General features: G+C 42.1%; 220 protein-coding genes and 3 pseudogenes (1 of these 223 cut by a window edge). 127 read left to right on the top strand and 96 right to left on the bottom strand.

Annotated elements, in window-relative coordinates:
* A protein-coding gene (locus tag QWZ01_RS25100) for a hypothetical protein (protein ID WP_290328373.1) crosses the window boundary here: on the bottom strand, positions 1–237 show its 5' portion. Its footprint begins 201 nt before the window's first position; only the first 237 of its 438 coding nucleotides appear in the window; the start codon lies at positions 235–237; its stop codon lies off the left edge, out of view.
* 262 nt (positions 238–499) lie between these two features.
* Here QWZ01_RS25100 and pgi point away from each other — a divergent pair, with 262 nt between their 5' ends.
* Complete coding sequence (gene pgi, locus QWZ01_RS25095) at positions 500–2,146, top strand: glucose-6-phosphate isomerase (protein ID WP_290328371.1); 1,647 nt, start codon at positions 500–502, stop codon at positions 2,144–2,146.
* A 101-nt stretch (positions 2,147–2,247) separates the two neighbouring features.
* Here the strand turns inward: pgi and QWZ01_RS25090 are convergent, their stop codons facing one another.
* The 5 genes from QWZ01_RS25090 to QWZ01_RS25070 form a co-directional block, all read right to left on the bottom strand.
* Positions 2,248–2,607, bottom strand: coding sequence for a DUF805 domain-containing protein (locus tag QWZ01_RS25090; protein ID WP_290328369.1), 360 nt, complete (start codon positions 2,605–2,607; stop codon positions 2,248–2,250).
* 55 nt (positions 2,608–2,662) lie between these two features.
* Positions 2,663–3,730 (bottom strand): glutaminyl-peptide cyclotransferase, encoded by a 1,068-nt coding sequence (locus QWZ01_RS25085; RefSeq protein ID WP_290328367.1) that lies wholly within the window; start codon positions 3,728–3,730, stop codon positions 2,663–2,665.
* Position 3,731: 1 nt separating this feature from the next.
* On the bottom strand, positions 3,732–4,100 hold the full coding sequence (locus QWZ01_RS25080) for a YraN family protein (protein ID WP_290328365.1): 369 nt from the start codon (positions 4,098–4,100) through the stop codon (positions 3,732–3,734).
* On the bottom strand, positions 4,100–6,034 hold the full coding sequence (gene dnaG / locus QWZ01_RS25075; protein ID WP_290328363.1) for a DNA primase: 1,935 nt from the start codon (positions 6,032–6,034) through the stop codon (positions 4,100–4,102). Before dnaG ends, QWZ01_RS25080 begins: the two co-directional genes overlap by 1 nt.
* A 63-nt stretch (positions 6,035–6,097) precedes the next feature.
* On the bottom strand, positions 6,098–6,955 hold the full coding sequence (locus QWZ01_RS25070) for a DMT family transporter (RefSeq protein ID WP_290328360.1): 858 nt from the start codon (positions 6,953–6,955) through the stop codon (positions 6,098–6,100).
* 108 nt (positions 6,956–7,063) lie between these two features.
* Here QWZ01_RS25070 and QWZ01_RS25065 point away from each other — a divergent pair, with 108 nt between their 5' ends.
* The 5 genes from QWZ01_RS25065 to QWZ01_RS25045 all read left to right on the top strand — a co-directional run bounded on the left by QWZ01_RS25065 (position 7,064) and on the right by QWZ01_RS25045 (position 11,392).
* Positions 7,064–7,546 carry a hypothetical protein gene (locus QWZ01_RS25065; protein ID WP_290328357.1) on the top strand — a complete coding sequence of 161 codons (483 nt, stop codon included), beginning with the start codon at positions 7,064–7,066 and terminating at the stop codon, positions 7,544–7,546.
* A 72-nt stretch (positions 7,547–7,618) separates the two neighbouring features.
* Positions 7,619–9,067 carry an asparagine--tRNA ligase gene (gene asnS / locus QWZ01_RS25060; RefSeq protein WP_290328355.1) on the top strand — a complete coding sequence of 483 codons (1,449 nt, stop codon included), beginning with the start codon at positions 7,619–7,621 and terminating at the stop codon, positions 9,065–9,067.
* Between the two features lie 48 nt (positions 9,068–9,115).
* Entirely contained in the window at positions 9,116–9,559 is a 444-nt protein-coding gene (locus tag QWZ01_RS25055; RefSeq protein ID WP_290328353.1) for an SRPBCC family protein, read from the top strand.
* A gap of 19 nt (positions 9,560–9,578) precedes the next feature.
* Positions 9,579–10,115: an RBBP9/YdeN family alpha/beta hydrolase gene (locus tag QWZ01_RS25050; protein WP_290328351.1), complete on the top strand. Its 537-nt coding sequence runs from the start codon at positions 9,579–9,581 to the stop codon at positions 10,113–10,115.
* A gap of 194 nt (positions 10,116–10,309) precedes the next feature.
* Positions 10,310–11,392 carry an Ldh family oxidoreductase gene (locus QWZ01_RS25045; RefSeq protein ID WP_290328349.1) on the top strand — a complete coding sequence of 361 codons (1,083 nt, stop codon included), beginning with the start codon at positions 10,310–10,312 and terminating at the stop codon, positions 11,390–11,392.
* Between the two features lie 325 nt (positions 11,393–11,717).
* Here QWZ01_RS25045 and lepB (QWZ01_RS25040) read toward each other — a convergent pair whose 3' ends face one another.
* The 8 genes from lepB (QWZ01_RS25040) to QWZ01_RS25005 form a co-directional block, all read right to left on the bottom strand.
* A complete protein-coding gene (gene lepB, locus QWZ01_RS25040) occupies positions 11,718–13,187 on the bottom strand; it encodes a signal peptidase I (RefSeq protein ID WP_290328347.1) in 1,470 nt (489 codons plus the stop codon).
* Positions 13,188–13,205: 18 nt separating this feature from the next.
* A complete protein-coding gene (gene lepB / locus QWZ01_RS25035) occupies positions 13,206–14,351 on the bottom strand; it encodes a signal peptidase I (protein ID WP_290328345.1) in 1,146 nt (381 codons plus the stop codon).
* A gap of 142 nt (positions 14,352–14,493) precedes the next feature.
* The gene (gene lepB, locus QWZ01_RS25030) at positions 14,494–15,945 is read right to left on the bottom strand and encodes a signal peptidase I (RefSeq protein ID WP_290328343.1); all 1,452 of its coding nucleotides are present in this window, start codon (positions 15,943–15,945) and stop codon (positions 14,494–14,496) included.
* A 12-nt stretch (positions 15,946–15,957) separates the two neighbouring features.
* Entirely contained in the window at positions 15,958–16,707 is a 750-nt protein-coding gene (dapB, locus tag QWZ01_RS25025) for a 4-hydroxy-tetrahydrodipicolinate reductase (protein WP_290328341.1), read from the bottom strand.
* 147 nt (positions 16,708–16,854) lie between these two features.
* Positions 16,855–17,529, bottom strand: coding sequence for a DUF5683 domain-containing protein (locus QWZ01_RS25020; protein WP_290328339.1), 675 nt, complete (start codon positions 17,527–17,529; stop codon positions 16,855–16,857).
* A gap of 50 nt (positions 17,530–17,579) precedes the next feature.
* Positions 17,580–18,242: a DUF5683 domain-containing protein gene (locus tag QWZ01_RS25015; RefSeq protein ID WP_290328337.1), complete on the bottom strand. Its 663-nt coding sequence runs from the start codon at positions 18,240–18,242 to the stop codon at positions 17,580–17,582.
* Position 18,243: 1 nt separating this feature from the next.
* Complete coding sequence (locus tag QWZ01_RS25010; protein WP_290328335.1) at positions 18,244–19,173, bottom strand: ParB/RepB/Spo0J family partition protein; 930 nt, start codon at positions 19,171–19,173, stop codon at positions 18,244–18,246.
* Positions 19,174–19,176: 3 nt separating this feature from the next.
* A complete protein-coding gene (locus QWZ01_RS25005; RefSeq protein ID WP_290328333.1) occupies positions 19,177–19,980 on the bottom strand; it encodes a ParA family protein in 804 nt (267 codons plus the stop codon).
* Positions 19,981–20,283: 303 nt separating this feature from the next.
* On the opposite strand from QWZ01_RS25005, the gene QWZ01_RS25000 reads away from it, so the two are divergent.
* Both QWZ01_RS25000 and QWZ01_RS24995 read left to right on the top strand, forming a co-directional pair.
* On the top strand, positions 20,284–20,805 hold the full coding sequence (locus tag QWZ01_RS25000; RefSeq protein ID WP_290328331.1) for an NADPH-dependent FMN reductase: 522 nt from the start codon (positions 20,284–20,286) through the stop codon (positions 20,803–20,805).
* A gap of 101 nt (positions 20,806–20,906) precedes the next feature.
* A complete protein-coding gene (locus QWZ01_RS24995; RefSeq protein ID WP_290328330.1) occupies positions 20,907–22,226 on the top strand; it encodes a PQQ-dependent sugar dehydrogenase in 1,320 nt (439 codons plus the stop codon).
* Between the two features lie 3 nt (positions 22,227–22,229).
* Here QWZ01_RS24995 and QWZ01_RS24990 read toward each other — a convergent pair whose 3' ends face one another.
* Positions 22,230–22,841 (bottom strand): class I SAM-dependent methyltransferase, encoded by a 612-nt coding sequence (locus QWZ01_RS24990; RefSeq protein WP_290328328.1) that lies wholly within the window; start codon positions 22,839–22,841, stop codon positions 22,230–22,232.
* 241 nt (positions 22,842–23,082) lie between these two features.
* On the opposite strand from QWZ01_RS24990, the gene QWZ01_RS24985 reads away from it, so the two are divergent.
* The 3 genes from QWZ01_RS24985 to QWZ01_RS24975 all read left to right on the top strand — a co-directional run bounded on the left by QWZ01_RS24985 (position 23,083) and on the right by QWZ01_RS24975 (position 25,380).
* Positions 23,083–23,982 (top strand): LysR substrate-binding domain-containing protein, encoded by a 900-nt coding sequence (locus QWZ01_RS24985; RefSeq protein WP_290328326.1) that lies wholly within the window; start codon positions 23,083–23,085, stop codon positions 23,980–23,982.
* A gap of 76 nt (positions 23,983–24,058) precedes the next feature.
* Positions 24,059–25,069, top strand: a complete 1,011-nt coding sequence (locus QWZ01_RS24980; RefSeq protein ID WP_290328324.1) for an NAD(P)/FAD-dependent oxidoreductase — start codon at positions 24,059–24,061, stop codon at positions 25,067–25,069.
* A 2-nt stretch (positions 25,070–25,071) separates the two neighbouring features.
* A complete protein-coding gene (locus tag QWZ01_RS24975; protein ID WP_290328322.1) occupies positions 25,072–25,380 on the top strand; it encodes a 2Fe-2S iron-sulfur cluster-binding protein in 309 nt (102 codons plus the stop codon).
* A gap of 14 nt (positions 25,381–25,394) precedes the next feature.
* On the opposite strand, the gene QWZ01_RS24970 is transcribed toward QWZ01_RS24975, so the two are convergent.
* Positions 25,395–25,826 (bottom strand): DUF1801 domain-containing protein, encoded by a 432-nt coding sequence (locus tag QWZ01_RS24970; protein WP_290328320.1) that lies wholly within the window; start codon positions 25,824–25,826, stop codon positions 25,395–25,397.
* 803 nt (positions 25,827–26,629) lie between these two features.
* Between QWZ01_RS24970 and QWZ01_RS24965 the strand changes: the two genes are divergently transcribed.
* On the top strand, positions 26,630–27,322 hold the full coding sequence (locus tag QWZ01_RS24965; protein ID WP_290328318.1) for a flavin reductase family protein: 693 nt from the start codon (positions 26,630–26,632) through the stop codon (positions 27,320–27,322).
* Between the two features lie 280 nt (positions 27,323–27,602).
* Here the strand turns inward: QWZ01_RS24965 and QWZ01_RS24960 are convergent, their stop codons facing one another.
* From QWZ01_RS24960 to QWZ01_RS24950, 3 genes are all read right to left on the bottom strand, one after another.
* Complete coding sequence (locus QWZ01_RS24960; RefSeq protein ID WP_290328316.1) at positions 27,603–28,091, bottom strand: OsmC family protein; 489 nt, start codon at positions 28,089–28,091, stop codon at positions 27,603–27,605.
* 231 nt (positions 28,092–28,322) lie between these two features.
* Complete coding sequence (locus tag QWZ01_RS24955) at positions 28,323–28,742, bottom strand: tautomerase family protein (RefSeq protein WP_290328315.1); 420 nt, start codon at positions 28,740–28,742, stop codon at positions 28,323–28,325.
* Positions 28,743–28,971: 229 nt separating this feature from the next.
* Positions 28,972–29,418, bottom strand: coding sequence for a nuclear transport factor 2 family protein (locus QWZ01_RS24950; protein WP_290328313.1), 447 nt, complete (start codon positions 29,416–29,418; stop codon positions 28,972–28,974).
* A gap of 284 nt (positions 29,419–29,702) precedes the next feature.
* Between QWZ01_RS24950 and QWZ01_RS24945 the strand changes: the two genes are divergently transcribed.
* Positions 29,703–30,050: a TfoX/Sxy family protein gene (locus QWZ01_RS24945; protein WP_290328311.1), complete on the top strand. Its 348-nt coding sequence runs from the start codon at positions 29,703–29,705 to the stop codon at positions 30,048–30,050.
* Between the two features lie 171 nt (positions 30,051–30,221).
* A complete protein-coding gene (locus QWZ01_RS24940; protein ID WP_290328309.1) occupies positions 30,222–30,923 on the top strand; it encodes an NUDIX hydrolase in 702 nt (233 codons plus the stop codon).
* A gap of 115 nt (positions 30,924–31,038) precedes the next feature.
* On the opposite strand, the gene QWZ01_RS24935 is transcribed toward QWZ01_RS24940, so the two are convergent.
* From QWZ01_RS24935 to QWZ01_RS24925, 3 genes are all read right to left on the bottom strand, one after another.
* The gene (locus QWZ01_RS24935; RefSeq protein ID WP_290328307.1) at positions 31,039–31,731 is read right to left on the bottom strand and encodes a 3-keto-disaccharide hydrolase; all 693 of its coding nucleotides are present in this window, start codon (positions 31,729–31,731) and stop codon (positions 31,039–31,041) included.
* A gap of 42 nt (positions 31,732–31,773) precedes the next feature.
* Positions 31,774–32,226, bottom strand: coding sequence for a VOC family protein (locus QWZ01_RS24930; protein ID WP_290328305.1), 453 nt, complete (start codon positions 32,224–32,226; stop codon positions 31,774–31,776).
* A gap of 147 nt (positions 32,227–32,373) precedes the next feature.
* On the bottom strand, positions 32,374–33,681 hold the full coding sequence (locus QWZ01_RS24925; protein WP_290328303.1) for an alkaline phosphatase family protein: 1,308 nt from the start codon (positions 33,679–33,681) through the stop codon (positions 32,374–32,376).
* 298 nt (positions 33,682–33,979) lie between these two features.
* Between QWZ01_RS24925 and QWZ01_RS24920 the strand changes: the two genes are divergently transcribed.
* Entirely contained in the window at positions 33,980–35,578 is a 1,599-nt protein-coding gene (locus tag QWZ01_RS24920; RefSeq protein WP_290328300.1) for a glycoside hydrolase family 172 protein, read from the top strand.
* Between the two features lie 27 nt (positions 35,579–35,605).
* Entirely contained in the window at positions 35,606–37,135 is a 1,530-nt protein-coding gene (locus tag QWZ01_RS24915; protein ID WP_290328299.1) for a glycoside hydrolase family 32 protein, read from the top strand.
* Positions 37,136–37,455: 320 nt separating this feature from the next.
* On the opposite strand, the gene QWZ01_RS24910 is transcribed toward QWZ01_RS24915, so the two are convergent.
* A complete protein-coding gene (locus tag QWZ01_RS24910) occupies positions 37,456–37,866 on the bottom strand; it encodes a cupin domain-containing protein (protein ID WP_290328297.1) in 411 nt (136 codons plus the stop codon).
* A gap of 204 nt (positions 37,867–38,070) precedes the next feature.
* Between QWZ01_RS24910 and QWZ01_RS24905 the strand changes: the two genes are divergently transcribed.
* Positions 38,071–39,057 (top strand): amidohydrolase family protein, encoded by a 987-nt coding sequence (locus tag QWZ01_RS24905; protein WP_290328295.1) that lies wholly within the window; start codon positions 38,071–38,073, stop codon positions 39,055–39,057.
* A gap of 15 nt (positions 39,058–39,072) precedes the next feature.
* Here QWZ01_RS24905 and QWZ01_RS24900 read toward each other — a convergent pair whose 3' ends face one another.
* Both QWZ01_RS24900 and QWZ01_RS24895 read right to left on the bottom strand, forming a co-directional pair.
* Positions 39,073–39,654 carry a TetR/AcrR family transcriptional regulator gene (locus QWZ01_RS24900; RefSeq protein WP_290328294.1) on the bottom strand — a complete coding sequence of 194 codons (582 nt, stop codon included), beginning with the start codon at positions 39,652–39,654 and terminating at the stop codon, positions 39,073–39,075.
* Positions 39,655–39,726: 72 nt separating this feature from the next.
* Positions 39,727–40,476, bottom strand: coding sequence for a glucose 1-dehydrogenase (locus QWZ01_RS24895; protein ID WP_290328292.1), 750 nt, complete (start codon positions 40,474–40,476; stop codon positions 39,727–39,729).
* Positions 40,477–40,637: 161 nt separating this feature from the next.
* On the opposite strand from QWZ01_RS24895, the gene QWZ01_RS24890 reads away from it, so the two are divergent.
* Positions 40,638–41,255 carry a hypothetical protein gene (locus QWZ01_RS24890; protein ID WP_290328290.1) on the top strand — a complete coding sequence of 206 codons (618 nt, stop codon included), beginning with the start codon at positions 40,638–40,640 and terminating at the stop codon, positions 41,253–41,255.
* 303 nt (positions 41,256–41,558) lie between these two features.
* On the opposite strand, the gene QWZ01_RS24885 is transcribed toward QWZ01_RS24890, so the two are convergent.
* Complete coding sequence (locus tag QWZ01_RS24885; RefSeq protein ID WP_290328287.1) at positions 41,559–44,126, bottom strand: TonB-dependent receptor; 2,568 nt, start codon at positions 44,124–44,126, stop codon at positions 41,559–41,561.
* Between the two features lie 373 nt (positions 44,127–44,499).
* On the opposite strand from QWZ01_RS24885, the gene QWZ01_RS24880 reads away from it, so the two are divergent.
* The 5 genes from QWZ01_RS24880 (at position 44,500) to QWZ01_RS24860 (ending at position 49,835) form a co-directional block, all read left to right on the top strand.
* Positions 44,500–45,558: a sensor histidine kinase gene (locus QWZ01_RS24880; RefSeq protein ID WP_290328285.1), complete on the top strand. Its 1,059-nt coding sequence runs from the start codon at positions 44,500–44,502 to the stop codon at positions 45,556–45,558.
* Positions 45,555–46,307, top strand: a complete 753-nt coding sequence (locus tag QWZ01_RS24875; protein ID WP_290328283.1) for a LytR/AlgR family response regulator transcription factor — start codon at positions 45,555–45,557, stop codon at positions 46,305–46,307. The genes QWZ01_RS24880 and QWZ01_RS24875 overlap by 4 nt, the downstream gene beginning before the upstream one ends.
* A gap of 348 nt (positions 46,308–46,655) precedes the next feature.
* On the top strand, positions 46,656–47,891 hold the full coding sequence (locus QWZ01_RS24870; RefSeq protein WP_290328281.1) for a tyrosine-type recombinase/integrase: 1,236 nt from the start codon (positions 46,656–46,658) through the stop codon (positions 47,889–47,891).
* A gap of 325 nt (positions 47,892–48,216) precedes the next feature.
* Entirely contained in the window at positions 48,217–49,221 is a 1,005-nt protein-coding gene (locus QWZ01_RS24865) for a PDDEXK nuclease domain-containing protein (protein ID WP_290328279.1), read from the top strand.
* A gap of 140 nt (positions 49,222–49,361) precedes the next feature.
* Positions 49,362–49,835 (top strand): ankyrin repeat domain-containing protein, encoded by a 474-nt coding sequence (locus QWZ01_RS24860; protein WP_290328277.1) that lies wholly within the window; start codon positions 49,362–49,364, stop codon positions 49,833–49,835.
* A 59-nt stretch (positions 49,836–49,894) separates the two neighbouring features.
* Here QWZ01_RS24860 and katE read toward each other — a convergent pair whose 3' ends face one another.
* From katE to QWZ01_RS24845, 3 genes are all read right to left on the bottom strand, one after another.
* A complete protein-coding gene (gene katE / locus QWZ01_RS24855; protein ID WP_290328275.1) occupies positions 49,895–52,096 on the bottom strand; it encodes a catalase HPII in 2,202 nt (733 codons plus the stop codon).
* A gap of 4 nt (positions 52,097–52,100) precedes the next feature.
* On the bottom strand, positions 52,101–52,652 hold the full coding sequence (locus QWZ01_RS24850) for a YciE/YciF ferroxidase family protein (protein WP_290328273.1): 552 nt from the start codon (positions 52,650–52,652) through the stop codon (positions 52,101–52,103).
* A 216-nt stretch (positions 52,653–52,868) separates the two neighbouring features.
* Positions 52,869–54,647, bottom strand: coding sequence for an alpha-amylase family glycosyl hydrolase (locus tag QWZ01_RS24845; RefSeq protein ID WP_290328271.1), 1,779 nt, complete (start codon positions 54,645–54,647; stop codon positions 52,869–52,871).
* Positions 54,648–54,821: 174 nt separating this feature from the next.
* On the opposite strand from QWZ01_RS24845, the gene QWZ01_RS24840 reads away from it, so the two are divergent.
* Positions 54,822–55,169 carry a hypothetical protein gene (locus QWZ01_RS24840; RefSeq protein ID WP_290328269.1) on the top strand — a complete coding sequence of 116 codons (348 nt, stop codon included), beginning with the start codon at positions 54,822–54,824 and terminating at the stop codon, positions 55,167–55,169.
* A gap of 117 nt (positions 55,170–55,286) precedes the next feature.
* Positions 55,287–55,766, top strand: a complete 480-nt coding sequence (locus tag QWZ01_RS24835) for a low affinity iron permease family protein (RefSeq protein ID WP_290328268.1) — start codon at positions 55,287–55,289, stop codon at positions 55,764–55,766.
* A 237-nt stretch (positions 55,767–56,003) separates the two neighbouring features.
* On the opposite strand, the pseudogene QWZ01_RS26080 reads toward QWZ01_RS24835, so the two are convergent.
* A pseudogene (locus tag QWZ01_RS26080) lies at positions 56,004–56,278 on the bottom strand (DUF1810 family protein).
* A 266-nt stretch (positions 56,279–56,544) separates the two neighbouring features.
* Here QWZ01_RS26080 and QWZ01_RS24830 point away from each other — a divergent pair.
* The 3 genes from QWZ01_RS24830 to QWZ01_RS24820 are packed head-to-tail and all read left to right on the top strand — an operon-like array spanning position 56,545 to position 57,927.
* The gene (locus QWZ01_RS24830; protein WP_290328266.1) at positions 56,545–56,817 is read left to right on the top strand and encodes a hypothetical protein; all 273 of its coding nucleotides are present in this window, start codon (positions 56,545–56,547) and stop codon (positions 56,815–56,817) included.
* Entirely contained in the window at positions 56,814–57,584 is a 771-nt protein-coding gene (ku, locus tag QWZ01_RS24825; protein ID WP_290328265.1) for a non-homologous end joining protein Ku, read from the top strand. The genes QWZ01_RS24830 and ku overlap by 4 nt, the downstream gene beginning before the upstream one ends.
* Before the next feature lies 1 nt (position 57,585).
* Entirely contained in the window at positions 57,586–57,927 is a 342-nt protein-coding gene (locus QWZ01_RS24820) for a hypothetical protein (protein WP_290328263.1), read from the top strand.
* Positions 57,928–57,938: 11 nt separating this feature from the next.
* On the opposite strand, the gene QWZ01_RS24815 is transcribed toward QWZ01_RS24820, so the two are convergent.
* Positions 57,939–59,126 (bottom strand): exodeoxyribonuclease VII large subunit, encoded by a 1,188-nt coding sequence (locus QWZ01_RS24815; RefSeq protein ID WP_290328261.1) that lies wholly within the window; start codon positions 59,124–59,126, stop codon positions 57,939–57,941.
* Between the two features lie 46 nt (positions 59,127–59,172).
* On the opposite strand from QWZ01_RS24815, the gene QWZ01_RS24810 reads away from it, so the two are divergent.
* Genes QWZ01_RS24810 through QWZ01_RS26075 form a run of 4 tightly spaced genes read left to right on the top strand, consistent with a single transcriptional unit; the run spans position 59,173 to position 60,762 of the window.
* Complete coding sequence (locus tag QWZ01_RS24810) at positions 59,173–59,379, top strand: hypothetical protein (RefSeq protein WP_290328259.1); 207 nt, start codon at positions 59,173–59,175, stop codon at positions 59,377–59,379.
* Positions 59,376–60,152, top strand: coding sequence for an exodeoxyribonuclease III (xth, locus tag QWZ01_RS24805; protein WP_290328257.1), 777 nt, complete (start codon positions 59,376–59,378; stop codon positions 60,150–60,152). The genes QWZ01_RS24810 and xth overlap by 4 nt, the downstream gene beginning before the upstream one ends.
* 2 nt (positions 60,153–60,154) lie before the next feature.
* Positions 60,155–60,637 carry a DUF4385 domain-containing protein gene (locus QWZ01_RS24800; protein ID WP_290328254.1) on the top strand — a complete coding sequence of 161 codons (483 nt, stop codon included), beginning with the start codon at positions 60,155–60,157 and terminating at the stop codon, positions 60,635–60,637.
* 8 nt (positions 60,638–60,645) lie between these two features.
* Entirely contained in the window at positions 60,646–60,762 is a 117-nt protein-coding gene (locus tag QWZ01_RS26075) for a DUF2256 domain-containing protein (protein WP_353959444.1), read from the top strand.
* Between the two features lie 46 nt (positions 60,763–60,808).
* On the opposite strand, the gene QWZ01_RS24795 is transcribed toward QWZ01_RS26075, so the two are convergent.
* From QWZ01_RS24795 to QWZ01_RS24785, 3 genes are read right to left on the bottom strand one after another with little or no spacing between them, the layout of a single operon-like run.
* Entirely contained in the window at positions 60,809–61,249 is a 441-nt protein-coding gene (locus QWZ01_RS24795; protein WP_290328252.1) for a hypothetical protein, read from the bottom strand.
* Position 61,250: 1 nt separating this feature from the next.
* Entirely contained in the window at positions 61,251–63,980 is a 2,730-nt protein-coding gene (gene ligD, locus QWZ01_RS24790; RefSeq protein ID WP_290328251.1) for a DNA ligase D, read from the bottom strand.
* Between the two features lie 48 nt (positions 63,981–64,028).
* Complete coding sequence (locus QWZ01_RS24785; RefSeq protein ID WP_290328249.1) at positions 64,029–64,553, bottom strand: hypothetical protein; 525 nt, start codon at positions 64,551–64,553, stop codon at positions 64,029–64,031.
* Between the two features lie 200 nt (positions 64,554–64,753).
* Here QWZ01_RS24785 and QWZ01_RS24780 point away from each other — a divergent pair, with 200 nt between their 5' ends.
* From QWZ01_RS24780 to QWZ01_RS24745, 8 genes are all read left to right on the top strand, one after another.
* Complete coding sequence (locus QWZ01_RS24780; protein WP_290328246.1) at positions 64,754–64,894, top strand: hypothetical protein; 141 nt, start codon at positions 64,754–64,756, stop codon at positions 64,892–64,894.
* A gap of 655 nt (positions 64,895–65,549) precedes the next feature.
* Positions 65,550–65,816 (top strand): DUF3072 domain-containing protein, encoded by a 267-nt coding sequence (locus tag QWZ01_RS24775; protein ID WP_290328243.1) that lies wholly within the window; start codon positions 65,550–65,552, stop codon positions 65,814–65,816.
* Positions 65,817–66,407: 591 nt separating this feature from the next.
* Complete coding sequence (locus QWZ01_RS24770; protein WP_290328747.1) at positions 66,408–67,139, top strand: acyl-CoA desaturase; 732 nt, start codon at positions 66,408–66,410, stop codon at positions 67,137–67,139.
* Positions 67,140–67,169: 30 nt separating this feature from the next.
* Positions 67,170–67,301, top strand: coding sequence for a hypothetical protein (locus QWZ01_RS24765; RefSeq protein WP_290328241.1), 132 nt, complete (start codon positions 67,170–67,172; stop codon positions 67,299–67,301).
* A 2-nt stretch (positions 67,302–67,303) separates the two neighbouring features.
* A complete protein-coding gene (locus QWZ01_RS24760) occupies positions 67,304–67,627 on the top strand; it encodes a hypothetical protein (protein ID WP_290328239.1) in 324 nt (107 codons plus the stop codon).
* Between the two features lie 5 nt (positions 67,628–67,632).
* Positions 67,633–68,868 (top strand): BamA/TamA family outer membrane protein, encoded by a 1,236-nt coding sequence (locus QWZ01_RS24755; RefSeq protein WP_290328237.1) that lies wholly within the window; start codon positions 67,633–67,635, stop codon positions 68,866–68,868.
* A 110-nt stretch (positions 68,869–68,978) separates the two neighbouring features.
* Positions 68,979–69,167: a YtxH domain-containing protein gene (locus tag QWZ01_RS24750; protein WP_290328235.1), complete on the top strand. Its 189-nt coding sequence runs from the start codon at positions 68,979–68,981 to the stop codon at positions 69,165–69,167.
* Positions 69,168–69,171: 4 nt separating this feature from the next.
* Positions 69,172–70,290 carry an AI-2E family transporter gene (locus QWZ01_RS24745; RefSeq protein ID WP_290328233.1) on the top strand — a complete coding sequence of 373 codons (1,119 nt, stop codon included), beginning with the start codon at positions 69,172–69,174 and terminating at the stop codon, positions 70,288–70,290.
* A gap of 342 nt (positions 70,291–70,632) precedes the next feature.
* Here QWZ01_RS24745 and QWZ01_RS24740 read toward each other — a convergent pair whose 3' ends face one another.
* Positions 70,633–70,827 carry a cold-shock protein gene (locus QWZ01_RS24740; RefSeq protein WP_290328232.1) on the bottom strand — a complete coding sequence of 65 codons (195 nt, stop codon included), beginning with the start codon at positions 70,825–70,827 and terminating at the stop codon, positions 70,633–70,635.
* 989 nt (positions 70,828–71,816) lie between these two features.
* On the opposite strand from QWZ01_RS24740, the gene QWZ01_RS24735 reads away from it, so the two are divergent.
* Together QWZ01_RS24735 and QWZ01_RS24730 are read left to right on the top strand one after the other, a co-directional pair.
* Positions 71,817–72,965, top strand: a complete 1,149-nt coding sequence (locus QWZ01_RS24735) for an FAD-dependent monooxygenase (protein ID WP_290328230.1) — start codon at positions 71,817–71,819, stop codon at positions 72,963–72,965.
* Between the two features lie 797 nt (positions 72,966–73,762).
* A complete protein-coding gene (locus tag QWZ01_RS24730; RefSeq protein ID WP_290328228.1) occupies positions 73,763–74,251 on the top strand; it encodes a DUF1003 domain-containing protein in 489 nt (162 codons plus the stop codon).
* Positions 74,252–74,451: 200 nt separating this feature from the next.
* Here QWZ01_RS24730 and QWZ01_RS24725 read toward each other — a convergent pair whose 3' ends face one another.
* Positions 74,452–75,189, bottom strand: a complete 738-nt coding sequence (locus QWZ01_RS24725; RefSeq protein WP_290328226.1) for a DUF72 domain-containing protein — start codon at positions 75,187–75,189, stop codon at positions 74,452–74,454.
* Complete coding sequence (locus tag QWZ01_RS24720) at positions 75,189–75,572, bottom strand: TraR/DksA family transcriptional regulator (RefSeq protein WP_290328224.1); 384 nt, start codon at positions 75,570–75,572, stop codon at positions 75,189–75,191. The genes QWZ01_RS24725 and QWZ01_RS24720 overlap by 1 nt, the downstream gene beginning before the upstream one ends.
* A 1,173-nt stretch (positions 75,573–76,745) precedes the next feature.
* On the opposite strand from QWZ01_RS24720, the gene QWZ01_RS24715 reads away from it, so the two are divergent.
* Positions 76,746–76,994 carry a hypothetical protein gene (locus QWZ01_RS24715; RefSeq protein ID WP_290328222.1) on the top strand — a complete coding sequence of 83 codons (249 nt, stop codon included), beginning with the start codon at positions 76,746–76,748 and terminating at the stop codon, positions 76,992–76,994.
* Between the two features lie 483 nt (positions 76,995–77,477).
* Here QWZ01_RS24715 and QWZ01_RS24710 read toward each other — a convergent pair whose 3' ends face one another.
* Both QWZ01_RS24710 and QWZ01_RS24705 read right to left on the bottom strand, forming a co-directional pair.
* Positions 77,478–77,738, bottom strand: a complete 261-nt coding sequence (locus QWZ01_RS24710; RefSeq protein ID WP_290328220.1) for a hypothetical protein — start codon at positions 77,736–77,738, stop codon at positions 77,478–77,480.
* Between the two features lie 251 nt (positions 77,739–77,989).
* Positions 77,990–78,220, bottom strand: a complete 231-nt coding sequence (locus QWZ01_RS24705) for a hypothetical protein (RefSeq protein ID WP_290328218.1) — start codon at positions 78,218–78,220, stop codon at positions 77,990–77,992.
* 375 nt (positions 78,221–78,595) lie between these two features.
* Between QWZ01_RS24705 and QWZ01_RS24700 the strand changes: the two genes are divergently transcribed.
* The 4 genes from QWZ01_RS24700 (at position 78,596) to QWZ01_RS24685 (ending at position 81,705) form a co-directional block, all read left to right on the top strand.
* Entirely contained in the window at positions 78,596–78,736 is a 141-nt protein-coding gene (locus tag QWZ01_RS24700; RefSeq protein ID WP_290328216.1) for a hypothetical protein, read from the top strand.
* A gap of 1,230 nt (positions 78,737–79,966) precedes the next feature.
* Complete coding sequence (locus QWZ01_RS24695) at positions 79,967–80,239, top strand: hypothetical protein (protein WP_290328215.1); 273 nt, start codon at positions 79,967–79,969, stop codon at positions 80,237–80,239.
* Between the two features lie 832 nt (positions 80,240–81,071).
* Complete coding sequence (locus QWZ01_RS24690) at positions 81,072–81,248, top strand: hypothetical protein (RefSeq protein ID WP_290328213.1); 177 nt, start codon at positions 81,072–81,074, stop codon at positions 81,246–81,248.
* Between the two features lie 34 nt (positions 81,249–81,282).
* Positions 81,283–81,705 carry a hypothetical protein gene (locus QWZ01_RS24685; RefSeq protein WP_290328210.1) on the top strand — a complete coding sequence of 141 codons (423 nt, stop codon included), beginning with the start codon at positions 81,283–81,285 and terminating at the stop codon, positions 81,703–81,705.
* Between the two features lie 309 nt (positions 81,706–82,014).
* Here the strand turns inward: QWZ01_RS24685 and QWZ01_RS24680 are convergent, their stop codons facing one another.
* A complete protein-coding gene (locus QWZ01_RS24680; RefSeq protein ID WP_290328208.1) occupies positions 82,015–82,236 on the bottom strand; it encodes a hypothetical protein in 222 nt (73 codons plus the stop codon).
* Between the two features lie 96 nt (positions 82,237–82,332).
* On the opposite strand from QWZ01_RS24680, the gene QWZ01_RS24675 reads away from it, so the two are divergent.
* Positions 82,333–82,704 (top strand): hypothetical protein, encoded by a 372-nt coding sequence (locus QWZ01_RS24675; RefSeq protein ID WP_290328207.1) that lies wholly within the window; start codon positions 82,333–82,335, stop codon positions 82,702–82,704.
* A 1,230-nt stretch (positions 82,705–83,934) separates the two neighbouring features.
* Here the strand turns inward: QWZ01_RS24675 and QWZ01_RS24670 are convergent.
* Positions 83,935–84,147, bottom strand: a complete 213-nt coding sequence (locus tag QWZ01_RS24670; protein WP_290328206.1) for a hypothetical protein — start codon at positions 84,145–84,147, stop codon at positions 83,935–83,937.
* Positions 84,148–84,428: 281 nt separating this feature from the next.
* Between QWZ01_RS24670 and QWZ01_RS24665 the strand changes: the two genes are divergently transcribed.
* Together QWZ01_RS24665 and QWZ01_RS26105 are read left to right on the top strand one after the other, a co-directional pair.
* Positions 84,429–85,091, top strand: a complete 663-nt coding sequence (locus QWZ01_RS24665; protein ID WP_290328204.1) for a flavodoxin family protein — start codon at positions 84,429–84,431, stop codon at positions 85,089–85,091.
* A gap of 42 nt (positions 85,092–85,133) precedes the next feature.
* Positions 85,134–85,484, top strand: coding sequence for a DoxX-related protein (locus QWZ01_RS26105; protein WP_494337325.1), 351 nt, complete (start codon positions 85,134–85,136; stop codon positions 85,482–85,484).
* 506 nt (positions 85,485–85,990) lie between these two features.
* On the opposite strand, the gene QWZ01_RS24655 is transcribed toward QWZ01_RS26105, so the two are convergent.
* Positions 85,991–86,974 carry an SDR family oxidoreductase gene (locus QWZ01_RS24655; protein ID WP_290328200.1) on the bottom strand — a complete coding sequence of 328 codons (984 nt, stop codon included), beginning with the start codon at positions 86,972–86,974 and terminating at the stop codon, positions 85,991–85,993.
* 153 nt (positions 86,975–87,127) lie between these two features.
* Here QWZ01_RS24655 and QWZ01_RS24650 point away from each other — a divergent pair, with 153 nt between their 5' ends.
* From QWZ01_RS24650 to QWZ01_RS24620, 7 genes are all read left to right on the top strand, one after another.
* Complete coding sequence (locus QWZ01_RS24650; protein ID WP_290328198.1) at positions 87,128–88,291, top strand: zinc-dependent alcohol dehydrogenase; 1,164 nt, start codon at positions 87,128–87,130, stop codon at positions 88,289–88,291.
* 70 nt (positions 88,292–88,361) lie between these two features.
* Positions 88,362–89,216 carry an SDR family oxidoreductase gene (locus QWZ01_RS24645; RefSeq protein WP_290328196.1) on the top strand — a complete coding sequence of 285 codons (855 nt, stop codon included), beginning with the start codon at positions 88,362–88,364 and terminating at the stop codon, positions 89,214–89,216.
* Between the two features lie 31 nt (positions 89,217–89,247).
* Complete coding sequence (locus tag QWZ01_RS24640; protein WP_290328194.1) at positions 89,248–90,054, top strand: SDR family NAD(P)-dependent oxidoreductase; 807 nt, start codon at positions 89,248–89,250, stop codon at positions 90,052–90,054.
* A gap of 7 nt (positions 90,055–90,061) precedes the next feature.
* Positions 90,062–90,241 (top strand): DUF6496 domain-containing protein, encoded by a 180-nt coding sequence (locus QWZ01_RS24635; RefSeq protein ID WP_290328191.1) that lies wholly within the window; start codon positions 90,062–90,064, stop codon positions 90,239–90,241.
* A 19-nt stretch (positions 90,242–90,260) separates the two neighbouring features.
* A complete protein-coding gene (locus QWZ01_RS24630; RefSeq protein WP_290328189.1) occupies positions 90,261–91,247 on the top strand; it encodes an SDR family oxidoreductase in 987 nt (328 codons plus the stop codon).
* 11 nt (positions 91,248–91,258) lie between these two features.
* On the top strand, positions 91,259–91,759 hold the full coding sequence (locus QWZ01_RS24625) for a DUF4142 domain-containing protein (RefSeq protein ID WP_290328187.1): 501 nt from the start codon (positions 91,259–91,261) through the stop codon (positions 91,757–91,759).
* A 252-nt stretch (positions 91,760–92,011) separates the two neighbouring features.
* Positions 92,012–92,923 carry an NADP-dependent oxidoreductase gene (locus tag QWZ01_RS24620; protein WP_290328185.1) on the top strand — a complete coding sequence of 304 codons (912 nt, stop codon included), beginning with the start codon at positions 92,012–92,014 and terminating at the stop codon, positions 92,921–92,923.
* A 113-nt stretch (positions 92,924–93,036) separates the two neighbouring features.
* Here QWZ01_RS24620 and QWZ01_RS24615 read toward each other — a convergent pair whose 3' ends face one another.
* Positions 93,037–94,029 carry an amidohydrolase family protein gene (locus QWZ01_RS24615; protein ID WP_290328184.1) on the bottom strand — a complete coding sequence of 331 codons (993 nt, stop codon included), beginning with the start codon at positions 94,027–94,029 and terminating at the stop codon, positions 93,037–93,039.
* A gap of 545 nt (positions 94,030–94,574) precedes the next feature.
* On the opposite strand from QWZ01_RS24615, the gene QWZ01_RS24610 reads away from it, so the two are divergent.
* The 4 genes from QWZ01_RS24610 (at position 94,575) to QWZ01_RS24595 (ending at position 97,938) form a co-directional block, all read left to right on the top strand.
* Entirely contained in the window at positions 94,575–95,030 is a 456-nt protein-coding gene (locus QWZ01_RS24610) for a ferritin-like domain-containing protein (protein WP_290328182.1), read from the top strand.
* 102 nt (positions 95,031–95,132) lie between these two features.
* Positions 95,133–96,839: an FAD/NAD(P)-binding protein gene (locus QWZ01_RS24605; RefSeq protein ID WP_290328180.1), complete on the top strand. Its 1,707-nt coding sequence runs from the start codon at positions 95,133–95,135 to the stop codon at positions 96,837–96,839.
* Positions 96,836–97,393, top strand: a complete 558-nt coding sequence (locus tag QWZ01_RS24600) for a DUF1543 domain-containing protein (protein ID WP_290328178.1) — start codon at positions 96,836–96,838, stop codon at positions 97,391–97,393. The genes QWZ01_RS24605 and QWZ01_RS24600 overlap by 4 nt, the downstream gene beginning before the upstream one ends.
* The gene (locus QWZ01_RS24595; protein WP_290328177.1) at positions 97,390–97,938 is read left to right on the top strand and encodes a hypothetical protein; all 549 of its coding nucleotides are present in this window, start codon (positions 97,390–97,392) and stop codon (positions 97,936–97,938) included. Before QWZ01_RS24600 ends, QWZ01_RS24595 begins: the two co-directional genes overlap by 4 nt.
* 778 nt (positions 97,939–98,716) lie before the next feature.
* Here the strand turns inward: QWZ01_RS24595 and QWZ01_RS24590 are convergent.
* Positions 98,717–99,673, bottom strand: coding sequence for an NHL repeat-containing protein (locus QWZ01_RS24590; protein ID WP_290328175.1), 957 nt, complete (start codon positions 99,671–99,673; stop codon positions 98,717–98,719).
* 503 nt (positions 99,674–100,176) lie between these two features.
* Between QWZ01_RS24590 and QWZ01_RS24585 the strand changes: the two genes are divergently transcribed.
* Positions 100,177–100,401, top strand: a complete 225-nt coding sequence (locus tag QWZ01_RS24585) for a hypothetical protein (protein WP_290328172.1) — start codon at positions 100,177–100,179, stop codon at positions 100,399–100,401.
* A gap of 715 nt (positions 100,402–101,116) precedes the next feature.
* Here the strand turns inward: QWZ01_RS24585 and QWZ01_RS24580 are convergent.
* The 6 genes and pseudogenes from QWZ01_RS24580 to QWZ01_RS24555 all read right to left on the bottom strand — a co-directional run bounded on the left by QWZ01_RS24580 (position 101,117) and on the right by QWZ01_RS24555 (position 108,213).
* Entirely contained in the window at positions 101,117–101,620 is a 504-nt protein-coding gene (locus QWZ01_RS24580) for a DUF932 domain-containing protein (RefSeq protein ID WP_290328170.1), read from the bottom strand.
* 15 nt (positions 101,621–101,635) lie between these two features.
* Positions 101,636–103,447: a group II intron reverse transcriptase/maturase gene (ltrA, locus tag QWZ01_RS24575; protein WP_290328168.1), complete on the bottom strand. Its 1,812-nt coding sequence runs from the start codon at positions 103,445–103,447 to the stop codon at positions 101,636–101,638.
* Positions 103,448–103,973: 526 nt separating this feature from the next.
* Positions 103,974–104,525, bottom strand: a pseudogene (locus tag QWZ01_RS24570) (DUF932 domain-containing protein); the annotation flags it as partial.
* Between the two features lie 375 nt (positions 104,526–104,900).
* Positions 104,901–105,548, bottom strand: coding sequence for a hypothetical protein (locus tag QWZ01_RS24565; protein ID WP_290328166.1), 648 nt, complete (start codon positions 105,546–105,548; stop codon positions 104,901–104,903).
* 270 nt (positions 105,549–105,818) lie between these two features.
* Entirely contained in the window at positions 105,819–106,097 is a 279-nt protein-coding gene (locus tag QWZ01_RS24560) for a hypothetical protein (RefSeq protein ID WP_290328164.1), read from the bottom strand.
* 595 nt (positions 106,098–106,692) lie between these two features.
* The gene (locus tag QWZ01_RS24555; protein WP_290328162.1) at positions 106,693–108,213 is read right to left on the bottom strand and encodes a HEPN domain-containing protein; all 1,521 of its coding nucleotides are present in this window, start codon (positions 108,211–108,213) and stop codon (positions 106,693–106,695) included.
* A gap of 140 nt (positions 108,214–108,353) precedes the next feature.
* Between QWZ01_RS24555 and QWZ01_RS24550 the strand changes: the two genes are divergently transcribed.
* Entirely contained in the window at positions 108,354–108,737 is a 384-nt protein-coding gene (locus tag QWZ01_RS24550; protein ID WP_290328160.1) for a helix-turn-helix domain-containing protein, read from the top strand.
* Between the two features lie 233 nt (positions 108,738–108,970).
* Here the strand turns inward: QWZ01_RS24550 and QWZ01_RS24545 are convergent, their stop codons facing one another.
* The 5 genes from QWZ01_RS24545 to QWZ01_RS24525 all read right to left on the bottom strand — a co-directional run bounded on the left by QWZ01_RS24545 (position 108,971) and on the right by QWZ01_RS24525 (position 112,331).
* Positions 108,971–109,126: a hypothetical protein gene (locus tag QWZ01_RS24545; protein WP_290328158.1), complete on the bottom strand. Its 156-nt coding sequence runs from the start codon at positions 109,124–109,126 to the stop codon at positions 108,971–108,973.
* On the bottom strand, positions 109,123–110,148 hold the full coding sequence (traJ, locus tag QWZ01_RS24540) for a conjugative transposon protein TraJ (protein ID WP_290328156.1): 1,026 nt from the start codon (positions 110,146–110,148) through the stop codon (positions 109,123–109,125). Before traJ ends, QWZ01_RS24545 begins: the two co-directional genes overlap by 4 nt.
* A 249-nt stretch (positions 110,149–110,397) precedes the next feature.
* Positions 110,398–111,606 carry a relaxase/mobilization nuclease domain-containing protein gene (locus QWZ01_RS24535; protein ID WP_290328154.1) on the bottom strand — a complete coding sequence of 403 codons (1,209 nt, stop codon included), beginning with the start codon at positions 111,604–111,606 and terminating at the stop codon, positions 110,398–110,400.
* Entirely contained in the window at positions 111,581–111,934 is a 354-nt protein-coding gene (locus QWZ01_RS24530) for a plasmid mobilization protein (RefSeq protein WP_290328152.1), read from the bottom strand. The genes QWZ01_RS24535 and QWZ01_RS24530 overlap by 26 nt, the downstream gene beginning before the upstream one ends.
* Positions 111,935–112,037: 103 nt before the next feature.
* A complete protein-coding gene (locus QWZ01_RS24525) occupies positions 112,038–112,331 on the bottom strand; it encodes a helix-turn-helix domain-containing protein (RefSeq protein ID WP_290328149.1) in 294 nt (97 codons plus the stop codon).
* Positions 112,332–113,354: 1,023 nt separating this feature from the next.
* Between QWZ01_RS24525 and QWZ01_RS24520 the strand changes: the two genes are divergently transcribed.
* From QWZ01_RS24520 to QWZ01_RS24510, 3 genes are all read left to right on the top strand, one after another.
* Complete coding sequence (locus tag QWZ01_RS24520; RefSeq protein WP_290328147.1) at positions 113,355–113,699, top strand: response regulator; 345 nt, start codon at positions 113,355–113,357, stop codon at positions 113,697–113,699.
* A gap of 10 nt (positions 113,700–113,709) precedes the next feature.
* Positions 113,710–114,378: an MBL fold metallo-hydrolase gene (locus QWZ01_RS24515; protein ID WP_290328144.1), complete on the top strand. Its 669-nt coding sequence runs from the start codon at positions 113,710–113,712 to the stop codon at positions 114,376–114,378.
* A gap of 64 nt (positions 114,379–114,442) precedes the next feature.
* Positions 114,443–115,012, top strand: coding sequence for a DUF4142 domain-containing protein (locus tag QWZ01_RS24510; RefSeq protein WP_290328142.1), 570 nt, complete (start codon positions 114,443–114,445; stop codon positions 115,010–115,012).
* A 95-nt stretch (positions 115,013–115,107) separates the two neighbouring features.
* Here QWZ01_RS24510 and QWZ01_RS24505 read toward each other — a convergent pair whose 3' ends face one another.
* A complete protein-coding gene (locus QWZ01_RS24505) occupies positions 115,108–115,686 on the bottom strand; it encodes an RNA polymerase sigma factor (RefSeq protein WP_290328141.1) in 579 nt (192 codons plus the stop codon).
* Positions 115,687–115,809: 123 nt separating this feature from the next.
* Entirely contained in the window at positions 115,810–116,352 is a 543-nt protein-coding gene (locus QWZ01_RS24500) for a hypothetical protein (protein ID WP_290328139.1), read from the bottom strand.
* 164 nt (positions 116,353–116,516) lie between these two features.
* Between QWZ01_RS24500 and QWZ01_RS24495 the strand changes: the two genes are divergently transcribed.
* Positions 116,517–116,810 carry a putative quinol monooxygenase gene (locus QWZ01_RS24495; RefSeq protein ID WP_290328137.1) on the top strand — a complete coding sequence of 98 codons (294 nt, stop codon included), beginning with the start codon at positions 116,517–116,519 and terminating at the stop codon, positions 116,808–116,810.
* A gap of 281 nt (positions 116,811–117,091) precedes the next feature.
* Here the strand turns inward: QWZ01_RS24495 and QWZ01_RS24490 are convergent, their stop codons facing one another.
* The gene (locus QWZ01_RS24490; protein ID WP_290328745.1) at positions 117,092–117,607 is read right to left on the bottom strand and encodes an NADPH-dependent F420 reductase; all 516 of its coding nucleotides are present in this window, start codon (positions 117,605–117,607) and stop codon (positions 117,092–117,094) included.
* Between QWZ01_RS24490 and QWZ01_RS24485 the strand changes: the two genes are divergently transcribed.
* Positions 117,541–117,735, top strand: coding sequence for a LuxR C-terminal-related transcriptional regulator (locus tag QWZ01_RS24485; protein ID WP_290328135.1), 195 nt, complete (start codon positions 117,541–117,543; stop codon positions 117,733–117,735). The two genes, QWZ01_RS24490 and QWZ01_RS24485, sit on opposite strands and share 67 nt — an antisense overlap.
* Positions 117,736–118,339: 604 nt before the next feature.
* Here the strand turns inward: QWZ01_RS24485 and QWZ01_RS24480 are convergent.
* Positions 118,340–118,750 (bottom strand): hypothetical protein, encoded by a 411-nt coding sequence (locus QWZ01_RS24480; protein WP_290328133.1) that lies wholly within the window; start codon positions 118,748–118,750, stop codon positions 118,340–118,342.
* A 202-nt stretch (positions 118,751–118,952) separates the two neighbouring features.
* On the opposite strand from QWZ01_RS24480, the gene QWZ01_RS24475 reads away from it, so the two are divergent.
* From QWZ01_RS24475 to QWZ01_RS24465, 3 genes are all read left to right on the top strand, one after another.
* Positions 118,953–119,282 (top strand): YegP family protein, encoded by a 330-nt coding sequence (locus tag QWZ01_RS24475; protein ID WP_290328131.1) that lies wholly within the window; start codon positions 118,953–118,955, stop codon positions 119,280–119,282.
* A 220-nt stretch (positions 119,283–119,502) separates the two neighbouring features.
* The gene (gene mug, locus QWZ01_RS24470; protein WP_290328129.1) at positions 119,503–120,015 is read left to right on the top strand and encodes a G/U mismatch-specific DNA glycosylase; all 513 of its coding nucleotides are present in this window, start codon (positions 119,503–119,505) and stop codon (positions 120,013–120,015) included.
* 225 nt (positions 120,016–120,240) lie between these two features.
* Complete coding sequence (locus tag QWZ01_RS24465; RefSeq protein WP_290328127.1) at positions 120,241–121,983, top strand: MOSC and FAD-binding oxidoreductase domain-containing protein; 1,743 nt, start codon at positions 120,241–120,243, stop codon at positions 121,981–121,983.
* Between the two features lie 24 nt (positions 121,984–122,007).
* Here the strand turns inward: QWZ01_RS24465 and QWZ01_RS24460 are convergent, their stop codons facing one another.
* Positions 122,008–122,805: an AraC family transcriptional regulator gene (locus tag QWZ01_RS24460; protein ID WP_290328125.1), complete on the bottom strand. Its 798-nt coding sequence runs from the start codon at positions 122,803–122,805 to the stop codon at positions 122,008–122,010.
* 273 nt (positions 122,806–123,078) lie between these two features.
* On the opposite strand from QWZ01_RS24460, the gene ilvB reads away from it, so the two are divergent.
* From ilvB to QWZ01_RS24445, 3 genes are all read left to right on the top strand, one after another.
* A complete protein-coding gene (gene ilvB, locus QWZ01_RS24455) occupies positions 123,079–124,818 on the top strand; it encodes a biosynthetic-type acetolactate synthase large subunit (RefSeq protein WP_290328123.1) in 1,740 nt (579 codons plus the stop codon).
* Entirely contained in the window at positions 124,818–125,432 is a 615-nt protein-coding gene (gene ilvN / locus QWZ01_RS24450; RefSeq protein WP_290328121.1) for an acetolactate synthase small subunit, read from the top strand. The genes ilvB and ilvN overlap by 1 nt, the downstream gene beginning before the upstream one ends.
* 159 nt (positions 125,433–125,591) lie before the next feature.
* On the top strand, positions 125,592–126,158 hold the full coding sequence (locus QWZ01_RS24445) for a TetR/AcrR family transcriptional regulator (RefSeq protein WP_290328118.1): 567 nt from the start codon (positions 125,592–125,594) through the stop codon (positions 126,156–126,158).
* A gap of 23 nt (positions 126,159–126,181) precedes the next feature.
* On the opposite strand, the gene QWZ01_RS24440 is transcribed toward QWZ01_RS24445, so the two are convergent.
* The 4 genes from QWZ01_RS24440 to QWZ01_RS24425 form a co-directional block, all read right to left on the bottom strand.
* On the bottom strand, positions 126,182–127,783 hold the full coding sequence (locus tag QWZ01_RS24440) for an MFS transporter (RefSeq protein WP_290328116.1): 1,602 nt from the start codon (positions 127,781–127,783) through the stop codon (positions 126,182–126,184).
* A 2-nt stretch (positions 127,784–127,785) separates the two neighbouring features.
* Positions 127,786–128,829 (bottom strand): HlyD family secretion protein, encoded by a 1,044-nt coding sequence (locus tag QWZ01_RS24435; protein ID WP_290328114.1) that lies wholly within the window; start codon positions 128,827–128,829, stop codon positions 127,786–127,788.
* A gap of 21 nt (positions 128,830–128,850) precedes the next feature.
* Complete coding sequence (locus tag QWZ01_RS24430) at positions 128,851–130,209, bottom strand: TolC family protein (RefSeq protein WP_290328112.1); 1,359 nt, start codon at positions 130,207–130,209, stop codon at positions 128,851–128,853.
* A gap of 200 nt (positions 130,210–130,409) precedes the next feature.
* On the bottom strand, positions 130,410–131,276 hold the full coding sequence (locus tag QWZ01_RS24425) for a helix-turn-helix domain-containing protein (protein ID WP_290328110.1): 867 nt from the start codon (positions 131,274–131,276) through the stop codon (positions 130,410–130,412).
* A 262-nt stretch (positions 131,277–131,538) separates the two neighbouring features.
* Here QWZ01_RS24425 and QWZ01_RS24420 point away from each other — a divergent pair, with 262 nt between their 5' ends.
* Complete coding sequence (locus tag QWZ01_RS24420) at positions 131,539–132,426, top strand: cation diffusion facilitator family transporter (RefSeq protein ID WP_290328108.1); 888 nt, start codon at positions 131,539–131,541, stop codon at positions 132,424–132,426.
* A 22-nt stretch (positions 132,427–132,448) separates the two neighbouring features.
* Here the strand turns inward: QWZ01_RS24420 and QWZ01_RS24415 are convergent, their stop codons facing one another.
* Complete coding sequence (locus QWZ01_RS24415; protein WP_290328107.1) at positions 132,449–133,243, bottom strand: helix-turn-helix domain-containing protein; 795 nt, start codon at positions 133,241–133,243, stop codon at positions 132,449–132,451.
* Between the two features lie 120 nt (positions 133,244–133,363).
* On the opposite strand from QWZ01_RS24415, the gene QWZ01_RS24410 reads away from it, so the two are divergent.
* The 5 genes from QWZ01_RS24410 to QWZ01_RS24390 all read left to right on the top strand — a co-directional run bounded on the left by QWZ01_RS24410 (position 133,364) and on the right by QWZ01_RS24390 (position 138,872).
* On the top strand, positions 133,364–134,683 hold the full coding sequence (locus tag QWZ01_RS24410; protein ID WP_290328104.1) for a TolC family protein: 1,320 nt from the start codon (positions 133,364–133,366) through the stop codon (positions 134,681–134,683).
* A gap of 1 nt (position 134,684) precedes the next feature.
* Positions 134,685–135,752: an HlyD family secretion protein gene (locus QWZ01_RS24405; RefSeq protein ID WP_290328102.1), complete on the top strand. Its 1,068-nt coding sequence runs from the start codon at positions 134,685–134,687 to the stop codon at positions 135,750–135,752.
* Positions 135,745–137,334 (top strand): MFS transporter, encoded by a 1,590-nt coding sequence (locus tag QWZ01_RS24400; protein ID WP_290328101.1) that lies wholly within the window; start codon positions 135,745–135,747, stop codon positions 137,332–137,334. The genes QWZ01_RS24405 and QWZ01_RS24400 overlap by 8 nt, the downstream gene beginning before the upstream one ends.
* A 23-nt stretch (positions 137,335–137,357) precedes the next feature.
* Positions 137,358–137,765 (top strand): hypothetical protein, encoded by a 408-nt coding sequence (locus QWZ01_RS24395; protein WP_290328099.1) that lies wholly within the window; start codon positions 137,358–137,360, stop codon positions 137,763–137,765.
* A gap of 165 nt (positions 137,766–137,930) precedes the next feature.
* On the top strand, positions 137,931–138,872 hold the full coding sequence (locus tag QWZ01_RS24390; RefSeq protein WP_290328097.1) for a DUF5996 family protein: 942 nt from the start codon (positions 137,931–137,933) through the stop codon (positions 138,870–138,872).
* A 101-nt stretch (positions 138,873–138,973) separates the two neighbouring features.
* On the opposite strand, the gene QWZ01_RS24385 is transcribed toward QWZ01_RS24390, so the two are convergent.
* A complete protein-coding gene (locus QWZ01_RS24385; protein WP_290328095.1) occupies positions 138,974–141,286 on the bottom strand; it encodes a glycoside hydrolase family 3 N-terminal domain-containing protein in 2,313 nt (770 codons plus the stop codon).
* Positions 141,287–141,603: 317 nt separating this feature from the next.
* Here QWZ01_RS24385 and QWZ01_RS24380 point away from each other — a divergent pair, with 317 nt between their 5' ends.
* The 6 genes from QWZ01_RS24380 to QWZ01_RS24355 all read left to right on the top strand — a co-directional run bounded on the left by QWZ01_RS24380 (position 141,604) and on the right by QWZ01_RS24355 (position 148,317).
* Complete coding sequence (locus QWZ01_RS24380; RefSeq protein WP_290328093.1) at positions 141,604–142,611, top strand: bestrophin family protein; 1,008 nt, start codon at positions 141,604–141,606, stop codon at positions 142,609–142,611.
* 61 nt (positions 142,612–142,672) lie between these two features.
* Positions 142,673–143,668: a hypothetical protein gene (locus QWZ01_RS24375; protein ID WP_290328091.1), complete on the top strand. Its 996-nt coding sequence runs from the start codon at positions 142,673–142,675 to the stop codon at positions 143,666–143,668.
* 23 nt (positions 143,669–143,691) lie between these two features.
* Positions 143,692–144,144, top strand: a complete 453-nt coding sequence (locus QWZ01_RS24370) for a carboxymuconolactone decarboxylase family protein (RefSeq protein WP_290328089.1) — start codon at positions 143,692–143,694, stop codon at positions 144,142–144,144.
* A 147-nt stretch (positions 144,145–144,291) separates the two neighbouring features.
* On the top strand, positions 144,292–144,909 hold the full coding sequence (locus QWZ01_RS24365) for a DNA polymerase ligase N-terminal domain-containing protein (protein WP_290328087.1): 618 nt from the start codon (positions 144,292–144,294) through the stop codon (positions 144,907–144,909).
* Positions 144,887–146,968, top strand: a complete 2,082-nt coding sequence (gene ligD, locus QWZ01_RS24360) for a DNA ligase D (protein ID WP_290328085.1) — start codon at positions 144,887–144,889, stop codon at positions 146,966–146,968. The genes QWZ01_RS24365 and ligD (QWZ01_RS24360) overlap by 23 nt, the downstream gene beginning before the upstream one ends.
* A 50-nt stretch (positions 146,969–147,018) precedes the next feature.
* Entirely contained in the window at positions 147,019–148,317 is a 1,299-nt protein-coding gene (locus tag QWZ01_RS24355) for an NAD(P)/FAD-dependent oxidoreductase (protein ID WP_290328082.1), read from the top strand.
* Between the two features lie 93 nt (positions 148,318–148,410).
* On the opposite strand, the gene QWZ01_RS24350 is transcribed toward QWZ01_RS24355, so the two are convergent.
* From QWZ01_RS24350 to QWZ01_RS24340, 3 genes are all read right to left on the bottom strand, one after another.
* Positions 148,411–149,043 (bottom strand): DsbA family oxidoreductase, encoded by a 633-nt coding sequence (locus QWZ01_RS24350; RefSeq protein WP_290328081.1) that lies wholly within the window; start codon positions 149,041–149,043, stop codon positions 148,411–148,413.
* A gap of 126 nt (positions 149,044–149,169) precedes the next feature.
* Positions 149,170–149,523: a YciI family protein gene (locus QWZ01_RS24345; protein ID WP_290328078.1), complete on the bottom strand. Its 354-nt coding sequence runs from the start codon at positions 149,521–149,523 to the stop codon at positions 149,170–149,172.
* A gap of 26 nt (positions 149,524–149,549) precedes the next feature.
* A complete protein-coding gene (locus QWZ01_RS24340; RefSeq protein ID WP_290328076.1) occupies positions 149,550–150,002 on the bottom strand; it encodes a carboxymuconolactone decarboxylase family protein in 453 nt (150 codons plus the stop codon).
* A 398-nt stretch (positions 150,003–150,400) separates the two neighbouring features.
* On the opposite strand from QWZ01_RS24340, the gene QWZ01_RS24335 reads away from it, so the two are divergent.
* From QWZ01_RS24335 to QWZ01_RS24315, 5 genes are all read left to right on the top strand, one after another.
* On the top strand, positions 150,401–151,387 hold the full coding sequence (locus QWZ01_RS24335) for a hypothetical protein (RefSeq protein WP_290328074.1): 987 nt from the start codon (positions 150,401–150,403) through the stop codon (positions 151,385–151,387).
* A 40-nt stretch (positions 151,388–151,427) separates the two neighbouring features.
* Positions 151,428–151,766 (top strand): YciI family protein, encoded by a 339-nt coding sequence (locus QWZ01_RS24330; RefSeq protein ID WP_290328072.1) that lies wholly within the window; start codon positions 151,428–151,430, stop codon positions 151,764–151,766.
* 58 nt (positions 151,767–151,824) lie between these two features.
* Positions 151,825–153,069, top strand: coding sequence for an RNA polymerase sigma factor (locus QWZ01_RS24325; protein ID WP_290328070.1), 1,245 nt, complete (start codon positions 151,825–151,827; stop codon positions 153,067–153,069).
* A 288-nt stretch (positions 153,070–153,357) separates the two neighbouring features.
* Positions 153,358–156,036, top strand: a complete 2,679-nt coding sequence (locus tag QWZ01_RS24320) for a sigma-54-dependent Fis family transcriptional regulator (RefSeq protein ID WP_290328067.1) — start codon at positions 153,358–153,360, stop codon at positions 156,034–156,036.
* A gap of 30 nt (positions 156,037–156,066) precedes the next feature.
* Positions 156,067–158,745, top strand: a complete 2,679-nt coding sequence (locus QWZ01_RS24315) for a sigma 54-interacting transcriptional regulator (protein ID WP_290328065.1) — start codon at positions 156,067–156,069, stop codon at positions 158,743–158,745.
* A gap of 33 nt (positions 158,746–158,778) precedes the next feature.
* Here the strand turns inward: QWZ01_RS24315 and QWZ01_RS24310 are convergent, their stop codons facing one another.
* From QWZ01_RS24310 to QWZ01_RS24300, 3 genes are all read right to left on the bottom strand, one after another.
* On the bottom strand, positions 158,779–159,633 hold the full coding sequence (locus tag QWZ01_RS24310) for a helix-turn-helix domain-containing protein (protein ID WP_290328063.1): 855 nt from the start codon (positions 159,631–159,633) through the stop codon (positions 158,779–158,781).
* A gap of 377 nt (positions 159,634–160,010) precedes the next feature.
* Entirely contained in the window at positions 160,011–160,724 is a 714-nt protein-coding gene (locus QWZ01_RS24305; RefSeq protein WP_290328062.1) for an alpha/beta fold hydrolase, read from the bottom strand.
* Positions 160,725–160,861: 137 nt separating this feature from the next.
* Complete coding sequence (locus QWZ01_RS24300) at positions 160,862–163,555, bottom strand: sigma 54-interacting transcriptional regulator (protein ID WP_290328059.1); 2,694 nt, start codon at positions 163,553–163,555, stop codon at positions 160,862–160,864.
* A gap of 183 nt (positions 163,556–163,738) precedes the next feature.
* On the opposite strand from QWZ01_RS24300, the gene QWZ01_RS24295 reads away from it, so the two are divergent.
* The gene (locus QWZ01_RS24295) at positions 163,739–164,047 is read left to right on the top strand and encodes a hypothetical protein (RefSeq protein ID WP_290328057.1); all 309 of its coding nucleotides are present in this window, start codon (positions 163,739–163,741) and stop codon (positions 164,045–164,047) included.
* Between the two features lie 90 nt (positions 164,048–164,137).
* Here QWZ01_RS24295 and QWZ01_RS24290 read toward each other — a convergent pair whose 3' ends face one another.
* Positions 164,138–164,929 carry an alpha/beta hydrolase gene (locus tag QWZ01_RS24290; RefSeq protein ID WP_290328055.1) on the bottom strand — a complete coding sequence of 264 codons (792 nt, stop codon included), beginning with the start codon at positions 164,927–164,929 and terminating at the stop codon, positions 164,138–164,140.
* A gap of 171 nt (positions 164,930–165,100) precedes the next feature.
* Entirely contained in the window at positions 165,101–166,108 is a 1,008-nt protein-coding gene (locus tag QWZ01_RS24285) for a GlxA family transcriptional regulator (RefSeq protein ID WP_290328053.1), read from the bottom strand.
* 259 nt (positions 166,109–166,367) lie between these two features.
* Here QWZ01_RS24285 and QWZ01_RS24280 point away from each other — a divergent pair, with 259 nt between their 5' ends.
* The 11 genes from QWZ01_RS24280 to QWZ01_RS24230 all read left to right on the top strand — a co-directional run bounded on the left by QWZ01_RS24280 (position 166,368) and on the right by QWZ01_RS24230 (position 174,532).
* On the top strand, positions 166,368–166,790 hold the full coding sequence (locus tag QWZ01_RS24280) for a cupin domain-containing protein (protein ID WP_290328051.1): 423 nt from the start codon (positions 166,368–166,370) through the stop codon (positions 166,788–166,790).
* A 30-nt stretch (positions 166,791–166,820) separates the two neighbouring features.
* Entirely contained in the window at positions 166,821–167,225 is a 405-nt protein-coding gene (locus tag QWZ01_RS24275) for a Spx/MgsR family RNA polymerase-binding regulatory protein (protein ID WP_353959441.1), read from the top strand.
* A 273-nt stretch (positions 167,226–167,498) separates the two neighbouring features.
* Positions 167,499–168,254 (top strand): SDR family oxidoreductase, encoded by a 756-nt coding sequence (locus QWZ01_RS24270; RefSeq protein ID WP_290328049.1) that lies wholly within the window; start codon positions 167,499–167,501, stop codon positions 168,252–168,254.
* 521 nt (positions 168,255–168,775) lie between these two features.
* Positions 168,776–168,958, top strand: a complete 183-nt coding sequence (locus tag QWZ01_RS24265) for a hypothetical protein (protein ID WP_290328048.1) — start codon at positions 168,776–168,778, stop codon at positions 168,956–168,958.
* Between the two features lie 31 nt (positions 168,959–168,989).
* The gene (locus QWZ01_RS24260) at positions 168,990–169,322 is read left to right on the top strand and encodes a YciI family protein (protein ID WP_290328047.1); all 333 of its coding nucleotides are present in this window, start codon (positions 168,990–168,992) and stop codon (positions 169,320–169,322) included.
* 40 nt (positions 169,323–169,362) lie between these two features.
* The gene (locus QWZ01_RS24255) at positions 169,363–169,695 is read left to right on the top strand and encodes a YciI family protein (protein ID WP_290328045.1); all 333 of its coding nucleotides are present in this window, start codon (positions 169,363–169,365) and stop codon (positions 169,693–169,695) included.
* Between the two features lie 120 nt (positions 169,696–169,815).
* Positions 169,816–170,217, top strand: a complete 402-nt coding sequence (locus QWZ01_RS24250; RefSeq protein ID WP_290328042.1) for a DUF2652 domain-containing protein — start codon at positions 169,816–169,818, stop codon at positions 170,215–170,217.
* 234 nt (positions 170,218–170,451) lie between these two features.
* The gene (locus QWZ01_RS24245; RefSeq protein ID WP_290328041.1) at positions 170,452–171,453 is read left to right on the top strand and encodes a hypothetical protein; all 1,002 of its coding nucleotides are present in this window, start codon (positions 170,452–170,454) and stop codon (positions 171,451–171,453) included.
* Positions 171,454–171,700: 247 nt separating this feature from the next.
* Positions 171,701–173,179, top strand: a complete 1,479-nt coding sequence (pdxR, locus tag QWZ01_RS24240; protein WP_290328040.1) for a MocR-like pyridoxine biosynthesis transcription factor PdxR — start codon at positions 171,701–171,703, stop codon at positions 173,177–173,179.
* A gap of 41 nt (positions 173,180–173,220) precedes the next feature.
* A complete protein-coding gene (locus QWZ01_RS24235; protein WP_290328038.1) occupies positions 173,221–173,580 on the top strand; it encodes a winged helix-turn-helix transcriptional regulator in 360 nt (119 codons plus the stop codon).
* A 211-nt stretch (positions 173,581–173,791) separates the two neighbouring features.
* Positions 173,792–174,532 (top strand): SDR family NAD(P)-dependent oxidoreductase, encoded by a 741-nt coding sequence (locus QWZ01_RS24230; RefSeq protein WP_290328036.1) that lies wholly within the window; start codon positions 173,792–173,794, stop codon positions 174,530–174,532.
* An 81-nt stretch (positions 174,533–174,613) separates the two neighbouring features.
* Here QWZ01_RS24230 and QWZ01_RS24225 read toward each other — a convergent pair whose 3' ends face one another.
* Positions 174,614–175,918 (bottom strand): SGNH/GDSL hydrolase family protein, encoded by a 1,305-nt coding sequence (locus tag QWZ01_RS24225; RefSeq protein WP_290328034.1) that lies wholly within the window; start codon positions 175,916–175,918, stop codon positions 174,614–174,616.
* Between the two features lie 626 nt (positions 175,919–176,544).
* On the opposite strand from QWZ01_RS24225, the gene QWZ01_RS24220 reads away from it, so the two are divergent.
* The gene (locus QWZ01_RS24220; protein ID WP_290328032.1) at positions 176,545–178,599 is read left to right on the top strand and encodes a ferritin-like domain-containing protein; all 2,055 of its coding nucleotides are present in this window, start codon (positions 176,545–176,547) and stop codon (positions 178,597–178,599) included.
* A gap of 52 nt (positions 178,600–178,651) precedes the next feature.
* The gene (locus tag QWZ01_RS24215) at positions 178,652–179,128 is read left to right on the top strand and encodes a Dps family protein (protein WP_290328029.1); all 477 of its coding nucleotides are present in this window, start codon (positions 178,652–178,654) and stop codon (positions 179,126–179,128) included.
* A gap of 92 nt (positions 179,129–179,220) precedes the next feature.
* Here QWZ01_RS24215 and QWZ01_RS24210 read toward each other — a convergent pair whose 3' ends face one another.
* The 6 genes from QWZ01_RS24210 to msrA all read right to left on the bottom strand — a co-directional run bounded on the left by QWZ01_RS24210 (position 179,221) and on the right by msrA (position 187,914).
* Positions 179,221–180,060, bottom strand: coding sequence for an endonuclease/exonuclease/phosphatase family protein (locus QWZ01_RS24210; protein ID WP_290328026.1), 840 nt, complete (start codon positions 180,058–180,060; stop codon positions 179,221–179,223).
* Positions 180,061–180,079: 19 nt separating this feature from the next.
* Complete coding sequence (locus QWZ01_RS24205) at positions 180,080–181,879, bottom strand: RagB/SusD family nutrient uptake outer membrane protein (RefSeq protein WP_290328022.1); 1,800 nt, start codon at positions 181,877–181,879, stop codon at positions 180,080–180,082.
* Positions 181,880–181,917: 38 nt separating this feature from the next.
* Positions 181,918–185,481, bottom strand: a complete 3,564-nt coding sequence (locus tag QWZ01_RS24200; protein WP_290328020.1) for a SusC/RagA family TonB-linked outer membrane protein — start codon at positions 185,479–185,481, stop codon at positions 181,918–181,920.
* A gap of 124 nt (positions 185,482–185,605) precedes the next feature.
* Positions 185,606–186,562: a FecR family protein gene (locus QWZ01_RS24195; RefSeq protein ID WP_290328017.1), complete on the bottom strand. Its 957-nt coding sequence runs from the start codon at positions 186,560–186,562 to the stop codon at positions 185,606–185,608.
* A gap of 73 nt (positions 186,563–186,635) precedes the next feature.
* Positions 186,636–187,241, bottom strand: coding sequence for an RNA polymerase sigma factor (locus QWZ01_RS24190; protein ID WP_290328014.1), 606 nt, complete (start codon positions 187,239–187,241; stop codon positions 186,636–186,638).
* 181 nt (positions 187,242–187,422) lie between these two features.
* Entirely contained in the window at positions 187,423–187,914 is a 492-nt protein-coding gene (gene msrA, locus QWZ01_RS24185) for a peptide-methionine (S)-S-oxide reductase MsrA (protein WP_290328011.1), read from the bottom strand.
* A gap of 482 nt (positions 187,915–188,396) precedes the next feature.
* Here msrA and QWZ01_RS24180 point away from each other — a divergent pair, with 482 nt between their 5' ends.
* The 13 genes from QWZ01_RS24180 (at position 188,397) to lgt (ending at position 201,670) form a co-directional block, all read left to right on the top strand.
* Positions 188,397–188,957 carry a TetR/AcrR family transcriptional regulator gene (locus QWZ01_RS24180; RefSeq protein ID WP_290328009.1) on the top strand — a complete coding sequence of 187 codons (561 nt, stop codon included), beginning with the start codon at positions 188,397–188,399 and terminating at the stop codon, positions 188,955–188,957.
* Positions 188,958–189,102: 145 nt separating this feature from the next.
* Complete coding sequence (locus tag QWZ01_RS24175; RefSeq protein ID WP_290328007.1) at positions 189,103–189,975, top strand: alpha/beta fold hydrolase; 873 nt, start codon at positions 189,103–189,105, stop codon at positions 189,973–189,975.
* Between the two features lie 103 nt (positions 189,976–190,078).
* On the top strand, positions 190,079–190,489 hold the full coding sequence (locus tag QWZ01_RS24170; protein WP_290328005.1) for a nucleoside deaminase: 411 nt from the start codon (positions 190,079–190,081) through the stop codon (positions 190,487–190,489).
* A gap of 103 nt (positions 190,490–190,592) precedes the next feature.
* Positions 190,593–191,822 (top strand): CehA/McbA family metallohydrolase, encoded by a 1,230-nt coding sequence (locus QWZ01_RS24165; protein WP_290328003.1) that lies wholly within the window; start codon positions 190,593–190,595, stop codon positions 191,820–191,822.
* Positions 191,823–192,107: 285 nt separating this feature from the next.
* Positions 192,108–192,536, top strand: coding sequence for a hypothetical protein (locus QWZ01_RS24160; RefSeq protein WP_290328001.1), 429 nt, complete (start codon positions 192,108–192,110; stop codon positions 192,534–192,536).
* A 55-nt stretch (positions 192,537–192,591) separates the two neighbouring features.
* Positions 192,592–193,185 carry a penicillin-binding protein activator LpoB gene (locus QWZ01_RS24155; protein WP_290327999.1) on the top strand — a complete coding sequence of 198 codons (594 nt, stop codon included), beginning with the start codon at positions 192,592–192,594 and terminating at the stop codon, positions 193,183–193,185.
* Between the two features lie 62 nt (positions 193,186–193,247).
* A complete protein-coding gene (locus tag QWZ01_RS24150) occupies positions 193,248–194,675 on the top strand; it encodes a COG3014 family protein (RefSeq protein ID WP_290327997.1) in 1,428 nt (475 codons plus the stop codon).
* 337 nt (positions 194,676–195,012) lie between these two features.
* Positions 195,013–195,432 carry a DUF1801 domain-containing protein gene (locus tag QWZ01_RS24145; protein ID WP_290327995.1) on the top strand — a complete coding sequence of 140 codons (420 nt, stop codon included), beginning with the start codon at positions 195,013–195,015 and terminating at the stop codon, positions 195,430–195,432.
* Between the two features lie 67 nt (positions 195,433–195,499).
* On the top strand, positions 195,500–197,317 hold the full coding sequence (locus QWZ01_RS24140; RefSeq protein ID WP_290327993.1) for a glycoside hydrolase family 15 protein: 1,818 nt from the start codon (positions 195,500–195,502) through the stop codon (positions 197,315–197,317).
* A gap of 73 nt (positions 197,318–197,390) precedes the next feature.
* The gene (locus tag QWZ01_RS24135) at positions 197,391–197,798 is read left to right on the top strand and encodes an HYC_CC_PP family protein (protein ID WP_290327992.1); all 408 of its coding nucleotides are present in this window, start codon (positions 197,391–197,393) and stop codon (positions 197,796–197,798) included.
* Positions 197,799–197,943: 145 nt separating this feature from the next.
* Positions 197,944–198,459 (top strand): DUF3347 domain-containing protein, encoded by a 516-nt coding sequence (locus QWZ01_RS24130; protein WP_290327990.1) that lies wholly within the window; start codon positions 197,944–197,946, stop codon positions 198,457–198,459.
* A 10-nt stretch (positions 198,460–198,469) separates the two neighbouring features.
* Entirely contained in the window at positions 198,470–200,776 is a 2,307-nt protein-coding gene (locus QWZ01_RS24125) for a multicopper oxidase domain-containing protein (RefSeq protein ID WP_290327988.1), read from the top strand.
* A 54-nt stretch (positions 200,777–200,830) separates the two neighbouring features.
* The gene (lgt, locus tag QWZ01_RS24120; protein WP_290327986.1) at positions 200,831–201,670 is read left to right on the top strand and encodes a prolipoprotein diacylglyceryl transferase; all 840 of its coding nucleotides are present in this window, start codon (positions 200,831–200,833) and stop codon (positions 201,668–201,670) included.
* Here the strand turns inward: lgt and QWZ01_RS24115 are convergent.
* The 3 genes from QWZ01_RS24115 to QWZ01_RS24105 all read right to left on the bottom strand — a co-directional run bounded on the left by QWZ01_RS24115 (position 201,667) and on the right by QWZ01_RS24105 (position 207,334).
* Positions 201,667–202,563, bottom strand: coding sequence for an NAD(P)/FAD-dependent oxidoreductase (locus QWZ01_RS24115; RefSeq protein WP_290327984.1), 897 nt, complete (start codon positions 202,561–202,563; stop codon positions 201,667–201,669). The two genes, lgt and QWZ01_RS24115, sit on opposite strands and share 4 nt — an antisense overlap.
* Before the next feature lie 75 nt (positions 202,564–202,638).
* Complete coding sequence (locus QWZ01_RS24110; protein WP_290327982.1) at positions 202,639–205,233, bottom strand: TonB-dependent receptor; 2,595 nt, start codon at positions 205,231–205,233, stop codon at positions 202,639–202,641.
* Positions 205,234–205,513: 280 nt separating this feature from the next.
* Positions 205,514–207,334: a class I mannose-6-phosphate isomerase gene (locus QWZ01_RS24105; RefSeq protein ID WP_290327980.1), complete on the bottom strand. Its 1,821-nt coding sequence runs from the start codon at positions 207,332–207,334 to the stop codon at positions 205,514–205,516.
* Positions 207,335–207,604: 270 nt separating this feature from the next.
* Here QWZ01_RS24105 and QWZ01_RS24100 point away from each other — a divergent pair, with 270 nt between their 5' ends.
* On the top strand, positions 207,605–208,333 hold the full coding sequence (locus tag QWZ01_RS24100; RefSeq protein WP_290327978.1) for a GntR family transcriptional regulator: 729 nt from the start codon (positions 207,605–207,607) through the stop codon (positions 208,331–208,333).
* Between the two features lie 162 nt (positions 208,334–208,495).
* Here QWZ01_RS24100 and QWZ01_RS24095 read toward each other — a convergent pair whose 3' ends face one another.
* Complete coding sequence (locus QWZ01_RS24095; RefSeq protein ID WP_290327976.1) at positions 208,496–208,816, bottom strand: hypothetical protein; 321 nt, start codon at positions 208,814–208,816, stop codon at positions 208,496–208,498.
* A 427-nt stretch (positions 208,817–209,243) separates the two neighbouring features.
* On the opposite strand from QWZ01_RS24095, the gene QWZ01_RS24090 reads away from it, so the two are divergent.
* Together QWZ01_RS24090 and QWZ01_RS24085 are read left to right on the top strand one after the other, a co-directional pair.
* On the top strand, positions 209,244–210,728 hold the full coding sequence (locus QWZ01_RS24090) for an aldehyde dehydrogenase (NADP(+)) (protein ID WP_290327975.1): 1,485 nt from the start codon (positions 209,244–209,246) through the stop codon (positions 210,726–210,728).
* Between the two features lie 121 nt (positions 210,729–210,849).
* Complete coding sequence (locus tag QWZ01_RS24085) at positions 210,850–211,047, top strand: hypothetical protein (protein ID WP_290327973.1); 198 nt, start codon at positions 210,850–210,852, stop codon at positions 211,045–211,047.
* Here the strand turns inward: QWZ01_RS24085 and QWZ01_RS24080 are convergent.
* The gene (locus QWZ01_RS24080) at positions 211,044–211,358 is read right to left on the bottom strand and encodes a hypothetical protein (RefSeq protein ID WP_290327972.1); all 315 of its coding nucleotides are present in this window, start codon (positions 211,356–211,358) and stop codon (positions 211,044–211,046) included. The two genes, QWZ01_RS24085 and QWZ01_RS24080, sit on opposite strands and share 4 nt — an antisense overlap.
* A 43-nt stretch (positions 211,359–211,401) precedes the next feature.
* On the opposite strand from QWZ01_RS24080, the gene QWZ01_RS24075 reads away from it, so the two are divergent.
* From QWZ01_RS24075 to QWZ01_RS24055, 5 genes are all read left to right on the top strand, one after another.
* Complete coding sequence (locus tag QWZ01_RS24075; RefSeq protein ID WP_290327970.1) at positions 211,402–212,292, top strand: IS1595 family transposase; 891 nt, start codon at positions 211,402–211,404, stop codon at positions 212,290–212,292.
* Between the two features lie 185 nt (positions 212,293–212,477).
* Positions 212,478–212,831 carry a hypothetical protein gene (locus QWZ01_RS24070; RefSeq protein WP_290327967.1) on the top strand — a complete coding sequence of 118 codons (354 nt, stop codon included), beginning with the start codon at positions 212,478–212,480 and terminating at the stop codon, positions 212,829–212,831.
* Between the two features lie 321 nt (positions 212,832–213,152).
* Complete coding sequence (locus QWZ01_RS24065; RefSeq protein ID WP_290327965.1) at positions 213,153–213,788, top strand: NAD(P)H-dependent oxidoreductase; 636 nt, start codon at positions 213,153–213,155, stop codon at positions 213,786–213,788.
* Positions 213,760–214,053 carry a putative quinol monooxygenase gene (locus QWZ01_RS24060; RefSeq protein ID WP_290327964.1) on the top strand — a complete coding sequence of 98 codons (294 nt, stop codon included), beginning with the start codon at positions 213,760–213,762 and terminating at the stop codon, positions 214,051–214,053. The genes QWZ01_RS24065 and QWZ01_RS24060 overlap by 29 nt, the downstream gene beginning before the upstream one ends.
* A 15-nt stretch (positions 214,054–214,068) precedes the next feature.
* Positions 214,069–215,061: an aldo/keto reductase gene (locus QWZ01_RS24055; protein ID WP_290327962.1), complete on the top strand. Its 993-nt coding sequence runs from the start codon at positions 214,069–214,071 to the stop codon at positions 215,059–215,061.
* A gap of 53 nt (positions 215,062–215,114) precedes the next feature.
* Here the strand turns inward: QWZ01_RS24055 and QWZ01_RS24050 are convergent, their stop codons facing one another.
* From QWZ01_RS24050 to QWZ01_RS24020, 7 genes are all read right to left on the bottom strand, one after another.
* Entirely contained in the window at positions 215,115–216,140 is a 1,026-nt protein-coding gene (locus tag QWZ01_RS24050) for a ferredoxin--NADP reductase (RefSeq protein ID WP_290327960.1), read from the bottom strand.
* A gap of 5 nt (positions 216,141–216,145) precedes the next feature.
* Entirely contained in the window at positions 216,146–217,600 is a 1,455-nt protein-coding gene (locus QWZ01_RS24045; RefSeq protein ID WP_290327959.1) for an amino acid permease, read from the bottom strand.
* A 73-nt stretch (positions 217,601–217,673) separates the two neighbouring features.
* A complete protein-coding gene (locus QWZ01_RS24040) occupies positions 217,674–218,672 on the bottom strand; it encodes a zinc-binding dehydrogenase (protein ID WP_290327957.1) in 999 nt (332 codons plus the stop codon).
* A 567-nt stretch (positions 218,673–219,239) separates the two neighbouring features.
* A complete protein-coding gene (locus tag QWZ01_RS24035; protein ID WP_290327955.1) occupies positions 219,240–219,851 on the bottom strand; it encodes a superoxide dismutase in 612 nt (203 codons plus the stop codon).
* Positions 219,852–220,217: 366 nt separating this feature from the next.
* On the bottom strand, positions 220,218–220,691 hold the full coding sequence (locus tag QWZ01_RS24030) for a nucleoside deaminase (RefSeq protein WP_290327953.1): 474 nt from the start codon (positions 220,689–220,691) through the stop codon (positions 220,218–220,220).
* Positions 220,692–221,027 carry a tRNA-binding protein gene (locus tag QWZ01_RS24025; protein WP_290327950.1) on the bottom strand — a complete coding sequence of 112 codons (336 nt, stop codon included), beginning with the start codon at positions 221,025–221,027 and terminating at the stop codon, positions 220,692–220,694.
* A gap of 544 nt (positions 221,028–221,571) precedes the next feature.
* Positions 221,572–224,283: a ligase-associated DNA damage response DEXH box helicase gene (locus QWZ01_RS24020; RefSeq protein WP_290327948.1), complete on the bottom strand. Its 2,712-nt coding sequence runs from the start codon at positions 224,281–224,283 to the stop codon at positions 221,572–221,574.
* An 82-nt stretch (positions 224,284–224,365) separates the two neighbouring features.
* On the opposite strand from QWZ01_RS24020, the gene QWZ01_RS24015 reads away from it, so the two are divergent.
* Positions 224,366–225,016, top strand: coding sequence for a hypothetical protein (locus QWZ01_RS24015; protein WP_290327945.1), 651 nt, complete (start codon positions 224,366–224,368; stop codon positions 225,014–225,016).
* Positions 225,017–225,309: 293 nt separating this feature from the next.
* Here the strand turns inward: QWZ01_RS24015 and QWZ01_RS24010 are convergent, their stop codons facing one another.
* The 3 genes and pseudogenes from QWZ01_RS24010 to QWZ01_RS24000 form a co-directional block, all read right to left on the bottom strand.
* Positions 225,310–228,180 (bottom strand): M16 family metallopeptidase, encoded by a 2,871-nt coding sequence (locus QWZ01_RS24010; RefSeq protein WP_290327943.1) that lies wholly within the window; start codon positions 228,178–228,180, stop codon positions 225,310–225,312.
* Between the two features lie 361 nt (positions 228,181–228,541).
* Positions 228,542–229,648: an acyltransferase family protein gene (locus tag QWZ01_RS24005; protein ID WP_290327942.1), complete on the bottom strand. Its 1,107-nt coding sequence runs from the start codon at positions 229,646–229,648 to the stop codon at positions 228,542–228,544.
* Positions 229,649–229,947: 299 nt separating this feature from the next.
* A pseudogene (locus tag QWZ01_RS24000) lies at positions 229,948–230,686 on the bottom strand (glucosamine-6-phosphate deaminase); the annotation flags it as partial.

Below are 230,686 nucleotides of genomic sequence, written 5' to 3'. Positions count from 1 at the left end.
GTTAGCAAACCTGTTAACTATGCTTGATACTAATGAATGATTGTAAATACCCGATGACTGAAAATACTTTATAAGATCCTTCAATTTACCATTTTCCATCTGGCCCTTTAAAACCTCAATTATTGAACTCGAGGCCTCAATCATCACTGCGTTGTGGTGTTTTGCAGGAATTTCGGGGTTGTTAATAACAGCCGTCCCGGCGTTATTTTTTACAAGCAAAAAAAGTTTTTCAAACATAACCTTCTATATTTTTACTTAAATTTACAAATTGATGGCAAATCACTCATTTGATTACCATCCGAACAAATATATTAAATAAACATTTGAAATTTCAAAACAGTTGTCAAATATTTTTAAAATTATCGTAATTTTTCAGTGTAAAACAAACACTATGTATACGGTGTTAAAATAACACGAAGAATCATCCAAAAATCATTAGTTTAACTTTTAACATCTACCTAACAATTAACTTATTACTTTTGATAAAAACCATACAATTATGTTGCCAAATACAGATTTCACCACAACCCAGAGCTACAAATATTTGGCCGATCACTACATTGATATTGTAGCGAAAAGCCTCAAAGGATTATTTGACTCTGATGATCAGCGCTTTAAAAAATTTTCAATTCAGTTTGAAGATATTTTGCTTGATTATTCCAAAAACCGTATCGATGACCAAACCATTGCTTTGCTGATACAACTGGCAAAAGAATGTTCGGTAAACGAGGCAATTGAAGCCATGTTTTCTGGCGAAAAAATTAACGTTACTGAGGGCCGTCCCGTGCTTCATATAGCGCTGCGCAACCGCAGTAACAAACCTATTTATGTTGACGGTAAAGATGTGATGCCCGATGTAAATAGCGTGCTTGAACACATGAAAGATTTCAGCAACGCTATTATTTCCGGCGATTGGAAGGGTTATACAGGCAAACCTATTACCGATGTGGTGAACATTGGTATTGGCGGCTCTGATTTGGGCCCGGTGATGGTTACCGAAGCTTTAAAAGCTTACAAAAATCACCTGAACCTTCACTTTGTTAGTAATGTTGACGGTACTCATATTGCTGAAACATTAAAAGTTGTTGATCCTGAAACCACCCTGTTCCTGATAGCTTCAAAAACATTTACCACCCAGGAAACTATGGGTAATGCCCACAGTGCCCGCGACTGGTTCTTGGCTGCAGGCGCTACTGAAGCTGATGTGGCTAAACACTTTGCCGCTTTATCAACCAATGCTGCCGCGGTTGAAAAATTTGGCATTGATACCAAAAACATGTTTGAATTTTGGGATTGGGTAGGCGGCCGTTATTCGTTATGGAGCGCTATCGGTCTTTCTATATCCTTGAGCATTGGTTTCGATAACTTCGTTAAGTTATTAGAAGGTGCACATGCTACCGACGAGCATTTCCGTACTGCGGAGTTTGAGCAGAACATCCCAGTTATTATGGCATTAATAGGCATCTGGTACAATAACTTTTTTGAGGCCGAAACCAACGCCATTTTACCCTATGATCAATACATGCACCGCTTTGCCGCTTATTTTCAACAGGGCGACATGGAAAGCAATGGTAAGCATGTGGATAGAAACGGTAAGGAAGTTGACTACTCTACCGGCCCGATCATTTGGGGTGAGCCAGGCACCAACGGTCAGCATGCTTTTTACCAACTGATACACCAGGGTACCAAATTGATCCCTGCCGATTTTATAGCTCCTGCTCAGTCGCATAATCCGCTGGGTGAGCATCATAACATGTTGCTGTCAAACTTCTTTGCTCAAACAGAAGCTTTGATGAACGGTAAAACCGAAGAGGTTGTTATTGAAGAGTTAAAAGCAGCCGGCAAAACAGATGAAGAAATTGCAGCAATTGCACCTTTCAAAGTATTTGAGGGTAACAGACCTACCAATTCATTCCTGCTTAAAAAGATCACTCCGCATAGCTTAGGTTCATTAATTGCGATGTACGAACATAAGATATTTGTACAAGGCATTATCTGGAACATCTACAGCTTTGATCAGTGGGGAGTTGAGTTAGGCAAACAATTGGCAGGCAAAATATTACCTGAGCTTAAAGATAACAGCGAGATCAGCAGCCATGATTCATCAACCAACGGTTTGATCAATCAATACAAGGCCTGGAGGTAAGCCCCCCATACTAAAACAAAAAGAGCCCGCAAATGCGGGCTCTTTTTGTTTTTACATCAACTTACATAGGCTAAAGCCTAAAGAAGTAAATTTGATTTAGATTATTTTTCTTCCTGTAATGGAAAAGAATCTTGGTAATCGTTGGCATCAAAACTTCCTAAGCCCTTTGGGTTTTCTCCATACTCATTCCATTCAGGTATGCCTTCTTCAAATATCAGCCAAAGAAAGTACAGGGGAATTATTTGCCACCAGCCACTTTTGCCCAAATCATGACATCTTTTTGCACCCTGTGACCATAAGAACCATAGAAGTGGAATAGCGGCCAAAAGTAAAATTTTAGGCCCGTTATCACCGTCCACTACTAAGCGAATGGCAACATAACAAACCGAATAAATAATAAAGCTAATACCGTATTCAGTACGCCTGATGCGGCCATTAAAAGAAAAGAGATTTTTAAACATACATTAAATGATAAGGTTCATCTAATGTATGTATTTATATGCTATAATTTCAAAATTACTTCTTCACAAACTTCACCTGGTACAAATGAGGCCATTTTTTGCCCGCTACAAATAGGCGCTGACCTTTGGCATCCCAAGCTATACCGTTAAGCACATTGTTGCCCCAGTCACGGTCCTGTGGCCTTTCAGACATGGGGTATAGGTTCTTCATATCCACCCTTTGTAATACTGCACCGGTTTTAGGGTTAATAACCAAAATAGTATCTGTTTGATACACGTTGGCATATATTTTACCATCTATATATTCCAGCTCATTGATAGAATCTATTTGCCGCTGATCATCGCACACATCTATAAAACCTTTTTGCTGGTAAGTGTCCTTATCCAAAAACCATATGCGGTTGGTGCTATCATCCATGTATAGCTTTTTACCATCATAGCACATGCCCCAGCCTTCAACACCTACATTGTTGGCAAAGGTTTTCTCCAGTTTCAAAGTAACTTTATCATAAACAAACCCTACCTTTTCCCTGTAGGTAACCTGTACTACCTTATCTCCTATCACTGATAAACCTTCGCCAAAATATTGATCGCCGAGTTTAGTTTGTTGCAGGATCTTTCCGGTTGGCAGATCAACCTTTCTTATGGTAGAGTGACCCGGTTCTCCGGTACTCTCAAATAACACACCATCTTCATATTGTAAACCTTCTGTGTAGGCGCTGGTGTCATGCGGAAATACTTTTTCAACCTTGTAGGTAAGCTGTTCCGGAGCTTTGCCAGCCAGCAATAGTATATTGGTAGTTACATCCTGATCTTTCCCGGCCGCGTAAACTTTGGCGGTAATTACCTTAATACCCAGCGGAATGGTGTCTGTTTTTAAACTGATGCCTGAGGTATCTTTACCCACACCTAATTTTAAGGCATCAAGCATATATACTATCGAGTCTACTTTTGCATCTGCAGGGTAGCTTACTTTGATCTTTACTTCGTCGCCCGCTTTATAGGTAGCGCCCGCTTCGGGGCTGATACTATAACTACCTCCGGTATTTGTAGTACTGTTGTGGCAACCAAATGCCAGTAATGCAGCGGCAATAAAAAAGCCTTTTATTTTGTTATTCATCATGTTATGTAGCCGATGGCCAAAACGCATCTTCAATATGGTTTAGTATATAATTTTTATTTCTGTCGAACAAAATAGCGATAATATCAAAACGTACCTCGCCCTGGTGGTTCATCAGGTAAATATATTCATCTGCCGCGTTTGCCAGTAATTTTTGTTTACGTGCATCCACAAAATCCTCAGGCTCGCCAAAACTATTACCTGTGCGGGTTTTAACCTCGGTAAATATAATAACCTTGTCTTTATAAGCAATCAGGTCAATCTCGGCCTTGCCGTAGGTCCAGTTTTCGTCCAGTATTTCATAACCGGATTTTTCCAGATGTGTTTTAGCTAATGTTTCGCCGGTGCGGCCCAGGTCGAGGTGTTGGGCCATTATTTGATGATTACCGAGCCCAGGAAATCGGAGATACTTTTTTCAACCTTTTTCATGCGGATGTACTGATTCAGCAGAATTTCCTGATCAGCTTCGGTATCGGCCTTTTGCAGTTCGGTACGCAGGTTTTCGAGTATCTTGCCAACCTTGTATTTTTTAAGGTGAAATATAGCCCCTAAAATGGTAGCCTTCATATTGGCCGTTTCATCATGCACCATGATCTTGTGCATCTCGTACCAGTTCTCGCTCAGAATATATTTGGTAGATAACAGGTTTACCGTAATATCAACAATGCCTTTATCCTTATGATGGATAAAATAAGTATCATCAGGCAGAACGCCATTTTCAACTTCCTGCCGGTAAATTTCCATAAACTGCTTACAGTCGGGATGTTCAAAAGTAACGTCGCTTAGTTCAGCTATGATGAAAGGCCCAATATAGGTATTGGCGATTCCATCCCAATCTATCATTTTATTACCATATAAAAGCAGCAGCCTGATGATCTCCTTTTCCTGAATACTTTCATCCTTAGCTACGTTTACCTCTGGTTCATCAAAAAAGTTGGGTTCATCGGGCGGCGGTTCGTTAAATCTGGAGCTTTGTTGTTGCTGCTGCCCGTCCTTCTTGGCTTTGGCCTGGCGCATTTTATTTAGTTCAGACAGCAGCGAACGCTCATCTATCTGTAATAAATAACTGCATTCCTTTATAAAAACCGACGCCTTGATGGAATCGGGTATTTTAGCAATACTCTCAACAATCTCCCGGATAATTTCGGCCTTCTTGATAGGGTCATTACCGGCATCTTTTAAAAGCAGGTTAGCTTTATAGAGGATAAAATCCTTCTTGTTTTCTTCTATATGCTTTTTAAACGCGCTGGTACCCACCAGGCGCACATATGAGTCAGGATCATGCCCGTCGGGAAAAGAAACCACCTTTACGTTTAGCCCGGCTTCCAATATCATGTCCAGTCCGCGCAGGGATGCTTTGATACCGGCCGCATCGCCATCATATAAAATGGTGATATTTTGGGTAAAACGGCTTATCAGCCTGATCTGTTCAGACGTTAGTGATGTACCCGACGATGCCACCACATTTTCGATGCCTGCCTGATGAACTGAAAGCACATCGGCATAGCCTTCAACCAAGTAACAGTTATCCTCATCCCTGATGGCCTTTTTTGCGAAGTAAAGGCCATAAAGTACGTTCGACTTATGGTATATTTCAGACTCGGGCGAGTTCACGTATTTGGGTACGTTCTTATCTTTTTTAAGCGTACGACCGCCAAAGGCAATAACACGCCCTGTAAAGCTATGTATCGGGAACATCACGCGGCCACGGTAGCGGTCATATAACGCACCGTTATCTCGCTTAACGGATAATCCGCTTTCAACCAGGAATTGTTCTTTGTAGCCTTCCCTGATGGCAGTACCCGTAAAAGCTTCCCATTGATCGGGCGAGTAGCCAAGCTCAAACTTTTTAATGGTTTCGTTGGTAAAACCGCGTTCCTTAAAATAGCTCAGGCCAATGTTTTTACCTTCATCGGAATCCAGCAAACTTTCATGAAAAAATTTGGATGCAAAGCCCGTTACGATCATGAGGCTCTCGCGGCGCTGCTCTTCCTCCCGGTTTTCAGGGGCATCTACGGTTTCTTCTACCTCTATCCCATATTTTTTAGCCAGCCATTTCAGGGCCTCAGGATAGCTGAATTTTTCCAACTCCATTAAAAAGGTAACCGCGGAGCCTCCCTTACCTGTAGAGAAATCTTTAAAAATGCCTTTTGCCGGCGAAACCGTGAACGATGGGGTACGCTCATTGGCAAACGGCGACAGGCCAACATAGTTAGCACCGCGTTTTTTTAACTGCACAAATTCCCCTATCACCTCCACAATGTCGGTGGCTTCCATAATACGGTCGATAGTGGATTTTATGATCATGCGCTAAAATGCAAATGTAGGGCAAATCATCAAATGATAATTAACAAACGTTAAGGTACGGTTTTATTTAATTGATTGTGATGGCTTTAAAAATGTTATGGCAATTCCGGCAAGTATAATGACGCTGCCAATAATTTCTTTCAGCGCCAGGGTTTCATGCAATAAGAATACAGCCATAATGCCCGCTATAACCGTTTGCCCCAATAATGCTATGGATACTTTTGTTCCCTCTAAAAATTTAAGGGAGTAATTTATGGTTATCCACCCGGTTAACTGGCATAACAAGCCCATGCCTAAAAAGCATAACCACGCGTTTAAAGAAAAACTAACCATGTTATTCCCCTGCCAGATACCGATGACCAGTAAAAACACACTTGCTGCCAGCATATTATAAAACATGAACACCAACGTTCCGATGCGTTTTAAAATATTATTGGTGATCACTATATAAATGGCATAAAACAAACTGGCCAGCAGCGCCAGCACAATACCAATATTAAACTGCAAATGCATAATATTCTGATAACCTACCAGTATGATCATGCCCAATATGGCTACACAGGTACCGGCCCAAAACAACAAGCCTGATTTTTTACGTAGGATGAAAAAACTAATCAAACCTACCCAAACCGGAGCCAGGTTGGCCAACAGAGTTGATACGGTGGCGCTGATGTGCTGCAATGAAATATTCCACACAGCTATATCTGATGCGAAAATGAGGCCGCCGAACATAGCCGTCATCATATCTTTTTGAGCTATTTTAAGATCGATTTTGGCCAGGCAATATGGAGCCAAAACCACCCAGGCAGTAAAAACACGAAAAAAAGCCGTAGTTATAGGCGACACCCCTGCAAGCTTTACAAATATTGGCGAAAACGAGATACACAGAATGCCAATAGCCAGGCTTAGTTTAGGATTCATACCGAACAATAAAATGAGTGGCAAACTTACGCTATTTATCATTAACTTAATGATATTGTAGCGTTTAGAAAACACGGTGCGTATTACTATAATACCAATTCAATAAACATGAAAACCTTCCTATTTATCTTATCATCTTTACTAACCTTATTGATAGCAGGCTGCACTAAACAAACCAGTTGCTGTGTACTACCAAAACCGACTAACCAAATTTTTGCGAAAAAGAATGGTAACGACTGGCGTGGCCCCTCACAAATAGCCTATAAAACACCTGCCAGCACTGATACGGTTATTTTAACAGCACATGTTGGCGAAGAGAACATAAATTTAATACTAAAAAAGGTCTCTTCTAATAGTTATGTCTTTACAGATGCCAGTTTCTTTACCACGGTTGGGCAAGATGTTATAGTAAATAGCTATGTATTAGTTAAATCAGCAAACAATCAATTCTCAACTATTGTAAGTGATAGTGGGAAAGTTTTAGAAGGCACTTTTTCCCTGAATCTTAACCGGGTTTATGGCAATCCGGCCACTGCATACCCTGATACGCTTAGCTTTAAAAGTGGCTTTTATAAAGCAACATGGCAGTAAAATTGCTATGAGCTCCGATACTTGCTTTACATAATTAATTGTATTTTTGCGGCTCTAAAAAAAATATAATATATGAGCCAGCGAGTAAAGATCAAAGCATTGCTGCAAAGCCAGCAAACCGATGTTGATGTAACAGTTAAGGGATGGGTACGTGCATTCCGTTCTAATCGTTTTATTGCTTTGAATGATGGCTCAACCAATAATAACATCCAAATTGTTGTTGATTTTGAAAACACCGATCCTGCATTGCTAAAACGCATTACAGTAGGTGCAGCGATAAGCGTTGTTGGTAAACTTGTAGCATCACAGGGTAAAGGCCAAACCGTTGAGGTAATAGCCGCCGATATTGAAATATTAGGTGACAGCGATCCTGAAAAATATCCTATTCAGCCTAAAAAGCACAGCCTGGAGTTTTTGAGGGAAAATGCGCACCTGCGTTTTCGCACAAGCACTTTTGGCGCCATTTTCCGGGTACGCCACAGCCTGGCATTCGCGGTACATCAGTTTTTTCATGAGCGTGGTTTTGTCTACCTGCATACACCTGTTATTACCCAGTCGGATGCTGAGGGTGCGGGCGAAGCCTTCCACGTAACCAATTTCGATCTGGCAAACGTTCCGAAAACAGATACCGGCGAAGTTGATTATAAACAGGATTTCTTTGGTAAATCAACTAACCTTACCGTATCTGGTCAGTTAGAGGGTGAGTTGGGCGCTATGGCCCTGAGCGATATTTATACATTTGGCCCTACCTTCCGTGCCGAAAATTCCAATACTACCCGCCACCTGGCCGAGTTTTGGATGATAGAGCCCGAAGTAGCTTTTAATGATCTGGATGATAACATGGACCTTGCCGAGGACATGCTTAAATACGTGATCAAATACGCCCTTGATAAAAATGCCGACGATATTGAGTTTTTAACTCAACGCCTGCAGGAAGAGGAAAAACAAAAACCACAGAACGAACGCTCAGAAATGACACTGTTTGAAAAACTGCAGTTTTGTTTAGATCACGACTTTGAGCGATTAACTTATACTGAGGCTATCGAGATCCTGAAAGAATCCACCCCGAATAAAAGGAAAAAATTCCAGTACCCTGTTGAAGGTTGGGGAACCGACCTGCAAAGCGAGCATGAGCGTTACCTGGTTGAAAAACACTTTAAAAAACCAGTGATCCTGACAGATTATCCTAAGAATATCAAAGCGTTTTACATGCGCCAAAACGAGGTTGATGCCAACGGCCACGAAACCGTACGTGCCATGGATATTTTATTCCCGGGCATTGGCGAAATTGTAGGTGGTTCACAACGTGAAGAACGTTTGGATAAACTGGAGCAACGCATGGACGAAATGGGCATACCTAAAGATGAATTATGGTGGTACCTGGATACCCGCCGTTTTGGCTCATGCCCCCATGCCGGCTTTGGCCTTGGCTTTGAGCGTCTAGTGCTGTTTGTAACCGGAATGGGCAACATCCGCGATGTGATCCCTTTCCCAAGATTTCCGAAAAACGCCGAGTTTTAAATATGATAAACCCTCTCCATTTTGGAGGGGGTTTTGTATTTTTAGCCTATGCCTGTAATTGAATTAGCTACACATATCAACGCCCCTATAGGCAAATGTTTTAATCTGGCCCGCAATATTGATGTGCACATGGCATCAACCAAACGAACCGGCGAAAGGGCCATAGCAGGTCGTACCAGTGGCCTTATTGAACTTCACGAAACTGTAACCTGGCGGGCAAAACATCTGGGCTTTTGGCAAACGCTCACTTCAAAAATTACGGAGATGGAATACCCCAACTTTTTTACCGATGAATTGGTAGAGGGAGCCTTCAAAAATTTCAGGCATGAGCATTATTTTTATTCCATAAACGCGCAAACACTTATGAAAGATATTTTCAGATTTGAATCGCCGGGAGGCATGATCTTCGATTTTATTTTTTTGAAAAACTACATGACCCGCCTTTTAGAAAAACGTAACCAACTCATCAAAGAAATAGCGGAAATGAGCTAAGATAAATATCAAGTATACCATGACATTCAAATCTACCATACTCGTTCACCCCGGCCTTGGAAATTCAGGCCCCGAACACTGGCAATCACGCTGGGAAAAACAGTTTAACTTTACCCGTATTGAGCAGCACGACTGGGAAACACCCATTTGCAATGACTGGATAAGCCTGTTGAATGATTACTTGCATCAGCACAACCCTGCCAATGTTATATTAGTTGGCCACAGCCTGGCGTGTACTGCTATTGCCTACTGGGCACAAAAATATAATGTAGCTATAAAAGGCGCGCTCCTGGTTGCCCCAAGTGATACTGAAGCCGATACTTATCCGCCCGGCACTACCGGCTTTACACCCGTCCCCTTAATCAAACTACCATTTAAAAGCATCGTGTTAAGCAGCAATAATGATTATTATGTAACCCTGCAACGTGCCCAATTATTTGCCGATAGCTGGGGCAGCGAGTTTATAAACATCGGTGATGCCGGCCATATTAATGTTGGTTCCGGCTATGGGGATTGGCCACAAGGACTGGAATTGCTGAAGCAACTGGATAATTAATATATTTAACACTTTCAAATAATCCGTTATCGTCATTGCGAGGTAATGAGCCCTCTAAATCTCCCCCAAAGGGGGAGACTTTAAAAAATATTTTAAAGCCCTCTCCTTTGGAGAGGGTTGGGTGAGGTTTATTGCTTCATAAAGCAATGTCGTTTGGTTTTAGTATTTAATCCGAAAATTTATTCAGCAACACCATGCTTGTAAGCCCCTCTTCTCTGCGTGTTTTTACAGAAAATATTTTTTTAGCCATTGGCTGCAGTAGCGAACACGCAACACTTGCTGCCGATGTTTTGTTACGTTCAGATCTGCGGGGTATCGACTCACATGGCGTGGCCCGCCTAAGCGGCTATGTGCGCCTGTGGGAAAAGAACCGTATCAATGCCAAACCCAACATCCGGATAGTACACGAAACACCCACTACAGCCACCGTTGACGGCGACGCAGGCCTGGGCCTTGTGGTTGCTCCCTTTGCCATGCAGGTGGCTATCAAAAAAGCTGAGCTTTATGGCTCGGGATGGGTATCGGTACGTAACTCCAATCATTTCGGTATTGCAGGGTATCATGCCTTAATGGCTGTGGAAAAAGACATGATAGGTTTTGCCATGACCAATGCCAGTCCACTGGTAGCACCTACTTTTTCGAGCGAGCGCTTGCTGGGTACCAACCCCATGTGCTATGCCTTCCCGGCAGGTCAATATCCGCCTGTTGTGGTTGATCTGGCTACATCCGCGGCTGCCAATGGCAAACTGGAGATAGCTCAGCGACTCGGCAAGCAAGTACCTGAGGGCTGGATACAGGATAAGAATGGTGGCTATACTACTGATCCACATGCGCTGAAAACCGGTGGCGCTCTCCTGCCCTTAGGCGGCGACCGCGACCATGGCAGCCATAAAGGTTTTGGATTAAGCGCTACGGTTGATATTTTGTCGGCAGTGTTATCAGGGGCTAATTATGGGCCATGGGTACCTCCTTTTGTGGCATTTCTTGATCCGCCTGCCAACCCGGTTGGCCAGGGCATAGGGCATTTTTTGGGTGCCATGCGGGTAGATGGCTTTAGGCCAGTTGATGAGTTTAAAAGCCATTTGGACAACTGGATTGAACGCTTTAAAACATCTGCTACAGTGGATGTTTCCAAAAAAGTGATCATCCCCGGTGAACCTGAGCTGGAAGCCGAAACACACCGTGCAACCCATGGCATCCCATTGGTTGATGCAGTGGTGACTGATCTGAATATTTTGGCGGAAAGGTTCGGGGTTGACACGTTAAAGGGGGAATGATAAACTCCAATACCTGCCATTGCGAGCGATAGCGTGGCAATCGCTAATTTGTCTGAACCACGATTTTTAGGATTAACGGATTACCAACATTATATAAAATAAAAAAATCCTTTTAATTCGATAAATCTGTTTAATCCTGGTTCAGACAAATTCGCGATTGCTTCGTCGTTCCTCCTCGCAATGACAAAAATATATTTTATACTGCTATGTCAGGCACAAGTAACCACCGCGCAAGCAAACTCTTCATACTTGCGCCAGGAATGGAATAGAATCAAAAAGCCGACCTATGTGATAAGTCGGCTTTTTGATTCGTTTTTTTTCAACCTTAATGTATAATATTGAACAACCTGCTCCACCTGATTTTGTTCAGGAATGATGCATTATCGTCCATACTCATCCAGATGAAAAGGGCCTTACCTACGATATGATCTTCCGGTACAAATCCCCAGAAACGTGAATCTTCCGAGTTGTGGCGGTTATCGCCCATCATAAAGTAATAGTTCATTTTAAAGGTATAGCTATCTGCCTTTTTGCCGTTGATCAGGATATCTGTTCCCTGTACCTGCACTTTGTTACCTTCATATATCTCAATGGCCCTGCCATAAACCGGAAAGGTTAAACTATCCAACTTAACTGTCCAGCCTTTTTTAGGAACAATGATGGGGCCGTAGTTGTCCAGGTTCCAGGTAAATTTAGGGAAGTTAGGCGTTATTTTATAGTTCGGGAACTTTACCGGGTAAACAGGATACAATGGGTCTTCCATTCCTTTTGGCGACAGTGTAGGCACTATTGATTTAATATTTGAATATCCTTTTAGTGCATTAACTGAAGCCAATGTGGTGTTCACGGTAAAGGTATTGTTGATACCCGGTGCCAGATCTTCCAGGTGCAGGTCATTGATCAGCTGCGGATTGATCTCGCTACCGTCTGACTGTACCGTGTAGCTCATTTCGCCATGCGGAGGTGTAGGCGCGGCTTTGCCGTTTATGAACACCTGCGCGTCAACCACGCTCAGCGTATCGCCGGGTGTACCCTGGCAACGCTTAATATAATTCTCGCGCTTGTCAACCGGCCTGTATAATGGCGAATCGGCATCCATCGGATAGTTAAATACAACTACATCACCTTTTTTAATATCGCTAAGTCCAGGAAGGCGGTAGTAAGGTAGTTCAACGCCATCCCAATAGGCTTTAGTGCCTATCAGCGGCATGGTATGATGTGCAAATGGGAAGGCAACCGGTGTCATTGGTAAACGGGCACCGTAATTTACTTTACTTACAAATAAATAATCGCCAATTAATAATGAGCTTTCCATAGATGCGCTCGGAATCACATAAGCCTCAATAAAAAGCGTACGGATCAGCGTGGCAGCTATAACTGCGAAAATGATGGCATCAGCCCACTCGCGTGTCGCGGTCTTTTTAAGCGCAATTTTATACTTTTCCCTAAAGGGTGCAGTAGCAGAGGCACCAATGTATTTAGTGTTTTTATCAAAGCCCCATTTGGGCAGATATATAAATGGCAGCGCCACCGCCAAAATATGATCAAGCAGGCTAAACTTACCGTATGACTTTACAAAATCAACTAAAATGCCTATAAATACCAATATATTTAAACCTGGTATTAGTACCAGTATAAACCACCAAGTTGGCCTTCCGCACAGCTTAATCATCACGTAAGCATTATACAGCGGTACAATGCCTTCCCAACCCGGCCTGCCGGCCTTTTCAAATAATTTCCAGAAACCTACATAAGGCAGTATAACCAGCAGTATAATAGCGAGTATAATATTCACTTTTTGTTTTTAGTTTAATTAATGTATTCCTCTAAATAATCTGTTCCAGCGTATCTTATTCACAAAAGATGCAGTACTGTCAATACTCATCCATGTAAACAACGCTTTACCCACTACGTGATCTTCGGGTAAAAAGCCCCAAAAACGTGAATCTTCAGAATTATGGCGGTTATCGCCCATCATCCAATAGTAGTTCATTTTAAAAGTGTAAGTATCCGCTTTTTTATCGTTTATAAAAATATCATGACCAACAATCTTTACTTTATTATGCTCATAAATTTCAATGGCACGCCCGTAAACCGGAATAGTCAAGCTATCCAGCTTTACCGTCCACCCTTTTTTAGGGATAATGATAGGGCCGTAATTATCAATGTTCCAGCTATAATGAGGAAAATTGACCGTTGTTTTATAACGGGGATATTTCACCGGGTAAACAGGATTAAGCGTATCTGCAAGCCCTTTAGGGCTAATATCAGCCGTAACCGATTTAATATTAGAATATCCCTTTAACGTTTTGGCCGATTCTACAGTAGTATTAACCCTGAAACCAGAGTTATCCGTAAAATAGGCCAGATCGGTTAAATGAAGTTCTTCCACCACCTGCGAATTAAGCTGACTGCCATCTGTTTTTACGTTGTAGGCCATCTCACCATGAACAGCAGTCGCTTCAGGCTTTCCATTAATATAAACCTGCGCGTCAATTACACTTAAAGTATCGCCGGGGGTACCCTGGCAGCGTTTAATAATATTTTCCCGCTTATCAACTGGACGAAAATATGGTGAATCGGCTTCGATAGGTGCATTAAAAACAACAATATCACCCTTTTTAATATCACTGAAACCCGGCAGTCGATAGTAAGGCAGCTGAATTCCGTCCCAATACGCTTTGGTACCCAGCAAAGGCATGGTATGGTGTGTAAATGGAAAGGCAACGGGTGTAATAGGCAAACGGGCGCCATAATTCACTTTGCTCACAAACAGGTAATCGCCAATTAAAAGGGAACTTTCCATTGACCCGCTGGGGATCACATACGCCTCTATAAATAGAGTACGGATGAGTGTAGCGGCTATAACTGCAAAAACAATAGCATCGGCCCATTCACGTGTCGCGCTCTTTTTCTTTTTAGTTTCCCCTTTATTTTTTTTCCAAAATTTCCAGTTCATATAATGATCGATGTGCAAATTTCAAAATGTGCAAATGTGCAGATTTTTCTAATGTATGTATTTATTTTTTATTCCCTATGACTGATATGTAAGCTATATGTTACTATAAAAAAATACGTGCACGCCAATTTCAATTGGTAACTTATTTTATTTCGTTAAACAATCTGCGCCACCTGATTTTATTGGCCGATGGCGACAAGGCATCCCAGCTCATCCATATAAAAATGGCCTTGCCCACAATATGATCTTCGGGTACAAATCCCCAGAAACGTGAATCTTCGGAATTATGACGATTATCGCCCATCATCCAGTAATAATTCATTTTAAAAGTATAGGTATCGGTCTTTTTGCCGTTTATCGTGATGCCATCCCTACCAATCTGCAGCTTATTATTTTCATATACCGCTATAGCCCTGCTGTAAAGAGGCAGCGTAAGGCTATCCAGCTTTACAGTCCATCCTTTTTTGGGAATGATAATAGGACCCAGGTTATCAACATTCCACTGAAAGTTTGGGTTATGCGGAAATATTTCAGGATCATAGATACCCCTTAACCTGATATTAGGCCTAAGTCCTTTAACATTTGCATCGGTTTTTAATGTATTGGCCGATTGCGCCGACATATTGATCATGTAATCCTGACTGCCAAACTGCTGAATATCGGATAAATGAAGATCATATATTTCCTGAGAGCTAAAACCCCTGCCATTGGTATTTACTACATATTCCATTTCGCCGTTGGGAGGCGTAACAGCGGGCCTGCCGTTGATATAAACCCGAGCGTTAAGCAGGCTTAAAGTATCGCCGGGAGTACCCTGACAACGCTTTATATAGTTTTCCTGCTTATCAACGGGCCGGTAAAATGGGGAGTCGGCATCCATGGGATAATTAAATACCACCACATCACCTTTTTTGATCTCGCTGAACCCAGGCAGGCGAAAATACGGTAGTTTAATACCATCCCAATAAGCTTTGGTACCGGTAAGCGGCATAGTATGGTGCGCAAACGGAAATGCTACAGGTGTTATAGGTAAGCGGGCACCGTAATTCACCTTGCTCACAAACAGAAAATCACCCACAAGGAGTGAACTTTCCATTGATGGTGTAGGTATGGTGTAGGCCTCAATAAAAAGGGTACGGATAAGCGTAGCGGCTATCACAGCAAAAACAACGGCTTCTGTCCACTCGCGTGTGGGTGTTTTTTTCAGATGCTTACTGTACTGCTCCCTAAATTCATAGCTTGCTGAAGGACCCAAGTAACGCGTGTTTTTATCAAAACTCCATTTGGGCAAATAAATAAAAGGCAGCAATACAACCGCAGCATGCTGACTCATTTTAAACTTGCCAAATGATTTTACAAAATCAATAACAATACCTAATGCTATGATGATGTTTACACCCGGAACAATAAAAAGCAGCAATAACCACCAGGGCTTGCCGCTCAATTTTAACATGATATAGGCACTGTAAACAGGGATAAGTGCTTCCCAGCCAGAACGGCCGGCTTTTTCAAATAATTTCCAGAAGCCTGTAATTATTAAAATTAATAAAGGGGCGGCAATAATATAAGCCCCGATATAAGCCCCTGTTTTCATGTATATAAATGGTTAGCCATTAAAATCAAACATAGCTTCAACCGAATAAAAACCCTTTTTATTGTGTACCCACTCGGCGGCAAGTACAGCACCAAGCGCAAAGCCGTTACGGTTATGCGCGGTATGTTTAAATTCAATGGTATCAACCTCAGAATCGTAAATAACTGTGTGGGTACCGGGAACACTGTCTATTCGCATAGACTCTATCAGTAACTGGTTGCCTGCGGCCTGGCCGTCATCATCCTTATCATCAGTGGTGAGTACATTGACCCACTCTGATTTTGAGTCCAGGTTTTCAATAATGCCTTCGGCAATGGTTATAGCCGTACCGCTCGGCGCATCAAGTTTTTGCATGTGATGAATTTCCTCAACCTGTACATCATAATAAGGGTAGTTGTTCATCATTTTAGCCAGTATCCTGTTAACATGAAAAAACACATTTACACCAACGCTAAAGTTTGATCCGTATAATAAAGTATTGTCGCCCTGTTCACATTGCTGTTTTATTTCGTGTAACTGATCATACCAGCCTGTGGTACCAACTACAACGGGTACATTGGCAGTAAAACAATGCTTTATATTATCTATTACCGCAGCCGGGGTCGAAAACTCAATTACAGCATCAGCTTTCTGCAGGTTTTCTGTAGTAAGATCATGCAGGTTATCTACGCCTACAGTTAGTACAATTTCGTGTTTGCGGCTAATGGCGATCTTTTCAATGATCTTACCCATTTTTCCATAGCCCAGTAATGCTATTTTCATTATTAAGTTTTTAGTAATAAGCGGTTGGCATCAAGTTTAGTATAAAGTAGTTAATATCAAGTATCAAGACAGCTACATACGTCCCATGAGAGTAGAATTTCGGAAATCTTGATACTAACTACTTGATACTACATATCTGATACTATTTTAAAACGTAAAGGTAATTTTTACCGACGGAATATACGAGCTGTTAACATTTTGTGCATAAACCGGCTGGCCTATCAAACCCGGAGTAACCCTCATTGACAGGTTGTTATCAACCGTAAACGAGTGTTGAAATTTGGCATCAATATATGCATCAATTGTTTGTATGCCCCATGCTGCCAAAATACCGAGAATACTTAAATCGCGGTTACGCCTGTAGGCATCAACGCTATCATATATATTTTGATCAGGCACCCCATTTGCTGCATAAATCGTATACTCTTTATAATATTTATCATTAGGTCCGGGGGCTGTGCCGCTTTTCCGGTACCTGGATAATGTTACAAATTGGTTGTAGTAATTCTGGTTAAATATCACTGCAGAAAACAGCAATCCAATTCCACCGTAAACAATCGGCACTTTCCACCATTGATGATTATATGCCTGGCCCCATCCCGGTATCATCAAAGAGTGCATTACCGCTTTATGCGGGCTGTGCAAAGTGTCCGGATGATAGGCTTTTTCTTTCCTGATTGGTGGTGCAAAAGAACCCGGTGCCGTATTTGAGGCTTTTTTTAGCGTATCGGCCTTGCCCGCAACAGCTGTATCTGCCGTTTGTGCATGAACCGTTAAGGTAAACGCCATTATAAAGCCGGTAACCAACAAAAATCTATACATTTTATAAATACAATATTTAATACTTTGATGATGATATTAAACTCACAGCATCACCTTATAACAAAGGTAATTTTTAAACCGGGATTAAATATGTTCATACTGTTTGCAGCATAAACAGGCTTACCGCCTGCATCACTAACTGGGTTAATACTTAAATTATTATCTACACTAAAACTATTGATGAATTTTGCATCAATATAAGCGTCAAGTGTATTGATTGTCCAGCATGCTAAAACTCCTAATATACTTAAATCACGGAAACGTTGAAAGTAGTTAGCCTGACCGTTTATTTGATCGCGCGGCACATCCTTAAAATATTTATAATCGGTTTTATGCTTCTGGTACAAAGCATAATTACGGCTTTTGGGCGAGGAGGGATCTCCGTCGCGTTGTAAAATAGCCAGGGCCGAATACTTGTTGTATTGTTTTTGATTGCTGATGGTTGCCGCTCCTAAAAACCCCAGGCCGCTATAAATTATAGGCAATTTCCACCACCGGTGATTATACAATTGCCCAAGGCCGGGTAAAAATAAAGACCGCATAACAGCCGTATGCGGTCTATGTGTACTATCCGGATGGTAACGTTTTTCTTTGATGGGTGGTGCAAATGAGCCCGAAGGAGCTCTTTTACTTAAACTATCGGCTCTGGTTTGTGCAACTGCGGCAAAGGCCAACGTGCTTAACCATAAAAACATTACTATGTATCTGTGCATTTTACCAATCCAGCATCTCAAGGATACGGCCCAGGTCATCTTCTGATAAAAATGGGATCTCGATAACGCCATTACCCTTGCTGCCTACTTTAAGTTTTACCCTTGTGCTAAACTTTGAAGCCAGATCGTCCTGTATTTTTTGCAGTTGGTAAGTTACCGGCTCGGGCTGTTTGCCTTCCTTTTTTACCGGCGACTTCTGCATTTCACGAACCAGTTCTTCAACCTTACGAACGGATAAACCTTGCTGAATGATATGCTGATGTAAATATAATTGTTTGGCAGGATCCTCAATGGTTATAAGCGCCTTGGCATGACCCATGCTCAGTTCGCCATCACGAATGGAAGCCTGTATGCTTGGGGGTAACTTCAACAAACGCAGGTAATTGGTAACTGTCGACCGGTTTTTACTTACCCTGCCGCCCAGTTCTTCCTGTTTCAGGTTACACTCCTCAATCATACGCTGAAAACTCAATGCAACCTCTATGGCATTCAGGTTTTCTCGCTGGATGTTTTCGATCAGCGCCATCTCCAGCATTTGCTGATCATTGGCGGTACGTACGTACGCAGGAATCTGCGTTAAACCGGCAATTTTTGAGGCACGCAAACGGCGTTCGCCTGATATAAGCTGGTATTTATGCGCGTTAACCCGCCTTACAGTGATGGGCTGAATAAGTCCCTGCAATTTGATAGAATCGGCGAGCTCGGACAGGGCCTGCTCATCAAAATCTGTACGGGGCTGAAAAGGGTTTACCTCAATTTCGGCCAGTTGTATCTCATTTACCGATCCCAGGCTATTAACCTCAACAGCTGATGTTGAGGCTTCCCTATCTTTATCGTGATCTTTTGTTTTATGGTAAGGTTGTACGTTTACAGAGTCATTTAACAGCGCACTTAATCCTTTGCCCAGGGCATTTCTTCTTTCACTACTCATTATTTACACTGTTGCTGCGGCAGTTGTTGCCGTGTCTTTGGTAAGGCCGTTCTTTTCAATAATTTCACGGGCCAGGTTCAAATAATTTATTGCACCCTTACAGGTTGCATCGTGCATAATTACCGATACACCAAAGCTTGGCGCCTCGCTAAGCCGGGTATTACGCTGAATAATGGTATCAAAAACCATATCCTCAAAATGCGTTTTAACCTCATCAACAACCTGGTTTGATAAACGCAGGCGCACATCGTACATGGTAAGCAATATACCTTCAATTTCCAGCTGCGGGTTTAAGCGCGATTGAACTATTTTGATGGTATTTAACAGCTTACCTAAACCCTCTAACGCGAAATACTCGCACTGTACCGGTATAATTACCGAATCGGCAGCGGTTAGTGCATTAATGGTGATCAGGCCCAGTGAAGGAGAGCAGTCAATAATGATAAAATCATACTCATCGCGCACGGCATCAAACACTTGTTTCATTTTGTACTCGCGTCCGCTTAAATTGATCATCTCAATTTCGGCACCAACAAGGTCTATATGCGCGGGCAGCAGGTCAAGGTTAGGTGTTTCTGTTTTTTGAATAGCCTCATGAGGGTCAACCTGGTTAATGATGCACTCGTAAATACTATTCTTTATATTACGGGGATCGAAACCGATTCCCGATGTTGAATTAGCCTGTGGATCAGCATCAACCAACAAAGTTTTAAAATCTAATACGGCCAAGCTTGCGGCCAGATTTATAGATGATGTAGTTTTCCCTACTCCACCTTTCTGGTTGGCTAAAGCAATTATTTTACTCATTCTATATTTTCAAAAATTTATATTACAATGATTTATAACAACGCAAAATAGAATCAGAAATTTCTACTTTCGTAAAGTTTTTATCTGGTGATAAAGATACGGATTTAAAACAATTCCGAAATCCACAGGTTTTGGCTATTTACAAACAATTTCAACAACAATTGGTGAATTAATAATTCAATGTTTTTATTGAATTAAACAATTTGTGGAGTAAATAACGCCGTTGGTCATAATAATATTTAAATTGTTTGCGGTTATGGCGTTATTCACCAAATCAATATTTAATAACTCATTGAGTAATAAATGATCACTATCATATCATCTACAAACCGGCCCGAAAGCCATACCTATAAACTGGCGCAGTACTATCAGCAAAAACTTCGCGAAAAAGGGACTGAGGCCGGCATACTATCGCTTACCGACCTGCCTTGCAATTTACTTCAGAGCGATTTGTATGGCAAGCGCAGTGCTGATTTTCAACCCATTCAGGATATTATCACCCAAACAGATAAGTTTTTATTTATTATACCCGAATACAACGGCAGCTACCCCGGAGTGCTGAAAGTATTGATTGACGCCTGCAGTTTCCCCGAAAGTTTTTATGATAAAAAAGCCGCTCTCGTGGGTTTATCATCAGGAAAATATGGCAACATTCGCGGCGTTGATCATTTTACAGGTGTGTGCCACTATATCCACCTTAATGTAATGTCGTTAAAGATCCATATTGCCTCCATTCATAAAGAGCTTGACGAGAACGGACAACTATTTAAGGCCGATACCATCAAGTTCACAAATGAGCAGATAGATAAATTCATTGCCTTTTAAGGCTTAACTATTTTATTGGTCGAAGCTTTCCCTCCGTCATGCTAACCAAACAAAAACTAAGTAAAAAAGTTAATTACTAAGAAAATAACTGTTTGGTAATTATGAAGATCAATAAGCTGCATATACTTATCATTGGCCTGGCTGTAAGCGCTTGTCAGCATAAAAAACCCACCAATTACAATACTGCTGATACGGTTGAAAATAAAAGCCAGCAGGAAGTTAAGCTTGATGCCCCTTATGCTACCAAGGCGGTTAAAAACTTTTGCGAGGTAATTGGCTGGCCAAAAGACAAAACTCCTACTGCTCCTACAGGCTTTACCGTAAGCCTGTATGCCGATAGCCTGGCTAACCCCCGTAATATTTACGTTGCCCCCAACGGCGATGTTTTTGTGGCGGAAGCCAACACCGAAGTTACGGGTTTAAAAAAGATTGGTGCCGATATTATTGGTGTAAGCAAATCGCAAAACATGGGCAAAAGCGCCAACAAGATCCTACTGTTTAAAGACACGAATGGTGATGGCAAGCCCGATACTAAGATCATTTTTTTAGCGCAATTGAATCAGCCATTCGGCATATTAACCCTGGGCAACTGGTTTTATGTAGCCAATACCGATGGGCTGTGGCGTTACCCTTATAAACTGGGTGATACCACCGTGAGCGGTAAGGGCGTAAAAATTTTATCGTTACCAGCAGGTGGCTATAATAACCACTGGACCCGCAACCTGCGCGCCAACAAAGCGGGCACGAAAATTTATGTATCTGTGGGCTCGGGCACCAACGTGGCCGAACAAGGCATGGCTGTTGAAAAACGCCGTGCCGATATTCTCGAGATTAATCCTGATGGCAGCGGCGAACGTGTTTATGCCAGCGGGTTGCGCAATCCGGCAGGTATTGATTTTCAACCAGGTACCGAAGTGCTGTATGCCGCGGTTAATGAGCGTGATAACCTGGGCGACAACCTAGTTCCTGACTATTTGACCAGTGTAAAAGATGGTGGCTTTTATGGCTGGCCATGGGCTTACTTTGGCCAGCATGAAGACCCAGACCACAAAGCCGAGAACCTTGAAATGGTTAAGAAAAGCATCGTTCCCGATTTTGCCCTCGGCGCGCATACCGCCTCATTAGGACTTGTTTTTTATAACGGGGATAATTTTCCGGCACACTATAAAAACGGCGCCTTTATTGGGCAGCACGGCTCGTGGAACAGTTCAAAACTGGTGGGCTATAAAGTAACATTTGTACCTTTTGCAAATGGTAAGCCAACCGGTAAAATGGAAGATTTTTTAACCGGATTTATAGCCGATAGCGCCAAAGGCAAAGTGTACGGCCGCCCGGTTGGGGTAGCCGTTGCCAAAGATGGATCGCTGCTGGTAGCTGATGACTCTGCCAATAAAATATGGCGGGTGCAGGCAAACAAATAAACACTACTGTTTTTGCAGGCACCAGGTGGTCATACAGCGCAGGTTTTGCACATTAGTGGTTTTTATCGGCTCGTACAGTATCCCGTTAAGCTGGTTAGTATACCTGAGCAGGGTTTGTTCATTCACCAAAAAACGTTCGGAACCATCCGGCAGCAGGTAACGACCATTCCCTATGCTAAGTACCAATTTCTCAATACCGATGTCTGATGCCAGCCGGGTAAATAAATATCCGCCCGGTTTTAATACCCGCCAAAGGGAGTGCACCATACTATCAAAATGCTGTTCATTTTGCGCAAAATGCAACACCGCGCTGCAAATCACCACATCGAAAAAATCATCCGCAAAAGGCATGTTTTCCACATCCGCAACCCTAAAATTGTTCAAATCATTCTGAGGTGAAAGCATGTTTGATAATTGCCTGATCTCTTCCACTGCCTCCACATTTTGATCAACCCCAAATACCTCATAGCCATTTTGCAGAAAGTAAACGAGATTTCGCCCGCCACCGCAGCCTGCATCCAATACGGTTTTGCAATTATCAAACCGCCCTTTCAATAACTGATCAAACAGGTAAATATCAATATTGCCAAAGGTTTGCTGTAGGTTGTTTTGCATACTATAATGATTTTTGGGGCGAAAATTAAGGATTTCTGTTGTAACATTTCTGCCTTTATTAAATCTCAATAACATGGAAACAATCATCTATCTCATAACAAGAATAGTTCTGGTTGGGTGCTTAGTCATCCTTTCCAGTACCATCATACCGTTACAGGGCACAGGCAAATCCTCCGGGGAATAAAAATCTCAACGGTAGCCGGGCCTTATATTCTCCGTTAAAACTCCTAAATTTAACCCAATGATTTTCGATTTCAGGTTAAAGGTTTTTTATACGGTTGCACTGAGGCTAAGTTTTACCAAAGCCGCCGGTGAATTGTTTATTACCCAGCCCGCTGTTACCAAGCATATCAAAGAACTCGAGCAACAGCTAAATACTCAACTGTTTAAACGCAACGGCAACAACATAGCACTTACCCCGGCGGGTAAAATACTTTTGCAGTACGCCGAGAAAATCTTCCACATTTATACTGATCTGGAAACCGAACTGGCCCAGCTCAATAATATAGAAGCCGGAACTTTGCATATCGGCGCTAGTACTACAGTGGCCCAAACCATTTTACCCAAAATACTGGCCCTGTTTAAAAAGACCTATCCCGAAATCACTTTCAACTTTATACAAGGCAATACTGATTACATCTCGCAACTCATCCTTGATGAAAAGATTGACATCGCTATCGTAGAAGGTGCTGCTCATTCCTCTCAACTCGCTTATTCCCCCTTTGCTAAGGACGAAATTGTGCTGGTAACCCGAGCAAACAATAAGTTATCCAAAAAGGCCGAAATCACCCCAAAGCAGTTGTTGGATATCCCCTTGGTGCTGCGCGAGGCCGGTTCTGGTACACTCGATGTAATTTTCAATGCCCTGGCCAGTGTGCAGATCATGCCGAAAGATCTTAACATTGAAATTCAGCTGGAGAGTAGCATCGCTATAAAACAATATCTATTATACTCAGATACAGCCACTTTTCTTTCAATTCAATCGGTATTAAGCGAGTTAAAATATAATGAGCTCAGTATAATTGATGTTAAGGGAATGGAGATTTTTCGCACTTTTCAGTTCATTCAATTACACGGAAAAAACAGCAGATTAATAGAGCTTTTTAAGCGTTTTTGCCTCACAAACCATAACCTAAAGTAATCTTACATTACTTTATATGATTTGATAACTGCCTTACTTCTATCCACATTTGAGTGCACATTAAAAGCATTTGTTTATGGATCATATCAATACCGATATTTGCATTATAGGCGCAGGCCCGGTTGGCTTATTTGCCGTATTTGAAGCCGGATTACTCAAAATGCGCTGCCACCTGATTGATGTATTGCCACAGGTTGGCGGTCAGCTTTCTGAAATATATCCACATAAGCCTATTTATGATATTCCTGGTTATCCCGAAGTTACTGCACAGCAGCTTGTTGATCGGCTTATGGAGCAAATAGCTCCCTTTCACCCTACTTTTAGCCTGGGCGAACGTGTAGAAACGCTTAATAAGAACGACGATAATTCATACACCATCCAAACCAATGATGGCACCACTGTACACTGCCAGGTGGTGGTTATAGCTGGCGGACTGGGCTGTTTTGAGCCTCGCAAGCCCGAAATTGACCGTTTGCTGGAGTTTGAGGGTAAGGGTGTTGCCTACATGGTGAAAAATCCGGAAATGTTTCGCGACCGTAAAGTAGTACTGGCCGGAGGCGGTGATTCGGCATTGGATTGGGCCATATTTTTAGCCAATGTGGCCGAGCGTGTTACCTTGGTTCACCGGGGTGATACCTTTAGGGGCGTACCCGATTCGGCCGAGAAGGTTTTTGAGCTGGCGAAGGAGGGCAAAATTGATCTTGTGCTTAAATCAAACGTGGTAGCCTTAACCGGCGATGGTCATTTACAGGAAGTTACCCTGCTTGATCGTAATAACAATGTAAGCCACATTGCAGCCGATCATCTGATACCCTTGTTTGGTCTGAGCCCAAAACTCGGACCAATTGCCAACTGGGGACTCAACATTGATTTTTCGGCCATTGTAGTGAACACCCGCGATTACAGCACCAACGTGGAGCGTATTTATGCCATTGGTGATATTAACACCTACCCAGGTAAATTAAAGCTGATACTCTGCGGTTTTCATGAGGCCGCGCTGATGGCCCAGAGCGCCTTTAAATACGTTTATCCCGAACAAAAGCTGAGTTTTAAATACACTACTGTTTACGGCGTTACCGAGTTTTAACAATGATCAACTTAACTATTGAAGACCGTGAAGGCCACCGCGCCCCGGTTGAAATCCCCGAAGGCATCAGCCTTAGCCTCATGGAAGTTTTAAAGGCTTCTGAATATGAAGTACTTGCAACCTGCGGAGGTATGGCACTATGCGCCACCTGCCATGTTCAGGTATTGGAGGGGCCAGAACACTTTTTCACTGCCACAGATACCGAACTCGATATGCTCGATACCTTGCCCAACGCCGGACCCGACAGTCGCCTGGCCTGCCAGATTCACATTAGTGAGGATATGGATGGCATGGTATTTCGGTTACTTTAAAGCCTGATAAAAAATTAGTTACTACTTGAAATCGCAACACCATCTTGTATTGCGGTTTTAAGTACGCCGGTATTTATATCTCTCAAATTTTTGAATTTAATGCAATAGCCGCTCACACTTGCCTTGCCTATTTCCTTCCCGTAAGTGTAGACTAAATACGCTTTATCCTCAATACCAAGCACATACACAGATATTACGCCTGTATTTGCGCTCATCCCAATTTGATAAAACTCTCTTGTTGTTCCGTTAGCATACTTCATCAGGTATGAACCGTATCCGATATTGGGGTTTGAAACAGTTTTATTTTCACTGTTTTTGCCATCCAGAAACCATAATTTTGCTTCCGGCAGGGTTTCCAGTATCATATGGTGCAGCTTTTCCATGTCACTCCGTTTTGGTTCGGGTTGGCTTGCAATATAGGTTTCAATTTGTTCTTGTATGTTCATATAAATTGTTAAAAAAGATTTAATTAAGCACTGATTTAAATCCAAGACATTATTACTTTAAGTTATGCAAAAATCTTTGAATGGTTCTTCAATCAGCTGTTTTTTAACATAAAAATCGCTAAAAAAGCATCACTTTTGAAGTGTTTTGGACTAAAATCAAGCGAAATTTTATGATTTTAACACTTTTTTAGCAGGTTTTGAAAGGGTGCATTGCGAAGTCACGCTCTTGGCCGCGGGAGGGCCAATTAGTTTTTTCGTACTGTTATTTTTTTAGGTAATGCAAAGTTTGCTATTAGATCCTTCGTTCCTCAGGATGACAAGTTAGAGAGAGCTCTATCAGCTATATTTTAAATTCCAAAAATCCTGGTTCAAACATTCAGCAGATCAGCTTCGGGCGAAAAGCAGATAGAACATGTTGGCCTATGTGCTGGGAGGGGCATTAGCGAACCTTGCCGAAGCAATGGCATTGAGCGAACGAAGTGGAGGTAAGGTTTAGCAGCCCGTGGTTCTGACTGCTTTGCAGGGTAAAGGCCTTGTGCTGCAAAGAAGCCTCTCTGCTGAAAGCCTTTTTGGTTACTTTTGTGGCGACAAACGGCGAAGCCCTCTTGAGTACCTTAAAAAGACAAATAACAGTGCGAAAAAAGTGACTGGCCCTCCCGCGGCCAAGAGCGGGACCTCGCCCAGCAAATCTCCACCGTACATATTCGCTCTACTGTTCCACAACTCAGCAAGTTCCGGGTTTTAAAAGGCTGTGCAATCAAGCAATTTTGAGTATACAAACAGCATAGTAAAATCATACTCATATGCATCAGATCAGTGAACCTAACATTCTATATTTCGGCACTCCGGTAGTGCTCATCAGTACCGTTAATGAAGATGGCTCTTATAACCTGGCTCCTATATCATCAGCCTTTTGGTTGGGCTGGCGTTGTATTATCGGCATTGCCACCACATCCAAAACAGCGCAAAACCTGCAGCGCACCGGGCAGTGTGTATTAAACCTGCCGTCAGTTAATGAGGTGGAGGCGGTAAACCGGCTGGCCCTCAAAACGGGGGTGAACCCGGTGCCGGCAGCAAAGCAAAATCGAGGGTATTATTATGAGCCGGATAAGTTTGGAGTATCGGGCTTTACCCCTGTTCCCTCGCGAAAGGTGTTGGCACCACGAGCCATGGAATGTCCTGTACAGTTGGAAGCTCATGTAGCCGGGATACACCCTATTGGTGAGGATAACGAATTGCAACGCGGACGAATCATTACCCTCGAACTAAAAATTGTTCAGGTATACCTGGAGGATTCCATCATCATGAACGGCGACCCAAACCGGGTTGATCCAAACAAATGGCGACCACTCATCATGAGCTTCCAGCAGTTTTACGGCTTAGGTCCGCAGGTACATAGTTCGGCGCTGGCCAGCATCCCGGAGCATCAATACAAAAGTCCGGATATGGATGTGGCAAGGAATATGAGACGGGTTAAGGAGGAGGTAATGCAATAACGCATTTTAATTTTACCTGTCATTGCGAGCGCAGCGTGGCAATCGCGAATTTGTCTGAACCACGATTTTGGGGATTAATGGATTGCCCGGATTTTATTAAAACTAAAGTAAAATCCTGGCAATCAATAAATCTGTTTAATCGTGGTTCAGGCAAATTCGCGATTGCTTCGTCGTTCCTTCTCGCAATGACAGGTAAATATTGCTTTTAGGATAAGCCTAACCAAATGAAAGCTATATGCAGAGCGGGGCATTAAATGCCCCGCTCTTTTTCTGCGGAGAGTTAGGCCTCTACGTTTCCGGCGGCAGCTATTTTGTATAGTGGTTCATGAAGGATGGGGAAATTGCATGAGTTGGCAATAAAGCACACTTTGTTGGCTTCTTTGTGCAGTTCATTGGCCTTATCAATCATGCTCTCGTCTGTAAGGGTAATAACCGGCCGTAGCAGGATGAGGGTAAAGCATCCGCTTCCGTTGGTGTTCTCCATCATTACGCCTTCAGCCTGATCTTCGTAGGCTGTTACCACAATACCTGCCGTGGTGCAAAGGTGCAGGTACCACAACATATGACATGATGAAACGGAAGCCACCAGCAGATCTTCGGGGCAGTATTTTGATTTATCGCCGCGAAAACTTGGATCAGATGAGCCCAAAATAGGGTGTTTGCCATCAATATTAATATCGTGGCACCGTTCATATGCTTTGTAGTCCTTTGTCCCTTCTCCTGTGTTGCCGGTCCAGGTTACTTTTGTTTGATAATGATGATTTTTCATAGATGTAATATAAAAAGAGCTTAAACCAGCTAAAACCCGATTGCTGCTATCATTGTCATTAGCTGATCCGTAAAAGTTGTTAATAGTTTGTGGTTAAGCCGTTGTTATTCTTTATTCATTAAAAAATATTTTGAGCCTAAACATAGCACCGTGTTCTGCTCCAAAACTATCAGGTCTGAGCTAATGATAATTGGATAAAACCGGCAAAATAAAATATTGCAATAAGCGCTGTTACTGGCCCGATGCCTGCTTATCTGTTTTTATATGGCTCAGGTTCTGAATTTTACCTTCCCCGAACGACCAATTTTCTTTGCCGCCATTTTCAACCAGTATAATGATCACATCATTAATTAAAACCGGGGTTTCGGCAGCTATTTTACCGGCGATGGCAGCATACAGCCTTTCCTTTTGCTCATAGCTGCGGCCCGAGCCGGCAGTTATTTGTACGTATACCATATTGCCTGAATGCGCGATGCCTAAATAGTTTTTGGGGTAATATAACTGCCCGGCATCCAGCTCCTCAATAACGTGAAAGTAATCATCGGCAGGTACATTAAACTCGGCCATTAATGACTGATGCACCGCTTTTGATATCTTATCTTTATCACTTGCGGACAATGTTTTTAGTAAACTTATTCGTACAAAAGGCATAAAAACTAAAATTACAGATAAATATCAAACGCCATTACTTAGTTAAGTTTTTTAGCATTTTATCACCGCCATTTTTAATGAATATTACCATTAATTGACATATGCAGAGCCCATTGGCAGAAAACCAACCAGCACACCGGGAATAGCATCCCATAAAACCTCGCAGATATTGAATATCTTAATTAAATACCTGCCGGTCGCTTTTCAGGCAGCAGGCTGGTAATTTATTTTATGACTGCAACTTACTCAGGCGTTCCCTGGCACGTTTGGGTAAATAGATATTACCGCTTTGCTTATCGTAGTTGAGTTTAAGATATGTTATTAACCATTTACCATCTATTTTTTCAAGCTTGGTATCATATGATCCCGAAACTGTCCAAACCTCATCGTCAATAAAATGATCGGCATTGCCAATGTAATGCACATCGGCCTCATGGCCGTGCAACTTAACCCTAAACTCCGAAATATGATGTTCGGTGCTGTCAAAACCAGGCATGAATGATGCCCAGGCTTCCCTTATTTCAAGCGGAGTTTGCATAGCTGGCTCGCCCCCAACCATTGAGGTATAGTCAAGCAATACACTATCAGCAAACAGGGTTTGCATGTATTCCCAATCGCGATCATCCACGCTTTTAAATAAATTATTAATTGCCTGAATTATTTTTGAGCCTTCCATACCTTTTTAGATGCTAAGATTACAGATTTGTTTCAAGCCGTGGGCCTAAAATTTAAAATAGGTGTTTTACGCTTATTTAACAGATTTAACAGCCGCGCCGCTTATGTGTATTACCTGTATAGTTTGCAGGTACCGTAATTATAAGTTTTACATTTAATTAGCCTGATTTTCAGGGAGTAAATAAAAGTCATTTATTTACAAAGCAAATATAAGCAATGCCTTATCAAAAAGCATTTGTTTTTATCAGTAATTAATAAATTGCCTCGTCTAAAAAATTTCGGGATATGGCTTACAACGAATTATTAACCAACCGTGTGCGCGAAGCATTGAGCGAACAGCTTGTTGTTGATGAAGTAAAGATGTTTCAGGGGATATGTTTTATGGTTAACGATAAAATGTGCATCTGCATACGCGACCAGGGTCTGCTTTGCCGCATTGGAAAAGAACAGGCAGCCATTGAGCTTGAAAAAGACAACTGCCGGCAAATGATGCATGGCAACCGGGTGATGAAGGATTTTGTATATGTAGATATGGAAAACCTGCAAACCAACAAGGATTTTGATCATTGGATAAAGCTTGCACTTCTGTTTAACAAACTGGCCAGATCATCAAAAAAGGGCAAAAGAAATTAATGCACTTTAAGGCTTATGCCGGGCACAATTGCTTGTTTCCTGTCATTTAAACACTTTAGTTGTTACATCAGGAGTATAAACCCATGCTTCGATATTTTTTTTTCTGTTTCTTTTATTTATAATTACCCCGATTGTAAACTATGCTTTTTTCAGCAACTTTAATAATACAAAATGCTCAAATACTCCAAACAAACCCGATTATTATTAGCTGTTGATTGTATAGTTTTTGGATTTGACGGAGAAGTTTTAAAGCTGTTGCTGATCAAAAGAGGCTTTCAGCCCGAAAAAGGTAACTGGAGTTTAATGGGCGGATTTGTGCAGGATAACGAAAGCCTTGACCAGGCAGCAAACCGGATCCTGAAACAACTTACCGGCCTTGAGGGCGTTTATCTTGAACAACTATTCACCTTTGGTGAACCTACCCGCGACCCTATTGAACGTACCGTATCTGTTGCTTACTTTGCCTTGATAGATATTCAAAAATATCAAACCCAAATGAGCTCTGATTACCATGCCGAGTGGTTTCAGCTTAAGCGTACCCCCAAACTGGTATTTGACCACCAGGAAATGCTGGAGCAGGCCCGCAAGCGCATTCGTTACAAAGCGGCATTGCATCCTATACTATTTGAGCTTTTGCCTACAAAATTTACCATCCCGCAGCTGCAGAATCTTTACGAGTGCGTTTTTAACACCACTATTGATAAACGCAATTTCAGCAAAAGGGTACTGGCTACTGGCCTGCTTATTAAACTGGCCGATAAGGACAAGGCGGGCTCTAAACGCGGCGCTTATTATTACCAGCTCAATATGCAGAACTACTATGCCAAGTTTCAGGCCTTCATGAATTTTATCCCGAACCCTGATACGCTTTAGCAGTACCTGAATATCGTGGCATAATATTATTTGTGAATAAGCTTACTTTATATAACTAAGAAAGCCTAAAGAACAGTAATTGTCTTTAGGCTTTTTAGTTTCAGAACTGTATGTATTACAAGCTTTTTATTTTGATGTTTTTAAGCCATACCTTTTGGCCATGATGCTGAAACATAATGTGTCCACTTGTCGATTTAGCGAAATTCGGATTATCCTTATATTTACTGTTATTGATCAGCTCGGTCAATTCTTTTGATCCTAATTCATATTCAACCACTTTTTTACCGTTAAGCCATTGCTCTACATGGCCGTGATTCACTAAAAGCCTTGCGGTATTAAAATCGCCTACTTTTTTAAGCTGTTTATTTTGTGGAGCAATAAGATCATATAACGAACCGGCAGACCGTTTGGGTTCATGATCATTAAAATCAATATCATCCAACAACTGCATTTCAAAATTATCAAGCCAGTTAGGGCTGTTACCATTGCCCGATTGATGGGCCGAATTTTCCTGTACGTTGTAAAATACGCCACTGTTACCGGCCTTAGAAACCGCCCACTCAAAAGTGAGGTCAAAATTGGTATAGGTTTCTTTGGTTAAAAAGTCCACATTCGGAACATCCGTTTGTGCTACCAAGGCTTGGTTCTCCATTTTCCAGGCTTTAAATGGAAAATCATCCATTTTATATCCTCTGAGTTCCTTAACTGATGTTCCGTTAAACAGGTAATGCCATTGATGATCATTTTGTGCATAAGTTACACCCGTAATCCCCAAAATGGAAAATATTAATAAAAGCGTTTTTTTCATGAATTAATATTGATTAAGATAAACTACAGTGATGTGCCAGCATTAAAACTTATCGTCGTTAATTTCTATCCAGAAATTATCAGGGTCCTGCAGGTAAACCTGTTTAACACCATCGGGCCTTAACTGTGGTGATTTTGAATCACCTTTCCAGTTGCCATATTTTACATGCATTTCGTCGAGATGTTTGGTAAAAACAGCCAGATCAGGAACCGAGTAAGAATAATGGGTGTTGATGTCATGTTGTTCAACAGATGCAGCACCTTGAATAACGTGAAGCTGGGTATGGTCGCCGGTGCGGAACCACACGTGTTTGTTATCATGAAAAGGTTCCGGAATTACTTCAAGCTGTATTACATCTTTGTAAAAATCCGCGCTTTTTTTAAGGTCCTTTACATAAATGGCTACGTGGTTGGCCCTGGTAGCGCTTTGGGCAAATACGGTTGCACCCATGGTTGATAATAAGAGTAAGGTTACTATCAGCAATTTCTTGATCATGTTTAATAATTTAAGTTTACCACAAAGGTATCATCTAATATCACTTAGCCGGTACATAAATGTTATATAACCAACTATTTACAATTAGCCGGGCAGTGGTATTACATTTACGATAGCGCTTTATTTTAAATCATATAACTAAGCCCATTATTTTAATAATCCTGCCGGTATTTTTCCGTCCACTTTCGGGAATGGGATACCCAGGAGTTTTACCATGATCGGTGTCATATCGCGCAGGTTCATTTCTTCTATTACAGCGCCTTTTCTAATTCCGGGGCCGTGGGCTATCAGGCCGGTACGGATATTTTTAGTATCAGGAAAATGCCCGTGTGTACCACCCTTGCCAGGTTTTACAGCATTACCTGTAACTGCCGAGCTGAATGCGGCATCACGCTCAGCGGTAATCGCGAAAGCAACATTCGGGTTATAGCCGCCTTTATCCAACTGCTCCCTGCTAATGATGCGATAGTATTGTTTCACACTGTCGGGCTGTGCCTCCAATAATGCTTTTACTTTATTGACGGTAGCTTTATCAGCTGGATCTTTAAGGTACAGGTAAGCAGAGCCGCCTACTGCATTGAATTGGGCTTTCCAGTCGCCTGTTTTAAGGTCATTGATCAACTCGGCTTCTTTAAGCCATATATTTGGTGAGATGTATTTCTTAACATCGTAAAACCCATGATCGCCGCCAACAAGAAGTACTGTGCTTTCCCATATACCGGCTTCTTTCAAAGCATCTACAATAATACCTACAGCAGCATCCGCATCAGCCACCGCTTCCTGCACACGTGCACCAGAACGCCCTTCGGCATGTTCTGCACCATCTACAGAAAATACGTGAATGGTCATCAGTCCGGGCTTGCTTTTCCTGATCACATAGGCCGCAATTTTAGCTATGTTCTGGTTTTTTCCGGCATCTATCTTGTCAACACCTCCAAAAACTTCTTTTTTCACATCGGCATAAAAACCTTGCGGTAAGGAGTATTGCTCACGAACCCCATCGCCCAGGCTGCCTATATCAGGGATGTTATAATCAACAGGCGCATTGGCAGATACCGGCCAGTAAAGCGAAGCAACGGTCATACCTTTATCTTTAGCCGCTTTCCAGATGGTTGGTGCATGAATAGAGCTATCCTGCCAGTAAGGCTGTTGCGGTGCGCCATCTGGAGTAAATATATTGTTATAAAATACACCATGTTTGGCTGGCTGCACGCCCGTTACAATCGTGGTATGCGAAGGATAGGTCATGGATGGGAAAACACTGTTTACGCCTTTGTCGTAGGCTCCGTCGTTCATTAAGGTATGCAGGTTAGGTGTTTGCCATTGGCTGTCGAGGTAAAAATCGGGGCGAAAGCCATCAATAGTAATGAAGATAACGTGTTTGGCGCTTTGTGCCATAAGCTGCCCTGTTGAAATAAACAAGGCCAGTAGTGCGATCGATAATTGTTTTTTCATAATAAATGCCATCCGGATTTCGCGGGAGTTAAGGTAGATCCGTGATCCGGAATAAAGAATGCGGTAAAGGTGCCTGTAAATTTGTTAACTTTTTGTGATATTATAATTAACATAGAGCAGCGCCTTACCGATATTGGCGAAGAACAGATATTAACCGCATTAGCCACTATTTTTCAAAGTGCGCATTTTACTAATAGTTTATATAAACTAAATCAAGGATATTAGCGGTTTGAATAGCAGCAATGCCTGTGTGTTGAAAACCAATTAAATATTATACCTAACCTACTAAAGATAACCTATGCTTAAAACCGTCATGATCTGCATGTTATGCCTTTCGGGAATTTCCTGTTTTGCGCAAAAGCAGGTGAACCTGAAATCGCTGCTGGAAGAGCTGCAGGACAATACCGCTGTTGCAAAATGGCCTGATCCGTATTATAAAGAAATGCAGTCCAGCAGTTATGACCGCAAATCCATATCACCCGGCAAACCCGGCTGGTTTGCTAATGACGACAGATCGCAATACATCCGCTCTGAAACTAATGACGGCCACAAAGAGCTGGTGATGATGGATGCCGACGGCCCCGGTGCGGTAGTTAGGTTTTGGCTTACCACCTTTAAACGCAACGGTATCATCAGAATATATTTCGACAATAATAAAACCCCGGAGATCACCATTCCGTCCTATGATCTGATGAAAATAGGTTTGGATCTGGGCACTGCTTTGCTGCAGGCACACTCCAGCTATGAGGCTAAGGAAAAAGGCGGCAGCACTTTATATCTTCCTCTGCCCTACGTCAAACATTGCAAAATAACTTTTGAGGATAATGACCCCGACAATCAGCCACGCTATTACCAGGTGAATTACCGCACTTACGCACCGGGTACCAACGTCAAAACGTTTAGCCTGCAGGAGTTTAAAACGCTTGAAAAATTAGCCGCAGCTGTAAACGAAAAATTGCTGCATCCGGATAGTATTGTAAATGGAAGCCGCACCCATCTTCAGCAGGAAATTAAACCCGGGCAACAGGCGTCCTTAAAGCTACCCGCAGGCACTGCGGCCATACGTTATATAGTCATAAAGATCACAACCGCCAACGCCCAGGATTATGAACAGGCTTTACGCTCAACCATACTCAAAATAAAATTTGACGGGCAGGAAACTGTAAGGTGCCCCCTCGGAGATTTTGCCGGGAGCGGCGTAGGCAGCAAGTCATTACAAAGCTGGTACAGAACCGTAAAAACCGATGGCAGCCTGATCAGCAGGTGGGTAATGCCTTACCAGGCTAATGCTGAAATATCTTTGCAGAATTTAAGTAGCAGCGCGGTTAATGCCTCATTATCAGCAGTTACCAGTCAATGGAAATGGGATGATAACAGCAGCATGTATTTTCATGCTAACTGGAAAGGCGAAAACAACGTAGCCATTAAACAAACTGAACAGTACCAACCCATGGAGTGGGATTTTAACGAGATTATCGGTAAGGGCGTATTCATTGGCGATACTTTTGCCGTTTACAACCATATGCACAAATGGTACGGCGAAGGCGACCAAAAACTTTGGACAGATAATATTGTTTTTCCTGATGAATACGGAACGGGGACCGAGGATTATTATAATACCTCCTGGGCTCCGGTAATACTATATCAAACGCCTTTTGCCAATGCGCCACGTGCAGATAACGCAGATTCATTTGGATATAATACCTTTACCCGAACAAGGAACCTTGATGCCGTTCCGTTTAAAGATCATTTTCTCTACAGCCTGGAAATGCTGGGCTGGGAAAATGGCACTGCCGATTGCGCGGCAACAACCTACTGGTATGGTTTTAAAAACGCTAAAAGCAACATAACCAAAAATCAGCCTAAGCCTTCACTATTACCTGCTAACACGAAATAGTATTAAAAACATTTTAACCTATACATCATGAACAAAGCAACTTTTTTAAGCCTGGCGTTTGCGGCCTTAACCGGCGGATTGTTTGCGCAGGAAAAACCAGCCGCTACGCCTACTCCACAATGGCGCCCAGTGTATCATTTTACCCCTCCCACCAATTGGACCAATGACCCTAACGGTCTTATATTTTTAAATGGCCAGTTCAATTTATATTACCAGCACAATCCGTTTGAAAACAAGTGGGGGCATATGAGCTGGGGGCATGCCACCAGTAAAGACCTCGTAACCTGGAAACATTTGCCCGTTGCCATTCCCGAGGTTGTTGGTAAAGACACTACCACCTGGATCTATTCCGGTTCGGCAGTGCTGGATAAAAACAACACCAGCGGTTTTGGCAAAAACGGCAAGGCACCTATCGTAGCCATCTTTACCGCCGATCAGCCGAAGCAAAAGAAGGAGTCGCAGTTTATTGCCTATAGTAATGACGGCGGTTTGAGCTATAAGCAATATGCCCATAACCCGGTTATTGATCTTAATATGAAAGATTTTCGTGATCCTAACGTGTTTTGGCATGAGCCAACCAAACAATGGATCATGACCGTGGCAATGGTTGATGAACACATGGTACGTATATATGGATCAAAGAATTTAAAGAAGTGGACAAAACTGAGCGATTTTGGCCCTGCGGGATATACCAAAAATGGATGGGAATGCCCATCCCTGGTGCCGTTGGTTGTAGATAATAACCCGGCTAAAATTAAATGGGTATTGTTTGTATCATCAGGCGGCGACCATGGCCCACTGATGCAATATTATGTAGGTGATTTTAACGGCACTACATTTAAAAATGACAACCCGGCAGATAAAGTGCTTACCGTTGATTATGGTGATGCCTTTTACGCTGCCATACCATGGAGGGATGCTCCGCAGAACAAAAAGATCCTTTTGGGCTGGCTGCAAAACGGCAAGCAGGAAACCAATCCGTGGAAAGGGCAAATGTCTATCCCACATGATCTTTCGGTAAAAACAACCAGCGAAGGTTTGAGGCTTAAACAATCACCAAGCACCATTGTAAGCGGTTCACTGGCAAAATATGCAAAGGGTACGCTATCAAAAACAAACTTAACGCTCGAAAACACCTTGCAGTTATCTCCCCCTGGCCATTTTGATGGAAACTCTAATTGGATTGATGCCGTGATCAAATTAAACGGGGCCAAAAAAGTTGGCTTTACGGTTGCCGAAAAAAAAGGCACAGCAAAAAAGGTACTTGTTGGTTACGATGTTGAAAAACAAATACTCTATGTGGATTGCACCGGAGCTGAAAGCGCCAACAAATCAACCGAGAATCAAATACAAACGGCACCTATGAAGGCGGTGAACGGCGAAATAAAGATCCAGGTGTTGATTGATAAATCATCACTGGAGGTATTTGGTAACGATGGCGAAAAAGTTATCTCAACCATGATATATCCCGACAAGGATGCAACCGGGCTTTCCGCGTTCTCTGAAGGAAAATCAGCAATAAAAACCCTGAAAGTTTGGGATTTGAACCGCCGGTAATTAAACAGCAACGTGAGTTCGGGATAAGGAGAATGCAATCCATTTAATAAAAAATGTCATTTCGATAGAGCCGGGTGAGCAAGAGCGTGGGGCGAAAGAGAAATCTTATACGCCTTGCTAAGCGGCTATGCGCCCGTTAAAGCATGACGTATAAGATTTCTCCTCACCTCGAGTGCACAATCCACTCCGGGTTCGTCGAAATGACAAATAGGTTTTTTTATTCAGAACTGACGTTAAAATAACCAAAAATTATAAAACGCAAAAGAGGCCGCAGATGTGGATGTGCAGCCTCTTTCATGATACATAATTTATAACAAGGATCATTTAACCAATGTAACCAGCGGCTTCCCTTTTACAACAACGTAAGTGCCCAATTCCTGAGCATTGGTTTTACCCACATTTTTTGCCGCGTGTGCAACGCCTGCCGGTACAAACAGCACCTCGCCTGCCTTGAGCGTTACCGACGGTTTACCTTCAACATCGTACTCAATTAGGCCTTCCAGCACATAAATGATCTCTTCGCCGGGATGCGTATGCTTACCGAATGCAGCGCCGGGAGCAAAGTCAATACGGGCCTGCACGGTTTCATGCCCGGCTATGCTCAGATCATGCTGTTGAAGAATTGCACGTTTTATTCCCGGCTGTTGTGCCATTACTGAGCCCGGAATGGCGAACACGGCCAGGGCGATTACAGTAATAATGCCGGCGAAGATGTTTTTTGGAGTTTTCATGGTCTTGATTTTTAGTTTTGCTTTGTTAACAAAATTGAGCTTAATTTTAAGAGCATTCAACTACCAAGTATAGCAAGCAGGCAATTTCAAGGCGGAACCGGGCATATTGAGGCTCCAATGTGTTTTTATAGGATATGGCTCAATAATTGCCTGAACCTTACCCGATCATAAAAATTAAACATCATAGCCCAAAATTCATATAACATGCGAATAGTAACACTTGAAGAACATATTTCATTCCCGGAAATGGCCAGCCAGATACCAAAGGAAGCGTTGGGCGGTTTTGGCCAATCGGAAAGGATGCAGCAGCTTGCGCCAAAGCTGGCAGATATTACCGGCGAGCGCTTACAATCAATGGATGCCACCGGCATTACCATGCAGGTATTATCGGTTGACAGTTCTGGAGCTAACCTGTTAAACCCGCAAGATGGCCCAGCCTTTGCCCGCCGGTATAACGACCTGATAGCCGAAAGAATAGTCGGTTTTGAGGATCGTTTTACAGCTTTTGCACACTTACCAACAACGGCCCCGCTTGCAGCGGCCGATGAACTGGAACGAACAGTAAAGGAACATCACTTTTGCGGAGCCATGATCAGGGGTTTAACGCAGGATAAATTTCTGGATCAACCTGAATTTGCACCGATATTTGAACGTGCCGAAAAATTAAATGTACCCATATACCTGCATCCGGGCCTACCGCCAAAGGGAGTGGCCGATATTTACTACAGCGGCTCGCCCAATCATGCCGGGATGGCTGAGGCCCTGGCATGTTATGGCTGGGGATGGCATTCGGAAACCGCCCTTCATGTTTTAAGGCTGCTTTATTCGGGTGTTTTTGATCAATATCCTAAGCTCAACCTGATCATCGGGCATATGGGCGAAATGCTGCCAATGATGATGGCCAGATCCGAAAGGGCATTTAAACCCGGCAACGGAGGTGCCAACCAACGTACCTTGACTGATACCTTACGCCAGCAGGTTCATATTACCACAAGCGGTTTCTTTACACAACCGCCACTAAAAATAGCGCTGGAAACATTCGGTGTGGATAACATTCTTTTTTCTGTTGATTATCCGTTCAGCACCAATGAAATGGGCATTGAATTTTTAAACGCAATAGAATTGCCCGATGAAGAAAAAGCGAAGATAGCTCACGGAAACGCGGATAAGCTATTGAAGTTAAGGGCTTAGATCAGCCTTAAGATTTTAATCGAGCACAGATACCGTCAGTTTAATAATATCATTAAAAATGGCTTTATCATTGGTTGATTTGGCGGTAACCTGCATACCTTTTACCGCATTAAAAATAAACCTTGACAGCGCGCGGGCATCCTGACCGTTTTTGATCTCGCCGCTATCTTTACCCTTTTGTATCACCTGTAAAAAGGCCTCCTCCATTTGCTGGTCGTTCTGGCAAACCAGGCTGTTAACCTCGGCATCGTGTGTTGCTAACTCAACCTTGGCGTTAACCATAAAGCAGCCCTTTTGCTGATCATCATCAAGCAGGTCATTAATGGTATACTCCAGTAGTTTTTTTACAGCTGCCCTGGCTGATCCAGCCTCATCAATGAGCGCCTGGATCTTGGCCGTTCCGCAACTTTGGTAACGTTCCAACGCTCTTACAAAAAGGGTATGTTTATCGGTAAAGGTATCGTACAGGCTCGAACGGCTTATACCAAGGCCATCAACCAAATCCTGCATGGATGTACCGTTGTAGCCCTTGTGCCAAAAAAGCTGTATAGCCTTGGCCAGTACCTCGTCTTCATCAAAATCTTTTGTTCGTGCCATAAGCGGGAATAGCCTTGCTTGTAAAAAGCAAAGCTATTCATTTTTAGTTATTTTTTAGTTAAGCGGGTGTCATTACCTTACACCACCACTGGCTACCAGGATCTCGCCGGTTAACCAGCGCGATTCTTCAGAAGCCAGGAACACAGCTACTTCAGCAATATCATCAGGCTGACCTATACGGCCTAAAGGAGTTGTTTTAACCATCTCTGCTTCAAAATCGCTACCTATAAATCCGGCAGTATGCGTGCCTTCGGTTTCTACCATTCCGGGGTTAAGTGAATTTACACGAATCTTCTTTCCACCCAATTCTTTGGCTAATACACCTGTAATGGCATCTACCGCGCCTTTGGTAGCTGTATAAACAGCACTCTGCACGGGTGTAATAGCAGTAACAGCCGAACCTATGTTGATGATGCTTCCGCCTGTTGAATTAAAGTTTTTAACAGCGCCCTGGGTAGTTAATAACAAGCCCAACACGTTGGTATCAAATTGCCTGTGAAAATCTTCGGCCTTAATTTCTTCAATAGCGCCAAATTGATAAACACCCGCGTTATTAACAAGGATATCAACAGCACCGAATGTTTTTTTAGTTTCGTCAAACAAACGTTCAACATCTTCTTCCTTTGATACACTGCCTTGTACGGCTATTGCCTTGCCGCCATTGGCAATTATATCGGCCACCACCTGATCGGCCCCTGCTTTTGCAGATGCATAGTTAACAACAACACTTGCACCGGCAGCAGCCAGATGTTTGGCAATGCCGGCTCCGATTCCTTTTGATGCGCCGGTAACAACGGCTACTTTATTTTCTAATTTTTTCATGATGTGATCTGATTTTCTATATTTGGAATAATCGTTCCGTAAATGTAGCTACTTTTCGGAATGATCATTCCTAAATAAATTATTGTGAAGGTCGTATGACAAATTGTTTTGCATGGCCGTTACAGCAAATCCTTTTATTTCATAAATTCAACTAAAAAACAATGCTGCAAAACCGGGTAAATCCATTAGGGCAATTGATAAAAACACCCGAACGCGGTGCATGGCTGGGTAACCGTGGAGTGATACATAATAACGATCAGGAAATTGTACGCCCATTTAAGATCAGAGCCTGGATCACCTGCCTGCTGCAGTATAAAAACCGGCACAGGCAGATCATGCAGCCCGATAGATGGACCGAGCTGTTTTTCCTGGATGAAGCTACAGCATTTTCGGCAGGGCACCGGCCCTGTTTCCAATGCCGATACAAAGATCACATGCTATTTAAGGAATTTTGGTTGAAGGGAAACCCTCAATACGGCTTTAACATGAATATACCCGTTGCAGAGATAGATAATATCCTCCAAACCGAACGTATTGCAAGCGATAAAACAAAGGTAACCTATCAGGCAAACCTTAATAGACTGCCTAACGGCACCTTTGTCACTTACCATGATAAACCATATTTGGTTAAAAATGGCCGTTTATATTTATGGACACCGGGTGGTTATGAAATCGATATTGCATTCCCTGATGTTGCTGAGATAACGGTTTTAACACCGCGTTCTTTTGTTAATATGTTCAGCGCGGGATACGTGCCTCAGATGGGTAATAGCCTATGAAACGGCATAAATCTTTGCAATTGCGTGGCTTATAAAAGACTCACCCGGTCTACGCTTCGCTGGACCACCCTCTCTTCGCCTGCGGCGGAAAGAGGGTGGTAAAAAGAAAATTTGTTATTGCTTAGTCGTACCTCCTCGCAATGACAAATTTTCTCACGCTCTCTTCGGCTTCGCCGCAGAGAGCGTTGAAAAGCGTAGCGATGTCGGGGTGAGTGAATAAACAGCCTGCTTTGATGAAATTATCATTCGGTTGGCCATTACTCTCAGGAGAAGTTCTGTAATAGCGCCTTCCGCTATTATAACTCAATGGCCGCTTTGTCCGCCCTGGCCATTGCTATCACCCTGTTTTAAATCATCGTTATCAACACCACGTTTCTTTTTAGGCATTTGCTGGCCGAAATTCATTTTACCAAAATTATAGGCAAAGCTAACGCCGAATGACCTGAACGGTACCGAAAACCGGTTGCTTTGGGTAAGTGGACCACTATTGATGTTTGAGGTGAAGTCTTTATAATCCTTAAATGGCTGTGTAATGTTTAAACCAATGGTACCTCGTTTTTGCCATACATCCTGCTTTAAACCAATTACCCATAAATTAAACGATGGGTTGGTACCTTGAAAAGTTCTCCGGGCCGAATTCTGGATCAAAAAAGTTTCGGCAGAAAGTGTTTTATTAAGTTTTACCGTCCCGCTCACAAAAGCATTGTATTGAATATAGGTGGATTGGCTCCCCTGCTGCAGTGTACTGATGATCTGCGGTTTGTAAGTGAACGCGTTAATGTTACCCCTTATGGTAAGGATCTTAAATAATTCTGTTGAGCCAAAAAGTGTTGCCCCTATTGAATTATTGTTACCAACGTTAAGGTAATTAGTAAGCGAAACATCACGGGTTACCATATTCCCTTCATTATCAACCGTAGTAAAAGGCACTGTGCTTACATAGCTTTCGATAATATCGTCGGTTTTGCGGTAGTATACTGATGCATTGATTGTTGAGGATTTAATAAAGGTTGAATAATTAAGTTCTACCGTTTGTGTAACCTCAGGTGATAATTCAGGATTACCCTGTGTTTGATTTAAGGGGTTACTGGTATTGCGGAATGGATTCAGAAATTGTAAGCTTGGCCTTTGTATACGCTTGCTGTAACTTAATTTTAATGTTTGGGTTGGCGTTAATGCCTTTGATATTACAAAACTGGGTATAAAATTGGTATAGGTATTATTAAAGGGCGACAAGCCAACACTCGTATTCCCCGAGTTACCGTTGATCTTCGTGCTTTCCAAACGCGCACCAGCCTGAATTGTAAAGCCATTTTTAAGCGTAGCCGTTACCAATCCGTAACCCGAGTATACATCCTGATCATAGTTGTAGCTGTTGGATGTAGCCGGATTAAATACATACGCGCCGGATGCATCCGGATTAAAAAAATCGTATTCGCTTGTAATTCGCCTTAAAATACTTTTGGCACCGGTTTCCAGTTTAAATACCTTACTTATGGGCAGCACATAATCTGCCTGAAAGGTATATTCATTGTTGATCCCGTTATTGGTTGCCTGCTGATTTTGCGTAAAAGCTGTATATTCAGAAAGGTAATTAATATCAGAAGTACCATGAGTCCATTGTACGGCAAAGCTCAGCTCTTCACCCTCCTTTTTAAATTTGTGCGTAAAATCGGTATTCCAGTCAAAGTTTGAAATTTTAAATTCGTTACTGGTTAAGGCTGTATAATCAACCGTTCCTTCTTCGGCAGAAGTGTTACTGTTGGTACTGCTACCGTTATTTTTAAATGCTCCGCCCCTCATGCTAAAGGAAGATGACAAGGTGTTATTGTTATCAAAATCATAACCCAATGATGCCGATCCGTTAGTGAAGTGCCTGTTTGAAGTATTTTGTCCGCTGGATGATGATGATGTTCCCAACTCCGTATTCTGACTGCTAAACGCGGTGTACGTTGTTTGCGGCCATCCTGTGTTATAACCAAAGTTGGCAGTAAGGCTCAGTTTATTTTTGTTAAAGCTGATGTTACCGCTCTCATTGTTTTGACGGGTACCTATGCCTGCGCTAACGGAACCGCTAACACCCGAAACTTCTTTTTTCTTGGTTACAATATTGATGATACCGGCCGAACCTTCCGCATCATACTTGGCCGATGGCGAGGTGATAACCTCAATATTCTTGATCTGATCTGAAGGCATTGATTTCAATACATCCGCGGCATTGGTCACGAGCGCGCCCGAAGGTTTTCCGTTTATCAGGATACGCACGTTCTGGCTCCCTCTTAAAGCAACGTTTCCATCCATATCAACTGATACCATAGGTACCTTCCGCAGCATGTCTGAGGCATTGCCTCCGGTGCTGGTCACATCCTTTTCGGCATTAAAAACCAGCTTATCAATATGGTTTTCTATCAGTGCCTTTTGGCCGGTTACCTCAACAGCGGCCAGCATTTTGGCGCTCGGGGCAACAATTACCTGCCCCAAGTTTTTGTCGGGTTTTGCTTCCGTTAAAACAATGCTATTAATTGTTTTGGTGGCATAACCAATAAACGCGATTTGAATGCGGTAACTGCCCGGAGCAACATTGGTAATTTTAAAATTCCCTTTTTCATCGGTAAGGCTGCCATTTAAGGGGGCTGCCACGCCCGTTTTAAACAAACTAACGGTAGAGTAATCCAACGGTTTCTTTGTCAGGGAATCTATCACGGTTCCGGATAGTGTACCACCGTTTTTAGGAACCCCGGCGGGCATTCCTGTTTGTTCGCGACCTTGTGCATGTACAATTCCGGGAACAAAAAGGAACCAAAATATTAATTTAACAGGCCATAACTTAGTTGCCTTATATAGTTGCAGTTTATAATTTTCAGGTTTCATTTTGCGGATCTTTTAAACAAATCAAGACAATTCATTTGATCAAAATTTGCCGAATAGACGGTAGGCCCTTAAAAATAGACGAAACCCGTTTTTATATCTACGGCCGTAAAATCAGCTTTATTTACGCTTAATATGAGCCCTTTTGTACCATATTCCAGCATGGGTAACAACGCAATAGATCAAAGCAGCCATTCTGTCTATGAAACAGCCTAAGCCGTCTATTCCATTTTCCAGATATGAAAATTATTGTGTCATTTGTATCATCCCGGTGAGATGGGATTTAGTTGATTACTATTTTGATATAGTAAGGTGCGTTTTGCCTGAGAAACAAAACGCACTATTTTTTCTGTTACTTTTATAGTAAAAACCCAATATGGCTTTTTCAAGCTTAAAGAAAATTTTCTTTTCGGTACACTTTTACATAGTGACCTGCCTTTTTGCGCTGATGCTGTTTCCATTATCGTGGCCTATAAGGCTGCCCGGCGAATTTTGGGTGAAACAGGTATTGGTTCATATGGTATGGGCAGCTTTGTTTTACTCCAACATGCTGTTTTTTACACCAAAACTCCTTTATAAAAACAGGGTTGTGGTGTTTGTGCTCCTGATGATAGCCCTTCTTGTATTGATGGTTTATCTTAATAACTGGCTTGATGATGTTACAGGGTGTAAGGCAGCGATGGGGAAACTCTTCAAGAATTTAGGTAAAAAATCATCAGGCGATGATCACAGCTATAACTACTGGACAATCATATCAGCACTTGTAATACTGGGGGTAAGCACAATCATAGCGGTATCCAAGAAGATAAAAGCCGATCAAGCCGTTTTTCAGGCTACACAGCAGGAGAAGATCAGTTCGGAGCTTTCCTTTTTAAGGGCACAAATCAATCCTCACTTCTTTTTCAATATTCTGCATACTATATACGCGCTGTCTGACAGTAACCCTGCGGCGGCAAAGGATGCGGTTTATACCCTGTCGCACATGATGCGTTATGTTATCTACGAAAACAAAAACAACCTCACCAGCCTGGAAAAAGAGATCAAGTTTGTGGAGGATTACATCAAGCTCATGAAGTTAAGGCTGAGTGATGATGTACAGATAATTTTTGAAAAACAAGCCGATCTCAAAAACCACGAGGTTGCTCCTATGCTTTTTCTTCCCTTTATTGAAAACGCGTTTAAGCATGGTATCAGTTCTGTTCACCCAAGTTATATTTATATAGATATAAGCCAGACCGCAGATAAATTGAAACTAGAGATCAAAAATTCCCTGTTTGAAGAAAAATCGGCATATCTGGAAGATAGTAATGGCATCGGTATTGTAAACACCAAACGAAGGCTCGATCTGCTTTATCACGGACGATACACTTTAAGTGTAGAACGGAACGAAGCTGCCAGGGAATTCACCGTAGTATTAATTTTCGATTTCAAATGATCATTAACTGTATAGCCGTTGACGATGAACCGGTAGCTCTTAAACTGGTGGCTTCTTATATTGAGCAAACCCCCTTTTTAACTTTAAAGGGGACTTATACTAATGCTGTAGAGGCACTAAAGGCAATTCACGCGCAACCGGATATACAATTGATATTTTTAGATATCAGGATGGCTGACTTAAGCGGTGTTGAGCTGGCCAGGATCATTGAGCAATCAGGAAAGAAAAAAAGCCTGCGCATAGTATTTACAACGGCCTATGACCATTATGCCCTTGAAGGCTTTAAGGTTGACGCATTAGATTATTTACTGAAACCCTTCAGCTTTGTCGATTTTTCAAAGGCAGCCGCAAAGGCATACGACTATTTCATTATGCTGCAAAACAGCAGCCAGAGCAACAACTTAAACCCAGCCGATCACAAAGCCGAAAAAAATTATATTTATTTAAAGATCGACTATCAGCTGGTAAAAATCAACACAGAGGATATCCTCTATATAGAAGGATTGAAGGATTACGTAAAGCTATTTCTGAAAAACCACGACAAACCCTTACTTACCTTAACAAGCCTAAAAAGTTTGGAAGAAAAGCTTTCGCCTGCTGGCTTTCTCCGTATTCACAGGTCGTTCATCATAGCCAGGAATGCTGTTAAATCGGTAACCAAAAATACCGTTCAGATTGGAGAAACCACCATTCCTGTTACAGAGCAATACAAAATCGGCTTTTCAGATTTTTTGAAAGACTGGCAGTAGCTTTGTTTATTTCAAGAGTACTGACCTTACAGGAATAGTATAAAGCATCAAGGCTCCACGAAAATTCCGTGAAGCCTTGATGATAATAATCAGTGGAGAATATCGGAGTCGAACCGATGACCTCTTGCATGCCATAAAATATTTCACCATATTCAATAGAATTCAAATAATGTCAAATCATTTATAATCAATGTTTTAACAAAATTTATTTTTCAATTTATTTCATAAAATCATCAATTTTTCAGACTTTAGTAGTCCCATAGTAATCCCATATTATACTGAGATTACTATGATTTTGGGCATTTAGTAATCCCATTTTGTGATAAATCTATAAAATTAACTGATGTTATGGAAGTTTTAAAGAAAGTCACCTTAAGGACAGACAGGATCAGTGAGCATGGTGAGCGTGAAATTCGCATCAGACTGACCCTTTACAAAGAGCAGAAATTCTTATCCATTGGGTATAAGTCAACACCCGAACATTGGGACTTCGAAACAAATGGGCCTAAACTGACCCACCCTCAATACAAACAGATCAGCCGTGAGATTGATGACAAGTTCGATGAGATCGATTTCGAGGTAAAGCTTTTGAAAAAGAATGGTCACGAATTTATCTCCCTGGCTGAATTGATTTCAAAAGTTAAAAAATCGAATAAGCCCTTAGTAGCGGCTAAACTGTACGCCTTTACCCAAAGTATCATTGACGATCTGATTGCTCATGACAAAATTGGTTACGCTAACACCTTTCAATATTTGAAAGATTACGTTTTAAAACATGTGTTTGGTGAAAAAGACAAAGCCTTCGTGAGCTTTACAAAGACCGATTTTGAGGGACTGGAAAATTATCTTGTCGGGCAGGAGTTGAAAGAAACCTCGATGAGCGCTTATTTGCGAACTTTTTACCGGATCTGGAACCTGGCGATCGTAGCGGGTATGTGTTCAAAAGAGCATCATCCAAAAAGGTTTATCAAGTTTAAACCTTATAAAAAGTACAAAACCAGCAAACGGGCTATTTCCGCTGCGGATATGAAATCAATTGAGACCTATGATGCAGAATATGGTTCGCGGGTTTTCAGGAGCCAACAAATCTTTTTATTCAGCTATTATTGCAGAGGCATTAATTTCAATGATATCGTCAAGCTAAGAGAAACAAATTTCAAGGGCGATATTTTACGATATACCAGAAGCAAAAACAAAAGGATTTATGACTTTAAGTTACATTCTAAAGCAAAAGCAATCATCGAAATTTTCAGAAGTTACCCTGTTCAAAGTGATGGTGGGTATATTTTCCCTATTTTAAAAGCTGAACACGATACCGCTGCCAAAATTGATGCGCGAATTGATAGTGGATTGAAAGATCTTAATGAAGACCTCAAAACAATAAAGGATGCCAAAGGAATTGACCGAACAGTGACTTCCTATGTTGCGAGACATTCCTTTGCCACAAATTTAAAGCACAAAAAAGTGGATATATGTATCATTCAGGAAGCAATGGGTCATGAAACCGAGGAAATTACTCGTATTTATTTAGAGGAATATGACGATGAATTAGTATCAAGCAGTATTGAAGAGGCATTGGATTAATATGATAAATAAAACTAATTAAGTAGAAATTTGAATGTCATAAGATTGGACACAAAATTTATTATGAACGCAAAGTCTAAGGTTGGACTTCGAACTTTACTAAGCGTTATCGATGAATTAAGACCTGCGTTCTCTGATATCAAAAAGAATATTTTCAAGGAATTTGAATTACATGCAATCTGTTGCTGACGCTTATCCTAATTATGCAAGCGGGCCTTGTACAATTAGGAGTTTTGCCTGCAATTTTGCAAGTAGCACTTGCAAGATTGCTGTCGCAATACTAAAGCAGATGCATAAAGCGTAAAATGTTTTTGTTATTTTATATATGACACTTGATCAAAGCAAATATCACGAGCTGCTGGATAATATTGGGAACACTATACAAGGCGCCCGTATACAAGCTGCAAAAGCAATAAATTTAGAATTGGTCAAAGCCAATTGGGAAATTGGCAGGCACATTGTTGAATATGAACAGCACGGGCAAGAGCGAGCAGAGTATGGAAGCGACTTATTGTCAATACTTTCCAAAGATTTGCGATTGCGTTACGGCAAAGGATTTGGCAGGCGCAATGTATTAGACATGCGCAGGTTTTATTTGGCTTATCAGAAATGGCAGGCAGTGCCTGCCAAATTGAGTTGGACACATATCGTCATATTATTAGGTATTTCTGATCTTACTGCCCGCAAATTTTATGAGGCTCAGTCGTTAAATGAAAATTGGGGTACGCGCGAACTGGAAAGACAGGTTGATACCTCCTTATTCGAACGGCTCGCATTAAGTAAGGATAAAGCCAGCATATTGGAACTTGCCCAAAAAGGGCAGGTTTTGCTCAACCCAAAAGATATTACCAAAGACCCTTACATATTAGATTTTCTACAGATACCTCAAGCCCATAAGGTGACGGAAAAGCATTTGGAGCAGAAAATAATAGATAATCTACAGCTATTCTTATTGGAGCTTGGCAAAGGTTTCGCATTTGTCGCTAGGCAATATAAAATTTCAATTCGAAACACGCATCTCTATGTTGACCTGGTATTCTATCACCGCATTTTGAAATGTTTTGTTTTAATAGACCTGAAGATCCGAAAAGTTAAACATAATGACATCGGTCAAATGAATTTATATTTAAATTACTTTAAAAGTGAAGAAAACGTTAAGGAAGACAATGACCCAATTGGAATTATCCTATCTGCTGATAAAGATGAAATATTAGTAGAATACGCTACTGGGGGTATCACCAATAAAATCTTTGTGTCCAAATACCAGCTTTATCTGCCTGATAAAGAGCAATTACAACAAAAAGTTAGCGAATTAATGAAAGAAAACTAATTTAAATTAATATTTGAAGGCAATCAACCAAAGTAAATTATTCCGTAACCATTGAAATAATTTCAGTTGAATTTCAAACAAAAATATGCCATACGACCTTGTTATCATGCGAATAAAACTATCAAAATTCGACTGTCATCATGATAAATTTGAAAGACGTGCTTATTGTAGCTGCAAGAAAAGGAAACATAGAGGTTTTAAAGGAATTAATAAGACAAGGAATCGATCTTAATGAAAAAGACGATAAAGGCTATACGCCCTTGATTATAGCCTGTTATAATCATCAACTTGACGCCGCAGAATTACTTCTTAAGAGCGGAGCACAAGTTAATGCGGCTGATGTTGGCGGAAATACGGCGTTAATGGGCGTTGCATTCAAGGGTTATATCGATATCGCCAAACTTTTGTTGGAGCATGGGGCTGATATCAACCAGCAGCACGGAAATGGTGGCTCCGCGCTCATGTTCGCAACCATGTTTGGCCGTAACGACATCGTCGAACTACTGCTAGATCATGGCGCCGACAAAACCATTCAGGATTCACGAGGATTAACGGTTCTTGACCATGCCATCCAACAGGGCAATGCAGGCGCTATTGGATTACTAAATGATTGAAAAAAGAAGCCTCCTACAAATGCGGGAAGCTTCTTTATACTAAAAATAAGTATTTATAATTATGCAGGGATCTTTCGCCCTTTTTCTCTTTCCCAAAAGCGATGCTGTTTTATGGCTTGGATGAACTGTTTTGCAAGTTGTCTGGCATCTGAACTTACAATCACGCCCTCATCGTTTTCTATCTTTTTGCTAAAATAAGTCGCATCCAGAACTTGCAAAGCACTTTCATCTGCGGCAATCGCTTTACAATGTTTAAAAGCTTCATTCAAGAAATGAACCGCATCAGCTTCCGCCTTTAAAGTAGCGGCGCTGTTTCCACCACCTGGAACATACACCGCATCAAATAAAACGGATGCCGCTCCTAGCATGCTTTCGTCCACGTGGACCTGTTCGTTATTTAGTGAGGTAATGAAGCCAAGTCTCGGCGCAATCACTTCTACCACGCCGCCTTCAGCTTCAATAGCCGCTTTCACCGTATTTAAGGCTTTTTCATCAACACCATCGGCCGCAAGGATGGCAACTTTACGGGTTTTGATGCTGTCTTTTATCGTGTTGGCCATACTTAAAGCGTCAGATTTGGCGAGTGAACTTTCTACCTGCGTCGAAGCATAATCCGCAGGATCAGCATCAGCAGGAATATTCTGATTCAGTTGTTCAGCCATGTTTTCGGGGATATGCAGACCGAGCGCATAAGCCACTGCTGCAGCCAGTCCTTTGTCAATCTGTGCCAGCAGCGCCAACATCCGCTCGCGGATAACTACCGTTTTAACTTTACCCAGTTCAAAACTCAGGGCATCGGTGATATGGTTCTTTTCGGGGTCCGATTGGCTATTGAAAAATAACTTTGCCTGGCTGTAATGGTCGAAAAAGCTTTTGCTCCTTGCCCGTACTTTGCTGGCCGAAATGCGTTCCGGGTAACTTACAAAGCCCCCCTCGGCAGCTTTGGCCTGATGCGGGTCATTACCCCCGATGGTATTTGGAGTATAGCTGGTTTTACCTTTGTTAATGGTTTGGCGCATATGCCCGTCTCGCTGATTATTGTGTACAGGTATAATTGGTCGGTTAATTGGAATTTCCTGAAAGTTAGGACCACCCAAACGCAATAATTGCGTATCCGTATAAGAAAACAGCCTGCCCTGCAGTAATGGATCATTGCTAAAATCTATTCCGGGAACGACATGGCCTAAATGAAAGGCCACCTGCTCTGTTTCAGCGAAAAAATTATCAGGGTTACGGTTTAATGTCATCTTACCGATACGCTGAACAGGTACCAATTCTTCGGGTACCAGTTTGGTTGGATCAAGCAGGTCAAATTCAAATTTAAACTCATCTGCCTCAGGTATTACCTGAATGCCCAGCTCCCATTCCGGAAAAGCGCCACTGTCAATGGCATCCCAGAGATCCCGGCGATGAAAATCCGGATCTTTACCGGATATATTTTGCGCCTCATCCCAGGCCACCGAATGCACCCCTAATAAAGGTTTCCAGTGGAATTTAACGAAACTGGCCACGCCCTCGGCATTGACCAAACGAAACGTGTGCACGCCAAACCCTTCCATCATGCGCAGGCTACGGGGTATGGCACGGTCACTCATTGCCCACATGATCATATGGGCGGATTCCGGCGTCAGCGATATAAAATCCCAGAAAGTGTCATGGGCCGATGCGGCCTGAGGAATTTCGTTATCCGGTTCGGGTTTCACCGCATGGATGAGATCAGGAAATTTGATGGCATCCTGTATAAAAAAAACCGGCATATTATTTCCCACCAGATCAAAGTTGCCCTCTTGTGTATAAAAACGTACGGCGAACCCGCGCACATCACGGGCCAGGTCTGTAGAACCTTTAGAGCCAGCTACGGTGGAAAACCGTACAAATACCGGCGTTTCGGCGCCAGTGTCGTTGAGGAACAAGGCTTTGGTAACTGGCGCCAGGGATTCATAAACCCTGAACACACCATGGGCGCCTGAGCCGCGAGCATGAACCACCCGTTCGGGAATACGTTCATGGTCAAAGTGAGTAATCTTTTCCCGTAAAATAAAATCTTCCAGTAAAGTCGGTCCACGTTCACCGGCTTTGAGCGAGTTCTGGTCATCATTGATCTTTAACCCGGTGTTGGTTGTGAGAAATTCGCCTGTCGAATCCGCGGTATGAGGCGCCAGATTCTCGGTTTTGGCATTAACGCCTTGCACACCCTTATCCAGTTTTTTGGTATCACCAGTGGTGTCTTTACCTTTCTCAGTTTTTTTTTGACTAGTCATAGGTTTATGCTTCTACAGATGCGTTGTAATTGATATCGTTTTCTGCTACACCAGTTAACAATTCATCAGCCGCTTTTTCTTCCTTTAGCGTCTGATAAAGCAGTTCAGCTACCTGATCCAGGCCCAATGTTTTAGCCAACTGGCTTAGTCCGCCATAGGTGGCGATCTCGTAGTGTTCCACTTTTTGCGATGCCAGGATAATGCCCACATCGCGGGTGGCCGTGCCTGATTCCGTACTTTCAACAATGCCCTCCCCTTCTTTGGTCAGGCCCTCCATGGCATCGCATTTTTTTGCCAATGGCTTTTCACCAAGTAACTCAAATACATGCTCCAGTCGACTAACGTGGTCTTTGGTTTGTTCCAGGTGATCTGCAATGGTTTTGGAAAGTTTGGAAGAGGTAGCAGCCTGGATCAATTTGGGCAGGTTTTTCACCAGGTGGTTTTCAGCCCAGTAAATATCCATGATGCCGTCTTTAAAAAGTTCCAACAGCGCAGGTTCAGCTTTAGCGGATGTTTTGGTACTGAATTTGGGTTCAGCATCACTTTCATTTTTCATAATAAAGGTAAATTGGGTGTAAGATGATCGTTGTTAAACTACTTTAGTTAAAGCTTTGAAACTCGCGCTTGTTTTTAATTTTTAATTTATTTTTTTAATTTGAATTAAGACAAGGCTGCTTTATTTAAAAACCTACACTTCAGAAAACAAAAAAGCCACATCAATCGATGCAGGCCTTTTTGTTAAGAAAATGTTTTCAATAATCGTTCGAATCTGTTACGACCTATCCTGGGATAATATCAGCGCAGTATAAGGTGCTATGGCTATGTTCGCGGAATTCGGATAACCGTCGCATTCCTCTGCCGTGGCCTCGGTATCCAGCGATGTAAAATCGCCAAACTCCTGGTCATAGCCCTCCCAGTCGCTATTGAACCTGATCTTCCAGAGTCCTTCAGCCGGCATACCAACCCGATAATTATCGTATGCTTGCCCCGAAAAGTTCAGGATAACGATTGTCGTATCTCCTTTGCCACCTTCGTGCCAGCGCTGATATATCAGCAGTTTCTTTTCTTCATCTACCCGGATTACCTCGGTGCTTTGACCGGACAAGCCTTCCGTTACATCACTAAAATTCAACCTCAGCCTGATCAGGTCACGATGCAGTTTCACAAAACCGTTAAATTCCTTTTTTCTTTTCCAGTCTATAGGGTCCGTGTCCGAGAACCATTTATCCTCCAGTAGCTCATGTCCCTGGAAAATCATCGGGATGCCTGGCGCCGTTAACACCATGGCTATACCTAGTGATGCACGCTTTTTGGAATACCAGTTATTCACATCTCCATCCGCGATCTCTTCAGCCACTCTGGCCTTCCCGTTCGCAACTTCATCATGACTCTCGGTATAAACGACCCTTTTAAACGGGTTGCCGCTGTATTGGCTCATCAGCGCTTTTTCCATAGCAGCCATACTACGTTCGCTGTCGTCCTGTGCGATCAGCGCTTCTCTTACCGGGTGAACGAAATCAGCATCCCATTGTGCGCCAAAGCCCAGACCTTCTTCCTCTCCTACGGGATTGGTGATACTATCCAGCCCATGCAAATCTTCTGCAACGGTTAATTTCCATGGAAATTTTTCGGCAATCTCACTGTTGATCCATTGCAGCAGGCTCAATCCGTCGTTCAGGATGCTACCCGGATCTTCATCTGCTTTGACATTGCGAATGTAGGGGATCATATCCATCCTTAAACCATCTACGCGGTATTCCTCCAGCCACATCAGGGCGTTATCCCTGATATACTGTCTGACTTCATTACGGCCATAATCCGGGCGGGTGTCTCCCCAGGGAGTTTCCGATTTCCAGTCGTTATAAAAATAGATTCCTCCTTTATCATTCTCACTCCAGCCATCGAATTGCCAGATGTCGAGATCACTGGGCCCAAAATGATTATAAACCACATCTAGGATCACTGCGATCCCGTGTTCATGTGCTGCTTTAACCAGACTTTTGAACGCGTCCGGCCCTCCATATTCAGATTCTATTGCAAATGGCTGTGAGGGGTTATAACCCCAGGAGAAGCCGCCCGGAAACTCAAACGGTGGCATAACTTCAATGGCATTGATACCGAGATCACGAAGGTAGGGCAGCTTTTCTATAATCCCGTACATATTTCCGGGTTTACCTTTTTCTTTAACATTGAAAGTGCCGGTATGCAATTCATAAATCACCAGTTTGTTCCAGGAAGGCATATCATAGGCAGACTCACCCCAATCGAATGTGTTTGGATCGTAAACAATCGAATTACCCACGGAACTAGTCATTGACCTGGCGTAAGGATCATTTCTAAAAAATTCACCAAACGGGGTATCCAGATAAAATTTATATTCATCGCCGTTTTTTGCGCCTTCTACAAAGCCGCCCCAGTATCCGTTTTCCTCGGCTTCCAGTGCCTGCGCATTTTTGTCAAAGTCATTAAAACTGCCGGCGACGTAAACGCCGGTTGCGTTTGGAGCCCAAACCCGGAAGAATACACCATCCGATTGAATAATGGCCCCCATTCCTGGAATCTCTTTTTTTATCAATGTATCATTTTGTTGCTTCATGAAGTATTTTTTCCATCAAAAAGGAAAAGCCAGCTAAAAATGTTTTATTTCTCAAAAAAATATAATTACCAGCCACACCAAACATAAACAGCCGCGAATAGTTGGGTTAAAACACCTATTTCACCTACTATGGAACCACTTCGATTTACCTTGGGAAATCGCAAAAAGCTACTGGTCATTCCGGATACCATCGCACACCTTAACGGGCATGCTGTTTTAACCTTTACCTATAGCATTTTTGCGGATGATGGCTTAAGCCATCCGCTTAGAAAAAGGCGAAGAGAAGACAGCCTGCATCTCGAAAAAATAGATGATCCTAATTATTGTGGTTACATCACTTTTGAAAAGCCTGGGCATATTTTTACGTATAATCCTGGAGATATGCTCGAACTTGATGGAGACGAAGTAGAGGAGATAATCGAACATTTGAGCCATGTCCGTGATAATCCGACGCTATGGAATATTTCAGGCTATTAAATTATAAATTAAAAATAAAACTACAAGATGGTAGATCATAACAAAATCCAGCCGATCCAAACAAATAAGTCCAGTTTTGATTATTCATTGACCTGCGAGAATAATAATCTATGATTTATGAAAAAAAAGAAAAACTTATTTGAGCGGTTCGCCAACTGGGCTACGATCGCAACCGGCAGTTCCGCCGCTTTTATGATCGCCTTTGGAGTGATCATTGTATGGGGTATATCCGGCCCGTTGTTTCACTATTCCGATACCTGGCAGCTGGTGATCAATACCGGGACGACGATCGTCACTTTCCTGATGGTTTTTCTGATCCAGAAATCACAAAACAAGGATTCCAAGGCCATCCACTTGAAGTTAAACGAACTGCTGGCGTCACATGAAGGTACCAGTAATCGTATGGTGGATATTGAAGATTTAACGGAGGATGAATTGGACCAGCTCCATAAATTTTATGTGACGCTGTCTGACCTCGCTGAAAAGGAAGATGACCTCACCTGCACCCACTCCATTGACGCAGCCAATGAAAATCAGCACCGCAAGTCTGTCAATTATAAAAGACCCTACCAAAACAACCATGTCAAATCTCGCTGATCCGCTGCTTGCCTTTAATACCGATTATCTGCCTGAAACGGTTGCGGTTAAGTAAGGAAAAATGCGGGAAAACGCTTTTCGTTTTTTCCGCGACACCTGTCTCCGATTCGATAAAGGCCTTCATCAAGGTGTCGGCTTGGATTAGCGGGGATCTGCGTATTGAAAATTTTGCCATTTTAAAAGAGACAAACAAATGGTTTATTTGACCTTTAAGCTTCATTGCGTCGGGGCTACCTATCACCCTTTGGTGTTGTTCTCCCGGAGATCAAGCTGCGCATTTGTTAACGCTACAAGAGGTTTACCCAAAACCGGATGAGGTAAATAAGCTATTGCTTCATTCCTAATTTTGATTGCATAAAACTGTGCCGTTCACTGTACCCAAGTCCGGCAACCTGCGGAAAGATATACCACATCCAGTAACTGCGCTTGCGGCCTGACATTATCTCCGAAAAAGTCGTTTTATAATCACGCAATTGGGCGTCGAGAAATCGTTTTAGGTCAGTATTATTCATATTCATTTGATCGTAGTGCACTGCAATATGATTACAAATATCTTTGAGTAATTCCCTGTTTGGCCGTATGTCACACGCCAGCTCCAAGGATATCGTGTACTCCTTCGCGATGATCACACCGTCGCCTCGGACGGCATGGCGATCAACGTATCCCGAATATGATAATTTTCACTACGCCGTTAGGTGTTGGCTATAGGGAACCTGCGGAATTCCTCTCCAGGCAATTTAAACCTTAAACAATCTGATTATGAAATGGTTGTATAGCTATGGAAAATTATGCGATCACGATAAGCAAGGATAAAGAGGTACACCATTTTGAGGTAGGAGAATTTATGCACCAGGTGGAGGACAAATGCAAATTCCGGGTATTTGAGAACGGTGCGTATGTCGCGAGCTTCACACCGGACGATCACGATTTTTTGCATATCTGCGAAAACCCCGGCAAGGTGAATGAAGAACTCCTTCACTTGCTGGCCGATAAAATAGAGGCACATCACCCGCATGGTGTTAATGATAATATTAGAAAACTAAAGCAATGAGAAGCATTTGGACAGGTTCTATTGGGTTTGGCCTGGTAAGCATACCCATCAAATTATTTTCGGCGGTACAGGAAACCCGGCTTGACCTGGATATGCTGGATAGTAGAGACCATGCGCATATAAAATTCCAACGGGTAAACGAAAATACCAAAAAGGAAGTCCCCTACGATAAGATCGTGAAGGGTTACAAATACAATGATGACTATGTGATCATTGAAGATGCCGACTTTGAGGCGGCGGCACCGGAGAAATCCAAGGTTATAGAGATCGAAAGCTTTGTGGATGTCACGTCAGTTAACCCGATGTATTATGAGACATCTTACTATACAGAACCTGCAACTAAAAATAACAAAGCTTACGCCTTGTTGCTGGAAGCGTTGAAGAAGTCGGGTAAAGCAGGACTAGCGCGTTTTGTGTTGCGCAGTACCGAAAGTTTATGTATCGTACACCCGGTAGAGAAAGATATTGTGGTTACCCGTATCCGGTTCGCCCAGCAGATCCGTGACCAGGAAGAACTTAAACTGGATGATAAAATTTCTGTCAGCGATAAAGAGTTGAAAATGGGTTTGGCATTGATCGAGCAATATGCCGAGCCGTTGGATTTATCGAAGTATAAAGATGAATATCATACAGAATTGATGAACATTATTGAGCAAAAGGCGAAAGGCAAACGCCCGACTATAAAAAAATTGAAACCGAAAGCGGCAAAAAACGATGACCTGTACGATCAGTTAATGAGCAGTTTAACCGCTAAAAAAGGAGCCTGATATGATTAACCCCGTACAAACCAGCATTCCCCAGGCAGATGGCTACGACCGATATATTATTATCGAACCTCTCCTTGAAAACGATGGAAAACAAGGCATGAGGAGCACCGGTGTTTTTGAAATTTATAAGGACGCTTTAGGAGATGACACGCATTTATTTACCTGGCCTGCCAAATTACATGAAGATCATGAGACGCTTCCGGACGAGCAAAATCCGGATTATCTTGGAAAATTTGTATTTGAGCAGGGCAGTGTTAAGCATTTTGAAGGCCAGGTATTAAACGTCGCCGAACAAGCATACCTCGCTGTGTTCATCGAATCCTATCAGGAGCCGGATATTTGAACAGTTAAACCTTAATGCCGGTTAAGCAGGTAGCCGACCACAACACCCAGGATAATGGCAATCACCAGCAGTGTCCAGTTTGTACCTGTTTTATTTTCCAAGCTGGAAACCTGCGCCTTATAAGCACTGATCTGCTCATGGAGCACGGCGACTTTTTCTGTTTGCAACTGCAGGCCGCCGTTGAGCTGGCTGTTCAGTAAGGCTATCTTTTCCTGGTACACCTTTTCCAGATCGCCGGCAGTTTTAACGCGAAGTTCTTCATTAGCCTTCAGCTTTTCATTCAAATTATCGATCTCTTTGCGATAATTGGCGTCGAGCTGGGCTTTGACGGAATCTATCAATTTGGCCCGGGAATTTTGCAATTCCTCAACCGTATGATTGTAGGTATCATTGAAAAACTGGCCCAGCTCAGAGGGCGTAATAAAAGACTTGTCGGCAACTTTTTGCAGCAGGGTCACATCATCTTTGTGGCCGATGGCTGTAATAAATAAAGATTCCAGGCCGACCGCCTTTTCTGCCAAATTCAATTTGTTAAAAATATCCAGGTTCTCACCCCCGCCACGCGAGATGGCGATCAGACCGTAATGCTCGGCATTCAGCCGGTCCATTGCCGCCAGGATTTCCTGCTCCGAGCTCAGGTTTACCCGGTGAAAGCTCAGGTTATAAAATCCGATAGATTCCCGCAGTTGGTGTTTAATGTCGCTATCAATAATACCGGATTTTCCGATGATGATGCCGATTTTGAAAGTTTGTTCCGTGATGATATTTTCCTTCAGCCAGCTATAAACATCCCGGTAACCCGCATTGGCTTTCGCCTGCATGAGTTCAATCTTTTTGATCTCCTCATCCGAATACTTGTTTTGCGTTTGTTCCACCAAATCTGTAACCGTCAGCTGGATCTGGATACTGCCGGATGCATTAACAATACGCCTTGTAATAAAACCCGTAACGGTTACCGTTTTATTGGGTTGAAGCTCATTGCGGATCAGCGGCGGCACCAATATGGTGATCGCGGTTTCCGAGGATTCGTCCCGGAAAGTGTCATAATAATAACCACTGTAAACGGAATTTTTTCCGGGAATGTAAACACCTTTTAGTTGAATGATCCGCCTGGCCTGATTAACGGAAATCGAATTATTGAATAAGTTCAATACGGCGGCTGGTGAATAAGTGATCAGTTGCGAACCTTCAGTTTCCATTGCGGCTAAATTACGAACAAAAACACTTAATAGCGGTTGTTCTGGTATGACAAAGCACAACACTTTTCCCGGCGAGCAACCTGAAATGCCGCTACCGGGCAAACAGCCGGAGATTGAGCGGCCCACCGATCCGGAAGAACCAGCAATTCCTGAAGAAGACCCGCCGCGTGAACCGGAAGAATTACCTCCGGGCGTTCACCCGCCCGAAGAGCAACCGCGCAATCCCGACGGTACCACTGATCCCCAATCATGAAGATCGCCTCTTATAATATCAACGGCATCAATGGCCGCCTGGAAAACCTATTGCGCTGGCTCAAGGAAACCGGGCCGGACGTCGTATGCTTACAGGAACTTAAATGTGAGGATCATAAATTCCCCAAACAAGCGCTACTTGAGGCGGGTTATCACGCGATCTGGCAGGGGCAAAAAAGCTGGAACGGGGTGGCGATATTATCGCGCTATGGCCAGATTCAGGAAACGCGGCGCGGACTGGATGGCGACCCGGATGATAAGCACAGCCGTTTCCTGGAAGCTTTCATTAACGGCATAGTGATCGGCTGTTTGTACCTGCCTAACGGAAATCCCTTTCCCGGCCCCAAGTTCGATTACAAGTTAAAATGGATCAAGCGGCTGAATGCACATGGCAGGAAATTGCAGGGTTTCGGTTTACCGGTGGCGCTGATTGGTGATTACAACATTATGCCCACCGAGCTGGATACTTACAAACCGGAGAAATATGTACATAATGCATTGTTCCGCCCGGAAGCCCGCAAGCTTTGGCGGGAACTGCTTAAAACAGGCTGGACAGATGCCATCCGCACGCTATTTCCTGATGAACGCATTTATACTTTCTGGGATTATCTCCGGAATGCATACGGCCGGAACGCCGGTTTACGCCTGGATCTTTTTCTGCTTGATCCGATGTTGGCGCAGCGATTACAATCGGCAGGCGTAGATAACGAGGTGCGCGGCTGGGAGCATTCCAGCGATCATGCGCCCGTATGGATTCAGCTAAAGGAAATTTAATCATGTCTGATCAGCCCAGTTACCTTAACTTCGATAGCAGCAAATATGCCTGGTACCCTGGAACCGATTACCGGGCGCATCCTGAACAATACCAGGTTGGTAAAGGTGAACAAGGCGTGCTGATCTGTGAGCCTTACAAAAGTGAGATCGGCCCATACTGGCGGTTTAAAACAGAAGCCATTGCCAAAGAAAGCAGTGCCAAAATTTACGAGCTGTTCTTGAAGTACCTCGCTGAAGACGATTTTGTTGGCGCTGATATGGCCCGCAAATATTTACAGATGGGCTTTACCCGTGCCCGTCGGTATGCCAATTACAAGGGAGGCAAAAAATATGATCAGGAACACCATTATCAGCAATTAGAAAAAGGCACCGGAGAAGTCGAAAAAGCCAGAGCAGCGGCCGTCTTTTTCAGCAGCTGGAAAACCGCTGAAGCCAACGAACAATATAGCCGGTTAAAAAAACAGTGGAAACATGAAAGGGGTTAAGAAAGTAAATCTGCCCGAAAAGATTTGCGCCACCTGCGGAAAGCTTTTTAGCTGACGCAAAAAAGTGGGAAAAAGTTTGGGACGAAGTTAAATTTTGCTCGGATAGATGCAGGCGCTGCAAATAGTTTTTCAGCCTTCAAATCCTTTCCCAATGCCTTTAAGGCAAAAGCTTTACTTGCGCAAAGCCTTCATTATACTACCAGCAACTAAACCACCTAATGTGTACCAGGCAACGGTCAAAAATTTTGTTTTACCTGTCCGCGTTACCGGTGCGTCGCTCAGGCCCATTGGCTTAGTGAGTGTTAAAGCGCCAAAACCTGCCGCAAAACCGGTAATCGCACCGATGTAAGGCAGTTGTTTTCGTTTACCGGTACCGATCAAACTATAATAGGCCGCATTACTGAGCAGGTCAGCAGCCATCGTGATCGTAAATAAAGTATTTCCGGTAGTCGGTGTAATGCCTGCTTTCTCTAAGGATTTGGTGATGGCTTCTTCGCCCACCAAATCGACGCGCGGCGCTAGGTGATCAAATTGTTTGACCGCCTGGTGCAGGATATTTAATGCGCCAGCTCCGGCGATCCCGCCTATGATGCTGCTTGTTATTTTTTTCATGCTATTTGAATGTAGCCTGCGCCTTTTTTAAAGTTTTTTCAAGGTCTATACCTTCGCCCAATACGCCATGAAATAAATCGCCTGTTTCTTTGAGGCGGTCAAGTGCGTTGTGAATATTGAAGTGCTGGATGGTCAGCCCCGGTTTCACTTCATCCCAGCTCAGTGGCATAGAAACTGTCGCGCCGGGTTTTGGCCGCAGTGAATAAGGGCCGGCAATTGTAGCACCAGGGCGGTTCTGTAAAAAGTCGAGGTACATTTTACCTTTACGCGCAGCAATGCTCCGCTCCAGGCTGGTAAAATCAGGGATCTGTTCATGCACGTGCTTGACAATAATATTGGCAAAGATCTGCGATTGCTGGTAACTGTATTTCCCGCCCAGTGGGATATAGATGTGCATTCCTGTGGAACCCGAGGTTTTCGGATAGCTGGGTACATCAATGGCATCCAGTACATCTTTTGTTATTCTTGCCGCTTCTACCACCTGGTCATAAGTGTGTTTATCCGGGTCCAGATCGATCACGCAGTAATCCGGGTTATCCGGCGTTTCTGCACGGCTGAACCAGGGATTGATCTCGATGCAACCCAAAGCGTTCATCCATAACAAACTGGCCTCATCGGTAGCTACCAGATATTTCGTGACTTTACCTTCATCGGTTACATGATCGAAGGTTTTGGCCCAGTCCGGCGCTTTATCGGTTACGTTCTTCTGATAAAAGCTTTGGCCATGTATTCCGCCCGGAAAACGGTTCAGCGACATCGGCCGGTCTTTCAGGTATGGCATCATAAATTCGCCCACCTTATAATAATAGTTGAGCATGTCACCTTTAGTGATCTTGTCTTCCGGCCAGTAAAGTTTGGTCACATGGTTGAACTTGAGCTCATGCCCGCAAACCTTTTTTGTCTGCGTATCTTCCGTCGGATTCAGGAGTGTTTTTCGGTCAGTATGTTTAACCGGTTCAAGTATCAGTTCGCTGTGTTTGCTCTGGCTTTTACCGTTGAGCTTTGAAGTGGCCTCCGGTTTATTTTCGGTAGCGGATTCTGCCTCAGCCACCGTTGCATCCGTGTCCGCTGGCGTTTCTAAAATCACATCTTTAGCTTTTTTATCCGCACGCATACCCTTAAAGGAGGCCTGACGGAATACACCATCACTGGTTACTTCTGCAAAGGACACTTCGCAAACCAGTTCTGGTTTTAGCCAGGTCGGTTTGGCACCCATGCGTTTAGGTCGGAACCGGGTGGGTTTATCGACATCCACTTCATAATCAAACGGGCTTTTTTTACTAATGAGCGGCGTAAATTGTACCATCATTTCTTTTTGAAGTTTATCAGAAAAACCGGTACCGACTTTGCCTACAAATTGCAGGTTGTCTTTGCCGTCGTACACACCGAGCACCAGGGCGCTGAACGATTTGGCTGTGCCTTCATTTTTGGTGAAACCGGCGATGACTACTTCCTGCCTGCGCTGTACTTTGACCTTCAGCCATTCTTTGCTGCGCAGGTCGGAAGTATATACGCTGTCCGCTTTTTTGGCGATGATCCCCTCGAGACCCATTCTTTCCGCTGCGGCGAAGAAGTCGATGCCGTTGGCGTCGAACACTTTGCTTTGGCGGATGTGGTCATTATCAGTGGGCAGTATTTCTTTCAGGATCGCCTGCCTTTCACCCAGCGGCAGGCCCATCAGGTTTTTGCCCTTGTACCACAGAATATCGAAAATATAAAAAACCAGGTTACCGTCCGCTTCGCTGCGCCAGTTCTGCATGGCACCAAAATCGGATATCCCTTTTTCGTTCAGCACCAGCAACTCGCCATCCAAAACTGCGTTCATGCCCCACTTTTTAAGGGCATCATTGATCGGGTAATATTTCTCAAAAGGAAGGTTGTTACGTGATATCAGCGATACCTCATCTTGCTGGATATTGGCGATAGCGCGGTAGCCGTCCCACTTTACTTCAAACAACCATCCTGGTTCGTCAAAAGGTTCATCCACTAAAGTAGCTTTCATCGGTTTGATGTTCGCCGGCACTTTCGATTTGGGTGCTGCCTTTAATAGCTTCTTTACATCGACTTCTACAGGTTCGTTGGCCGCAACTTCTTCAGCCAGTTCTTCATCCGGCATCACGTCCTCTTCATGGCCGTGATGCCAAACTTTCTCACTGGTTTTGGCCATCTGGTCTATGGTTTTGCCGGAAAGTACTGATTTATCCTTTTTGGTGATATCGTCGCTGGTCGCATAATCATCTTTATGCTTGATCATCAGCCATCCATTCTCACCCATCCCATGAGTCTTTACCATCGCAAATTCACCATTTAATTTTTCACCGTGAAGTTTGATCTTTAACTGACCAGATGCCAATTGTTTTAGCAGGTGTTTTTCCTGCGCTTTTTTACCCTTAATCGGCTCGATAGGTTCATAGGTACCTTCGTCCCAAACGATGACTGTCCCGCCGCCATATTCTCCCTTAGGGATAATCCCTTCAAAATTCAGGTAATCGAAGGGGTGATCTTCCACCATCATGGCCAGGTGTTTGACTTTCGGGTCCAATGACGGCCCTTTCGGTATAGCCCAGCTTTTCAGAACGCCGTCCATTTCCAGCCGGAAATCATAATGAAGCCTGGAGGCATCATGTTTCTGTACCACAAAGATCAGGTGGTCTTTGTCTTTACTTTTCCCGGCTTTGGGTTCAGCGGTCTTTTTAAAATCCCGCTTCTTGGCGTATTCAGTCAGGCCCATATTTACTTATTTAGTTCCCGCGTTAGATCCTGCGAGGCCATTAGCTATTTATTCGAATTTTGCTTCAATCGCTTGTTTGATGGATACGAAAACACCTTGATCCAGCGGCTCGCCGCTCATCTGCTTCCACTTCTCAGGATGCTCCAGTTCAGCGATAATCTTGGTATCATGTGCAACGGTGAAGCTTCCATCCTTTGCTTTCACTTCAAAACTGTTCATGCCGCCATGATGGTACGCATGGGCATAAAAACTTGATGGTGATTTGTCTTTATCCTCCAGCCGCTGGATATGACCTGCAACCTGTGATTGTTCTTCGTCATCCAGAAAATCCCCAAGATACACCCAATCGTATTTATTGTCCTGCTTATGGGCAAATGATCCGATCGCGGTCGTATCACCGGGATTATCTTCAGCGTATTCACCGGCCGGGTCATTATGGCGCGTGGCCAACAGTTGATAAACGCCGGTATAAACATGGTTGCCTTCTTCCTGATAGGTTACCGGCTCAATCTCGACGTACAATTTCGTTCCGTCCGAGCGCGAGAGCTCGAGTGATGATGTAGCAATGAACATGTTGTTGATTGTTAAGTACTAATAAGACAACGCACCGTTGCCTTTGTTTGACATATTGCGAAACTCAAAGCTCTACAGACGTGTTGCACTGAAAGAAACAAAGGATCAATTCCGTGTCGATAAAAAATACTTGGAGCAGCCGGGTCATAGAAACCAGATAGGTATTTGAGATTAAGTATCATATCTATATACCCAATGACATGAAAGCCACTCAAATTAACACCACAGAACTGATAAAAAATATCGACAAACAATTGAAAGCTATTCTTAGAAAAGACATCCGGAAAATTGATAACGGTAACGTACGATGCGCTGCCTTCCTGCAGTTGATTGCAGCTTAATTAACAAAATAGTTTATATACTTATCACCTACCTAAGATTGAAAGCGTTCGGTATGCGAACGCTTTTGTTGTTTTACTGTTTTCGGTGTTCGAAACCATTTGTTACCAAATAAAAACAAATGGTTAGTATTTTTTAACTTGAAAAACTGGTCATTATTGGCGTCGACCTTGACCTAAAGTGTTTTAAAAGGCTGAAATCCAAGATTTGGCTTTTGATAAGTTTACATATCATCGGACCGTATTGTATCTCCCGATGAAAATTGTTTTTTGATGGTAGGATAAACCAGATAGGCAGCCTTTGTTTAAAATCCCGTCCCCCTGCTACGACATCACTAGGCCAATGGGCGTTGTCGTAAACTCTCCATATGGCCGTTGGTGTTGCAATTATCCTGCAATGCTGAAATATCGCCATTTCCTGTTTTAAGAATTTGGCAGCGACAAACGCGTATCAGTATGCCCGGACGAAAAAAATAATTATCCTTATGCCTTCGGCCTTTGCGCTTACTAAGTTTTAACTGTAAAAGTAGAAACCGACAAGCATCTTCATAATCTAAAAATCGATAAACATCCTCGTTATTCAACATTTTGTAAATCAAATACAATTATGTTAAAACCTAAAGAACATTTGTTTGTTACTAAATAAATTAGCAAGTAAATGATACCAAGCAACGATAACGAGGAAAAACTTTTTCGGGGAGACGAAAACCTCAGCAGCGATAACGATAAAGGTTCAAATACCATCAAAAATCCTGATAACTGGACTACTGGTGACGAAAAGATGACCGGTGCCCAGCATTCCTATCTAACAACGCTAAGCACGGAAGCCGGTGAAGAATTCGATGAGAATCTGACCAAAGCCGAAGCATCCAAACGCATCGAGGAATTACAGCACAAAACCGGACGTGGTTTGGAAAATGATTGATTTACCTCCAAAACAAATTCACACTTTCTAAAACCTTCCAAAAAACAAAAGCAGTCATCATGGTTGCTTTTGTTTAATAATATCCCGCCCGGGCATCATTATCCTGCGACGTGCGAAACAATGTATAAAGCAGTCAGCAGAAAATACTGCCAAAGCAAAAAATAGCTGAAATGGTACAATTACGGCGAGAAATGCTAAAAAGGTCTAAAATAAGCAATGGTATACATAAGTGCCATATTTTAGAAAGTTTGAGGTTTTGAGTAAAGCAGCTCTAACCGAGATAAGAACTGCTTATACCTAATACATAAGGCCTTTTATGTATCATACACGTAACCTTCAGATTTGACAATCTTCCTACGCTACCTAACAATATCAAAACAATTAGGATCCTTGATTGTCCCATATATAGATATTTAAAGAACCTGCTGTTTTTTGGCCGGTCAGCGCAACTTAATCATGAACGCGCTGCCTTTCCAGGTGAAGTCCAGGCCACAGTGAAAAAATCCTCTCTGTTTATTTCAATAATCTAACCACACCCGACTATATCTGGTGTCAGGTAAATTCTGCTCCTATTTTTAATTCATTTTTATGTTGATCATTTTCTCATTTTTTATTGGCCACTGGTTTCTGTCTTTATTTTTTCAAACATTCTTCCAGCACCGCTACGCTTCGCACCGCATGTTCACCACGAATAGATTTTGGGAAGGGGTATTTTATATTTTAGCATACCTGTTTGAAGGGGCTTCATTTTTAAACCCGAGAGCTTATGCTTTAATGCACCGTGCACATCATGCCTACAGCGATACGGAGAAGGATCCGCACTCTCCTCATTTTTTCGTGGATATTTATCAGATGATGAAATCCACGATCGCCACTTTTAGAGACTATCTTCAGCGTGTAAAAGATCCCGAAGTACAGTTTGCCGGACATTACCCCGAATGGCCACTGATCGACCGTATGGGCTCCTCAATTTTATCTCGTTTGCTGTTCGGCGCAGCTTATACCACATTTTATGTCTTCTTCGCTACTCACTGGTGGTTATTTCTGCTCTTGCCTGTTCACTTTATGATGGGCCCCATACATGGGGCCATTGTAAACTGGTGCGGTCATAAATATGGTTATACTAATTTTGACAATAAGGACCAATCGAAAAACACAACACCATTCGATTTTTTGATGCTGGGTGAGCTTTTTCAGAACAATCATCATAAACATCCCAACAATGCGAATTTCGGTAACCGCTGGTTCGAGATAGATCCGGTTTACCCCCTATTGAAAGTGATGCACTGGTTGCGCATAATTCAACTGAGGAAAACATATTAAACTCTAAAATAAACATTAACTAATAGCACTATGAGTAAAGACAAAGGCGGCAAAAACATTAAAAAGACAGCGGCCACAGATGGAAAAAAGGCAACATCAGATTATCAAGCGGGTAAGAAAACTGTATCGAAAGACGATGTATCTATTAACAAAAAGAAATAATCATGAATAACCCGACAATTGAATACCAGGCCAAGATGTATGTCTACGACCTGAAAAACTGCGCCAGTGAATTTGGCTTTAAAGCTGATGAGTACTGGGAAGTAGGCATGGCCAGCCGCGAAGAAAAATCAGCGATCGAAAAGCAATATGCTCCGACGCTGTCGGCAAGTGTATTGCCAGAAATGCTTTGCGAAATGTTGCGCGTTGTCAGATATAAACTAACCCAACAATTGGTGGGGTCGGGAAAGCCTATCGACCTGGCCACGATCCGTCAGCAACATTTGCAGTATCTGGTAGCTTATAGCCCAAATCGGGTCAGGCGATAATCGAAATGAAAGATAAGATAACGCTAGGATGCGCTATATTAATTACATGTTGTTTTCCAGTAGTTGCAATTGCCCAGGATGCATCCAATATGATCCCCAAACAGAGTGCGGTAAAAGATACGTCACGCCAGAAAGATCTGATTGATATCGCAAAAAATCTGTTCAGTATTAATCCGAAGGAACCAAGAGTACAGCGGGAAAAGAAAATCTATTTTTCAATTCTTCCCGTTCCGGGCACAGTACCCGGTGGTGCAGGAAAGGCATTGATCACCAGCACTACGGCCGGAACTTACCTTGGACCGACAAGCACCACAAACTTATCCAGCGCTAACTTCGCGCCGTACTGGAACCTGAAAAGTCGTTTTGGCCTTCCTTTGCGTTCTAGTATCTGGCTGAAAGATAATACGTGGAATATTCAGGGGGATATTCGCTTTCTGGTCTATCCGCAATATACCTGGGGCTTGGGCAGTAAGAACGCGGCCAGCGAGAAGACGTTGGTTGACTACAACTATATCCGCTTTTATCAGAGCGCGCTCAAACAAATCAAACCCTATTTTTTTGTAGGTGGTGGTTACAATATTGATTACAGGAACAGCATAAAAAGTGATGATCGTGGGATCGAACTGAAGAAATTTACAGGCTATGCCTATGGCACCAGTGGAAATTCTGTTTCATCGGGTATAAACCTGAGCCTTCTGTACGATACACGCAATAATTCCATTAACCCGATGCCGGGATCGTATGTTAACGTCGTTTACCGCATTAACCCGAAGTTTTTGGGGAGTAATGAAAACTGGAATTCTGTGTATATTGACGTCAGAAAATACCTTCCGCTGAACCCGGTCAACAAAAACCAACAAAACACCCTGGCCTTCTGGTCATATTACTGGACCGTCTTCAACAGTAATGCGCCGTATCTCGACCTGCCGAGTATTGGTTGGGATCCCTACAATCGCTCCGGCGAGGGCATGGACCAGAATCGTTACCGCGGAAAATCCTTGTTTTATCTGGAAAGTGAATACCGGAGGGATATCACGGCCAACGGCTTATTGGGTTTCGTTCTCTTTGCCGATGTCAATACCGTTAGCGGTTCGGGCACTTTTTTTAAGTCCTGGCACCCTGCGGCCGGTACCGGGCTCCGTGTAAAATTCAATAAAGGCTCTAATACCAATATTGGCATCGATTACGCTTTCAGCAAAGGGTATAATGCCATTGTATTAAATATAGGGGAGGCATTTTAAAATTCGTGGAAGCAGGCGCTATCGTGATTTTGAAATTCTCCACTCTAAACAAGATTTAATGGCCGGATCCATTTGATGGCACCATACTTGATTATATATAGGAAAAACCTATGAGCACGATCAAGACTTTTTTATTAGGTGCAGCAACAGCTTACGCTGTCTACTTCATCACCAGGAAACGAGTGGACGACACATCTATACTGGACGACTTGCTGGACAATCCCTCCTTATTTTTGAACAAGGCAAAGGATTATGCAATGGCGGAAGTGATGAAAACCATAAAAGAAAAATTAAACTGATTTTGTGGAAATCAAACAATTCAAGAGCCTGCCGTTTTATTTAAAACTGGCCGCCGTGCTATTCAGCCTGATTGCACTGGTATGGATCGTAATCATCGCGAAAGAAATCCTTTCGCCATTGATCTTTTCCTGCCTGTTTTCCATTTTATTACTCCCTTTCGCTGATTTCTTAGAAAACAAGCTCCGGATACCTCGAAGTGCGGCTTCCATGATAGCTGTGATAAGTATGTTGGCTTGTATTGGCGGTTTACTTTACGTCATCGGCTCACAGGTTTCAGACCTGGCGAGCGACTGGCCGCAATTCCAGGATCAGCTGCATAAAACGCAAAATGACCTCATGGAGTGGGTCGGGTCGAGTTTCCATATCACCAGGCACAAGCAGCTTACTTTTGTAACCAATACGACTAACAAAGTGGTTGCTTCCGGCGGATCGGTCGTGGGTGCTACGCTTTTGTCCTTATCGGGAATGCTTTTGTTTTTAGTCTTTACTTTTATTTATACCTTTTTCTTTTTGCTTTACCGTAAACTGATCATGCGGTTTCTCGAGTCTGTTTTCGAAGAAGACAATAAAAAAATTGTCCATGATATCATCGAAAAGGTGAAGTTTATGATCCGAAAATATATCACTGGTCTGCTGATCGAAATGTTAATAGTAGCTATCGTGGTCAGTGGCACCTTTATGATCCTGGGGGTCAAGTACGCAATCTTATTAGGCTTGATCACCGGCTTGTTCAACATTATTCCTTATATCGGTATATTTACGGCCTTGGTTTTGAGCGCTGCCGTTACTTTCGCTACTTCACCGGAACAAATAACAGTTATTTATGTCATCATCACACTGGTAATTATACACTTGATAGACAGTAATATATTATTGCCGCTAATCGTGGGTTCTAAGGTTAGGATCAATGCGCTTATCACTGTTTTGGGAGTAATCATTGGAGAAATGGTTTGGGGCATCCCCGGAATGTTTTTATCGATACCGGTAATCGCTGTCCTGAAAATAATCTTTGATCGGGTTGAAAGCCTCAAAGCCTGGGGCATCATACTTGGCGATGAGGAACCTAAACAAAACCGGCTGGCTAAAAAGCTAACCATCAAGAAAAAAATAGTCGCAACATAACCTATTTAAGTTCCGTGCAATAGCAAAAACAAAGGCCGTTATCGTAATTTGATGACGGCCTTCGTTTTAATCACACATCCAATCGGCTTTTCTATTCGCTGAACGAAATAGGTATTAACGCTGGATCATTACCAATACTAATCATAAAGTCATAGACGAAGCTTTAAGTTTTTGCATGCAATGGAAAGGCCATCGGAAGGAATTCAAAAATCACCTATTTTACTATTGATCAGAATTTAGTTATGGGGGTAAAAGTTAATCAACCCTCAAGTATCCATCGGATCAAAAAAAAAAGCATTCCTCTTTTTGAAGGAATGCTTTTCACGAATATGTATTGACTTGTTAAACTACCTTTACATTGATCGCATTTGGCCCCTTACGGCCCTCTTCTACATCATAGACTACCTGATCGTTATCACGGATCTCATCGATTAGCCCTGTAGCGTGAACGAATATTTCGCTCCTGTTGTCATTTTGTGAAATAAACCCAAAGCCTTTTTCGGCATTAAAAAATTTCACTGTTCCTTCTTTTTGCATTATATTTTTTTAATAAGTTAGTAATGTACGAATTAAATCTGGCATTAGATCAATCCAGACCATTATTACCATAAAAGATGTATGTCCTGGACCATCTCCTGTACCAACCAACAGTATGTGACGGCCAAATTACTTTATCAAAGTGCTCAGTTTGGTTTAGTTTATTACGAAAAAGGATAATAACTTCCATTACCCTTTTTGATAAGTTTAGTTACCGCAACAATTTATTCGCCCCCAGTCAGATGCAGATGTTCCAGCAAGTCAATAATTCCAACTGCTTATTGATGTTTTAATTCTCTGGACAATGTTTTTAGGTTTTCTATGCTTTTTGAGATTTTTGCGACTTTCCGGTAATGTAAAGCATAACTTATATTAATCCGAGCCGAACGTATGAACAATGTCATCTTTGCTACATGAGTAAGTATAAATGTAAATTTATTAGTCTGATAACCTAATCACTGATAATCTCGCAGGCTGTAATCACCTTGGGGCTCCCAAGACGCATTTCGATAATATATATTTATCGATAGCAATTAGTGCGGAGCTCAAATGAAGCTATTTTGTCATGCGTGTTGGGCAACGCGGAGTAAGTAGCAAGTTTTTATTTTGATGCCGAAACACGCCTGGATCGAATATGGCGATAATTTCCATACCCGGGCCGCTTGGATTAAGTTCTTTGGAAATATTAGTGTTTGTTTATTAAGTCGATGCAGTATTCTTTATTGTCAAATAAAGATTGAAAACACTCTTAGGGTTTGCGCGTTGTCAACTTAACGATATCAATTTCATCACTTTGATTTATAAAGTTAGCTCACTTTTATGCTCGATAATCCCGCTTCATTTATACTAATCAGCATTCTAAGATAATCGGAAAAACCTAACCTATAGAAATAATGCGCGAAAACAAAAAAGTACTGATTTCCGGTGCAAGTATTGCCGGTCCTACATTGGCATTTTGGCTGGTTAACTAAGGTTTTGATGTCACAATTGTGGAACGTTCAAAATCATTGAGAATGGGTGGCCAAAATCTTGATGTCAGAGGCGCTGGTCGCGCTATCGTAAAAATGATGAAAATAGAAGAAGAGATTCTGGATGCAAATACTGGGGAGATCGGCCTTCAGTTTGTGAATAGCAACAATCAAATAAAGGCCACCTTTCCGAGTGATGGTGCCGGCAGCTTCACGAGCGAAGCAGAAATACTGCGCGGCGACTTAGTTAAGATTCTATACAACCATACGAAAGATGATGTTGACTACATTTTTGGTAAGTATATAACAGCAATTGACCAGGATGATGACCATGTGAATATAACATTTAGCGATGGTAAAAAAGCAGTTTATGATTTGCTGATTGCCGCCGACGGTGTTCGGTCAAGCACGCGAACTTTGCTTTTTGGGGATGAGCCTGAAGTTAAATTTATCGGTCTATATAATGCCTGGTATACCATCCCTAAAAAAGAAACGGATACCCAGTGGGCTCGCTGGTACACGGCACTTGGGTCGAGAGTCATGTTGATCCGGCCGGATAATCATGGTACCGTTCGTGCATCGTTTAGTTTCCTATCGGATGATCCTGACATGCAAAAGTTATCTCTAGGCGAACAGAAAAAACTCCTAAAAGCAAAACTAAACGGCGCAGGGTGGGAAGAAGAACGGCTGAAGGAAGAAATTCAAAAAAACGATGATGTTTACTTCGACGGCCTTAGTCAGATTAAGGCTCCGAGATGGTTTAAGGGCCGTGCCGGGATGATCGGTGACGCAGCTTATTGTCCCACTCCTTTAACGGGTATGGGTACAACATTAGCTATTGTCGGCGCTTACTTGTTAGCGGGGGAACTGTCACAACATATCAAACATACAGATGCCTTTCTGGCCTACGAAAAAAGAATGCGTCCCTTTGTTAAAAAAGTTCAAAGCCTTCCGCCTGGCGTGCCGTGGCTTGCCCATCCAAAAACTAAATTTGGTGTAGCTATAGTTAATGCGGTAGCCGGAATATTAGCGAGCAGTATCATTGGAAAGATCAGCAAACTATTTGGTGACAAAGCGAAAGATGCGACAAACGATGAAATTGACCTGCCTGATTATAAATCAGCCTTAAAAGAGATGCCTAATCGGCAACTGCTATTTTTTCAAGCTTAGCCTTATCTTATAATTATTTGTCCTTCTTTGTTTCTTTCACACAATTAGGCACTGTCTTACCATCTTTCTTCTTCATTCCAGCTTTTTTGTATCCAGACCAGCAGGGGTCTTTCTTTTCTTTCGTTGCCATAATCGTATTTTGTAATTAAATGTTCAACAATCGCGCCACAAAGCAAACGTGGATGTACGATTACATCAAAACAATTCAATCAAATAATGAACATCAATTTACAGCTACGCACTGTCATCCAATAGCGAGCTCTCAATTTTTTCGGTAGCTTTTTGAACAAATACTTTTGAGGAATGAGCTCTTTATAATCAATAATATTTAGACAACGTCTGCGTAGTAGATTTAGGCAAATTTTACAACTTCAGGCTCGCGCTTTCCCGGACGAGTGTTTTTTTGGCAATGCTTAGCATCCAGGAAAGCAAGGTTTTTTCCTGTTCATCAAGCAGGTCGACTGTAGTCCATATCTGTACAAATGATTTTTCCAGAATTATTTCAGCAATTGATTTTTGACAGATACGTATGATCGCTATCTACGAAACCGGAGCATACTGGTCGTATAGCACTTTAGGCGCCGGCCTTGCTTTGAGAGCGGATTAGTTTGACCATATTAGCATCTGAAAATTTGGTGCAGGTTTTCATTTATTGGGCGGGGGCACCTTATACTGTGCATATTTAGTGCCAGCTGAGTTTAGTGTTAAGCGGTAATACGCCTAAACATGCATTTTACGGATGTAACTATTTCAACGGTGGATTGTTGTTCTTGCGCTTAGTTCAATATCAGCGTAACATGAAAAAAGAAAAAAACACAGCGGCGAGTGAAAAAACAGGCTTAAAATCTTCATTAGATCTCACCAAAACTCGGGGCGATCAAATTGCCATAGGCGTTATCAATGTTTTAGGCAGTATAAGTTTTCTCATAAGCTGCCTCGCATTCTTTTTCTTGTGGATCAGTTGGAACGCAAGGTTGCTTGGTCTAAGGCCCTTTGATCCCTTTCCGTTCCCGATACTGGAAATGCTGGTTTCCCTGTTTGCGATCATATTGTCGGTATCAGTACTGATCAATCAGAACCGCCAGGGCAGAATTGAAAAGATCAGACAGCAAGTGGAGTTTGAGGTCAATATTAAAGCGGAAGAGGAAATTACCAAAATGCTCACGATGCTACATGAAATACACCAAAAATTGGGTATCAGCAGCGATACCGACCAAGAGCTGGAAGAGATGAAAAAAAATACCGACCTTAAAAAGCTCCGGCAGCGCATCGATCAAAAGGAGTAGAAAACTAACCCCACAGTAAAAGTATTGTCAATTTCCTTGTCAGTTCATAAACGATGCGAATTAGATGATTCCAGTCTACTGCTCCCATTCCGGAATTAACTGAGGATTCTTCTTGTTTACTTTCTGAGAGCTGAATATAAACGCATTGAAGAGCGTTTGCCGTTTCATCTGTAGTTGCTTAAAAAATTTATGTTTAACGGTTAATTTTCATTAAGGCAGCGCTTCAAAAAGCTAAGATTTTGTAGTGCATCACCTGCCGTATTGTTAAAATAACAATAAACAGTTTTCTTTTCTTCTTGCCAGTCACGGATACAGGAAGCATATTCAGAAATAAACGCATCGGTATAACTTCCTTTGTAATTTCCGCTCGGCCCATGAAAGCGGAGATAAACAAAATTATCAGCTGTAAGTTCCATTGGCGTTAATGATTTGGGCATATCCTGAAGCACCATTGCGATCCCATTGGTGTTAAGCAGATCATAAACTGAATCATTATACCAGGAGACATGCCGAAACTCGACTGCAATCCGCCAGTCATAAGCTAACAGCAAAAAAAGTAATTCAGCTAATTGAGGCAATGCACTTACTTGTAAACTTGGTGGAAACTGTATAAGCAGGCAACCTTTATTACCCTCAGCTAGTTCGATGGCCCGCATAAATTGATGGAGATTATCTGCATTGAATAAAAGACCTTTTTGATGTGTGATCTCCTGCCATAACTTAAAAGTAAACCGAAACCCTGCCGGAACTTCGGTAACCCAGCGATGAATGGTAGGTTGTCTCGGCAATTTATAAAACGAACTATTGATCTCGATACTATTTTCCCGCAGTCCATAAAAAGACAGTCTTGAAAGCGCTGCGAATTCAACAGGAAAATCACGTCTAGGCACCGGGACGATCAGGCCACTTGTTCCACCAAAAAATAAGCTTTCCTGCATTAATCTTGTTTTAATTTCGCCTCCATGCTCATCGTGGTATGCGGCACCGCGCGTAAACGTTCAGCGGGGATAAGATTTCCTGTAACGCGGCAAATACCGTAGGTTTTATTCTGAATACGTACCAGCGCGGCTTCTAACTGCTCAATAAATTTCTTTTGCCTTGCTGCCAGTTGATTAGTTTGTTCTTTTTCATAAGTGGCCGAACCATCTTCCAGTGTTTTACCTGCGATTGCAGCGTCGTCACCATTAGTATTTGAAGCGCTTAGCGTACCTGCCAGCTCATTTAATTCCTCCCGTGCAAGTTTAATTTTATATTCGATCAGGGTTCTGAATTCTTGCAGTTCGTTATCGTTGTATTTTGTTTTTGTAATTTCTTTTTCCATGATTGACAAACAGCAAATTATCCCCTTAGTTTTTGCAAACCAATAAAATCACATAGCACATGTAAATTATAATTATGGGTTGTTATTTTTCCTGGTTTTACTAAATCCTTTTTATACATGATTATTAGATAAGCTGAATATAAATAAGAAACCTTTGAACTGAATTCTATGTCTATCAACATGTACAGCCGTAGTAGTTCTGATATACACTCAAAAATTTGAATTTGGTATCCCTACCACTCACATCAGGCTTTACAGTTTGTGCTTTTTACAGATTTTACCAAAGTCTGCCAGGAAGTGAATTAAATTGAATTACGAGAAAAGAAAAAAAGAAATAATTGTAGCATATTATGCTACAGGTAAACAAAAAGCTAGAGTTGAAAGTATTTGCTACAGGTAGTATGTTACTAATAAAAGCCACATAGCGGAAGATATAAAAGCTAATGTATGGTTAGACTTATTTAACTACAATGCCGAAAAAAATTATTTGCTATCTATGACCAAACAGGAACGATTGAGAATGTCTCGGTTCGCGTAGCGCAATGGCAGTTCCGTATCAAGAAAAATAGTGCTGACAACCCCAATGATTCATTTGGAACAAAATTATTGCATGGTAGATTTTTTTGGTTGTACCCTTTGTCCTACCTCCGGTTTTTTCCCTTCCCTTCTCAAATGGCATATCTATGTTTAATTCTAATTTGAATAGCTAATAGGTTATGTTATTTAATATATGTGCGACGGAAAAGAGTGAGATTAATATATTATTTTGTAACCCCTCCTAAAAATCGGACTGCTCAAAAGACAAAGTCTAAAGATTTACCTGCCGTTCTCGACACGAATAACTTTATGGGTATTGGTTTATTCAAAGTTGACTCTGACACATCAGTTTTATTATCTTATGCAAGTAATGCAGCAAAGTATATAACAGACTGCGATGATTCAGAAAACTTAATATAAGCTACGCAAAATCCAGTAATCCAATTATTGAGGTTGGAGCCCAATACAAACAGGACTTTCGACATAGTTAATCTAAGCAGTAACCCCGATGTCAAAGAATACTTTTTTACAGAATATGTAGTAGCTAACATTCATTTTAAAAACGTCCGATTAAAGTACTTCAAAAACAGACTGATTAAATTTAGTTCAGATGGTTCTGTGTAAATCGACTTTGCAATGGATGAAAAATATGGCAAAGGCAAAGTAGATTTTACGAAAAAGAAATATACATGCTTGAACAAATTAACTAGTAAAACAAGATTTATGCATACTCATTTATGTGGGTTAAATACGATGGCCAATGCGAAAAAAAGATTGAGAAGCTTTTCAGTTCGGTCTAAAAATCCTGAACTGGAAGCGTGGGAATTAAAGCACAAGATAAGTAGCATCCAAACGGATAGTAAAAAAACACTTAAAGACTTTTAAAAAATTATTGGGGGTAGCGTTCTGGTGGAGGCACCATTCCCGGATATTTATAAGGATTTTCTCTTAGTTCTTTTGCTGTAGATCGTGTATTATCCATTGGCACCAACAAAAAAACATAAGGCATAAAAGCATAATTAGAGCTAAACAAAGGAATTGTGTTTCAAGTTCTTCAACACTTTCCATATATAAATTTACATATTATTCTAAATAATACAACGTTATATTTGGATTATGAATAAAGATTTATGTTTTATGTTTAGTAATCGGAAAAAACCTATCTCCCTATATCTTATAATTCTATCTATAATTGTTTTAGTTATATATCTACTGATTAAGGCTTATTACCTGTATAAGGAGTAAATAAAAAAAGCCCTGGAGAGTTACAAGGCTTTAAAAAGCCGATTTGACGAACAAGATTTTATTGAAGATTCATTACTAATGAGTTATGCATTAACAAAAAGAAAGAGTTTATGGTTTTGAAAATTAGTTATATAAATTCAACATCACATGTTTAGCTATCTCAAAGTCTTCATCAGTTTTAAATGGTTTAAAATTTATTGCTTTTGATTCCTCCCCTTCCACAGGAACTTCATATAAACTAAGATATTGCTTAATGTACCTCCAATGTTTTTGAAAATGGTTATATGATTTAAATTCAAACAACTTGTTTGCTATTATAATACCTTCATAAAAACCAGGTGAATTTAGCTTTGCTGTAATAACTTCTTCTTCAATACCTTTCATACTTCTCCTAATATAGTTAGTAATTGCCAATTCATTTTATTCAATAAAAAAAGGCTAAACACTCGCTGACTGACCGCTGATCAGAAAAAACATTTTAGGCTCCCTTTTTTTAGGCTGAGCGGTAAACAGCTTTAGATTTAAAATTAGCCAAAGTCAGTAACAAAAAAAGCCCGTGAGAGCGGGCTAAAAACGTAAGTAACGAACCATTGTTTTTCTGAGTAGATTATGAATTAATGTTTACGAAATCCTAATTAATCATCTAAGTTATGTTCAAAATATTCATCCATCGAAGCTAATTCTGAAATATAATATTTTTTGAATCTTAATATTTTATTTTCATCATACCACCCGCACTTGATTACTCCATCTTTAATATTGTAAACCCGCATAAAAATTCCTTCCGATTTGAGAGTAACCAATTGTCCAATTTTAAAACCACGAAAAATCATAGATAGTGATAAGATTGCAAATTTAGCTGCCAATTCTGATTTAATTCTGGAGAAAAATCAATTCCTTTAAATTAAATTCAAAATGATGAAATATAAGAGTACCTACAGTATTACCGGGAGGGTTAATCAAGCATAACTCTCACACCAGCTTAAATAAACTTATATTTTACTTCTGATTCAATTAAAAAGTTTCCATATAACAATTATTTCATAATCTTCAATAGCATTTGGTTTTTTTGCTTCTTTGCGTGCTTTATTCTCAATAACATCTAAATATTTCGCTATCTTATTTGCAACATTGTAGTTCATTTGAACATTGCTCAGTATATCCCTAATGTCAAGTATTCTGTTAACAATTTTTCCATATTATTTATTAGCTCCTTCCACTTTTAGTTAGTATCTTATCTAATGGTGATTAAGTATGTATTACCTGCATTAAATAAGAATGATGATACCGTTGAACATTCCGGTGAAGTGAAGATCACTGTAAGCTTTCAGGATAGCGATACAGATCCCATTGGAGATAATAATACAGAGGTTCATTACTAATTCTGCTTTACTTAAAACAACTTGTTTTAAGGAGAACACCCATTCTAATTCAATTTGGAAACAGGGGACAGAATTACGGGGATTTTTCAGGGTTTGAACATCAATTTGACTTTACCGAAACCAAATGCAGAACAGCACAAAGTTCTTGATTGTATAAATGGAACGAACGGTGTAACCAAAAAAAAGGTTCATATGTATTTTAGTGAGTCGCAGATTCGGTAAGAGCCTAATTTCCCAAATTATTTCAATTCTTGGTATCGTTAATGGAAAACATGTTGCTTACGTTACTCCTACATCTCAACTATCCAAGATAATTTTTCAAGATATATTAAAGCTTGTACCGGCCAAATCAATAAAGTCAGCAAATAAGACTGATTTGGTCATAACCTTGATAACCCCAGGCACGGTGTAATTCTTAACAGCAGGAAGGTTAAACAATTTTCGAGGGCGCAAGTTCAGCACCGTTATTATTGATGAGGATGCATATATACCAGACCTTGAATCTGCATGGTTAATTAGTATATGACCTACGTCAACAGATTATCAGGGTAATGCGCTGTCCATTAGCACACCAAGAGGTAAGAATTACTTTTACGCATTACTAAAACGAGGCAGTAAATAAAGAAGATTGTTATGAATCATTCTATTTTACCAGTTATGATAATCCAAACATAGCAGTTAGCGAAATTGATGAAGCAGCAGCAAAGTTACCAGAAGCAACATTTAAGCAAGAGTATTCAGCAGAACCGGGTAAATCTACTTCAAACGTGTTTGGTAATACAAAATATCATTAATACCACTATTAAGAACTATCTCAAAAAGAAACTAAAGCCACCGTTATAGATTTAGGTAAATATAATGACTACACCGTTATCACTGGATTAGATGAAGATGGCAGGATGAGTTACTTTGACAGATTCAGATTACCGTGAGCTTTAACCATCGAAAGGATTAAAGTGTTACCACAATATGTTTTAAAGACTGTATGAATGTAGTGAATACGAATATAATATAATACCATCAGGTAGCATAATCCATAACGAACAATCTGGCTTTCAAGATGATACGATCATTTCCACCTGTTTAGCCCTTCACTCATTAAAACAAGCAGCATTAGCTAATTACGCAGGTTGGATATATTAAACATAAAGCCCACTCAAATTAATGAATGGGCTTAGGCAGGGGGTTTTTAAATCAGTTAAATGATTGACCGAAAATATATATAACAATATGAATTTCAAAGAACTATATAAAAAACTACCATTAACTTGGGAGGAACGAACATTAAAAGATTATATCAAGCTATCACCAATACTAAATGATGATGAAACAGAACCTATAGATGAAGACATTGTTACAGTTAAGATGCTATTAGATTTGAATAAAAATATACATGTATTAAGCTTATTAACAGATGTATCTGTGGAGGCAATAGAAGCCCTTAAAATGGGTGAACTAACACAATTGATCAGCGTAAAGAGTTCTTATCAATGCCTCCTGTAGAAGCTAAAACCACTGTAAATACAAGCAATATGATGAACAATCATATGATATCTGGATAACATCTCAGAAGTTAAATCTAGATTTCATTGAAGCCGGATATTCTTTCAAGTGCGGTAGCTAATTTACCATTGATGGAGCGTTTTTTATTGAAAAGCCAGTTCAAGATGCATCTAAAAGCAATACCGATAGTGATAACCCATTATTGGAAAAATCGCAAAACATCCAAAACAGCTTCAACGGTAGGTGGAACTATTGGATGATAGCTCACAGTGTCGGCGATTTTACCAAACAAACATTTTGGAAGTACTGGAAGACAATGTAATGAATGTATTAACCGTGGCTACGCTGCTTAAAAAGCAATGTATTATGGAAATGAATAAGAATGGAAATTTAACTACGCGGCAGCACCCCCATTAAAGCAACTTGATGTACTTGTTGCGCTTGGTTCGGAGAAGTCGCAATTTACAACTGCATGAGGTGCAGCAGAATCTGTATGCGGAGCATTTATTGAGCGAGTATTAACAACATCAATAAAATCCCTGATTTCATAAACTCTGGTAAAATAACTAGTTTATCACTTGAAACGGATTGTCAAGAAATTCATATTAAAGCCCCCGGCCACATACTTTGGCAATCTTATGGTGTTAATGGCTCAAAGGTGGCGCTATATGATACACCCTAAATATGGATAGAAGCGACCACCTGTAGAAGTGTTCTTACCCTACATTCAATCAAAGAATATACGAATAGTAAACAATCCAAAATACTATGGTAATGCATCACCTTTTCAAAAGGTGACAGAAGAAAAGAACAAGAAAAATTAGCTTGGGTTATGGCAACTAAGGTTTATCAAGATGGTTTTAGACCACGTCCTGTAAAGTGGGAAGAAGAAAAGCAGCAATTAAAAATTGATTTAAAAGCTGTGGCCAAAAACTTTGTTGTTACTCAATTAAAAACTGAAATCTATGATAGCTACGGAATATTATTGAGGCAAAGCGTAAGTAACTGATTTATTGTATATTTAGGCTTATTTTAGATTCAATATGTTCTTCCATCCTAATGAGTTGACCAATGATGTTCTTTACATCAACCCCGATTTTAAAGATTTACATACTAAAGTTAATCATAACGCAGACTTAACTTTTGAAATCAGTTCAATCGATAATGAAAATTATTTATTTATCACAATTGATATAGTTTTTTCTTCCTCTATTGATAAAACCACAACTGTGGCGCAAACGGTATTTAGTAAGGATAATCAATTTGATGTTTCTGAAAATAAAGCACATGATGAAGTTGCCTTGCAAAATTTTCTATCTGATATGAGTGTTGAGATTGAAAAATATTTAGGATTGGCATTACCTACTTATATGATTAAAGTTTCTCACAAATTAATTACAGAGACCGAATTGTATAATCTGAAAAATGAGATCATATATGATTTGGTAAAGCGGAAATTCTATTAAAAATCAGAATTTGTAACAGCCATATTACATTGACAAACCGAAGTTAAAGGTACATTTTGAAGGCAAATTGCTGAATTTTGGGGAATTGAGGAAATGGTATGGGTAAATATTTCCTCACGATAGGATAAAAGAAAACCCTTGACTTTTTATCATCAAGGGCCAATATATATAGAAGTGAGAGTATCCTATAAATAAAAAGGTCAGAACCCCTTCTGACCTCTTCTCAAACATAAAATGTTTTAACTTTTAAACAGGTTTAGGTTTTAATTAGAAATTATCGAATACTATAAGCCAAAAACTGGGCCGGATTTATTTAATATCTAATTTGTTCTTCTGACCGTTAATTAATTTTTTGTAGTGAAGTAATTCCGCCATTGTCAGATAATTTTCAATGTTCCTAAGCTCTCCGCTAACTTCAAACATATACCTACTACTTTTACCCATTCTGTAAGGCGTTATCTTACAATCAATTCCTTTGCTTCGCTTATTTTCCACAAATTCTTGCAGCCATTTTTCTAATTCTTCTTTCATTGTGCAGGTTATGAAGGTTAATGGCTTTACCTATTCCAAATATTAATCCGTTAATCATACCTGTAAGCCTATTAAGTATTTAAACAAATAGGCATAATGATAGCCATTAATCAAGCACCTGCACCGTATACACCATCAAATAATCCTATAATCGGGTCATTTAGTTCAGATAATGCTGCTATATCAATTTTTCGATTACAGGTACTGGCAAGTGACAACTCTGTTTTTACAAATCTTCGACTGTACACTTCCCCGGATAACAGATTGAGTTCATTTATTGACTTATCAGGCATATCAAAAAATACAGTTGATTACCAGCTATTGCCATCAGCAAACATTACTGATAACGCGGCTGACATGGTACAGGCTTATGAACTGGTGATTATTGAAAAGCTTTATACCGATAACGGTATCATTAATTGCACAACCACGGTTACCAACTTGTATTACACATGGAAGGGGAGTTGAACAGCATAGCTCTCAATTTATTTGATTACCAGAAGATCACGATTTTTTAAGACATATAAATTGAAGATGAAACCATTATTATCAAGCTACCCGATAATGGTCTGTCCTTCAATTTAAATTATGATAAAGTATTTTCTTTGGTTAGCCAAAGAGTAAAAGATATCCGAATTAGAAAGTATGATATACATTTTACTGTGAAGAGTATAAATCAGTTTAGAGATTTTACAATATTGAAATAATACAAACATCTTCTTATAATTCAGGTTGTTATAATGATGATAAAGTAAGGGGTTATTTTATCGTTTAATTGCCTCGGCTCTATCTCAATTGAATAGGTCGGGGTTTTCTTATCTCAAAACATTTACTCTAATTATCTCGTATAAAAGCGTGTTATCCATAACGGTTTGGTATGTTATCTCTCCTGGTGTAATTAATCCGGGAGTTTTGAAAAGAAGATGAAAAGCGAGAATAAGGGAGTATTGATACGGACAACAGCCGTTGTAATTTTATTAATAGTAATAACCATATATATTTTTCACAAAAAGTAAGTATAAGTCATTGATTATCCCCCACTTCAACTCTTATATTATAAATTGGATTCCTATAATTAAACGATAAATATTAAATTTAACCCCTGAAAGCATTGGAGTGTTAGGGATGACTTGCAATGTGTAAAACCTCGGATACAGCTTGTGTTCGGGGTTCATTTGTTTTATATCAATGGATATCGAAAAAATTAAAGTTTTTTAAACCATTTAGATAGATCAGTGTTTTATTAGAAAGTTAGATTTGTAGAAAGAAGCGTTGAATGTGGGGTGTTAGTGTCGTTGCTAACACCCTTTTTTATTATCGCAATGCGACAACTTTAATTAGCACCTATCGTATAAAAATAAGAGGTTGCTTTTTTTCCATGTAATGGTTTTATTTAAAGGTTGAAGGATGTTAGCGTGGATTCTGACATCCTTTTTTAATTCCTACTAAATCTTCAAATTTCGAAACATTAAGTGCGTATAAGAGTTGTGATGATGAGATGAGTGAACTTCTTCTCAATTAAGCTAAAGTGGGGGATGTCAGGTTGGTAACTGGCATCCCATTTTTTTTATTATACTGTTAATGTCAGATAAATGCAAACATTAAGCCTTTAGCACAGTTGATTAAATAAGATGTCTGAGCCACATCTGAAATTATGTAAAAGTGGGAGGATGTCAGTGAAGTAGCTGGCATCTTTTTTTACTTCTTCTTGTTTAACATAATCCGGTGCCCATTATTTTGTAACTGTTGAAATCTAATCTTTTCCAATTTCTTTCTTGTGGGTTTTCTTGCTGTATTAAAAAACTTACCAGTTTGGATAGTGTGGAGTTCTATCATCATCAGTTTAAACTCATTGAGGTCAGCTTTTATTAAATTAATTTGACCTTGTAGCAAATCTAATTTTTCTTCCATTACCTCTTTTTTTCCCTGTGTCCCCAATTGGATTTATCATCTTAAAACCAGAGTTCTATGCCTGTTTTCACTGCCCTTGAAAGAAATTATTTATACTTAAAACGGGGGCAAAATTGAAGCAAAAAGAGGGAAATCGATGTTTTTCAAAAAATGAAAAGTGCCCTCACAACGTTTAAATGCACTTTTATTTGAGAAAAATACTTGGTTTTCAAAGGTAATTTTTCAAGCAATAAGAAAACAACATTCCTAATCAATCGATTTAAAGCTGTAAACATCAACCTATGAAAGCGTTAATTATAAACTGCACTTTGAAACGAACTCCGGATTTTTCCAATACAGGAGCTTTGGCTGATAAAGCCGCTAAACAGTTGCAGGAGTTTGATTTTGAAACAGAGGTGATCCGCTTAAACGACTACAATGTATTAACAGGTAATTCATCAGATGAAGGCGACGGTGATCAGTGGCCTCAGATTCTTGAAAAGATCAAAGCATGTCACATCTTGATTATCGCTACACCGATCTGGATGGGACACCTGGCCTCAACCTCCCAAAAAGTTATTGAACGGCTAGATGCCATTTTTCGAGATGAAGACCTGAGCGATAAAGAGACCGGGCAGTTTATGCCATATGGCAAAGTAGCAGGTTGTCTAATTACTGGCAATGAAGATGGCGCTCACAGTTGTGCGGCACAAGTGCTATGGTCATTGCAGGAAGTTGGTTTTACCATTCCGCCTAATGTTTACGCCTATTGGGTGGGCAAAGCTGGTGGCGAGAAAGATTACGTGGAAGCCGGTGGCGAGCGTTACCTCTATACCAATAAGAGCCTCCGTTATATGACCGGGAACCTTGCCTTTATGGCCAAATTACTTGCTTCCAATCCATTTACTGCCAACCTGATTGAAGCAGGCAAAAAAGCTGAAGCAGAAAGCGACAAGGAGGATTAATAACATGGAAAAGAAGATCATAAAAAATGGCTCGAGGATCCTATTAGGCAGTGCATTGATACTCGCAGGCATCCGTCATCTAACATTCTCCGCAAAGAATTTCGTGCACAGGTATCCAATTGGGTACCGTTAAAAAAAAATGATGATACCGTTATTTACTCCGATTTTGCAGAGTTCAGCCTTGGTGCTGCTTTGATCGGAACGCCCAAGCAACATCGCGAAACAGTCGGGAAATTTGCTGCCGCTTTCTTTGCCGCATTATTTCCCGGAAATATCGCGCAATACCCCCGTCCCCGCAATGGTTTTGGTTTAGATACCGATCATACGCGTTTGATTCGACTGGCTTTCCAGCCGCTGCTGATCTATCGGGCATTAGAAAGCACGCAATCATAACAACATTTCTACCCTACTTATGAAAAACGAGCATCTTTAACATGAGCAGCCGGCAGATAGTTGCCCGCGGGATTAAAACCAACAGCGCGTCTGCTGACCTCTTAGGACAGGCATAAAAGATGCCTTAAAAACTGACACCAGTTTCTCGGCTATCATCAAGAGAATTAATGGATTAACTTTTGTTTAGGTGACGCTGTCGGACCTAGCCGAAAAAGAAGATGGCCTCATCTGCACACATTCCATCGACGCCGCTGCCAAAATCAGCAGTGTAAATCAGCCGTTCTAAATCCTAAGCCAAAAAAAACCTGGAGATGATTAACAAGCCTATTGCCTGGCTTAAACGATATGCCATTTATAGCCGTCCTTTCACCTTTTCTTTATTGACCACTATACTAATAAATTTCCGGTGTTATTCAGGCGACATTGGATTGCCGTTTTTACGCTATTAAAAATATTTTCAGCGGTTTGTGTTCGTTAAAAAGTGATTGTCAAATCGGAAACGGACTTTAATTCTTCTTATTAACAAGGAAATAACTCAAAACAAGGCCGCTTAATAAAGCTCCTGCAATATATTTCCGGTGAGCTTTCGGCTTACCCGGCAAACCAAAACCGCCATGTACCGACATCCCGTAATCAACGGTATTGAAAACATTGCCATCGGTCAGCTCAATTGGATCAGCAAATTTGAAATATCTGCGCATGACCAACCCTGTTATTTTCGTTGTAAGCTCCGGGAAGATGGCATGCGAAAATTTTAACAGTAGAGCAACACTGCCAACGTAGGTGTTTGAAGATGGATTTACAGCTACTTTCACCATTGCCTGGGCGAGACGCACAGGATCGTAGACCGGTGGCGCGGGTTTCAACACTTTACCAGTGTGATTACCAGCATGCTGAATTCCGGGTGTATCCAAAAACGCGGGATAAAGATCGCATAGATAAATATGAGGCCAGTCCGACAGTTCCGCTTTCAGCGCTTCTGACCAACCCCGCAAACCGAATTTCGCGGCCGTATATCCTGCGCCGTAGGGCACCGGTAAAAAACCGCCGATAGAAATATTATTAATTAGTATCCCTTTTTTCTGTGCCTTAAAAAAGGGTAAGACCGCGTGCGCGCCGTTCATGTATCCTAACAGGTTTGTCTTCATGACCTGCTCATGAACCGCCATTGGTGTCTTATCAAAATCACCCGCAGTTAATACCCCTGCGTTATTGATCCAAACGTCAATTACTCCCTGCCAGTCGTTCGCTGCGTTGGCAAGTGCGATCATCGCCTTGCTGTCGCTTGTATCAGTGGGTACGATCAACACTTCCGCGCCAAACTCCCGGCACTCGGCGGCGATGGATCGTAGTGCTTCTTCGTTTCTTGAAGCCAATACCAAAAAGGTTTCGTACTGCGCAAAAGCTAAAGCGGCTGCGCGTCCTGCTCCGCTTGATGCGCCGGTTATAACAATAGTTTTGCCAGCTAGTCTGTCTTTTTTATCTAACATTTCTGTATTGCTTTAAATCTTTCAGAGTAACCTCGGCCACATGTATAAGTTTTTAAATTTAAAAATTAGTTAAAAATATAAACTTCTATTTATTTAAAAATCATAAAACTATAATATGGCCGACCTGTTGTTTTTACACATCAATTATCCATTATGAAAGCAGCAGTATTTCACAAACCGGGCCAGATCACTTGTGATACGGTCGAAGACCCGCGCATCGAACTGGCCACCGATGTCATTTTAAAAGTTACGGCGACCGCCATCTGCGGATCTGATCTGCATATCCTCAGCGGCGCAGTACCACAAAAGGAACCCATGATCATGGGCCACGAGTTCATGGGCATTGTCGAGGAAGTAGGTAAGGAAGTCAAAAACCTGAAACGCGGTGACCGGGTGGTTGTGCCGTTTCCGATCGCCTGTGGACATTGCTTTTTTTGTACGCATGGTGCTTCACCTGCCTGTGAAAATTCCAACTATAAAAATTACGGACCGGAAGGAGACCTGGCGACTGGCAAGGGTGCTGCGCTGTTTGGCTATACCGACCTGTATGGCGGCTATTCCGGCGGACAGGCACAATACGTCCGGGTCCCCTACGGAGATATCAGTCCGCGCATCGTACCAGATAACCTGAGCGACGAACAGGTTTTATTTTTGACAGACATTTTCCCGACAGGCTGGTCTGCCATAGACTGGGCGCAGTTAAAAGGTGGTGAAGTGGTGGCCATTTTCGGTTCCGGCCCGGTAGGTTTAATGGCTCAAAAAGCTGCCTGGCTGAATGGTGCCGGTCGCGTGATCGCCATTGACCCGCTCAATTACCGTCTGGAAAAAGCCAAGGCAGTTAACAACGTAGACACCTTAAATCCGCATGAAGTGGATGTGGTGGAAGCTATCCGCTCGATGACCAATGGCAGAGGGGCCGATGTTTGCGTTGACGCTGTTGGTTTCGAACCGGAACGCAACTTCTTTGATAAAGTAAAAGCAACTGTGAATTTCGAGAAAGGCAGCATAAAAGTCTTGGAGATGGCTTTCAAAGCGGTACGCCGTATGGGAACGGTATCCATTATGGGTGTTTATGGTTCACCCTATGATAATTTTCCGCTGCACCGCCTGTTCGACAAAGGCATCACCTTGAAAATGGGCCAGGCGCCTGTGCTGAATTACATCGATCACCTGATTGACCTGGTCAAAGAGGAGAAGGTAAAATTAGACGATATCATCACCCATCGCTTCCCACTCAGCCAGGTGGAGCATGCCTACAAAATATTCGACGAAAAAGAAGAGGACTGCGTCAAGATCGTTCTGGATCCCCACGCATAAGGGAGTGTTATAGGTTCAATTGTATAAGATTATAATTTTACTTGATTAAAAAGCCTGAAAGGAAATCAATATGATCACGAAAGAAAAAACACCGAAGAAGCAAAATAAGCAGCCTGGCATTGAAGCAAAAATGAACCCTGCCCCGGAATACATTAAAGATAGCTACAAAGCTGCCGGAAAGTTAACAGGCAAAGTTGCCCTCGTAACGGGAGGCGATAGTGGCATTGGACGGGCGGTTAGCGTTCACTTCGCTGAGGAAGGCGCTGATATAGCGATTGTTTACCTGAATGAAGACGAAGATGCCGAAACTACGAGGAACCTGGTGGAGGCGGCCGGACGAAAATGCCAACTGATCAAAGGGGACGTTAAAAATGAGTCTTTCTGTAGAAAATCGGTAGAAAAAGTAATAATGGAATTCGGAAAGTTGAACATACTGGTCAATAATGCAGGCATGCAATTCCCGCAAAAGGATGTTAGAGCAATTGATAAGAAACAGTTGGAGACAACTTTCCAAACCAACATTTTTGCTTACTTCTATTTTGCAGAAGCAGCAGTTGGGCACATGCAGGCTGGCGATTGTATTATCAATACAACCTCGGTTACAGCTTACCGCTCATCGCCTTCATTGATTGATTACTCGTCAACGAAAGGAGCCATTACCACCTTTACCCGTTCCCTGGCTACCAACCTGACGGAAAAAGGAATCCGCGTTAACGCAGTTGCCCCCGGACCGGTTTGGACGCCGTTGATCGTATCCACATTTGATGAAGAAAAGATTAAAAGCTTCGGCGGTGAAACGGCTATGAAAAGAGCCGGGCAGCCCTCAGAACTGGGTCCCGCTTATGTATTCCTGGCGTCAGATGACGCCTCGTTTATCACCGGCCAGGTTATCCACGTAAACGGTGGCGAAGTAGTTAACGGTTAAAATTCAATAGCTATCTATAAAAACATACAACATGGAAAACACAGGAAAATGGGCACTGATCACCGGCGGAACAAGCGGTATCGGCAAAGAACTGGCAAAACTATTTGCACAGGACGGCTATAATTTACTCCTCGTAGCACGGGACAGGCAGGAACTTGACACTACAGCTTCTGAATTAAACGCTTCGGGGATACAGGTAAAAACAATCGCTAAAGATCTTTCGAGAATGGAAGAAGCGAAAGCACTTTGCGATGAAGTGAACACTCCGATTGATGTATTAGTCAATGATGCGGGGCAGGGTGTTTACGGATTATTTACGGACAATGAACTGGAACGCGAACTGGGAATCATCCACCTGAATATCTGTGCAACGGTCATCCTCAGCAAACATTTCTTGAAAGAAATGGTATCTCGCGGAGAAGGCAGAATCCTTAACCTGGGTTCAGTGGCCGGCAAGCTTCCGGGGCCCTGGCAAGCGGTTTATCATGCGACCAAAGCATTTGTGCTCTCATTTACTACAGCAGTTCGTGAGGAAGTCAAAGACAGTGGCGTAACCCTAACTGCACTCATGCCTGGCGCAACTGATACCGATTTCTTTAACAAGGCCGATATGCAGGATAGCAAGATTGTTCAGGACAAAGAGGCACTGGCCGATGCTGCAGATGTAGCTAAAGAAGGTTATGAAGCACTGATGGCGGGTAAGGACCGCGTGATTGCCGGCTTCAAAAACAAGCTGCAAGTCAATGCGGCCAACCTGATGCCCGACAGTACCGTAGCTCACCAGATGTACGAGCAACAAAAACCGGTAGAACAGGAACAACAACAGCAAAATAGCTAATATCATTATGGCAAAATATTCAGAAAAAGCACAGGACAAGGTCCACAAGGCTTTACACGAAGAAAAGGAAGGCACGCTAAAAAGCGGTAAAAGTGGGAAAAAAGTAACCAGCCGAAAACAGGCCATCGCGATCGGCTTGTCAGAAGCTCGCAAAGAAGGCGCTAAAGCACCTAAAAAGAAAGACTGATATGGAAGAGGATAAAAAAATGACACGTCGCCAGGTGGTGACGGGTTTAGGTGCGACCCTTGCTGCAGCGGCGGTATCGCCCGTATTGGCAGGAACAAAAACAACAAATCATACCAGCATGGAAGCAAAGATCAGCGACCCAACTACATTGCACCCTAAACCACCTTTCAGGAGCCAGCCCCAGCCCTGGCCGGGATTGCAAAGCAAGATGGACCCGGTGCCTGATTGTGGTGAAACAAGTTATAAAGGTTCAGGCCGTTTGCAGGGCCGAAAAGCACTGATCACGGGAGGCGATTCCGGTATGGGACGGGCCGCAGCCATTGCCTATGCCCGTGAGGGCGCGGACGTGGCTATTAACTATTATCCATCCGAAGAGCAGGATGCCCAGGAAGTAATTGCCCTCATCAAAAAAGAAGGTCGTAAAGCCATCACCATTCCCGGCGACCTGCGCAGCGAGGACTTCTGCAAGTCGTTGGTGCAAAAAGCCATCGCCGGGTTAGGTGGACTGGATATCATCGTGAATAACGCGGGTCGCCAGCAATCTATCAATTCAATCGTGGATGTTACTACGGAAGAGTTTGATTCCACGATGAAAACGAATATCTATGCACCGTTCTGGATTATCCGCGAAGCGCTGCCGCATTTGCCACCGGGCTCAGCAATCATCGGTACGACCTCTGAGCAGGCCTACGACCCATCGCCTGATCTGTATGCTTACGCACAAACAAAAGCCGCGACAATGAATTACGTGAAATCACTGGCCAAGCAATTAGGGCCTAAGGGTATCCGTGTGAATGGCGTGGCCCCGGGGCCTGTCTGGACAGCCCTGCAAATCAGCGGTGGAGCACAGCCTGAAAAACAACAGATGTTCGGGAGCTGGACGATGTTGGGCAGACCGGGGCAACCAGCTGAGTTAGCATCAATTTACGTGCAGCTGGCTGCGGCAGATGCCAGCTTTGCCAGCGGACAGGTTTATGGTTCATCAGGTGGGGTCGGACAACCTTAATTCGAAACACGATGAAAAAGATTATTATCATGTTAATTATGGGTTTGGGTGGTTTTGTAGCGAAGGCTCAAATTCCTCAACCCGATCCGGACACTACAACTAAACATTTTTTGATCGTGGCCAGTATCAAAAACCTGCAGGAGGTCAGCTCCGGTCAGCTTGCTGCTCAAAAAGCAAGCAGGCCTGACGTTAAATCGTTCGCCCAGATGATGGTAAAAGATCATGGTGAGGCAGAGCAAAAGCTGCTGCAACTGGCGAAAGGCAGGGGCATCACTCTGCCCCCTGCGGCTACGGGAGGCATACAGCCAGATTTGACCCTCAAGAATGCTGGCAGCACTTTTGATCAGTTGTATGTACATGGTATGGTGAGCGGACATCAAAACACGGTCGAGGTATTTCAGAACTATGCTGTGAATGGTAAAGACCCGGCGGTGAAGGCCTGGGCGCAGCAGATGCTGCCTACTCTAAAGCATCACTTAGAAGAGATCAAAACAATAAATAAACAACTTTAAAAAGTAAGATCATGGCAAAGCGAGAAAATGTAAACGATATTCCGCGGAAAAGCCAACTGGCAATTGCAGCGGGAATGAAGCCTTTACAGGTACCGATCCGGAAACAGAAAACGAGATAAAGTCTCAATATTGACGATGCCACCGGAGCACCGGCTGAAAACGTTGAATTAAAGCACCCAAACCCCATCTTCATAAAGGAGAAGATGTGGCCAGGTTTAAGCATCACGAAGAATAAAATCAAACTACGCTACTATGAAAGCAATAAGAATTCATGAATTTGGCAGCCCTGATGTATTAGAGTTGGATGACATCGACATACCTCAACACGCAGCGGATGAGGTACTGATTAAGGTATATGCAAGCGCCGTTAACCCGGTTGACCAGAAAATAGTTGCAGGTGAAGCGCAGGAGAAATTTCCGACTAAATTTCCGCTAACTATCGGTTGGGATGTTTCGGGCGTAATTGAACAAACCGGTGACCAGGTGCGCTATTTCAGTATTGGCGACGAAGTTTACGGAAGACCTTTCCCGACTACCAATGGCGCCTTTGCGGAGTATCTGGTTATTAAGGCTGATCAGATCGCGTTAAAACCCAGGAGTATCGATCATATCAATGCCGCCGCTGTTCCCCTGGCTGGTTTAACAGCCTGGCAGGGGTTATTTAAATTTGGCAAACTGGAAAAAGGCCAGCGTGTGCTGATCCATGCAGCATCCGGCGGTGTAGGAAGTTTTGCCGTACAATTTGCTAAATGGAAAGGCGCTTATGTAATCGGCACCGGTTCAGGGGAAAACCTCGGTTTCATTAAGCAATTAGGTGCGGATGAAGCCATCAACTATAAAGAAGAAAAATTCGAGGAGAAAGTGAGCGACATTGACCTGGTTTTTGATTTGATCGGGAAAGATACGCAGCAACGCTCTTTGCAGGTGATCAAGCCCGGCGGCCGGTTAATTACCACTATTATGCCGCAGTTTAAAGAGGAAGCCAAAGAAAAACACATCCAGCTGGAAGGCTTCACCGCGCAATCCTATCCTAAAGACCTAGAGCAGATCGCCCGTCTTATAGACCAGGGTATCGTTAGCCCGGTAGTATCCACTGTTCTTAACCTGGAAGATGCCGGTGAGGCCGAAATGTTAAGCGCTAAGGCAGTACGAGAGGAAAGATAGTAATCAAGGTTGTTTAATTGTACTCAACATAACTTCCGGCAATGCCGGAGTTATGTTTTAAATTCCAATTTTTAAACCGGCTTTATTGCAAGCAGCCTGTTTGCAGATTTGAATTACTCCCCCGTTGGAAGCTTGAGCAATTGTGCAGCGTTACGCCAACAAAGCTTTTCCATATCGTTATCGGATAAATGGAGATTATCTAAAAATTGCCTGCCGCTATCGTTTGTCGCAAAAGGATAATCAACCGAGAATAAGATCCGGTCTATTCCGAATGTCTCCAATGCGATTTGAAAGGGCGGTGTTGTAAAAATTCCGCTGGTTGTAATAAAAACCTGATCTTTTAAGGTTTGCGAAATACTGCGCTGATTAACGCCTGCCTCGCCGGGCTTGAACATGGTATCGCATCGCGCCATCATCATTGGAAGCATCTCACCCATATGCCCTATAATAAGTTTTAAATTGGGGTATTTATCAAATGTCCCGGAAATGATGAGCCGTAATACATGTATGGCGGTTTCTGAATGCCAGCCCCAGCCTGCAACCGAGAGGCGTTCACCGGACTCTTTTGGCAGGTCACTGTAGTAGGCTTTTACGACCTGTTCCGGGGGTAAGCCCGGATGCAGGTAAACAGGAACATCCAATTGCTGGGCCCTTTCCAAAATGGGAGCAAATTCCGGGGCGTCCAAAAATTTATTATCAGTCATGCCGTTAATCATCGCGCCGCAAAAATGATGTATTTTAACAGCCCGTTCCAGTCCGTTCGCAGCGGCGTTCGGCTCCGTTGTAGGCAAGTGCGCAAATGCAGCAAAGCGATCTGGATAACTACCTATTTTTTTTGCTAAAGTGTCATTGTATTCAAGAGCTATCCGGACCGCTGCATCGCCATGTAACAAGTTAGCACCTGGGCCCACTACAGATAATACCTGCGTTGAGATGCCTGCAGCATCCATAGCGGCCAAACGCTCGCCGGTAACATCAGCAAGCTGGTCGCTCAGATTAGCAACCGAACCGGACGAACGGTTACTAGGAGTTCCGGATTCCAAAATAACTTTTTTAGAAAGCTCAGGGAATACAACATGCTCTTCAAGGGCGATCGTGCGTATCATATTTTTTTTTATTATAAGTTAGCAGCTGTCAAAAGTTTTCAACCAAAAATCCGCAACGGTTGTTTTAAACTAAAAAAAAGAAATTATGCACTGGTATCCGGGAGATTATCCACCCGGTTATAAAAACCAGCCCAGATATTTGCGGAAAAAAACCATTGAAATTGCTAATGAGATTCTAAAAGACAGCAACGATAAAGGTATTGCAATTGCTCGGGGATTAAAACGGGCAAGGCAATATTTTGAAGACTATCCAGCAAAAAAACCCGATATGCTATCGATATAATTTCATTCGACAATTTTTACATACTACATGGGAAGTGAAAAGTGCGGTGTCTATTCATATGAAGGCTTTCATCGTTGATCTTTTTCAAAACCTCTGTTAGACCTTTCTTTTATGAATGTCACTATCAAATAACTTGCGGTGGCATAACAACATTAATTTCCTATTTGTACAATTGGAATCGATAAGAATTACTCTATTTTCCTTATGTAACATCATTGGCACGATATTAGACTTAGTTGTATTCTATCAAAAGAAAAACAGTATGGCAACTACAGAAAATGCAACAGGTGTATTGAACGACCTGATCGAGATTAATAATGACCGTGTAGCTGGTTTTGAAAAAGCTATCTCAGACATTAAAGATGAAAACATCGACCTGAAAGAATTATTCCAGGGCTACGCGGCACAAAGCCGTAAAAACGGCCAGGAACTGGCCGCTTTAGTAGGTTCAGCTGAAGATGTTGAAACCGGCAATAGCGTAAGTGGTACTTTGCATCGCGCCTGGATCGATGTCAAATCAATTTTCGGGGGTAGCGACCGTGCAAGTATATTATCTGAAGCTGAACGCGGTGAAGACGCAATTAAAAAAGCTTATCAGGATGCCTTAAGCAGTGGTGAGCTACCAACTGAAGCCGTTTCAACCGTCACTAACCAGGCTAATGAAATTCAAGCAGCCCATGACCAAATTAAAGCGTTGCGTGACGTTGCAAAATTGTAGATTTAGTGTACTCAAAAGAAGTCGCCCATTAAAAGGCGACTTTTTTTTCCTGTATCCTGCGATGCAAAAAAGTACTTTTTGCTTTTAACCTGAATCACCAACTTGAAAAACATCATACGAATAGCTATTCTTGGCGGCGGCCCGAGCGGACTTTTTATGTTTAAGAGGCTGGTTGAATCCGGCAATACAGCCATTACCGTCACAATTTTTGAGCGTAAAAACAAACTCGGTTCTGGTATGCCTTACAGTGCAGAAGGCGCTAATGATGAACATATTACCAATGTTTCCGGTAACGAAATACCGCCGCTGGTAACCCCTTTAGACCAATGGGTGAAAAAAGTTTCTAAAGACACGCTGGATAAATATCACATGGATGCCGCCAATTTTAATGAATTTAAGGTTCTACCGCGGCTTTTATTCGGACAATATCTTACGGCGCAATTTGATCTGTTACAGAAACAGGCCCGAGAAGCCGGTATAGCGTATAAAGTGCAGTATAATAGCACAATAACAGATATCATCGATCAGCCGGAAAAAGGCATCGTTGTCGTGGAGGTTGACGGGCTGGAGAGGTTCGACTTCGATCACGTAGTCATCTGTACCGGGCATAACTGGCCGCACAAGCATGAAGGCAAAATTCCCAACTATTTTGATTCGCCTTACCCACCATCCAAAATCGCTTTACAGCTTAATCATGCGGTGGCGATCAAGGGATCTTCGCTTACGGCGGTTGATGCGATCAGGACATTGTCCCGTTATAACGGCATTTTTGACAAAGATGCAAACGGACAGCTGATTTATAAACTATCTGCGAAAAGCCTCAGTTTTAAAATGGTGCTACACACCCGCAACGGGATGCTGCCCGCCGTCAGGTTTCACCTGGATAATTCCCACCTGGTGAACGACCGCCTGTTAACTAAAGAGGAGATTAAGGCGCACATCAAAAGCAATGGGGGTTTTCTGTCGTTAGATTATATATTCGAAAAGGACTTCAAACTACCCATCAAGTCGAAGGAACCTGCGTTTTACGAAAAAATTAAAGACATGCGGATGGAGGAGTTTGTTGCCACAATGATAGACCTCAGAGAGCGTGTTGATCCCTTTCAGTTATTAAAGGGGGAATATACTGAAGCAGAAAAATCTATTCAGCGGGAGAAATCTATTTATTGGAAAGAGATGCTGGGCGTATTAAGCTTTGCCTTAAATTACCCGGCTAAGCACTTGTCAGCGGAAGATATGCAAAGGCTGCAAACCACTTTAACACCACTTATCTCTATCGTGATTGCCTACATTCCGCAAAGTTCCAGCCAGGAACTACTGGCGCTACACCGCGCAGGTGTGCTTGAGCTGATTCCGGTTGGGGATGATAGTACGGTAGAACCACGAGAAAAAGGGGGCGCAATATATCGTTATGCCGATCCATCCGGAATTGAACAAGCCGTGTATTTCCAGACTTATGTTGATTGCGTTGGACAGCCCCATTTACCTTTTGAAGAATTTCCTTTTAAAAGCCTGATCAACGATCATACGATTAGTCCCGCAAAACTCAAATTCAAGAACCCTCAGGAGGGTATCAAAACGATGAACGAGGGAAAACCGGTGATAAAGGATGATAACGATGATTATTATCTCCAGGTTGCGGGTATTACCATCAATGATTATTTCCAGGTCGTTGACGCATACGGTGCATTTAACGACCGGATCTATATGATGGCAGTACCCTATATCGGTGGTTATAACCCGGATTATTCCGGTTTGGATTTCAGCGAAGAAGCATCTGGTATTATAATTGAACGACTACTGCCATGAAACTTTACTTATTACTGATAGGTGCCGAAATTCCGGGAAGAGTTGTCGAACAGCATGATTATTTCTTTGGCATTGCGGAAAGTCTTCCGGCGCTGATCCCTGATGTAAAAGCATTCTGGCCGGAGGCAGGTGCAAGTCTGCATATCGACGGCTGGCGGGAGGTTAGAAAGGTGGGTGATTATGCGGTGCGCGTGGTCGGCAAGAACGACCAGGATTACATCGCTAACCGTCAATTGTTTTTTTTAAATCTCGGTGGATATACTTCGGGTAAACTAGAAGAACAACACTACACGGTGCTGGCGGTCCAGGAAAATCGTTTAAAAGCAATACAGGCTGCCAAAAGCAGTTTATTCTTTAAAACCAATTCTTTAAAAGGTACAGCCACTGCACATATAGATGAGAAATATGGCGTAGATATAGATAGCGTACACCACATTGAAGATTTGCTATCTCCCGAACTGAAAGCGAGATACCGGATCGTATTTGATGAGGGGACCGGCTTGCCCGAAGATAAAATCCATTTAGGTTATTTCAAACTGGATAAAATCAAATGAGCCGTGAAGAAAAACTGTTGGAATGGGTGAAACATCGTCATGAAGGCCAGCTGATCAGGCGGACTGCGGAGCCTTATTTAAATCACCTGACTGCGGTGGCCGGTTTTGCGGCTATTATTTCCTTGGGTTATGAAATCGGTCTTTGCCATGATTTGTTGGAAGAAACCGGGGTAACAAAGCTGCAACTGCAAAACCAACTTAGAAGCGTTGGCTACGATGACCAGGAAACTTTATTGATCTCAGGTTGTGTTAGCGAATTGACTAATGTATTTACCAAAGAATCATTCCCGGACGTGGATAAAAAAACGCGCAAGAAACGCGAGGCAGCGCGCTTAACATATGTAAGTTCCGCCGCACAGACGGTAAAATATGCCGATCTGCTATATAATATCCAGTGGGTGCTGAAATACGATTTAAAGCACGCCAAAAAATACCTGCAAAAGAAAAAGTTTCTTGTCCTGAGCATGAACTGCGGAAACCAGGTTTTACATGAACGCGTTATCAAGACCATCGAAGATGCCCTCCGCATGCCAATTTTCAATTAGCCAAACTTTTCTACCCACGTTTTAGAAGATTTGCACTATCAGCTGCGCCCTATTTTAAAGTAATCAGCTATAAGTCAAATATAAATAAAGAAACTACACACCGCTTTAATGACCACTCTAAGGCATTACTAATCACAAATTTCTCTCCAAGCATAATTAAATTACTGGAAAAATGTAGATTTAAACATTAGGATGCACATTTAATTATCGATTACTTAGCGCTCAAATTGGAAACCTGACACGTAAATACGATTTCCTTGTAATTAAATTGCCTCTGTCTCCAGTTGTGTCCTGCGTTCTTTATTTTAATACCTCAACTTTGTCATATCCTATCGAATATACCAGAAAACAAATATTAGATCTGGAAAGTAGTCATTTGCCAAGGAGTCTTCGGGCGGCACACAAACAAAAAGATTTTCTAAAAATTATTATTATTCCTGGTCAGCTACCGCTTCAAATTACCTGAATCACGTACACCTCCATGACCCAGTATCGGCGCTGTTTATTACTTGGGCTACGCTTACAATCTGTTATAAACAACTTAGAATTGGTTACCGCCAATAAGGCAAGTTAATTTTTAAAAAGCATCAAATGGCCGCATTGAAAACCGGGCAGCCAATGCTGATCAAGCTAACAAATCACCTTAAATAGAAACCGATTGGGGTTGCGGAAGGTGGTAGTGTTTTTGCCGGCACTACTTACCGCTTCAGGGAGGACAGATTGATGCATCTTAAGTCATCAGGTGGTGTCGCTTTACAAGCTTTCTTGTCTGTTTCTGCTATGGTAAGTTGATTTTACTAACGGTGTGATGTTTGACGCTGGTAAAAAATAGTACCTTTTCGCTGTTTGACAATGCTAATCCTGTGGCGTCAACGTGAGCCACCAAAACTGTCAATTTGGTTGGACATGTACTGCAACGGGTAATCAGCTTGATATCTCCTTTATCCGCCACATATAATTTTGTACCATCTTTATTAACTGCGATATCTGTAAGACCGCCAAAGGTATTAGGGGATAAGATATTATTTATCACACCAGAATGGGTTACCTGGTAAACTCCATGTTGCAGCGTGATAAACTTGTTGTCATTCAATGAGGTACTTACTGCTGATGCTTGAACCAAAGAACCATCTGGACTATTGTATATCGGTCTGTTGCCCACAGCCGCATTTCCGTCAGGCTTTATTGATTCTAAACTAACCCAAGAGTCGCCATCATAATAATTATCAGCATACCAAAAAAAGGTCGCATCAGCATTTTTATTCAGTCCTCCTACGGAACAATGTACACAAAAGTCATCTTCGATAACATTAAAAGATCCATTTTTATATAAGACAATTGTGCCCTCATCATTAAGTCCTATTGTCCCATCCTTTGTGGCGGCTATGCTGGTACTTCCTGTCAAAATTGTGTTTTTTACAATAGTCGATACCACACTATTGGCTATCTTCCTTACAGCACCGTTCTTTTGGTCGGTAACCAGCAATGTCCCGTCAGTATTTACAAAAATTCCATAAGGCTGGTTAAACCTAGCACTTCCCCCAGTACCATTAGTATAGCCGGCCTGATCTTTCGCCCCCGCGACAATTATGGGCACAGGTGAAACATCTTGTACGATCAGGCTAGGGTTTGTGGAAACAGTGGCCGGGGCTTCCGGTTCGACTTCGTTACTGCGCTTACAGGAAAATGCTGCAATTAACAACACTGCAGACATAAGTACAACAATTCTTTTCATGGTTAAAAATTTACAGGATTTAAAAAACTTTTAATACAAAAATGAGGGCTTCTCCTTAGTTCGGGTGGTTGTTACTTATAATTAATAAATATACTTCTAATTAATACGTATTAATCCTTAAAGTAATATCTGTGCTAATAATGGGAAAAGTTGTTAGCTCAGCTATTATTTCAAAATGCTTCTTGTGGAATAATCACAAGTTATTACCCAAGAGAATGCTTTAAAAGCAGGCACTGCCGCTTTTTTTAAGGCCTATTTTATAATGCTAGGTAATTTATTTGGCAGGCTAAATGTAACGTAACCAGCCGGACCTTAACTCTCTCCGAAGACTTTTTTATTATTCCTCAAAATGACCAAGTCCTCAACGATGGTTTCAATACTTGCGCTTTTAACGCACAATCCTTCCAGCGCCGAGTAACATACAACTTCAACTATAAGGCTATGGCGAGATCCAAATCAGACGGTAAAAATAAATATCAGCCCGTTTTATATTCCGCTTGACAATGGATGAGTTAAAAACTTTGGAAAAATATTTAAAAGTTTTTGGCAAGTCTGTAAGTGCCATTGTCCGGCGTAAAATCCCCCAGGGAAGATTTCCTAAAACTGCCGCACCCCGGATTGATCTGCAAACGTACGCTGTATTAAAAAAAGTAGGGTTTGACTTTAACCAGCTTATCCGAAAGGTAAATTCCGGCAGGAATGTTATGCGCTGGTGTTTTATAAAATGATCATGAAGCTGCAGCAGCAGCGCGATCCCATCACACCCAATCTTATTTATGACGGCCATCCTGAAAATAGGTAAAAGCTTCATGGATTACAATCTGAAAAGGTTGATCTCCCCAACCGTTCTAAACGAGCCAAGTTGCTGGACAGCAATTTTGCGGAGTTGTCATTACCCGATAAAAAGCATCTGCGATTCTCCACCATTCTACGCAGACCAAAAAAATTATTGCTGTAGAACTTAAGGAGACCATAACTAACACCACTACATCGCTCGGCGAGTAGGAAAAGAAAATACCCTTAGATGGTCTTAGAGCGCACATTTCCGTCTTTTGTAAAATACTTTCAAGCGCCGGCTTACCCAGACACTAAAAGCAAAGCGATGTTTATTACTTGAGGAAAATTTGAACCTGCTGGAGAAACATATCTGGATGTTTTGAACAATAGAAAACTCAAGCCAAATTTAAATGTAAGCTATGACGTAAACACCCGATTGCTTTGATCAAGGATCAATTATCTGAATTATTGGCTGAAACCTTGGAGAGATATTTCGGAGACCTTCTGTTTTTTTTTGCAGAAGAAGTCACTATAATCATATTTAGCGCCCCCTGTTTTCACCAAAGAATCATTAAACGATACGAAAACAGGGGGCGTTGTTCGGGCGGGCGATAGTCCGCCGCCGGGCATTTTGAAAACAAGGGGGATTGCTCCCCCTTGTAATGATTAATTGTAAATCAGGGCTTCGCTACCCCGCACTGCAAAATCACGGCAAAGATTAAAAGCGGTCTGCGCCCGTTGTTTGGCTGTTCCATCCATGATAGATTTAAACTTTGCTTCGTCATTTTTGAAACTGCGAACATTTTGAAAATAACCTGTTACACTGTTGTAAGCACCAAACACCATTCCGGCTGTGGTTTCCATTTGCTGGGTTTGGCTACCTAATGCGTATTCGTACACGTTATCTACGATATTGGTATAATGGGTAGATAACAAGTCTAATTTCCCCCCGGCTAAATTTTCTAAAACCTCCTTATTAGGTGCCATTGCAATCTGTATCAATTTTTTTAATTCGGCATCAGTAATGCGTACTTTCGCCCAGTGGTTAAATAATTCCTCCAGTTCACCACCTAATGTTCTGCTGATGCCCATTAGTGTATGCGCCTGTTTCAGGCGCTCGGTTGCTGAGGCTGTATGACGTATTTTAATAGCCCCTGAATGGTTATTCATGGCAGCGTTAAGCGGTTAGGGTGAGGTCAAGGGTCGCCCCTCAACCTTCCCCACAGATCTGGACGTGCCCCTTTCAGGGCATCCAGCTCCCAGACTTAACTTATCCGCATAATGTTGCTTGCGGTGACAACGCTTGTGAACTAATTGAATATTTGATAGCTTATTATCCATCCGATTTTTGTTCTTGTGGTGTCGTTCCCATGATTCATACCAGTGTAGGCTATTCAGACACATAGCGCAATTGCTCTTTTGTATCTTATATAGCTTTTCTGATACCGTACCCGTTAATATGGCGTTTCTGCAACTCCAATATTCAGTATCTCCATCAAAAGGACTTCTTGCCGTTTGAACTTTCTTCCATGATACTTCTGTGCTAATATCAAATATCCCAAATGCTACGTTACCCAATATGTAGCGGTCTACCAGTCTCCCTCTTCGTTCAACTTTCCCTACGTACCGCGTCATAAAGTCAAATCTACTGCTACGGTGTTTGTGTACGTCTTCATAAGCTTTGTAAAGGATTGTATCCAATTCTCGCCTTAGCTTCATAAATCCGTGTGAAGCATCCATAGCCCATTTGTAATAGTTCAGCCACCCGTTGACCATTCTTCTCAAATAGTCTGCCTTTTTAGTAAATTCAATTTTGTTACTGTACTCAAATAGCCGAACCATTTTCGTCCATTCTCTGATTTTCTTAGCAAAAGCGTACACTTTATCAGGATCAGGGTAGAACGTGACTTTATGTAATTTGTCATGCTTACCGCTTTTCCATTTATCGAACACAAAGCCGAGGAACTTAAAGCTCTCACCTTTGTGGAATGCTACTTGACGAGTTTTGGATGGACTTAGCTTCAAGCCTCGTTTCTCCAATATCTGCGGAAGTACTTCCATCACCTTATCTAAGTAGCCTTTATTTTCGCATACGATAACAAAGTCATCAGCATACTGCATAAAACCCACCGATGGGGCATGCTCCCTACATCTTTTCTTGATGTTGCTAACAAACCCTACAAAAGGTTTAAGATTTCTGTCCTTTGGCGTTCTTGTTGTTATCAGGTGATTATAGAGTTCAAAGTCGATACCCCATAATCCGATATTACATAACAAGGGGCTAATCACACCGCCTTGCGGCGTGCCCGCTTCTGTATCATGTAGTATTCCGTCGTCAATGTAACCACACTTGAACCATTGATTTACTGCCCTTAGAATATTGCTACTTGTCCCTTTCATTGTATCCAGTATGTACTGGTGATTGAGATTATCGAAACATCCCTCGATGTCAGCATCCAGCACAACTACTTCTCCTTTACGGTTCTTTAGGTTGTGCCATACTGCCATGCAGGCATCTGCGGTGCATCTTCCAGGTCTGAAACCATAAGTGTTCTCGCTGAATTTTGCTTCCCATTCAGGTTCTAATGCGATTTTGACCAACGCCTGATAGGCTCTGTCTTCAATCGTTGGAATACCCAACGGTCTTAACTTACCGTTCGATTTTGGTATGTAGACCCTTTTCAATGGTTTGGCCTTGTAATCTTTATCAAGGTTCATCCTTTGAGCCAGTCGCAATCTTTCCGTATTCTTTAGAATGATTGCCCCGTCTACACCCGGCGTGTGCTTTCCTGTGTTTTCAGATGTAACTCTTTTTACACTTAATAATTTGGCGTACGAGTCTTTCAGTAAATCCCTTTGTAATTTTCTTACTTCAGTAATGTTACTGGCAAGCGTTGCCCGATACATTTGATTTTGCTTTCGGAAGACACATTGTTCGACTATTTTCCAGTCTATGTCTTCCCATCTGTTAACTTTCAGCATTTTAGTTACTTTCATTTGTACCTTTTGTTAAATCCACAACGAATTTGGCGTATCTGGTCAACCGTAGCCAACCAGCCTTTGCTTGGTCGTTGTTCCTACCCGATATATCACATTCGTTCAAGAGTACTTATTGCTTCACAGCAAAGTGATATTCGGTTTCCTCGTTCCTTTAACCAATGTTTACCTAAACTTAGACCCCTCTCTATACCGCCAGTCCTATACAAGCTTATGGATTACCCTCTAACAGACTGGGCTCCTGTTGACTGGAAGACTGTACCATACGATGTGGGTACAGCGTATCTGCTCACGATACCTCAACGAGGTTATCATATTTAGTTCGTCCCATCTCCCTCATACGGCATCGCTCCGTCGGTTTGACTTTTCTCCGAGCTTCCCATTCCCTGTTCTCTTGGCAGGTTAAGGGTCGGATGGACTTTGATGGATAAGCCGCCATCATCAGCATTTCACTGAATTGATTAAAAGTTAAATCCACCCTTACGGGTGAGACTCGAACAGCTTATTAGGCTGCCCAACGAGTCGCACTGTTGTTACAAACAATACGCACGGGTGTAAAAGCTGCGGTGATGCTGCCGAATCCATCATGAGAGGTGGTCAGGAACAGATATTGTTCAATTAAATCCTGCCTGCCTACCTTGATATAATCCGGAAGTTTAGCTGTAATGAATATACGCTCGCCATTGCCCAATGCTCCTGCGGTTTCATATAAAATACCATCGCCACCGCCTACTATTTCATCAAAGAACGAAAACGCATCACGGTTTTGTACTACCTCGTAATCATTACCTACTACCCCCAAAACCTGTTCGGTATCTGCACGAACGGTTGCAAACAAATTAGGCACTTCTATCTCGGGGATCATGATATCATCGCTACCCTCGCCTAAATGGTTGGCGGTATCATAAGTAAATAAAGGGCGTTTTTCGACAATGTAATCTAAACCAGCGTGCTGAATCGCTTCGCTACTGGTGGGATAACGATCTATAATATGCCCTAACCCGTGCCAGGTTTTTTCTTTAACACTCATAAAGCTGTCCTTGCATGTTTTCTGATTGAAATTTATTTGATGTGCCATGATGTTTAATTTTTAGTTTTTAAGTAATTATTTGCGTTTCAATTATCTGTACATTTTCGGTGCTGCCGATGGTGTGATCCGTTTCGGTCTGCAGTTCGGTAATAGCATCGTGAATGTTTGGTAGCTGGTTTTAATTTTCACTTTGACTGGTAAAAAAATTGTGTCCTGAATCGCTTTGAAATTGGTAGCTGTTCATAAAATCGATGAGTCCTCACTGAAACCTTACGAAATTCTCTTTAGCCAATTTTTTGGGGTGTCCTCTCAAAATATTCAGTTGGTCAGTTCTATAAATTGCATGTATATAGGGATTGGTGTTTTTTGTGAAATCATAAAAAATGCTCACCATCTCAATAGTTTTTGAGATGGAAGCAAAATTTAAGCATTGGGGAAAATGATGTTTCCTTCAATTTCGGCCAGTTTTTCGTGGCACGCATCGAAAATAAATTGTGCAACAAGGCGAATCAGGTTCGGCGTATTGGTAAAGAACTCCCTGCCTTTATCATCCTTGATAATGAGCTTGCAACCCTGATAAGGATTATATTCTAACTCGTCGTTTCCCTCAATCAGTTTTACCTCAAAATCTTCCAGTAATTTGATTCGGGATAACAGGGTGATGCGTTGAATGCTTAGCCGGTGCAAGCCTTCTACCGATTTCAAAGTTTGCTCTAAACTCAAAGAGTTTTTTTTAGCCTCGTGTTTTATTTCCTCGGTTTTAGCGGGTGCTGCTTTCTCTTTACTCGTATTCATTTCCCCGGTTTCTGTAGGCTCCAGTTTGGGCTCAACTATTCCGTGACCTGTGGTGAACGACGTAGCTTTAGCAGGTATAGGGCTATTAGTGTTAACCCCGGCTTGGCCGTTTTTGTCGGCTTGCGCGTTTTCGGCAGGTGTTTGATCTTTTGGGTTTTCATTAGGTTTAGCCTCTTTTCCGGTCAGACTTGGACGGTTCTCGGTGCGGTTAACTGTTTGGTTGCCTTTTGCGGTGGCACCTTGTACGCCGTTCGCATTTTTTTCTGTTGTTTTCATTTTTTGAATGATTTAAAAGGGTTAAAAATTTGTTTTTTGTTTACCTCTTTTCCCGAAGACTTTCCCTGAAAAGTTTTTTTTCAAAAAGAAAAAACGGTAAAAAAGAAAGTCAAAAAGACGGTCGGAAAACCCGGGCGGGAGAACTATAAGTCCCGAAGGGTGGCCGCAGCAAAGCGGAGGACATTATGCGTTCGTACGACCGGGGCTGACCGAACTTGACGCCGCTTTTGTCCGTTTTCTTTGGAAAATTGCACCTTGAAAAATCTTTTATTATAGCAATCGGTTAAGTGCAGGATGAAGGCAAGCGCAGCTTTTCCCGCCGTAATAAAATGAAGCGGGTAAACAAGTGAGGTCCTGAATGATGCGCTTAATCGGAGCTTTTGATAATTGCAGGAAAGCGAATGCTTTTGCAGCGGAGCAAAAATGCAGCAGCTGTTTTGGGGTGCTGAATGCTAAAGTTCCACCTGTCCAGGATTGAGACGGCATCTTTTTCAGGGAAAGAATATAGCGCAAAGTCTGGCCAGAAGGACAGCCAAAGTTGAACGACATTTTAAAAAAGTATCCTAATATTAGTCGTAGAACTAAAGCAATACTTACGATGGCCCAGCTGGCGGTAGTTTTGCGGATTAACGAGTCATAAATATCCGCTGTATTAATTGCTTTTTTCCTGTATATTAACTTTGTTGTACAATCTGCTTGGTTTGATCAAGGGAAATAGAATATTAAATCGGTTTAAAACTGCCACCGTTGAATAGGTAATTATAAATGAGTTTTCAATTTCCATCAGAAGAAATTAAGAATTAATGGTCTGGTCCATGTTATATGATCGTATGCTACTATACGCCAAATCTAATAGCTGACGGGAAACCCGCCAGCGGTATTTTTAAGCTGTTAAACTTTTGTAGAAACTTATTCGTCCTTTTTAGAAGATTCTTTAACACAATTAGGGACATTTTTACCATTCTTTTTTTTCATTCCCTCTTTCTTATACCCTGACCAGCAAGGATCTTTTTTCTTTTTAGTTGCCATAATTTCATATTTAATATTTTCAATAAAGAACAACTACCATTCCATAAAAAAGAGATGTAGCCAATTGCTAAAAGCTCAACATATTGTAGGGACGAGAAGCGAAGGACGAACGCTCCTATAACTCATGCTCTGAACAATTTTCGCATAGATTCTCTATGTTAAGAATTTCATCATCTGATATATTCCTAGCTTTTTCATAGCAATTTTCTGCAAGTCGAACAATCTTATCTGTTTTGTCTAATAGTGCTTTGACTGCCTTCGATTCAGTATTAAAGTCTTCTTTATATCGGGCAGCGGAGTAACCGTCTTGTAGGAGGGTCAACAATTGCACATCTTCGATCGAGCTTGAATCAAATACATTTATGAGGTCATCAGTAAACAATAATGTGAGCCCCAGTAATTTTTTGAGATTATGAATAGTTAAGCGGTATCCTAAGATAATTCGTATGATGGCATTGAGTGTGCTTTCTACAGATTGGTGCATCAGGAACACAGCTAAGTTATTATTATCGTCATGATGAGCATTTAAGGCGGCGTTCCAAAAGTCTTTACCTTGGCAGCCCCATCTTCTCCAATAACCTTCGATGGTCGTTTTTAAATCCACCTGATCTCTCGGTTTTAACTCCGGCAATATGATATCTGCCGATTGATAGCAAATCTTATTATTGAGCAATGCATTGTTAAAAAAACGATCACCCTCTCCAATTGCTTTGATAAAAGCACCGCTTTTATGGACAATAGCGTAAACGTTAATCAGATGCCCGCAATTATCTTCTATTTTTTTAACGATCTCATGGTCCGGCCTTTTTTCCCGATCATCGACAATGATCAATAGGTAAATGGTGCTGGGATGGGGATGTGTGCCTAAAAAGATAATGAGTTGCGGCGAAAGAACTTTTTGCAATATGAACTGAACTAATTGATTAATACCTGTCCATTCGGTTGGGTTTGGTTGTTCGTTAAAACTGCAGTTGTTTTTAATCAGCGATAAGCCCGAAGTTTTTTGTGACTTAACCCCCAGCTCTAATTCATTGTTGTCCCAACTCTCTTTTAAAATGGGATCGAATTCTCGCTGCCGTATGATCCATGCAACTTCATAAAGCTTTTGCATGTTCTCGTAAAAATAAATGACGTCACTTATATCAAGTGTTTCATCCGCCGAATCATTTGAAAAACCTGTTTCCAGCCACTCATAGAGAAAATCACGATACTGGTCAATTGAATAAACCTGGAAAATATTGCTTAAGGCCAAATATGGATTGATGCGTTGAATCGGAGAAAGATATACCGGGTAATGAAGCCAGGTACTTTCTTCGTGGTGTAATTGCTCCTCAAAATGGATATTAATTGCATCCGCGAGCTTATTAGCTAGCTTAGTCTTGCTCAGCATGTATAAAGCTTCCAGTAATTTCGCATTGAGCTGATGTGTATACAATAAGGTGGCCGAGCTGTTTTTTACTTCATCGTAATGATTTTGCTCGATGACATATTTTCGCCACTCGCGTAATTTTTCCATGTGCCCCGGCAGCCAGTCTACTGAAAAAAAATCTTGTATTACATTCAAAGGGTCATTGATCTCCTCCGCGTCAAGGTATTTAGGATAAAATAAACGGGAGTTACATTGATTGTTTTCCATAATCTTTTCCATTAGAACCGGTCTCCATTAACCGGAAACACAAAAGAAAGACGTGGCTTAAACGTACCGAACCATGCGCAGTTGTATTTTACAAATTGTCAGTTGTTTTGTACATTTACTATAATTAATACCTTTGAATTATGTCAGAATCTACTTTACATATCGGCAGAAAAATTAGTAAACTACGTGAACTGCGTGGCATGAAACAAGAAGCATTAGCTGCCGCCTTAGGTATCAGCCAACAAGCAATTTCGAAGATTGAACAAAGTCCGGATGTCGAAGAAGACGCCCTTCAAAAAATTGCTAACGTGTTGGGAATACCATCAGAAGCGATCAAAAACTTTACCGAGGAGGCTGTGTTCAATTATTTTAATAACTTTCACGACAACAGTTCTGGATTTAATTATAACTGTACCTTCAACCCGATTGATAAAATTGTGGAGCTGTATAATGAGAAAGTCGCCTTATTAGAACGCCTGCTCCAGGCAGAAAAAGAAAAGAATGAGCTACTAAGTAAAAAATAGTTATCGTGATTCGCCAAAAGAGAAATCCATTAGGTTTTGTCGAACAATGCCACATAATCAGTTAATGCAAGGACTCAATGGATAGAGTCCTACAGATTAGTGGAACTATTGATTTCTTTGTAAGATAATTTTGGCGATAACAAATCTGTCAGCAAAAAACCGAAAATATTAAATAGCAAAGGCCTTCAGTGTGGACCAAAGGCCTTTATTTGTGCATCCGTTTTTTCGTCTAATTAGTGTTTATCCTTTCCGCTAAGCTTATTCAGCATATAAGAATCTGAATTGGAGTTTTGATTTTTATCGGACTTTATCCAGCTACCTAATTTTTCAATTACAGAACCTGCCTGATAGGTACTATTTACCGCGCCCGAACTGCTCTGAATGATCATGGTATTACTTTTTGCAATAATGCGCCTCCGCCAGCTGCGTGAACAATGTGCCCCGCTACTGATGGCACGCAGAAATAGCCTGCGATACCGATAATGAGAAATATGATATAAGCCGTATCTGTCGAGCTGAAAAACGTGCTCCCTGTTCCATGCACCTGGGAGATATCCAGTGAAAGCATGTTTTCTTGGATCTTACCGATGATCGACCCGAAAATATTGGCTACAGGGAGCCAAAGATATACGTTCACATATTTGGCTATCCATTGCGTCAATGTATGCTGGAACCCGTCAAATACGCTTAACCCCAAAACTATTGGGCCAAGTATGGCCAATACGATAAGTATAAAGGTCCGAATGGCATTGATGCACAACGCGGCGGACTGATACACTATTTCCAGTACACCCGACATCCACTGTTTCATATTGTTTTTAAATGCATAGGCCTGTTTATCCATCCAGAATTTCATACCGTTGGTGATGCCGTCCAGCATGCCGTCATTTCCGCTGCCTGTTTTGTCATCCGGATGCATGTATTTATACCATTTGTTTTCATCCCCTTTACCATTATCCCCAATATAGGCTTGCCATTCCGTCGTGTTTTTCAATGCTTCTTCTTTTGCTTTGAGCAGGCGTTCGATGGAAACATCTGAATTTTGCACCATGTTTTGGGTAATCGTTATTACTGGTTTTAAAATCCCGTTCATGACGGCGATCACAGCCGGGAAAAGCAGGATTGCCATACCCAATGCAAATGGTCTTAACAGCGGATAAAAATCTACCGGCTCTGCTGCCGCGATGTGCCGCCATAGTCTTGCCGAGATATAGATAAGCGCTGCAAAACCTGCTATAGCTCTTCCGGCGCCGATCAACTGGCTGCACATTGACAGCATCTCCTCATAAACATTATCCAATGTCCCCTGCAGACCTTGAAGATTGCCGATGATACTGTTTGCACTGCACCAAAGTGGCGTACAGGTAATGATCACGCCGGTGATCAGGGTGTTTTTCCATTTCCTTTTCATACGATTTCAATTTGCGGTGAATATTAACTGAATTGTCATGCCTTGGTCATAGGGTTATAGTCGCCAACTGCTTTTCTTTAAATGTTCATTTATTCATTGTCCTGATTCTTCATTTATTCAATAACCTCATTGTTCATTTCTACATTTCTTCAAATCTCCAGTGCTGTATTTCTTTATTGCTGTATTGCTGTTTTCCTATAATGATAGGTTTCTACAATTACAGCTTTCTTCATTTGCAGCAATAGGTATTTACAGCGAAAGGCGGCGTTTCTTCTTCCGCTTTTTGCGCAGGTTTTGGGTTAACGTGCTATCAGCCATATCACCATCATGGTGGTCAGCGCTGAGCAGATCGCTGATAAGACCGCGATCAGGTAAACCCTGATGAGCCATCTGCCGCCTACCCTGTTGTTGTCCTGCCTGATCTGTTCCGTACTGGCTACCGTCATTTTGATCTGGAAGGCGATGTTTCTGGCCAGCGTCTCCAGTTCCCGAAGCGGATAAACGGTTTCCGCTATCCGCTTTTCTGATCCTTTCCTGTAATTGTCCTGTGCCTTGAGGTGCAGCAACTGTATTTCCACGAGCAGTTTCCTGGCGTTCTCGATATCTTTTTGCAGCTGCGATGCTTGATCTGGTATCGGTTCCTGTTGCTCCTTTTCCGGCTGCTGTTCTAAGATTTGCCTGGTGTATTGCTGCGCGATCTCTTTCTTGTTCATAACTGATACTGTTTTTTACAGATGACCATTTGTAGGCGCTACCTAAATGCTGTCCTTTGAACTGCAAACCCTCAAAACCATAGGAAATGCCGCTTATAAAGCCGGTACTGGCCTGGTTGAACCGGACGTTAATGCCTTTGATCTCCAGCTGGCTGATGAATTGTTCCGTGGTTGGTTTCTTATTCAATACCTCTTTCAGGATCACCTGAAGTTTCATTTTGGCGGATGGCGCGTCTGTTCGCTTCATCATCTCCAGTTCGTTTTTGGTCATCGCTCTTTCCTGTGCCTGGTTACTGGAAATTACCGCCGTAAGACCGTATTGCTTTTCAAGCTTTCTTAAAACAGCCTCGCTGCGCTGGTAATCATTGCTGTCGGATAATACCTTGCCGTCATAACCGATACGGTTAACCAACAGGTGGAGATGCGGATGATCAGCGTCATAGTGGCGAAAAATGATAAACTGGTGCTGGTCAAAGCCCATATTGTTCAAATATTCATTTGCAATCATGTTCATTTGTTCATTGCCCAGGTTTTCAGCGGGCGGAAAGTTCAGCGAGGTATGATAAAAGTATTTGGCCAGGTTTGGCCGCTGCATCCTCACCATTTTTATCTCCTCCATGATCGCCTTTTCCTTAATTTCGGTAAAGGAGGAATCCAGCACCTCGGCCTTCCCTTTACTCACTTTCTCGAGGTTATAATTCAGTGCTCCCCTGAATCCTTTACCCTTCACCTGGTCTGCTGTCATGGATCAACATTTTTAAAATTTCCCCTTGCTTTTTGGCCAGTTCTGCGATCACACCTATGAAATTTGGCTGTTTGCCTTCATTCATTTGCTTGGTGATCTGGTTCAGGTTGACTCCTATCTTATGGAGTTCCCTGTACATAGCCGCTGTTAGCGGCGATACTTTGACCTGCGGAAATTTGCCGGTAAAGATTTTTTGTCTTATCCAGTTGGCGGGCGTCATGGCTGATGCTTCTGCATTAACGCAAACTCGTTCGTTCTCAGGAATAGTTAACCGTATATTGACCTGAACTACCCTTTTGTCTTGTTTATTTACCATTGGTCTTCCCATAATCTTTGATTTTAAACGAAGTGCAAAATCACGCTCGTCTCCGTAGGAGCAAGCCGTTTAAGCGTAGCGAAAACATGGCTTGCTCCATATCGTAAAGACAGTTTTATCTACTCAACCGGATTCGCTTACTTTGCACTTCACCCCTAAGGACTTTTTGGATATCCTCGAAACTATAGTACAGGATTCCGCCTATTTTGGTAAACGGAATGGTCCCGTTGTCCCTGAGCGTCTGGAGGGTATTGCTGGAGATTTTGAGCAGGTTCTTGACCTGGTAACTTTTAAGATATTTTGCCGGTTGACCTTCGGCCGACCCGCCTAACAATAATGCCTTGATCTGATTAACGAGTCTTTCTCCGAACTCAGTCAGGTCTTCTCTTGTGATAATTTCTGTTGCCATCCTTTTTCAATTTTGTAATGTTTTCGAGTTTAAGCGATTCAATTGAGTTGGACTTTTATCCGCCTTGATTTGGTCTGCAATGCTCTGATACAAAATTGAGTGAACGAAATGGGAATTAAATCCGAGGTTGTCCGAGTCGGATTTGAAATTATTGATAAAGATTTAGGATTCATAACCCTAAGGTCGGCAGTTCGATCCTGCTCCCCGCTACTGATAACGAGGCAGTTACATGAAAATGTTACTGCCTTCGTTGTTTTTGGTCATACAATGTTAATACACATTGGGTTTGAATGAAGTTAATTTGCGATTGCCGATATCCCTCTCGGCAGCAAATAAAAATACGGAAATTGCTCCACTGATGCCTAAAAAATTTGAATTATGTCTGATAATCAAAGGAGTTAAATGATGGGAATCTCGGCACGACAATTAGAGTAAAGTGCGCAAACCTTCTACATCAAAGTGGAAATAAATACTGAATGTACTTCCTAAAAGAAAATAATTACTGGCAAAACCGCAAAGTATTCCCGTCCGCATCAGTCACATAAAATTCCCGTCGACCCCAGCTCTGGTTGACCGGACCGATATGGACCGGCGAAATATTGCTGAAATACCACTTTATATTTTATCTCGCTGATTGGACGGGCTGAGATCTGCAGCCCGCGCTTTTCTTTAAATAGTTTAAACCGCTGATTAGGTCATCGCTGTAGCGATTAGGCTACAGCCGTAGCCGGTTGTAAGCGTGTCGCCGCCTGCAAACCGTATGGCACGGTTATTAGCCCATTTAGCTTATCAAATCAACAATTATGAAAACGACCGCCAAAACCGCTGTTTTGTTAAAATCATTCGACCTGCAATTGCTGGCTTTGCTGAAAAGCGATTTGCAGCAGCTTAAAGCTGTGAAAAAAGCAGCTTAAAATATTTATCTACATCCACCTGTGAAGGAAAAGCGGATTTGGCCGCTCTTTTTAATTAGTGTGATGAAAAACACTGATTAAAATGGAAAATCATAAAAAAATACTTGTCGTGGATGACGATGACGACATCCGCAATATGATATACCTGATCCTCGAAGGCGAGGGTTATGAGGTCAGCGAACTTGCTGACGGGCACAGCGTCAATAGCACTGTGGATGATTTTCATCCGGATGTGATCCTGCTGGATGTAATGCTGGGCGATATGGACGGCCGGGATATTTGCCGGGAACTTAAACTGGCAGCCGCTACCGAGGCGATACCGATCATTATGGTTTCGGCCAGTCACCAACAGGAAGTTCTAAAAGACGGGGGTTGCCGGGCCAATGATTACCTGGCCAAACCTTTCGATATTGACGTACTTATCCAAAAGGTCGGCTTTTACGCCGCCGCTTAATACGCAATCCATGAAAATCACCAAATACATCCATTCCTGTTTGCTTTTTGAAAAAGACGGTTTTAAATTATTATTCGATCCCGGCAAATTTTCCTTTGCGGAAGGTTTGGTCAAGCCTGACACCTTTGTAGATATCAACGCGGTGATCATCACCCATAACCACCCTGACCATATGGACACCGAAAACCTTCGCAAGATCATCGAGTTGAGCCAGGCGACCATCTATACCAACGCAGAGGTTTCCCAGGAACTTGAGGAAGCCGGCCTGGAAAGTATAATTGTCGAAGAAGGTGAAATGACGCTCGGGCATTTTCTGTTGCAGGTTATTAATGTTAAACATGAGCCTTTACTGGATAGTCCGGCACCTGATATGCAGGCATATGTCATTGATCAGCTTGTCCTTCATCCCGTAGATTCCTTTGATGAAAAATTAAATGAATATCAGGGTATTCCCCTACTGATCCTACCAATCATGGCGCCCTTTACTACCGAACTTGCGGTTGCCGGGTTTGCTGACCGGATCAAGCCGAAAGAGGTGATGCCGGTACACGACGGCTATGCGAAACCTTTCTTTTTAAAACAGCGGTATGAAAATTACACGGAACATTTTGAAAAGAACAATATTAAATTTTACAGTGCGGGAGAGCCGGGTGACGCTGTGGTGATCAGTCAAGAGTAAATGCTTTTAGTTCTTTAGGAAGAACCTTAAAATATCAAAAACTAAAATTTTAAACACAATCAACATGAAAGACAACACCATTGAGCGCAGAGATTTTTTAAAAAAATCTATAGCATTGAGCGCAGGCCTGACAGTAGCGGGCAGTATGCTAACATCTTTTAATGCCGAAGCAGCAACTGTTGTCGACAATCCAATGGCAGCCAACGAAAAAGAATTTCGTATGGGCGTAATCGGCCCGGCCGAATTATCTCTGGCGACTAGCCAAATCGCGGTGAATAAAGCCACCAACAAAAACGCGAAAGAATTTGCGGGTTTTGAACTCGGGGAAGCTATTGCGGTAACGGGCGTGCTGAAAGACCTGGGAACACCAGTACCGATGATGGATGCCAAAGCAAAAGCCACATTGGAAAAGATCAAGTCTACCCCGGCAGGTCCTGAATTTGACAAAGCCTATATCAAGGCGCAATTAGAGAACCACGAGTTTTTACGAGACCTCGCGCAAAACTACATCAGTAAAGGAAAAATGGCTGGTGCAGCTGAAAACCAGGGCAGACACTTGGCCACATTGTCACTTGCGGTATTTAAAGAGCATGTGGCCATTACGAGCCGGATATTAAAAGAATTGGGTGCTTAAAATTATTATTTAAATACTCAACATTTATAAGGCGGGACAAGGTCCCGCCTTTTTATTTGGTTTTTTCGCGGAGAAACAACGGCACCGAGTTTAAGTTAAGCGCTACAGGCAACTATTCGCCTGTCGGACAGGTAGTATTCCCTTAATTTTTTTATTGCGGCGCGGCAACGTGTTTTCACGGTGCCGAGCGGCATTTGCAGGGCGTCGGCCACTTCGGTATGTTTAAAGCCTTTGAAATAGATCAGTTCCAGTACCTGGCGTTCTTTGTCCGGCAGGTTAACGACTGCCGAGCGCACCAGTTTGAAGTCGGTGGGGTCAAACTGCGGGGACGCCTGCGCCAGTTCGCTGCCATATTCGGCCAGGTCCACGTGCAGCGCCTGCTGCCGGTAAACTTTTTTGCGGAGGGCATCGATGGCCATATTCCGTGCGAGGTTGACCACCCAAGTAAATAAACGGCCTTTTACGGCATCATATTTATCAAAAGTGTTCCAGATCTTAAGAAACAGTTCCTGTAAGATATCTTCTGCCACCATTTGGTCCGGAACAATCCTGCTGATGACCCCCATCAGCGAGCTTGCATACATGTCATATAATGCTTTAGCACCCAATTCGGTTTTTTCCTGTATTGCACGGATCAGCAGTTCTTCGCTGAGTTTGATTTTGCGTCTGGCCATGTTTTACTGGTGACCTTTAATCTGAATGGTTATCGGTGGGTCTGGCAAGCCGGATTAAAGATAAGTACGCAGGGGTCAGTCTGTTAGGATTAACAAGAATTCGGAAAAGTTGTTTGGCTGAATTCAAACGCTTTTGGGCGCCTGCTTACGCAAGTTCAGTAGCTTTAGGTTCAGCGGCCAAATAGTATCGGCGCTTGCAGTCAGCCTGCCGCCTCTAACCGTCGCGCCTAAAACGATAGCTCCTGATAGAAGCACAATGTTTTTGATAATGTACTGCCCGAGCAGAGTCGGTATAAAAAGCGCGCTGAACGTTTCGTGGGGGAAAAACCAGAGCGGCAAAAAAGTTCCCGCCATTTGTAAATAAAGAAGGCCAAGGGTCAGCGTCAGCCAGCGTCGGAATAATAGCCCTAAACCGATGGTGCACTCCCATACAGCCAGTACGGGTAGGGAAACGGTTGGCTTAACAGTGCCGAAAGTGAGTTTAAGGATGGTCCGGCCGGCAATCTCTTCAGCCGGGCTGATACCGTGAAAAAATTTAAGCACCCCGAACCATATAAACACCAGACCGAGCGAAATTCGCAGGATATTAAGGCCGTTTCTGGCCTTCCATTCGATGGAACCGCGCTCCAGGCGGATCAATTGTTGTACCAGCAGCCAATTTTTCATAGGTGTGTTTATAAGAACTACGCATACTTCGCCCTGCTGGATGCTGGAGTGCAAACTATTAGTTATTCTTTCCGGGAGTATGACTTAACTGATCTAATAGAAATTGATGCGAAAATATTCACGGATAGTTTATCTTTGATCATTTAATTAAACAACAAGCTTTCATGATAAAATTTGCACTGCTGGCCCGCCTCGAGGCCAAACCCGGAAAAGAACAGGAAGTCGCCGACTTCATCAAAAGCGCGCTGCCGCTGGCAGCGGCAGAATCGCAAACCATCAGCTGGTATGCGCTGCAGCTCGGCCCTTCGACCTTCGGCATCTTCGATACTTTTGAGACCGAAGAGGGCCGCCAGGCGCATTTGGGCGGACAGATCGCTGCTGCCTTAATGGCCAAAGCGCCTGAACTGCTGGCTGCCGACCCGGTGATTGAAAAGGTGGACATCCTAGCGGTTAAATAAAGAAAGGTCCGAATCTGTTGCTGGCCATGTTTTAGGGCGTTTTTGCCGCCTGTTTCAGAGTTCCATTTTAGTAGCGTCATATTCACAGCTGTTGGTATATTAAAATTAAATAACATGAAATAATAAATGAAAGCCTGCTTGGAGGGCGCATTGAGCTAAAGCGCCATAGCTAACACAAACGCAGCAGCTAAAGCCCCTGTTCAAGACAAAATGATGCACGACAAAATGAAGGATGGTTTCTAAGTAAGATTAATACTTGAAGTTATACTGGCAAAGTAACATCAAACGGGAAAGCTAACAATATTCAAGCCGGCAAGTGGTCCACCAGCCTGCTGTGGCAGGCTCCCCGTCGCGAGGTTGCCCATATCAACGGGTTGAAAGCCGAACGCTGATAACAGATCCGAAACGAGTGCTTTTGCATCCTGATCGTCACCGGCTACAAAAGCCATCCTTCGGCCATTTTCTACTTCCGGGTTCGCGTCTACCCATTTTTCAAAATAGTGATTTAAGGCTTTTACCAATTTTGTACCGGGCAAGTAACCCTTTACAATGCTACTGGAGGCTTTACCCTCCAGGTTCGCCAGTTCCATATTGTCTAGGAAGTGATTGGTGACATCAACCAGCACTTTACCTTTCAGGTCGGGCAGCGAGCCCGATACCACACGGACTTTTGACCAGGGTACCATTAGAAAGAAAACTTCTGCGTCCCCGACATCCTTTAAGTCAGCAGGTGAAGCCAGTTCACCAAGTTGTTTCGCTTTATCCTTTAGACTGTCTGCCCCGCGGCTATTGGTCAGTAAGACCGTTCGTTAGTCCCAGAACAGTAGACAACCACCGGGAATCACTGTTCATTAAACTTCAAGTTAAAACACGTGTGGGGTTGGTATTGTATGCTATAAGAAGCAACCTATTCAAAGTCAAGTAATTATTATACATTATATTTGTCGCTTAAATTCTCATAGTCATAACTCATTGTAAATATCAGAGTGATATGTACCATTTATGTCCGATTGATAATTCGTTATAAAAAATTATTTTCAAGGGAATCTATCTTGCATATTTAATCTATAAGGAGAGTTAATCACGCAATAAAGCCCAGCAACCTGCAAATGTTAAATTTTTTAACCTAAGTAGATAAATCACAATTTCAAAAAGAATGGAACTTTAATATTTCTGACTTGTCTTGGGTTTAGGGAAGAAATTGCCGTATATTTACATATCATTTTGAGTAAGTTGAGTCCTTTTGAGGGGGTCTCATTAGAGACCTGTTTTAAAAAAACACTATATATGGAGCATATAGGGGTAGAAAGTTGTTAAGTACAAACCCCTCCCTCTCCGCCAGAATACAACAAAATCAACTTAATAACTGGGTTTTGTTGTATTCCAATCCCCTCAGTTGTATAATGGCATAAACGACCTCCCCGCTGAAAACGAAGCGGCACAAGTATTCTATGATATCCAATGTTCTGGAAACGTAAAGAGCCTCAGAAAATGAATTTCTGAGGCTCTTTTTACCCAAGATGAAAATTTTAATTTACCTTAAGCTTATCAGCTGTTTTCAGGTAAACCTTTTTACCGCTTTCCGATACAGTGTATTGCCCGCCTTTAGGACCTAAATATATAGTCCGTCCCTTAGCATCTTTTCCTATGGCTTTATCTTCTGATTTATTTACACCTTCAGAAGCAGTTTTTGCAGCAGCGGTTTTAGTTTTGGTTGCCTTTTTAGCTACATCTTTAGCGTCATCTGCCTTTTTAGCTGTAGCAGTTTCGGTAGCTGCAGAAGCATCTGTAGCTGCATCTTTAGCTTTTTTATCAGCTTTGGTAATACTTGATTTTGCTTTTGCCTTAGATTTTTTCTTCAGCGAATCCGTTTTTTGAGCAAATGCGCTCGCACTTAATAAGATGAAGCACGAAAGCGCCAATGTGAATAGTTTTTTCATAAAAAAGAATAAGTTTTAAAATTGATTAAATGTGTTACAGAAAATTTATTCAGTTTGTAATAGGTTGCGGGTTTAGATACTTTTTAAACCTACATAAATTTGCAAATATTTTTTGATATGATGTACCTGATTATCAATAAATTTTGATGATTTTAATTATTTTTAAATAATATATATCTTGTTTATAAAATCAATTAAAATTATGGGAAAGTTTTTAACAAAAACAGGCAAAGACGGTCAACACTATTTTAATCTCGTTGCCACAAACGGTCAGGTAATTCTATCAAGCGAAGGCTATTCTTCTGCATCGGCCATGAATAACGGTATCGAATCAGTAAAAAAGAATGCCCCCGATGATGGCCGCTACGACAGGGAAACCTCAAAAAACGGCAAATACTATTTTAACCTCAAAGCCTCTAACGGCCAGGTTATTGGTAAAAGCGAAATGTATGAAAGCACTGCCGGCCGCGATAATGGTATTGAGTCGGTTAAAAAGAATGCACCGAATGCCCCCACTGTTGAAGAAGAATAAACAATTCATATTTACTATTCACGGCACTATGGTTTAAAACCGGTGCAATGAAGCTTATCAAAGATATAAAGGCCTGCAGGAAAATATTTTGCAGGCCTTTTTGTAAACAATCGTCCTTCAATTTGTCTGCTTTCGGATAAACTTTGACCATATTCGTATTCAACAAATACATAGGCAGCCATAATTTTGCAGGAATCGCGGATCATCTTAAATTAATCCAATGCCCCCGATATTAACTGATCTTATTGCCCAAAATCTGACGGTGATTTTTTGCGGAATTAACCCCGGTTTAAAATCTGCGTGGGACGGGCACCATTTTTCCGGACGAAGTAACCGGTTTTGGAAAGTTTTGCATCAGGCAGGTTTTACTCCGCACGAAATCGCACCAGTAAATGATGCATCCATACTTGATTTTGGCTATGGCTTAACTACTGCTGTTGCAAGGGCTACGGTTCGTGCAGATGAACTTTCAAAAGATGAATTTGCCGATTCTATTGAAGCCTTCAAGTTCAAAATGACACATTATAAGCCAAAGTACATTGCATTTTTAGGCAAGCCTGCCTACATCGCCTTTTCTGGTAAAAAACTGATTCAGTGGGGGCTTCAGGTTGAGGAGTTTTGCGGAGCAAGGGTATGGGTATTACCTAACCCAAGCGGCCTAAACCGGGGATTTACGCTGGCCGACCTTGTAACTCACTACAAGGAATTACACGAGGCTATATCCCCTATATAAAAACCACAAAATCAACAAGTTTAAATAAAAAAACAAGCTTTAATATTTAATAAACATTGCTTGTGCTTGCATCATTAAAAGGGTAATTTTATCTACTTTAAAATTGATATAGGTATGTAAGCTAAGCTGGCATATTTACACTATCAGGTGATAGCCCATAAAAGCTCTAAATAGCCTAAGATATCAACAGCCAATATTAAATGAGCAGGTATAACGCGTTTCAGTATGAAAGTCATATCCGTAAATGTAGGCCAGCCACAGGAAATTTCCTGGCGCGGTCAGATGGTGAGAACATCCGTTTACAAAACGCCTGTTGACGGACGTGTACGCATCAGAAAGCTCAATTTTGACGGCGATGCCCAGGCAGACCTTATAGGTCATGGAGGCGAACACCGTGCCGTAATGGTTTATCAGGCCGAATCATACCAATACTGGCGTGATACGCTCCAACGCCAGGATTTTGTTTACGGGCAATTTGGTGAAAATCTTACAGTAGAAGGATTGGCCGATAACGAGGTTTGTATTGGCGACCGTTTCCATATCGGTTCGGCTATTTTTGAGGTTACTCAGCCCCGGGTTACTTGCTGGCGCGTTGGCATCAGCACGGGTGTTCCGGAAATGCCTGCTTTACTTGTTAAACACAAACGGCCGGGGTTTTACTTCCGCGTTATACAGGAAGGTGATGTTGGCGCAGGGGATAAAATAGAAAAGATAGCAAACGGAGATCAAAAAATGAGCGTTGCCGAAATTGACGGCCTCCTTTATTTGAAAGATCATCCGGCAGATAAATTACAAAAGGCTTTAAAGATACCTGCACTTAGCAAGGCCTGGCAAGGTTCTTTTCATGATTTGCTCAACGCCGCTTTGCAAGGCGTAGCGAAGGGAAATGCAGGCCTGAGCGGTGCATCGGTACAACTTGCCTGGACCGGTTTTCGGCCATTTGTGGTACAACGCACTCAAACACAATGCGAAGGAGTACGCTCATTTGAACTTGCTACGCCCGATGGCAGCCCGATACCTTCCTTTTTACCGGGGCAGCACATCGCGGTTAAAATATATCCTACACCGGGGAGTGCTCCGCTGATACGCATGTACTCCCTTTGCGGAGCACAGGGTGCAACCAATTTACGCATTGCGGTAAAGCTGGAACCCAATGGCGCAGGGGGTACATACATGCATGAACACGTACATGATGGCGATACTTTAGAGATTAGTGCGCCGCGCGGCACTTTCACATTGGCCGAAGGTAAAGCCCCGTTAGTACTCCTGAGTGCAGGCGTGGGCATTACCCCATTATTAAGTATCCTGCATGAAGTTGCCTGTCACGATTCTAACCGCCCTATCTGGTGGATACATTCATGCAGGAACAAACTTTACGAAGCTTTTAGCGATGAGGTTAGATCTATCGGAATGCGGTTATCCGCATTTCACAGGGTGATGATATACAGCTCACCTAATGATCATGAACTTTGCGGCACCGACTATGATATTAAAGGCCATCTGAATTTGCAGCAATTACAAGCCCTGCAACTACCCAAAGAAAGTGAGTGTTACCTCTGCGGACCATCGGCTTATCTCCATAATATTACAGATGCGTTGAAAACTATCGGGATAGCAGACAATAAAATTAAATTCGAGCTATTTGGCAGCCAGCCGGAAGCGCTGGGAGCAAACGGAAAGGCTCCTCACCCACCAATAGAAAATACCGGCCATGGGCCATTGGTTACCTTTAGTAAAAGCAAAATATCATTTCGGTGGCATCCGCGCTTTGGTAGTTTACTGGAAGCGGCAGAGGCTTGTGATGTACCAGTTTTATGGTCGTGCCGCATGGGTGTTTGCCATCGTTGCGAAACAGGAATGATTGATGGGCAGGTTAACTACTCTCCCGATCCCCTCGACCTTCCTGCAGATGGTAATGTATTGCTTTGCTGTAGCATACCCATAAGCCCCGTTGATCTTGACCTGTAAATGGGCTTCAGTTAATATCCTTATTTAAACCGGGCTATGCACTGCGGTTAAATGTTCAGAAGGGCGGGTTTTGGTAACCTGGTAAAATGTGTTACTGAATGACGACAAACTCTGATAACCGCATAAAAAGGCTACCTCGGCCAGTGAATGCTCATTGGCAACAATTAGTTGAAATGCCTTTGCCATTCTTAACAACTTAAGATATTGAAGAAAAGAAACGTTAAGTGTTGATTGAAAAAACCGCGACAAGGTTCTCTCACTTACACCAAACCTTTGGCTGATACTTTGCAAAGTATGGCTTTCCGCAAGATTATCTTCCATGTAGGCCAAAATCTTCAACATTCGCTCATTCTCGGTAAATGGTAAAGCAACCGAAAGTATTTGATTACTTACCTGCGGCAGAATATTCTTGATACTTTGCAAAAACGCAAATGGTTCATCGCCGGGCAAAATATGCGCATTCCATTGCTCGGTGAATTTGATCATCTGGAAAAGCAGATCAGTTATCGGGTAGATCCCCACTTTAGTGTAAAATTCATTTCCCGCATCGCCATTGGTATGAAAAAACAGCGTTCTGCACTTTGTTGCCGAATGGCCTATGGTTATCGTATGCTCTACACCCGCAGGTATCCAGAAATAATGGCGCGCAGGTATCACGAACAGCTTTTCCCTGAATCTGATATAGCCAAGCCCACCCTCCACATAGGTGAGTTGATTTTTGGAGTGTTTATGAAAAGGGATATACTTTTCGCATTTTTCATGCATTACAAATATCGAATCGTCACGTAATTCGATTTCTTCAAGAGACGCTGGTAAACTCATTTTATTACTTTGTCTAATATCCGAATTACCTGCTGGTTACCCGTCATATAGCGGTAAACAATGTAAGCACTTATTCATTCAATTCTTCATCCAAACGCCTTTATGGCCGGAATCATCAAAACTTTGACCATTATCGAAATTTAAAAATAGACTGACTGGTCTAAATTTGTAATTAACGTTAAAAAAGAGATACGAGAATACGTCAATTCAACAAGTTCAGGGCATAAACAGACCGTTTTAAATAATAGTATAGGCATAAGTTAAAATTCAACTATGGAAACCACACCCCAGCAAATAGTAACAGCAATATCTACAAGCGAAATAAAACAAGTATCCGGATCAGTAGCCATATTAGAGGCTCTGGTTGCCGAAGGCGTTGACGTTATTTTTGGCGTACCGGGAGGTGCTACAATAGCTATATATGACGCCTTATTTGATTATAGCGAAAAACTAAAACACATTTTGGTGAGGCACGAACAGGGAGCTATTCACGCCAGCCAAGGGTATGCCCGTACATCGGGGAAAGTTGGCGTTGCCCTGGCCACCAGCGGCCCCGGCGCAACCAACATGATAACCGGTATTGCTGATGCCATGATTGATAGTACCCCTGTGGTTTGTATAACCGGCCAGGTTTACGCCCACCTGTTAGGAAGCGACGCATTTCAAGAAACAGACATCGTTAACATGTCCAGCCAGATAACTAAATGGAACTACCAAATAACTGATGCTACCGAAATTCCATCGGTGTTGGCCAAGGCCTTTTACATTGCCCGGAGCGGCCGCCCGGGACCTGTGTTAATTGATATAACCAAAAACGCTCAACTGCAAATGTTTGATTACAAAGGTTACACCAAATGTGATCATATACGCAGCTACAGGCCAAAGCCAATTGTGCGACCAAGCTATATTGAACAAGCCGCCGAACTAATTAACCAGGCCCAGAGGCCAATGGTATTATTGGGTCAGGGTGTAATATTAGGGGGCGCGGAGGCTGAATTTAAAGCATTTATCGAAAAATCCGGAATCCCTTACGCATGGACAGTTTTAGGCGCCGGTGCCATTCCAAGTGATCATCCCCTTAATGTGGGTATGCTGGGCATGCATGGCAATTACGCGCCAAATATGCTAACCAACCAAACTGATGTGCTGATTGCTATCGGAATGCGCTTTGACGACAGGGTTACCGGCCGGTTAGATAAATATGCTAAACAGGCAAAAGTAGTTCACCTGGATATTGACCCTTCTGAAATAGATAAGAATATCAAAGCAACAGTGCCCGTTTGGGGCGATTGCAAGGAGACCCTGCCTATGCTAACTGCTTTGATTGAAAAGAAGCAACATACAGATTGGCTGGCCAGATTTCAGGCCTATTACCAGGATGAACTTGAGCTGGTTATTTACCCGGAACTAAACCCCACATCCGGAGAAATAACTATGGGCGAAGTTATACGGCACCTGAATGATATTACCAACGGCGAAGCTGTTATTGTAACAGATGTGGGCCAGAATCAGATGGTTGCCAGTCGTTACTCTAAACTAAATAAAACCCGCAGCAATGTAACCAGCGGCGGATTAGGCACAATGGGCTTTGCCTTGCCTGCGGCCATTGGCGCTAAATACGGAGCACCCGAACGAACTGTAATTACAATTGCCGGAGATGGAGGGTTTCAAATGACGTTACAGGAGTTAGGCACCATTATGCAAAACAAAATAGATGTGAAGATCATCGTTTTAAATAACCGCTTTTTGGGAATGATACGCCAATGGCAGGAGTTGTTTAACGATAGCAGGTATTCGTTTTCGGATCTTGAGAGCCCTGATTTTGTGACTTTAGCAACATCTTACAAAATTGCATCAAAGCGCGTAGCTGACCGTGAAGAACTTCCGGCGGCATTAAACGAAATGATGAATAGTAAGGGATCGTTTTTGCTGGAAGTAATGGTGACCAAAGAAAACAACGTTTTCCCGATGGTAGCCCAGGGATGCAGTTTAAGTGAGATCAGGCTTAAATAATGAAGAACATGCAAAACGAGGAGATAAATAAACAGGAATTTAACATCACCCTGTATACCGAAAATCATGTTGGGCTGTTAAGTCAGGTAGCCTCCATCTTTACACGCCGCAAAATAAATATTGAAAGCCTTAACACATCACCATCAGAGGTTGAGGGTATCTATCGCTTTAATGTAGTGATCATTGAAACGGATGAGCTGATGAATAAACTCATTCGCCATCTGGAAAAATTAAACGGTGTAATTAAGGCTTACTATCATTCAAACAATGATGTTATATGGCAGGAAATGGCCCTATATAAAATGCCAACAAGTATTATTGAAGAGCAGTTAAACGTTGAACGCCTGTTACGGAGATATGGAGCCAGGGTTGTGGTAATCAGAAAGGATTATACCGTATTTGAAGCTTCCGGCCACCGCGAGGAAACCGATAACCTGATAACCCTTTTGCAGCCTTACGGCCTTATTGAGTTTGTGCGCAGCGCAAGAGTGGCAATTATAAAAAAGAGCGATGGCTTTAATAGCAAACTAAAAGAGTTTGAAAGGTTAAACCCGTTGCCCGATGCATATTCGGAACATTTCTTAAATGAAATTACCAAAGGACTAATTGTTTGAGTGTTTGATGATGATGATAGATTGAAATGTATCTGCCCCTGTAATTCGGGGGCAGAGCATTCAATCATGTAGCATCCCTTTAGTTGTTACCAAATAATCACTGGTAAGCACATCCATTCTGCGAAAACAGCAGAAAATTTAATTTTAGTATTTTTGTAAATGAAGGAATCTGCAGCTAAAACAAAAATCCTTAATGTTGCTTCACGGTTATTTTATGAACAGGGATACAATGCTACCGGTATAAATCAAATCATTGATGAGGCTGATATAGCCCGGGGTTCTCTCTATAATCATTTTCCTTCAAAAAAAGACCTGCTTTCCGCATATATTGAACAAGCCGAAAACCTTTGGTTTACCGCTTTGGAAGAATATCTTTCACCGATTAAAGACCCGAGATCCAAATTACTTTCCATATTTGATTTTCGCGAACAAGAGCAGTTTAAAACCGACTTCCGTGGCTGCCAGTTTGCCAAAGTAGTTGCAGAATTGACCAAAGACGATCTGAAGATATACGAACAGGTTAGCCACGAAAAGGATAAACTAAAGCAGTATATCAAAAGTTTGTTAGTTCAGATACATTTAAAAAGCCCGGCAGCATTAACCCTCGATATGATTGCCGAAGCCATCTTTTTACTCCTCGAAGGATCAACTGTTGCAGCAAGCTTATACAAGGGCGAAGCCTCTATTAAAAATGCAAAAATAATAGCTGCCTCGCTCCTCATATAGCTCATCAATTAAAACAACAAAGATCATAAATTCTTAAAGGACGGAACCAGCATCCGCTTATTCCAATGTGTTACCGTTTTACCTATAGCCGGAATAATCAGGATGAGGACGGAGATAGCTATAAGTACTATGGCAAATAGCACAAAGATTGCACGGTTTGTTAATAACTGGCTCTGCTGCGTTAAACTTTGCCATACCGCTCCATTTGCCAACCCCGATGCCTGTTCGGCCGTAAATCCTTTTGACATGTAAAGCGACTTGTAGGCATTCAAGCGTATAACTGTATTTTGACTATCTGCCGTGATATACCCCAGAAAACCCTCCTTAAAATATTGATTGAAATATAACTGCAGGTTATAAAACCCGGCAGATGAGTTTGCAGTAGCAGTAAAACGTGTACAGGCTGCAAGTACCATCCCACTTACTCCCGCTCCGGAAGCCGACGAAAGCACATAGATCATAATAGGAATAAACAAAAGCCCCGAAGCAGCACCCTGCACAAAAACAGGCAGCAGCAGGTTGGTAAATGACATATCTGGTGTTAATATAAAGCTCATCCATATATTGAACCCACCCAACATTGCAAAGCCAATTATCAAAAGCACTCTGATGGTAACCTTTTCTGCCAGCAGCAGCCTGATAGCCAAAACTAACAAACCTATCATTCCGGCTATATTACACAGGCCTAATATAATAACCTGCAGGGCGCTCCATTTCAAGATCCCGCCGGCGTAACCATATACCAGGCTAATGCTATCCTTACAGCCATAATAAATTGCCAGCAAACAAATACCCATTACAAAGTTTCGCGATTTAAATACACTGAGATGAACCACCGGCCTCTTGATGATGCTTTGTCTGTAAAAAAATAATACGGAACCTATTACAGCCGCAGTAGTACTATACCGTATGCGGGGATCGGCAAACCAATAGTATTTTGAGCCATATACAATAGTATAAGCAACAGAAAGCGCGCTGAAGGCGAATATCACCATGCCCCCCCAATCAATCTGATATAGTGGATAGCGCTTATGTACCGACTTTTGTTTTAACATCAGCAAAGTCATGAACATCGTTATCAGCTGAAACATGATCAGGTAATAATAGGTAACCTTCCAATCGGCCGATTCCAGCACTATCCCAGCGAGCAAACCAATCAATACGGTATGGCTAAGCAGCGTTCCATAAAACACGGCCGGAGCTATCTTCTGCGCGCGATCTGAGGGTAAACGGGTAAATATCAGCAACAAGGCAAACACAATAACATTACCTGTTACCAGTCCCTGAAAAAACCTCACTATCAAAAACAAAGTAATATCCTGTAGATGCAAACAAATAAAATTGAGCAATAAAGCCACCATCATACTTGTTAACAAATAGCTCCGGGTTTGAAAGTATCTGAAAAACCTAAATTGCACCGGTAAAACAGTAATAATACCGGCATATGTTGCAAATAAGGCAAACGAAATATCTTCGGGCTGTGCACCAAGCGCACTAACCATATAGCCCTGAGTAAGTACAAACATGCCCAACTGCACCAGGCTTGATAACAGAACCAGGAACAAAGCTATACGCACTCCCCAGTGCCAGCCTGTTATCCAATCTTTAAAATATGCTGATTTCATGATTATGACCTCTTTTTTACAGCAACGCTAACGTTCATGCCTGGTACCACGTTGCTGGTATGTTCATCTGCAAACTCAATTTTTACCGGTACCCGCTGAATGATCTTTACGAAATTTCCGGTTGAATTATCAGGTGGCAAAAGCGAGAAACGTGCCCCGGTAGAGCCCGCTATAGCCATGATCTTGCCATGAAATACTTTGCCATCAATTGCGTCAACCCTAATCTCTACAGGCTGCCCTACATACATGCCGGCTACCTGTGTTTCTTTATAATTCGCAGTTATCCACTTTTCACTTTCATTAATGATGCTTACCAATGGTTGCCCCGGCTGTATCTGCTGGCCTTCTAAAATGTTTTTACGTCCCAGCCTGCCTGAGTATGGCGCACGGATAATGGTATATGATAAATTAAGCCTGGCCAGTTCCAGTGCTGCTTGTTTACGCTTAATATCTGCCTGTAATAAGGCAAAATGCGTTTTAAGCTCTGCTATGCGTGCCTCGTTGGTACGCAGGGAATTTTTTGCGGCACTGTAATCACTTTCGGCCACATCATAATGTGCTTGTACTTGCTCCAGATCGGCACCAGTGGCAGCTTCTTCTTTCACCAGGTTTACGTACCGTTTTATATCCTGTTGCTGTTGCACATACCGGGCATGTGCCCCATTGATCTGATCCTGGTTAACACTGGTACCGGTTTCGGCCGAGCGGATGCTTGCTGTAAGTACGGTTAGCTGCGCGTGTGCATCTTCAATAGCTGCTTCTGCAGCCTCCAGTTGAGCGCGGTATTCTCTGTCGTCCAGTACAACAAGTGTATCACCCTGTTTAACCAACTGATGCTCGTTAAACAAAACCTTTTGTATATAACCTCCGGCGCGCGCCGAAACCGGATTAATGTATGATTCAACCTGGGCATCGTTAGTTTCTTCATAATGTTCACTGTATTTCCAGTATTGGAAAAAATATACGATTCCCGCAAGGAGCAAGATCACTGCCGCGGCTGTGATTACGATGTTCCCCGGATGTATTTTATGATTTTCTTTTTTCATTGTTTTAAATATTGTGTTGGTTTATAAATTTCCGCTGGTATAAAGAATATGGTAATAAATAGCCAGGGCATCGGTTTGTGCCCTTACCAAATTAAATCTTGATTCCTGGTACAGGTTATCCGCATCCAGAAGGTCTGTTAATAAGGCAAGCTGATTTAAGTATTTGTTATTTACGATACGATAGTTTACCTCGGCCTGCTCAACAGAATGCTCATTAACGGAGATACGTGTGAGCGCTTCACCATATTTGATATAGTAAGATTTGATCTCTGTATGTACATTATCGGTATAAGCTGCCTGCTGTATTTCAAGCTCTTTTACCCGTAACTTACCGGCCGCTACCTTACTTTTATTGTGGTATAACGATGATATGTTATACTGCGCCTTCAAGCCCACGAAACCGAGTGCATAAGCCTGATTAACCGGTGGAAAAACTAAAAAGTTAGGATAATTAATTCCGTATGCGGTATAAAAGCTTAAAGTGGGCTTGTTATTACTTTGAACACCTCTTAACCTGGCGCGTTGCAGCTCAACGTTTTCTGCTGCTCTTTGTACGCTGTACGATGACACTCCTGCAGCCTCAATAAACGGCAGCAGCGAACTACTCTCGGGTTTAGTCATCCCGGCAGAATCAGCAGGGGCTATCCGTACAGAATCCGGCACATTCATTAAAACATCCAGTTTCTGATTAGCTATAGCAATATCATTTTCGTTTTGTTGTAAAGAGAGTTCAACATTTGATAGCGTAACCTCGGCCCGCAGCACATCACTCCTGGTAACTTTTTGATTTTTATAGAGTGAGTTAATATTTTTTAACCTGCTTTGCGCCCGTTTAAGCTGGTCAAGGATAAATTTCTGCAGATCATTAAGCTTTACCAGATCCAGGTATTGACTGGCTGTTTGTAAAGCAATATTTCCAGACTGATCACGTGCATTCAGACCGGCCAGTTTAAAACGCGAGGTTTCTTCCTTTTGCAATGCTTTTAATTTGCCCCCGCCATAAATGTTAAATAAAGCATCAACACCTAATGCCGCGGCATTTTTGGTTGGCGGTAATGGGATGGTGGTTGAATGGCTTAGCCCCTGCGAAAACAAGGTAAGGTCAGAAAAACGCTGATATGAGCTATTCACATTAACTGTTGGTAACGCGGCATCATATGCATCTTTACGATCTTCGCCAGCGGCGTTTTCCTCAATGCTGGCAGCCTTTATCCATTTATTCTGATCCTTGGCAAATTGTACTGCCTCGGTAAGACTTAATTTATAGCCATTGCCAGGTTGTGCCTGTGCGCTCGCAAACGTTGTACTTAACATAAGCAGCGTCATGGATACAGCAGCCATAAAATATGACTTTCTGTAATAGTAGATATAGTTATACATGATTTCTTTGTGCTAATTGATTATGATCCTCAAGGGTTGGGATCAATATGAAGCAGCGTATTATCCGCATCTTATCATATCTCAAACCCTTTTGAATTTTTGATAAACAAATTTCCGGATAAAGGGCAGCGAAAAATAGACGAAAGCACCTCACTATTCGTCGATGTGGCTTATGTTAGTACGAGAAGAAGGAATAAAATTTAGTTGAATTTTTTACGATATTCAACGGGCGACATCCCGGTGCCTGCTCTGAAAAATTTTCCAAAAACAGACTGGTCTGAAAAATTAAGCATCCCGCTTACCTGCGATACTGTAAGCGATTTATTCTGAAGTAAAACTTTAGCTTCCAGAATAATAGAATCATCTATCCATTTTCCGGCCGATCTGCCCGAATATTTTTTAATGGCTGCTGAAAGTGATTTTGGAGTTAAATGGAGATGCTCTGCGTAATATTCAAGCTTACGCTCGTACATATAACTGCTGCTCAGCAACAGTTTAAATTTGGTAAGCAAAGGATGTTCTTTTAGTCGGGATGGCGCATCAAGGTTATGTTGCCTGCGATAGGCATCAACCTCATAGATCAGGGCAAAAATGTAGTTCCTGATGATCTCGCCCTGCCGGTAATTGGCTGTAGATTGGGTTAGCTGAATAAGTTCAAATATTTTGCTGAATTTGATAAGGTTTGATTCCTGAAGAGGTAAAACATGAAGATCGCTATTCTCAAAAAAATCATACTTGGCCAGGAAAAAAAGATCGGCATGGTGCTCCAGCAAAAAGGTGTCCTTAAAAAATATAACATCCATTTTCAGGTGCTCGCTGCTCTTACTAAAATACCGGATAACCGATGGGCCCAACGTAATGATGGATGGTGCAATAACATCTGTGGATACTAAACCGGCATTCAGTTTTACGCCGCCTTCTTTGATGTAAACAATCGCATAACTTTCTGCCCGGTAAGGTTCTTCCTGATATGGAGTGTCTCCGGAACTTACAAAGAGGTACTCCGTGTTATTATTGTCAGGAACAGAGAAAAGCCGGCTATGCCTTGAAAGTGAAAACGTTTTCATGTTATTTACCAACATAAATTTACAACATAGCATTTGCTTTTTGCCTTCAATGTTATCCTGTACTTCAATTACTATTTAAACACACTATTTTATGTGCTTTATATAAGCACAAAACTATAAAAGTTTTTTAAATAGATAGACCAGTCTATTTATTATTAAATTAACATGACAGATGAGCTAACAGGGTAAATAAATTTGTTTTAAGCAAATTCTGTGATTTTTTATGCCAATATCATTTTACCTTTGCGGCTTAATTTAAATCATGGCCGCAATTGATGTTCACCCATCCGTAAAAGCAATCCGAACTACGCAGATAGGCATCGGAATAAGCATTCTTTTGGTTATTCTGAAAGCTGTTTCAGGGAATATTGGTCACTCATACGCGCTGGTTGCAGATGCTACAGAAACTGGCGCCGATATTTTCAGTTCAACCCTGCTATGGATCGGATTAAAGATCGCCATGAAACCTGCCGATACTAAACACCCTTATGGCCATGGTAAGGCAGAGCCTATAGCATCTATTGTTATATCATTCTGCCTCATGGGTGCAGCGGCCTGGATAGCGTGGCACGCTATTGAATATGTACGCACCCCGCATGATATGCCCAAAAGGTTTACCCTTTATATCCTGCTTCTTGTAATGATCATTAAAGAGGCCATGTTCAGGTATGTTATGAAGGTGGGTAAAGAAATAGATAGCAACGCCGTTAAGGCTGATGCCTTTCATCACCGCAGCGATGCCATTACCTCTGTAGCTGCTTTTATTGGAATTGTTATCGCCCTTATTGCCGGCAAAGGTTATGAAGGTGCCGATGATTGGGCAGCTCTTATTGCATCTGGCTTAATTTTTTACAATGCGATACAATTACTAAGACCTGGTTTAGCCGAGATCATGGATGCTGCCCCTTCGGCCGAGATTGTTAACAAGGTAAGGGTATTAGCGGCTCAAGTTGCCGAGGTTAAGCAGATTGAAAAGTGCTATGTACGTAAAATGGGATTCGATTATTTTGTAGACCTCCACATTGAAATTGATCCGGAAATTACCGTAGCCGAGGGGCACCGCATTGCACACATTGTAAAAGATAAACTGCTGGCAAGCGGGCTGAGTATTAAAGATGTACTGGTACATATTGAACCTTACGGTTCTTAAAATCGGATACGTTTTTATTTCCTTACAGCCTGTCATTCTTTCTCAGATCTGAAGGGCGAGACATTGTAAAATCATAAAAACTATCACTAAAGGCTCCTACTGTAACATAACCAACCTCGTAGGCAATTTCGGAGATGGGCTTATGGGTTTTTACCAACAACTCAATGGCCATAATGATGCGAACAGTTTTTACGTACTGCAAAAATGAAATACCCAATTGCGACTGAAACAACCGGGTAAAGGATCGCTCGCTCATTGCAAAATGTTTGCTAACATTTGCAATTACAAGCCTGTTACCAACATTTTCATTAAGGTATATTAAAACTTTTTGCAATACCTCATGATTGGTATTGGGAAGTGCAATAGGCAATGATCTTTGATTCAGCGTAGGCAGCAGATTTTTCAAGGCCACCAGAAACTCAAAGTTCTCATCTTCTTTTCCCATATGCCGTTCGTCCCAAAGCTCTGTGTATTTGATCATTTGTATCAAGACCTCACTGGCAGGGTATATGCCCAGCTTGCCGTAAAACTCATTCCTGGAGTCGTCTGAAGCATAAAAATATAAAGTTCTCAAAACAGTAGCTGATACCCCTACCTTCAATTCATGCACCATCCCCATCGGAATCCAGAAATAATGCCTGGCCGGTACCACAAAGGTTTTGTCCTGCGCCGTAATGTAGGCCAAACCTCCTTCTACATACCCCAGCTGACCTTTAGAATGTGTATGAAAAGGTATGAGCTTCTCTGATTTCTCATGCATCACAAAAACGGTATCGGGTCGTTTTTCAATTTCCGGTAAAGAAGCAATTATTCCCATTTGATAAGGCTAAGCTACCCTACAGTTTCCTAATTACCAAAAATTGGCTAGAATAAGGAAAAGATTGACCATTTAGGCGAAACCACTCTATTACACACTCGCTAATTTTGCTCCCCGAATATGAAGTATAAAAACATAGTTATCCTATTTGCCAGCATGTTAGCAGGCAATACGGCATTTAGCCTGCCGGATGACACCGCAAGGTTAACACTGCAGGATGCCTGGGCTAAAGCTGAAATCCACAGCAGGCAAATCCAAATTGCCCAAGAAACAAGCTCTATTGCAGAAGAAGAGATCAAAGATGCCAAAATGGAGCGTTTACCCGAAGTGGGACTACTCGGGAGTGTTGAAAAAGCCTCCAACCTGCCCATTTATGGAAACGGCCTTTTCTCCGGGCATACTGAGGAGCATGAGGTTATACATACCCTGTATAAGTTGGGGACAGACTTTTACCTCAACCTGTACAATGGAAACAAACTCAATCTTAAAATTGAGGAAAGCAAGCTGTTACACAAAATTACAGAAATACAGAACAACGAGGTTGTATCAAATATCAGGTATAAAACTGCAGCGCTTTATCTTGATCTGCAGAAATCCCTGATCTTCCAGAAATTGATCATTAAGGACATTGCCGACCAGGAAAAACAATTACTGGAGATCAAGACATTGCAAAAGCATGGCGTTGTTTTAAAAAGTGATGTATTGCGTGTTGAGCTTGACCTCTCCCGACGCAAGATGACTCTTGTAACCATTGAGAATGATATTTTGGTTGCTACTCAAAAGCTCAACATTATTATGGGTGAACCCGATGAAAAGCAGGTGCTGCCAACAGAATTTGGCATTGACCGGCAGTTTGACCAATCCTATGAAAATTACCTGAACGCTGCATTACAATACTCGTTTTCATACCACATATCTGAAAACAGAACAGAAGTAAGTAAACTGCATTTACAACAGGTTAAGGCCAATTACAAACCCAAGGTTGGTTTGTATGGCGATTTTTCATTTGCCAACCCCCAGATATTCCTTTATCCGTATAACGCTGCCTGGTATTCCCTTGGTGTTGCCGGGGTTAAGGTTACATTACCGCTTTCGCAGCTTTATCATAACGTACACAAGGTAAGCGCCGCCAGGTTGGAGCTGGAGAAAGAAGAGATATCACACAAGGATACCGAGGATAAAGTAAGGCAAATGGTTAAGGAGGCATACCTGCGTTACCGGGAATCATTGGTGCAGATTGGTGTGGCTGAGGCCAATGTTGCACATGCCCAGGAAAACGCGCGCATCATCAAAAATACCTACTTCAATCAAACCTCACTGATAACAGACCTGCTTGATGCCGATGTGCAGGTATTGCAAACACGCTTTGATCTGGCAGCAGCAAAAATCATGGCTCAAAACAAATATTATTTACTTCAAAATATAACCGGCGTACTTTAAAATGAAAACAAAATATACCATTACAGATCGCATTATTACAAAAGTTACCGGATGGATTGCCGGTATCACTATTCTTTGTTTAGCAGTTTGGGCCATATACTCTGCCTGGGAGTTTCATGAATACGAGCAAACCAATGACGCACAGGTACAGGAATATGTGAACCCGGTTATTTCCAGGGCGGGCGGCTTTATTGTGGCGGTAAAGTTTGAAGAAAATCAGCATGTAAAAAAAGGCGATACACTGCTGCTTATTGATAACAGGGAATACACCTTACAGGCAGCGCAAACAACAGCCGCTATACAAAAAACTGAGGCACAATTACAGGTATTGGAAAGCAACATTCATACCCTCCAAAAAAATGCGGGCTCAGCCAAGGCACAAATTAAGGCCAGTGCCGCCAAAGTGTGGAAGCAAAAACTTGATTTTGATCGCTATTCACATCTTTATAAAGAAGAATCGGCTACTAAACAACAGCTTGAAAATGTACAGGCTACATTAGATATCAACAGCAGCGAGTATCAATCGGCACAGGAAAACTACGGGGCTGCAGCATCAAAGATTGACGACATTATTGCCGAAAAATCTGTGTTAAAAGCAGAGATAGTGCGCCTGAAAGCCTTGCTTGATCGTAATAAGCTTGATGTTGATTATACTGTAATAACAGCAGCTTATGATGGCCGAATGGGGCGCAGAACGGTTGAGGTGGGCCAAATGATCAACACCGGCGAAGTACTGGCCTATATAGTAGATAACGAAACCGACAAATGGGTGGTGGCCAATTACAAAGAAACCCAGATTGCCAGTATGCATATTGGGGATAGCGTAAAGTTTGTAGCCGATGCCTTTCCTGATCGTGAATTTAAAGGCACTATCATTTCGCTCTCACCTGCAACGGGCTCCAGCTTTTCATTGCTGCCTCCTGATAACTCAACAGGCAACTATGTAAAAATAGTTCAGCGCGTGCCGGTACGTATCAAGATTGATGCTGATGAGCAACAACTCCCCTTGCTTAAGGTAGGCATGAATGTAAATGTTTACGTTCCTAAAAATCAACGGCATCATGGTTAATACTATCCCAATTTTTAAAAGCTGGGTTCCCGGCTGGGCTATTAAGATCATCCTGTTTTCACTGATATTGCCAACACTCGTGCTCTTTTTTCTGCCGCTAACAAACATCAATGCTGCCGCCGGTTATTATGGATGTGAACCATCAGACATACAATTCACTATAGCCCTCTTTTATTCGGGATACTTAGCGTTTTACAGTCTGGAACGGCGATTTTTTAATTTCCTGGCTACAAAGGAGTATTTTGTAATGTTCACCATTTTAGAAATATTAACAACCTTAGTTTGTTATAAAACAAATGATATCTACATATTATTTCCTACCCGGTTTATTCAGGGCATATTGTTTTCCAGCACAGTAAATCTTTCGCTATCATTGATGTTCACCAGGCTACACAGTGAGCGGGCGCGCGAAATCAGCTTTTCCATCTTTTTTGGTATGTTGATATGTGTTGTTCCATTTAATAACCTTGTTACAGCTAATCTTATTGATTCCTACAACTTTAATATTGTGTATAAGGGGGCGCTATTTTCTTATCTCCCTTGCCTGTGCTTTATAATGGCCAGTATGAACAATGTTCGCCTTAATGTGAAGTTTCCGTTATATAAACTGGATTGGCAGAGTTTTGTATTGTGGAGCATTATACTCACACTCATGGGGTATATAACTATTTATGGTCAGGAATATTATTGGCTGGCAGATAACCGGATATTATACAGTGTAGCTGCCATAGCGGTTTGTACAATTATTTACATTATTCGTCAGGGAAGCTTAAAACGGCCATATCTGCATCTTGGTATTTTTAGTTCCAGAAACTTTAAGTTTGGCATACTACTGTTACTTATTTACTATGTATGCCGTTTTTCAGGCAATGTAACCAATGTGTTTTTTGCCGGAGTTTTAAAACTCGATCCAATTCATATCAGTTATGTAAATAGCTTTAACCTCGGCGGACTTACACTTGGGGTAATTATCTCCTGTTCAATGATTCTTCAGAAAAAGAACATCAGGTTTATATGGCTCCCTGGTTTTTTACTGCTGTTGGCTTTTCATGTAAGCATGTTTTTCATATTTGATACAGAAGCCAATGAAAATAATTATTACTTGCCGCTCTTTATACAGGGATTAGGCGTAGGTATGGTTTTAGTCCCAACAATAGTATACGCTATATCTTCCGTTCCGCTAAACATGGGGCCATCTGCAACGGCTATTTGTTCAACCGCCGGATATACAGGTTTTTGCCTCAGTGCTGCGACAATCAATTATTATGAACTTTACGAAAAAAGCCGCCATTACAATGCCTTTCAGGATCACCTTACTAAGGTTGATAAATTCACTGTACAGGCTTTGTCAGGAAATACTTCTCATCTTGTAGCCAGGGGCCTATCATTAAAACAATCGGCTAAGGGTGCAAATAAACAACTGGTATTGGCCCTGAACCGGCAGTTACAATTAAGATTCGCTATGGACTATTACGAGATCATGTCTATCCTGCTCATAATTACCATATTGCTCATCGCCATTTTTCCTTACCTCAATAAAACAATTGTTCGTTTACGCTCGCGCGGGCTGGCACCGGCGTAAATAACTTATCCAATATCAAAACGATGAAAAATATACTGTTAATAGCCTTTGTGGCCATTTGTATGATTGCCTGCAGAAAGGATGATCAAAATTTTAAATTAAAAACCATCACTATAAACTCCTACACTAAGAAAGAATTTCCGGCTCAACGGCTTTATGTACGGGTGATTGATGCAGTAGATACACAACGGCTGATCGGAAAGTCGGAATCATATCCCTCAAATCTGCCTTTACCTGTAACACTTGCTGTTCCGTCAAGCCAGAAGCAAACGCTCTACAAAAACACCTGCTATGTTCAGCTTTGGGGCGATTCTACGGGGATGATTAGCTCTGCAAAGATGAACATGGATTTATACAAGATCAGTTTTCCATTATCAATGAATGTAAGCAACAAAGACATGGACATCACCCTTTCAGGTAGCTGGGAATAACAGGAATTGGAGAGCCTTGCCTCACGACATTTAGCGGAATACTTGTTAAAGAGGCGATATACAGCGCCAATACACATTGAATACCATAATAAATCATTAACAATCAAACAATTAATAACAGGCATGATTTTTTAAATAGCAGCTTACATTTAAAACAAAACTTTTATGGAAGCGAAAAGAAACTTATGGCCTGAGCTTAATTATGAATCTTTAAAAGACACGCTTGAAACAGTTCAGCTGTGGACACAAATAGTTGGTAAGATCAGAATGGCCAACACCCCATGGATCAACCATAGCTGGCACGTAACACTTTATTTGACCTCAAGAGGGTTAACTACGGGTACCATTCCTTTTGACCAGGGTAGTTTTCAGATAGATTTTGACTTTATCAGCCACGAGCTTTCCATCACTTTATCTAACGGCTCCTCCGCGCTCATCAATTTACAGCCGGGCAGTATTTCAAGTTTTTACGCACATTTGCTCCGTTTACTTAATGAATTTGGCATCAATACCAATATACACGCCATGCCCAGTGAAATTGCTCATGCCATTCCTTTTGATGAAGACCATAAGCAGCGTGTTTACATAAAGGAGGAGATGCATAATTACTGGCAGGCCCTACTGCGGATAGAAACTGCAATGGTAAGATTCAGGGCCGGGTTTAATGGCAAAAGCAGTAGGGCCCAACTGTTTTGGGGTGCTTTTGATCTGTCGCTTTCCGTGTTTTCTGGCCGTAGAGCTCCGCAGTTTGTGGGTTCGGAACCACACATGCCAGAGCCTGTTATGCAGGAGTCCTACTCGCATGAACAATTTGGCATCGGATTTTGGCCGGGCAGCAAATCACATCCAACGCCATTATTCTATGGTTCATGCTATCCAACTACGGAAGCTTTCGCAAAACAAGCGATTAGCCCTCCTGAAGCCTTTTATTCTTCCGAAATGGGCGAGTTTCTTTTAAGGTATTCTGATGTGCAAAAATCTGATGAGCCGGAAACAATGTTGCTCGATTTTTTCAAATCAACTTACAGTGCTGCCGCTAATACAGGCAACTGGAATGAGGACCTGAACTGCGATCTTACCCCACTTGAACATTTTGTCCGGTCTTAGTGCTTAGATATTTGTAAACCAGTAAATCAATTGCATAAAAAAGGCTTTCAGCTAATAGCAGAAAGCCTTTTTTATTACACTCAGTTAGTTTAAAAATAATATCAGTTTTTATATTCCAATTGTTTCTTCAGCACCACATTATTTGCAGCTTTAGCTATCATTACATCAAATGTGCCGGGTTCTGTAACCTCTTTCATTTGACGATTCCAGATAGCTATATCTTTAGCATTAATGGTAAAATTCACTGTTTTGGTTTCTCCCGGTTCAATAGCTATTTTACTGAAACGCTTTAAGGCTATTACTGGCGTACTTACAGAGTTTACCTTATTGCCCAAATACAATTGCACAACCTCTTTACCTGCTATACTTCCTGTGTTTTTTACATCTACAGAAACCGTTACCTGCTCATTTTTGCTGAATTCTGTTTTTGATACTTTGAGGTTACTGTAATCAAACGACGTATAACTTAAACCAAAACCAAAGGCAAACAGCGGATCTGTTGATGAATATACATAATCACGGCCTGGCTTTTCAAGGGTTCCTGGCTCACGGTTGATACCTTTCGCTGAGTTTACATAATTATAAAATACCGGTATATGCCCTGTTGATTGCGGCACACTCATATTAAGCCTGCCCGATGGGTTTACCTTACCGAACAGGATATTCGCTATAGCCGTACCTCCTTTTTCGCCCGGGTACCAGGCCTCTAAAATAGCCGGGATATTTTCCTTTTCCCAGCTGATACTCCATGGCCGGCCATTTTCTAATACCAGGATAACCGGCTTACCGGTTTTATAAACCGCCTGCAACAATTCACGCTGAACACCCTGCGGGTCAATATCAGTAACATCATATCCTTCACCACAGGTAAATGGGTCTTTGGGTTCATTACCCGGTGCTTGGCCGTTCCAGCCAATTCCCGAGAACACTACACTGGTTGTTCCTAATACAACCACTACGGCATCACTTTCCTGCGTGGTTTTTACGGCTTCATCAAACCCGCTTTTATCCAGGCCGCTAAGTTCGCATCCTGGTGCATAGTTCACTTTAACATTGTTGCCTACAAATTGCCTGATGCCTTCAAGCACATTTACACCTGAAAGGTTATCCCTGGTAAAACTATAATCACCATATTGTACCTTATTAGCATTGGGGCCTATAACGGCTATTGATTTCAGTTTACTGATATTCAGTGGCAACAGGTTATCCTTGTTTTTCAATAAAACTATTGATTCTTCGGCTATTTGCTGCGATAGTTTGATATGCTCAGGAGTATGTACCCTGTCTTTTAGGAGGGCGGTATCGGCGAGTGGCTTTTCAAATAAGCCTGCCTTAAATTTTAGGGTAAGGATACGGTCTACCGCGGTATCAATTTGCGATTCTTTAATTTTACCGGCTTTAACCAGCTCTATTAAATGAGGATAAATATCAGGACGTGCTGCCTCCAGATCAACGCCTGCCGTTATCCCCATTAATGCAGCTTCTGATTTGGTTTTGGCTATTTTATGAAAATCATATAATTGGCTAAGACCACCGTAATCAGAAAACACATAGCCTTTAAAATTCCACTCTTTCCTTAATACCTGTTTTAGCAAAAACTCATTGCTGTGAGCCGGGATACCATCTATTTCATTATAGGAGGGCATAATAGCGGCTATGTTCGCATCCTGCACCACATCACGAAAAGGTGCCAAAAACATGGATCGTAATTCGCGTTCTCCAATTTCTGTAGGTGCCAGATTTATACCTGCGATGGGTTTGCTGTAGGCCGCGAAGTGCTTTCCGGTACACATTACTTTATCAAAGGCAAAGCTGGTACGGGTTTGCTGCGGATTGCCCTGCATGCCTTTTACAAATGCCGAACCAAGCTGACCAACCAAATACGGATCTTCGGCAAAGCACTCTTCTACCCTGCCATAACGGGCATCTCTGATAAGGTCAAACAGGGGCGACAGGGCTTCATCAACACCCGATGTGGATGCTTCTGTGGCAATGGCTTTGCCCATTTGCTCAATAAGTTCCGGATTCCAGGTACTGCCCTGCGCTATGGCCTGCGGAAAGGTGGTTGCCCCTGCAGCTAATTGCCCGTGCAAGCACTCCCCTATTTGTATGGGTGGGATTCCCAGGCGGGTTTGCTCCCGACTAAATTTTTTTGCATCTGCAGATTTTATGGCCACGTCATAAACTGTGGTGAATGGGCTCTCTAAAACGCCGTAGGCTATTTTACTGTTTTTGGCTCCGGTGAGCGACGACATACTCATCTGCCCTACTTTTTCTTCAAGCGTCATGCGTTTCAACAGATCGGCAACCCGTTTTTGTACTGGAGCCTTCGGGTCTTTGTAAAGCTGGGCCTGGGCCTTAAAAGCAAAAAGTACAGCATACATTAACAAAAAGAATAATTTCTTTTGGCGCATTTTTATCTCGGTTTGAATTTTATGACTGATCGTTAGTTCTCATCGTTCATCTAATGACAAACTAAATTGCAATCGATTGCAATTTAGTTTAAAAGTGCTTAATTGTGAAAATAAAAATTATACAACCGTTTAGTAAGCAATAACTGATTTAATAGAAGCAGCCGTTATTTGATTAACACGCTGTATTTAGCGAAACATACTTATCATCCACGATATAAGGTGTAAACAGCGAGCCCAACATAACACCAAAATACTAAAAATCAAGCACTTAATTCAATGGCACATCACTTGCAAACTGCTTTGGCAATTATAACATTATGCACGCCGGAAAATCATACAAACTATCAGAATTCCTGGTTTGGACGAGGAGAAAAATTTATGCCCTTTTTATTATCGGTCTTATACCGGTAATTCTTTACCAGGTTTTAGATTTTAAATGGCTTGATATTCCGTGGCCCATAATAGGGTTTATGGGTACAAGCGCAGCCTTTATAGTGGGCTTCACCAATACCCAAACCTATAAACGTACAGATGAAGGCCAACAAATGTGGACAACCATATTCAGCCTCAGCAGATCATGGGGTATTATAAGCCGCGACTTTTTCAACAATCCGGAAAAAAGCCGCCTGCTTATTTACAGACATATGGCCTGGCTTACCGCCTTGCGTTATCAGCTAAGAGAAGGCAGGATATGGGAAAGCGCCAACAAAAAACATAATGCCGAATACCAACAATACTATTGCATTCCCGAATGGGAAACTTCATTTGAAAGTGAGCTGGCAAAATACCTTTCGGGCGAAGAGCTAAAATATATTCTTGGCACAAATAACAAAGCCACTCAAATACTTTCATTACAAAGCCAAACTATAAAGCAACTGTATGAACAGGACGAGATCGTAGTACTTCAATTTGTAGAAATGGAACGCTCTCTGCGTGATTTTTATACCCAGCAGGCCAGAAACGAACAGATGAAGAACTCGCCCTATCCACGCCAGTATGCCATTATCAACACGTTTTTTATATGGCTGTTTTGTTTTATGCTGCCCTTTGGAATGCTGAAAGATTTTGACCGCCTTAATGATGTGGTACAGGGCGCTATGAAAGGATATATGGTTTGGTTGGTTGTGCCGTTCAGCACCATTATTTCCTGGATTTACATCTCCCTTGAACAAGTAGGCGAAAGTACGGAAAACCCCTTCGAGGGCAGCGCCAATGATGTACCCATTTCACAAATGAGCCGCAGTATTGAAATTGAGCTCCGGGAGTTTTTGGGAGAAATAGACCTTCCGGCAGAGTTGCAGCCTCAAAACGATATTATCCTGTAATTATATGTCTTCGGGCCAACAGCATATCAAAGACAATAAATGAGCTTAAAATAATTGAACAATGGAAACACTAAATATGGAAATTAAAAACACCGGGCCGGTTTTAACCCGGTTGTTACAAATGGTACAAACCAGCACCGTTTCGGATAATATATACCTTACCGCCCTGAATGAGGATAACCCTGCGTCCGGTTTACAATTAAATGCCCTGGGTGTTAATGAAAGAGCCCTGCCCCAAATACTGATACTTTTGGGCATCCGCAGTGTTACCTTAAAAGCAGGTCATGACTTTGAAAGACTTGCAAAGCTTACAGTTGCATTACCTTCGGCAGAGGTAGAGCAATATTTGTGGGCTTTTTTCAAGGACCCAAATGTTATAAACGAACTCCACCTGCTTTTTAGCCATTGCCAAACAATTGCTTTTGACGACTGGGCCGATTTTACCGGAGCCTCCAATTTATGGGAGGGTTTGTTAGCGGATGTGATTGGCCCATTAGGCAGAACAGACATGGAATTTATTTTTTACCTGGGCGACCCGATAAGTAAGCTATCCTTCCAGGTAGATGAGGCAATTGAACTCATTTGTGAATTTTCCTCATACGGCAAGGTAACTTTTGCTCTTGACGAAAGCGAGGCCCTGCGGCTATGGATGGTGCTGAACGGTGTAAACCCCGAAGTATCTCTTGCTCCCCAAAGCCCTGCCGATCTTAAAAGAAAGTATTTCTCCATTTTCAGGATCATGAATATAGCGCGCCTGCTCATCTATTCGGCAAACGACGCCATATTATTTTCTAAGGATCAGCAGTTTGTACTAACCCGCAAAAAGGTTGAACATCAAATTGAAATAGGCCTGAATGCCCGTCAGAATTTTATTATGGGTTTTAGCATTGGCTTATTAAAGCAGCTTGACATTGCTCATTGTATTGCTCTCGGCCTTATTGTGTTTGGCTCCTACGGCGAACTCAATGCTGCCCCAAGCCGGCAAAACTTACAGGAATACATTCAAAAATGGATAGATGACCTGCAAAAACCAGAAAGCATGCACCTGTATGAATAAATATTAACACTAATCTAATTACGATGGAACACAGAATCAACGTCTTTGCAAAAGGACAAAATGCATTAAAGCCCCTGTTTCAAATAGGTGCTTATCTAAAAAATTCACCTGTAGAAGAACAACTCCTGGAGCTGATATTTTTTAGAGTTTCTCAAATCAATAATTGTGCTTACTGTTTAGATATGCACTCTAAAGATGCCCGCTCACACGGCGAAACCGAACAACGCCTTTATGGGATCAGCGCTTGGCGCGAAACACCTTATTTTTCGGCCCGGGAACGCGCCGCACTGGCATGGGCCGAAGCAGTAACCAACTGCGATGTACCTGATAGCATTTATGAAGAGGTTAGTCCGCTGTTTACCGAGGCAGAAATGATAGACCTTACACTTGCTGTCACTACCATCAATACCTGGAACCGTTTTAACCTTGCTTTTCCAAATGCTGTGGGTACCTACAAAGTAGGGCAATTTGCTTAATGCATTTATTTAAAGAGGCGGTATTAAACATGCCGTCTCTTTAAATGATCAAGTATATCTCTTACCTGCTCATGTATTCAAACTGTCCTTTATCAAGCCATACATGCAGTACAAATCATATCGGTATTCAAATTAAACTCAGGCAACATGAATCTTCAACCATATATCGAAAAGCGCGATTTTACAAAAACAACCGAGCCTGTAGCAGGTACCAGCACTAATAAAAACAATCTGGTTTTCGTAGTACAAAAACACGCGGCATCTCATTTACATTATGATTTCAGACTGGAGATGGATGGTGTTTTAAAAAGCTGGGCAATCCCCAAAGGACCATCAACTGATCCGAAAGCCAAACATCTGGCTATGATGGTTGAAGATCATCCTTTCGACTATCGGAATTTTGAAGGTAACATCCCCCATGGAGAATACGGTGGAGGCACTGTTATTGTTTGGGATCAGGGTACTTATGAACCCATTGAGCCGATAGAAGGAAAGACAGCCCGGGAAAAAGCGCTATTAAAGCAGTTATCAACCGGTTCTATTAAAATAAAGCTACACGGGCAAAAGCTAAATGGCGAGTTTGCACTGGTTAAAACCCATGGCATGGGCGAGAACGACTGGTTGCTTATTAAACACAATGATCAATTTGCAAGCGCCAACGATATTACCCTGCAGGATCGTTCTGTTATATCACACAAAAACCTTGAAGAAATGGCTATTTCTGCAGATAACGTATGGAATCATGATAGTAAATTACATGTCTGATAATATTGATAATCAGAAGCATTTAGATGACAACCCTAACTCAAACCCAATGGATATTTCCTCAATTTTAACCGAGGCTCCTGAAGCAGAAATGCCAAAGGATATTAAACCTATGAAGCCTACCCTGGTAGATGCTCCGTTTGATGACGCTGATTGGCTATTTGAAAACAAATGGGATGGTTACCGCGCAATAGCGACTATCAACAACTTTAACGCGAAGCTGATTTCACGTAACGATGTTTCGTTCACTAAATACTACCCTATTATTGATATACTGAAAATATGGCCATGCAATGCGGTTATTGACGGCGAAATTGTGGTAATGCGTGAGGATGGAAAAACAGATTTTGGAGCACTCCAAAACTGGAAAAGCGAAAAAGATAGCTTGCTTGAATATTGTGTATTTGATATTTTATGGTACGAAGGCAAAAACCTGATGAACCTGCCTTTAAAACAAAGACAGGTAATATTACAGGAGGTTTTATCAAAAAACAACAGCGATAGGATACGCCAAAGTATTGCCATACCCATCAGCGGTAAACAGCTTTTTGAAAATGCCGAAAAGCATGGATATGAAGGTATTGTTGCCAAAAAAGCCAATAGCGTTTATAGCCCCGATCAACGTTCAAAAGAATGGCTTAAAATAAAAGTTCAGCGCAGGCAGGAAGTTGTAATAGGTGGCTTTACCAAAAATAAAGATACATCAAAGCCATTCAGCGCTTTGCTGTTAGGCGTTTACGAAAGTGGGAAACTAAGGTTTGTCGGCAAGGTAGGCACCGGTTTTTCTGTGGCTTTGCAAATGGAAATGATGGAGAGTTTTGCCTCTTATATCAGCGGCGTAAATCCTTTTGATATAGAAACAGCGGGCCACATATCTCCATTAACTAAAAAAACTACCGGCGAAACCTTTATCTGGCTTATACCCGAGCTGATATGTGAGGTGAACTTTGCGGAAGTTACCAAAGATGGTCTTTTCAGGCAGGCCTCATTTAAAGGGATGCGCATTGATAAAAAAGCACTCGATGTAGAATTGGAAATACCTAAAAATACAGCCAAAACCATTAACCAAGTTAATAAAACAATCACCTCCCCCATTATTGAAACAGATACAGAACAAACTGGACTACTGCCGCGGGGCAATGATACGGCGGTGGTAAATTTTCAAGGTAATGATCTGCAATTTACACATCTCAATAAAGTTTACTGGCCGCAGGAAGCTGTAACCAAGCGGGATATGCTTAACTACTACATGGTTGCTGCTGAATACATGTTGCCGCACCTGCAAAACAGGCCAATGTCATTAAATCGTTTTCCTGATGGTATTACAGGACCGCATTTTTACCAAAAGGATGTTACCGGCAAAGTGCCTGATTGGGCTAAAACATTTGCGCACGATACAGCTAAGGGCGAACATCATAATTACCTTGTTGGGGGCGACATCACAAGCCTGCTGTGGATGGCAGGACAAGGTTGTATCGAGATCAACCCCTGGCTTAGTCGTGTGGGCTCGCCGGAGCATCCTGATCATTGTGTTATTGATCTTGATCCTGACGATAGCAACACGTTTGACCAGGTTATAGAAGCCGCCCTGATGGTAAAGCAAATTGCAGATACTCTTCAAATCCCATCATTCGCGAAAACATCAGGCTCAACCGGAATACATATTTATATTCCGATAGGTACGGGCTATAGCTATGAACAATCGCAGTTATTTGCTAAACTCATTGTTAATAAAGTTAACCAGGAACTTCCGGGGTTTACAACGCTTGAAAGGAAGACAGCCTCCCGTAATAATAAAATGTATCTTGATTTTTTCCAAAACCGCCCCGAAGCTACTATAGCAGGGGTATACTCATTAAGGCCTAAGCCTGGTGCTACAGTATCTATGCCTTTGCATTGGGATGAAGTAAAACCTGGTTTAAAAATGCGCGACTTCACCATCTTTAATGCCATAGACCGGCTCAAAGAAACCGGCGACCTGTTTAAAGGCATACTTGAACCTGGAATTGATTTAGAAGAAACAATGAAAAAAGGAAAAAATATATTTGATAGTCACTAAATTGCAGTGCCGAACTGATATTTATCAAATAGACCTTAAAAGAAAAACTAATGGAATATAGTGCCGCAAATAAAAAGCACATCATAGTTATTGGAGGCGGATTTGCCGGGCTAAATTTTGTTAGCCGCATGCTGAAGAACAAATACTACCAGATAACCCTGGTTGACAAAAACAATTACAACTATTTTACTCCCTTACTATACCAGGTGGCCACAAGCTTCCTGGAACCCGCAAGTATCAGTTACCCATTTCGTAAGGTATTAAAAAATAAAGGAGCCTCTTTCAGAATGGCATCTTTAAAAAAAGTAGATACTGCCGCAAATGAGGTTCATTTGAGCGATGGCGGCATACTGCATTATGACATCCTTGTATTTGCGGCCGGCTCAAAAACCAACTTTTTTGGCAACGAAAGTGTGCGTTCCAAAGCCTTTTCGCTTAAAGGCATTGACGATGCGCTGTATATGCGCAACGAGCTGATCAAAACGATGGAGAAAGCGGCCATTGAAACCGATCCTGCGGTAAGGCAAAAGTTGTTAACTGTGGTTATTGCCGGCGGTGGCCCAACTGGTGTGGAAGTTGCCGGTATGCTTGCCGAAATGAAACGCTATATTTTGGGCAATGACTACCCTCAGCTATTGGAAGCAACTACCGAGATACACATTGTTGATGGCTCGCCGTACCTTTTAGCACCTATGAGCGATAAATCGCACCAAACGGCTTATAAGGCTTTAGCCGATCTGGGCGTACACATTAAACTGAACACTCATGTTAATTCATATGAAAATGGCGTAGTGCAGCTATCTGACGGAAGCACCATTGAGGCCGAAACTTTAATATGGGCAGCCGGTGTAATAGCTAACACATTTGAAGGTATAGCTGAAGAAAGTATCGGAAAAGGCAAACGTATGCTTGTGGATGCTTTTAACCGGGTTAATGGCTACGAAAACATTTATGCCATTGGCGATATAAGTCTGCAATTTTCTGATCCGGATTACCCTAATGGGCACCCCCAGCTTGCTCAACCAGCCATTCAACACGGAAAAGCGCTGGCAAAAAACCTTAACCTGGTTGCCAAAGGACAGCAATTGAAACCTTTCATTTATTTTGATCGCGGAGATATGGCCATCATTGGCAGAAGAGTTGCCATGGCCGATCTTTTTAAACATAAACTTCACTTAGGTGGCTTTTTAGGTTTAATGAGCTGGCTTTTTATCCACCTTGTATCTCTTGCCAACTATAATAATAAAATCAAAACATTTTATAACTGGGCAATAGCATACCTTACCCATGATCAGGCCCTGCGTATGATCTTCAGGTCAGAGAATCGTGAAAACCGTATGGGAGAATAATTAATATCAAAATCCTATTATATAAAAGGCCCGCGTATTTTCAACTTCAATACGCGGGCCTTTATAAAAAATTGAATTTCTTAGTTTACTTATTTATGCAGGCAAACCCGGGGAATTAAGCCTTTTCATGAGTCTGATAAAATGATCAGCCGGCTGGGCACCCGCAATAGCGTATTTTTCCTCAAACAGAAAAAATGGTACCACGTTAATGGCCATATATTGCGATCGGTGTTCATCTGCCCTAACCTCTGCCGCATACAGGTCGCTTTCTATAACTTCCGTTGAATCAATTCCCACTTCAGCAGCAAGCTTTGTTAATACATTTTTATCGCCAATATGCTGCCCTTCCTGGAAATAGGCGCTAAAAAGCCGGTATGCCATTTCCATTGCTTTTCCCTTTTTCCTGGCAAAGTGAATGAGCCGATGGGCGTGAAAAGTGTTTGTCCTGATCACCTTATCCAGATCCATTTTTAAATCGGCTACTCTCCCGGCATTGCTAATAGCGTTAAGCGTTTGCCTTGCCCTTAACGAGGATTGATTATACTGCCTGATCATGGTTAAATATTGGGTTTCGCCGCTATCAACAGCAATTTCAGGTTCAAGCTCAAAACTCCTAAGAACAACCTGCGGCTGTTCATCAGAATATTGCCTGATGGCATTTTCCAAATGTTTTAAACCGATATAACAGTATGGACATGCCACATCAGACCAAATTTCAATTTTCAATTTATTAGTAATTGAGGGATTAAGAATAGGGCAATCAAATTGGATTACCTCCATACTTCATCCTGTTTGTTGCCAAATGAACTCATTAAACAAAGCAGGGCGTTTGCTTATCGCAAGCACCCTGCCTTATATGCTTCCTCCTCCTACACAGATCATTCTTATCTCTATATTTCCACCTAACTGCAATATTGGGCAGCTACCGGCAATTTTTACCGCTTCCTCATAGTTTGCCGCGTGCAGAAATGTAAACCCACCTATCGACTCCTTCACTTCAACATAAACACCTATGTTCACTTTCCGAAACTGCACAACCACTCCATCACGATCACAAAACTGAAGGGGCTTACCTTTCCGGTTCTGCACATCAATGGCTTTAAACCAACGCTTCCAATCGGAAATTGAATCCTGGAGCTGCTGCGGCGAGGGCTGCCTTTCCATTAAGTCATGGTTTCGGCAATATATCAATAAGAAATCTGCCATGTTAGTATGGTTTAGGCTATTGTTAATTAACCAAACATTCCAACTTTATAGGTACCCGGCTCATTTGGGAAAGCAAGGTTCATACGGTTCCAGGTATTAATGGTAGTTACAGCAAGTGTCAGGTCAATAGTTTCTTCTTCCGAAAACTGGCTTAATACTTCCTGATAAATGCTATCCGGAACATTGCAAGCTGTTACCGCTTCGGCCCAGCCTAAAGCTGCTCTTTCACGTTCGGTGTAATAAGGTGTTTCGCGCCATGCGCTGATGCCGTAAAGACGTTGTTCAGTTTCGCCCGCTGCACGTGCATCTTTTGAGTGCATATCAAGGCAATAGGCACAATTATTGATTTGAGATACCCTGAAGAATACCAGCTCTAATATGCTGTCTTCAACCGTTGATTTTTTTAAATAACCTGTAATGCCATATAAGGGTTTTAAAGCGCTGCCACCTTTTGCATGTAAATTAAGTCTCTTTTCCATTGTATTTAAATGTTTTAAAGACTAATAACAATCGGCCTCCCGGGATTGGACAAATCTGACAGAATTTATTTTTATATTTTATAGCTATAATTCCTTAAAGTTCAACAACCCATTGTATTGATCATTTTAAAGCTCTGTATTTCGCTACACATAACTCCTGCTGTCGATATATAGTGCAACTCAAACCACCATGCGAATACAATCATCTATTTATCAATAAATTAATTGGCGGCACATCCATTGTATTTTACTTGTACAGAAAGCACCTCTTACCTGTTAACTAAGCGTTCAAATACACCTTATTTTACAAAACCAATAATGAAAAAGCAGCTATTTATTATCACCTGTCAATTTGCCAACATTAACCTTAAAACAATACGATAATTTTTGCAGCAGATATGGAAATCATCAATTCAACTCCAATATTATCAGGTCTTATTGAAACAATAAAAAAAGCAGGGACATTCAATAATGTTGACCTGAAAAATAATGAGATATTATCAAGCCCTGTTGCTTGCAAACAATCAAAAAACGTATTCGGAATAGATGAATTACCACTGCCCGATTTTTTAAGAAAATCAGGTGTTAAAAGTATTGCGTTGAAGGAAGGTTATAACACATCGGCACTAACAACATATAATTTCCCTGTTTTACCTGAAAACATCACAGCCCATACCTGGAACAACATAAAAACTAACCAGCTGCTTGATAAGCTTAGCCACCTGTTTAAAAATTGCCGTTCCATAGCTTTTGATGAATGGACAGATTTAACGAACGCATCGCCGCTTTGGCTGGGGCTTCTGAATGATGTTTTAAAGCCAAATCATATAACCGGTCTTGATTTTATTTTTTACCTCGGCGACCCTTCAAAAACATTATTTTTCCAGATGGATGAATTACTTTATATAATAAGTAAATTCACCTCGCAAGGCAAAGTTACGTTAGTGCTTGACGAGCATGAGGCTATAAACCTGTGGATGATGCTCAGCGGTGAATTGCCTAATACAAGCTTTAACGTAAATACATCTTTTAGCTTAAAAAAGAAGTGCTTTTCTATATTCAGAACAATGAATATTAACAGACTGGTACTCTATTCAGTTAACAGTGTGATTCTTTTTTCAGATGATCAACAATTTACATTTGCCCGTAGGGCACTTGATCATATAGCTGAGATCTCTGCCAGTGCCAGGGATAAATTTATAACCGGCTTCAGCTTTGGGTTATTAAGAGAATTGGATATTTACCAATGCATTGCATTAGGTATGATCGTATTTGGAGCACATGCTGAGGTAAAAACCAATCCTAATCAGGCAGATCTAATTTTATACATTAACAGGTGGGTAGCCGATATAAGGAAAGCTGATAACAATTATTTATATCAGTAATTAAACAGAACATTACTTAACAATACAAAAACCAATAATTATGAAAGAGTTTCTATTTCTTTTCAGAAGGGACTTCCAGAATCCTGAAGTACAGCCGAGCCCTGATGAATTTAAAACACATTTGGAGCACTGGCAGGTTTGGTTTGAAGAACTTTCTAAGCAAGGAATACTAGCCAGGCCTATTCAGCGCTGGGATGGAGCAGGCAAAATAGTACAGCGTGGCAAGAGTGCCATTAATGGCCCATTTGCCGAAATTAAGGAATCAATTGGCGGTATGATCATCGTTAGAGCTTTAGATTATGAAGCTGCCGAGAAGATTGCGCAGGGTTGCCCAATACTTGAACTGGGCGGTTCTGTTGAGATCAGAATGGGATCATAAGCATAAAAAAATACAATGATTTATAAAAATGCCGCTGTATTTTTACGGAGGTTTTTCTATGAAAGAGCAAGAACTCATACCCAATTTATTCCGTACCGAATATCAGAAAATGATATCGGTACTTATCTATTTATTCGGTATCGAGCATATGGAAATAGCCGAAGATATTGTTAGTGACACATTTCTTTCGGCAACCGAGGTTTGGGGATCAAAGGGCATTCCGGAAAACCCTACCGGTTGGTTATACACCGTAGCCAAAAACAAAACCAGGAACTATATTAAAAGAAACCAAATATTTGAACAAAAACTTGTTAACGAATTAAAAACAAGTGCAGTTGCCGGTGAAGAAATTGAACTTGATCTATCTGTTAAAAACATAACAGATAGTCAGCTTGCTATGATCTTTACCGTTTGCAATCCCGCAATATCAAGCGATTCGCAGGTTGCCCTGGCTTTAAATTTACTTTGCGGTTTTGGCTTTCAGGAAATTGCCGACGCGTTTTTAACCAATAAGGAAGTAGTTTATAAGCGTGTAAACCGTGCCAAGGAAAAACTCAAGGAAGCCGGAATTAGGATTGAGCAACCTACCTTGGTACAAATTGACGACAGGCTTGAAAATGTTTTGAAAACACTTTACCTGTTATATTCTGAAGGTTATTATTCTACCTCCCAAAACATTACGCTCCGTAAAGATTTTTGTGAGGAGGCTATGCGGTTGGTTTACTTGCTTTTAGGAAATGATAAAACAAATACCCCAGAGGCAAACGCCCTGTTAGCACTCATGTGTTTTCACTCCTCGCGTTTTGATGCCCGTTTAAATGAAACAGGCGAAACAGTTCTTTATCAGGATCAGGATGAAAACCTGTGGGACAAGGAACTCATTGCGGCGGGCACGCATTTTTTAAATCAGGCATCGCGCGGAAATCATCTGAGTAAATATCACTTAGAGGCCGGAATTGCATACTGGCATACCCATAAAACAGATTCTGTTGAAAAATGGCAAAATATCCTGCAACTGTTTGATCAATTACTTGCTTTAGAATATTCGCCTATTGCAGCACTGAACAGGATTTTCGCCATTTCAAAAGTTGAAGGAAAAGAAAAGGCCATTAAAGAAGCCGAAACATTAAACCTCACCGATAATGTTTTTTATTACTCATTACTCGGCAATCTTTATACGGATATTAACAACCGTAAAGCGTTAAAAAATTACGAAACAGCTTTAAAACTGGCTACCTCCAAGCCAGACCAGCAAATGATGAATAAAAACATTGAGCTGTTAAAAAGTAAAATGGGTAATTAATTGGGCATTTGTAAATGCATCCGTTTTAACTCTTTAAAAGCCCGTAGTTTATTTTCTGTAATCAACATCGTTCTTACCGATCTCGTATAGCTGATCAGGCACACTATTAACTAAATACAAAATACGTAACGTTATTTGGTGGCCTAAATACCGGGAGGCGTTATTTCGTCTGTTCTTGGGTTAACAATAAATAAACAACTTACTCAAAATCAATACATTAAAAAAATGGCATAATTTTATATATAGCGTCTCGGTTAACATAAAATAGGTAACTGCACCAAGAGTGTTATGGATAAATCCCACTACTTTCGTAATTCAAAAGAACGCCCATCTACCGCGTCTGCACATGGGCATTTGATCGAACTTCAAAAACAGGTTTCTCAATTTGAAAGGCAAAAGGAGATATTTTTACTACTAAGTAATGACATTACCCAGGTAAGGGCAAAAAATGATCTTGTAAACTTATTCTCTGCAAGGATAAAACCGCTTTTCAGGTTTTCACATACTATTGTGATGCTGATAGACGCTGAAAGCAATTCATACTCACCATTTTTACTTGATCCTGTTGGCTCAATTATAAAAGATCATCAGGAATATCAGGAACTTACTACTTCAAAATTCTCACTCAACGAACCGATTGTAGGCAAAATACTGCATGCATCCGGGCCTCTGCATTATCATCTCGACGAAATTTTAAACTCTCCGGGCTTACCTTCTTTTGTGCGTGTTAATTATGAATGCGGTGTAAAAGAAATGCTCATCACTCCCCTGAAAAATAAAAATGAGGTTATTGGTTTCAGCTTGATATATGCCGATATTCCGGGCGTTTTTTCACCCGATTTCCAGGACCTGATGCTAAATATTTCGCCTCAGCTTTCTAACGCGGTAACCAATATCATGATCAACGAACAGATCAGGCAAAAACAGTTTATTAATAGCGTTTTACTTGAGTTGAGTACAGAAATGGTGGTGATAAGAGAGAGAAAAAGCCTGTTAAACGTTATTAACTCCTGCCTTAAAAAACTTATTCCTTTCAGCAGTTGCATGATGACCGTTTTAAACCCGAACGGTAAAACATATCATGTCTTTTTAACAGAATCAGAAGAAGCTGATTTCAACAAACTTAGCGAGGCCGCCGCTTATCAACCATATCCTGTTGCTGATGGAATTTACGATGCAGCTAATGTTTCAGATACACCTTTAGTAATTGATATGCGATCTGTCAATTTAACCAAAGCGCCTCTTTGGTTTAAATTAAATTACAGTGCTGGGGCACGTGAAATGCTGATCAAGGTATTACACGGAGAAAAAGGTCAAAATCATAGCCTCATCCTGTTTTCAAACCGTTTGCAAACTTTTGGTAACGGGGCCTTAGCCATAATTGAGCGCATTGCCGGCGAACTGGCTACTGTAGCAGAAAATATTATCGCAAATGAACAGATAACCAAAAAGGAATGGGAAACATCATTTCTGCTCGATTTTGGCAACGCTATAGCCACTGTGCGCAGCAAGGAAGATCTGGCAGAAACTGTAATGATCTTCTTAAAAAAACTAAATGTGCTTAAGGGTTATGCCATCAGGCTGATCAATGACGATGGCAAAACAACCACCACTTATATTCATGATGTTAGCTTCACATTACCTGACGACCCGCTGGTACTGGAAGCTACTACAACACGCTTGCCAATTAATGATGGTATTCAGGATAGGGTGTTGAACAGTGAGGTACCCGTATTTTTAACGGTTGATGAAGAAATGGCACAGGGCCGAAATCCAAGATACTTTACCCTATGGAATTTCATAGGATTTAAAAAAGTAGTGGGCATGCCTCTAAAAACAGCCTCTAAAAAATGGGGTATCTTATGGCTGGGACTGGAGGAGATCAACATGCCTTTGGTTCAGGGTATTTGCTCGCTCGTATCAATTTCCATTTCAAATATTAAGGCACACGAGCAAATGATCATTTTCAAAAAAAAGCTGGAGTATGAAAATGAGCACCTGAACGAGCAGCTTAACAATATTTATAACTTTTCGGAAATTGTTGGCGATCATGAAAAAATGCATCATGTATACCAGCTCATAACCCGTGTGGCAGGTGCCAATTCGTCTGTATTGATACTGGGCGAAACCGGAACCGGCAAAGAACTGATAGCAAGGGCAATACACCAGGCATCTCCCCGTAAAAACAAATTAATGATCAAAGTCAATTGCGCGGCCATGCCTGCCAACCTTATTGAAAGTGAATTGTTTGGCCATGAAAAGGGAGCTTTTACCGGCGCGTTTGAACGCCGTACAGGCAAGTTTGAACTGGCACATAACAGTACCCTGTTTTTAGACGAGATTGGTGAATTACCTATAGAATTACAGGTAAAACTGCTGCGAGTTATACAGGAACGCGAATTTGAAAGGATAGGCGGCAAAAATACCATTAAGGTAGATGTAAGAATTATTACTGCCACAAACAGAAATCTGGAAGATGAAATGACTGCCGGCAGGTTCCGGCCCGATCTGTATTACAGGCTCAATGTTTTTCCAATTCTTTTGCCTCCGTTAAGGGAACGGAAGCAGGATGTGGTTCCATTAGCCAATTTTTTCCTGGCCCGTTACAGCAAACAAACTGGTATTACGGTAAAAGGCATGACCCCGGATGTTGCCCGAAAACTGCAAAATTATGAGTGGCCAGGCAATGTGAGAGAATTAGAACACTTAATTGAACGCAGTGTTTTGCTTGCAAACAGCAATACATTGCGGGAGGTATATCTTCCCGGAGGTAAGGATGATTTGCCGGCCCCTGAGCTGTCGCTCACTTTAGACGCCCGCGAACGCTATTATATTATTGGTACATTAAGACGGTGTTGTGGAAAAATAGGTGGAGAAGGCGGAGCTGCAGAAATACTGGATATTCCGGCAACAACACTTCATTCTAAAATGAAAAGGTTAAACATTACCAAAGAAGATTACAGGTAAACGGCTCACAGAAAGGAACAAGCAAGCAAGATGAAAGAAGAGATATTGCCGAATAAGATAGAAGAAGACATACTAAGTGAGGATAAACTACTGAAGCAGATAACTGCTTATGAGCAGGAGCGTGACATTATTTTTGCTTTAAGCACCGATATAACCAAAGTGCGCGAAAAAGATGATCTGATCCGGCTGTTTTCATCGCGGTTAAAAAATATGTTTCACTTTCTCCACAGCACTATTATGCTGGTTGATAAGCCCACTAAAACATTTATTCCTTTTTTAGTTGATCCCGAATCGCCATTATATACAAACCATCGCAAGTTTCCGGAGGGGATAAAAACAATTTGTTCCATTGATGCACCTATTATCAAAGATGTATTCCACTCAAAAGGCCCTATGACCTTTTTACTTGATGAGATCATTAAAACGCCCAATTTACTACCATTTGTAAACATCATATATGAGTGCGGTATTAAGGAAATAATGATCACCCCGTTAAGAAATCAGACGGAAACACTTGGATTTATCTCGTTGTACTCAAACACAACTGGTAGCTTCACTAACGAATTTAAGCAGATTTTAAACGGGATAGCACCACAACTGTCCAGCGCTGTATCAAACATTATTGTTAACGAGGGTAACCGGAAAAAAGATTACGAAAATGAAGTATTGCTTGCTTTGAGCCGTGAAATAGCAAATGTTAAAACTCGCAAGCATCTGCTTCATGTAATTAATAAAGGGCTCAGCAAACTAATAAGATTTACAAATAGCGTAATGACCGTTCTTTCAAACGATAAGCTCGGCTACAAAACTTTTTTAACGGAAAGCGTTAACCAGTTACAAAACTATTCAAATGATACCGGCAGCCATTTGTTAACATACCCAGCTGATGATGGCATTTGTGACCAAACTTTTGCTGCTGATAGGCCATTGGTTTTTGATATCAGGTCTTTTGATTTGAGTAAGGCACCTCAGTGGCTCAAACTTAATTATGCAGCCGGTGCCCGCGAGTTACTGATAAAGGCATTGCCTTATAATGGGATTCCGAAGCATAGCATTATTCTTTTTGCCGATAAATTAAACTCATTTAATGGCACGAGCATTGAAATTATAGAAAGTGTGGCCGGACAACTTACCAAAGCTGCCAATAATATCACCGCCAATGAAGCTATTTTAAACAAGGAACGAGATAAATCGCATTTACTTACATTTAGTAAGGATCTGGCCGCTGTAAAAACAAAAGAAGACCTGGAAACAGCTATTTTTCAGGTTTTAGACAATCTTGTTGGTGTAAAACTTTCCATGATCAGGGTAATAGAAGATGGCGGTCTTTTGATCCCTTACCTCTACGATAAAAATGCGGCCTATGCCAATGATAGCCTTTATAAAGAACTATTGGGGAAAAATGTTACTGTTGACGAACCACTATCGGCAAGAGTACTCAGTAAGAATGATCCGGTTATTTTTAATATTGAACAGGAAGAGAAAAACGGAAACAACAGCCCATACATAGCCTTCTGGAAAAAAACAGGATATAAAAACATGTTCGGCGTACGCTTATGTGTCGGGAACGAAAACATAGGAACACTCTGGCTGCTAATTAATGATATAAACTACGAATTGCTTAGGGGCCTTTGTTCACAAATTTCTGTAGCCATATTTAACATCAAAGCCAACGAAAAACTATTGGCCTACAAACAGCAGCTGGAGGTTGAAAACGATCATTTAAAGGAGCAGATCAAAACCATTTATAACTTTTCGGAGATCATTGGTCGCGGACCTCAGATGGAAAAAGTTTACCGCTTGATGTCGCGCGTGGCCGAATCTGGCTCTACGGTGCTGATATTGGGTGAAACAGGTACCGGTAAAGAGTTAATTGCACGAGGTATCCATAATGCATCTCAACGGAAAGATAAATTAATGATCAAGGTGAATTGTGCCGCATTGCCTCCTAACCTCATTGAAAGCGAGCTTTTTGGTCACGAAAAGGGTTCATTTACCGGAGCTTTTGAACAGCGGATTGGAAAATTTGAATTAGCCCATAACAGCACCCTGTTTTTAGACGAAATTGGTGAGCTACCGATTGAATTGCAGGTTAAGCTGCTTAGGGTGATACAGGAACGGGAATTTGAGCGGGTTGGCGGAAAAACAACCATAAAAGTTAATGTTAGGATAATTGCTGCCACAAATCGTAACCTCGAGGCTGAGATACTTGCCGGCAAGTTCCGGTCAGATCTGTATTATCGGCTCAACGTGTTCCCGATTACTTTGCCCCCTTTGCGTGACCGCGCTGAAGATATTGCCCTGCTTGTTGATTTCTTTTTGACCAAATACAGTAAAATAACGGGTTATAAGGTTACCTCAGTAGCACCCAAGGCTTTACAGCAATTAAAGGCTTATTTATGGCCCGGAAATGTGCGGGAGCTGGAGCATGTTATTGAACGGAGTATTTTAATGGCTAATGATCACATATTGCACGAGGTACATTTACCTAAATCGGGCCAGGTTAACAACCAATCTACACTTCTTTTTAACCAGACTATTGAAGAGATGGAGCGCAGCCATATTATCGGGATCTTAAAACAATGCCAGGGCAAAATTTCGGGAAACGGAGGTGCTGCCGAGGTACTGGAGGTACAACCAACAACACTCCACTCTAAAATGCGAAAGCTGAATATTACCAAACCAGAATATCTACCCCAGCTTTCCTGATTGTTAATTTTCACCACAGTATTCACGCCCCCGTTACGCAACTGCATTTAAAACACCCTGAAAATGAAGCCGGAAAGTTTGCGGCGCTATTTTAACCTGCTTGCTAAAAAACCGGATAAAATATGATGGATCATCATAGCCAAGCCTGTAGCCAATTTCTTTTACCGATAGATGCGTGTAAACCAACAACCGCTGTGCCTCTAATATGATCCGCTTTTTAATTATTTCATTAGGTGTGCATCTCCGGTATTTTACAATACGTTTATTCAGTGCCTTGGCACTCATGTTCAACATATTTGCATACGAGGCAACGTCATGATATTTTGAAAAGTTGTGTTCAACCAATTGCATAAAATATCTTAAAAAGCCCGAATCATGCTGTGGCTTTAAGTCATGTATATTATGCTGCCTTTTCCAAAAACGAGTAGCCCGGATAATAATTTGCTTTAATAACACACGAATCATCTCTTCCTGGTTAATGTCATCCTGAATTATTTCACGTCTTATTTCATCAAAAACAGATGCAATAGTTGTTGAGTTGATGGCGTCCAGCTCTACAAGGGGCATAGTATGAAAATTGCTAAAGAGCAGCTCATCGCAGGCTATTTCCTCATCATGTAACCGCACACCATAAAGGCCCTGGTCATAAAACATGATACAACCTTTTGTATTTTCAGATAGCCTGACAAACTGCGCGGCATTTACAAAAAGCAAACTATCCTGCCCTACCTCCATATCAGTAAAGTCGCTGCTTACCCGGCCGCCTTTTTTGAGGTATATAATTTTAATATAGTCCCTGAATTGATCAATGAACTCATCTACCGGATTTTGGTTACAAAACTCCAGGATACCAAATTTTTTAAAGGCACATTGTTTCAAGTATTTCATCTCCTAATGATTCTATACAGATAGCGATATTTTACTGGGTACTAAGTTGTTACCTACCCAAAATCCATCTGACAGACAATTACAACAGGCGTGCCATCACATAAATGTTTGATTATCAAATACTTGAAAAAAAATATCTTATTATTTACACTTTATATTGCGAATTGGTACCCGCTCTCACGATATTCCGAGCATCAATAGTGTGATTATTTTAAGCTTAGCATACACTAAGCCAGAATTTTGCAGACGGAAAGCAGAAAAACTTCAACTCACCTCAAATGAACAAGGGCCAGCATGGTTTAACAACAAGCTTAAAATCAAAGCATTGCTATATAAAACCACACCGGCCCCGTTCAATTAAAACAATATTTAAAACCTTATTTTTTATCAGCTGCGTTAATGATTACCTGGGCAACTTTATCTGGATGCGTAATGAATACAACATGGCTCGATTCAATTTCCGTGATCCTGGAATTTGACCGTTTATACACCCAGCGTTCCGTAACCGGATTAATAGTTTTATCGTTCAGGGCAACTATGCCATAGCTGGGTTTAGTTTTCCAGGCTGCATTGGTAACAGAAGCACCGAAAGACTGCGCCGCAATAGGCTTTTGCGAAGCATATAGAAATTCAGCTTGTTCTGTGCTCAGATCGGCCCCAAAACCGGCGTGAAATTTAGCTTTGTCATAATATACAAAGCCTTTGTCATCAGGTTCCATAACCCCGTTTTCCGGAGCTGCAGGAAGTGCTGTTGAAAGTTGAATTGTATTTTCGCCAACTTCAGGCTGAAGCGCAGCCACATATACCAAACCGGCTACCTTTTCGTGCATTCCGGCTTCGGTAATTACAAAGCCTCCCCATGAATGGCCAACCAGTATTACAGGGCCATCTTGTTTGTCTAAAACACGGTTAGTTGTATCCACATCATCCTGAAGTGAGGTAAGCGGTATTTGGACAACCGATACCTGATAACCTTTTTTTGATAATATTTGAAATACGCCCTGCCAGCCAGAACCATCAACAAAAGCCCCGTGTACCAGCACAATATTTTTTACGGGCGCGTCTTGCGCAGATGTTGTTTCTGTTTTCATGTTGTTTAAATTTTACTTGATCAATAATTTTTGAGCTTTATTTCATCTCAATTGAACTCAAAAATATCTCGATCCTCAAAAAACAACAATGGACAAACAACAACCATTACGGTACTTTTTTCACCAATAAAAGAAGGTCAGGATGCTTTAGGTAAATAATCAGCTTTTGCAATTTTTAACTTCTTCATTTTTGCGTGTAAAGTGGTTGATGGAGTACCTAATACCCCGGCCGCTCCTCCCGAACCAGCTATTTTACCACCGCATACCTTTAAAGTTTGAATGATATGCGCGCGTTCAACTTCATCAAGTGTTTGATTTGTACTTACCTCCACCCCCATATGTTTTTTGGGTAGATATACCTCACGTATAACACTATCTCCCGACATTAAAATGCTACGCTCTAACAGATGCTCAAGCTCTCGCACATTTCCGGGCCACTGGTAACTTTTTAACTCCTGCATAACTTTGTTTGATATGGAGGTAACTTTTATACCTGTATTTTTACTGTGCCGGGTAAGAAAAAAGTTTGCCAGCGGTGGTATATCCTCTATCCGTTTTCTTAACGGTGGCAAATTGATCGGGAATACGTTGAGCCGGTAGTATAGATCGGCCCTGAACCGGCCGGCACTTACCTCTTCCTCCAGGTTGCGGTTGGTTGCAGCAATGATCCTTACATCAACCTTTATCACACTTTTTCCTCCTATTCTTTCCAATTCGCGTTCCTGGATAACACGCAGTAGTTTCACCTGTAAGTCAAGCGGAAGTTCGCCTATTTCATCCAGGAACAAAGTGCTGTTATGTGCCAGTTCAAACTTACCCGTTCTGCGTTCTATCGCCCCGGTAAATGACCCTTTTTCATGACCAAAAAGCTCGCTTTCAATCAAATTTGCAGGTAATGCAGCACAATTAACTTTAACCATCAATTTATCTTTCCTCGGCGATGCATTATGAATACCGCGGGCAATCAATTCTTTGCCGGTTCCGGTTTCACCCATCAGCAGCACGGTTGAGTTGGATTTGGCTACAATTGACATTAAATGATACACTTTCTGCATTTCGGGGCCATTACCAATAATGTCAGAAGAATTGTAGATGGTATTTATTTGCTCCTTAAGCTGGTCGTTTTCAACCTCCAGCATCTTTTTGTACGTAATAAGCTGTTCATTAACTACCACATTTGAAATGGCGATAGAAATCTGCGCGCAAATTCCTTTTAAAAGAGGCATATTGATTGCATCTGTTTCCATAAACAAAATCCCCAGATCTTTATTTCCTGTTCGCAAAGGCACACCTATTACCTTTTTAAATCCAACCCGGTTCCAGAAATGCACATAACGGGGGGCACAGCTTCGCCTTATTTCTTCCTCGGTTTTAAATAATACAGGTTCGTTACTTTGCAGAACTTTGTCCTGCAAGCCATCCTTTATGTTAAATTTCCGGGTAATTATTTCTCTAAACTCAACATCATCAAGAAATGAAATCTTAGTATCATAGATATAAGAATTTGTTGTACTGCGGTCGTCATTAATAAGGCGGATAACATACCCTTTTACTAAGCTCAGTTTTTTCACAGCCTTTTCAACAGCCAATGACAAATCATCTTTACTGCGTACGGCGGCAACATCATGGCTAAACTCCAGCAAAAAAGACTTTTCTTTTTCTTTACATAATATTTCCTCATTCACGGCAATATTGCATGCCGCGGTAGAAAGCTGGCTGGAAATACGCTCAATTATATTTAAAGCTGCTTCATCAAAACTCCCCTTCTTATTAGCAAACAGTATTAAGCTTAATTTTCGGATTCCTTTATCCGGAAGCAGCTTAATAACCATTTCGCGCGCCCCTGCCGCATAATTTAATTTAAACCAAAGCGGAGCCGTATCTATACCAAATGAGGCCATATCAAACACCACGGGTTTATCAGACAGCGAAGCCACATCATAAATACCGTCCTTAACAGGATTTGCCTTACTTACTGCCTCTTCAAACCTTGGTAATCCGCGATTAGGTGAATCCGGATCGGTCACATATACATTGTATGTTTCTTCCGTTTCATCCATTATGGTCATCACGTTATGCGTAAAATTCACGAGCTTTTTAAGGCCGGAGTTAACAATTTTCAGTAAATCTTTCCTGTGCCTAACGGTAACCAGATCATTACTTATGGTAAGTAAAACCTCGTTAACCCATTCATTAAATTTAATTTCTTCATTGATGATGATATTGGAAACGGCACTTGAAAGCTGCGGACTTATGCGTCTTAAAATGGACTGAAACTCATCAGAAAAGCTATCTGTACGATCAGAATAAACAAAAACAAACCCGATTGTCCCTGTTTTACTTTTCAGCGGGGCAATCATGGCTTTCCTTATTCCGCATTCATAATTTACTTTTATAAATGCAGGTACTCCCGGTTTATTTATGATTTCATCCAACAGGAAAGCTACAGGTACATCGGCCCCATCAACCTGGCTAATAAATGGGTCACCAAGAAAAAAACGTGTGGCCAATAGCGATGGAAGTTCGGTGCGGTGTTTAATTTTTAACGCATCCACATCAAGCAAAAAAGGATAATAGGTTTTATCGCGCTGATCTATCAGGGAAACAACCGCGTGGGTAAAATAAAAGAACCCTTTAAGTCTTGACGAAAAAACTTTTATAAGGTCGGTTTTCACCCTGGCTCTTGTTATATCATTACTCAGAGCCTGCAGAATATCTTTTTCATTTTCATAGCCGTCTATCTGCCTATGCAGCATTTCAAAAAAGCTCTTCTCATCTATTGATTGAGCTTTGAAATCATTCATCAGTTTTAAAAACAGGGGCTTTTCCATTGTACAAAAAATTGGTTAAACAGGATACCAAAAGCAAACTACCAGGCCTGTAGATAGGATGGTTAGATTGTTAATCTTAGAATAATATTATAGCAGACCCGAAGGTCTGTTAACTGACAGCGAATATTTTCGCTTCCTTTTTCTAAACGTATACCTGGTTTAGAATTTTTATCTTTTATTTTAATGACAGTATTTTCACTTGCCCATAGGCGTACTTTGATTTTTCAAATTTTTATACCGTATTATTGGTTAAAAAAGAGATCAGTTCCAGGGCATTTTCAGGTCATTAACAATCGACTTTTCGGAATTGGACATTTAGTTAAAAAAAAGTATTTCTTAACCGTCATTTCTATTTTAGGAGCTGGATTATTGCGAGGTCAAATCTTTAGCCCTATATCTGATATGTACAATCAAAATTACAGTAAAAACTGCCGTTTGCGGATGCCATTTATCAATGGATTACTGCCAATAGGTATTGGCCTAAAACAATAAAACCGGATGTGTTTTAGGAGACACATCCGGTTTATAATAAGATTATTGCTTTTTGCAATGATACAGGGTTCAGAAACCCAGAGAGAAATATTATTTATTTTCAGAAGCAGCTACAATTATTTTGGCCACGGCATCGGGGTGCGAAATAAAAACTACGTGGCTCCCCTTAATCTCGGTAGTATGGGTATTTGAGCGTTTGTACATATTACGTTCAATATCCGGATTGATGCTTTTATCTTCCGTTGCCACAATACCATACGCCGGTTTGGTTTTCCAGGCCGCGTCGGCAACCGGGGTTGCAAAACTTTCTGCCAAAATGGGCTCTTGCGAGGCAAACATAAAATCAGTCTCCGCCTTACTCAGGTCGCCTGCAAACCCGTCATGAAATTTGGCTTTATCATAATAAACAAAACCTTTATCGTCCGGAGGCAAAATGCCATACTCAGGCTTAACAGGCTGTGAAGCTGCCCATTTCAAAGTATTTTCGCCTTTATCCGGCTGATAGGCTGCTACGTATACCAGACCTGCAACTTTTGGGTGCATACCGGCTTCGGTAATAACAACTCCGCCCCATGAATGGCCCACCAGGATAACCGGCCCATCTTGCCTATCTAATATCCGGTTGGTGGCATCTATATCGTCTTTAAGTGAAGTAAGTGGGATTTGTACAATACTTACATTATATCCTTTTTTTACAAGAATATCATATACCCCACGCCAGCCAGATCCATCGGCAAAGGCACCATGCACAAGTACAATATTCTTTACAGGTTTATTCTGTGCATTTGATAAGTTGGGTAGTGCAAGCAAGAAGCCCAGAACAATTACTGCGGCAATCAACTGCCCCCCAATACCCAAGTTTAGTTTAAATTTTGATTTCATGATTTTGATTTCTTAAGATTTACTGTTTAAAGCCCTTGTATTTATAGAACACAAAGGTCATTCAGCAGCTAAACCCGGGCAATGGACAATGGGTATCTACTACTGGACATTTTTCCCTGCCAGTTACATATTAGAAGATCATTAAGAGTAAAATTAAGCAGTATCTGATCATCAACTCACAGCCTGGGCTTGCTGCGAACCAAACAGACTCCGGTATGCATAAGGTGTCATGTTCATACTGCGATGAAATATTTTGCGCATCGTGTCAGACGTACCAAAACCACATTCACTTGCTATCTGCTCCATGGTCATATTGGTTTCTTCGAGGTATCGCCTTGATGACTCAACCCGAAGTCCTTCAACGTACTTGCCCGGAGTCATGCCCACATCAACGGAAAAAACTCTGGCAAAATTACGTGGGCTCATAGCTGCACGCTCTGCTAAAAGCTCAATACTTAAATTGTTTTTCAGGTTGGTCATTATCCAATTCTGCAATTCCTTTATTGGTTGTTTATTTGATAGCTGCTGGCTAAGCATCTGACTGAACTGCGATTGATTACCCGGGCGGCGAAGATAAAGCACAAGCATCTGCGCAATGCGTAATGATACATCGCGTCCGAGATCTTCATCAACAAGGGCAAGAGCCAGATCTATACCTGCACTGATACCGGCAGAGGTGTATATGTTACCATCCTTAACAAAAATAGGATCGGGATTTACCTTGATATTTTCGTAATTGGTGCTTAACTCTTTCCAATAATGCCAATGGGTAGTAGCATTTTTGCCTGAAAGCAATCCGGCTTCGGCCAAAATAAAAGCACCAATGCACACAGAACATACCCGCCTGAACTGCCCTGCATTTTGCCTTACCCAATTAACAACCTCGGGGTAGTAGCCCCTGGGTTTGGTGAGCGAGAGCCCGCCAATAATCAAGGTATCAACTTTACCGATTAAGGAAAATATACTTTCTTCGCAGGCTATGGTAACTCCACTTGCAGTACGTACTATCAAATCGGGAGTTGCAGATACTACCATCACCTCGTAAAAAGGCTCTTTGCTTTCACCTACAGTGCCAGACAAACGAAAATAATCGGCCAATGAAAATACATCAGAAGGCCCCATAACATCAAAGGACAGTGCCTCAGGCATGGCAATAATTACAATCCGCTTCCGTGCCATAATAAGTATGAGTTTTCAGCAATGAATTACAATACAAGATACTGCATTTATCACAAATGAACAAGAAAATCGCTATATCAGATAACAACAAACACCTTATTACCAAACACTTAATTTAAGGCTTAAACCTTATGCACCACAAGATCAAAACCCTGTTGGACCCTCTCACCGTTAATAGCTGGACCAGTTTAAACTTTGTACGCTCATTAATTTTGCATATCAAACCCAATGGATGGGTTGTGTATAATTATTATTTATCATGAAAAAATTCACTTTAAGCCTATTGGTATTCTGTGCAGCATTTGCCATTAATGCAAAAGCGCAACACGAACCAAAATCAGTAAATGTTACGCAGTATGCCCCAGAAGTTATTTTTAAAAAGATTATAACCACTCCGGAAATTAAGAGCCAGGAAGCCAAACTGGTGATAGTAACCTTTGCACCGGGTGAAGTATCAGGCGCACACCGCCACCCTATCCCAACAATTGCTTACGTATTGCAAGGAAGCATATCATCAACATTTAATGGTAAAACTCATATTTACAAGCAAGGAGAAGCATTTTGGGAAGATCCTAACGGCTTGCATGCAGAAAGCAAGAACATGAGCAAAACTAAACAGGCTAAGCTGTTAGTTTATTTTATTGGCCCTAAGGAATTGCCTTTCATAACCGAAGCCAAATAACGTAACTAACCTTAAGTTATTAGGTACAAAATGATGAAAGTTTACGGACTAACCAATTGCAGAAAAACACAGAAGGCCATGGCCTGGTTCAAAGAACATAATATGGGCTTTGAATTTCAAAACTTTAAAAAGGATGGTATATCCCCGGCCAAACTTTTGGAGTGGGACGCAAAACTGGGCTGCGATTCTTTTTTTAATAAAAAAAGCCTGACCTGGAAAAAATTGCTCCCGGAGATTAAGGAATCAATAAAAAGCAAAGAGGATGCATTAACATTACTGCAAGAACATCCGGGTATTATCAAACGTCCAGTGATTGAAGATGTCGATTTTCTATTATTTGGCTTTGATGAAATGGTTTATGAGGAACATTTAAAAAAACCTCAAACACAAATTTCCTTGCCAAAACCAAGTCGTAAAAAGCACATCCTTCTTTAAATTAAAGATCTGTCTAAGTACACAAACTGCGGCACGCATATAACGTGTCGCAGTTTGTGTTTTAAGGCGAACCCGATTAGTAGCGGTAATGGCTCTAAATATCGTGTCACTAAAGCGGCTTCCACGAAATAGAGTGTAAAGAAGCATTCATATTTGCACTAAAAACCTAAAATCCAACAACTTAACCAATGGCATAGCGATTGCAAAGCAGCAATTGCATTTATTAAAACACTGTAAACCCGGCCGAGTTAAAAGGCCATAAAAACACAAATTATGAAAATTGTAGTAATTGGAGGAAGCGGGCTAATTGGATCGCAGCTTGTAAATAAGCTTACCCAACTTGGTCATGAAGTTATAGCGGCATCTCCGGCCACCGGTGTAAACACAATCACAGGCGAAGGCCTTGCTGAAACCCTGAAGGATACTGATGTTGTTGTGGATGTTGCAAACTCCCCTTCATTTGAAGATGCAGCTGTAATGGAGTTTTTCAAAACCTCCGGAAAAAATCTCCTTGCTGCAGAAATAGTTGCTGGTGTAAAACATCACATCGCATTATCAGTAGTAGGCACTAATCGCCTGCAGGAAAGCGGTTATTTCAGGGCTAAACAAGCACAGGAAGATTTAATTAAAGCCTCTGGCATTCCTTATTCTATTGTACACTCAACCCAGTTTTTTGAGTTTTTGGGTGGTATTATTGCTCCGGCAACCGAAGGAGAGATCGTTCGCCTGTCGCCGGCTCTTTTCCAGCCTATCGCCTCGGCCGATGTGGCTACGGCCGTAGCTGAGGTTGCTCTGGGCGCACCAATAAATGGTATCCTTGAAATAGGCGGCCCGGATAAGGTTAGCCTTGCTGCGCTTGCTCAGAAATATTTAGATAAGAATAATGATTCGCGCAAGGTTGTTGCCGATACTAATGCACGCTATTATGGTGTATTACTAAATGATCAAATGCTGGTTCCGGGCGATGATGCCAAAATTTTCAAAATAGATTTTGAGAACTGGTATGTAAATCAACCTAAAAAGGCATAACCATAGAAATTTTTAAGGCTTGCATGGGCCCGGCGTAAAACGAAGATGACGGGTGTCAGCTCTTCATGGATGTTGTAAGGGGCGAGCACTTTCCACCCGTTCGTGCTCGGGACAAACCCACGCCGGCACAGTGTCCCTGTGAAAACCGGTCAGCAACTCGAAGAGTCGACGGGCTACTGCTACCTTAAAATAATTTTCTGAATACTTAAAGATGCATCAGTTTAATGTGCATCACCCCATCTGTTAAAAAAGAAAGTCTGGCAGCAAAGCTACCGGACTTTTTTATTCACAAAAGCTCAGGGCGGTGGTAAAATATGTAAAACACCTCTTCATTTCGTGTAATCCTGTTTAAATCGGCTAAATAAAGTGTAGAATGAATTTCAAAACAATGACAAGTAACTAATATTCAAAACATTAAAACATTGGCACGTTGGTTGTAAATCAGTTAATATGCCCAGATATGGCAAAATTTAAAAGCGATAAATGTTTCATTACAAATCATAAACTTAATTCAAAGCGACATGAACTATTTCTTTTTTGGATCCCATGCGGATCCCGGTAACAAAGATCAAAAATCAGTACAGGAATCAACAGATAATGATGCCGATCCAAACTTTGATGAAAGCTTTAGTCAGGGTGGCGAATATCTTGATGATTCATTAAGAATGGTAGAACAGCCCTTTGAGGATGGGCCTGAAGAATAAAATAACAGATCAAAATATCCTGACATTTAAAATGAGCGAGTTCTTATTGGTATTCTGGCGAGATTACCAAACCAGGGAAATTCAACCATCACCCGAACAGTTAAAAGCATACCGCAAGCTCTGGGCCGATTGGCTCCGGAGCCTTGCCGCAAATGATAAATTATCAAGACCCGCAAGGCGCATTTCGGCCCAGGGTAAGGTAATTGGCAGCCACGTTACCAACGGGCCCTACACAGAAGTAATGCAATCAGTTAAAGGTTTGCTTTTTTTGAAAGCTGCAAACTATAATGAAGCTGTAGAGATGGCGGGTAGCTGCCCTATTCTGCAACTTGGCGGGCGTGTGGAAATTCGGCAGGGTTTATAAACAGTAATCAAATAAATAATCACCACTTTAAAACAATAACATGAACGAATTTCTATTAGTATTTCGCAGAGACTATAAAACCAAAGAGATCCAACCTTCACCCGAAAAATTGCAGGAGCACCTGGCCCACTGGCAGATATTTTTCACCAGCATTAAAGATAAGGTGGTAAAGCCTATTCAACGCTTTGATCCGCTGGGCAAGGTCATCACAGGAGGCAACTCCATAGCCGATGGGCCTTATGCCGAGGTATCACAATCAATTGGCGGCTTAGTGATCATTAATGCCGCAGATTATAATGAAGCTGTTGCCATTGCCCAAACCTGCCCGGTTTTAGAACTTGGCGGCACGGTTGAAATTCGTCAGGCCGTTTAACATTCCTACCTAAACACTAAATGGTCTTTGCACTTGCAGAGGCCATTTTAATGATATTGTATAAGTACCAGCATTGTGGCTTATTAATACCTGAGTGAATAGTTTTTTAAAATTAAAGCCATGGATGCCGACCTGAAAGGAACCATATTTATTGTGAATATTAGCGGGTATGATCATTTTGTAAGTGAAATTGGCAACGAAATGGGTTCGCTTATTATAGCCAAATTGTTAAATGCTATTATTAAAGCAAACAACCTTTCATTCCTGATCTCTGAGATCGAAGTTGATGCCATACTTTTTTACCGCCTTGGCCCCGCTTTTACTACAGATGTTATCCTTGCCCAATTTAAAGCTATGCTTAAGTCATTTAACAACGAGATTAATGCCTGCAAATCCTTTTATCCCCAGGTAAAAAAGCTTTCGATCAAATGGGTGGTACACTACGGAAATATCGGGAACTTTTCTGTTAATGGTTTCTCCAGGCTGCACGGGCCAGGCACCGCCAAAGCCGTAAACTTTTGATTGACAAGAAACGAAGAGATACCATCCAATCATAATTACACCGCATATCGTGGAAAACATCTCCTGTTCACGATATGACGTACTTTAAAACCCAACCACCAACCACAACCCTTTAATAATAAACACCTTACCATAATGGCATAAGGCTTGCAAACAGCAAATGACCTTAAACTGAAATAATATTTTCAGTTTGTAAACCACCTTAAATTCATTAACAAACCGATACAAGCAATCATGGAAACCTTAAATGTGCATGCCCTAAACCCCGGCCCTGTTTTGGCAGACCTGATATCAGACCTTCAAAATTTTAATAACAATGGCGACATTTACCTCAGCGTTAACCGCTCAAACGAGGCTGTACCAGCTGATGACCATAAGAATATTGCGGGTATTAATGAATTAGGTTTGCCCAACTTCTTAAAGCGCTTAGGTATCCGGGGCATGACTTTAGATTCGCAATGCGATAGCCTTTCAATATCAGCCATTGATGCCATAGTTTTTGAAGAAATTGTAAGTTTAAAACACTGGCGCGATATTAAGAATGATCAGCTTATAGCTGCATTACAGGCATTGTTCAAACACTGCCGAACTATTGCTTTTGGCGATTGGGCTAATGTATCAGATGCTTCAGATTTATGGACCGGGCTTCTCTTCGATGTTATTAAACCCCTTAAAAAAAAGGACCTTGATTTTATATTTTACCTTGGCGACCCGGTAAAAATGTTATTTTTTCAGGTAGATGAGATCCTGGATATCATAAGCGATTTTTCGTATACCGGTAAAGTGACTTTCTTCCTGGACGAGGCCGAAGCTATCAAATTGTGGAAGGTACTTAACGGCGAGCAAGAGGATGGCATTCAAAAAAACTATGCTCCCGACGATCTGAGAAGAAAATACTTCTCTATATTCAGAACCATGAGCATTTATTGCCTTTCCATTTATTCCTTTACCGATGTAATAGTATTTACCGAGGATCAGCAATTTGTACTGGCCCGGCAAAAAGCCGATCATAGTATTGAATTCGCGAAAGATGCAAGAGACAATTTTGTTGCCGGCCATAGCAGCGGTTTATTAATGCAAATGGATATAGCTCATTGCATAGCTCTCGGTATTGCGGTTTTTGTTATTATGGGCGAAAAAAATAACACCACAAATCAAAAAGACCTGTTGACCTACCTGGAGCATTGGATAGCCGATCTTGACAAGCCCGAAAACTCGCTTCTGTATCAATCATAAAGCTCTTGAAGATTATTTGCACACACTAAATATGGTGCAGCATAGTATTAACTGACTAAATACGGTATAAATAAAGCAGCCTATGTTTTACAAATACCTAACAATTAAACACTTACAAAGTGGCACATTGGTTGCAAAACTAAGTTTATCGGGCCTGAATGTAATCCTGCCTTCCCGGAACAGAAATTATCCGGTAAGTGTTCATCCTGCCCGGGTTAATTAGCTTTTAATCACAAAGAACAACAAAATGCTCCCTTACGATAGCCTGATCATTGTTGATAAAGAAAATCAACTTCCTGTTTATAAGCAAATCACCAACCGCCTTATTGGTCTGATACAGAAAGGTATGATTCCTCCCGGCACTTTTTTTCCAGGAACCCGGCAAATGGCTGAGCTGATTACCGTTAACCGCAAAACAATTATCAACGCCTACGAAGAGCTGCTGACCGAAGACTGGATAGAATCGGTTGACCGGAAAGGATACCGTGTTATTCCGCAGCTTCCTGTAATTAAGCCAAGATCATTTCAGCCACCGAGCCATTTTTCACCACCGTCCTCTACCGCTTTTATAAGCTCAGAAGGCTTGGTTTTGCAATGCCCCCCACAGCCTGAGCACCGGGATACAAAAAGTTCAGACATTGTAGTTAATGACGGCTTCCCCGATCCGGAACTCGCTCCGTTCAAAGAGATCAGCAAAATTTATCGCGACAAAGGGATTAGCTCACGAATAAAACAGCTTATGTGTCTGCGAGATGAGGGGGGGCTGCCCCTACTTAAAGATGCTGCATCATTGTTTTTAAATGAAACCCGGGGCCTCAACATTAAAAAAAATGATATAGTGATAACCCGTGGTGCCCAGATGGCTATATATATAACGGCAATGCTGCTGCTTTCCAAAGATGATCATGTGGTTGTAACCGAACCTAACTATTGCTTTGCCAATGATATTTTTGAGCATGCCGGTGCCCACATCAACAAGATTGGAGTGGATGATGAAGGCCCTGATATTAACCAGTTAGAGGAGCTTCTGAAACGCGTTCCGGTTAAAGTGCTTTATATCGTTCCCCACCATCATCATCCCACAACTGTAACCATGTCTGCCATGAGGAGGCAAAAATTGCTGAAACTTATTGAGCAATATGGGTTTTATGTTATTGAGGACGATTATGACTATGATTTTTATTACAAGAATAGTCCTATACTTCCATTGGCCAGCGCCCCGCATCACGGTAAAATAATTTATATAGGATCATTTTCCAAATTACTGGCGCCATCTATCAGGGTTGGTTACCTGATTGCAGCACCTGATATTGTAAAGAGAGCAATAGTACTAAAGCGCTTAATAGATTTAAGGGGAGATACCTTTATAGAATATATGCTTGCCCAGATGATCATCACCGGCGATCTCACAAGACATATCAACAAATCAAATAAGTTGTATGCCCAGCGTTGTGATTTTATTTGCAACCTTTTAACCCAGAAATTATCACATGCCATTGAATTTACCAAACCGCTTGGTGGTATGGCCATATGGCTAAAATTTAAATCAGGGTTTTCTATAAACAGGATACTCAGCAATGCATCACATGCAGGGCTTTGTATGATCGGCATGTCGTTCAGTAAACCGGGCGATCCTAATGATAATGGTATCCGGTTCGGGTTTGCCTCACTTACGGAAGAAGAAATGATAAAAGCCGTGGATATCCTGGTAAAAATAACCTCGTGATGGCCCACTGAATTTTTATTTAGTTTTTTAATAGTAAATAGATGAGTTATAACCGACAAATCACCATAAGCTGTGATACTAACCAGGACGCCGATTGTACCGTTGAGGCTGCCTTATCACTTATCGGCGGTAAATGGAAGCTTAAAATATATAAGGTATTAAGGGATGGCAAGCCGCTACGATTTTCGGACCTGAATAAAAGCCTTATCAATATTTCAGAAAAAACGCTCGCCTCGCAATTAAAAGAAATGGAAAACGATGGGATCGTTAGTAAAATGATCTACCCTGAAGTTCCACCCCGGGTCGAATATCAATTAACCCATCTTGGGCAATCATTAGAGCCTGTATTTCTCGCTCTTCATGATTGGGGCAAAGCTTATATCAATCAAAAAGAGAGCTGAGCTGCGGGCATCCCGATTTTGTTTTTTCAGTACTGAAAACCACCGGTATTGTGCTGGCTTACATTGTCATGCGTCTGTTATACTTATAAAAAGCATTTTATGTAAAGTGCTAATTATGAACATGGCAAACCTTATCAACAGTTACTTACCATACGGTAAGTTATTGTTTATCATTTCATTAAGCCATTATTTTGTTTAAAATATTAACAAAATGCAAAAAAATATATTGATCACAGGCGGTTCTTCAGGCATTGGAGAAGGCCTTGCACGCTATTTTTATAATAAGGGCTGGGGAGTATTGATCACCGGCCGCAATACAGAGCGTCTGCATAAATTAGCTAACGAAATGCCAGGCATTCATGCATTGGAGTATGACAGCTTAAAGGCAGATCAGGAAAAACCCTTATTAAATTTCATCCGCCAAACCTGGAATGGCAGGCTTGATGTATTGGTTAATAATGCCGGGCACGTAGCTTTAACCCCGATACAGAATATTAATCCTGCAGAGCTTGAGGATATGTATAAAACACACCTTATCGCTCCCAGCTTGCTTACATCAGGCTGTATTGAATTTTTAACAGCAACCAAAGGCCAGATTATTAATATAAGCAGCAGCGTTGGTATTAAACCATCAGCACAGCTTAGCGCATATGGTTCGGCTAAAGCAGGCATGAATATGTTAACCAAAATTTGGGCCTTAGAGTTAGCTCCTTTAGGTATCCGTGTTAATTCTATAGCACCGGGCCCAACTGATACTCCGGTATTGGCTAATGCAGGTTTACCGCCCGATGTTGTACAGGCCATTCACGAAAGCGAAAGAGCAACCATCCCCCTACAACGAAGAGGTAGCGTGGCCGATATTGTACTAAACACAGCCTTACTGATTGATTCGGGATCAACCTGGGTAACCGGAGTAATATTACCGGTTGATGGCGGTATCTCAACAACTTAATAGCATAATTTTTTTAAACAAAAGCCCGGACAATTGAATTATCCGGGCTTTTGTTTTTTAACCCAATATAAATTATCCCCACTAATAAGCCGCAATATTAACAGTTGGTATACAAGCATCATATTGCCTGTTTATTGCCTTTATAAACTCATTGGCTATTACGGCATAACCACGGTTGTTAAAGTTCACGCCATCTAAAGAAAACAGGCCACCCTTTATCGGCTTTAAGTTCAACTTTCGGCCGCTTACCATTATTCCCTTTACCATTACTTTATTAAAAAAGGAGTAAGCATCAAAAACAGCAAGCCCCTTAACGTTGGCAATAGATTTGATGGAGTTATTGTATGATGTGATATAACGCTGGCAGTTTAATGCCTCATTTTCATCTAGTACGTATTCACTTTCAATTGGTGTGTATTCGGTTAAGCCATAGGGTAGGTCACCATGTTCTGTAAAAATCGGTTTTCCGATTTCCTGCGTATTGAAATCAAGAATAATATGATCTTTTGTGGTAGCCAGGCGGGGAGTATAATTTGAGCCTGAGTCTTTTGCGGTAATGTACAAACCCTTAATATTCACATTCACCTTTCGCGCCTGAGCCAGTATTCCATTTACAGTGATGGTGTTAAAAAACGGGAAAGTGGTAAAATCAGGAATGGTAGCTACCGCCCCCTGCTGGCCCGATGCGGTAAGTTTATTGATGGATAGTTTATATAATTGCTCAAAAGCTCCCTGGTCTGTAAGCTGATCAGCGGTTCCACCGCTCTTTGCATAGGGCAGCACATCGTTTGTACCCAGCCAGTTTGTAAAAAATGTAAATGGCTTAGCCGTTATAAAATCAAGATAACTAACCATATTGTCGGGAGCTTTACCGGGCAGCATCCGCTCAAAAAAACCGTTCACATTTCCATAAGGCTTATACGTGATCTCTTTCAGTTTAATACCAGGTACACCATAGTTATTGATCTCGCCGGTAAACTTGGTGAATAACCGCAACTCTCCAAAACATGAAGCGCTAACATACCCCCGTACGCCAAGGTTTGTATTAACCCTATCAAACTGTGGCGTACCATCTTCATTATAACCGCTAAGTTTAAGATAACCTGAGCCATTGGCTTGCTCGGTGGTAAACAAAGGCTGATGAAAACTCCCTCCGCCCGCCATTTGCATTTGTTGAGCTATAATAGCGGGATAAGAATGAAGCTGCCCATTTCGGTATAAACCACCATCCATATAACCAGCTGTAAAAGAACTCCCTACCGCAATAACACGCGATAGATTCGCCCTCCCGGCAGAAGGTTTATCGCAATGCGCTTCCATTTTACAACCCGTAAAAACAGCTATGCCAATAGCTAAAAATATAATTAAACCAGGCAACTTCCTCATAACACTAAACCAACTTCTTAACTATAATTCCTTTATCAACAATACATGTTAATACAGGTAAAAATAGAGTTAGCTATAATTCATTATGGGTACCAGCCGTGCTCCAATAGCGGGTCCAGATGAATTGACAAGATTGTGCTGTCATGAATTATAATATCCGAGGTATCTGTACAGTCTCAATTATAGCCATATATCGTTTCTTACCACCGATAACTCGCTAAATAAAGAGGATTTAGGCACAATAAAAAAAACCAACATTCTGTAAATCAGAAATTTAAATAAATGGCATAAAAACTGTCAGTCACACGCTGTGTACCTAACTTTTAAATCATGGAGGTATTTATATTTTATTTAACCCGCGCATTATTGTTTTGTTGCTTGTCGGCAATAGCATATGTTATTGCCCCGCACAAGGATCAGCACAACAGATTTGATGACTGGGAAGAATGACTACCTACTTTGACATAACATAAGAAGGTCCGGCTTATGACGTAAACCTGGATTACCCGGGTATGGCCCTCTGGCCCCCTTTTGATATCGGGCGCTCAATAATTTTGCTTAATTAAACTCATGTATAAAACCCAAATTAAAATAGTTACAGATAACCTATCTCAAAACAAACAATCATGAATAATCCAACTCAAAATGTGCCTGTGGTTAAAGAAGTAGAAAGCAGGGAGGAACTCATTTATTTGCTGTCGAGAGCTTCCGAATTAGAACACGGCCTGGCCTGTGTTTATCTATATGCTGCCTATTCATTAAAGTCGAGCATTGACGAAGGAGGATTGACCGAAGATCAATTACTGATGGTAAAAACCTGGAAAAGGAAGCTGGCCGCCGTGGCGGTTGAGGAGATGCTGCACCTTGCCCAGGTTAATAATATGTTAACCGCGATTGGTGGTGCACCAAACTTTCGCAGAACGAATTTTCCCTTGCCTGTTTCGGCCTTCCCATTCGGCATTAAATTAACGCTCGAGCCATTTTCTCTTGCAACAATTGAGCGTTTTGTAATATTTGAATTACCCGAGGAAGGTGTGCTGGAAGCCGATTTATTTACCCAATATGATGCACTGCGTACTAAAGTGATCCAGGCGCAGGAGTTAGATATATCGGAACTAACACCAAGACAGTTCCGGGCCGAACCTGAATTGGTAGCACGTTTCGGTGCCGAGGCCTTTAAATTCCAGGAACCCTATGAGGTAGATTTTAAAACGGTTGGAGAGTTCTACAACAAAATTGCATCAGGTTTTAAATGCATCCCAGAGGATCTTTTATTTATCGGCCCACCCGAGGCACAGGCTAACGCGCGTTTTGTTGACCTTGGCGGCAAATTAATTCCTATCGTGAACAGAGCTTCGGCCCTGCAAGCTATTGAAATGATTGTTGAACAGGGCGAAGCCCCAACACAGGCCCATCCTGATTGTCATTTCCAGATCTTCGATACCATCAGAACACAGTTGATAACCGAAACAGAAAAGGCATTGAAAAATAATACGGTGTTTGATCCTGTCAGGAAAACAGCAGCTAACCCCATGACCAGGTTTTATGATGATACTACAGGCGGCACCCTCATCCTTGATGAAGATACCCACTGCGCCGCAGATATCTTTAATATGAGTTATGACACCATGCTGCAAATGCTGCTCCGCTTTTTTGCCCATAACGATGAAACTGAAGAGGAATTGGAAATGCTGTCGCGTGCTACTTTACGACTTATGACTACGGTTATCCGCCCTATGGGTGAGGCCCTGGCTAAAATGCCGCTTGGCGATCCAACTAATACCTCATTAACGGCCGGCCCAGGCTTTGGCTACAACAGGGATATAAATCTGTTACCGCATAAGGATTCTGCATGGATATTTTTTTCTGAGCGGCTTTTTAACCTCGCAAAAGAGGCAACAGAACTGGCTGAGAAAGCAATAGCCCCGGTTGAAGTTAAAGAAGCATCGGCCGCCCTACAGGCACTTTCTGAGCTTTTTATCAGGAAAACAGCGCAGCGGCAAAAGACAGATCCTAAAAGTGAGTTTACCAAATTGGAACATTCACCTGCCCCTGAAATTTATCCCTCACTAAACGGCCCATACCTTGTAAAAGGGGTTAGTAATTTACTAAACTCAAAGGGCGAGGCATTGCCTGCTGAACCACAGATGGCCCTGTGCCGTTGCGGAGGGTCATTCAATAAGCCATTTTGCGATGGGACGCATGCCCGGATAGGTTTTGACAGCAGGAAACTACCCGGACGAACTCCTGACATACTGGACGAATACCCAACTGCCGATTATAAAGTATGTGATAACCGGGGTATATGTCAGCATTCTGGATTTTGCACGGATGAACTGCCAGAAGTTTTCAGGCTTGGTAAAGAGCCTTTTGTAGACCAAACCGCGGCAAGCGCTCCCCGTATAGCTCAGCAAACCAAAAAATGCCCATCGGGTGCCCTTAGTTTCAGCTTTACTGATGCAAAATTAAATAACGGGGCCGAAACACCTGTTAACCAGCCCACCATAACCGTTTCAAAAAACGGCCCTTACCGCATAAAAGGCAGTATAAAATTAGATGCCGATTTTTTGCAGGGGGCATCAACCGAGCATTACACATTATGCCGTTGCGGCGGATCAAAAAACAAGCCTTTTTGTGATGGTACCCATTGGTATAACAATTTTACTGATGATAAAAATTAATCATTAAAACGACTACAACAACCTTAATAAAATCAGAATTAAAAATTAAATTATGCAAACTAACATCGGAATCAATGAAGCGGACAGGAAAGCCGTTTCGGACCAATTAGGTAAATTACTGGCAGACGAATTTGTACTGTACACCAAAACAAGAAATGCACACTGGAACATTGAAGGTGCAGACTTTCATACAGTGCATGTTTTTTTTGAATCACAATACGAACAGCTTGAAGAAGTGGTTGACGGTGTAGCGGAACGTATGAGGAAGATAGGCCATTACGCTCCTGCCACCTTAACCCAATTTTTACAACTAACCCACTTATCGGAAAAGCTGGAAAACAGTAATAACAGCCAGGGCTATATCAAAGAGCTATTAGCCGATCATGAAAGTATCATTAAGTTTTTAAGGGGTAACATTGATCCTATTGCCTCTAAATATCATGACCAGGGCACCAGCGATTACTTAACCCAGCTTTTAGAAGAACACGAAGAAATGGCCTGGATGCTACGAGCCCATGTAACCAAATAATTCACAGGTTTTCAACCATCCTGTTTTCACAATTCCAAATAAAAACCCGCCCTGTTTGCAAGGCGGGTTTTTGAATTAATATGGGCTATCGTTTATAAAGCTACCTCTGCCAAAACAGGGAAATGATCTGACGGGAACTTACCATGATAAGTGTCTGTTAATATCCCCCAGCGCTTTACATTAAAAGCCGGGCTAACAAAAACGTGGTCAATGATCTCGGTCCCCGGAACAGAGTTCCTGAAACCGTTGAACGAAGCATTATTGGCATAAGGGTGCTCCACTTTGGTATAAGTATCAAACATAATACCTGACGTTGCCACACGCTGATACCAGCTGCTTTCATGCGATCCGTTAAAATCACCAGTGAATATCGCTGGCTCTTTGCCTGCTATGGTTTTAATTTTGTCCAAAATCAGCTTGCTGCTTTCTTCACGGGCCACTTTTCCCTGATGGTCATAATGGGCATTGAAAAAGTAAAACTTCTTTTTGGTTAGTTTATCCTGCAGGTAAACCCATGAGCATATGCGGTTACAGCAGGTAGCATCCCATCCCAATGATGGTTTTTCAGGTGTTTGCGACAACCAGAAATCGCCTTTGTTTAATAATTTAAACCTCTCTTTTTTAAAGAAGATGGCCGAATGTTCGCCGGCATCCTTACCATCATCTCGGCCTAAACCATAGCGTTCATATTGCGGCAAGGCGGCATTGATATCCTGCAGCTGATTCAGCAAACCTTCCTGGGTACCAAAAACGTCGAAATCATGAAAACGAATCAACGATGCGATGATAGGTGCGCGGTTAACCCACATATTACCTGTATCACGCGCGTTTGCATAACGCAGGTTATAAGTGCCCACAATAAGGTTTTGAGCATGGGCATAAAAGGAAAGCAACGTTCCTAAAGCCACCAGCAGGGTGTGTTTTAGTTTCATTTTTTTGTGTTTAAAGTTTTTACCAACCAGGGTTTTGGCCCAGTTTAGGGTTCAGTAATCTATCGGTTTCTGGTATGGGGTAAAGATAAAATTTATCATCCCATTTTTTAGGCACGGTAGTTAACCAGGTTAATTCGCCATAAGTATCATGAGCCAAGCGTTGTGGATTTGGTGTACCACCGCTAATAGTTTCGGCCACGTTAACATAGGTTACTCCTTTTACCGGGTTGGCCGGCATAACTTTATAAAAGCATACATCCAATACACCATCGTCATTCAAATCCATTGGTACATCAAGCGCAGGCACGTAAAAACCATTCCAAACCTGATCCATCAACGGACCGCGTTTCCAGCGTACCAAGTCATAAAACCTGAAGCCTTCAAGTGCCAGTTCAATTCCGCGCTCTCTCCTCACCTCCAGAACAGAAGGATCAGAAATGGCCGGGAAATAATTAGTTTGCAGATACTGATCAATAACAACCGGTTTTGAAGATGTGTTACCGGTTATGCCTGCACGCCTGCGTAAGGCACCAACGGTTTGGTTCCAGTCGCCATCAGTTAATGTACCCAGCTCGGCCTTGGCCTCTGCATAATTTAACAAAATTTCGGCGTAACGGATAAGCGGCATCGAGTTGGTATTCTTTTTACCACCATCTAATGATACATCATCCTGAGTCCATTTCATAGGTTGGTAACCTGTGTAGGTATATGAAAATACAGGCGGTGCTGCTTCGGGTGCTCCGCCGTTTAAGCGCTGGTAGCTACCCATTCTGATGGTTTGCTGCAAACGCATATCCCTGCCTTTTACCTCCTGGTTAAAGGTCATGGTTTGATAACCTGCTTTATTTGTAAAAGGGGTACCATCAATATTAAGATAGGTGTTTACAAAAGTACGGGTTAAACTTACCCTATCGCCATAAGTAGCACTTGTCCAATACCAGTTAGCATCGCTGAATATGCCCAGGGCTGGGTCAACCACCGAGGTCAGAATATCTTCAGAAGCAATCGGTGCCTGTGATATGAATAATTGCCTGTAAGCTTTATCAGAGCCTCCGGCTGTATTCAGGCTAAAGCCGCCTTCGGTCATTACTTTCTGGGCAGCATCAGCAGCCTGGCTAAGTAAAGCATTGACAGAGCCTTGCAACTTATACTCATCATGGTATTTTCTGAATGTACCTTCAAACAAGCATACCCTTGATTTAAAAGCGTAAGCAACATACTTGGTGATCAGACTGCGTGTATTATCATTGGTGGTGATATACTTGCAGGCATAATCCAAATCGGCAATAACGGAGTCAATAACAAGTGTTCTTGAATCGCGGCCATTAAACAGCGCCGGATCATTTATGGCTATAGGCTTACTTATCCATGGAACATCTCCAAAGCGTTTTACTTTATCAAAATAAAACCAGGCCCTGAAAAAGCGGGCTAAACCAATGTAATGCTGGCGCTGAGCAAGTGATATGGCCGGGTTATTACAGTTTTGTATAAAGTAATTAAAGTTGCGCAGATCTCTCCAGTCCCAGCCCGAACTTTGCCTGGCATCAAAAAACCCGGGCCTTAAAAAGTCAGGATAAGAAGTTCTGGCTGCAAAATCGGCAGTAGCATCTGCACGAAATACCGGTATGGTATCGGCATTAGGTAAAATATTATAGAATGAGCTGGTATAAAGTTCCAGACCGCTGATACTGCCAAATACGGCAGCCCCTGTAGCAGTACTTTGCGGAACCTGATCCAGTTTTTTACAACTTACCGCAATACAGCCTATAAGGCAGATGTATAAATAAGTTTTGATTGATTTTATACGTTGGATAAACATATTTAATAGTTTAAAATGTTCAAATTATTGTTTGGCAGTTAAAAGGTTGCTGAGATACCCAGGGTTATGCTTTTTAGTATTGGGTAGTTATTACCATTACCACTGGTACCATCTGTTAAAACCCTGTCAGATCCGTTGATACTTTCCGGGTCAATATCTTTGGTGATCTTATACAAAGGCGACCATGTCCATAAGTTTTCACCTGATACAAATACCCTGGCATCTCCCAATTTTATCCTTTTGATGAGGCTTAAAGGCAGGTGATAACCTAACTGGATATTTTTTAACCGCACATAAGCCGCATTTTGTAAATACTTGGTTTGTGCCTGAGCAAGTTCGTTCGATCCATTCTGCGCAGAATATCCGCGATATCTTGGGAAGTAAGCGTTTGGATTGCTCTCTGACCAGATCTTATCCAGCTGCGATACAGGTATCTTGTTGTACGGGCGGTTGTATTGTCCCCAGAAATAATCGGCTTCCGAACCAGGATACCAGTCACGTTTGCCAACACCCTGGAAAAAGGCCGAGAAGAAAAAGCTGTTCCAGTCGGCATCCATACCAAAACCAAAAGTATAGCGTGGGGTATTGTTACCGATAATTTTACGATCGCCGGGTTTATTTACGGTTTGGTTACCGTAATCAATTACGCCGTCACCATTCAGGTCCTTAAACTTGATATCGCCGGGAAGCAGATCGCTGGCACCAGAGGCTTTAATCAGGTTTTGTTTTGGCGAATTAGCAATATCAGCTGCCGATTTAAAATATCCATCTGTTACAAATCCCCATATCTCGCCTACTTTTTCACCCACATAATAAATCTGATCTGTTAAGCTCTTATTAGGGTCACTCAGGTTTTTATCAGGGTTATTGTATTTGGTAATAGTTGATTGATAATCGGCCAGGGTTGCCCTAAATCCATAATTAAACGGTTTAGCACCTACGTCAAATTTATCTCTCCAGGCAATGGTTACCTCCCAACCCTGAGTTTTCATATCGGCATAGTTACCCTTAGGTACACTTGTACCAAATACCGCAGGCAAGGTATTACCTACGGTAAACATATCTTTGGTTTTGCGGATGTATCCATCGGCACTAACGGTTAAACGGCCACCCAACAAGCCCAAATCCACACCTAAGTTTTGAACGTTTGCAGTTTCCCAGGTTAATCCATCAGGCAATACACCCGGCTGATTGGTGATTTGCGGGCGTACGCCGTTCAAAACACGGTTTGATTGCCTGATGCTGAATTGTTCCTGAAAAGCATATGATTTGATACTTCCGTTCCCTAAAGATCCGTATGATGCCCTGATCTTTAAATCAGAAATAATATTTTTTGACATTGTCCAGAAAGGCTCGTTGGTAACTCTCCATCCTGCAGATACTGAAGGAAAAAATGCGTAGCGCTGATCAGAAGGGAATTTTGAAGAACCATCATAACGACCATCTGCCTCTACCAGATACCTGTCTTTGTACGAATAATTTAAACGATAAAAGCCCCCCATAACCGCCCATCTGTCGTATCCACCAGCGGTAGTGATAGATTGACCAAGAGCCAGGTTAATATCTGTAGCATCAGGGAAAATAAGGCCGTTACGTACCAAATCTAACTTTTTAAATGTCGACTGCTCATAGTTAAAACCTGCCAATGCCTTAAAGTGATGATCCTGGCTCCACTTTGGCTCAAATTCGCCGTATGTATTGGTGGCTACGTATTGGGTACGCTGGTTCAGGTTTTCAAGATCGTTATAGTTGGTACCTACGTACTCAATTACCCCTGGTTTGCGGCTGTAAGGCACTGGTACGCGTTTACGATCTTGGTTATTATCCGTGTTCTGGAAAGTAAAGTCACCTTTTACTCTGAAAACATCATCAAGAAAAGATGCGTTAAAACCTGCCGTATTGCGAAATACCCTGTTATCGAAATTAATACCGTTTTTACCATATACAAAATCGCCTACGGTATAAGCGGCTGAGTAGGTTAAAGTGCCATCCGGGTTAAACATTGGAGCAACAGTATGGCCTTCATCGGCAAGGTTTCTCCAAATACTACCGCCTTCACCAACGTTTAATGGGTTATGGTATTTCATGTTAGAGTAGTCGGCATTGTTATAAATGCGCAACCATGGGAATACCTGCAATGATCCCTTAGCCCTTAAGTTATAAATACTGTAATCGTCAGAATTGTAACGGAATAAACCATCCTGCGCAAAGTACCTTCCGGTAATCAGGAAATCAGACTTGCCGCTGTTACCTGAAATGGCAAGGTTATGCTCTCTTGAGGCATTATGGTTTTTATAAAGTTCTTTATACCAATCCGTATTAGCGTAATACACGTATTCGCCATTCTGGTTAACCTCAACTTTGGGTAAAGAAGGATCGGCATCGCGACGTTTTAATTCGGCCAGGTATTCTGGCGAAAATTTTACCGTTTTATTGATGTTCTGCGGAGTTTGCGAATAGTTGTTGGCCGCTGTCCAGGCTTCGTTAAACATTTTGGCAAACGTGTAACCGTTGGTTACCAGCTGCGGAACGGTAGTAGGGCTTTTGAAGGACTGGTTAAAAGAATAAGTGATACTTGTTTTTTCTTTAGCCGGGCTCTTGGTAGTGATAAGGATAACACCAAAAGCCGCCCTTGCCCCATAGATAGCCGAAGACGATGCATCTTTTAATACCGATACACTGGCCACATCGCTGGGGTTAATACGGCTTGGGTCGCCCTCGACACCGTCAATTAATACCAATGCATTACCTCCCTGACCAATTGATGTTGTACCACGCACGTTAAAGCTGGGCGATTGAATAGGCTTACCATCCAAAGGCACCAGATTAAGGTTGGGGATTACCCCTTGCAAGCCCTGGGTAAGGTTCGGCAACGACCGGTTTTCCAAAACTTTTGAAGTAACCTGATCAACAGCACCAGTAAGGTTTTCTTTTTTCTGTGTACCATAACCTACTACCACCACTTCATTTAAACTACCAGATTCGGCCACCAGGGTTATGTTGCCCAAAGTAATGGTTTCGCCGGCAACAATTTTAACACCGGGTACGCGGTAAGTTTGGTACGAAATAAAACTTACCAGCATGGTATAAACACCCGGATCGGCCTCAATTGAAAATGAACCATCGGGATTTGTCTGGATAGCTTTGTTTATTTCATTAAGCCTTACCGTAGCTCCGGGCAAAGGCTCTCCTTTTTCATCAACAACACGGCCCGATATTTTGCCAAAGGCTATTTTAGCTGAGTTTGATTTTTTATACAGGGTAATAGTACCTTTTATCTCTTCCTTAAAAGCGATATCTGTATTTTGTAATAAAGCTTTGAGAACAACATCTAAACGTTCATCGGTAAAACGACCTTCTTTAACCAGTAGTTTTTGTAAGCCCAGGAAATCCGGATCATAGGCAAACTCCACTTTAGTTTGTTGTTCTATTTTTTTAATAGCATGTGCTAAGGTTTCATTCTTAAAGGCAAGGCTGATTCGTGTTTCAAATATGCCGTTAAGGGCTTCGGCAAACAGCTGGCCTAAACCTGCAAAAAGCAGGCAGAAAACAATAATAGTTGTACGCGTTGCTTTATTCAAGCGACGTGGCTTTTTTTTCATATTTTTGATTACTTAGTGAAATTTATAATGATAACTAAGGCAATAGCTGCTAAGGGTCCAACTTAACACAGCCATTGTATGAAGCCGGATCTGCTGCAGGCCGGCTTTTTCATTTTTTTATTAATTAGTAAATAATTACCTCATTGTTGTTCCTCCTTTTAAAAGTATTTTGATGAACAGAACAGATGATCTTCATGGTTTCATCAAGGGTGTGGGTGGTATTAATATGTAAGTTGTATTTGTAATGTGCAGCCGCTTTGTTTTGGCTGATGAGCTGCGCGCCATACACGTTTTTGATAATCAGTGCAAGCTCATCAAAGTTGGCCTGGTTAAGGATGGTTTGCCCGTTTTTCCAGGATTGGGCCTGACCAGCATCTGATTTATCTACCTGGTATTTCCCGGTAACGATGGCGTAGTTGATCTGCAGGCCAGGGGTTACAACAGCCAGCACTTTAGCTTTGGTGCTAACCTGAACACGTCCGGTTGCTACAGTTACAATTGCTTTATGCAATGTGTTATAAGAATTGATGTTGAACGAAGTTCCTAAAACGCGTGTACTGATTGATTTGGTAAATACGATGAACGGCCTTTTAGGATTTTTTTTAACCGAAAAAAAAGCTTCCCCTTCATCAAGGTAAACGTATCGTTGCTGTTGTTTCTGAAAATGATCACTAATGCGGATATGGCTATTTGCATTGAGCCACACTGCCGAACCATCGGGCAGTTCCACTTTTTTCACCTCGCGGGTGCCGGTATTTATGGATAAATAATTTTCTTGTGCCTGCTTACCTGGCTTGGTAAAATATTTATGAAAGCCAATGAACGCCGCAATACATATGGTTGCCGCAATTGCCGCGTATTTAAAAACAGGAAATAATTTTACGTGCTTTGCCGAACCATGCCAAACATGTTTTATCTTGTCATGCATTTCGGCCTTTAACTGTTGCTCTTTCTGGTAGGATAGTTCTTCGCCCTGCTCGTCAAATGATTGGTACCATACATCAATTAATTCACGTTCATAGTTATCGGCTTCCCGATTTAGATAACGATTGATCAGATATTTGAACTCAGATGGCTTCACAGTTTGTGCTATTTAACCTTATGTTGCACAAACAGGGCCTTACTACTTCTATTTTGAGTTAATCTTTCGTTAACTAATTATTAAGCAGGTAACAGATCAGGATAAAACAGGCCATGTGGCGGTCGGGGTATTCGGCTACCAGTCTTTTTCGCAGCCTTTTAAGCGCTTCGGTAATATTATTTGATACTGTTTGTTCGGCAAGGTTAAGATCGCCGGCAATTTCTTTTACGCTATGATTATCACTTCTGAGCAGAAATGACTGCTGCATGTTATGCGGCATTTCCAAAACTTCATCCGCAATCACCTTCTCCATATCACGATAAGAAGCCAATTCATCCATAGATGAAAAAAGGTTGCGCATGCGTTCAAGCACTTTGTCTAAAACTTTTTGTTTGATACTTTCAGACCGGTAATAATTCAGGATCTGGAGTTTGAGTGCCCCAAATAAAAAACGACTCAGGTCTTCTTTGATGTTGAGTGTATCACGCCTTTTCCAAACATCAATAAGGAGGTTTTGCACCAGGTCTTTTGCAATATCTTCTTCGCCTACACGATTGTATGCCGTTAAATAAAGTTCTTTCCAATATAGTTGGTATAACCTGTCATAAGCGTAGGGTTTACCTTGTTTAAGCAGTAAAACCAGATCCTCACCTTTAACTGACACCTTACTTGAAAACATGCCCAAAAATACGTTCCCAAAGTAAAGAAATGGTTAAGTCTGAAAAATCAAGTATCTTTCAACTGTCTTAATAATGTGGAAATTTTGTCTAAAAAAAGAAAAAGCGGTTAAAACTGATCAGTTTTAACCGCTTTTTTTGAGAAATTCAAATAGTAAAATAACCTATTTTGAATTTTAGTTATCAATACAATTTCCAGTCGGGCCTTTCAAAATGGCAGGTGTACCCATATGGGTTCTTTTGCAGGTAATCCTGGTGTTCTACTTCGGCGTTCCAGAAATCACCCGCCGGAACAACTTCTGTTACTATTTTACCGGGCCATTTACCAGATGCTTCCATTTCTGCAATTAAGGCTTTGGCGGTTTCCTGCTGTGTTTCATCCAGGTAAAAAATAGCTGAACGATACGAGGTACCTATGTCGTTGCCTTGCCTGTTGCGGGTTGTTGGGTCATGTATCTGGAAAAAATACTCAAGCAATCCGCGATAGGATAGTTTTGATGGGTCAAATTCAATTTCTATACCTTCGGCATGTGTACCGTGGTTGCGGTAAGTAGCATTAGGCACGTCACCACCAGTGTATCCAACTACGGTTGAAACAACACCCGGATATTGCCTAAACAATTCCTCCACCCCCCAAAAGCATCCTCCGGCCAAAATGGCTTTTTCAGTATTCATATAGCTTCCTCTTTTTTAATATAATAAAGATAAGGCACAAATAGATGAATCACAAGCATAACACAGGCCCCCACTGCGTATTTTACCTACAGCACACAATTGGTAGTTTGTTGCGGCAATATTCGGTCAGGCGATGCAAAACAGATGCAGATTGAACAATCAAATACACATATAACCTCATTTGTGGTACTATCCAATGCATGTATGGTACTTTTCATTGTAATTGCTTAAATAATTTTTATTTTACCGAACGTTCAGTAAATTTGATTCATGATTTAAATGCATTATTGATGAAAAATACGGTTAGAAGTTTTAACATACTGATTATAAGCAACCATTTAAAAGTATTGCCCGTAGCAGTTAAAAAAAGCTCACCTATTTTAATATGAATAAAGCTGCAGGGCCTGCTAAAATGAGCGCCTGTAAAAACAGGATAGCTCATAATAACAGAACCTTTTATATTTAAACACCTATTATAAGATATGCGAACTCAAAAAGTTGATCCTGAAAATGTAGATATGAAGCTGTTTGAAACCTTCAGCGAGTTGGGGTACGATGGCGCTTCTATGGAGGTGCTTGCCCAGGCAACAGGATTAAAAAAGGCCAGCTTATATCACCGTTTTCCTGATGGAAAAAGGGAAATGGCACAATACGCCCTAAGTATTGTTGAGGGATGGATTCTGCAAAATATTGTTTCGGTATCGGCCAATAAAAATCTGAAACCCGAAAGCAGGCTTAAAAAGGTTATTGCCGCTATTGATGAATTGTACAACGGAGGCGAAAATAACTGTCTGCTCAGAACATTAACCGTAGGCACAGATGCCAACGCATTTAAAGAAAAGGTAAGCAACTGTTTTAACCTGCTGGCCGATGCTTTTATAGATATTGCCATTGATATGGGTTTATCGCCAAAAGCAGCAAAGCAGCAAGCTAAGCTTATAACCCCGTTAATTCAGGGTTCCCTTGTACTGGCCGGTGCTACCGGTGATAAAAGTTATTTTAAAAACAGCCTGGCCCAAATACCTGAATTATTAGCAGCATGATTTAACCAATATCACTCAATGTTATATTAATGACAGCATGAGTGTACTAATTATAAAAACAAACTTTTTAACTTCATTTATTTTACCGAACGTTCGGTAAAATAAAATCAAAACAATTACTAACATAACTTAAAATTCAAACAACATGAAAAATCAAACACAGCATCACTACATTAACATCAATGGAGTGAACATCTTCTATCGTGAAGCAGGGCCAAAAGATGCACCAGTATTGGTATTACTGCATGGCTATCCAAGTTCATCGCACATGTTCAGAAACCTGATCAATGATCTGTCTGACAAATATCATCTGATAGCACCTGATTACCCGGGCTATGGCAGAAGCGAGCAGCCTCCTATTGCCGAATTCTCTTACACTTTTGAAAACTATTCAGTGATAGTGCAGGAAGTGTTGAATCAGCTCAACATCAAAAAATACAGCTTATACCTGATGGATTACGGCGCACCTGTAGGATGGCGCATCGCGTCAAATCATCCTGAAAGAATTGAAACCCTGATTGTTCAAAACGGTTGTGCCTACGATGAAGGCCTGGAAGCTTTCTGGGACCCCATCAAAGCTTACTGGAAAAACAAAAATGATAAAGAAGCCGAAGCTACATTAAGAACATTTCATGATGCCAATGGCTTAAAATGGCAATATACTCATGGTGTGCCCGATGAAAGCGTGATCAGCCCGGATAATTGGGAAATTGACCTGCGCCACCTGGAAAGACCAGAAAACGACCAGATCCAGTTGGATATGTTTTATGATTATCGCACCAATGTTGACCTGTATCCAAAATGGCAGCAATACTTCCGCACCTACAATCCTGAAATGCTGATCGTTTACGGCAAAAACGATTATATTTTCCCGGTTGCCGGTGCCGAGGCTTACAAAAAAGACATCAAAAACCTGGAATATCACCTGTACGATGCCGGTCACTTTGCTTTAGAAAGCAACGGTATTGAAATTGCCGATACTATAAGGCAATTCCTTGATAAAAAAACAGGAAAATAACATCACCATAAAAACCTGTTATTGATACTTTGTTATCAATGACAGGTTTTTAGCATTTTTAATACCTTTACTAAAACATTTAAGCCTGCACTGAGTACCTGCTATGGATAGCAACACGCATAAAATATATATGGATCGTTGTCTTGAGTTGGCTTCGATAGCGGCGGCACAGGGAGAAAGCGCGGTAGGCAGCGTAATTGTACATAACGGTGAAATTATAGGCGAGGGCTACGAAAAAAGCCGCCAGTTTAAAGATGTTACCCGCCATGCCGAAGTAGTGGCCATTTTAGATGCCGTTCAAAAACATGGTACATGTGAGGGAGCAACATTATATTCAAATGCAGAACCTTGTATACTTTGCTCATACGTTATAAGGCATAACAAAATTGCTTCGGTAGTATTTAGCAGATATTGCGGGGAGTTGGGCGGCACAAGCGAAAAATTCAACATACTTACTACTAACGGTATCAGTAGCTGGGCACCCGCCCCTGCCGTTCATTTTTACACTGAATAAACATCCCGCTTTGTCACATTTATACTTCATTTTCCTGCACTTAATGCTCTGTTAATATCAGTGGGGTATGTTGCCTGCCGAAATGTATTACCCACTAAAATTTATGTTATTCAAAAGAAAAATGAGCCCGTTTATCAGCAGGGCCTTCGCCGGATTGATTGTTATCATGACGGCTTGCATAAGCAGCAACGCGCAGGAGCAATCAAAGCACAAAAGCCCCTGGGAACCTACAGAATTAGGTATACTACCACCCGTTGCCAGCCTTAGCAACGGTGTATGGCTAAAAGGCGAACTTCACCTGCACTCCAGCCATAGTAAAGAATCGTCTAACAACCCGGTTTCAAAAATAATTGCCTTTTCAAAGTCTGTAGGTATGGATTACATCTGTATCACTGATCATGATAACCACGTTGATGGCGATGTTGCACACAATACCTGGACAGATCCTGATTTCAAATCAGATGATTCACTCCTGTTGCTTTATGGTGCCGAGTGGACAACCACCCGAGGCCACGGTAACGTATTTTCGGCACAGCCATATGATCATCAACGGTTGTATGACGTTCGTGATCAGCGCGACGTAGTTGTAGGGGCAGTTAAAAAAGAGCTTGGTGTTCACCTTTCAGCCAATCACCCCAGTGGAAAAGATCATTTCGGATATTCTTACGATATGGTTAACTCTATTGAAGTGTGGAACTCTGCGGTATGGCCTAAAAATGCCAATGCCATTATGATATGGGATGATATGCTTTCATCGGGCCGTAAACTTACTGGCCGCGGCGGGAGCGATGCTCACCACGGCGTTCCCGACAGCCCTGATAAGGCAACCAAAAACAGCTACCAGACTAAAGCCAATTATGTGGGCACCCCAACTACATGGGTATATGCAACGGCACGTACTTCGCAGGCTATTATTGACGCGCTTACCAACGGCCGTGTTTGTGTAAGCTCAAACCCTTATGCCCCTCGTGTTGAATTTTATGCAGATATTAACCAGGATGGCAGAATGGATATGATGATGGGCGACAATATTAAAGCCACCGGTAAACCCGTAAAGTTCCGTGTGCAGATAACAGGTAACACCGTTGCCGACGCAACATATACCGTTAATGTTGTTAAAGATGGCAACCCCTTTGGTACTTTTAAAGCTACCGGTAAAGCACCAACTGTTGAATTTACCGATACGCCGGCAACAATTGGCCGCAGCTATTACCGTGTTACTGTAGAAGGCCCCCCTACAGCCTATCCACAAGTTCCTGAATCGGCTGCATTGAGTGGTAATATGGTTGGCTTATCAAATCCTATTTACTTCAATTTCGATCCGAATTTTTAACCTCTGAATAAAATTAAGAACATGAACGCCCTGCAATCCTCCGTTGCAGGGCGTTTATTTTTGAAATATCCCCGCTTAGCTAAAATTTCGTACTTGATTAATCCATTTGCAAAAATATCAGTCAAACAAAGCAGCAGTTATTCACAGTAAGACCATACCTGCGTTTTTACTTATTTAATATGCCACTTTTAGGTTAAAAAAAGTTAAATAAATGACTGTGTGTCAACTTTGCTTACATACATGCGCATAGTTTTTGCTTATTTTTGCTATATATAATTTAAAGTCATGCAAAGGAAATTAATAATCATTGCCAGCTTGCTCATCAGTAGTTTTTATAGCGGGGTTGTACATGCCCAGCAAACCGCCAAACTGGCTCCAGATCAAAACCCAAGGTATCTGGAAAGCGAGTATAAATATGTCAGGAATGCAGACACTTTGAACAGCCTGCATGGCACTACAATTCAAAATACATATAAGGCTTATGACTGGTATGAGGCCAAATTGGAGCGTCGCCAGCAAAACCGCGAGTGGAGGCACCAGGAGCGTCTGAACGGATATGATTATTCGCCATCATGGAGCCTTTATGGTGGCTATTCATACCCATATAGCAGCTTTGGCTATGGTTGGGGTGGTGGTTACGGAAACCGCTGGGGCGGTTGGGGCGGCGGCCGCTGGGGAGGCCGGGCCAGCATTGGTATTGGCTATGGCTGGTAACAATTTACACCTAATACAATCTAAAACATCATAAAAACCACACGAACAAACACAAATGAAATTAAATAAACTCGTAACAATAGCTGCAATTGCAGTTTCAGGGATGCTTATTGCATCATGCTCAAGGCAGGTTACCCGCGTAAGCACAGACGAAACCATAGATATCAGCGGAAACTGGAATAACAGCGACTCCAGAATGGTTGCTGCCGACCTAACAGACAAAATATTAAACGCCGGCTGGATAAACACCCATCAGGAAGAACATCAGGGCAAAAAACCTGTGGTTATTGTAGGCTTTGTTCAAAATAAAAGCCACGAGCATATTGATGCCGAAACATTTGTGAAAGATGTAGAAAGCGCGTTTATTCAAACTCAAAAAGTTCGTTTGGTACAGGGCGGCAAAAAACGTGAAGAACTGCGTGCTGAGAAAGCAGATCAGCAAACCAATGCTACTGTTTCAAGTATGAAAAAATTTGGTTTGGAAAGCGGTGCCGATTACATACTGCAGGGCTCTATCAATTCTATAGTTGATGCGCACAAACGTCAAAAAGTGGTTTATTACCAGGTAAACCTGGAGCTTACCAATATCCAAACCAATGAAGTAGTTTGGATTGGAGAAAAGAAAATAGCCAAGTACGTTAAAAACTGATCCAGCATTTTTCATTGCCCTGAACCTTGCAACCCATTGTTCGGGGCAATTTATATTTCATAATGATAAATATTCGCAGGTATATTCTCCAGGCATCATCTGTAATAGGATTGATGCTTTTTTTGTTGGGCTGTGCATCTTATAACGACCGCATTATTCCGTATTATAAAAATATTTCGGCCGGAAACTATAAGGCGGCAGAAACCGAGCTCGACAAAAACAGCCTGCTGCAAAAGCCGCGTAACCAACTGCTTTTTTTGATGGAAAAAGGTCGTGTGGCCCATCTGAACGGAGAATATAACAACAGTAACAAATATTTTAATGAGGCAGATTCCCTGCTTGAGCAAGGCCTGACAAGCACCGCCGACGAAGCTGTTGGTGTGCTGCTGAACCCAATGTCGCAAAGGTATAAAGGTGAGGATTTTGAAAAATTCATGATCCACTACTACAAGGCTCTCAATTATCTGTACCTGAACAATACTGAAGATGCTATAGTTGAAGCCAGGCGCATCACCCTGCAAGCTCAGGAGCAGGGCGATAAATTCAACAATAAGGATAAACGCTACAGTAATGACGCGTTTTCGCTTATGCTGCAAGGCATGCTTTATGAAAGCAATAATGATATTAACAACGCCTTTATTTCATATCGTAACGCTGCCGAAATATATTTGAAGACTCCTGATAAAACTTATTATGGCACGCCCATGCCATTAGGCTTACAGCAGGATGTGATCCGTACGGCATCGTTGAATGGCTTTACAACCGAGGCCGACCAGTTTGAAAAAACGTTTGGCATCGCCTATCAACCTCAAAAACCAAGTGAAGGCGGCGACCTGATATTCTTTTGGGAAAATGGCCTTGCCCCGGTTAAAACACAGGTCGATCTGTTTTTTAGCCTGATCAGGAATAGCGATGGCGATCTGTTTTTTACCGATGCGGCAGGTGGCCTGGTGCTTCCCTTCTATTACAATGGTGATAGAAATAGGGTTAACACGAAATCGGTAGAGAGTTTGCGTGTGGCCTGGCCAAAATACGTGGCACAAACTCCTTATTTTTCGAGCGCTGTAATTACCGCCAACCAAACCCAGATACCACTGCAAAAAGCAGAAGATATCAATGAACTGGCCTTTAAAACACTGCAACAACGCACGCTGAACGAAATGGGCAAAGTATTGAGCCGACTGGCTACTAAAAAAATCGCGGAGTACGCCTTACGCGCAAGTGCCAAAAGCGGCGACGGTAAAAACAATTCATTGTTAGAGGGTCTTGGTTATGGGGTACAGCTGTATAGTTTACTATCTGAAAAGGCCGATACCCGTAACTGGCAAACCTTACCTGCCAGCATTTCCTATGCCCGCATCCCATTGCAAAAAGGCGAAAACCAGATTACCATTACCATGAAAAACGCCCGCGGTGTTGATGAAACCAAAACCATAAAAATAAACGGCACCGGGAGATTGCAATTCTTTAATTATTCAACTTTAAGGTAATTCAGTATAGTTAGCCCTACGCCATTGTTGGTATTCTGAAGATTTTCAATTCCCTCCTTGGGGAGGGGCGCGTTGTAATTGTGCAGTGGCAGGGAGGGGTTTATGCGGCTTTTTAAAAATCCCATTGACGAAACCCCTCCCTACACCCTCCCGGGGGAGGGAATCGCACAGCCCTCGCTTTTAAATTCATTTTAATTCATGTAAGTGGCCGCTGTCCGAAGTCTCCAACTCCGGACTTTTATGCTTCTAATCTCAAGACTACCGTGTCTGTATTTAGCATTAGCTATTAAACTCTTATATTTATGTATCAAACCCCCATCAACATAAATATAACGCCATGGCCCAGAACAAAACAACTGAAAACACAGGCAGCGTCACTGATTTTCTGAATGCTGTAGCTGATGATACCAAACGTACCGACAGTTTTAAACTGGTGGAGATCATGGAAGAGCAAACCGGATACAAAGCCAAAATGTGGGGCCCGGCAATTGTGGGTTTTGGCAGTTATCATTATAAGTATGAAAGCGGCCGCGAAGGCGATGCACCCATGGTTGGTTTTTCTCCCCGTAAAGCCGAAATTTCAATTTACCTGATGCAAAACCCCGAAGAACGGGAGGCACTGCTTGCCAATCTGGGTAAATACAAAACCGACGGAGGATGCATCCGCATTAAGAAGCTACAGGATATTAATACAGATGTGCTGCGCAACATAGCCACCGCTTCCGTAAAATACCTGAAAGAGAAATATCCGGCCTGAACACCCTCTATTCCTCTTGCAGCTATACGGTTTTTAAACAACCTGCTCAATTACTTGTTAAGCAGGCATGAAACATCAACACCGGCCCTACCAACCCATTGAAAATTATGGCATTATCGGCAACCTGAAAACGGTGGCGCTGGTATCGCTCACAGGGTCAATTGATTTTATGTCGTTCCCCCGGTTTGATTCTCCAACCATATTCGCGGCCTTGCTTGATGCCAACATAGGCGGTTACTTTTCTGTGGAGCCGCAAATGAAAAACTATAAAAGCAAGCAACTATATTTACCAGGCACGGCTGTTCTGCTTACCCGCTTTTTTTCGGACGAGGGTATTGCCGAGATCATTGATTATATGCCTATGAATAAGGCAAACGAAAATTCCTCCAGCGCTATCGTTCGTAAAATAAAAACCATAAGGGGTAATATCTCTTTTAAAATGTACTGCTCTCCACGGTTTGATTATGCAAAAGCCAAACACAAAAGCAAATTAAGCGGCAACCACATACAATTTTCATCAATAGATGATGGCAATGCCAGCGTAAGACTCATTGCCGATATACCCTTACAACTAAAAAACAAAGATGCTTATGCCGAATTTACTGTGCCCGAAAATGAGGTTGTACACATTGTTCTTGAATCGATAGAAGAGGGAGACGAACACCGTTTTCAGGATATTAAGCATTACGCCAAAAACACTTACACCGAAACTATAAACGATTGGCGGCATTGGCTGCTTAAATCAACCTACTCAGGCAGGTGGAGCGAGCTGGTACAACGTTCGGTTATTACCTTAAAACTGCTTACCGCCTGCCAGTATGGTTCGGTTGTGGCAGCGGCAACATTCGGCTTGCCCGAAACTTTGCGGGGCAACCGCAATTGGGACTACCGCTTTACCTGGATCAGGGATGCAGCCTTTACCATGTATGCATTTTTACGCTTAGGGATGACCGATGAGGCTACCGACTTCCTGCAATGGATCTTTGATCTGTGCAAGGAAAATAAACTGCAGCTTATTTATGGCATTGATGGCAGTACCGAAATAAAAGAAACAACGCTTGATCATTTAGAGGGATATCAAAAATCAAAGCCTGTGCGCATTGGCAATGCCGCAGTTGATCAGCTGCAGGTTGATATTTACGGCGAGTTAATTGATACTATTTACATCTACAATAAATCGTACAAACCCATTACTTACGAGTTTTGGTCGATGATTTGCCAGCTGGTTGACGCGGTGATCAGGGACTGGCAACTGGCCGATCATGGCATATGGGAAATAAGAAGCGAAAAGCGCGAGTTTTTACACACCCGTTTAATGTGCTGGGTAGCCATGGATCGGGCCATAAAAATAGCGAACGATCGATCGTTCCCCTATCCTGTTTTAAAATGGCAGCAGGTAAGGGATGATATTTATAACGACATCTATCACAACTTCTGGAACGAGGACATCAAGGCCTGGGTTCAGTACAAAGGCGCTAAAGTGGTAGATGCCAGTGTGCTGCTGATGCCCTTAACTCATTATATTTCACCATTGGAACCCCGGTGGCTGTTAACCATGGAAGCCATTGATAAAACACTAAGGCTTGATGTGCTACTTTACCGTTATCAAAACGCGACGGAAAAAGTTGACGGACTTGATGGCGAAGAGGGAACCTTCAATATGTGTTCGTTCTGGTATATTGAGGCACTGGCTAAAAGCGGAAAAATTGGCCAGGCTGTTGAATACTTTGAAAAAATGATTGGCTATGGTAATCATCTTGGGCTTTTCAGTGAAGAACTGGGCAAAAAAGGAGAACATCTCGGCAATTTTCCACAGGCATTTACACACCTGGCGCTTATCAGCGCGGCGCTGGAACTGGATAAGCAAATAAGCCGCAGGGTTTAGTACCCAAAATTTTATAAATAGCAGACAAAATTTTATAAAACATATAGCGTGTAATAGCTTAGTTTTGTTTTCAATGAAAAAGGCAGCCATTTTAAGTATAGCAGCATTTTATCTGTTACTCACAACAGGGATGTTTGTGTGCCTTATACATTGTGCCGGCGAAAGCATTTTTCAACCTAAAATGGCTATGCAGGCCATGAATCATGCTGATGACCATCATGGTAAACACCAGCATAACACCAAAGACAAAGATTGCGATTGCTGCAAAAAGCATGGCAATTATGTAATTAAAGAAAACATAAAACCTGCTGCTGTTGATTTTCAAGGCCCTCAGTTAGCCACAATAAGCCCTTTGTTTACTTATACCGCTACAGCAGCTTGTTTTTCTTCTGCAAGTTTGCCCGAATTAAAATATGGAAAGGCTCCGCCAGGGCTGTCGGGTAAATTCATTTCTATAAAACTACGCTCACTCCAGATCTGATCATAAACACCGCTGCCTGTGCAGCCGGATAGTTACTGGTATTTTTATGCTGCTTTAGCATACCGGTAGCATTAAATATACTTTATTGCTAATTTGATGTTATACATCAATACTTAAAATTTAAAATCTTTTTAAAATAAAATCCATGAAAACGTTAAAAACATTCATCATATTATTAACCGTATTTGTTTCTTTTTCAAGCGCTAAGGCCCAGGACAAATCTGCAACCGCTGCAGTAAATAATGTATTAACTGCTTACCTTGATGTTAAAAATGCCTTAACAGCCGATAATACCGCGGCCACAAAAACGAAAGCTAAAGATCTGGTAGCCGCCATTAATGTCGTGCCGATGGATAAGCTAACCGCCGACCAGCATAAAGCCTGGATGACCTACAGCGAAAAGCTACAGTTTGACAGTCGCCATATCAGCGAAAGCGATGCCATTGACCACCAGCGCGAGCATTTTACCAGCCTATCCAAAAACATGTATGAGCTTATTAAAACTTTAAAGCTGAACACATCAACTGTTTACGAGCAATATTGCCCCATGAAAAAAGCCACCTGGTTAAGTGAAAGCAATGCCGTTAAAAACCCATATTATGGTAAACAAATGCTTACCTGCGGTAAAACAACGGAAACACTGGCTCCGGCAGCTAAGTAATAGCAAGGCAATGAAAAAGCTTTTTTTAATAGCTATTAATGTATTGCTATCGGCAATGGCCTTTGGCCAGCATCATATGGTTATGCAAACAGATAAAGGGACTGCAACCCAACGGCAGCCCTTTTACACCAAAATTGGTAACAGGGAAATATATCACTTGTACATTGGCGATACTACTGTAAACTACACCGGTAAATCGAGGCCTGCTATGGCCATCAATGGCTCCATCCCTGCACCTACCCTCACTTTTACCGAGGGTGATACTGCCGAGATCTATGTGCATAATAATATGATGATGGAAACCTCCATTCACTGGCATGGCTTAATATTGCCCAACCGGTACGATGGGGTATCTTATTTAACCACTTCGCCTATAAAGGCGGGTGAAACACATCAATATAAATTCCCGCTGGTGCAGCATGGTACTTACTGGTATCATTCGCACACCATGACACAGCAGCAAAGCGGTATGTATGGGGCCTTTATCATCAATCCAAAACAAACTTCGCAGGTAAAGGATTATACCCTATTACTCAGCGATTGGACCGATGAAAACCCCGACCAGGTTCAACGTTTGCTCCACAATGCCAGTGACTGGTTTGCCATAAAAAAAGGAAGTACCCAAAATTATCTGGAAGCTATTAAGGCCGGTCATTTTAAAACCAAAGTGGCTGCTGAATGGAAAAGGATGCCTGCAATGGATGTAAGCGATGTGTTCTACAATCGGTTTTTTAGCAATGGTCAGACTCAAAATGCCGCGCCACAGTTTAAAGCAGGCGATAAGGTAAGGCTGCATGTGGTTAATGGCAGCTCATCTACCTATTTCTGGCTCAATTACGCGGGCGGCAAGATCAGCGTGGTGGCCAATGATGGCGAGGATACAGAACCTGTTCAGGTTGACAGACTGATTATTGCCGTTGCCGAAACTTATGATGTGGAGGTTACCATCCCTAAAGATGGCAGCTACGAGTTTTTGGCTACGCCCGAAGACAGGACCAATTTCACATCCCTATGGCTTGGCTCCGGAACCCAGCATAAGGCTGTTCATCTGCCTAAACTCAAATATTTTGAGGGCATGAAAATGATGAATGACATGATGGATATGAATGGCAACATGAAGGAAATGGATGGCATGGTGATGAATAACCAGGTGATGGACATGAACACCGTGATGTACCCTGAAATTACCGGAGATGCAGAAAAACCAGCCGCTAAAAAAGATGATCATGCAGCTAAAATGGATCACCAAATGGATGATATGAAGATGAATAACATGCCGGGTATGAACATGGGAGATGGTGCACAGGCTGATATTGTTACCCTTAATTATGGTATGCTCAAATCAACCAGGGTTACTACGCTGCCTGCAGGCCCAACCAAAGTGTTAAAGTTTGATTTAACCGGAAACATGAATCGCTACGTGTGGACCATTAACAACAAAACGGTTTCGGAATCGGACAAGATACTGATCAGGAACGGCGAGAACGTGCGAATCATACTTTACAATAACACCATGATGCGCCATCCTATGCACCTGCATGGCCATTATTTTAGGGTGCTGAACGGCCAGGGCGAATACTCGCCATTAAAGAACACGCTGGATATTATGCCGATGGAAAGGGATACCATTGAGTTTAGAGCCACAGAAAGCGGCGATTGGTTTTTCCACTGCCATATTTTGTACCACATGATGAGCGGTATGGGGCGCATATTCAGTTATGAAAACTCGCCGGCCAGTCCCGAGATCCCTGATCCAGCGGCGGCCATCAAAAAAATATATGCTGATGACCAGCACTTTTATGCTTCGGCAAAAGTAGGGTTGGAAAGCAACGGCAGCGATGGTACAGCAGCCATTGCCAACACCCGCTGGAAATTATCGACCTTGTGGCACCTTGGCTTACATGATCATGATGGCTATGAAAGCGAAACCATGGTTGGCCGCTACTTTGGGCAAACCCAATGGCTGTATGCCTATGGAGGTTTCGACTATCACTATAAAAAGGAAAGCGGGCAGGAAAAGAACTTGTTCGGACAGATCAGTAATAAGAATAACCGTAAAACGGTGGTTGCCGGGTTGGCCTATACTCTGCCCATGCTGGTTGTGGCCGATGCCCGTGTGGACGGTAACGGCAAGTTAAGATTTCAAATAAGCCGTGATGATGTGCCGGTTACCAGTCGCCTGCGTTTTACATTTATGGGTAATACCGATAAGGAATACTCGGCAGGTTTAAGGTACATTGTTACCCGCAACTTTGCCTTCTCCACCCATTACGATAGCGATATGGGCTTAGGTGGCGGCCTAACGCTTACTTATTAAACTATAGGCTGTGCTTTTATTAGCCAGCCTATAGTTTATATTTGAACAAATCATATGCACATATTCGCCTATATAACCTGGAACCCCAGTCCTGATATTTTTGATCTTGGCTTTTATGCTTTACGCTGGTATTCTGTTTTGTTTTTATGCGGCTTTGTGTTAAGCTTCATTATTTTAAAAGAACGTTTTAAAAAAGAACACCTTAATCCGTACCTACTCGAAAAGCTGACCATTTACGTAGTGCTGGGTACGCTTGTTGGGGCAAGGCTTGGGCACTGTTTATTTTATGATTGGGATTATTACAGCAAACACATTGCCGAGATATTTTTACCCTTTCAGTTTAGCCCCAAACTAAAAATAACCGGATACCAGGGTTTGGCCAGCCATGGTGGTGGTATAGGTATATTTGTGGCGCTGTTTCTTTACAACCAACGCTACAAAAAGTATGTTAACCTGCTTTGGATTATGGATCAGCTGGCCCTGGTGGTTCCGCTGGCCGGGTGCTGCATCAGGCTGGGTAACCTCTTAAATTCAGAGATCATTGGCAAAGCAACCGACGTAAGCTGGGCATTTATTTTTGTGCAGGATGATGGTATTCCCCGTCATCCTGCACAACTTTATGAGGCCTTATCCTACCTCAGTATATTTATCATACTTAATCTGCTGGCTCATTACAGACCATCAAAAAAAGGTTTTCTGCTGGGTATGTTCCTGATACTAATCTTCAGCGCCCGCTTTCTGTTAGAGTTTGTAAAGGCCGATCAATCAGACTTTGAAGCTAATATGGCTTTAAATATGGGGCAGCTATTGAGCATCCCCTTTGTGTTAGCAGGTTTGGTTTTAATCATTATAAAGAGATCTAAACCTCACGAGCCACTAACCCAATCTTATTAAAACGCTTCAATTACCATATCTCTGTTAATAACTGCTCCTGCTGCGGTTCCTGAAGCAACCGCTACAGCAACCGAACGCATAAAAGCGCTATTATCTCCGGCGGCATATATTCCGGGGGTACTGGTTCTGTAAAAACTATCTACATGTATGTACCTTTCATCTGTAATGGTACATCCCAGCTGTTGCGGCAGGTTACTGTGCTGTGTAAAAGGCAGCCTGGCATATAAAGCATTAATATTGAAGCTGCTACCATCTTGTAATACAATACTTTTTATTTTTCCGCTTTCCTGAACAAGGTGCTTAACGCTGCCCTCTTCTATTTTTATTTTTCCCGACCTTAATTCCTGGAGTTGTTCATCTGTTAAAGTCGCTTTCCCATTTGTAAAAAGCGTTATATCTTTTGTCCAGTTACTGATTAGTTTAACATATTCAACTATGGCTTCACCATTACCCAGGATACCGGTTGGCTGATGCCTCACTTCGTACCCATGACAATATGGGCAATGAAGTACCGAGATGCCCCAGCATTCGGCAAAACCATCAATATCCGGTAATACATCGGTTATTCCGGTGGCAAATAACAATTTATCCGCTGTAAATATTTTCCCTGCCGAAGTAAGTACCTCAAAACCGTTTTCTGTTTTTGAAGCATCAATAGCTATGTCTGAAAGTAAGGTTATGGTTTTATATGCCTTTAACTGCTCCGTTGCCTTTTTAATTATTGCCGATGGCGTTTCGCCGTCGTTTGTTAAAAAATTATGGGAATATGGCGTTTGCCTGTTGCAGGGCTTACCTCCATCTATTACCAAAACCTTGCGCAATGCACGCCCAAGCGATGTTGCTGCAGACAAACCTGCATAGCTGCCACCTATAATAATTACTTCAAAATCCATAGCTCAGAAAATTTTCTGAAAGCTACATAATAGCTTTTTAAAAATGCAACATTATTGCATTTAATGACAATTTCATTATTTTATATTCAACGTGAGGGTGGTGTAATAAAAACCGCCAATTGCCGGACCGCCTAAAAACGAATTGTAATATTTGTTGGTTAAATTGGTTGCACCCACTTTTAAATTAAGTCCGGTTTTTACAAAATCATAATTTGCCTGGCCATCAATAGTGCCATAGGCATTAACATTGCCATTTACCAAAAATGATTGCCAATAAAAGCCGCTTTGCCATTTATAACTCGCATTAAAACCAAAATTGCCTATAACATGGTTACCTCCAAAGGCCACATTGGTGATCCATTGTGGGGTATTAAAACCATCTTCCAGTGCATCTTCATTGGCGGTGCGCTGTAATTTAGCGTAGGATACATTACCGGTAAGCACATAGTTTTGAAACAATTTATAGGATAAGCCTAAACTGCCCCCGATGTTGTAAACCGTGCTTCGCGAGTTTGTCCAGGCACGGTAACGGCCCTGTTTATTTTTATCATTGAGATAATAGGGTATAGAATCAGGTTTAGTGGTATTGGGCACATTGATTTCAACCTGGCCAATAAAGTTGTTGTATTTATTGTAATAAAAGTCGGCATCAACACTAAGCTGCCCATCAAACAAAATAGATTTATAACCCGCCTCAAACGAATTGATATGCTCGGGTTGCAAATAAGTGTATTGATTTTTCTTGAGTAATCCTTTTTCCTTTTCAATGGCGGCATCTGTAGTAAGTCCGGCGTTAAAATCATTTTTAACTGCTGCCTGGAAAGCATCAATAGAGGTACGCAGGTACGAGTTTTCAAATATCCCGTTTGATACTACCCTTAAACCGCCAATGCGTTTTACGCCGCCGCTATTTACGTTTGAAAAAGCTTCAAAAATACTTGGGAACCGATAACCGCTTTGGAACGACACCCTAAAATTTTGCTCAACCACAGGCGAGTAAACCGCTGTAAAACGGGGGTTAAGTTTCAGGTCGAAATAATCGTTACGGTCGGCACGCAGGGTGGCCGATAGCTTTAGTTCATTGTCAAAAAGTTCTTTGGCTACCTGTACAAAGCCACCTGTTTTACTGTAATCAATATTGCTGTAAGCCTTGCCCGGTACATAATTAATAAAATAATTACCATCGGGATGGATAATATAAGTACGATGATCAAAGCCGGCCAGCAGATCGAGCCCGGTTTCTTTCTGGAAGGTTGGTGATATGGCGTTGGAGATATTCACCTGCCCCTCCACGTGCAGCAGATCGTCCTTAACCCTCAGCGCCGCGCCAATATCCCAGTTATTAATGTCTGATAGTTTATTCAACACATTGTTAAAGGCGGCTGTGCCCGGCTGGTAACGACCGGCATCGGCCAGTTGCCTTGCCTGCTGCAAGGCTTGCTGAACCGTAGCGCCAGCGGTGGTTGCCGAATTAAAACCTTTGGTAAAATCGGCATACCAGGTATTATCATCCTTATAATTCCTGTCGATGTTTTCGCCAGCCGAGCGCAGGTTGTATGATTTACCGGTATTTTCACTTGTCCAATAACCACGCACCTGGTAAATATTGTTCTTAACCTCTATGGCGTGTTGCTGTAAAATATAACCCGACAGCCTGAAACGGTTGGCCCGCTGATAAATGTTATCCAGATCGGCAAAACGATAGGTATAATTAATACGGGTATTATCATTAATCTTATAAGCCAGCCCAACATCAATCTTAACATTGTGCAGATCATAGCTGGTAACGTCCTTTTCGGCATAACCGGTGCGGGCCACAGAGTATTGCTTACCACCGAGTGTTATGGTTTTACGGTCAGACGATTCATTGCCATACCCATTAGTTGGATCATATCCGGGGTTATCCGGCCCACCGGGTATACCCAGTTTGGCGTTTGCGGTTGCATTCAGGTCGTTCATGTTATCGGCTATCCAATCGTAACCTGTGGTATAAGTACCATTTAGCTTAAAGGCGAATTTTTTTGACAACGCCTTAGCTATCCTGAAACTGGTTTCAGAAAATACCTTTGCCGAAGTTTCCTTATCCCCCACGTGGTTAACACCTGTTTTTTGCTGAATACTGATACCCTGACTGGTAAATGGATCTTTGGTGATAAAGTTGGCTAACCCGTTAATGGCGTTCAAGCCATACAGTGCCGATGCTGTGCCGGGTATAATCTCCACGCTTTCAATGTCCAGATCGCTTGGCCCAAGGGCGTTGCCAATAGGTGCACCTATATGGGGGGCCTGGTTATCAACACCATCAACCAGTTGGGTAAAGCGCACGTTGGTAGTATTGGCAAAGCCGCGCGTATTTATGATACGGAAACCGAGGCTGGGTGTTATCAGCTGTACTCCTTTTACATTTTCCAGGGCGTCAAAAAAAGATGGTGCTGCCGACCGCCTAAAATCTGCTGAGCTGATCTTTTCAATACTTACCGGCGACCGCAAAATACTTTCGCTAATTCGCGAGGCAGATATAACAACCTCGTTCAGTTCGTGTTTCTTGATCTGGGTGGTATCGCTTTTCTGTAAAGCTGTGTCGGGTTTCGTTGTTTTTTTACCGTTTTGGGCATAAATAAAATTGCCGGCAAGCAGCATCAGGATAAGAGGCAGGTACTTTTTTTGCATAGTGATGTAAGGTAAATTGCTATTCGATATGTTCTAATTAATATAACGATATCCAAAATAAAACCAACCCGGTTGAAGAATTGGTTCCTTTATATAAAAATAAATATTTTAAACATTAGTCGGCTATAATTAACAATCCTTACAAGCTTTTTCATTATTCGTTACAAATAAAAAAACGTCGCAGTATCCCTACCAGCGACGTCTCTCAAATCTAATTTAAAAATTGGCCTAAATCTGCCGTTATCTTTAGTAACTGGTTACACTTGCTGCAACCATCAAATTATTTTAAAAATGCTTTAATAACCTTTGCACGACCTTTACCCAAATTGGTTAACACGTATGATTTTGCAGCGGCAGGCACCACAAATGTTTCGGCATACGCAAAAACCTGCTCCGTACCATCAGCTGTTTTAACCGACACGGCCTCGCCTTCAACCAGCATCATCACATGGCAAAGGTTATTGGTTTCAATGGTAATCTCGCTGTCAAACTCAACTCGGTGAACATCGTAAAAGTGTTCCTGGTGAGTTGGCACATGAACCAGCTGCCAGCCTTCGCCCTGTTGAATAACTGCTTGTTTCGATATCAGTTCATCCTGTACTTTTTGCCCTTTGCGGCCAAAATCAAGGTTGTTAAAGGCGTGGTCGATATTAATAGGACGCGGATTACCATCAAGGTCAAGCCGTAGCCAATCATACATTTTAAAGGTAAATATGTACGGTGTAGCGCTGATCTCCAATACCAGGTTATTGGCTCCGGCACTGTGTACAGTACCGTTAGGGATCAGGAACAGATCATGCTTTTGGGCTGTATGCGATTGTACATAATCGGTTATCTCAATTTCTTTGCTTTCGGTTTGGCTGTTTTCCAGCGCTGTTCTGAACTCCTGCGGATCAATGCTCTCCTGAAAGCCGAGATATACCTGGGCCTTATCCTGGCAATCCAATATGTAATAAGTTTCGTCTTGCGTTATGGTTTCGCCGAAGTTTTCCTGTATATATTTTAATTTGGGATGGCATTGAATAGAGAGGTTTCCGCCTTCAAACGTATCCAGAAAATCAAAACGGATAGGGAACTCATCACCAAACCTGGCAGCATGTGCACCCAATACCTGCTGCTGGTTATGGAACATCAGAAAATCAAATGATACCTCAAGCAGGTAGCTATCACTTTCAAATACCAGCCCATTTTCGGGCACGATCAACTCAAATGACCAGGCGTAGTTAACTACATCCTTATTAAGGTTTTTAATACGCTCACGAATCCAGTGACCGCCCCATGCTCCGGGTTCAAACCAAGGCCTAACCCTGAATACCGATTGACTCAGATGGTTTAAACCAGCCTTAAAGTCGGCGGCGTGCATCCAGTTAATATTATTGGGCCACTGCCCATCGGCAATGATGGCTATTTTATCAAGATTTTGTTTTTTATAAGCGTTCAGCAAAACCCAATCAACAAAATAAAAACGCTTATACATGTTAAACGGCTCCTCAACTCCGGCAGCGCCCAGGTTGGTAATGGAACCTGCACGCATCCTGAACTGCAGCTCATTTTTAGGCAGATCAATATAAATCAACGGTGCATCCCAACCGCTTAATGCCGCGCCAGGCCCAATTACAATGTTAATATTATAGCTGTTATCCGGAATTTGTTTGGCCAGTTGATCCACCATATACAGGTCATGAAGCTGCAAGGTGCATTTAGTACCCCAAACAGAATCGGTGGTGCCTAAAAACGGACTGACTAATTTTTCAACCTCTTCCGTCGGTTTCAGATAGGCCGAAGTTTCAATCCAGTTAATTGTTAAGCCCTTTGCGGTAAACCATTCGTTTAGCGCGGTCATTATCCTGCTCCAGAAAACACCGGCATAGCCATCAATAACAACTGTTTTTTGCCCGGCAATGTAATCTGCCAATGAACTAAAACCGTTAAAAATTTTGCCGGCTCCTAAAGAAGACACGGGATAAATATTGTATTCGTGCTGTGCAGTATCAGTCCCGTTCAATTTTACGGGCATTAAATATTGTGAGGTTTTCCGAAACAAAGCTCCGTCAGTTTCCTGCTGACTGGAATTATTTGCATTAGATTGTTTGAAATTCATTTATTGTATTAATGTATGCACATATTAAATTATATTTATAAAAATTCAATAGGATATCCTTTTTATAAAATAGTACAAAAATAATTTGGCTTGATATTTATTATGTACAAACATATAAATAATTTAACTATTCAGACAGTTTTCAAATTAATTTATTTTTCTAATCAAATGTACAGGCAGTCAATAATAAAAGCTATTTCAATGCGTCTCTATGTAGTAACAAATACACTTACAAATTAAAATAGTTATTATTGTAATTTACACCCATAAATGAAATACGCTATAGATCATAAAAGCCCTATTCCTTTACACATACAGGCTGAAGCCCTTTTAAGAAAGTTAATAGCAGAGGACGATTACCAGGAAGGAAAACTACTACCAAACGAGGTTGATCTCGCTAAAAAACTGGCCATATCACGCACAACTTTAAGGCAGGCTATCAACAAACTGGTATTTGAAGGATTACTGGTTCGTAAAAAAAGATTCGGCACCAAGGTGGCCCAGGCTGCTGTAAGCTCCAAATCAAATAACTGGCTTAGCTTTTCGCAGGAGATGGCACTCAGGGGAATCCCCATCAAAAACTTTGAATTGCATGTAACCTGGGTTTATCCGGATGAAATGCTGGCCAAATTTTTTGAAATAAAAACCGACAAGAAGATACTCAAGATGGAACGTGTCAGGGGCCGTTCAGATGAGCCTTTTGTATATTTTGCATCTTACTTTCATCCCCGCGTCGGCCTTACCGGCGATGAGGATTTTAAAAAGCCCCTGTACGAAATGCTTGAGCAGGAACACTCTGTAATTGCTACCTTATCAAAAGAAGAGATCAGCGCCAAAGCCGCCAGTACTTTTATTGCCGATAAATTAAGAATAGGTGTTGGCAGCGCCGTATTGCTTCGCAAAAGATTTGTTTTTGACCAGGGCGAAAGGCCGATTGAATATAACCTCGGTTACTATAAGGCCGATAGCTTTGTATACACGGTAGAAAGCACCCGATAAGTAAAGCCTCATATACCTGAATCGCTATTTAATTTGATGCCTGACTCATCAAATTAAATTTTCAAAACATGCTCCCAATAAAATAGCTGTTTTTAAACACAGTTCAACACCTCAAATTGATCTTTATCTATCTGTCAGGAAAAATTCAAATAGTGCCTTTTGCTAACTACGCGGCCTTTTCGGGTTAAAGGCAACTAAATAGTTCAAATCTTCATTTAAAGCATTACGATCATCAGGCTTTTGCTCTCCTTTGTTTGATTGATTAAGCCTTGTTCTGATAGTGTGTAATACCTGCAACAATATCTCCGGAACTATTTTAGCGGCAAGGGTGGGATAATAATCCTTCTGAATCTTTATTCTTTCAGAATTGGTAACCATACTCAGCTCCCAGCTATCCTCTCCTTTAAAACCATGCTCTTTTGCCGTATTGAGCAAATCAAACATATACATGCGAACCTGACTTTCAATTACTTGCTTATCCATTATCATAATTTATTGTTTATTGATGAATTGTTTCTGGCCACCACCCTCTTTGCACATGAAGTCAATTAACTAAAAATTAATATCTATAAAACCTGATGCCAGTTTTCATAGATATATATAATCAGGCTGATATATTTGTATTTGCAAAGCTTAATTACCATCATATCAGAATCGGTAATTTATAAGAAATTATGCAGCAGCGAAGAGGAATTTCTTAAAGATAAGCTATTTTATCACATATCAATCTATTTAAATATTAATTAAATTCAAAGTCCAAAAGGTATCTATCGATTCATGATCCAATTCATGTTAAAATCATAGCATTAAAGGATAGTATTTATGAATTATATTGAACCCTGTTTAAATATATTTGTTAAAATAAATAACACTTGGATGTGTTATCTATAAACATCTTTCAACATCTGCCATGACCAACTCATTTAAAGAAATCAGCGTTCAGGAAATAAACCAGGTAATGCAGCGCTCTCACACAGCGTTTAAAGCTTTTCAAAAAAAGAGCATTGAAGAGAAGAGCATTTTTCTGGATACCATAGCCAATGAAATTGAAGCATTGGGCGATACCCTTATACAAAAAGCCTCCGAAGAAACTAATCTGCCTATTGCCCGCTTGACTGGCGAACGCGCCCGTACAACCGGTCAGCTTCGTATGTTTGCCAACATGCTTCGTGAAGGCAGCTGGGTTGAGGCTACCATTGATACAGCTATACCCGAACGCACCCCGATTCCAAAACCCGATCTCAGGAAAATGCTTATCCCCCTGGGGCCGGTTGTTGTTTTCGGGGCAAGTAATTTTCCGTTTGCTTATTCAACCGCCGGTGGCGATACTGCCAGCGCGCTTGCAGCAGGTTGTTCAGTTGTTGTTAAGGCACATCCGGCCCACGCCCAAACATCAGAAATGGTTTACCAGGCCATCAAAAAAGCAATAAGCAGCTGTAATATGCCCGATGATGTTTTTCAACATGTACACGGCACATCTTTTGAAAGCGGTAAAGCACTGGTACAGGCAGAACATACGGCCGCTGTAGGTTTTACAGGATCAACCGCGGGTGGTAAGGCTTTGGTTGATTATTCTACACAAAGAAAAAATCCGATACCCGTTTTTTCGGAAATGGGCAGCATAAACCCGGTTATCTTTTTACCTGAAACGCTGCAAAATAGTTCAGCCGATCTGGCTACGCAATATGCAAATTCCATTACCCTGGGTATGGGCCAGTTTTGCACCAACCCTGGTTTGATGCTGGCTGTAGAAAGCCCTGCATTACATACTTTTCTTGATCATTTAAGCAACCGCATTAAAGAAGTGCAGCCAGCCAAAATGCTGCATGCAGGTATCCACGCGGCCTATGAAAAAAAGAGCCATGATGCACTGGAGCAAGATGGGGTTACCGTAGTTGAGCAAGTTAGCACCCCCATAAATGATATAGAAGCCAGACCTATTATAGCCCAAGTGAGCGGACAAACATTTTTAGCCAACCCCATATTGCACGAGGAGGTTTTCGGGCCGTACTCTTTAATGGTTAGCTGTAAGGATGAACAGGAACTAATAACAGTTTTGAAATCGGTATCGGGTCAGCTTACCACCACAGTGATGGGTACCGTTCATGATCTGGAAAATCACGCCCAACTGGTTGATCTGTTACCATCAATGGCTGGCCGCATACTATTCAACGGCGCACCAACCGGTGTTGAGGTTTGTGCCAGCATGGTTCACGGCGGCCCCTACCCTGCCACTACCGATAGTCGTTTTACCGCAGTTGGCATAAATGCTGTAAAACGATGGGTACGCCCGGTATGTTATCAGAACTGGCCTGAGAGCTTGTTACCATTGGCCCTGCAAAACAACAACCCGCTTAACATCTGGCGAATGGTTGATAACGAGTGGAAAAAGTAAAAAAGCCGTTTTTTCTTAATAAATATTGTCATTTCGTCGAGAAACGAGGAGAAATCTGGCTATTATCCCTTTAGGGCAGTATAACAATGGAGTTAATGCTTATGAGGGGAAATGATAGATTATGTTAGCATCAATTAGTAATGAAGTAGAAGTATTATCCCCCATGACAATTTTAATCAGTAATGAAATTGCTTATGCAATGCACACCTTAGGTGCAAAATCAGATTTATTAAGCATTATAGGTTCATGGGGGGACACTTTGCCCTCCGACCAAATACTTAATATGCTGAAAGAATGGAACGCAGATAATAAGCGTTAATAACAAACTTCTATGTGTTTATCATCAATACACTTACTTGGTGTTGAATGGTTACCACATGTATGCCACGTATCACTAACCACATCAACAATTTCAAGAGTGTCTATAGGAATACAACGCCAATTTTGAGGGCTGTCAGGGATAATTGCTCCCTTGCTTGATGAACCTCCAAACTGATAAAATAAAGCTTGTTGAACTCCTGCTTTAGTGCCCAAACAATGAGGACACATTAATCTTAAATGTCCCTGATAGATAGCATGAATTTGATGTTTGTTTTCAATAGCACTCTTGATTGTTTCGTAATTGCTCATTTTGATAAGATTTAGTTTATAATATTTAAATATACCTAATGCCATGAAATATACTATCAATAAATTCCGCAAAGATTACCCAAATGATGATGTTTGTTTGGATATGATATTTAAGTTGAGATTTGCTAAAATGCCTTGTTGCCCTCAATGTAGTCAGCAAACCACATTTAAAAGAATTGTAGGCAGACGTTGTTATCAATGCTCTGATAAGGATTGCCAATACCAATTATATCCAACAGCCGGAACAGTGTTTGAAAAGACTAAAACATCTTTGGTTGATTGGTTCTATGTGATTTACTTAATGACTTCAACACGCAATGGTGTAAGCGGTAAAGAGATACAAAGGCAATTAGGTGTAACTTATAAATGCGCGTGGCGTATGGGGCATCAAATACGCTTGTTAATGGCTAATGGAGGTTTAGAGGGAATGTTAAGCGGTGTTGTTGAGGTTGATGAAACCTATATTGGCGGTAAAGCACAGAATAAACATAAAAAGGTAAGGGAAGCAGTTAACCAAAATGGTAAAGGTGTTAACTCCCCTAAAGTAGCTGTTATGGCTATGTTAGAGCGTGACGGCAACATCAGGACACAAATAATACCCAAAGCAACAGGAGCGGTTTTAAAGCCTATCATAAACGATAATGTAAAAGGTGGCAGTGTTGTAATTACAGATGGGCACAGAGGCTATAAAGGGCTTGATACATCATTTGAACATAGTGTGGTAAACCACGAACAGGATGAATATGTAATTGGTAAGATGCACACGAATACAGTTGAGGGATATTTTAGCCACTTAAAGAGAACTATTAAGGGAACACACATTCATGTTAGCCGTAAACACATGAAAAAATATGTTGATGAATGTACGTTTAAATACATTCATAGGTCAAAAGGACAGGAAATGTTTCACACTATTTTAAGCCGTGTTGTTTAGGCTGTACAGCTTTAGTTAACACACTTAGAAAATCCTCTTTATGATTTGGGTTAGGCTGTTCTTTAGGCTTAACCTTTTGCTCTTTTTTCTTACTCATACTACAAAGGTAGCCAGTTAAAATGATAAATTAACATTGGTAATTGGGTTATAACACTTACATTGTAAGTCTGAAACCAAAAACCACAATGACCAAAATAGATTTTTCTTTTACGGGGTTTAAAATAACAAACCAACCCAATGGTACACATTACTTAATACTTTTTGTAAGTAATGATTCAGCCGCCTCAATAATTTATCCCATATTGGCTATTGATGCTACTATAAATGTGACTTATAAAGAAGTAAACCATTATTTTGATTTATTCATAACCCTTAGTCATTCAGATGTTTTTCTTGAGATTAACGTAAATATTGACGAAAACACAAAAGCATTAGCAAGGGCTATTGATAATAAACTATTAACAGAGTTACTTATTTCTTATCCATCAAAGGGCGAAAATCATATATGGGAAACTTCAATACAGTTGCTTCATAGTTAGGAGTAACCTTAGAAATACAATAGGTTATAAATCCATTATTCAAAGGCCACTTTTCTTTTGGCATGCCTGATTTAATTAACGATTCCTCGCTAAGTGCATATTTATCTTCACTTTCCGGTGTTTCTACCTTTAACTGTTCTGTGGGGTTATGTGCCAGAAATCTTATATTATTTGCAGATCTGTTTCGCATATCGTATAGGATTTCTCTTGATCTATCTTTAGTTAAAAGTATCATAATTATGATACAAACGTATAAGTTAAGTTATTTTAATAGTAACTAAGTCCGGCGTAATTTTGTGTTGTAAAATTTAAAGCAACACAATGAAAAAAATATTTGTAATAAACGGAGGTCAGAAATTTGGTCATTCTGGCGGAAGATTCAACAAAACCGTATCTGAAGCCACCGTTGATTTTTTTGAGAACAATCCCGATTTTGAAGTACGGTACACTGATATAAATGACAATTACGACCCTGCCCAGGAGGTTGAAAATTACGTTTGGGCTGATGTAGTAATATACCACACGCCTATCTGGTGGTTCCAGGTTCCGCACGGATTAAAAAAATACATCGATGTAGTATTTACTGAAGGCCATGCCAAGGGTATTTATCACAGTGATGGTCGCTCGGCTGCCAACCCTGCTGTAAACTACGGAACCGGGGGCATGCTGCATGGCAGGCAATACATGATTACCAGCTCATGGAATGCCCCTAAAGAAGCGTTTACCCTACCTAACGAATTTTTTAACGAAACCAATGTTGACGACGGAGCATTGTTCGGCTTTCACCGTATGAATGCATTTACCGGCATGACTCCCTTAGAAAGCCTTCACTTCCACGACGTTGAAAAGAATGCCGATATCCAGCGCGATCTGGGCATCTACAGAGATCACCTCACAAAAACTTTTATCACTAATAAAACATCAAAACATGAGCATCTACTTAACTGCGATAATTAAAAGCAAACCCGGCCAAGCCGAAATTTTAAAAACACATTTATTGGAACTGGTTAGTCACTCCACCAAAGAAGCAGCCTGTCTGCAATACGATCTGCACCAGGTTGATAGTGACCCTGATACCTTCATTTTTCACGAAGAGTGGAGCGATGCTGCCGGATTGGACCTGCATAACACCCAACCCCACATCCTCAACTTTATAAATAACACTAATGATCTGCGCGAAGGCGATATCATTATTCACAAAACCCAACCTGTGGTTAAATAATAACAGGATACTAAAATGGAATACAGAAAATTAGGAAATTCAGACTTGCAGCTTTCCGCTATTACTTACGGCGCATTCGCTATCGGTGGTAACATGTGGGGAGGCAATGAAGAAACAGAATCTATAAAAGCTATACAAGCCTCAATTGATCATGGTGTAACTACTATTGATACTGCTCCCTTTTATGGTTTCGGCCGCAGCGAAGAACTGGTTGGGAAAGCCATAGCTGGTTTAAACCGCGATAAGGTACAATTGTTAACCAAATTTGGCCTGGTTTGGGACCAAAGCAATAACGCCAAAGGCGAATACTTTTTTGACGCAGCAGACGATCATGGCAATAAAGTCCCTGTTTATAAATATGCCGGTAAAGAAAGCATCATCCGCGAGGTGGAAGCCAGCCTGAAAAGGTTAGGCACCGATTACATCGACCTGCTGCAAATTCACTGGCCCGATGCTACCACTCCTATTGCTGAAACTATGGAAACATTGCAATTGTTCATACAACAGGGCAAGATCAGGGCTGCCGGTGTCAGCAACTATGATCTGCAACAGTTGCAAACGGCACAGCAAACCATACAGCTGGCATCAAATCAGGTACCTTACAGCATGCTTAACCGCGCTATTGAAACCGATATAGTGCCTTATTCCTTGCAAAACAACATCGGCATTATAGCTTATAGCCCTCTTGAACGCGGCCTGCTTACGGGTAAATACAAAACCGGTTTTAAATTGAATGATGATGATCACCGCAATGGTTATTTTAACCAGTTTCCGGTTGATAAGGTAAATTTGTTTTTAGATGCTATCCGCCCGCTGGCGGATGAGAAAGGGGTTAGCCTATCTCAATTAATATTACGATGGACCACCATTCAACCAGGTATCACTGTAGTACTGGCCGGTGCGCGCAATGCAACCCAGGCCATTGATAATGCCAAAGCAATGGATCTTAATATCACTGTCCAGGAACTGGCACACATTAACCAAACATTCAAAAACACTTTTAATTAATTGATGATGAATAGATGAAAGCGGCTTGCTGTAAAGGCAGGTCGCTTTTTTTGTTATTCAAAATCTATTACCACGTCATCGCTTATGGGGTGCCCGGTGCAGGTGAGTATCAGCCCCTCTTTAATGTCGGCATCGGTAAGTACATCGTTTTTAACCATTTCAATTTTACCACTGGTACATTTGGCCGTACAGGTAGAACATACCCCATTACGGCAACTATAAGGCAAGGGCACATTATTTTGCAGAGCAGCCTGTAATATGGATTGATTTTCGCCAACGGCAAGGTCATGCACTTCGTTTTTAAAATTGATGCGGATATTGCGGGGCGGAAAATTAACGGTGCTGCTGGTAACCGCTACAGTTTCCAGCACAAAGTTTTCACGGCGTATCTGTCCCGGATCAATACCCATATACACCAGTGCAAACCTGATCATGCGCATATAAGGGAACGGGCCGCACAAATAAAACTCCGCTTTGTTCAAATCATGTCGTACAATTTCCCTGGTGATTTTTTCCACCCTGTTGGTATTAAGGCGGTTAGCCTCGCTGCTGAGCAAATATATAATGGTGAACCTATCGGGGTGTTGTGCTGCGAGCGCGTCTAACTCGTTTTTAAACACAACCGTATGGGAATCCTGGTTGCTGTAGATAAGCGTAAGCCTGCTTTTTCCCGGTCGTTTTAAGATGTATTTTATTTGCGAAAATATGGGGGTAATGCCAGTACCGCCAGCAAAAAATAAAATATCTTTCTCCTGCTCAAATGCCTTTACTGTAAACCTGCCGGCCGGAGCAAGCGCGGTTAAAATATCGCCTGGATGTTCTTTGGCCAGCATGAACCGTGATATTTCGCCATTAGTTATCCGCTTAACGGTGATAGCCAGCAGATCCTCATCCGGCGAAGACCCTAAAGAGTATGACCGGCGGATCTCCTCGTTGCGATGGTTAAATATCAGGGTAATAAACTGCCCGGCCTTATACGGAACCGGATTGCCCGAAACGTTACTTAAATAAAATGTAGCGGTATCTTTAGTTTCCCACTTTATTTGTTCAATTCTTAATTTTAATATATCCTCAGTCATGAAAGCTATCCCTGTTTGGCTGCAAGCCTTTTGCGTATTACGCTGTTCTTTTTACCGTAGGTAAAGTATATTACCAAACCTATAGCCAGCCAGATTATTAGTCGCAGCCAGGTATCGCCGGGTAAAAAGGTCATCATGGCAAAACAAACCAATATACCCAATATAGGCACCAAAGGTACAAAAGGGGTCTTAAACGGTCTGTGTACATCGGGCTGCTGTTTGCGTAAAATAAGTACGCCCGCGCAAACCATTACAAAAGCCAGTAGTGTGCCAATGCTGGTCATTTCCCCAACTACGCGAATGGGTACAAAGGCTGCGAACAGGGCTATAAAGCTGCACAACAGTATATTTGATTTCCACGGTGTGCGGAATTTAGGGTGAACATCCGAAAACGCCTTGGGCAGCAACCCATCCTTCGACATGGAAAAGAACACACGCGACTGACCCAGTAAATCAACCAGGATCACCGAGGTATACCCGATTAAAATAGCCAGCACAATAGCCTTGCTTAACCATTGGTAATGCGTTTTTTCGATAGCTATAGCCACCGGCGCGCCCGAGCCGATAAACTCCTTATAATTGGCCATGCCCGTCATTACGTGAGCAAAGATCACGAACAGAATGGTACAAACCACCAGCGAACCAATGATACCGATAGGCATGTTACGCTGAGGATTTTTAGCTTCCTGCGCCGCTGTTGATACAGCATCGAACCCGATAAATACAAAGAAAACAAGGCCAGCACCTCTCAGTATGCCCGACCATCCATAATCGCCCCAAACACCGGTATTTTGGGGTATATAAGGGTGATAATTTTGTGGATTGATGAACGACCAGCCTACTGCTATAAATACCAGTACCACCCCTACCTTCAAGCTCACAATAATGGCATTAACCAAAGCCGATCCTTTAGTACCCCTGACAATGATACTGGTAACCAAAATCACAATGAGCGCCGCAGGCAGGTTGATAATACCACTAACTACATCGCCATTGGCAGCCTTAGCTGTTTCAAAAGGCGACAAGGTTAATTGCGGCGGCAGGTACAGATCAAACCAGGATAAAAATTTGGTCAGGTACTGCGACCAGCTGATGGCCACTGTAGCCGCGCCAACGGAGTACTCCAGCACCAGATCCCAGCCAATGATCCAGGCAAAAAGCTCGCCCATAGTAGCGTACGAGTAGGTGTATGCACTACCCGCAACCGGTATCATGGCCGAAAACTCGGCATAGCACAATGCTGCAAAAGTACAACCCAACGCGGCTATTAAAAATGATATGGTTACCGCCGGACCCGAATGCTGCCCGGCGGCTATTCCTGTTAACGAGAATAAACCCGCCCCTATAATAATACCTATCCCAATGAGGATAAGGTTAACCGGGCCAAGTGTGCGTTTTAATGAGTTTTCGCCTTCTTCTGCCGATTCTTTCAACAGCAGGTCTATGGGTTTCTTGATCATGCCTAAAATAAGTCCACAAAATTAGTAGATTATGGGGCAATCAACCTATAAACCCAAAATTGAATATACACCCTTAAAGATTCAGCAATACAATTTTACCAAACTGTGAGGAATTACCCATTTTTTCAACCGCTTTCTGCGCATCCTTCAGGTCGAAGGTTTCATCAACTACCGGAACAATCTTATGCTGATTCACAAAGTTGAGCATGGCCGTAAAATCATCCTTGGTACCCATAGTGGTGCCCAATAACTGCAGTTGTTTCCAGAAAAACTTGCGCCCGTCAAGATGAGGTATATCGCCTGTTGTAGCGCCGAATATCACTATACGCCCGCCGGGATTGCAAAGGTCAGGAAACTTAGCGAAGCCCGAACCCAGGGCACTATCAACAATAATATCAAACCCATGTGCCATAAGTTTCAGCTGATCGGCCCAATCCTGTGCTTTGTAATTTACCCCGGCTGAAGCCCCCATTTGCCTGGCGCGTTCAATTTTTGCAGCACTGCCCGATGTTACAAATACCTTGCAGCCGGCAGCAACTGCCCATTGCAGGGCAAAGGTGCCCGTACCCGCGCCAACGCCTGATATTAAAACCGTATCGCCTTTTTTTGCCCTTGCCTTGGTAAATAAGGCCCGGTAGGCTGTTAAGCCCGCCAGCGGTAAGGCAGCGGCCTGTTCCCAGTTAAGGTGGGCAGGTTTTGCGTGAAGGTATTCTACTCGGGTTTTCACATATTCGGCAAAGGTGCCATCATCGGGCAAACCTAATATTTTAAAGTCGGCACCCTGGTAGTCATCACTGGGCCCAAAGTTGTTACTTGGGTTAATGATCACCTCCTTGTTAAGCCATCCGTTATCCTCCTCGCTGCCAACTTCGGTCACGATACCAGCCCCGTCTGACCCTAAAATACTTGGGTATTTAATTCCGGCATACCTGCCAATGGTTATCCAGTAATCGCGGCGGTTAAGGGCGGCTGCTTTAATGTGTACCAGCACTTCGCCGGGGGCGAGGGTTGGTTTTTCAACTTCTTTACAAACCAAAGGTTTATCGGCGGCTTCTAATACAACGGCTTTCATAATTCGGAGATACAATTAAATAAAATTACAGAATAAGCAGGTGTTTACAAAAACACAATGATTTTAAAACCTCCAAACTTCCGCTTTGTTCCAAAACTTTTTAAAGTTGTATTTTAACATGATTTAGTTCAAAAAACGGGTAAAAAGTGGCGAAAATTCTCAAAACTGATCAGGAATCAACTGTTTTAACAGGTTTTCGATCAATTATTTAAAGGCTTAAAAACTTTAACAAGCTGATATACAATAAAATAAACAACATTTTAAACAATCCCGGCTTGTTCCTGCCCTTAACTAAACAGCCCGGATATCTGATAAAAGATACCCGGGCTGCTATACATACGAATTTACGAAAAATTATTGGGAAGTGAGGATTGGTGCGGGTGAGAAAGTGCGGGGAGCGGGGGATTATAGTTTTTACTGGCTGCAAGCTATCCGAAGTCTTTCGCTATCCGAAGTCTCTGACTTCGGATAGCGGTTTGATAGGACTTTTTATAATATGCAAATCTTATAAACAAAAAGCGGCCGGGTAAACCCGGCCGCTTTTTGTTTATAAGAGCTTAAATAAAATTAAGCGGTTGCTTTTGCGTAAAGCTCGGCAACGTGTTTCCAGTTGATCACGTTCCAGATAGCTGCTAAGTAATCTGGTCTGCGGTTTTGGTATTTCAGGTAATAAGCGTGCTCCCAAACGTCGATACCTAAAATTGGGGTACCTTTTACTTCGGCGATGTCCATTAATGGGTTGTCCTGGTTAGGGGTTGAAGTGATAGCCAGTTTTTTATCGGCAGTAACAATTAACCAGGCCCAGCCTGAACCAAAGCGGGTTGCACCAGCTTCAGAAACTTTAGTTTTAAAATCGGCAAATGAACCGAAAGTACTTTTGATAGCCTCATCTAAAGCACCGGTAGGCTCGCCGCCGCCGCTTGGAGAAAGCAATGTCCAGAATAAAGAGTGGTTATAATGACCACCTCCATTGTTGCGTACAGCAGCCGGAAATTTTGAAATGTTTTTGATGATGTCATCAATGCTGCTATCAGCTTCAGGTTTACCTTCCAGGGCTTTGTTCAAGTTAGTTACATAAGCCTGGTGGTGTTTGCCATGGTGAATTTCCATGGTCAGTTTATCAATGTGCGGTTCCAGAGCATCGGTAGCGTAAGGTAACGCCGGTAGTGTAAATGCCATAATGGTTATTTATTAAAGTTTAAAAGTTTAACGTTGTGACGTAACAAATATAAGAGATGAATGGAGTTTTTGTTCTAAAAAGTTTGTCAGTATTGTGTCTGTAATCAGAATGAACAGAATGTAAGAATTTTCGGAATTTAGTAATCATCTGAACCCGAATTTATTGAATTAAAGAATTTTGGAATTTGACTACAAACAGCATTTGAAACTCCCCTCTTGAGAGGGGGCGGGTTGACCGTGCGGCTGGAGGGGTGTGTTTATCCGCGAAGAAAACACACCCCTCCACCCCTCTCAAGAGGGGAATCGCACAGGCGCCGTTTTTCAATTCTGTTAATTCATAAATTCTATAAATTCTGATTCAGATACTCATTTCTTCCTTTTCCCCTTAAAAAAGTTTTTTACCAGTTCGGAGCATTCGTTTTCGCGGATGCCGCCGGTAATTACCGTTTTGGGGTGGGTTATTTTTTGATTGAGCCTGCCAAAACCCAGTTTGGTGTCATAGGCGCCGAACACAATTTTGCTCACCTGAAACCAGTACGATGCTCCCGCGCACATCACACAGGGTTCCATAGTAACATACAGCGTACAGCCTTGCAAATATTTGCCTCCCATAGAGTTTGCCGCCGCTGTAAGTGCCTGCATTTCGGCATGGGCCGATACATCGTTCAGGCGCTCGGTTAAGTTGTGGCCCCGGCCAATGATCTTGCCGCCGTATACTACTATAGCTCCAATAGGTATCTCATCTTCTTCAAGGGCGTAACGCGCCTCTTTTAAAGCTTCGCCCATAAAAAAATCATCGGGCGAAATAGCGGGCTCGTCCTCAAAACTGATATATTTCATTTAAATAAGTTTACTGCCGTTAGGCACAGGTTTATCAACAGCTGCTAACACGATGTCTCCGTTTTCATCGGCAAAACCGGTAACCAGAAACTCCGACATGAACTTGCCGATCTGCTTTTTCGGGAAATTAATAACCCCTACTATCTGCCTGCCGGGTAACTCTTCTTTGGTGTAATGTTTGGTGATCTGCGCGCTCGACCATTTAATACCAAACTCGCCAAAATCAACCCTAACCTTAATGGCGGGTTTACGGGCTTCGGGAAAGTCTGTAGCTTCCAGTATGGTGCCCACCCTCAGTTCTACTTGCTCAAAATCATGCCAGGTAATCGTATCCATAACGGCAAAGGTAAAAAGCCTGGGGTAATTATTATAGATGTGTGGATTTCAAATGTGCAAAACAACTCTCAGCACGTCCATAACCTCACCCAACCCTCTCCAAAGGAGAGGGCTTTAAAATTCGTTTTTAAGTTTCAACTGCTGCGAGATACGCTGCGCTAATCTCGCGGTAGAAATGCGAGAACCACACCCAATCCTCTCCGCGAGAGTAATTAGCTATGAAAAGGCAGATCTTTGAAATTGCATGGCATACAAACGACTCACCCGGTCTACGCTCCGCTGGCCCCCCCTCTCTTCGCCTGCGGCGGAAAGAGGGGATGAAAAGGAAAATTGTCATTGCGAGGAGGCACGACGAAGCAATCGCGAACTATGCAGTTTTTATCTACACAGTTCGCGATTGCCACGCTTCGCTCGCAATGACAAAATTGTTCTCACCCTCTTTGCGGCTAAGCCGGAGAGAGGGTCGACAAGCGAAGCGTAGACCGGGTGAGTCGTTTTGCGGTAATCCCTAAATCCGTTTAACCGTGATTCAGATAACAGCTCATCAAAACCCCTTCTTCCGGGTAATACCGGGCTTGCGGGCTTTGCGGGCGGCGGGTTCGGCTACGCCTTCGGCGCCATAGCTGCGGGCCATTTTGGCTATGCGTTCTTCCAGGGTTTCGGTAGTTAGCTTTTCGCGGCCCAGGCTATCAACCATAATTGGGAAAGCGAAGGGGGTTGGGCGCTCAATGGTTTTGAGGATGATGTTTTGTGTGGCTATGCGCTGCAGTGCCGCCCTCAGCCTGAACTCTTCCAATTGAAAGGCCAGCGCCTCGTTATAGGCCTGCCGTATCAGCAGATTATCGGGTTCATACTCGGTAAAAACCTCAAACAATAATGAGGTGGATGCCTGCAGGTGTTTGTTTTTTACCTGCTGCCCGGGATAGCCGGTAAATACGAGTCCGCCGATGTGGGCAATATCCCGGAAGCGGCGGCGGGCCATTTCATTAGCATTAAGGCTGTGTTGGATATCATCCAACAGGTTATCTATCGAAAAAAAGCTGGCATCTTCCAGCACCTGCTCTATAGGCACATCCTCATCGGTAAGCAGTTCAAAACCATAATCATTCATGGCGATGGAGAAGCTGGCCGATTTTATTTTACTGATGCGGAAAGCCAGCAGCGATGCCATACCTTCATGCACCAAACGCCCCTCAAAAGGATAAAAAAGCAAATGATGTCCCTGGCGCGATTTGAACGATTCAATTAAAAACTCATGGCTCTGGGGCAAGTGCGAAAGCTGCTGCTGCAAGTTGAACAGGGGTTTTAGGGCGATAACCTCCTCATCCTTTTCAACCCCATGCGCCACCTCATCCAGCTTATCCCTGAACACGGCTGCCAACTGCGATGATAACGGCATGCGCCCGCCGTTCCAGCTGGGGATAATACCTTTGGTTGAGTTTGATTTTTTTACGTAGGCCGTCATCTCCTTTACCCGTACAAATTCCAGGCTTCGGCCGGCAAACCAGAAGGTATTACCGGGTTTTAGTTTGGATATGAATGATTCTTCTATAGTCCCCAAACTGCCGCCGCTCAACCATTTTACCCGAACGCTCATCTCGCTGGTAATGGTGCCAATACTAAGGCGATGGCGCATAGCTACCCGGCGGCTGTTCACTTTATAGAGGCCATTCTCTACCTCTACCTTTAAAAATTCATCATATTGCGCCAGGGTTTTGCCGCCGCTGGTGATAAACTCCAGCAACTGGCCAAACTCATTGCGGGTAATATCGGCAAAGGCATAAGTACTTTTTACCTCGGTAAATAGTTCGTCGGCACGGAACCCGTCGGATACGGCCAGTGTAACCATGTACTGGATCAGCACATCCATGGTGAGCAGCATAGGGTCGCGGCTTTCAAAAATGCCTTTTTTAATAGCCTCCTTAAGGGCGGCGCCCTCCAGCAGTTCAAGCGAGTGGGTAGGCACAAAATAAGCCCTGGATACTGCTCCGGGGTGATGACCGCTCCGGCCAGCGCGCTGCATAAAACGGGCCACACCTTTAGGGCTGCCCACCTGCACCACGGTATCTACCGGACGAAAATCGACTCCAAGGTCTAAACTCGATGTGCAAACCACCAGCTTCAGGGCCTCGGCATGCAGGGCCTGCTCCACCCAGTTGCGCAGTTCATTATCCAACGAGCCGTGATGCATGGCCATAATGCCCGCGTACTCAGGATAGTTATCTAAAATGGCATGATACCAGATCTCCGATTGCGAACGGGTGTTAGTAAATATCAGTGTGGTTTTGCTGCGGGCCACAATCTCCATTACCTGGGGCAGCAGTTTTAGTCCGATGTGCCCGGCCCAGGAGTAGTTCTCCACATTGTCAGGAATGATCGACCGTATATCCAGCTTTTTATCCAGGTTGGCCCTCACCATTCTGATCCGCTCGGGCGGGAAGTTGTTGCCAAGCAACACCTCCGCAGCCTGCTCCAGGTTACCGATAGTTGCGCTGATACCCCAGATTCGGAGTGGGGTGCGAGGTGCGGGAAGCGGCGGGGTATGGGGAGCGGGGTGTGGGGTATGAGGTGCGGCAGAAGATACCGTATCCTCATCGTTTCTTATTATTTCCATTTCGCTTTTCGCTCCCTGCTCATCGCTCCTCGCTCTACGTTCCTCACTCTCCATAATCTTCTCTCCCCGTTCCCCGTTCCCAACACCCGCTCCTAATACTTTCAACTTCGATAACCCCAGCTCCACCTGTACACCTCTTTTGGTGCCTAACAGTTCGTGCCATTCGTCAATAACTACTACCTGTAGATGGCTGAACATTTTAGGGTACTCTTTTTGCGCCAGCATCAGGTGCAGGCTTTCGGGAGTGGTGAGCAGTACTTCGGGCAGCTTTCTTTTGAGGGCCTGTTTTTCGGCTGCGGAAGTATCGCCGGTACGGGTGGCAATTTGCCAGGGCAGGCCCATTTCTTCACAGGCCTCCTGCATGGCTTTTCGTATATCGTTGGTGAGGGCCCGCAGCGGGGTTATCCACAGCATGAGCAGGCCATTATTTTTTTGTGTGGTATAGGTATCGGGATGTTTGTTGATAAAATCAGCCAGGAAAGGCAAAAACAACGCGAAGGTTTTACCACTGCCCGTTGGCGCATTGAGCAAGCCCGAATAGCCGGAAAGATAGGCCGCCTCCATTTCCTGCTGAAAGGGAAACTGCTTCCAGTTTTTTTGCTTGTACCATTGCTGTATAACCTGTTGGCCCTTTGATTTCATCAGTAGTTGAACAAATTAATGTTAATTTGGTTAGGCGTAATTAGTTTGCCAACAAAATAAATATAATGCTGTTATTTGATACATGATCCGGAATACTTTTATAATACTATTATGCGGCTCTCTATTTGCCTGCAATCAACCATCAAAAAACGAAAGCTCTGCCAGTACTGCCGATACCGGCAAGGTACAACAACCCATCCTTGACGATTCGCTGGCCAAAAGCCCTGCAAGTACCGATACCGGCAAAACTAAAACCATAACCGCCACGCAGCTCATTATCCCGGGCCGCAGTATTGGCAATATACAACTGGGCGAAGATGTGGCCAACGTGAGCACCACCCTGGGCAGGCCCGATAGTTCAGACGCCGCCATGGGCAGCTCATTAATGGTTTGGTTTGCCAAACATAACCCGGCGGGTTACCGCACCAGCGTATTCGCTCACCGCAATATGGGCGCTAAAGACGAGATCATCAGCCGTATTCAAAAGATACTTATCACCTCGCCCGAATTTAAAACCGCCGAGGGTTTTGGCGTGGGCAGCCCTGAAGCCGATATCAAAAAAAGCTACGACCTGAAACCCACCAGCGATTATAAGAACAAGGACGGCAAAGTACAGGTTTACACCGATCTGGATAAGGGTATCTCATTTGAGATAGATGCTGCCGGCAAATGCGTGGGCGTTGTGGTGCATAAGCCGCATGATACCTCGGTAGCTTATTTGAATATGCATTGAGTTTGACGAGGTTGATAGGCTGCTTTATTGACTCACCCCGACATCGCTACGCTTGTCGACCCTCTCTTCGCCTGCGGCGGAAAGAGGGGGCGTAAAAATATTTCCTTAGTCCTGTGTCTTTTTATCCTTTATCCATTTTCAAATTCTCTCTTTCCGCCGCAGGCGAAGAGAGGGACGACAAGCGCAGCGATGCCAGGGTGAGTTAACTATACGGCATACCTTATTTATGAGCTAATAACAAAAAAGCCCTCCCGGAATCATCAGGCAGGGCTTTTTCGTTTTACGGGAAAACCTTATTTCTTTTCTGTTTTCTCGGGCATTAGTATCAGTTTAATGAGGTTTTTACCGCTCAGGTATTTGTTGGCGGCGTCCTTGGTGCTTTGCACGGTAATCTGGCTCAGGTTACTTACGTGGTTCAGGATCTGGTCGGGGTTTTCCTTGTTTTGCGAGGTTGAACCCAGGTAGCCAGCCCAAAAAACGTTCTCTTTCAGCTGCTCCTGGGTTGAGCGGGCCTCTTCGGCAGCAAACTTTTGAATATCAGTAGGCTGTGCCCCGTTTTGTTTGATCTTGCCTATCTCTTCCATGGTGGCGTTGATCAGCTTATCCACATTTTCTGGCGCGCATCCAAAATAAATGGAGACAGTATATCTACCTGAAGGCACCTTGTGATAGCTTGCCCTAACTCCCGGCGCGTAAACACCGCTTTCCTGTTCGCGCAGGCGCTCAATCAGCTTTATGTTCAACACCTCTTCCAAAGCATCCAGCTGAATGTTATTGGCTTCGTTGTAGTCATAGTCGCCGCTGAAAACCAGCTGTACACTGCTTTTTTCGCCAACACCTTTATTAACTGTTTTGCTAACCAGGCCCGCTGGCGGTTGAATGTTCAAGTTTTTAAAGGTTTCGTTGCTGTTGGTTGCCGGCAGGCCGCCTAAATAATGCTCCAGATAAGGTTTTACCGTTTCAACATTAAAGTTACCTACCAGGCTAAAGGTAAAGCCGCTGGCATCGCCAAACCTGCTTTTATAAAAATCATAAGCCTTATCAAGCGAGGCCGAGTTTAAGCGGGCCAGTGTAGTTACCATACCACGGAAGTTGTAATTATTCATCACTGCCGATACCGTATCCTGGAAAACGCTGGTTGGGTCAAGGCTCCTGTTGGCCAATACCGACCGTGTTTGGTCAATTTGTGATTGCCAGATGTCCTTATCCTTACGTGGTTGGGTAAAGTACAGATAGATGAGCTGCATGGCGGTTTCAAAATCGGCAGGAGATGTGTTTCCACTGATACCCTGTGTAGTTTCGCTGATGTACGGCGAAATGTTTACGTTTTTACCGGCCAGTTTTTTATCCAGCTGCCCCTGGTTAAACTGGGCTATACCGCTGCTGCTGATAATACTGGAGGCCAGGTTTGCCGATGTAAAATCATCATCACTGGCTAATGACGTACCGCCGAAAGCATAGCCGTTGATCAATATCTGATCGTTACGGAAATCGGTAGGTTTTAAAATCACTTTAATGCCGTTGCCCAAAGTAAGGGTAGTTGTGCCAATGGCATCGTCCTTAACCTCGCTGGTAACTTTACTGCCATCAGGTACTTTTTTTATTAATGGCTCTGAAGATACGTTATCAACATAAGCAGTTACATTTTGCCCGGCAGTGCTTATCCATTGCAGGATAGTTTTGTCGTTAGGTAGCTTGTCTTTTTCCTTATCAGGCGCTTCAACTATAACCACACGATTTTGATCGCTGATGAATTTACCGGCGAGGGCATTCATTTCGGCCAGGGTTATTTTACCAATGTTGTTCACATAAAAATTGTACTCATAATCAATACCGGGGATAGCCTCGCCTGTTAAAAAGTGCTGCTGGTACTCCTGCACAAAATTTGCCGACCGTGTTTTATCCTTTTCGCGGTAAGCGTTGCCAATTTGTACCAGGGCATCCTGTTTGGCACGTTCAAGCTCAGTAAGTGTAAAACCGAATTTGCGGGCACGTTCCGTTTCGGCCACTAAAGCTTTAACAGCACCTTCCAGTTCGCCGGGGCGCGCTACGGTTATGGAGGTAAAGGCATCCTGCTCGCCAAAGAAACCGCCATAACTTGAGCGGCCGTATAAAAATGGCGGCGTAGCCTTTTGCATCAGCTCGCCAAGGCGGGCGTTCAGCATTTGGTTAAACAGCTGCTCCCTTATCTGCTGCATGTAATCAGCAGTGTTTTTAGTGGTTGTGCCGGGGTGTTTGACTATAATTTGAGCCAGGGTGTACGGAAACTCCTTGTCGGTAGCTATTTTAACTACAGTACCAGGTGTTGCCGGTACGGCGTATTTTACCCTTGGTTTTTCGCCCTGAGGGTTTTGTAGTTGTGAAAAGTTTTGTTTTATCAGCTCCTCTACCCTCTTCGGATCAAAATCGCCCACGGCAATAACGGCCTGTAAATCGGGACGGTACCAATCATGGTAAAAACTTTTGATGGTTTCGGGCTTAAAGTTTTTCAGGATATCTTCCTTACCAATAGGCAAGCGCAAAGCATAGCGCGAGTTGTTAAGTATTACAGGTAATACCTGCTGCTGCAAGCGTTCCTGGGCGTTTTTACCGCGCAAGCGTTCTTCTTCCAACACAACACCGCGTTCCTTATCTATTTCGGTTGGATCAAAACTTACGTAGCCTGCCCAATTGGCCAATATTTTGAAGCCGTTCTCAAATATTTTAACCGTATCAGATGGTATAGGCAGCTGATATACGGTTTCGTTAAATGAGGTGTAGGCATTCAAATCGGCACCAAATTTTACACCTGATTTCTGCAGGTAATCAACCATTTCATTTTTAGGGAAATCGCGCGTACCGTTAAAGGCCATATGCTCAGTAAAGTGCGCAAGACCTTGCTGATCGTCAGTTTCCAGTACCGATCCGGCTTTATTTACAAGGTAAAGGTCGGCTTTATTTTTAGGTTCGGTATTTTTCCTGATGTAGTAGGTTAGGCCATTGGGCAGCTTACCTATGATCACATCTTTATCAATTGGTAATAATTCGGTTTTTGCCTGTGGCGCAGCAGCTACGGTTTTGCCTGTGGCGGGAGCTGCCGGTTTCTTTTTTACCTGAGCAGAAACGCTTCCTGAGGCTATAGCCAGGGCCAAAGCAACAACAGAAAGCTTTAAGTTTAAATTCATATAATTAAGGAGTATTTATATGTACTAAGATGCTAAACGAAAGCCTTAGTTACAAATTGTTGCTTATAACTTATTTAGATTTTTTAATTCCCTCCCTGGGAGAGCAATAGTACATCAAACTTTTTATCTACTCACACCGACTCGCTACGCTTGTCGACTCTCTCTTCTCCTGCGGTGGAAAGATGGTGAAAGAAATATTTTCCTAATCCTTTGTTTATTATCCATTTTCAAATCCCCTCTTTCTGCCGCAGGCGAAGAGAGGGAGGCCCAGCGTAGCGTAGGTCGAGTGAGTCAACTGCGTGCCATTCAAGCGAAAGGCGATTGATCTGGCAGGTGTGTATTTATGCTCCATCTCATCGAATTATATTTTAATAAAGATCTTTTTAGCATAGAAACCCCACATTACCACCCAAAGTACAGCTACAGTGAACAGGGCACTGACCAGCGAGGCATTTACAGGCGAAAAATAGGGAGCAAACAGCGTTTGATAAAGTGAGGCTCCGTGAATTTTGATCATGCCCATATAATGAGGAATAAAGCCCGACAGTACATACGCGGTAATGGCATTGGTGCCAAAGACCACAAAGAAATAAGTATACTTTTTGCGTCCCTGCACATCAATAAGCCAGTAGCATAAGGCAAGTCCTGTGGTGGCCAATCCACCGGTAAACAACACAAATGAGCTTGTCCACAATGCCTTGTTGATAGGAAAAAACAGATCCCAGATAAGACCTGCAATTACTGCCAATACACCATAAGTGAACATCCAGCTTACTTTTACGTTTTCGTCACGGTCTTTACGTTTAAGCCAGCTACCCACCCTGATACCGAACAGGCCGGTAGCTACGGCAGGTATAGTACCCAGTAAACCTTCCGGGTCCCAGGTGTTCGATTCTTTCCAAAGGTGATTAGGCGTAAAAACCAGCCTGTCTATCCATGCACCAATATTTGTGGCAGGTTCCAAATTGGCATAGCCTACTCCCGGCACCGGGATACAGGTCATGATGATGAAGTAACCTATTAAGGCAGAAGCAAAGATCCAGTCGCGGCTTTTTTGTGATGTTTTGAGATAGAGGATTGTGCAAATAAAGTAAACCAAGGCGATGCGCGGCAACACCCCAGGCAAACGCAGATGCGCCAGCCCGTTCTCCGGATGAAAAATAAACTGTGTTATCCAGGGGATAAGCAACAATATCACCGTACGGCGTAGCGCTGTTAATATCATTTTGCCATGCGGCATGGTAGCTTTTTTGCTTTCCATGGCATATACCACAGCCACCCCAACCATAAACAAAAAGAAAGGAAAAACCAGGTCGGTAGGTGTACAGCCGTTCCATTTGGAGTGCTCCAGCGGCGGGTAGATATGCCCCCAATCGCCGGGGTCATTTACCAGTATCATCATGGCGATGGTTGCTCCTCGGAAAACGTCGAGGGAAAGTAATCGCGGACTTTGGGTTTGTAAGGCCATAGGAGGGTTATACGTTTTACGTGGTAGAAAAACATGTCATTGCGAGGAACGAAGCAATCGCGAATATTTGTCTGAACCAGGATTAAACAGATTTATCGGATTAAAAGATTTTGCTTTAATTTTTTAGAAAATCGTGGGCATCCCTTAATCCCCAAAATCATGGTTCAGACAAATGTTCGCGATTGCCGCGCTACGCTCGTAATGACATCATTATTTATTAATTTGATGAAAAGACACACGTGATGTGTCTCTACAAAAACAAAAAATGTAGAAACACATCACATGCATCTTTCACCTGCCTAAAATATATACCGCTTAAACGCCTCCATGGCTTCATATTCGGCCAGTCCGAGGCGGTCATAGCGTTGGGCGGTGTCGCGGGTGCGGTCTTCAGCACGTACCCAGAACTCACGGGCATCATCACCCGGGAACACCGGACGATCCTTCTGCGACTGGTGCTTGAAGATCGCGTTACGCTTGCGGATCACCTCCTGAGGTGATAGCGGCACCGCCATCTCGATCTCGAACGGCTCAAACTCCTGCCATGCACCGCGGTACATCCACAGCCAGCAGTCGTCTACCCAGGCTTCTGTGCCTTTCAGGCGTTTCAATGCCGCCAGGATAATGTTGAAACATACCAAATGCGTTCCGTTCGGGTCGGCGAAGTCACCCGCCGCGAAGATCTGCTGCGGTTTTACTTTCTGTAACAGGTCGATGGTCAGCTGGATATCCGCCTCGCCTGCCGTGTTCTTCTTGGTCTTGCCGGTTTCGTAAAACGGCAGGGCCATAAAGTGGATATGGTCGTCAGGTAAACCCGCATACCTCGCGCCGGAGATCGCCTCCGTTTTGCGGATGAAACCCTTCACGTTGCGGATCTCCTGGGTGTCGATCTGGTTAGGCTGTTTCTGCGGGAAAAAGGCACGCATCTCCTCGTACAGGTTTTGCAGGTGGTTACTGTCCTCGCCAATGCTGTTGGTAAAGTCGATGGCAAACTCCATGTAGCGCAGTACGTCATCATCCCATACGGCGGTATTGCCC

This window comes from Mucilaginibacter aquaedulcis (assembly GCF_030409325.1).
In the GTDB taxonomy this organism is placed as follows: domain Bacteria; phylum Bacteroidota; class Bacteroidia; order Sphingobacteriales; family Sphingobacteriaceae; genus Mucilaginibacter; species Mucilaginibacter aquaedulcis.
The sequence above is the reverse complement of the archived record's forward strand: the minus strand, read 5'-3'. Positions and strand labels throughout refer to the sequence as shown.

What these genes read in the sequence shown, in the direction of transcription:
- QWZ01_RS24395 (WP_290328099.1), top strand. Translation starts at nt 137,358, where the DNA reads ATGAAAAATATACTGTTAATAGCCTTTGTGGCCATTTGTATGATTGCC.
- QWZ01_RS24885 (WP_290328287.1), bottom strand. Translation starts at nt 44,126, where the DNA reads ATGAAACCTGAAAATTATAAACTGCAACTATATAAGGCAACTAAGTTA.
- QWZ01_RS25005 (WP_290328333.1), bottom strand. Translation starts at nt 19,980, where the DNA reads ATGAGTAAAATAATTGCTTTAGCCAACCAGAAAGGTGGAGTAGGGAAA.
- QWZ01_RS24780 (WP_290328246.1), top strand. Translation starts at nt 64,754, where the DNA reads ATGAAAGCCACTCAAATTAACACCACAGAACTGATAAAAAATATCGAC.
- QWZ01_RS24930 (WP_290328305.1), bottom strand. Translation starts at nt 32,226, where the DNA reads ATGATCAAGAAATTGCTGATAGTAACCTTACTCTTATTATCAACCATG.
- QWZ01_RS24915 (WP_290328299.1), top strand. Translation starts at nt 35,606, where the DNA reads ATGAACAAAGCAACTTTTTTAAGCCTGGCGTTTGCGGCCTTAACCGGC.
- QWZ01_RS24190 (WP_290328014.1), bottom strand. Translation starts at nt 187,241, where the DNA reads ATGTTTTCAAGTAAGGTGTCAGTTAAAGGTGAGGATCTGGTTTTACTG.
- QWZ01_RS24325 (WP_290328070.1), top strand. Translation starts at nt 151,825, where the DNA reads ATGAAAGAGCAAGAACTCATACCCAATTTATTCCGTACCGAATATCAG.
- QWZ01_RS24970 (WP_290328320.1), bottom strand. Translation starts at nt 25,826, where the DNA reads ATGAACATACAAGAACAAATTGAAACCTATATTGCAAGCCAACCCGAA.
- QWZ01_RS24150 (WP_290327997.1), top strand. Translation starts at nt 193,248, where the DNA reads ATGATAAATATTCGCAGGTATATTCTCCAGGCATCATCTGTAATAGGA.
- QWZ01_RS25045 (WP_290328349.1), top strand. Translation starts at nt 10,310, where the DNA reads ATGCTTGTAAGCCCCTCTTCTCTGCGTGTTTTTACAGAAAATATTTTT.
- QWZ01_RS24345 (WP_290328078.1), bottom strand. Translation starts at nt 149,523, where the DNA reads ATGGCAGATTTCTTATTGATATATTGCCGAAACCATGACTTAATGGAA.
- QWZ01_RS24180 (WP_290328009.1), top strand. Translation starts at nt 188,397, where the DNA reads ATGCGAACTCAAAAAGTTGATCCTGAAAATGTAGATATGAAGCTGTTT.
- QWZ01_RS24175 (WP_290328007.1), top strand. Translation starts at nt 189,103, where the DNA reads ATGAAAAATCAAACACAGCATCACTACATTAACATCAATGGAGTGAAC.
- QWZ01_RS24785 (WP_290328249.1), bottom strand. Translation starts at nt 64,553, where the DNA reads ATGTTCATTGCTACATCATCACTCGAGCTCTCGCGCTCGGACGGAACG.
- QWZ01_RS24310 (WP_290328063.1), bottom strand. Translation starts at nt 159,633, where the DNA reads ATGAAATACTTGAAACAATGTGCCTTTAAAAAATTTGGTATCCTGGAG.
- QWZ01_RS24440 (WP_290328116.1), bottom strand. Translation starts at nt 127,783, where the DNA reads ATGAAATCAGCATATTTTAAAGATTGGATAACAGGCTGGCACTGGGGA.
- QWZ01_RS25020 (WP_290328339.1), bottom strand. Translation starts at nt 17,529, where the DNA reads ATGTATAGATTTTTGTTGGTTACCGGCTTTATAATGGCGTTTACCTTA.
- QWZ01_RS24975 (WP_290328322.1), top strand. Translation starts at nt 25,072, where the DNA reads ATGATCAACTTAACTATTGAAGACCGTGAAGGCCACCGCGCCCCGGTT.
- QWZ01_RS24250 (WP_290328042.1), top strand. Translation starts at nt 169,816, where the DNA reads ATGGATGCCGACCTGAAAGGAACCATATTTATTGTGAATATTAGCGGG.
- QWZ01_RS24110 (WP_290327982.1), bottom strand. Translation starts at nt 205,233, where the DNA reads ATGCAAAAAAAGTACCTGCCTCTTATCCTGATGCTGCTTGCCGGCAAT.
- QWZ01_RS24880 (WP_290328285.1), top strand. Translation starts at nt 44,500, where the DNA reads ATGGCTTTTTCAAGCTTAAAGAAAATTTTCTTTTCGGTACACTTTTAC.
- QWZ01_RS24125 (WP_290327988.1), top strand. Translation starts at nt 198,470, where the DNA reads ATGAAAAAGCTTTTTTTAATAGCTATTAATGTATTGCTATCGGCAATG.
- QWZ01_RS24430 (WP_290328112.1), bottom strand. Translation starts at nt 130,209, where the DNA reads ATGTATAACTATATCTACTATTACAGAAAGTCATATTTTATGGCTGCT.
- QWZ01_RS24375 (WP_290328091.1), top strand. Translation starts at nt 142,673, where the DNA reads ATGGAAACACTAAATATGGAAATTAAAAACACCGGGCCGGTTTTAACC.
- QWZ01_RS24255 (WP_290328045.1), top strand. Translation starts at nt 169,363, where the DNA reads ATGAACGAATTTCTATTAGTATTTCGCAGAGACTATAAAACCAAAGAG.
- QWZ01_RS24640 (WP_290328194.1), top strand. Translation starts at nt 89,248, where the DNA reads ATGGAAAACACAGGAAAATGGGCACTGATCACCGGCGGAACAAGCGGT.
- QWZ01_RS24015 (WP_290327945.1), top strand. Translation starts at nt 224,366, where the DNA reads ATGATCCGGAATACTTTTATAATACTATTATGCGGCTCTCTATTTGCC.
- QWZ01_RS24875 (WP_290328283.1), top strand. Translation starts at nt 45,555, where the DNA reads ATGATCATTAACTGTATAGCCGTTGACGATGAACCGGTAGCTCTTAAA.
- QWZ01_RS24235 (WP_290328038.1), top strand. Translation starts at nt 173,221, where the DNA reads ATGAGTTATAACCGACAAATCACCATAAGCTGTGATACTAACCAGGAC.
- QWZ01_RS24445 (WP_290328118.1), top strand. Translation starts at nt 125,592, where the DNA reads ATGAAGGAATCTGCAGCTAAAACAAAAATCCTTAATGTTGCTTCACGG.
- QWZ01_RS24145 (WP_290327995.1), top strand. Translation starts at nt 195,013, where the DNA reads ATGGCCCAGAACAAAACAACTGAAAACACAGGCAGCGTCACTGATTTT.
- QWZ01_RS24870 (WP_290328281.1), top strand. Translation starts at nt 46,656, where the DNA reads ATGGAAGTTTTAAAGAAAGTCACCTTAAGGACAGACAGGATCAGTGAG.
- QWZ01_RS24580 (WP_290328170.1), bottom strand. Translation starts at nt 101,620, where the DNA reads ATGAATAACCATTCAGGGGCTATTAAAATACGTCATACAGCCTCAGCA.
- pdxR (WP_290328040.1), top strand. Translation starts at nt 171,701, where the DNA reads ATGCTCCCTTACGATAGCCTGATCATTGTTGATAAAGAAAATCAACTT.
- QWZ01_RS24615 (WP_290328184.1), bottom strand. Translation starts at nt 94,029, where the DNA reads ATGATACGCACGATCGCCCTTGAAGAGCATGTTGTATTCCCTGAGCTT.
- QWZ01_RS24840 (WP_290328269.1), top strand. Translation starts at nt 54,822, where the DNA reads ATGGAACCACTTCGATTTACCTTGGGAAATCGCAAAAAGCTACTGGTC.
- QWZ01_RS24070 (WP_290327967.1), top strand. Translation starts at nt 212,478, where the DNA reads ATGACCAAAATAGATTTTTCTTTTACGGGGTTTAAAATAACAAACCAA.
- lepB (WP_290328343.1), bottom strand. Translation starts at nt 15,945, where the DNA reads ATGAAAACAGGGGCTTATATCGGGGCTTATATTATTGCCGCCCCTTTA.
- QWZ01_RS24795 (WP_290328252.1), bottom strand. Translation starts at nt 61,249, where the DNA reads ATGAAAAAAATAACAAGCAGCATCATAGGCGGGATCGCCGGAGCTGGC.
- QWZ01_RS24270 (WP_290328049.1), top strand. Translation starts at nt 167,499, where the DNA reads ATGAAAATTGTAGTAATTGGAGGAAGCGGGCTAATTGGATCGCAGCTT.
- QWZ01_RS25080 (WP_290328365.1), bottom strand. Translation starts at nt 4,100, where the DNA reads ATGGCCCAACACCTCGACCTGGGCCGCACCGGCGAAACATTAGCTAAA.
- QWZ01_RS24700 (WP_290328216.1), top strand. Translation starts at nt 78,596, where the DNA reads ATGGTGATTAAGTATGTATTACCTGCATTAAATAAGAATGATGATACC.
- QWZ01_RS24725 (WP_290328226.1), bottom strand. Translation starts at nt 75,189, where the DNA reads ATGCAGGAAAGCTTATTTTTTGGTGGAACAAGTGGCCTGATCGTCCCG.
- QWZ01_RS24555 (WP_290328162.1), bottom strand. Translation starts at nt 108,213, where the DNA reads ATGGAAAACAATCAATGTAACTCCCGTTTATTTTATCCTAAATACCTT.
- QWZ01_RS24955 (WP_290328315.1), bottom strand. Translation starts at nt 28,742, where the DNA reads ATGCCTTTTGTACGAATAAGTTTACTAAAAACATTGTCCGCAAGTGAT.
- QWZ01_RS24225 (WP_290328034.1), bottom strand. Translation starts at nt 175,918, where the DNA reads ATGAGGAAGTTGCCTGGTTTAATTATATTTTTAGCTATTGGCATAGCT.
- mug (WP_290328129.1), top strand. Translation starts at nt 119,503, where the DNA reads ATGCCCCCGATATTAACTGATCTTATTGCCCAAAATCTGACGGTGATT.
- QWZ01_RS24060 (WP_290327964.1), top strand. Translation starts at nt 213,760, where the DNA reads ATGAGCATCTACTTAACTGCGATAATTAAAAGCAAACCCGGCCAAGCC.
- QWZ01_RS25015 (WP_290328337.1), bottom strand. Translation starts at nt 18,242, where the DNA reads ATGCACAGATACATAGTAATGTTTTTATGGTTAAGCACGTTGGCCTTT.
- QWZ01_RS24245 (WP_290328041.1), top strand. Translation starts at nt 170,452, where the DNA reads ATGGAAACCTTAAATGTGCATGCCCTAAACCCCGGCCCTGTTTTGGCA.
- QWZ01_RS24590 (WP_290328175.1), bottom strand. Translation starts at nt 99,673, where the DNA reads ATGAAAAGAATTGTTGTACTTATGTCTGCAGTGTTGTTAATTGCAGCA.
- QWZ01_RS24265 (WP_290328048.1), top strand. Translation starts at nt 168,776, where the DNA reads ATGAACTATTTCTTTTTTGGATCCCATGCGGATCCCGGTAACAAAGAT.
- QWZ01_RS24525 (WP_290328149.1), bottom strand. Translation starts at nt 112,331, where the DNA reads ATGGCAACAGAAATTATCACAAGAGAAGACCTGACTGAGTTCGGAGAA.
- ku (WP_290328265.1), top strand. Translation starts at nt 56,814, where the DNA reads ATGAGAAGCATTTGGACAGGTTCTATTGGGTTTGGCCTGGTAAGCATA.
- QWZ01_RS24080 (WP_290327972.1), bottom strand. Translation starts at nt 211,358, where the DNA reads ATGAGCAATTACGAAACAATCAAGAGTGCTATTGAAAACAAACATCAA.
- msrA (WP_290328011.1), bottom strand. Translation starts at nt 187,914, where the DNA reads ATGAATACTGAAAAAGCCATTTTGGCCGGAGGATGCTTTTGGGGGGTG.
- QWZ01_RS24115 (WP_290327984.1), bottom strand. Translation starts at nt 202,563, where the DNA reads ATGGATTTTGAAGTAATTATTATAGGTGGCAGCTATGCAGGTTTGTCT.
- QWZ01_RS24830 (WP_290328266.1), top strand. Translation starts at nt 56,545, where the DNA reads ATGGAAAATTATGCGATCACGATAAGCAAGGATAAAGAGGTACACCAT.
- QWZ01_RS24940 (WP_290328309.1), top strand. Translation starts at nt 30,222, where the DNA reads ATGCTCAAATACTCCAAACAAACCCGATTATTATTAGCTGTTGATTGT.
- QWZ01_RS24755 (WP_290328237.1), top strand. Translation starts at nt 67,633, where the DNA reads ATGAAAGATAAGATAACGCTAGGATGCGCTATATTAATTACATGTTGT.
- QWZ01_RS24415 (WP_290328107.1), bottom strand. Translation starts at nt 133,243, where the DNA reads ATGGGAATAATTGCTTCTTTACCGGAAATTGAAAAACGACCCGATACC.
- QWZ01_RS24860 (WP_290328277.1), top strand. Translation starts at nt 49,362, where the DNA reads ATGATAAATTTGAAAGACGTGCTTATTGTAGCTGCAAGAAAAGGAAAC.
- QWZ01_RS24730 (WP_290328228.1), top strand. Translation starts at nt 73,763, where the DNA reads ATGAAAAAAGAAAAAAACACAGCGGCGAGTGAAAAAACAGGCTTAAAA.
- QWZ01_RS24510 (WP_290328142.1), top strand. Translation starts at nt 114,443, where the DNA reads ATGAAAGACAACACCATTGAGCGCAGAGATTTTTTAAAAAAATCTATA.
- xth (WP_290328257.1), top strand. Translation starts at nt 59,376, where the DNA reads ATGAAGATCGCCTCTTATAATATCAACGGCATCAATGGCCGCCTGGAA.
- QWZ01_RS24810 (WP_290328259.1), top strand. Translation starts at nt 59,173, where the DNA reads ATGACAAAGCACAACACTTTTCCCGGCGAGCAACCTGAAATGCCGCTA.
- QWZ01_RS24050 (WP_290327960.1), bottom strand. Translation starts at nt 216,140, where the DNA reads ATGACTGAGGATATATTAAAATTAAGAATTGAACAAATAAAGTGGGAA.
- QWZ01_RS24680 (WP_290328208.1), bottom strand. Translation starts at nt 82,236, where the DNA reads ATGAAAGAAGAATTAGAAAAATGGCTGCAAGAATTTGTGGAAAATAAG.
- QWZ01_RS24850 (WP_290328273.1), bottom strand. Translation starts at nt 52,652, where the DNA reads ATGAAAAATGAAAGTGATGCTGAACCCAAATTCAGTACCAAAACATCC.
- QWZ01_RS24925 (WP_290328303.1), bottom strand. Translation starts at nt 33,681, where the DNA reads ATGAAAAAACAATTATCGATCGCACTACTGGCCTTGTTTATTTCAACA.
- QWZ01_RS24845 (WP_290328271.1), bottom strand. Translation starts at nt 54,647, where the DNA reads ATGGGGGCCATTATTCAATCGGATGGTGTATTCTTCCGGGTTTGGGCT.
- QWZ01_RS24315 (WP_290328065.1), top strand. Translation starts at nt 156,067, where the DNA reads ATGAAAGAAGAGATATTGCCGAATAAGATAGAAGAAGACATACTAAGT.
- QWZ01_RS25010 (WP_290328335.1), bottom strand. Translation starts at nt 19,173, where the DNA reads ATGAGTAGTGAAAGAAGAAATGCCCTGGGCAAAGGATTAAGTGCGCTG.
- QWZ01_RS24600 (WP_290328178.1), top strand. Translation starts at nt 96,836, where the DNA reads ATGAAACTTTACTTATTACTGATAGGTGCCGAAATTCCGGGAAGAGTT.
- QWZ01_RS24750 (WP_290328235.1), top strand. Translation starts at nt 68,979, where the DNA reads ATGAGCACGATCAAGACTTTTTTATTAGGTGCAGCAACAGCTTACGCT.
- QWZ01_RS24935 (WP_290328307.1), bottom strand. Translation starts at nt 31,731, where the DNA reads ATGAAAAAAACGCTTTTATTAATATTTTCCATTTTGGGGATTACGGGT.
- QWZ01_RS24140 (WP_290327993.1), top strand. Translation starts at nt 195,500, where the DNA reads ATGAAACATCAACACCGGCCCTACCAACCCATTGAAAATTATGGCATT.
- QWZ01_RS24950 (WP_290328313.1), bottom strand. Translation starts at nt 29,418, where the DNA reads ATGGAAGGCTCAAAAATAATTCAGGCAATTAATAATTTATTTAAAAGC.
- QWZ01_RS24215 (WP_290328029.1), top strand. Translation starts at nt 178,652, where the DNA reads ATGCAAACTAACATCGGAATCAATGAAGCGGACAGGAAAGCCGTTTCG.
- QWZ01_RS24900 (WP_290328294.1), bottom strand. Translation starts at nt 39,654, where the DNA reads ATGGCACGAACAAAAGATTTTGATGAAGACGAGGTACTGGCCAAGGCT.
- QWZ01_RS24100 (WP_290327978.1), top strand. Translation starts at nt 207,605, where the DNA reads ATGAAATACGCTATAGATCATAAAAGCCCTATTCCTTTACACATACAG.
- QWZ01_RS24300 (WP_290328059.1), bottom strand. Translation starts at nt 163,555, where the DNA reads ATGGAAAAGCCCCTGTTTTTAAAACTGATGAATGATTTCAAAGCTCAA.
- QWZ01_RS24990 (WP_290328328.1), bottom strand. Translation starts at nt 22,841, where the DNA reads ATGCAAAACAACCTACAGCAAACCTTTGGCAATATTGATATTTACCTG.
- QWZ01_RS24105 (WP_290327980.1), bottom strand. Translation starts at nt 207,334, where the DNA reads ATGAATTTCAAACAATCTAATGCAAATAATTCCAGTCAGCAGGAAACT.
- QWZ01_RS24515 (WP_290328144.1), top strand. Translation starts at nt 113,710, where the DNA reads ATGAAAATCACCAAATACATCCATTCCTGTTTGCTTTTTGAAAAAGAC.
- QWZ01_RS24740 (WP_290328232.1), bottom strand. Translation starts at nt 70,827, where the DNA reads ATGCAAAAAGAAGGAACAGTGAAATTTTTTAATGCCGAAAAAGGCTTT.
- QWZ01_RS24095 (WP_290327976.1), bottom strand. Translation starts at nt 208,816, where the DNA reads ATGGATAAGCAAGTAATTGAAAGTCAGGTTCGCATGTATATGTTTGAT.
- QWZ01_RS24670 (WP_290328206.1), bottom strand. Translation starts at nt 84,147, where the DNA reads ATGGAAGAAAAATTAGATTTGCTACAAGGTCAAATTAATTTAATAAAA.
- QWZ01_RS24040 (WP_290327957.1), bottom strand. Translation starts at nt 218,672, where the DNA reads ATGAAAGCCGTTGTATTAGAAGCCGCCGATAAACCTTTGGTTTGTAAA.
- QWZ01_RS24405 (WP_290328102.1), top strand. Translation starts at nt 134,685, where the DNA reads ATGAAAACAAAATATACCATTACAGATCGCATTATTACAAAAGTTACC.
- QWZ01_RS24895 (WP_290328292.1), bottom strand. Translation starts at nt 40,476, where the DNA reads ATGAAAAAATTAGAAAATAAAGTAGCCGTTGTTACCGGCGCATCAAAA.
- QWZ01_RS24630 (WP_290328189.1), top strand. Translation starts at nt 90,261, where the DNA reads ATGACACGTCGCCAGGTGGTGACGGGTTTAGGTGCGACCCTTGCTGCA.
- QWZ01_RS25090 (WP_290328369.1), bottom strand. Translation starts at nt 2,607, where the DNA reads ATGTTTAAAAATCTCTTTTCTTTTAATGGCCGCATCAGGCGTACTGAA.
- QWZ01_RS25055 (WP_290328353.1), top strand. Translation starts at nt 9,116, where the DNA reads ATGCCTGTAATTGAATTAGCTACACATATCAACGCCCCTATAGGCAAA.
- QWZ01_RS24835 (WP_290328268.1), top strand. Translation starts at nt 55,287, where the DNA reads ATGAAAAAAAAGAAAAACTTATTTGAGCGGTTCGCCAACTGGGCTACG.
- QWZ01_RS24390 (WP_290328097.1), top strand. Translation starts at nt 137,931, where the DNA reads ATGGAAGCGAAAAGAAACTTATGGCCTGAGCTTAATTATGAATCTTTA.
- QWZ01_RS24500 (WP_290328139.1), bottom strand. Translation starts at nt 116,352, where the DNA reads ATGAAAAATTGGCTGCTGGTACAACAATTGATCCGCCTGGAGCGCGGT.
- QWZ01_RS24200 (WP_290328020.1), bottom strand. Translation starts at nt 185,481, where the DNA reads ATGAAAAAAAAGCCACGTCGCTTGAATAAAGCAACGCGTACAACTATT.
- QWZ01_RS24355 (WP_290328082.1), top strand. Translation starts at nt 147,019, where the DNA reads ATGGAATATAGTGCCGCAAATAAAAAGCACATCATAGTTATTGGAGGC.
- QWZ01_RS24585 (WP_290328172.1), top strand. Translation starts at nt 100,177, where the DNA reads ATGGATGAGTTAAAAACTTTGGAAAAATATTTAAAAGTTTTTGGCAAG.
- QWZ01_RS24065 (WP_290327965.1), top strand. Translation starts at nt 213,153, where the DNA reads ATGAAAAAAATATTTGTAATAAACGGAGGTCAGAAATTTGGTCATTCT.
- QWZ01_RS24695 (WP_290328215.1), top strand. Translation starts at nt 79,967, where the DNA reads ATGAATTTCAAAGAACTATATAAAAAACTACCATTAACTTGGGAGGAA.
- QWZ01_RS24340 (WP_290328076.1), bottom strand. Translation starts at nt 150,002, where the DNA reads ATGGAAAAGAGACTTAATTTACATGCAAAAGGTGGCAGCGCTTTAAAA.
- ligD (WP_290328251.1), bottom strand. Translation starts at nt 63,980, where the DNA reads ATGGGCCTGACTGAATACGCCAAGAAGCGGGATTTTAAAAAGACCGCT.
- QWZ01_RS24690 (WP_290328213.1), top strand. Translation starts at nt 81,072, where the DNA reads ATGGCAACTAAGGTTTATCAAGATGGTTTTAGACCACGTCCTGTAAAG.
- QWZ01_RS24710 (WP_290328220.1), bottom strand. Translation starts at nt 77,738, where the DNA reads ATGAAAGGTATTGAAGAAGAAGTTATTACAGCAAAGCTAAATTCACCT.
- QWZ01_RS24595 (WP_290328177.1), top strand. Translation starts at nt 97,390, where the DNA reads ATGAGCCGTGAAGAAAAACTGTTGGAATGGGTGAAACATCGTCATGAA.
- asnS (WP_290328355.1), top strand. Translation starts at nt 7,619, where the DNA reads ATGAGCCAGCGAGTAAAGATCAAAGCATTGCTGCAAAGCCAGCAAACC.
- lepB (WP_290328345.1), bottom strand. Translation starts at nt 14,351, where the DNA reads ATGAACTGGAAATTTTGGAAAAAAAATAAAGGGGAAACTAAAAAGAAA.
- QWZ01_RS24130 (WP_290327990.1), top strand. Translation starts at nt 197,944, where the DNA reads ATGAAAACGTTAAAAACATTCATCATATTATTAACCGTATTTGTTTCT.
- QWZ01_RS24410 (WP_290328104.1), top strand. Translation starts at nt 133,364, where the DNA reads ATGAAGTATAAAAACATAGTTATCCTATTTGCCAGCATGTTAGCAGGC.
- QWZ01_RS24165 (WP_290328003.1), top strand. Translation starts at nt 190,593, where the DNA reads ATGTTATTCAAAAGAAAAATGAGCCCGTTTATCAGCAGGGCCTTCGCC.
- QWZ01_RS24205 (WP_290328022.1), bottom strand. Translation starts at nt 181,879, where the DNA reads ATGTTTATCCAACGTATAAAATCAATCAAAACTTATTTATACATCTGC.
- QWZ01_RS24085 (WP_290327973.1), top strand. Translation starts at nt 210,850, where the DNA reads ATGTTAGCATCAATTAGTAATGAAGTAGAAGTATTATCCCCCATGACA.
- QWZ01_RS24495 (WP_290328137.1), top strand. Translation starts at nt 116,517, where the DNA reads ATGATAAAATTTGCACTGCTGGCCCGCCTCGAGGCCAAACCCGGAAAA.
- QWZ01_RS24965 (WP_290328318.1), top strand. Translation starts at nt 26,630, where the DNA reads ATGCATCAGATCAGTGAACCTAACATTCTATATTTCGGCACTCCGGTA.
- QWZ01_RS24035 (WP_290327955.1), bottom strand. Translation starts at nt 219,851, where the DNA reads ATGGCATTTACACTACCGGCGTTACCTTACGCTACCGATGCTCTGGAA.
- QWZ01_RS24530 (WP_290328152.1), bottom strand. Translation starts at nt 111,934, where the DNA reads ATGGGAAGACCAATGGTAAATAAACAAGACAAAAGGGTAGTTCAGGTC.
- QWZ01_RS24715 (WP_290328222.1), top strand. Translation starts at nt 76,746, where the DNA reads ATGGATGAAAAATATGGCAAAGGCAAAGTAGATTTTACGAAAAAGAAA.
- QWZ01_RS24560 (WP_290328164.1), bottom strand. Translation starts at nt 106,097, where the DNA reads ATGTCGTTCAACTTTGGCTGTCCTTCTGGCCAGACTTTGCGCTATATT.
- QWZ01_RS25050 (WP_290328351.1), top strand. Translation starts at nt 9,579, where the DNA reads ATGACATTCAAATCTACCATACTCGTTCACCCCGGCCTTGGAAATTCA.
- QWZ01_RS24045 (WP_290327959.1), bottom strand. Translation starts at nt 217,600, where the DNA reads ATGATCAAGAAACCCATAGACCTGCTGTTGAAAGAATCGGCAGAAGAA.
- QWZ01_RS24160 (WP_290328001.1), top strand. Translation starts at nt 192,108, where the DNA reads ATGCAAAGGAAATTAATAATCATTGCCAGCTTGCTCATCAGTAGTTTT.
- QWZ01_RS25000 (WP_290328331.1), top strand. Translation starts at nt 20,284, where the DNA reads ATGATCACTATCATATCATCTACAAACCGGCCCGAAAGCCATACCTAT.
- QWZ01_RS24675 (WP_290328207.1), top strand. Translation starts at nt 82,333, where the DNA reads ATGATAGCCATTAATCAAGCACCTGCACCGTATACACCATCAAATAAT.
- QWZ01_RS24765 (WP_290328241.1), top strand. Translation starts at nt 67,170, where the DNA reads ATGAGTAAAGACAAAGGCGGCAAAAACATTAAAAAGACAGCGGCCACA.
- QWZ01_RS24220 (WP_290328032.1), top strand. Translation starts at nt 176,545, where the DNA reads ATGAATAATCCAACTCAAAATGTGCCTGTGGTTAAAGAAGTAGAAAGC.
- QWZ01_RS24295 (WP_290328057.1), top strand. Translation starts at nt 163,739, where the DNA reads ATGACAGTATTTTCACTTGCCCATAGGCGTACTTTGATTTTTCAAATT.
- QWZ01_RS24010 (WP_290327943.1), bottom strand. Translation starts at nt 228,180, where the DNA reads ATGAATTTAAACTTAAAGCTTTCTGTTGTTGCTTTGGCCCTGGCTATA.
- QWZ01_RS24090 (WP_290327975.1), top strand. Translation starts at nt 209,244, where the DNA reads ATGACCAACTCATTTAAAGAAATCAGCGTTCAGGAAATAAACCAGGTA.
- QWZ01_RS24985 (WP_290328326.1), top strand. Translation starts at nt 23,083, where the DNA reads ATGATTTTCGATTTCAGGTTAAAGGTTTTTTATACGGTTGCACTGAGG.
- QWZ01_RS24285 (WP_290328053.1), bottom strand. Translation starts at nt 166,108, where the DNA reads ATGGCACGGAAGCGGATTGTAATTATTGCCATGCCTGAGGCACTGTCC.
- QWZ01_RS24435 (WP_290328114.1), bottom strand. Translation starts at nt 128,829, where the DNA reads ATGAAAAAAGAAAATCATAAAATACATCCGGGGAACATCGTAATCACA.
- QWZ01_RS24170 (WP_290328005.1), top strand. Translation starts at nt 190,079, where the DNA reads ATGGATAGCAACACGCATAAAATATATATGGATCGTTGTCTTGAGTTG.
- ilvN (WP_290328121.1), top strand. Translation starts at nt 124,818, where the DNA reads ATGAAGAACATGCAAAACGAGGAGATAAATAAACAGGAATTTAACATC.
- QWZ01_RS24030 (WP_290327953.1), bottom strand. Translation starts at nt 220,691, where the DNA reads ATGAAATATATCAGTTTTGAGGACGAGCCCGCTATTTCGCCCGATGAT.
- QWZ01_RS24775 (WP_290328243.1), top strand. Translation starts at nt 65,550, where the DNA reads ATGATACCAAGCAACGATAACGAGGAAAAACTTTTTCGGGGAGACGAA.
- pgi (WP_290328371.1), top strand. Translation starts at nt 500, where the DNA reads ATGTTGCCAAATACAGATTTCACCACAACCCAGAGCTACAAATATTTG.
- QWZ01_RS24005 (WP_290327942.1), bottom strand. Translation starts at nt 229,648, where the DNA reads ATGGCCTTACAAACCCAAAGTCCGCGATTACTTTCCCTCGACGTTTTC.
- QWZ01_RS24610 (WP_290328182.1), top strand. Translation starts at nt 94,575, where the DNA reads ATGGCAACTACAGAAAATGCAACAGGTGTATTGAACGACCTGATCGAG.
- dapB (WP_290328341.1), bottom strand. Translation starts at nt 16,707, where the DNA reads ATGAAAATAGCATTACTGGGCTATGGAAAAATGGGTAAGATCATTGAA.
- QWZ01_RS24275 (WP_353959441.1), top strand. Translation starts at nt 166,821, where the DNA reads ATGATGAAAGTTTACGGACTAACCAATTGCAGAAAAACACAGAAGGCC.
- QWZ01_RS24865 (WP_290328279.1), top strand. Translation starts at nt 48,217, where the DNA reads ATGACACTTGATCAAAGCAAATATCACGAGCTGCTGGATAATATTGGG.
- QWZ01_RS24020 (WP_290327948.1), bottom strand. Translation starts at nt 224,283, where the DNA reads ATGAAATCAAAGGGCCAACAGGTTATACAGCAATGGTACAAGCAAAAA.
- QWZ01_RS24635 (WP_290328191.1), top strand. Translation starts at nt 90,062, where the DNA reads ATGGCAAAATATTCAGAAAAAGCACAGGACAAGGTCCACAAGGCTTTA.
- QWZ01_RS24665 (WP_290328204.1), top strand. Translation starts at nt 84,429, where the DNA reads ATGAAAGCGTTAATTATAAACTGCACTTTGAAACGAACTCCGGATTTT.
- QWZ01_RS24475 (WP_290328131.1), top strand. Translation starts at nt 118,953, where the DNA reads ATGGGAAAGTTTTTAACAAAAACAGGCAAAGACGGTCAACACTATTTT.
- QWZ01_RS24400 (WP_290328101.1), top strand. Translation starts at nt 135,745, where the DNA reads ATGGTTAATACTATCCCAATTTTTAAAAGCTGGGTTCCCGGCTGGGCT.
- katE (WP_290328275.1), bottom strand. Translation starts at nt 52,096, where the DNA reads ATGACTAGTCAAAAAAAAACTGAGAAAGGTAAAGACACCACTGGTGAT.
- traJ (WP_290328156.1), bottom strand. Translation starts at nt 110,148, where the DNA reads ATGAAAAGGAAATGGAAAAACACCCTGATCACCGGCGTGATCATTACC.
- QWZ01_RS24335 (WP_290328074.1), top strand. Translation starts at nt 150,401, where the DNA reads ATGGAAATCATCAATTCAACTCCAATATTATCAGGTCTTATTGAAACA.
- QWZ01_RS24480 (WP_290328133.1), bottom strand. Translation starts at nt 118,750, where the DNA reads ATGAAAAAACTATTCACATTGGCGCTTTCGTGCTTCATCTTATTAAGT.
- ligD (WP_290328085.1), top strand. Translation starts at nt 144,887, where the DNA reads ATGATAGTAAATTACATGTCTGATAATATTGATAATCAGAAGCATTTA.
- QWZ01_RS24260 (WP_290328047.1), top strand. Translation starts at nt 168,990, where the DNA reads ATGAGCGAGTTCTTATTGGTATTCTGGCGAGATTACCAAACCAGGGAA.
- QWZ01_RS24760 (WP_290328239.1), top strand. Translation starts at nt 67,304, where the DNA reads ATGAATAACCCGACAATTGAATACCAGGCCAAGATGTATGTCTACGAC.
- QWZ01_RS24230 (WP_290328036.1), top strand. Translation starts at nt 173,792, where the DNA reads ATGCAAAAAAATATATTGATCACAGGCGGTTCTTCAGGCATTGGAGAA.
- QWZ01_RS24545 (WP_290328158.1), bottom strand. Translation starts at nt 109,126, where the DNA reads ATGATCATTCAGAGCAGTTCGGGCGCGGTAAATAGTACCTATCAGGCA.
- QWZ01_RS24505 (WP_290328141.1), bottom strand. Translation starts at nt 115,686, where the DNA reads ATGGCCAGACGCAAAATCAAACTCAGCGAAGAACTGCTGATCCGTGCA.
- QWZ01_RS24385 (WP_290328095.1), bottom strand. Translation starts at nt 141,286, where the DNA reads ATGCGCCAAAAGAAATTATTCTTTTTGTTAATGTATGCTGTACTTTTT.
- QWZ01_RS24980 (WP_290328324.1), top strand. Translation starts at nt 24,059, where the DNA reads ATGGATCATATCAATACCGATATTTGCATTATAGGCGCAGGCCCGGTT.
- QWZ01_RS24425 (WP_290328110.1), bottom strand. Translation starts at nt 131,276, where the DNA reads ATGAAAACGTTTTCACTTTCAAGGCATAGCCGGCTTTTCTCTGTTCCT.
- QWZ01_RS24625 (WP_290328187.1), top strand. Translation starts at nt 91,259, where the DNA reads ATGAAAAAGATTATTATCATGTTAATTATGGGTTTGGGTGGTTTTGTA.
- QWZ01_RS24460 (WP_290328125.1), bottom strand. Translation starts at nt 122,805, where the DNA reads ATGAGTTTACCAGCGTCTCTTGAAGAAATCGAATTACGTGACGATTCG.
- QWZ01_RS25065 (WP_290328357.1), top strand. Translation starts at nt 7,064, where the DNA reads ATGAAAACCTTCCTATTTATCTTATCATCTTTACTAACCTTATTGATA.
- QWZ01_RS24210 (WP_290328026.1), bottom strand. Translation starts at nt 180,060, where the DNA reads ATGAAACTAAAACACACCCTGCTGGTGGCTTTAGGAACGTTGCTTTCC.
- QWZ01_RS24370 (WP_290328089.1), top strand. Translation starts at nt 143,692, where the DNA reads ATGGAACACAGAATCAACGTCTTTGCAAAAGGACAAAATGCATTAAAG.
- QWZ01_RS24815 (WP_290328261.1), bottom strand. Translation starts at nt 59,126, where the DNA reads ATGGAAACTGAAGGTTCGCAACTGATCACTTATTCACCAGCCGCCGTA.
- ilvB (WP_290328123.1), top strand. Translation starts at nt 123,079, where the DNA reads ATGGAAACCACACCCCAGCAAATAGTAACAGCAATATCTACAAGCGAA.
- QWZ01_RS24320 (WP_290328067.1), top strand. Translation starts at nt 153,358, where the DNA reads ATGGATAAATCCCACTACTTTCGTAATTCAAAAGAACGCCCATCTACC.
- QWZ01_RS25085 (WP_290328367.1), bottom strand. Translation starts at nt 3,730, where the DNA reads ATGATGAATAACAAAATAAAAGGCTTTTTTATTGCCGCTGCATTACTG.
- QWZ01_RS24290 (WP_290328055.1), bottom strand. Translation starts at nt 164,929, where the DNA reads ATGAAATCAAAATTTAAACTAAACTTGGGTATTGGGGGGCAGTTGATT.
- QWZ01_RS24960 (WP_290328316.1), bottom strand. Translation starts at nt 28,091, where the DNA reads ATGAAAAATCATCATTATCAAACAAAAGTAACCTGGACCGGCAACACA.
- QWZ01_RS24995 (WP_290328330.1), top strand. Translation starts at nt 20,907, where the DNA reads ATGAAGATCAATAAGCTGCATATACTTATCATTGGCCTGGCTGTAAGC.
- QWZ01_RS24075 (WP_290327970.1), top strand. Translation starts at nt 211,402, where the DNA reads ATGAAATATACTATCAATAAATTCCGCAAAGATTACCCAAATGATGAT.
- QWZ01_RS24905 (WP_290328295.1), top strand. Translation starts at nt 38,071, where the DNA reads ATGCGAATAGTAACACTTGAAGAACATATTTCATTCCCGGAAATGGCC.
- QWZ01_RS24945 (WP_290328311.1), top strand. Translation starts at nt 29,703, where the DNA reads ATGGCTTACAACGAATTATTAACCAACCGTGTGCGCGAAGCATTGAGC.
- QWZ01_RS24055 (WP_290327962.1), top strand. Translation starts at nt 214,069, where the DNA reads ATGGAATACAGAAAATTAGGAAATTCAGACTTGCAGCTTTCCGCTATT.
- QWZ01_RS24565 (WP_290328166.1), bottom strand. Translation starts at nt 105,548, where the DNA reads ATGAAAACAACAGAAAAAAATGCGAACGGCGTACAAGGTGCCACCGCA.
- QWZ01_RS24800 (WP_290328254.1), top strand. Translation starts at nt 60,155, where the DNA reads ATGTCTGATCAGCCCAGTTACCTTAACTTCGATAGCAGCAAATATGCC.
- QWZ01_RS24380 (WP_290328093.1), top strand. Translation starts at nt 141,604, where the DNA reads ATGCACGCCGGAAAATCATACAAACTATCAGAATTCCTGGTTTGGACG.
- QWZ01_RS24655 (WP_290328200.1), bottom strand. Translation starts at nt 86,974, where the DNA reads ATGTTAGATAAAAAAGACAGACTAGCTGGCAAAACTATTGTTATAACC.
- QWZ01_RS24280 (WP_290328051.1), top strand. Translation starts at nt 166,368, where the DNA reads ATGAAAAAATTCACTTTAAGCCTATTGGTATTCTGTGCAGCATTTGCC.
- QWZ01_RS24685 (WP_290328210.1), top strand. Translation starts at nt 81,283, where the DNA reads ATGTTCTTCCATCCTAATGAGTTGACCAATGATGTTCTTTACATCAAC.
- QWZ01_RS24645 (WP_290328196.1), top strand. Translation starts at nt 88,362, where the DNA reads ATGATCACGAAAGAAAAAACACCGAAGAAGCAAAATAAGCAGCCTGGC.
- dnaG (WP_290328363.1), bottom strand. Translation starts at nt 6,034, where the DNA reads ATGATCATAAAATCCACTATCGACCGTATTATGGAAGCCACCGACATT.
- QWZ01_RS24720 (WP_290328224.1), bottom strand. Translation starts at nt 75,572, where the DNA reads ATGGAAAAAGAAATTACAAAAACAAAATACAACGATAACGAACTGCAA.
- lgt (WP_290327986.1), top strand. Translation starts at nt 200,831, where the DNA reads ATGCACATATTCGCCTATATAACCTGGAACCCCAGTCCTGATATTTTT.
- QWZ01_RS24465 (WP_290328127.1), top strand. Translation starts at nt 120,241, where the DNA reads ATGAAAGTCATATCCGTAAATGTAGGCCAGCCACAGGAAATTTCCTGG.
- QWZ01_RS25070 (WP_290328360.1), bottom strand. Translation starts at nt 6,955, where the DNA reads ATGAATCCTAAACTAAGCCTGGCTATTGGCATTCTGTGTATCTCGTTT.
- QWZ01_RS24920 (WP_290328300.1), top strand. Translation starts at nt 33,980, where the DNA reads ATGCTTAAAACCGTCATGATCTGCATGTTATGCCTTTCGGGAATTTCC.
- QWZ01_RS24820 (WP_290328263.1), top strand. Translation starts at nt 57,586, where the DNA reads ATGATTAACCCCGTACAAACCAGCATTCCCCAGGCAGATGGCTACGAC.
- QWZ01_RS24890 (WP_290328290.1), top strand. Translation starts at nt 40,638, where the DNA reads ATGCTGCAAAACCGGGTAAATCCATTAGGGCAATTGATAAAAACACCC.
- QWZ01_RS24305 (WP_290328062.1), bottom strand. Translation starts at nt 160,724, where the DNA reads ATGAAAACAGAAACAACATCTGCGCAAGACGCGCCCGTAAAAAATATT.
- QWZ01_RS24365 (WP_290328087.1), top strand. Translation starts at nt 144,292, where the DNA reads ATGAATCTTCAACCATATATCGAAAAGCGCGATTTTACAAAAACAACC.
- QWZ01_RS24550 (WP_290328160.1), top strand. Translation starts at nt 108,354, where the DNA reads ATGTCAGAATCTACTTTACATATCGGCAGAAAAATTAGTAAACTACGT.
- QWZ01_RS24135 (WP_290327992.1), top strand. Translation starts at nt 197,391, where the DNA reads ATGAAAAAGGCAGCCATTTTAAGTATAGCAGCATTTTATCTGTTACTC.
- QWZ01_RS24420 (WP_290328108.1), top strand. Translation starts at nt 131,539, where the DNA reads ATGGCCGCAATTGATGTTCACCCATCCGTAAAAGCAATCCGAACTACG.
- QWZ01_RS24535 (WP_290328154.1), bottom strand. Translation starts at nt 111,606, where the DNA reads ATGACAGCAGACCAGGTGAAGGGTAAAGGATTCAGGGGAGCACTGAAT.
- QWZ01_RS24025 (WP_290327950.1), bottom strand. Translation starts at nt 221,027, where the DNA reads ATGGATACGATTACCTGGCATGATTTTGAGCAAGTAGAACTGAGGGTG.
- QWZ01_RS24620 (WP_290328185.1), top strand. Translation starts at nt 92,012, where the DNA reads ATGAAAGCAATAAGAATTCATGAATTTGGCAGCCCTGATGTATTAGAG.
- ltrA (WP_290328168.1), bottom strand. Translation starts at nt 103,447, where the DNA reads ATGAAAGTAACTAAAATGCTGAAAGTTAACAGATGGGAAGACATAGAC.
- QWZ01_RS24155 (WP_290327999.1), top strand. Translation starts at nt 192,592, where the DNA reads ATGAAATTAAATAAACTCGTAACAATAGCTGCAATTGCAGTTTCAGGG.
- QWZ01_RS24650 (WP_290328198.1), top strand. Translation starts at nt 87,128, where the DNA reads ATGAAAGCAGCAGTATTTCACAAACCGGGCCAGATCACTTGTGATACG.
- QWZ01_RS24910 (WP_290328297.1), bottom strand. Translation starts at nt 37,866, where the DNA reads ATGAAAACTCCAAAAAACATCTTCGCCGGCATTATTACTGTAATCGCC.
- QWZ01_RS24330 (WP_290328072.1), top strand. Translation starts at nt 151,428, where the DNA reads ATGAAAGAGTTTCTATTTCTTTTCAGAAGGGACTTCCAGAATCCTGAA.